This is a genomic window from Janthinobacterium kochi, assembly GCF_051380715.1.
Taxonomy (GTDB): domain Bacteria; phylum Pseudomonadota; class Gammaproteobacteria; order Burkholderiales; family Burkholderiaceae_D; genus Janthinobacterium.
This window is the reverse complement of record NZ_JBNYXO010000001.1, coordinates 508910-737908: the sequence shown is the minus strand read 5'-3', so window position 1 is coordinate 737908 and position 228999 is coordinate 508910. Positions and strand designations below refer to the sequence as shown.

The window sequence follows — 228999 nt, the reverse complement described above, 5'->3', positions numbered from 1 at the left end:
GCGGCGAGAATGAAGTCTACCGCCTGCGCGCCAGCACGTTCACACCGGCAGCAGCAGCGCGCCTGGCGGAACTGGACCGCGAAGAATCGCAGTGGCAGCAGCGCATCATTGCCTATCAAGCGCTCAAGGCGCAGCAGGCCAGCCTGCCCGGCGGCGGGCCGGATGCAGCGGCCCTGCAGCAGCTGCGCGACGCCAGTTTCACGCCGGAGGAACAGCGCCGGCTGGGCGCCTACGAATAGCCATCAGGCCAGCTGCGCCAGCAAAGCTGCTGCCGCCATCACATCCGTGGTGTCGCGCCCCTGCAGACATCCTGCATGAACAGGGGCCAGCAAGGCATGCGCGGCAACGCTGCGGCCTTGCGCATGCAGCACAGCCGCCAGGCTGGTGGCGCAGCGCAGCTCCCAGCCCGGCGCCTGCTGGCCCCTGGCCAGCTGCAGCGCCTCATTCAGCTGTACGCGAACCGCTTCCAGGCCGGCCGCATCGCCTTGCGCCAGCGCCCGCCAGCGATGATGCGCATCGCGGCGCAGCACTTCCGGCGCGCTCCACGGCGCCTGCCCCGTGCGTGCGCGCCGCAGCGCCTGCCCCGTGCGTGCGCGCCGCAGCGCCTGGCTATCGGCGGCGGCGTCGTGCAAGGTGGCCATCAAATCGATCTGTATCGGCCAGTTGCGCACCGAGGGCCAGGGAAATTGCGTCATCGCCTCGCCCGCATCGAGCAGGCGCTGGTAGGCGGCGCCCCAGGCGCTCCAGTACAGCAGGCCATAGCGGGCCGCATGCTCGCACAGCAGGCAAGTCCAGACATGCGCCAGTCCCCGCTGCCCGCACCACAGGGCGACGGGGATGGCATTGATGGCCAGCGCCACGCACAGCGTGACGCCATTGTGCTCGAAGCCCACCGTCACCGCCTCGCGCGCCAGCGCCAGGGCGTCGTCGGGCCGGCCCTGCATCCACAGGCAGCGCGCCAGCGTGCCGCGCAGGCAAACCTGGTGATCGGCCAGCAAGGCATTGTTGAAGCCAAGCTGTCCGACGCCCTCGGGGTGCGCCAGCACCATGCGCGCCAGCGCCGCCGACTGCGCGTACCGCCCGCGCAAATACTCGCCCGCCGAGCGCATGCGTGCGAGCACCAACCGCATCGTCGTGTCGTCGCGCGCTGCGCACAGAACGGCAAGCTGCGCCACGTAATTATCGGCGCCCTGGAAATCGGCCATCTTCAGGCTGCAGATCCACATGCCGCAAATCGCATCAAAGCGGCAGCTGTCATCGTCCGTGCGCATGGCCAGCGCATAGCCGCGCTGGAACGAACGCAGCATGGTACCGGTGACGCCCTGCGTATGCAGCAGCAGGTGCGCCAGCGAGGCGTGCAGCTGCATCTCGCTATCGGGGTCCTCCACCGCATGCGTGGCCATGCGCTCGAGCGCCCGCTCGACGCGCACACGGTATTCATCCATCAGCGACAGCTGATAGAACAGGGTTTGCGCGGCCAGGGTCAGGGCCACGCCCAGCGCTACGTCGCCCTCCTCGCCGAAGGCCCAGTCGATGGCGGCGCGCAGGTCATCGACATGGCGGCCGTAGCGAGCGCTCCATTGCGCCGGCGGCATGCTTTCCCGGTCGGCGGCGATGCGTCCCGCCAGACCCAGGCAATGGCGCGCATGGCGCAGCAGCACGGTGCCGGCGCCCCCGCTCGCCGACAGCAGCGCCGCGGCGTAGGCGCGCGTGGTGTCGAGCAGCCGGTAATACACGTGCTGGCAGCAAAACTCGATGCTGACCAGGGACTTGGCCGCCAGGTCGGCCACCGTATCGAACACCTCGCATCCCGCCACGGCGCTGGCCGACTCCAGACGGAAGCGGCTCTTGAACACGCTCAGCGCCTGCAGCACCTGGCGCTCTTGCGCATCGAGCAGGCCGTAGCTCCAGTCCAGGGTGGCGCGCAGGGTCTGGTGGCGCAAGGGCATGTTGCGCGCGCCGCGCGTGAGCAGGCGAAAGCGGTCATCGAGCTGGCGGCGCAATTCGTGCAAGCCAAAATGGCCAATGCGCCCGGCCGCCAGCTCCAGCGCCAGCGGGATGCCATCGAGACGCCGGCAGATGTCCACCACCACCGGCACATCGGCGTCGGCCAGCACGAAAGCATCGTCCACGGCCGCGCAGCGTTCGCAAAACAGCTGCACCGCGGCGAAATGCCGGGCCGCCGCCGCATCGGACACGGCATCGGCCGGCGGCAATTCCAGCGCGGGCAGGCGCAGCAACTGTTCGCTGGTGATGCGCAACGGCTCACGGCTGGTGGCCAGCACATGCAGCAGCGGCGCGCCCTTGAGCAAGGCATCGGCCAGCGCGGCGGCCGCACCGATCACGTGCTCGCAGTTATCGAGCACGATCAGCATGTGGCGCGGGCGCAGGTAGGCCAGCAGGACCGGCATGGCCTCGCCGGCCGGTACCGCCACCCCCAACGCCGTGGCAAGCGCCAGCGGCACCAGGCGCCCCTCGTCCAGCGGCGACAGGTCGACGAAACACACGCCGTCGGCATAGCGGCGCAGCACGCGCGTCGATAGAACGACGGCCAGCGTGGTCTTGCCGATGCCGCCCGGACCGGTAACGCACAGCAGACGCAATTGCAGCAGCTGGTTAGCCATCGTTTGCAACACCTCGGCGCGGCCCAGCATGCGCGTCAGCATGACGGGCAGGTTATGCCGCGGCTCCACGCCAGCAGTACCGGGCGCCGGCCGGCCGGTGTGCGCCAGCGGCGCCAGGAAGCCGTAGCCGCGCCCGGGGATGGTGGTGATGTAGCGCTGGCCATCACGGCCATCGCCGAGCGCCTTGCGTAGCGCCGCCAGGTGCACCCGCAAGGTCGCGTCGTCCACCACGGCATGGGGCCAGACGATGGTCACCAGTTCATGCTTGTCGACGATGTCGCCAGCGCGCTCCAGCAGGGCCAGCAGCAAGTCCATGGCCCTGCTGCCCAGGCGCAGCGCGCGGTCGCCCTCGAACAACATGCGTTCTAGCGGCAATAGGCGAAACGGGCCAAAGACATAGGCCGGGACAGGACTGTTTATCATTCTTGCGTGGGGGAGTAGGTGTTAAAGCACGCGGCTTGCAGTGGCCATATTCTACTGAGCATCCACGCCAGGCCGCATGGCGCCGTATTTCGGCACTGTTACAAGGCCAGCGAACAGCAGCGCGCCCACCTCGGCAGCAGGCGCTGGCCGGTGCAGGTAAAAGCCCTGGACCTGCGGGCAACCCAGCCGCCGCAGCTGCGCCAGTTGTTCGCCGTTTTCCACACCCTCGGCCAGCATCTGCAAGCCCAGGCCGCGCGCCAGCGCAATGGTCGAGGCGACGATGACGGCGTCGCTGTCGCAGCTATCGACGTCACGGATGAAAGAGCGGTCGATCTTGATGGTGTGAATCGGCAGCATCTTGACATGGCTCAAGCCTGAATGGCCGGTGCCGTAATCGTCGAGCGAAATGGCCAGGCCCAGCGCGCGCAGCCGGCGTAATCCCTGCATCGCCTGCGCCATGTCGTCGATGCAGCAGCTTTCCGTCACTTCCAGCTCCAGCAGGCCGGGAGGAATCGCATGGCGCTGCAGGCAACCCAGCACGAAGTCGGGCAAGTGCGGCTGGCACAGCTGGCGCGCCGAGACATTCACCGCGACCGGCACCAAAGGCAGGCCCGCCGCGCGCCACTGCGCCAGCTGGCGGCAGGCCGCATCGATGCCCCAGTTGCCCAGCGCGACGATGGCGTCAGTCTGCTCGGCCAGGCCGATGAAGGCGTTCGGGTAGATCAAGCCGTGGTGCGGATGCTGCCAGCGCAGCAGCGCTTCCAGGCCAACCAGGCGCAGTTGCGCCGTATCGAACTTGCCCTGGTAGTGAAAGCGGAATTCGCCGTTGACGATGGCGCTGTCCAGGCGCGCCTGCAGCTCGCGGCTGCGCGCCGATGCCATGGGTTTGCCGCCCTGCCCCTCGCGCGCCTGGCGCCGCGCCCGCCACAGCGCGACGCAGCCGAGCCAGAACCTTGCCAGGCGCGCCACTAGGCCAGCAGGCGCGGCACGGCCGGCGCGCTGCGGCGTGGCATGGTGTGCGCCGGCCCCTGCTGCAGGCGAAATACGCTGACCACCTGCAGCAGGTTCGCCGCCTCGCCTTCCAGCGATTGCGATGCGGCCGCCGCTTCTTCCACCAGGGCGGCGTTCTGCTGCGTCACTTCGTCCATCTGCACCACCGCCTGGCTGACCTGGCCAATGCCCGTGCTTTGCTCGGCGCTGGCGGCCGTGATGTCGGCCACCATCTGGCTGACCCGACCCACGGCCGCCACCACTTCCTGCATGGTGGCGCCGGCCTGCGCCACCAGGGCCGCGCCCGCATCCACCTGCTGGGTAGAATGGGCGATCAGGGCGCGGATATCGCGCGCCGCCGCCGCGCTGCGCTGCGCCAGGTTGCGCACTTCCGTCGCCACGACGGCAAAGCCGCGCCCCTGCTCTCCCGCGCGCGCCGCTTCCACTGCCGCGTTCAGGGCCAGGATGTTCGTCTGGAAGGCCAGCATGTCGATCACGCCGATGATGTCGGCAATCTGCGCCGACGACGCGCTGATGGCGTCCATCGTATGGATCACCTGTCCTACGGCCTGTCCGCCTGCGCCGGCGATGTTCGCCGCCTCGATGGCCAGCACGCTGGCATGGCGCGCATTGTCCGCATTCTGCTGCACGGTGGAGCTGAGTTCTTCCATCGACGACGCGGTCTGTTCGAGCGCGCTGGCCTGCTCCTCGGTGCGCGAGGACAGGTCGATATTGCCGGCCGCGATCTGCGACGAAGCCGTGGCGATGGTGTCGGTGCCGCTGCGTACCTGCTGCACGATGTCGAGCAGGTTGCCATTCATGATGCACAGCGCGTCGAGCAGCTTGCCCGTTTCATCGCCGCCGTGGCGGCCGAAGGTCGATGTCAGGTCGCCGGCGGCCACGGTCTGCGCCACGCTCAACGCGTAGTGCAGCGGATTGACGATACTGCGCGTGACCAGCCAGGCAGTGACGAGCGAAAAGAGCACGGCCAGCGCGCTCAGTGCCAGCATCATGTTGCGCGCCGTGGTGTATTCGTGGCGCACCTGGGCGCCCGCCTCCTCCATCAAGTCATGCTGGTGCGAGATGAGGCTTTCCAGCGCCGCCATGTAGTGCAGCTGGTCGCCGCGCACGGTACCGAGCAGCAAACTGGTCGCCTCGTCGCGCGCCCCCTCTTGCAGCAGGGCCAGTACCTTGTCGCGCCCGCCATTGAAAGCGGCGCGCGCCTGCGTCACGGCCGCCATCAGCTGGCGGCCCTGCGGCGACAGCACCACCTTTTCCAGCTGCGCCAATCCCTTTTCCGTTTCGCCGCCCGCCCTGGCGATGGTGGCGCGTTCCTGCGCCAGTTGCTGCGGCTCACTCATCAGCAGCAAGTTGCGCGATGAGCGCGCGATGATGTTGACATTCTTGATGATGTCATTGGCCAGCACGGTTTTCGGATATTTGTCATCGATCACGTCGCGCATCCGCAGTTCCAGGCTGGACAGGCGCAACATGCCCAGCACGGCAGTCGCCAGCAGCAGCAAGGTCAATAACGCAAAGGAGCAGCGCAGGCGCGTGCCGATTTTCATATTTGCCATCTATTCGCATCCTTCAGTGTGGTGCATCGGTCATTGCGCCGGACTCGCATGCAAGGCTGACGGCAATGGCTGCCGCCTGCCACGAATGACTGGACGCAACAGGCGAAGGGGTCAGCCGGGATGTGGCCGAGGCGGGAACAAGGGTGGTACGGCAGGCAGTGTGAGTTATCTCACAAGCAATGTCGCGTTAAGTTTTGAAAAGATTTGCTTAGATGGCAAAACAGCCATTTGCATAACGCTATATTTTTGGCAAGTAGTGGCTGCCGCGCGAGCCTGGGGCGCATGCAGAAACGGCCGCGCAAGGCGGCCGTCCGGAAGCGCATGCTGGCGCCGTCAATCCGTCAGAACACTTCCCACTCATCATCGCGCGGCGCGCTCTGGCACTGGGACGGCACGGCGCGCAAGGCAGGGCGGCCTGCCGTGGGACGCGGTGCCGGACGCTTCGGCGCCGCGCTGGCCACCACGGCGCGCCGCGCGGCCGCTTTGGCATGCACGGCCGGTGCCAGTGCGCCATCGAGTTTGAAGACGCTGACGACGTCGGCCAGCTGGCCCGATTGCTCCTGCAGCGATTCGGCTGTGGCGGCAGCCTCTTCCACCAGGGCCGCGTTTTGCTGCGTCACCTGGTCCATCTGGCCGATGGCCTGGTTGATCTGGTCGATGCCCGAACTTTGCTCCTGCGTCGCCAGGCTGATTTCCGCCATGATGTCCGTCACGCGCTGTACGCTGGAGACGATTTCAGCCATCGTGTTGCCCGCCTCGGCCACCAGCTTGCTGCCCGCCTCGACCGCCACCACGGAGTCGCCGATGAGGGTCTTGATTTCTTTCGCTGCGCCAGCGGATCTTTGGGCCAGATTACGCACTTCCGTCGCCACCACGGCGAAGCCACGCCCCTGCTCGCCCGCGCGCGCCGCTTCCACGGCGGCATTCAAGGCCAGGATATTCGTCTGGAAGGCGATGCCGTCGATGACGGAAATGATGTCGACGATCTTGCGCGACGAGTCGTTGATGGCGTCCATGGTCTCGACCACCTTGCCCACCACGGCGCCGCCCTTCACCGCCACGCCCGAAGCGCTCAGCGCCAGCTGGTTGGCCTGCTGGGCATTGTCGGCGTTCTGCCGCACGGTCGATGTCAGCTCTTCCATCGACGATGCCGTTTCTTCCAGCGAACTGGCTTGCTCTTCCGTGCGCGAGGAGAGGTCCAGGTTGCCGCTGGCAATTTCCGACGAGGCCGTGGCGATGGTCTCCGTGCCGCTGCGCACCTGGCCGACGACGTTGACCAGGCTGGAATTCATGTCTTTCAGCGCCTGCAGCAGTTGCCCCGTTTCTTCCGTCGTGTGCACCTCGATGTGGCTCGTCAGGTCGCCCGAGGCCACCGTCTGCGCCACTTTCACGGCCAAATTGATCGGCTGCGTGATGGCGCGCGTGATGTAGGCGGCGCAGCCGATGCCCAGCGCGCAGGCCAGCAAGCCGAGGGTGACCATCAGGCTTTCCGCGCGGATCACGGCCGCGCTGCCATCCTTGACGCTGGTATCGGCCACGCCGTTGTTGAGCTTGATGATCTCGTTGAGCGTGCCTTCGGCCTTGCCGAACAGGCTGCGTGTATCCTGGTACTGCTGGTAAAAAGTCACGAACAGCTCTTTCTGCCGCGGCTCGTCGCGGTTGTCGGCCAGCTGGCGCAAGATGGCGCGCACCTTGTCATCATCCGCCTTCCAGGCCGTCCACTCGCCCTGGAAGCGCTGCCACAGCACGGCTTCCTCGGGGGTTTGCGGCAGCGGCTCGTACAGCTTGCGGCCCGCCTCGATATTGCTCCAGGCCTTGGTGCGCAGCTGCAGCGCTTCCGCGAACTTGTCTTGTGCCTGGTAATTGTTTTCATAGATGGCGGCCGTCAGGGTGGCGGCGGCGACGGCCGTCTGGCCCTCGCTCATCATCATCAGTCCCTGTATCGACGGCAGGCGCACCACGCCGACCTCATTGACGGCGCGGCCCACGGTAGCGATACCCGTGTAACCGCTGATGCCCACCACCAGCAAGGCCAGCATCATCACGGCAACGAGCGTCGCCAACTTCCATTTGATCAGCAAATTCTTAAACATGGCTAGGTCCTTTATAAAGTCACGAAGGCTGCTGGCGAAGTCGGGGCTGGCATGATCGAGTAATTCAGCTGACGCTTGTATAAAGGCGGCGGGGATGAGGCGTACGCTTCGTTACAATTGGGGAGAATTCATAAATGGAAGCATAGTGGAAAAATGCCGCGCTGGCTGATATATACTTAATGCAAAACAATATTTATTTCTTTACTGTGGCGCGTATTGCACAGCGGTCAGAAAAAATGGCCTGGCGCGCCGCTTTGGTGCAATAACTCGCCGTGCGCCACTACTGGCTGCGTAGTTAATAGTCGTATAAGATGCTCAACACGCACACCACAGGAACAGCATGGCTTATCCTATCGAACACAAACTGGTGATCGGGGTCGCTTCCAGCGCCCTGTTCGACCTGGCCGAATCGCACCAGGTCTACCTCGACAACGGCCCCGAGGAATACCGCAAGTACCAGGAAACGCATATCGACACGGTCTTGCCGCGCGGCGTGGCCTTTCCCTTCATCCGCCGCTTCCTGAACATCAACAAACACTATCCGCGCCAGTCGCCTGTGGAAGTGGTGCTGTTTTCGCGCAATTCGCCGGAAACGGGCTTGCGCGTGATGCACTCGATCGCCCACTACGGCCTGGATATTTCGCGCGCCGCCTTCATGACGGGCAAGTCGCCCTACCCCTACCTGCCGGCCTTCAACGCCTCGCTCTTCCTCAGCGCCAATGAACACGACGTGCGCAGCGCGCTGGCCTGCAACTATCCGGCCGGCCTGGTGCTGCCGTCGCGCACGGAAGACGACGAGAACGACGAAGAACTGCGCGTGGCCTTCGATTTCGACGGCGTGATCGCCGACGATGAAGCGGAAACCGTGTTCAAGCGCAACAATGACGTCGATGAATTCCACGCCCATGAAACCCTGAACGTGGGCACGCCGCACCGCCCCGGCCCGCTGGCCGACCTGTTCCAGAAGCTGGCCACCATGCAGCGCCTGGAAGAAAAGGCGCAGCGGCGCGACCCCGGCTACAGGAAGATCCTGCGCATCGCCATCATCACGGCGCGCAACGCACCCTCGCACGAACGGGTCGTGACGACCCTGAAAAGCTGGGGCGTGGCGGCTGACGAGACGTTTTTCCTGGGCGGCATGGACAAATCGCGCGTGCTGGCCGTGTTCAAGCCGCATATCTTCTTCGACGACCAGCTGAGCCACCTCAAATCGGCAGGTGGAACGATACCGATGGTGCACGTTCCCTTCGGCATTGCGAATATCCGTGCGGGCGATGGTCTATAATCTCGCCTGTCAGCGCCGTCACTGGCGGCGCGGCGCGCACCACAGCTGTTCCACTCAACTGCCTCTGCCACTAGTGTCATCGCCTGCATGTCCTTAGACTTAAAAAAAGCCCTCCCCAAGCCCGGCAACCGCTATGCGCTGCCCGCCCTGTATGGTTCATCCGACGCCTATGCCCTGGCGCTGGCCGCTTTGGCCTTGAAAGCGCGGGGCCAGATGCTGGCCGTGGTGGTGGCGCAGGCCAGCGACGGCCAGCGCCTGCTCGATGAAATTCCGTGGTTTGGCGGCAAGGAACTGCGCTGCCATCTGCTGCCGGACTGGGAAACCCTGCCCTATGATGCGTTTTCGCCGCACCAGGACCTGGTCTCCGAGCGCCTGGCCACCCTGCACGAAATCCAGACGCGCCAATGCGACGTGCTGATCGTGCCGGCCACCACGGCGCTGGTGCGCCTGGCGCCGCCGTCCTTCCTGGCCGCCTACACCTTCTTCTTCAAGAAGGGCGAAAAGCTCGACGAAGCGCGTTTGAAGTCGCAGCTGACCCTGGCCGGCTACAGCCATGTATCGCAAGTGATGTCGCCCGGCGAATACTCGGTGCGCGGCGGCTTGCTCGACCTGTTCCCCATGGGGTCAAGCCTGCCCTACCGCCTGGACCTGTTCGGCGACACCATCGAGACCATCCGCACGTTCGACGCCGATACCCAGCGCTCGCTGTACCCCGTGCACGAAGTGCGCTTGCTGCCGGGGCGCGAATTCCCCATGGACGAAGCGGCGCGCACCACCTTCCGCAACCGCTGGCGCGAACAGTTCGAGGGCGACCCATCGCGCTCGGTCGTCTACAAGGACATCAGCAGCGGCATCGCCTCGGCCGGCATCGAATACTATCTGCCCCTGTTCTTCGAGCAGACGGCCACCCTATTCGACTACCTGCCGCCGGACGCTTCGCTGGCCCTGGTGGGCGACATCGATTCTGCCATCGGGCGCTTCTGGACAGATACCCAGTCGCGCTACCGCTTTTTAAAAGCGGACCGCGAGCGGCCGATCCTGCCGCCCGAATCGCTGTTCCTGTCCGACGAGCAGTTCTTCGGCCTGGCCAAGCCGTATCCGCGCCTGGCGATTGCGAAATCGAACGATGCGCTGGCCTCGGAACTGTCGGCGCCCGTGCCGAACATCGCCGTCAACCGCCGCGCCGACGACCCACTGGCCAACCTGCGCAGCTATCTGCTGCAAGCGGGCCGCCGCGTGATGATCTGCGCCGAATCGAATGGCCGCCGCGAAACCTTGCAGCAGTACTTTACCGAATACGATCTGCACCTGACGCCGGTGGAAGGCAGCGACGGCTTTTTGCAATCAAGCGCCAAGCTGATGCTGGGCGTGGCGCCGCTGCACGCGGGTTTCGAGCTGTTTACGCCAGAAGGCAACCTGGCGTTCATTACCGAGACGGAGCTGTATGCCGGTTCCGGCCGCCGCGTCGGAACAAAAAAACAGGAAGGCGTGACGCAGGTCGAATCGATGGTGCGCGACCTGTCGGAGCTCAAAATCGGCGACCCCGTGGTGCACATCAACCACGGCATCGGGCGCTACATGGGCCTGACCAGCATGGACCTGGGCGAAGGCGAGACGGAGTTCCTGCATCTGGAATACGCCAAGGACACCAAGCTGTACGTGCCCGTGTCGCAGCTGCACGTCATTTCCCGCTATTCGGGCGCTTCGCCGGAAGACGCGCCGCTGCACTCGCTCGGTTCGGGCCAGTGGGAAAAGGCGAAAAAACGCGCGGCAGAACAGGTGCGCGATACGGCCGCCGAACTGCTCAACCTGTACGCCCGCCGCGCGCTGCGCCAGGGCCACTCGTTCGAATTCTCCGCGCACGACTACCAGCGCTTCGCCGACAGCTTCGGCTTCGACGAGACGCCGGACCAGGCCGAGGCCATCCGCAACGTCATCAAGGACATGACCTCGGGCAAACCGATGGACCGCCTGGTATGCGGCGACGTCGGCTTCGGCAAGACGGAAGTGGCGCTGCGCGCCGCCTTCATCGCCGTCATGGGCGGCAAGCAGGTAGCCATCCTGGCGCCCACCACCCTGCTGGCCGAGCAGCATGCGCAAACCTTCGCCGACCGCTTCGCCGACTGGCCCGTGCGCATCGCCGAATTGTCGCGTTTCCGCACTGGCAAGGAAATCACGCAGGCGTTCAAGGGCATGGCCGACGGTACCATCGACATCGTCATCGGCACGCACAAGCTGCTGTCCGATGACGTCAAGTTTACCCGTTTGGGCCTGGTCATCATCGACGAGGAACACAGGTTCGGCGTGCGCCAGAAGGAAGCCTTGAAAGCCTTGCGCGCGGAAGTGGATGTGCTGACGCTGACGGCCACGCCGATCCCGCGCACCCTGGGCATGGCGCTGGAAGGCTTGCGCGACTTTTCCATCATCGCCACGGCGCCGCAAAAGCGCCTGGCCATCAAGACGTTCGTGCGCAGCGAGGGCGAAGCCATCATCCGCGAAGCATGTTTGCGCGAACTCAAACGCGGCGGCCAGATCTACTTCCTGCACAATGAGGTGGAAACCATCCAGAACCGCCTGGCCATGCTGACGGAACTGCTGCCCGAGGCGCGCATCGCCGTGGCGCACGGCCAGATGCACGAGCGCGACCTGGAAAAGGTCATGCGCGACTTCGTCGCCCAGCGTTTCAACATTTTGCTGTGCACGACGATCATTGAAACGGGCATCGACGTGCCGACGGCGAACACCATCATAATGCACCGCGCCGACAAGTTTGGCCTGGCCCAGCTGCACCAGTTGCGCGGCCGCGTGGGACGCTCGCACCACCAGGCTTACGCCTACCTGCTGGTGCACGACGTGCAAGGTCTTACCAAGCTGGCGCAGCGCCGCCTGGACGCCATCCAGCAGATGGAAGAACTGGGCAGCGGCTTTTACCTGGCCATGCACGACCTGGAAATCCGCGGCGCCGGCGAGGTGCTGGGCGAAAGCCAATCGGGCGAGATGACGGAAATCGGCTTCCAGCTGTATTCGGACATGCTCAACGAAGCCGTGCGCTCGCTGAAGGCCGGCAAGGAGCCGGACCTGGCCGCGCCGCTGGCCTCGACGACGGAAATCAACCTGCACGTGCCGGCCCTGCTGCCGGCCGACTTCTGCGGCGACGTGCACGAGCGCCTGTCGATCTACAAGCGCCTGGCCAACTGCGCCACGCAAGAGAAAATCGACGATATCCAGGAAGAGCTGATCGACCGTTTCGGCAAGCTGCCTGATCCCGTGAAAGCGCTGATCGAGACGCATCGCCTGCGCATCGCGGCGAAAACCGTGGGCATCGTCAAGATCGACGTGCATGGCGAGGCGGCCACCCTGCAATTCATGGCCAAGCCGCCCATCGACCCGATGCGCATCATCGAGCTGATTCAGAAAAGCCGCCATATCAAGCTGCATGGCCAGGACAAGCTGAAAATCACGGCCTCCATGCCGGACCTGGCTGCGCGCGTGACGCAGATCAAGACCACCATCAAGCAATTGACGGTGTAGACAATTTCGATAATCTATGCAGGACTGCCCCATGACCACCACCACTTCCATCACCATGAATCTGATCCTGCAGGGTCTCGACGGCGACATGGCCAGGCTCGAGCGCATTGCCGCCCTGGCCGCGCCGACATCCATCACGCGCCTGGGCCCGAACGCAGTGCGCTGCGAAAAGATCGCCTACTCGCCCGCGCTGCGCCCCACCATCGAAGTGGCGGCCCAGGCGGCGCAGCTGGACGCCACCTACATGATGGGCCAGCGCGAACTGAGTGAATTCAAGCTCGTCGCGATGGACATGGATTCGACCCTGATCACCATCGAGTGCATCGATGAAATCGCCGACATGCAGGGTTTGAAACCGCAAGTGGCGGCCATCACGGAAGCGGCCATGCGCGGCGAACTCGATTTTGCCGCGAGCCTGAAGCAGCGCGTGGCCCTGCTCGAAGGCCTCGATGCGTCGGCCCTGCAGCGCGTCTACGACGAGCGCCTGAAACTGTCGCCGGGCGCGGAAACCATGCTGGCGGCCGTGCAAAAGGCCGGTCTGAAAACCCTGCTGGTGTCGGGCGGCTTTACCTTCTTCACGGCACGCCTGAAAGAACGCCTGGGCCTCGACTACACGCACGCCAACGAACTGGAAATCGTCGACGGCAAGCTGACGGGCAAGGTCATTGGCGGCATCGTCGACGCCGAGGAAAAGCAGCGCACGGTGGAACGCGTGTGCGCGGAGCTGGGCATTACGCCAGCGCAAGCCATCGTCATGGGCGACGGCGCCAACGACTTGAAAATGATGGGCATCGCAGGCCTGTCGGTGGCCTTCCGCGCCAAGCCCGTGGTGCGTTCGCAGGCGGATGTGGCGCTGAACTTTGTGGGACTCGATGGCTTGCTGAACGTATTGACCTGACTTGGCGCCTGGCGGTGCGCGCACGATGGCATATTTTTGCTATATTGCAAACTTGTGAATACCAAGCTTGCCCATCGTGAAAGAACACCGCATGCCGCCATCGCTGCCAGAAGAGATACAACGCCACCTGGATGTGTTTGTCGCCGCCGCGCAAAGGGCCTTCGGGGATGACCTTGCTGCCGCCGTGCTGTTTGGCTCGGCCGCCGATGGCCAGTTGCGCGCCACCTCAGACGTCAACCTGCTGTTGCTGCTCAAGCGCTTTACGCCGCAGGCGGCCGATGCGCTGCGCGGGCCATTGCGCATGGCGCACGCCGCCATCGATTTGCAGGTGATGTTCTTGCTCGACAGCGAATTGACGCAGGCCGCCGACGCCTTCGCCGTCAAGTTCGCCGACATCATTGCGCGCCATCGAGTGCTGCTGGGCAATGATCCTTTCGCCAGCCTGCATACCAGCCGCGACGCCGTGCTGCGCCGGCTGCGGCAAGTGCTGCTGAACCAGCAGGTGCGCATGCGCGAACGGTATCTGCTATTGAGCCTGCATGAAGAACAGCTGGCTGGCGCCATCGCCGACGCAGCCGGTCCGCTGCGTGCGGCGGCGGCCTCGCTGGCGCAGCTGGAGGGCAAGTCTGCGCTGTCCGGCAAGCAGGCGCTCGAAGCGTTTGTCGACCAGCTGGGCGACCCGGCCCTGCACGCTGCCTTGCAAGCCATGTCAAAGGCGCGCGAAACGGCGCGCCTGGCGCCGGGGCAGGCCCTGCCCGCGTTCACGGACTTGATGGCCATTACCGAACGCTTGCGCGAACACGCGGAGCACATGCAGTGAACGGCGCAAATCCGTTCGACTGGAGCGGGCCATGGTTCCTGCTGGCCTACCTGATCTTCGGCGTGCTCGTGTACTACCTCGCGCGCGAGCTGCTGATCCGCCAGGAGCTGCGCAATCCGCATGCCCAGCTGTCACTGGCAGATGATCCCTACCGCATCGCCTTCTTGCGCGGCGGCGCCCTCGAAGCCGTGAAAATTGCCGCCTTCGTGCTGGTCGACCGTGGCTTGCTGCGCGCCGATGGCCCGTTGCTGGAAACGGCCAGCGCCGACAGCCTGCGCTTTGCCACTCATGACATCGAACGCGACGTGCTGCGGCTGTACCTGGGCCGCCAGGGCCATAGCAAGGAACTCGCCGTGCAGGCAGAGATGTTGCCAGCGTGCCGCGCCTACCGGGACACCTTGACGCAGCTGGAATTGCTGGTCGGCCCGCCGCTGTTGCGGCGGCGCGAACGCATCACCTGGGTGGCGCACTACCTGCTGCTGACGGTGGCCGCCGTCAAGGCCATCATCGCCATCAGCCGCCAGCACTACAACCTGCTGTTCCTGGCGCTGCTGCTGGCGGTATTTCTGCTCATGCTGCGCGGCTTGCGCACCCAGGCGACCAGCTGGAGCGCGCAGCGGCTGCTGTCCGATCTGCGCATGCTGTTTAGCCGCCTGAACCTGCGCGCATCGCGCCTGGAGGCGGGCAGCAGCAGCGCCGACATGGCACTGCTGGCGGCCATCTTCGGCATCGGCGCCCTGCCGCCATCGGTGTACGCGTATGTCGCCGAGCTGTACCCGGTACCCCGGCAAAACACGGGCGGCGACTCGTCGTCCAGCGGCACGGGCGACTCGGGCGGCTCCTCCTCGGGCGGCGACGGCGGCTCATCAAGCGGCTGTGGCGGTTGCGGTGGCGGCTGTGGCAGTTAGCCAGGGGGCCACACGCGACCGCGTCGGCCTGGGCTGGCGCGGCGAACTGGCCGCCGGCATCCTGTCCAACCTGGCGCAGATCGACGTGCTGGAAGTGATCGCCGACGATTATTACCGCGCCTCGCGCGCCGGCATCGCGGCCTTGAGCAGCCTGGCGCGCCAGGTGCCCGTCAGCCTGCACGGCGTGGGCATGGGGCTGGCATCAAGCATTCCCGCCGACCCGCGCCGCCTGCACGCGATGGCGCGCCTGATGAAAGAGGTGCAAGCGGAGTCGTGGTCCGAGCACCTGAGTTTCGTGCGCGCCGGCGGCGTGGAAATCGGCCACCTGGCGGCGCCGCCGCGCACGCCGCTCAGCGCCGCCGGCGCGATCGCCAATATCGCGCTGGCCGCGCGCATCGTCGGCAGCGCGCCGCTGATGGAAAACATCGCCACCCTGGTCGACCCGCCGGCCAGCACCCTGGACGAAGCCGAATGGCTGACGCGTATCCTCGACGGCGCGCAAGTGCCGCTGCTGCTGGACTTGCACAATCTGTATGCGAATGCCGTCAATTTTGGCGAAGAGCCGGAGCAACTGCTGCTGCGCCTGCCCCTGTCCAGGGTCGGCGCCGTGCACCTGAGCGGAGGCCACTGGATCGCTGCGCCTGGCGGCGGCCAGCGCTTGCTCGACGACCATCTGCACGACGTGCCGCCCGCCGTCTTCGCTTTATTGACCTTGCTGGCGCGCCATGCGCCCCAGCCCCTGACGGTGATCGTCGAACGCGACGGCAATTACCCGTCGTTCGAGCAGGTGCTGGGCCAGCTGGAGCTGGCGCGCGCGGCCTTGCGCGCGGGGCGCAGCGCATGAGCTCCGCAGCACTGGAAACCTATTTGGCAAGGCTGTACACGGACGACGCCCTGCTTGCTGCCTTCCTGCTGCAACCCCGTGCGCAAGCCCTGCTGCATGGCTTGTCGCCGCAGGAAGCCGGCGCGATGGCGGCGATGGACCATATCGGCCTGCAGATGGCAGCGGCCAGCTATCACGCCAAGCGCGCCGCGCACGCCAGCCAGCCCAGGCCGGCGCAGCGCTGGTGGCGCCGGTTGCTGCAAGTGTGGCGCTGAGCGCCCGCTACAGCCGCTACAGTTGCCACAGGCGCAACGGCAGCAGCCCCCACCAGGCCAGCACCAGCAGCAGTTGCAGCGCCGCCAGCAAGGCGATCCAGTCCCATTTCGCCCACGAGCCGGCCTCGGCAGCCGTGCCACGGCTGCGCCAGCAGCGCGCCAGGCCAAATGCCACAGCCACCGGCAGCGCGCCCGTGACCAGCGCCAGCAGCACGCTGGCTACGGTGATATCGCCCAGGCTTAGGTAAGACTGGAAGTAAAAGAACGGCGCGGGCAAGAGCAGCGCCAGCAGCGACAACAGGGGTCCGAACAGATGGTCGCCCCGCTCCAGGCTGCGCAGCGCGGCGCGCCAGACACCCACCAGCAGCACATACAGCAAGCCGGCCACACCCAGCGCCAGGCTGCCCCACAACACCAGCATACGCAGCATCGACACCCGCTCATAGCTACGCAAGCCGTCGCTGAGGATATGCTTGCCATCTTCCTGCATCACCACGTGCGACGCGGTGCTGCGGTCGCTGGCGCGGAACAGCAAGCCACCCACCGGTTCCAGTTCCTTCGGCTCGCCCTGAAACGGGATCAGGAACAACGACTCGCCATCCCACTTCAGGCGCGTAAAGCCAAAGGCGGCATCGACCCAAGCCATGCTGGCCATGGGGCTGGGCGACGGCACATACACGCCCTGCCAGTTTTCCACCGTGGGTGCGGGCGTGCCGCGCGGGGCCGGCGCGCGCAGCGGCAGCTCCAGGTCGCGCAGCAGCAGGCGGTTGAAGCGTTCATAGTCGGCCTGCTCCGCATCCGTATTGAAGGCCACGAAGAAGGCGCTGTCCTGCTCCGGATAGAGGCACAGCATGGCGCGAAAACCCACGGCCGTGCCAGGGTGGCAGGCACCCACCACATTGTGGCGGTCACGCACGGCAAGGGCCAGGCCGTGGCCCGTTGCCAGGCCCGCCTGCGCCGCATCCGTGCCGGCCGGTTCGGACAAGGCGCCCATCAGCGTCAGGTCGATGAAGCGCTTGCCCTGCAGCTTGCCATCGCCCATCAGGAATTGCGCCAGCTTGCCCATGTCGGCCGCCGTGGTGGTAAATTGCGCGGCCGGGCGCAAGTACTGGGGCACGGCCTGCTGCGCCAAGCCATGCTCGAAGTGGCCCATGGCCAGACGCGGGTCCGCGTGCGCGCCCGTCTGCGTGACGAAAGTAAAAGTGCTGTCCGCCATGCCCAGCGGCTGCAGCAGCTGCGCATCGAGGTAGCGCTCGTACGGCTGGCCCGTCACCTTCTCGATCACCATGCCCAGCAAGCCATAGCCCATGTTCGAATACGCGTAACGGCTGCCGGGCCGGGCCCGCACGCGCAGCAGATTGCGCCCGCCGTCGAAGGCGGTCGCCAGCGGCGTATCCGGCGCCGGGTTCAGGCTGAACGCCTGCCAGAAGCGCACATTGTCGAGGCCGGACGTGTGCGCCAGCAGGTGGCGGATGCGCACGGGATCACTGGTCTGCCACGGGTTTTTCAGCGCCAGTTCCGGCAGCACCTGCTGCAAGGGCGTGTCGAGCGTGAGCAGGTCTTCGCTGATCAGGCGCAAGACGCCCAGCGCCAGCGCCACCTTGCCCACGGAACCCACCTGCACGCGCGTATCCGCCTGCATGGGCATGTGCCTGGCGGCATCGCGCTGGCCGGATGCGCCGACTTTGACTGTGCCATCTGGCAAGACTTCACTCCAGACGGCGCCCGCCAGGCCCTCTTCCTGCAAACCGGCGGCAAACTCCGCCTCCAGGGTGGCGCCGGCGGCATGGGCCACGCTGGTACAGCATAGCAACAAGGCCGGCAAGGCGCGCTGCAGCCAGAATCTGGCGCGCGCGGCCAAGGTGGGATAGCGATCTCGTTTCAACAATGTATTCTGCCTTTTTCCATGGACTGCGCTCCCGCGCAAATAGCTTGTTACAATAAAAACCTGAGCAAACAATCAAGCGGGAGCCTGCATGTCACAAGATATTATTTTGGATACCCCACTCCGGCAGACCAGGAACCTGGCCTGGTGGTTGTACCTGATACATGGCGCCAGCTTTGTGTTTTCGCTGGGTGCCTTTTCCTTCATTCCGCTCATCATCAATTATGTGAAGCGGGACGAGGCGGCCGGGACCTTCGTGTACAGCCATCACAGCTGGATGATCCGTTCCTTCTGGTGGTATGTGGCCTGGATCGTCGTCGGTGCCATCCTGTGGATCACGCTGATCGGCATTCCGCTGGCACTCCTCGTGTGGGGCGTGGCCTGGCTGTGGAAAGCCTACCGCTTGCTGCGCGGCTTCCTCGACCTGAACAACAACCAGCCCGTACCCATGTAAAAGGTATTTCGCGGCAAGCCAACGGCTTGCCGCTGCCTACATCGCCGCGAACGCCCGGTCGATATCGGCGATCAAGTCTTGCGGATCTTCCAGCCCCACATTCAGGCGCACCAGTTGGCCCGGCAACTGCCAGCCCTTGCGCATGGCGGCGATGCGGTACGGCATCACCAGGCTGTTCGCGCCGCCCCAGCTATAGCCAATCTTAAACAACTGCAAGGCATCGACGAAACGGTCCGTCTGCTGCTCCGTGTAGCGGGCATCGAACAGCACGGAAAACAGGCCGCCCGCGCCCGTGAAATCGCGCTGCCAGATGGCGTGGCCCGGAGAATCGGCGAAGGCCGGATGCAGCACCGTGGCAATTTCGCCTCTAGCCTTGAGCCAGGCAGCCACCGTGCGCGCACCCGCATCGTGGGCGTCGAAGCGCAGCTTCATGGTGGGCAAGCCGCGCAGCACCAGGTAGGCGTCGTCCGCCCCCACGCCCATGCCAAGGCGCATGTGCGCCAGCGCCAGGCGCTCGTGCAGCGCCCGCTCGCGCGTAATGAGCGCGCCCATCAGCACATCCGAGCCGCCCGACTGGTATTTCGTCAGCGCCTGCATGATGATGTCCACGCCCAGGTCAAAGCCGCGCAGGGCCAGGCCGGCCGACCAGGTGTTGTCCAGAGCCACCAGCACGCCGCGCGCGTGGGCGGCCGCGCAGATGGCGGGCAAGTCCGGCACTTCCATGGTCACGGAACCCGGCGCTTCCGTCCAGATGAGTTTGGTATTTTCCTGGATCAAGGCGGCGATGCCGGCGCCGATCAGCGGGTCGTAATAGCGTGCCGTGATGCCGAAATCCTGTGCCAGCCAGCGTCCCAGTTCGCGGTTCGGGTTGTAGATGTTTTCCGGCAGCAAGACATCATCGCCCGTTTTCAGCAGGGCAAAGTCCGCCATGGCGATGGCCGCCAGGCCCGACGGCGCCAGCAGGCAGTGCTTGCCCCCTTCGATCTCGGCCAGCCGCGCTTCCAGCGTGAACGTCGTGGGCGTGCCGTGCAAGCCGTAGGTGTAGGCGTTCTTTTCTTTCCAGTCGCCCGAACGCATGGCGGCCACGTCCTTGAACAGCACGGTCGATGCATGGTGGATGGCGTTGGGAAAGGCGGCAAAGCCTTGCGGCGCCTGGTAATCGCTGTGGATCAGCGCCGTCTGGGGAGATTTGGGTGTGGTCATGGCGTCGGCATCGAATCGTAGGCAAATAAAAAGGCGGGCCAGCAATTGCTGATCCGCCTTGATTGTAAGGGCTTATGCCCTTGCCTGCCGTACGTCTGACAGAGTGTTACACCTGCGAAAAAATTTTATTCCGCAGCGCCCCACAAGTCGTGCGCATCCGCCGACGTGATGGTCACGTCGACAAACTGGCCGACGGCCAGCTTGCGGTGCGGCTCGAATGGCGGCTTCACATACACGACGCCGTCGATTTCCGGCGCGTCGGCGGACGAGCGGCCCACGCCGCCGGAGCGGGTGACTTCATCGATCAGCACGCGCACGGTCTTGCCGACCTTGGCTTGCAAGCGCTTGCGGGAAATTTCTTCCTGCAGCAGCATCACGCGGCCGCGGCGCTCTTCGCGCAGCTCTTCCGGCACGGGATTTTCGATCGCATTGGCCGTCGCGCCTTCGACAGGCGAATAGGCGAAGCAGCCCAGGCGGTCGATCTGCGCTTCCTTGAGGAAGTCCAGCAAGTACTCGAATTCCGCTTCCGTTTCGCCAGGGAAACCGGCGATGAAGGTCGAGCGGATGGTCAGATCCGGGTTGATGGCGCGCCAGGCCTGGATGCGGTCGAGGTTTTTCTCGCCGCTGGCCGGGCGCTTCATGCGCTTCAGTACATCTGGGTGCGCATGCTGCATCGGAATGTCGAGGTAAGGCAGGATGTGGCCGCCGCTCATCATCGGGATGATCTGGTCCACGTGCGGGTACGGATACACGTAGTGCAAGCGCACCCAGGCGCCGTAGGACTTGGCCAGTTCGCCCAGCGCTTCCGTCAGCTGCGTCATGTGCGTCTTGACGGGACGGCCATTCCAGAAGCCGGAACGGAATTTCACGTCCACGCCATACGCCGAGGTGTCTTGCGAAATGACCAGCAATTCCTTGACGCCGGCCTTGAACAGGTTTTCCGCTTCGATCATCAGTTCGCCGATCGGACGCGAGACCAGGTCGCCGCGCATCGATGGGATGATGCAGAAACTGCAACGGTGGTTACAGCCTTCGGAAATTTTCAGGTAGGCATAGTGCTTCGGCGTCAGCTTGATGCCTTGCGGCGGCACCAGGTCGAGGAAGGGCGCATGCGGTTTCGGCAGATGCAAATGAACGGAATCCATCACTTCGGCCAGCGCGTGCGGGCCGGTGACGGACAGCACTTTCGGGTGCACCTTCATGATGATGTCGTCGCCGGCAGCATCTTTCTTGGCGCCCAGACAACCGGTGACGATGACCTTGCCGTTTTCAGCCAGCGCTTCGCCGATGGCGTCGAGCGACTCTTGCACAGCAGCATCGATAAAACCGCAGGTATTGACGATCACCAGATCGGCGCCAGCGTAGGATTTCGCCGTTTCGTAACCTTCGGCGCGCAGTTGGGTCAGGATTTGTTCGGAGTCGACCAGCGCTTTCGGGCAGCCGAGCGAGACAAAGCCCACTTTCGGCGCCGCACCTGGCATGGCCAGCATGGCCTCGGGCTTGGCGGAAGGAACGGGAATACGGTGAATTTCAGACATAGTTGGCAGCTAGTAAAATGGTGAGGCGAATCGGCTATTGTACCCCGAGCCGCCCCTTGCTGGCAGAACTATGCTGTTTTGATGATGCCAATACCACTCACGGGCGCTGAATGGCCCGTGAGCGTCTGTTGACAGTGCTTATTTCTTGTCCGTCGGCGGAACGGGCGGAACGAAGGGGAACGTGCCGAACAGATTCTTGCTCTGGCTCTGCATCTGTTCCTGCATCTGCACGAACAGACTCTTGCTCTGGTCGATGTAGTTGTTCATCATGCCTTGCATCATCGGGCCCTGGACATTCATGAACTGCGTCCACATTTCTGGGCTGAATGGCTTGCCTTCGAAACTGCCGGCCGACGTGCCTGTGAATTTGTGCTGGATATCGGTAAACGCTTGCACGTTCTTTTCCAGGTAGGATCCCATCATGCCCTGCATGGCATGGCCATAGTAGCGGATGATCTGCGACAACACGCTGCTCGAGAACATGGGCGCGCCATTCGCTTCCTCTTCCAAAATGATTTGCAGCAAGATGCTGCGCGTCAAATCTTCATTGGATTTGGCATCGACGACCGTAAACACTTCATTGTCCAGCACCAACTGCTTGACGTCCGTCAAGGTGATATAGGAACTGGTTTGCGTGTCGTACAAACGGCGGTTGGGATATTTTTTAATCAGGCGGTCTATACTTTTTTTTGCACTACTCATCACAAGTTCCACTTATTGCGCCGCAGCGCGTACAGAGTTAATCCGAAAAAAAAGCGAACGTGGGTCCGCTTTCGCACCTGCCTACTTTTTCCATTATAGAGTGGAAAACGGCTCCATTGCATATCAGGGTAGTAGATTCCCGCATTTATTGCAACGCAACTAAAAGTAGATTCCTGACAAGACCGGAGATTACGCCGGTCTTGTCAGGCGAGAAGCTTTTGCAAACTAGTCCACCCTGACTTTAACATACCGCCCCGGTGCCGGCTCGATTGCCGCGTGCCGCTTGTTGCCCGGCTTGCCTGGCGCCTTCACCTGTGCGCCGCCGTGCTCGGTCAGGAAGGCTGCCCATTCGGGCCACCAGCTGCCCACGTGCTCGGTCGCGCCGTCCATCCATTGCTCGGCGCTCAAGGGCTTGGCTTTCGCCGTGCGTGGCTGGTCATTGCTCCAGTAACTGCGCTTTTTCTTCGAGGCCGGGTTGATCACGCCGGCGATATGGCCCGAAGCACCGAGGATAAAACGGTTGGCTTTCGGTTTTTTCGGGTTCAGCAGGGCCGTGCTGGCATAGGCCGCGCCCCAGGGCACGATATGGTCTTCGCGCGAACCGTAGATGAAAGCAGGCGCGTCGATGCTACCCAGGTCGACCTGTTCACCCGCCACCATCAGCTTGCCCGGCACTTTCAGGCTGTTTTCCAGGTAAGTGTTGCGCAGATACCAGCAGAACATGGGGCCCGGCAAGCCCGTGCCGTCGCCATTCCAGTACAGCAAGTCGAACGCGGGCGGCTCCTTGCCTTTCAGGTAATTCGCTTGCACGTAGTTCCACACCAGGTCGTTCGGCCGCAGGCTCGAGAACGTGCTGCCCAGGTCGCGCCCCGTCATCAGGCCGCCCTTGGCCAGGCTCTGCTCGCGCAACGCCACTTGCGGCTCGTCAATAAAGACGTCGAGCGCGCCCGCGTCGCAGAAATCGAGGAAAGTGGTCAAGAGGGTCAGGCTGGCGGCCGGATTCTCGCCCCGCGCCTTGAGCACGGCCAGCGCCGTCGAGACGATGGTGCCGCCCACGCAAAAGCCAAACATATTGAGCTTGTCCTGGCCGGAAATGTCTTGCGTCACCCGGATGGCTTCGATCACGCCTTGCTCGACGTAATCGTCCCACGTCAGGTGCTGCATGCTCATGTCCGGATTGCGCCAGGACATCAGGAATACGGTATTGCCCTGCTCCACCGCATAGCGCACGAGCGAGTTTTCTGGCTGCAAGTCAAGGATATAGAATTTATTGATGCACGGCGGCACCATCAGCAGGGGCCGCTGGTGTACCGTGGCCGTCGTCGGCGTGTACTGGATCAGCTGGAACAAGGCGTTTTCAAACACCACCGTGCCCGCCGTGGTGGCCACGTTGCGGCCCACTTCGAAGGCCGATTCATCGGATTGCGAGATGCGCCCCTTTTGCATGTCGGTCAGCATATTGCTCAAGCCCTTGGCCAGGCTCTCGCCCTTGGTTTCGATCAGGGTTTGCTGGGCGTCAGGATTGGTGGCGAGAAAGTTGGCGGGCGACATGGCGTCGACGATTTGCTGCACGGCGAACGCAATCTTTTGCTTCTGGTGCGGCGTCGCTTCCACGGCATCGGCCATGGCGCTGAGAAACTCCGCGTTCAGCAGGTAGGCGGCCGCATTGAAGGCCGACAGTGGGCTGGCATGCCAGGCGGGCGCGGCAAAGCGGCGGTCTTTCAGCTCCGGCGCCTTGCCGGCCATAAAGTCAGCCCACAAGCCCGTCAGCTTGGCCACATAGGCATTTTTCAGTTGCTCGATCGCTTCCGGCTTGATGCTGGCGCCCGCATCCTGCAAAATGCCGGCAATCGGATTGCCCTGCGGCTGCGGTACCATGTTGAACCACGTCTTCCACTGCTCAGGATTGCTGATCTGCGCCATCCATTCCTTGGTCATCATTTGAGGATCGGGCATATTCATAGATGTAAAAGTCCATTAAGAAATTAAAACGTCGTCAAAAATAAATACTTCTGGATCAACTGCATGCAAACTCTTACTGACTGCCAATACCTATGATGCTCATGACCGCTGTTGCCTGGATCTATGTCGTCGGCCTCATGGCGCTGACGGAACCGTCCATCGTCGCCGGGGTGATGACCTTCGTGCTGTACTGCGTCATCCCGCTGTCCATCCTATTCTATCTGACGGGCTCGCGGCGACGCAAACGCAAGGCGGCGCGCATCGCTGAGATGAAGGCGCGCGCGCTCGCCTCAGCAGACGATAAAACAAAAACGGCAGACACATAAGTGTCTGCCGTGCAGATTATTTGCGCCAGATCAAGCTGGCCTGTCTTCCCGTGACACCATCGCGCCGGTACGAGTAAAACTGCGCCGCATCGCTGACGGTGCAATATTCCCCGCCCGCCACTTGCGCCACACCATCGCGCAGCAACATGGTGCGCGCCAGCGCATAGATATCGGCCAGGTACTTGCCCGGCTTGCCGGCGATGGCGGTGAATGCACCGCTCAGCACTTGCCGCTCGGCAGCATCGCGCGCGCCGTCGCGAAACGCTTGCAGCACGTCCTGTCCCACTTCGAATTGCTGCGGGCCTATGGCTGGCCCCAGCCAGGCGAGGATCTCCCCCGCGCCCTGCGCCCGCATGCAGTCCACCGTGCGCTGCAGGACGCCGCTGGCCAGGCCGCGCCAGCCCGCATGGGCCGCGCCGACGACCAGACCGTCTGTCGAACAGAACAATACCGGCAGGCAATCGGCCGTCATCACCACGCATACGGCACCGGCCTGCGTGGTGATGCTGGCGTCGGCGTCGGGCACGCAACCGTGCAGCTTGGCTGCATCGGCCACGGCCACGCCATGCACCTGCGACAGCCAGGCGGGCTCGGATGGCAGAACGCCCGCCAGCCGCGCGCGGTTGGCCGCCACGTGCGCAGGTTCGTCGCCCACGTGCGTGCCCAGGTTCAAGCCACCGCCGCCCTGCCCGTCACCGTATGGGCCCTGGCTGACGCCGCCCGCGCGCACGGTCGCCAGCGCGCCCACGTTCGCGGGCAGGCCGGGCCAATGGGGATTAATACAAGGCAAGGCAGCCCTCATCAGACCTGTTCCGGCTCGGGAATGCCGGCGGTGGCGATCAATTGCGCGAAATCATCGGCCAGCGGCACGATCCACTCGCACGCTTCCAGGGTGCCCGGATGCACGAGGCCCAGGCGGCGCGCCTGCAATGCCTGGCGCGAGAAGACGGACACCAGATGCTGTTTGCCGTACACGGAGTCACCGACCAGCGCAAACCCCAGGTGTTGCATGTGCACGCGAATCTGGTGCGTGCGGCCCGTTTCCAGACGGCATTGCATCAGACTCACGGGACGGCGATCGAGTTCGCCGCTGCCGATCAATTCATAGTGCGTGATGGCCGGCTTGGCCGTAAAGTTTTCCGAGACGGCCATCTTGACGCGGTCGCGCGGGTGGCGCGCGATGGATGCGTCGATGGTGCCCGCCATTTTCGGCGTGCCCCATACGAGCGCGAAATATTCGCGCTTGACGGTGCGCGCCTGCAACTGGCGCACCAGATCCGTTTGCGAAGCGAGGGTCTTGCCGACCACCATCAGGCCGCTGGTATCCTTGTCCAGGCGGTGCACGATGCCGGCGCGCGGCACTCCCGCCAGCTGCGGGCAGTGGTGCAGCAGGCCGTTGAGCAGGGTGCCCGACCAGTTGCCGGGGCCCGGATGCACGACCAGTCCGGCCGGTTTGTTGATCACGATGATATGCTCATCTTCGTGCACGATGTTCAATTGCATCGCTTCCGGCTTAAAAGCCTCGTCTTCCGGCGCGCTTTGCGGCAGAATGACGATCTTCTCGTCGCCATAGGCGGTCATGTTGCGTTTGGCAACTTTTCCATCGACGGTCACGAAACCGGCTTCCAGCCATAATTGCAGGCGGCTGCGCGAGTATTGCGGCACCAGTTGGGCGATGACTTTATCGAGGCGGTGGCCGCAGGCGTCCGGCGTCAGTTCCAATGTAATCGGGGCCATGATCTCGAAGGCGTCGTCGGCGGCAAAATCGCCGTCAAACGCATCTTCGGCGCCATGGTCAGAAAGGGAGTCAAACGCGGAGTCAGCCAAATTAGGCTTCGGAGTTAATATCACAGCATTCCCATCGGCTATAATCAGCCTATTGTAAAATCTTGGTTAAAACCTTCTTGCAAAACGTCATGCAAAAAAAATTATCGTTGGTAGTCGCTTCAGTCGTTCTGCTCGGCATGTCCGCTTGCAGCTTGTTGCCTGAAAAAGTGGATGAGACCAAAAACTGGTCTGTTACGAAATTATACTCGGAGGCGCGTGAAGAAATGGCCGGGCAGCACTATGAAGCTGCAATCGGCCTGTTCCAGAAGCTGGAGGCTAACTATCCTTTCGGCAACTATGCTCTGCAAGCGCAGATGGAGATCGCTTACGCGTATTATAAGGCGGGAGACCAGGCGCAGGCACTGGCTGCCGTCGAACGCTTCATCAAGTTGCATCCGAACCACGCCAATGTAGACTATATGTACTACTTGCGTGGTCTGATCAGCTTTAACGACCAGATCAGCTTCCTGAACTTCCTGTACGAGCAAGACCCGACCGAGCGCGACCCGAAAGCCACGCGCGAAGCGTTTGCGGCCTTCAAGCAACTGGTCGACAAGTTTCCAAATAGCAAGTACGCGCCCGATTCGCTGGCCCGCATGAACTATTTGATCGATGCCATGGCGAAATACGAAGTGCACGTGGCGCGTTATTACTACCGCCGCGGCGCCTACCTGGCCGCCGCCAACCGCGCGCAAACGACGGTCAGCGACTTTGCCGCTTCGCCAGCCATCGAAGAAGCGCTGTTCATCATGTACCGCTCGTATGACAAGCTGGGCTTGACCGACTTGCGCGACGACACCTTGCGCGTGCTGACCAAGAACTACCCGAACACGGCATTCCTCAGCCCGGAAGGGGTGAACAAGGAACGCAAGTGGTGGAAATTCTGGCAGTAAGCTGCAATAAAAAACCGGGCTAGCCCGGTTTTTTTACTTATTCAGCTACTTTGCGCCGGAACACCCAGCTCTTGTCATTCGACGCTTCCGGCACGAAGCCATAGCCATCGACGTCGAACTGCTTCAGCTGTTCCGGGTCGCGGATGGCGTTGACAGCCGCATAGCGGGCCAGCATGCCGCGCGCGCGTTTGGCATAGAACGAAATGATTTTATACTTGCCGTTCTTCCAGTCCTCGAACACGGGGGCGATGACGGGCACGTCCAGCTGGCGCGGCTTGACGGATTTAAAATATTCTTCGGAAGCAAGATTAACCAGCACTTTCGCGCCCTGCTCTTGCGCGGTACGGTTCAGGCCATTGGTGATGGTGTCGCCCCAGAAGGCATACAAATCCTTGCCACGCGCAGTCGCCAAGCGCGTGCCCATTTCCAGGCGGTGCGGGTGGATCAGGTCCAGCGGGCGCAGCAAGCCGTACAGGCCCGACAAAATGCGCACGCGCGACTGGGCATAGTCGAGCTGGGCCGGTTGCAGGCTGCGGGCCTCGAAACCAGCATACACGTCGCCATTGAAGGCCATGATGGCCTGGCGCGCTTCCGCCAATTTGGGCGTCCAGGACGCGTAGCGGGCCACGTTGAGGGCCGACAAGGCGTCGGAAATGCCCATCAGGCTGCCCACTTCGGCGGGCGAGAACTGGCGCATGCGCTCGATCAGCTGGGCGGAATGGTCGAGAAAATCGGGGGTGCTGTGCAACGTGGTTGTTGGCGGCGTCTCCAGGTCGAGACTCTTGGCGGGCGAAAGCACGATCAACATAAATTATCACTACAGAATAGAATTGCCGACATGATACCTGCTCCACAAAAACTCGTCCTCGACACCAACGTTTGCCTCGACCTGTTCGTCTTCAACGACCCGCGCTGGACACCCCTGCTGGAGGCCATGGAAAGCGGCGCCGTGCACGCCATCACGCGCGAAGATTGCCGCGCGGAATATCTGGTCGTTTTGCATTACAAACATCTGCCGCTCGATGAAGCCAGCCGCGCTGTCGCCGCCGCCCGCTTCGACGCCCACATCAGCGTGGTAGCGCCACCCGCCTCCGGCGTGCGCCTGCCCGTCTGCACGGACAAGGATGACCAGAAATTCCTCGAACTGGCGCGCGACGCCAACGCCGACATCCTCATCACCAAGGACAAGGCGCTGCTGAAACTGGCCCGCAAGACGGCCAAGGCCGGCATGTTCAAGATCATGCTGCCGGAAGGCTGGGCGTTGCCAGGCTGAGCCGCCAAAGCCCCGCACGCAACGGGGCGCGCTGCGCTAGAATGGGCAACGATTCCACTTTGCGCACCGCGACCCTACCGTTCATGAACAGCCCGTCCCTGCCCCATCTGACTCCCAGCCTGACCACCCGCCTGCCTGCTGTCGGCACCACCGTGTTTACCCGCATGTCCAGCCTGGCGGCCCGGCATGGCGCCGTCAACCTGGGCCAGGGCTTTCCCGACTTCGATTGCGCGCCTGAACTGATCGATCTCGTCAGCGACGCCATGCGCGCCGGCCACAACCAGTATCCGATGATGACGGGCGCCGCGCCTTTGCGCGAGGCCATCGCCGCCAAGATCGCCAGCCTGTACGGCCACAGTTATGATGCAGGCACGGAAATCACCGTCACGGCCGGCGCCACGCAGGCGCTCACCACGGCGATTTTGTGCTGCGTGCACCCTGGCGACGAAGTCATCGTCATCGAACCGGCCTACGACAGCTACCTGCCGGCCATCGCGCTGGCCGGCGGCGTGCCTGTGCTGGTGGCCATGCAAGTGGGAGAGTCCGGCTACAGCGTGCCGTGGGACAAGCTGGCCGCCGCCGTCAGCGGCAAGACGCGCTTGATCATCATCAATACGCCGCATAACCCGACGGGCACCATTTTGCGCCCTGCGGATATCGCCGCGCTGGCCGGCATCGTGCGCGGCACGCAAATTTTGATACTGTCCGACGAAGTCTACGAACACATGGTGTACGACGGCGTGCGCCATGAGTCGCTCGCGCGCAATGCGGAACTGGCGGCGCGCAGCTTCATCGTTTCCAGCTTCGGCAAGACGTATCACGTGACGGGCTGGAAAGTGGGCTACGTGGCGGCACCAGCGGCCCTGACGGCGGAATTTCGCAAGGTGCACCAGTACAACGTATTTACCGTCAACACGCCGATGCAGCACGGCCTGGCCGGCTACATGGCGGACCCGCAGCCCTACCTGGACTTGCCCGCGTTTTACCAGCGCAAGCGCGACCTGTTCCGCGACGGCCTGGCGGGCAGCCGCTTTACCCTGCTGCCGGCCGACGGCACGTATTTCCAGTGCATGCGCTACGATGCCATTTCACAAGAGACGGAAGCGCAGTTCGCCGAATGGCTGACGGCCGAGATCAAGGTGGCCGCCATTCCCGTCTCCGCGTTTTACGCTCAGGGCAAGGAGTCGGGCATCGTGCGCTTCTGCTTTGCCAAACAGGACGAGACCTTGCGCCTGGCGCTGGAGCGTCTGCGCAGCATTTAACCGAGCACTGAGCATGGCTTCGCCACGGCGGAGCAAAGGATGACAGCATGGTACAGCGTCGCATCGGCCCGGCCGACCTGGTTCCCGGCGAACCCCTGCCTTGGGATTTGTTTCTGGCTGACCATAGTGCCGGCCCACAACTACGCAAGGGGCAGATCATCACGGACGGCGCGCAGCTGGGCCGTTTGCTGCAGCTGGGCCTGTACGTGGGCACGCCCGAGCAGCCATCCGTGCTGCGCCTGCTGAACCAGGCGGCGCAGCGCCTGGAACGGCTGCTGCTGGACTTGCGCAGCGAAAGCAACGCCGAGCGCGACGTGCGCGACATCGCCCGCGAACTGCTGCGTGCGCTCGGGCACGATGCCGACATCGCCCTGGCCAGCATCCTGCTCAACCAGATCGCCGGCACCTACGCCGTGCGCCACTGCATCGAAACGGCGCTGCTGGCCATGCTGGTGGGGCGCAGCATGCACAAGTCCCACGATGAATTACTGTTGATCGGCGCGGCCGCGCTGACGATGAACGTGGGCATGCTGCGCCACCACGACAGCTTCCAGGACCGGCGCGGCCCCCTGAATGACGAAGAAATGCGCATCGTGCGCCAGCATCCGCAGGAAAGCACGGAACTGCTGCGCTGTGCCGGCGTCGACGACGAGGAATGGCTCAGTTGCGTGCTCTTGCACCATGAAAACGACGACGGCAGCGGCTACCCGCAGGGCCGCACCGCCGATGAAATCTTGCAAAACGCCAAGCTGATCGGCCTGGCCGACCGCTATTGCGCCCGCGTTTCCGCGCGCAACTACCGCCGCTCCATCGTGCCCGACCAGGCGCTGCAGCACATCTTCCTCGACCAGGGCGTGCCCATCGACCCGCTGCTGGGAGAACAGTTCGTCAAGCTGCTGGGCAAATATCCGCCCGGCACCCTGGTGCGCCTGCGCAGCGGCGAACTGGGGGTCGTCACGCAACGGGGCGCCGCCCACGTGCATCCGCTCAGCGACCCGCTGGGCGCGCCGCTGGCCGCAGCTCAGCTGGCGCAAATGACGCCGCGCGACACGGGCGACAGCCAGTTCGCCATCGTTTCGTCGCTGCATGAAGACGATGCGGGCGTGCATTTCAGCATGCGCAATGTGTGGGGGGATGAGGCGCGGTTGTAGGCTGCCTGGATCACGCCGGGCGCCAGACCCGGCCCCCGGAAAAGTGTCAGCTCACGGTTTCGGTGGACGGATGCCGGTGTACTGCGCGCTGACCAGCAGCCATTGCTTGTCGACAAGCCGGGCCACATACCCGGCGCGCAGGGCGAAGCTCCGGGTGGCCGCGTCCTGATTGAGACGGTAGGACAGCCGTGCCGAGATGAGCGCCGTGTCGCCAAAAAGACGCACCACCGGCTCATCGACCTGGAGTTGAGGACTCGGCCGCTTCTGCTCCGGCGCATAGAAGGAAAGCATTTTTTCACGCCCGTCCACCTCGCCGACCGGCGATATTTCCACATAATTCTCGGCCGTGGTGGCTTTCAAGGCAACTTGATCAAAGTTATTCTGCGCCTGCGCATGGCGCTGCACCAAAGCTAGCAGTTCGGCATCGCCGGGAGCCGCGTGCACGCTGCCGATCACGCCGACAGCGCCTAGCAGGCAGGTGGAAAGAACATGTGGAAGCGTCAATTTCATGCGTATCATCCTGGTCGAGGTCATGGAGAAGCATTCGTTGATGACTGCGGCAGCGCCAGTATCGAACACTCGCTTGCGGCCAACTCATCATGAGGAAGCCCACTGTATGCTATCCGATTGCCATGTTCTGACACTAGCCATTGCGACAAACTGCTGAATTGGGGGAATGAAACGCCATTTCGCCGGCTCGACTGCGCGCTCGCCATTGCCGCATCGGGATGCCCATTGCGACGCTTTCAAATACGCCCGCAAGCCATGCCTCAGCTCGCACTAACAGGTGCATCCAGCAACTTCTGTTTCAGATCAAGGTTGAGCGCCCACTGCTCTTCCACCGGAATGGCGCGCCGCGAACTGGTCTTGAGGGAACCCTCTTGCGTCCACAGAAATGGATAAAAATTCAGGCATAGCTCGCCGGACAAGGGCAATTCGTCAAAGCCATCCGCATCGCCAGGCTGCCGGCCGTAAAACTGCCGCAACTGGCTGGTAAAAGCCCATTCGACAAACGTCGTGAAGCCGATCTCCAGCGCTTCCCACTCCAGCGTCTCGGGGGCCAGGTAATACATATTGCCCTGATCGGGCCCGAGCGCGCCGCCATTGATGGCGAAAAAGCCGCCGAGCACGTCATCGGCCACCAGCAGAAAACCCTCGGCCTTTCCTTCATTCCACATAGCAATGTTTCGGCCCAGCTTGCCATGGCCAGACCCCAGTATGCGTAACCAGCCATCGTCCACCAGGATGCCCCCGGTTTCATAGGCAATCGCGCCGAGGGGAGAACGCGTGGTGACCTGCAGGCTCAGCAGCACGTCCTCCCTGCCGGCCGAGGGAGGCAGCAATTCCACCGGCAAGTCCGCCTCGCTGGCCCATTGCCTGATCAGCGGAAACGCCGGGTCTTCACTATCCAATAATTCATTCAATGTACGCATTGCACCGGCCCTTATCGATGACCGCTTGCGGCGGTCGGAGAATACATGACGAAGCTGGCACTGTCTGGCGCTCACCGCCAGGCATTCCTGCCGCTCGCCCCTGGCGCGATCCAGTATCGATGACGACATCTGAATGCTCCGCAGATTTTACCCATGCCCTGCCCTGCACGGCTGCACGGCTGCCGCCGGCCCCGGAAAGCCGGCTCGGTGGCGCCGTCCGACATCCCGCGCATTCCCCTGAATCGACCGTTCATCCTGCGTCTGGCGCTATTCGTCGGCCCGCGCTCGCCCATCCGGGCGGGCGCACATACCATGCCGATATGACCACTCCACTCCAGTTCAAGTCCGGCCAATTCTATGGCGATGTGCATCACGGCGCACGCGGCAGCATCTTCGATATCCGCCGCCTGAAGGCCACGCGTGGCGAGGACGAAGTCGAAACGCACCGGCATGACGATGCCCACTTCGTCTTCGTCCTGTCCGGCACGTATATTTCCAGCGCCCTCCACGCCCCGGCGCGCGCGCCGTCACCCACCCTCGTCTTCAATCCTGCCGGCACGACGCACCGCGACCGCTTCGTCGATGGCAAAGGCAGTTTCATGACGGTATCGCTCGACCCTGCCCAGCTGTCGGGCGCCGAAGAATTGCATGCGGCCCAGGAATGCGCCACCGTGTTGCGCGATACCGCCAGCGCGGCTGCCGCCTTCCGGCTGGCGCGCGAAATCGGTCGCGGCGGCGATGCCGCGCTGCTGGAAGCGGGCGCGTGGGAGATGCTGGCAAGCCTGCACAAGACGCCCCAGAAGGCGCGCCCATCGCTGCCAGCCTGGGCCCACCAAGCCTATGAAGCGGTGATGGACCTGGCCAACGACACGCATCTGCGGATCGCCGACGTGGCCGCTGCCCTGGGCGTGCATCCCGTGCACCTGGCCCGCGTCTTCCGCCAGGCCTGGGGCTGTTCGCCGGGCGACCTGCTGCGCTGGCGCCGCGTCGATCAAGCCTGCGGCCTGCTGCGCCGTCCGGAACTGAGCATGGCCGACGTGGCGCTGAGCGTGGGCTTCGCCGACCAGAGTCACATGAGCCGCGCCTTCCAGGCCCGCTACGGCATGACACCCAGCAACTATCGCCGCCAAATGTTTCAAACGTCCAAGACAATGCTTGGTTTGCAAGACTAGACTGGCCTTTTCCAACTCAGGAGTACACCATGTTGCGATACCTCCCCCTTCTTCTGGCCTGCGGCAGCAACGTCCACGCGGGCGAACTGGACGGCGTTACCACCGCCATCGACGCGGGCGACTTCAAGCAGGTCACCAGCGTCGTCGTGGCACAGCATGGCAAACTGCTTTACGAACACTACTTCGACAAGGATGGCGCCGACAGCCTGCGCAACACGCGTTCGGTTGGCAAGACGGTAGCGGGCATGCTGGTCGGCCTGGCCATCGAGCGCAAGCTGTTGCGCGCCGACACTCCCGTGCTGCCACACTTTCCGGAACTGCGGCCGCTGGCCCATGCCGACCCGCGCAAGGACAAGATCACGGTCGAGGACTTATTGACCATGAGCTCGCTGCTCGAATGCGACGACGACAACCAGCATTCGCGCGGCAACGAAGAGCGCATGTATCTGGTGGAAGACTGGAGCCGTTTCGTGGCCGACCTGCCGATCCGCGGCTTTCCCGAATGGCAGCCCCGCCCCGAGCAATCGCCGCATGGCCGCGCCTGGAGCTACTGCACGGCAGGCGTAACCCTGCTGGGACCGCTGCTTGAAAAAGTGAGCAGCCAGAGCGTGCCGGACTTCGCTGCCGCCAACCTGTTCAAGCCGCTGGGCATCGACAAGGTGAAATGGCAACTCCAGCCCAAGGGCAGCGCCATGACGGGCGGCGGACTGCAACTGCGCAGCGTGGACCTGATGAAGCTTGGCCAGCTCTACCTCGACGGCGGGCGCTGGAATGGCAAGCAGGTGATACCGGCCGAATGGGTCAAGCGCTCGATCGCGCCCCATGCCAACGCGCGTGAAGGCATGGACTACGGTTATCTGTGGTGGTTGCAACCGTTCACGGCCAATGGCCGCACGGTGCAAAGCTATGGGATGGCAGGTTCTGGCGGCAATAAAGTGCTCGTCTTGCCGGAACTCGATGCGGTGGTCGTCATCACCACGACCAACTTCCAGGTACGCGACGCCCACGCGCTCAGCGAAAAATTGCTGACCAAGCTGATCATGCCGGCATTGATGCGCCCCTGAGCGCCTTTCATTTTGCGGACGTCAAATACGCCCGCAATCCATGCGTCAGTACAAAAGGAAACACGCTCGCGTGATCTTCATCCTTGAAGACGCGCAAGCGCGTCTTCAAGCCGGGGTACTTGTGCGATTTCAACTTCCCGTCGAACTCGCGCACGTCCGCCAGCATGTCGGCCTCTTCTTCCGAACGCGAACGCTTCTTGCCCGCCGCCAGCTTTTCCAGGCCGCCGATGCCGAAGAACACGGACGCAGGCAAGTCCTTGTGGCTGGCGGCATATGCCTGCTCGCGGTCGAACATGACGCCAGCGTCGTACCACAGCGACGGACTTCCGAGGATGTAATGCTCGAAAGTGCGCGGTTCCGTCAGCAAAAATTGCAGGCCCAGCAGGCTGCCGTAGGAATGGCCAATAAAAACCTTGCGCTGCATGTTCACGCGGTAATGCTGCGCGATGAAGGGAAACACCTCGCCCGAGACGAACTGGCCATACGCCTTCGCTTCGCCGAACGCCGGTTGCCGCCCCGGCATGTCCGAACGGTAATCATGCTTGCGCGGCGTGGTGGGCGTGTAGTCGCGGCGGCGGCTGTATACCCCGCCATCGCCGTTGGCGTACGACAGGCCCACCACCACCACTTCCTCCATCCCAGCATGCTTGTTCAGGCGCTGCGCGATATTGCGCACGATGGCGAACGAATAATTGGCATCGACGACAAACAGCACCGGATAGCGCTTGCTGCCCTGCCGATAGGAATCGGGCAAGGCGACATACAGCTGGTAATCGCGTTCCAAGGCTTGCGCGCGGATGTCGCGCACTTCCGTATTCTCAAGAACGTAGCTGGCAGGGGCGCTGGCGGGCGCCGCACGTGCGCTGTTGGCAAGACAGCAAAGGACGATGAGCAGATGGAGCGGCTTCAAGCTGGTTTCTTTCATTGAGGTGAGCACTACTTCGCCGTCGCCGCAGTCAGCTGCACCAGCTTGCGCTCGACAAACGCCTGCAGCTGGGGCGACAGGGTTTGCAAGCCCTTGGCCCGCTCGAATGCCTGGCGCGCCTGGGCCGGATGGTTGTCGGCTTGCAAGGCAATGCCGAGGCCCATCCACCAGACGCTGTTGTCGGGTGCCGTCTGCAGGGCCTGCTGGTAGTGCTCGGACGCTTCGCGGTAGCGCTGCTCGCGCTGCAGCACGCCGGCCAGGAAGGCGTGGTACTCGCCGCTGTCGCTGGCGTACGGCAGGCTGCGCATGAGGGTATCGAGGGCGGCCGTGCCGCCGTTGGGCTTATCCAGCTGCAAACGGGCCAGCATCATCGCTTGCGCCGGCTGTTTCGGGTCCAGCGCCAGGCTCAGCTGCAGTTGGCGCGCTGCCTCGTCGGGGCGCTGCGCTTCGAGCAGCAGGCGCACCAGGGTTTCGCGCGCACCCTGGTGGCGCGGGTCCAGCTGCAAAGTTTGCTGCAAGGCCAGCATGGCGTCGGAGACGCGGCCATCCTGCAACTGGGTCAGCGCGCGCCGGTATGCATTCTCCACGCGCTGCTGCGCAGTGACTTGCTTGCCATCAATGATGCGCTCGCTGGCGGCCGTTGCCGGCGTCTTCACCACGACCACAGGGGCAGGCTTGACGGCTTGTCCCGTAATGCGGCGCATTTCGGCGGGCCGCGCCCGGGCTGATGCCGGGGTGGCTTCCTCGGCCTGGAACACGGGCTCGGGTTCCACCGCCACGACGGGCGCGGGCGCGGGGGCAACGGCGGCAGGCGCCGGGGCTGGGGCCGGGGCCGATACAGGAGCCAAAACAGGCGTACTGGCCACGCTGACCAGCACGGGCGGCACGGGCGGGCGCTTCCAGTACACCCAGCCCAGGGCGATGGCCGCCGCCGTCAGGCCGGCCGCGCCCCCGAAGACCAGCGCGCGCGAGACGCCCCGCTCGCGTTCGGGCACGGAGCGGATGCCGGCCGCGTCGCCGCGTCCATCGGGGGTGCCGCGCGCATCGAGGTCTTGCAACATCTTGTTAATCAGGCTCATCTACAGGCTCATCTTCGTCATCGGTTCAATAAAGTCCAGCTCACGGTGCAGGCGGCGGCCAGCACGCCGGCGCCGGCCAGCCACGGCCATGGCCGCTGCCAACAGCGGCGCGGCTTGCCGGCCAGGGTATCGCTGGCGGCCAGCGCCACGTGGCGCCCGCTGACCTGCTGGCGGCCTTCGCCATACGCCACCATCAGCGCCTTGTGCGCCATAATGTTGATCAGGCGGGGAATGCCGCCGGAAGCCTTGTACAGCTTGCTCACGCCGCCACGGCTGAACAGGCGCGCGCCATCGAAACCGGCCACGCGCAGGCGGTGCGCCACATAAAAATCCACGTCGTCGCGCGACAACGGTCCCAGGTGGTAGTGAAAGGTAATGCGCTGCGCCAGCTGGCGGATTTCCGGCAGGGCCAGCTTGACGTCCAGCTCGGGCTGGCCGAACAGCACGATTTGCAGCAGCTTGCGCTTTTCCGTTTCCAAGTTCGTCAGCAGGCGCAGCGCTTCCAGGCTGTCGACGGGAATCGCCTGCGCTTCATCCAGGCACAGCAGCACGCGCTTGCCTTGCGCCGCCAGGTTGAGCAAACGCAAGTTGAGGGACTTGAGCAGCTGATGCTGGTCAGCATCTTTCTCCAGCAACACATCGAGGTCATCGGCCAGGGCCAGGATCAGCGAACGGGGCGGCAAGTTCGGATTCGGGATGTAGGCCGTGACGAAGTCCGGCCCCAGCGACTGCATGAACTTGCGGCAAAGAAAAGTCTTGCCGGTGCCCACTTCGCCAGTGATCTTGATGAAGCCCTCGCCATTGCGCGCCGCCACCAGCAAGGTGTTGAGCGCCTTTTGCGATTGCGGGCCGTTGAAGAAGAAACTGGTATCGGGCGTGAGGCCGAACGGCGCCTCGCGCAAGCCGAAATGGGCCTGGTACATTTAGCGCCGCTCCGACGGACGGCGCGGGTCGAGCGCCTCGATGCGCTTGCCCGAATCGAGCAAGTCCTCGTTCCAGCTATTGGCGCCATCGACGATGGTGGGCTTGATCAGCACCACCAGCTCGCGCTTCTGGATCACCTGCCCCGTATTGCGGAACAGCGCGCCCAGCACGGGAATGTCGCCCGCGCCCGGCACTTGCGAGCGGTCCGCCGTGGTGGCCTGGCGCATCAGGCCGCCGATGGCGACGATGCGGCCATCCTGGCTGCGCACCATGCTGTCCATCTCGGAGGTGCTGGACGCGGCCAGCGGCAATTTCAGCGAACCGGCGCTGCCCAGGTCGATTTCCTTGCTAATGGTCGACACCTGGCTAACGGATGGGTGCACGTGCAGGATGATGTTGCCATCGGCATCGATCTGCGGCGTGACGTCCAGCACCACGCCGGAAAAGAACGGTTGCAAGGTCACGTTGGGGCTGGTCGTCGCGCCGCTGGCCGTCGTATTCGTGGTGGTCGATACGCCCGTCACGTAAAACTCGTCCGTGCCGATCTTCAGCACGGCCTTCTGGTTATTCATGGTGGCGATGCGCGGGCTCGACAGCACGTGCACGGAGCCCTGCGATTCCAGGAAGGAAATCATGGCGGCAAAATTGGCCGTCTGGAAAGCCAGGCCAAACATGGAACCGGCCGAGGTCGCCGCCGAACTGAGGCCAAAGCCGCTGCTGGCCGTCAAGCCGCTGCCATTCGTCATGTTGGGCGGCTGGCCGCCATTGAACGGCAGTGGCGCCAGGCTGCCGCCTGGCTGGATGAAGCCGGTCGAGATGCGGTTTGTGTGGCCGCTCTTGATCGAGGCGAACGAGGCCCAGTTGATGCCCGTCTGCGTATTGTCGTTGAGCTCGACTTCGAGGATTTTCGCTTCCAGGATCACCTGGCGGTCGACGGACAGCTGCGTGGCCTTCAAATACATGTCGACATTGCGCAACTCTTCCGGCATGGCGCGGATGACGATCACGCCCGACTGCGGGCTGAGCACCACTTGCCGGCCACCTTCGCTGCTGCCGACGATGGCTTCCAGCGCCGCCCTCAATTCCGGCCAGAAATCTGCCGTGGACGAGGTGGTCAGGTTGCTGCTGTCCAGGGTGCGGCCGCCCTGGCCGCCATTGGTTTGCTGGTTCTGCTCGTTATTGTTGCCCTGATTGTTATTTCCGCTATTGCCCGAGCCGCCCGAACTGGTCGAGCCCACCGAGCCCACCGAGGTGGACGAGACGCGCAGGTTGGAACTGCCCCTGCGCGCGCCGGTCAGGTAATTGACATGGAACAAGCGCGTCTGCATGGTCAGGGGCTTGATATAGATCTGCGTGCCCTCGACCTTGTAATCGTAGCCATACAGTTCGCGCACGGCATCGAGCGCCTGGAACAGGGTCACATCCTTCAGATTGGCGGAAATCGTGCCGCCGATGTCGGGGTGGACCAGCATGTTGTAGCGCGTGCCGACCACGATGGAGGTGAAAAACTGGCGCGCCGGCACATTATTGAAGGCCACGTTGAAGCGCTCGTCGAGCGCGGCGCGGGCCTTCGGCAATTGCTGGGCCAGGGTCGCCACGGGCGGCAGCAGCGCCGCTTCCACGGCGTCCGGCTGGGCCGCTGGCGCCGTAGTGGCCGCCGCGCCCTTGACGGCATCGGTGATCGCATTGTAGGTGTCGCGCTTGACGGGCGCGACATTGCAGCCGCCCAGGCCCAGGCTGACGCTGATGACAGCCGCCATCGTACTGATCTTGAACATGCTCGCCTTGTATTGATTGAGTTGCTTGGCCACTTCTTCTACTCCTGCTTGCGATCGGTCATGCGATCGGCCTTGTTGTCAGACTTATTGTCGGTCTTGCTGCTCGGGTACAGCTTGAAGGTTTCCAGTGATTTGCCACGCCGCAACAGCACTGCCGTGTCGTGGATCTCCGTCACCACGGCATCTCCCACCTTGCTGCCGACTCTCACCACCTGGCCATCGATGACGGCCAGGCGGCGTCCGCCCGGCTGAGTGGAAATGAGCACCGATTGCAGCTGCGGCCGGGCCGCAACGACGGGGGCAGCGCTGGCAGGCGCCCACAGTGCAGCAGGCGGGCGCGTCGGATCATCGAGCGCCTGCGCCTGCGCGCCCGGCCATGCCAGGCCCAGCATCAGGAAAGGCGCCAACAGCGCGCCCCAGGCGGTCAGAGTGCGATCCATGTGTCGTCCATGCTGAGGGTATGTAAGGTCAGGGTCAACGTGGCGCCCGGATAGCTGGCGGCGTCGAGGTGGGCGCCGCCCCAGAAGACGCGGGTCGGCATCGCTTGCAGCGCCTGCATGTATTGCACCATGTCGGCATAACTGCCTTGCAGCACCACTTCCACGCCATGCTGGTGCAGCAAGGGTGCCGGGACGGTCGCCTTGGCAACGTCGGCCTTGGCCGCCGCATCGCTGTTCGCGGCCTCCGCCTGGCGTGCGCCCACGGCGCTGGCGGGCAAGGTTTTCAGCGAGACCACGCGCAGTCCCGCGTGCCGGCGCAGCAGGTGATCGAGCAAGGTGACCATGCGTTCGGGCGCCACCAGGCCGTGCTGCTTCTCGCGCAGCGCCCGTGCCAGGGCAGCCGTATCCGCCTGCAAGGCCAGCAGGCGCCTGCGCGCTTCCTGGTCAGGATCGGCGGCATGGGCAAGCATGGTCAGCTCGATTTCCTTGTTCGTGGCAGTCAACAGGCTTTGCTTCTGCGCAATGCTCGCCTCCAGCGTAGCGCGTTTCGCCAACAGGGGACTAAAGCTCATGAAATAAAACACGAACACGATGGCGGCGGCACCGGCGCCAAACACCATCAGCCGCTCGCGCAGGCTGAGGGCGTCGAAGGCGGTGGCCCATTTTTTCAGCAAGGGCAGCATCAGCGTGTTCCTCCCGCAACAGGTTTAGGCGGCGTGACGGCGCGGTCGGCAGACTGCAGGCTGAACGCGATATACGGCAGGCCAGGCGCCTTGCCCTCGGCCGCGGCCGGCTGCTCGGGCTGGACGATGTCGAGGCTGGCGAATGTCTTGCCTTTGAGTACCTCTTGCTGACCCAGGCGCGTGATGTACGCGGGCAGCAGCGACGCGTGCAAGGCGCGGCCCTGCAAGCCGAAGTCATTGCCGGCACCGGCGATGTCCACGCCCGTCAGCCATACGCCCTCGACCCTGGCCTGTGCCAGTGCGCGGAAATAGCCGGCGTAGCCGAGTGTATTGCCCAGCTTGCCGCTGGCCAGCACGTTTGACGCATCCTGCAGCAATTGGCGCTGCGCCTCGACGGCCGCCAGTTCCTGTGCCAGCGCCGGATCTTTCTTGCGTGGAGGAAATTCGCGCAAGGTCTGGTCGCGCTTCGCCTCGCCTTGCGCCAGCGCCGCCTTGACGCCCGCTTCACGCTGTTCCAGGCCGGCCATTGCCTGATGGGCCAGCATGCCCAGGGCCAGCAAGAGCAGCGCCAGGCCGCCCAGGGCCAGGCTGGCCGTGCGCGCCGACATATGGTGTTTTTTCAGTTCAAACTGGGGATTGAACAGATTGATCTGCTGGCTCATGCGCCCTTCCCTTCGTGCTTGCCCGTGTGCAGGCCAACCTCGCGCAAGGCGGCGCCGATGGCCAGGAAGTAGCGCGCCTGCATGGCGGGATCACGCAGTTCGGCGGCCTGCGACAAGTCCAGCACCGTGGCCAGGTCCAGCTGCTCGACCGGCATGTACAGGTTGTCGGCCAGGTAGCCGTGCAAGCCATCGGCCGCGCCCGTCATCAGCATCAAGCGGGCCAGCGAAATGAAATGGAACTGGCGGTCGAAGTGATCGAACGAGCGCTGCAGTTCCAGGGTGACGCGGTCGTAGTACTGGCTGGCGTCGGGCGACTGCAATTGCGTCAGGGTCACGTCGATGCGCCGCGCCTGATACAGTTCGCCATTGAAACTCATGGTCAGCAAGCCGCCGTCGCCATCGAAAAACAGCACGGCGATGCCGCGTCCCGGCGTTTCCAGCAAGGTGGCGATATTGCGCTGCGCCATTTCAGGGATATCGATCACGGACAGGCCGATCTTGCATTCGGCGTACTGCGCCTGGCGGCGCGACACGGCGCTGTTGCGCGCGGCGACGGCAAACACGCTGCTGCCCCGCTGGGTGCCGTTCGGGTCGCCGGGAATATCGAACACGTCGATGGTGGCCTCGGCCAGGGGGAAGTCCAGCATGTCCTTCAAACGCCAGCCCACGGCCGTCTTGAGTTCCTCGCGCGGCACGGCTGGCGCTTCCAGCGACAGCAGCTGGTATTCGCCGCCGGCCAGCACGGTGGTGCAGTGGCGTGCTGCCGCTTGCAACTCCTTGCCCAATTTTTCCAGCACCTCGGCCGGTGCCGGCCGCGCTGCCGCCTGGTAGCTGGCGCCCAGCACGCGCGGCATGCCGTCGGCGGGACGTTCGACAACGACAGCGCTGACGCCTTCGCGGCCAAACGCCGTGGCCAGCCAGCCATCGTACTTCTTTGCTCTTGCGAATAAACCCATGCGAACTATCCAGTGTAAGTGCCTGCCCGATCAAGTCGCGCAGTGTATGCATCCTGCCAATTTTAATTCATGAAGCCAACTTTATTGTGTAAAAACAATAAATTAGCGATCTTTTTTGCACGCAGTTGACCTTACTGCGACAGCACGGCTTGCAGGCGGCGCTGGACATAGTCGGGGTTGTTCCCCGGGTTCGGACAGAGCGGTTCGGCCGCGGCCGGCTGGTTGCAAGCCGTGGCCGTGATGGTCTGGCTGGTCAGTGTGCCTGGTCCCGTGGTCGTGCTGCACTGCACGCTGACGGAAAAAGCAGACAGCGATGTGCCGGCCGGCAAGGCAAACGAGGTGGAGGGATCGCACTGTCCACCGATCAACTGACGGTACACGCCCCACTCGATACCGGCGCGCGCCGCTTGCTCGGCGCGCACGCCTTGCACGTCGAGTGCAGACTCAACCTGCTGCAGGGTAAACACATTCACCATCGCGGCGCCCAGCCCCGCCAGCACCACCAGCAGGAAAATCGCCGTGACCAGGCTGAAGCCGCGCATGTGGCGCGAGGGGAATATTCTGATGGCGCTCATGGTGTGTTAGTGACCTGTACCTGCTGCACCAGGCGCAGCGCTCCCGTATTGCTGTTTTCCGCGCCGAGGCTCAGCACGATGCTGAGCAAGCCGCGCGGCACGTTTTTCAGCACCTCATAAGTAAAGCAGCCTTCGGGCGGAGCTGCTTCCGCAGCTGGAACGCCAGACCTGCCGAGCGTGTTCTTCAGGATTTTTTGCGCCAGCAAGGCCTGCACGGGAGCAGTCGACAATGGCGCCGCCTCCGCATTGAGCGGCTGCGCCGCCTGGATGGCATAGCCGGAATAACGCGTCAGGGTACCGCTCTTCGGGTCGCAAACATAGCTGACAGGCGTCGTCACGACCTGGAAACGGTGCGATGGAGAAGGAAATTTTTGCGGCGACTGCGCGAGGAAGGGATTGCTCTTCAGGGTCACCACGACGCCACTGACAGCGGCGACCTGCGCCAGATTGCAGACGCCGGCGTTGACGGCACAGCCGTAGGCATCCGGCAAGTTATCGCCCATATTGTAGACGGCGATAAAGTCGCCGGGTACGATCGCTGGCGCGTTCCCCACGACGGTGAATTGGTTTGCATCGGCACCAGGAGCAACGGGATTGAAAGCCAGCACGGGTCCCAGACCTGGTGCGTCGTCCTCGGACAGGTAGCGGCCGCCGGATTTCGTCAGCAGCAGTTCCAGGTATTTCCCATCCGTGCTGACGCGCACGCTATTCGGCAAGGCAAGGCGCACATCGCGCGCGATGCGCCGCACGGCCGTATCGGCCAGGTCGGCCAGGTCGGCGCGCGCATTCGCATCGACATAACCTTGCACGGGCAGGCGGATGAACATGGCCACCATGCCGCCGATGATGCCGGTGATGACGATCACGATGATCATCTCCACCAGGGTAAAGCCGCGCGCGCGGCGCCGGGAAAAGGAAGTCTTCATGGGATGCTGTTCGGCGCGTAGCGCGTGCGGTAGCCGTCGAGCACGACCTGCTGCTTGTCGCCATACGCGACGCTGACCCGGATATGCAGCACATTGGGCGCCGTGATGCCGTTCAGCGCGACGGCATTCATGCTTACTGTCGCCGCATATTGGTTGGCAAGCGATGAAAACGGATTGCCGGCCACATCCGTGGTGTACGTGATGGCGCTACCGTCCGTTCCCACATAATCATTGACGTTATCGTAAGGCCGCTGCGTGGCGCCCCCCTGTATGCCAAACGCTTCCTTGGTGGCGCAAGCGGCCTCGCCAGTCGCCGTCTCGGCCGCCGGGTCATTCACTGTGCAAAAAGTGAAGCGCGCGCCCTCGATCTCGTCGAGCATGCCTTCGGCAATGGCCAGCGCCTGCTTGCGCAGCTGTGGATCGACGCTGTTGCGCGTCGTCAAGCTCATCACGCCAAGGATGCCCACCACCGCCACGCCCACGATGACGATGAAGAGCACCAGCTCGATCAGGGTCACGCCGGCCTGGGCGCGCGCGGAGGCAAGGCGCCTAGCGGTACACATAGCCGGTCTCCGGTGATACATTGATCGGGTATTGCTGCCCGCCACCCGCCACGGCCAGGGTCAGCACCTTGGAAAAATCGCCAGACACCGCGTAATACGGACGCCCCAGCGGGTCAAAGTAAAAACCGCTGGCGCCGCCCGGCAGTGTGACGGACGACGGCCATCCTTCGCACAGCCAGTTGCCCCATCCGCCACAGGCGGCCAGGGTGTCCTTGCTGCCGCTGTTGCTGCCGGCAGGCGGCACGGTGCGGCTGGCAGGGCTGTCGCAGGCAGGGGTGAAACACAGGGCCACGCTGTTGGTAGCGATGCGCACATACACGGGACGGTTTTGCGCCACCGCCAGCTTTTGTCCATAGCGCACGATACTCGCCACCTGATCGCTGGCACTGCGCGCATCAAAAGTGTCGCGCTGGAAAAATCGGTTGACGGCAAAGGTCGCCAGCAGGCCCGCGATCACCAGCATCGCCACCAGCTCGATCAAGGTGAAGCCGCGCGCAGCCGTACGCCGCAGGCAGCGTGGCGGCCCTGCGTGGTGATGCGGAAAGTCTGTCGGTGGCTGCTGCAATGGATGGCCCGTAAAAAAGCCCAACGGGCAAAGCCTGGGGTTGGGCTGGTGGTGCGCAAGGAAGGTCGGACGTGGCCGGGCTTTCCTTGCAGAGTGCTCAGATATTAATTGCAGGTCGTGGTGCTTGCTTCGACCGTAATCTTCGGAGCCTCACCTGCAGCAGCAGGAGCGACATAGGTGACGGTGCACTTCGTACGCGTTGCATCGGGCGTTACTATACCACCTGCAAACTTGTAATCAGGATCAGTCAAACCAGCCGCCACAATGATGGTATCGGTAGTCGGATAGCCATAAATACCTGCGACCTCTTTGCCTTCCATCTTCGCGGTAGTAACACCTTTATCATCGGCAACCGCGCCGCCGACCAGCCACTGCGCATGGTACAGCGCCGCACCCGCCTTGATGGCGCCAGCGGCCGCATTCATCTTGGCCACGCGCGCATCGGTCGACATGTCGATGAATTTAGGAATCGCCGTCGCGGCCAGGATACCCAGGATTACGATGACAACGATCAGTTCGATCAGGGTAAAACCTGCCTGGGCGCCGCTTTTCATACTACGTAAAGACTTGTTCATTCTTGCTTTCTCCAAAATCAAATAAAAAACTTCAAAACCAACACCATGAAACTGTCGCTGCACCGGACCAGGAAGCGCGTCACTTTGCTGCCGAGTCCGGCGATTTCCACACCACGATATCGGGTTCCTGGGCGAGCTTGTCAATATCGGCATCCGCACCTGGTAAGGTTACCTTAAATTTCACTGCATCAACCCCTGCACTGGGAAAAATATTGCCATTACTAAACAAATAGATAATTTTTTGTTCTTTTTTGTCGTACAACCAATTCCCCGTTGGTAATTTCGCAAGATCCGGCTGCGCAAACTCGCCCAGGTAGTTGGCCGGCTTGTCCTCCAGCCAGTCGAACGGGTTTTGCCCTGCCAGCGCCGGCAACTTGTCGCGCCGGTCGGCCAGGTACAAGTGCAGCACCTGCACGCGCAAACTGGTGCGCAAGACGCCGAGCATCTGCGCCACGGCCACCTGCTGCGCCTGCAGCTGGTAATCCCTGACGCGGTTCAGGAATACCGCCATCACGATGGCAAACACGCTCGCCACCACCGCCAGCTCGAACAGGGTGAAACCGTGCTGGCGAAACGGCTTTGCCATCAATGCAGGGCCGCCCGGCCCAGGTCCCAGATCGGCAGGAAGATGCCCAGCGCCAGCACCAGCACCATGGCGCCGAGGAAGACGATCAAAATCGGCTCGATCTGCGCCGACAGGGTCTTCAGTTCATAATCGACTTCGCGCTCGTACATGTCGGCGATCTCGTCCATCAGGTCGTCGAGCGAACCGGATTCCTCGCCCACGGCGATCATCTGCAGCACCACGGGCGTGAATACGCCGGCCGCGACCGACGTGCGCAAAATGCTCTCGCCCCGCTCGACGCCGTCGCGCATCTGCTCCACGCGCGCGCTCAGGTAAGTGTTATCGACCGTTTGCGACACCACCGTCAGCGCCTGCACGATGGGCACGCCGCTGGTGCTCGACAGGGCAAAACTGCGCGCGAAGCGGGCCATCGTGCCCTTCAGGATGATCTTGCCGGCAATCGGCAGGCGCAGCTTGGCCCGGTCCCACTTGTATAGTCCCTCTTTCGTGCGCAGCCAGGCGCGCCAGCCGAAAAAGCCACCCGCGCCCAGCAGCAGCAAAATAGGCCAGTAAGCGACCGTAAAACGCGAAGTGCCGATCAGGATGCGCGTCATCAGGGGCAGCTCTGCATGGAAACTGGCGAACACTTTCTCGAACTGGGGAATGACGAAGATATTCACCACCACCATGGCGGCCAGCATGGCAAAAACAACAAAAGTCGGGTAGCGCGTCGCCGTCTTCACGCGCGCGCGCATGTCGCGGTCGAATTCCAGGTGGTTGAACAGGCGCAAAAACACTTCATCGAGGCGCCCCGTCATTTCCCCCACGCGCACCATCGACAAATAAAACGGCGTGAAGATGGTGGGGTGGCGCGCCATGGCGGCCGACAGTTCGCGGCCCGCATCGAGCGACTCGCGCACATCCTTGATGATGCGCCCGAACGCGGGGCTGATGGCGGACTCCTGCAAGCCGGCCAGGCCGCGCATGATGGGCACGCCCGCTTTGAGCAGGGTGTACAGTTGGCGGCTGAACAGCTGCACATCCATGGGCGTGACTTTTTTCTCGGTCAGCTTGTCCCACCAGCTCAACTTGCTGGCGCCGGCCTTCGTCACCGTCTGCCTGGTGGCGCTGATATCGACGGGCGTATTGCCGCCCGCCATCAATTGATCGGCCACGGCGCCGCTGTCGGCGCCTTCCATCACGCCGGTCAGCAGTTCGCCACTGGCGCTGCGCGCCTTGTAAGAGAAAAACGGCACCTCAATCCTCGCTCTGGTTGCTGATGCGCATCGCTTCCATCACGGTCGTGCGGCCCTGTACCACCAACTGCACGGCGTGGCGGCGCAGGGTCTCACCCGCCATCTGCGCTATCGCCACCTTCATGAAGTGGGAAGGATCGGCATGGTTGGCGGCATCGGCCACGGCGTGCGTAATTTCCAGCAATTCGTACACGCCCGTGCGGCCCCGGTAACCCATGCCGTTGCAATGCGAGCAGCCCTTGCCATGGAAATACTGGTTGCGCTCGACCAGCTCGCCCAATTCCAGGCGCAGCCATTCGTATTCGTTGGGTGTGGGCACGTAGGGCGTGCTGCAGCTTTCGCAAATCACGCGCACCAGGCGTTGCGCCAGCACGGCTTGCAGCGAGCTGCCCACCATATAGCGGGGCACGCCCATGTCCATCAGGCGCAGCGGCGTGCTGATGGCGTCGTTCGTGTGCAGGGTCGACAGCACCAAGTGACCCGTCATGGCGGCGCGCAAGCCGATTTGCGCCGTTTCCTGGTCGCGCATCTCGCCGACGAGCACGATATCGGGATCTTGCCGCAGGGCCGAGCGCAGCACGCGGGCAAAATTCAGCTCGATCTTGTCGTTCACTTGCACCTGGTTAATACCAGGCAAGCGGTATTCGACCGGATCTTCCACCGTGATGAGCTTTTTTTCCACGGAATTGAGTTCGGACAAGGCGCAATACAGGGTCGTCGTCTTGCCGCTGCCGGTCGGCCCCGTCACCAGCACCAGGCCGTTCGGGCGGTTGACGATGGCGCGGAAGCGTTCCACCAGCTTGGGCGGCATGCCGATGGCGTCCAGGCGCAAGGTCGTGCCACCCTGGTTCAAGAGCCGCATCACCACCGATTCACCGTACTGCGTCGGCATGGTGGAGATACGCACGTCGATGCGCTGGTTTTTCACGCGGATGGCGAAGCGGCCATCCTGCGGCAAGCGCTTCTCGGAAATATCCAGGTCCGACATCAGTTTCAGGCGCAGCGCCAGCGAACTGGCGATCTTGCTGTCCGCTTCCGTCTGCAGGTGCAGCACGCCGTCGATGCGGAAACGGATCTGCAGCCGGCCTTCCTGCGGCTCGATGTGGATATCCGAGGCGCGCACCTGCGTGGCATCCTCGAACACCGATTGCAGCAACTTGACGATGGGCGCCTCTTCCAGGCCCGGATTGGCGGCCAGTGCGCCAAAGTCGACGGACACGTCGCCCAGGTCCTGCTCCAGCTCGCGCGTCAGGGTGGAGATATCTTCCGTGCGGCGGTAAATGCGGTCGATGGCGGCCAGCACTTCCGTTTCATTGACCACGGCCAGCTCGATCTGGCGCTTGACCAGGCGCGCGATTTCATCGTACGCGAACAGGTCGGTGGGGTCGGACATGCCGACCAGCAAGCCCTCGCGGCGGTCTTCCAGCACCAGCGCGCGGAAGCGCCGCGCCTGGGTTTCCGGCAGCAGCCGCACCAGTTCGGGATTGATGTTGAAAAACTTCAGATTGATGTAGGGAATGTCGAGCTGGCGCGCCAGCGCGCCCGAAATCTGCTCTTCCGTGACAAAGCCGTGCTCGACAAAAACGCGGCCCAGCTTGCGCCCCGAGCGCTTCTGTTCCGTCAAGGCCTGACCCAACTGTTCTTCCGTCAGCAATTTCTGCTGCACCAAAATTTCACCGAGCCGGACTTTCTCTGGCCTTGCCATGCTTGCTCCTCGACAAATTCTTCAAACGCTGCACGCCAGCGGCGCGCGCAGGTATTTTATTCCAGAACCTGTTGTTTCTTAAAGAAAATATATTCCCTGACTTGATTTTTGCGCATTTCAACACTCTGCAAGGAAACACTTGCCGCCCACCTGCGCCCGTGGCAATAATGGCGGTCGTAGGCCTTCTTGCCTGCCGACCATTGCCCCTATGAACGCTTACGCCATCGAGTTCCACAACGTGCATCTGCAGCTGGCGGACAGCGCCGTGCTGCGCGGCGTCGACCTGCAGGTACGCGCGGGGGAACTGTTCGGCTTGGTCGGCGTGAATGGCGCGGGCAAGACTTCCCTGCTGAAATGCCTGCTCGACTTTTGCACGCCCGAGCAGGGCGAGATCGCCATTTTCGGCCAGCCGCACCGGCACGGCGCGGCGCGCCAGCCCTTGTCCTTTCTGCCGGAACGTTTCCAGGCGCCCTACTACCTGACTGGCGACGACTTCCTGCGCTATCTGTCGCGTCTGCACAATGTGCGTCCCGATGCGCAAGCACTGCGGCAAGCCCTGGGCGCGCTGGACTTGGCGCCGGAGGCCTTGCTGCGCCCCGCGCGCGACTATTCGAAAGGCATGATGCAGAAACTGGGGCTGGCCGCCTGCTTGCTGTCGGGCAAGCAGCAACTGCTGCTGGACGAGCCGATGAGCGGACTCGACCCGAAGGCGCGCGCGCAGTTCAAGCAAGTGCTGCGGCAGGCGCGCGCGCAGGGCCGCGGCGCCCTGTTCACCTCACATGTGCTGGCCGACGTGGAAGAATTGTGCGACCGCATGGCCATCCTGCATGGGGGCCGCATCGTATTTACGGGCACGCCCGCCGAATGCCGCGCGCGCCATGGCGGTGTGGCGGGCGCCAGCCTGGAACAGGCTTTCCTCAATTGCATCGCGGCATGAACGCCGACACGCACACCACGCTCCAGGCGCCGTCAGAGCGGCCTTACGCACCGTCCCCGCACGGCATGTATCTGCGCCATTTCGGCTTGCGCACGGCGCCCTTCGGCATTACGCCGGACCCGGTGTTCTTTTACCCTGGCAATACGCGCGGTGAACTGCTCGCCGCACTGCTGTATGCCGTCACGCAAGGCGAAGGCATCATCAAGCTGACGGGCGAAGTGGGCAGCGGCAAGACCATGCTGTGCCGCATGCTGGCCGAATGCCTGCCGCCCCACGTCGACGTAGTGTACCTGCTCAATCCCCGCCTGGAGCCGGACGATGTCTTGCACGCCATCGCCGCCGAACTGGGCCTGGAACTGGACGGTTGCCGCGCCGATGCCGTGCTGCGCGCCCTACACGGCGAGCTGATCGCCCGGCATGCGGCCGGGCGCCAGGTGGTGCTGCTGGCCGAAGAAGCGCAAGCCATGCCGGGTGCCACCCTGGAAGCACTGCGCCTGCTGACGAATTTGGAAACGGCCAGCCACAAGCTGCTGCAAATCGTGCTGTTTGGCCAGCCGGAATTGCAGCATACCCTGGACTTGCCCCAGTTCCGCCAGTTAAAGGAGCGCATCACCCACAGTTTCACCGTGCCGTGCCTGCCGCAGGCATTGCTGAACGACTATCTGACGTGCCGCCTGGTGGCCGCCGGGCGCACGGCGCCGCTCGTTTTCACGCCGGCCGCACTGCACCAGCTGGCGCGCTCCGCGCAGGGCATCGTGCGCAGGGTCAATATCCTGGCCGACAAAGCCTTGCTGGCCGCGTATGCGGACGATGCGCAGCAAGTAAGCGCGCGCCATGTGCGCCTGGCCATTACCGACAGCCCCTTTTTCCGCGCGCCATGGCACGCAGGCAAGCTGCTGGCGGGCGCCTTGAGCGCGCTGATGCTGGTACTGGCCGCTGCGCTGCTGTGGCAATGGCTGGCAAGCAGCCAGGGCCGGACAGCGGCGAGGATGGCGCCGCCGTCCAGCCACCCGTCCAGCACTATCGCGCACGCCAATGCCCGTGCGGCAGCACCATCAACGCTGCTCAACAGCAAGCTGGCCGAATCGCGCGGCTGGCTGGCACAGCAAGGGCCGCAGCAACTGGTACTGCAGATTGCCAGCCTGCCTGCCAGCGAGACGGCCGCAGCAGAAACCTTTTTGCAGCAGGCGCAGCAAGCCATCGGCCTGCACGACGTCCACGTCTTTCGCCTGCCTGGCACAGCCCCCGCAAGCAGGCCAGCAGCTGCGTCGCCACCGCAGGCGCCCGCCGGCGCTGCCGCGCGCCTGGCCATCGTCTACGGCAGCTTTGCCGACCGGGCCAGCGCCGAAGCCGTTTGGGCCAGGATGGCCCCCGCATCGCCACAGAAAATATTGCTTAGCAGCATAGGCAGTATCCGCACGGAAATGAAAGCGGCGATCCCGGCACAACCGGTGCGTGGCGCACCCTAACTTTATTTCTACATATTGCGTCACGAGCCTGCACAGCCGATTGCTTTTAGGCGATCATGCTGGTTAAAATTACAAAAGCACAACACGACTCAAAGGGCGAACTTTTCATGAATCAACACCCTATTCCTGTGCTGGCCTCTTGGGTCGCCCTCGCCTGCAGCACCATGCTGGCCGGCTGCGCCACGCATCAAACGCCGCTGTCGCCTGCCCACCTCAATGCCGCGCCCCTGCCCGCCGGCGTCATTCCCGAACCGGTGCAGCAAAGCAGCGCGCTGGCCGCGCCCCTGCCCGCACCCAAAGTGGAAACCTACAGCGTCACCGTGCACAAGGTGCCCGTGCAATCGCTGCTGTTTGCGCTGGCGCGCGACGCCGGCATGAATATCGACATCCACCCGCAGATCGAGGGCAGCGTCACCCTGAATGCGTTGAACCAGACCCTGCCGCAGTTGCTGGCGCGTATCGGCAAGCAAGTCGACATGCGCTACGAAATCGACGGCAAGAACCTGACTGTGCTGCCCGACGCGCCCGTCTGGCGCAATTACAAGGTCGATTACGTCAACATGGCGCGCAGCACCAACAGCAGCGTGAATATCGCCACGCAAATCTCCACGGCGGGCGGCGGCTCGAACAACGCCAGCAATCCGGTCGGCAGTACGCAAGGCAGCAATGGCAACAACAATTCGACCACCCTGGTGGTGAATCGTTCGGAAAATAATTTCTGGTACAGCCTGGAAAAGAATATCCGCGACCTGCTGCGCGAGACCACGCTCAACGATGTGCAGGTGGACCCGCTGGCGCAGCTGAACCAGCAATTGACGAACGTGCCCGGTCAGCAGGGACAGCAGGGACAGCAGCAGAACCAGCCCGGCAATGTTCCCGCGACGGGTGCGGCGGGCCAGTTCGGCGCCCAGCCGCCGATGCAAAATGGCGGACAGAATAGCGGCCAGTATGCGCCGGGCCAGCAGGTGGCCGGCCAGAACGCGAACCCTGGCCAGCCCCTGGACGCGAACGGCATGCCGCTGTTAAAACTGGCCAACAAGGGCAGCCCGTCGTCCGTGGTCGTCAACGTGGAGGGTGGCCTGATCGCCGTGCGGGCCACGGGACGCCAGCACGAAAAGATCGCCGAATTCCTCGATGCGGTAGTGCACAGCGCCAAGCGGCAAGTGCTGATCGAGGCGACCATCATCGAAGTGCGCCTGAGCAATGAATACCAGCAAGGCATCAACTGGTCGCGCCTGACGGGCAGCCTGCAGCTGCGGCAGGGCCAAGTGGGCACGACGGTCCTGTCCAGCGGCGTCACGCCCAATATCACGCCGGGCATCTTCCTGCTCAATTATGCGAAAGACAGTTTTGCCACCACCATCCAGCTGCTCGAATCGTTCGGCAAGGTGAAAGTACTGTCCAGCCCGAAGATCAGCGTGCTCAACAATCAGACGGCCATGCTGAAGGTGGTGGACAACAATGTCTTCTTTACCATCAAGGTGACACCCGCCGTGATCAGCTCGACGGGCACCATCACCACGCCGGCCACGTATGAATCGAAACTGGAAACGGTGCCCGTGGGCTTCGTCATGAGCGTCACGCCGCAGATTTCCGACAGCGATGAAGTGACCTTGAACGTGCGCCCCACCATCACGCGCATCGTTGGCTACGTGCAAGACCCGAATCCGGCCCTGGCCACGGCGAATGTGCAAAGCCGCGTACCCGTGATCCAGGCGCGCGAGCTGGAATCGATCATGAAAGTGAGCAATGGCCAGATCGCCGTGATGGGCGGCCTGATGCAAGATTCCATCGACAATGCCAAGGATGGCGTGCCGGGCCTGTCCAGCCTGCCATTGGTGGGCAATTTGTTTACCTATCGAAATGAAGCGAGCAGCAAGACGGAGCTGGTGATCTTCATGCGCCCCGTGGTAGTCAAGGATGCCAGCGTCGATGGCGATTACCGCGATTACCGCTATCTGCTGCCCGGCCAGTCGCCGCTCAACACCCAGCCGTACACGGATGGCCCGTCGGCGACCGCCGTCCAGCCGCAGGCACGCCTGCAGGGAGACTTCCCATGAGCTTGCTGATGCAGGCGCTCAAGAAGGCCGAGCGCGCCAAACAGAACAGCCTTTCCGACGAGGAGCTGGAAAAGCCGTCGGAAGCCTACGACCAGGTACTGGAACTGGCACCGGCCGACGCCCTGCCGCCCCGTCCCGTGCCTGTCACGCCGGCTGCAGCGCCGCCCGTGCAGCCGGCCAGCACCTTGAGCCTGGAACCGCTGCCGGATACACCGGCGCCGCAGCCGGCGCCCACTGGCGCCCAGCCGGATTCACAGCCAGGTCTGCAGTCAGACCCGCAGCCAGGCCCGCCTCCCGAGCCGCCGCGCGCGCGCCCGGAACCGCCACCTGCCCGGCCACGCGCCAGCCGCAGCAATACGCCGCCAAAAGGCCCCAGGGGGCCCATCAGCGTCGACCCGACCACCGTGCGACTGGCCATCCTGCTGGCGATCCTGCTGCTTGTGGCCGGCTCCATGGGGTATTGGTACTGGCGCGCCAGCACCAGCCCCGGCGCGAGCGCCAACCTGCCCGGCGTGCCCATGCCGCTGACGGACGCCCCGGGCACGGTCGGTGGCGCCGGTCCCGTCGTGGTGGTGCCGGCAACGGGCACGGCGCAGCCAGACGCCCCGCCGTCCCCCGCGACGCCGCCGCCGGACATCGAGCGCGACGCGCGCCAGCAAGCGGGTGCGGCAGACCAGCAGGCGATGATACAAGCGGCGGCCCAGGCCGCTGTCGCGGCGCAACTGGCGCACATGGCGCCGCCCGCCCCGCCCAGCCTGCCGCCCGTGGCCGCGCCCGACAATAGCCAGATCCAGGTGCAGCGCAGCGTTGCCGCGCCGCAAATCAATCCCGGCGTGCAACAAGCCTACCAGGCCTTCAACGGGGGCCAGCTGGGACTTGCTCGTCAGCAATATGAAACGGTGCTGCGGCAAGATGCCAACAACCGCGACGCGCTGCTGGGCCTGGCAGCCGTGGCCCTGCGCGAACACCAGGGTGCGCAAGCGGCAGCGCTGTACATACGTTTGCTGGAAATCAACCCCGACGATGGCGAGGCGCTGGCCGGCCTGATCGGCCTGCGCCAGGGCGACGTGGCGCTGAGCGAGGCAAAGCTGAAAGCCATCCTGGCGCGTACCCCCGACAGCGCCCCCGTGTTGTTTGCGCTGGGCAATGTGTACGCCAAGCAGCGCCGCTGGAACGAAGCGCAGCAGCAATTTTTCCGCGCCTACGGCGCCGCGCCCGGCAATCCCGACTATGCCTTCAACCTGGCCGTGGGCCTGGACCGGCTGAACCAGCCCAGGCTGGCCGCCACGTATTACCAGCGCGCATTGACCCTGGCGCAAGCCACGCCCGCCGCCTTCGACCAGGCCGTGGTACAAACGCGCTTGCGCGAACTGACCGACCCGGCCACTCCTCCCTCCCGTCAGGAATAAGCACTACATGGCAGAACAGGCAAAACTTCCGCTGGGCAAATTGCTGATCCAGAAAGGCGTGATCAGCGAAGACCAGTTGCGCATCGCCCTGATCGAGCAGCGGCGCAGCAGCGAACCGCTGGGCAAGCTGCTCATCACCTTGGGCTTCGTCACGGAAGCCACCGTGCGCGAGGCGCTCAGCGAAAACCTGAAACAGGTCAGCGCAGACCTGGCGAGCCTGGTGGTCGACGCCATCGCCTTGAAACTGATCCCGAAGGATGTGGCCAAGCGCTACCGCGTCTTCCCCATCGTCTACGAGCGGCAGGCGGACAATCTGATACTGGCCATGGCCGACACCAGCAACATCGTCGCGCTCGACCAGATCAGCGCCATGCTGGTCAAGGGCATCACGATTTCCACCGTGCTGGTCAACGAATCGGACATTTCGCGCGCCATCGACCAGTACTATGGCTTTGAACTGTCGATCGACGGCATCCTGCACGAAATCGAAACGGGCGAAGTCAGCTACCAGAGCATGGCTTCGCCGTCGGACGAATACAGCCAGCCCATGGTGCGCCTGATCGATGCGCTGCTGGCCGATGCCGTGCAGAACGGCGCCTCGGACATCCATTTCGAGCCGGAACAGTCGTTCCTGCGCATCCGCTACCGCATCGACGGCATCCTGCGGCAAATCCGCAGCCTGCACAAATCGTACTGGCCGGCCATGGCGGTGCGCCTGAAGGTGATGTCGAACATGAATATCGCCGAGGCGCGCGCGCCGCAGGATGGGCGCATCAGCATCAAGTTTTCCGGGCGGCAAATTGACTTCCGCGCCTCAGCCCAGCCCACCACGCATGGCGAAAACGTCGTGCTGCGCGTGCTGGACCGGCAAAAAGGCATCGTGCCGCTGGACGCCCTGGGCCTGGCCGAGGCGGAATTGAACTTGCTCAAATTGATGATCGCGCGCCCCGACGGCGTGATCCTCGTGACGGGCCCGACGGGCAGCGGCAAGACCACCACCCTGTATTCGATACTCAACCATATCAATACGGAAAGCGTCAACATCATGACCCTGGAGGACCCGGTCGAGTATCCGATGAACATGATACGCCAGACTTCCGTCAACGAATCGGTCAAGCTGGGCTTTGCCGACGGCATCCGCTCGATGATGCGGCAAGACCCGGACATCATCCTGGTGGGCGAGATCCGCGACCGCGAAACGGCGGAAATGGCCTTTGCCGCCGCCATGACGGGCCACCAGGTGTATTCCACCCTGCATACGAGCTCGGCCATCGGTTCCGTCGCGCGCCTGCTCGACATCGGCATCCTGCCCGACATCATGGCCGGCAATATCATCGGCATCGTGGCGCAGCGCCTGGTGCGCCGTTTGTGCCCGCATTGCAAGGAAACCGTGATCGCCGACGACGTCGAGCGCCGCCTGCTGGGACTGGCGCCGGACGATACGCCCGTGTCCATCTGCCGCGCCGTCGGTTGCGAGCGCTGCGCGCACCAGGGCTACAAGGGCCGCCTGGCCATCATGGAAATCCTCAAGATGACGGCCGAACTCGATGAATTGACGGCGCGCCGCGCCAGTAGCCGCGAATTGAAGAACGCGGCGCGCGCGGCCGGCTTCAAGGGCATCGTCGACGATGGCATGCGCCGCGTGATGGAAGGCGTGACCACGCTGGAAGAAGTGGGCCGCGTGGTCGACCTGACGGAAAGGCTGGCCTGATGGCGCAATATGTCTACCGTGCCATGGATGCCGCCGGCGCCCTGATTCCCGGCAGCATGGAGGCGGCCAACGTGCCGGACCTGGAAGCGCGCCTGCACCGCATGCAGCTCGACTTGATCGACTGCAAGATCACGGGCCAGTATCTGGTGCTGCTGGGCAAGCGCATCATCCACCGCCGCGACCTCATCAATTTCTGCTTCCACATGGAACAATTGACGGGTGCAGGCGTGCCCATCCTGGAAGGCTTGAACGACTTGCGCGAAAGCACGGACCACCCGCGCCTGCGCGAAGTCGTCACCGATCTCATTGAAAGCATCGAGGGCGGCCTGCCCCTGTCCGGTGCGCTGGCCCAGCATGGCGACATCTTCGACGCCACGTTTACCAGCTTGATCCTGGCAGGGGAACAAAGCGGCAGGATCGCCGACGTGTTCAAGAACCTGTCAGAAAGCCTGAAATGGCAGGACGAGCTCGCCTCGCAGACGCGCAAGATCATCATGTACCCCGTCATCGTGGCCGTGGTGGTGGCCGCCGTGACGTTTTTCCTGATGATTTACCTCGTGCCCCAACTGACGGCCTTCATCCGCAACATGGGCGGCGAGCTGCCGCTGCATACGCGCGTGCTCATAGCCGTCTCGAATGTCTTCATCGCTTACTGGTATCTGCTGCTGGCCATGCCCGTGCTGCTGTTCTTCGGCCTGCGCGCCCTCATCCGCCGCAACGAGGCGGCCCGTTATGCGTGGGATGGCTTGAAACTGCGGCTATGGCTGGTCGGTCCCGTGCTGCACAAGATCATCCTGGCCCGCTTTGCCACGTTTTTTGCCCTGATGTATGCCTCCGGCATCACGATACTCGACTGCATCCGCCTGTCCGAAGGCATTGCCGGCAACCAGGTGGTGGCGGCCGGCCTGCGCCGCGCCGCCCAGCTGATCAGCGAGGGTTACGGCGTCACCGCCGCCTTCCAGCACACGGGTATCTTCCCGCCGCTGGTGATCCGCATGCTGAAGGTGGGCGAGGCAACGGGTTCGCTGGACACGGCCTTGCGCAATGTCAGTTACTTTTACAACCGCGAAGTGAAGGAATTGATCGAAAAAGTGCAGGCCATGATCGAGCCAACCATGACGGTCATCCTGGGCCTGCTGCTGGGCTGGATCATGCTGTCGGTGCTGGGACCGATTTACGACACCATCAGCACCATCAAGACCTGAGGCCGCCGTGTTCCGCAAACAATTACTCTACATTACCAGCGACGCCCTGTGCGCCTACGACTGGGACCACGGCGTGCTTGGCCAGGGCCACACCTTCCCCGCCAGCGCGGCCGGGCTGGATGGCTTCGCCGCCTGGCTGGAAGACCCGCAGGAGCAGCGGTCAGGCGTGCCCGCCTACCTGCTGACGGACCTGATCGAGGAAGATTTCCAGCGCCAGCTGCTGCCCCATGTGCGCGGCAAGGCAGGCCGCGCCTTGCTCGAGCGGCGCAAGCAGCAATTGCACCGCGACACGCCCTACCGGGGCAGCACCCTGCTGGGCCGCGAAAGCACAGGCCGCCACGATGACCAGGTGCTGTTTTTCGCGCTGACCAACCCGTCCTTGCTGCAGCCGTGGACGGAGGCGCTCGAGCACTTGCGCGTGCCCGTGGCCGGCATTTATTCGACCAGCCTGCTGAGTATTGCCCTGGTGAAAAAGCTGGCGATCGCGCACGAACACCTGCTATTGGTGACGCAGCAATCAGGCGGCTTGCGGCAAAGCTATTATGAAAAGGGCCAGCTGCGCTTTTCGCGCCAGACAGCCACCATCGCGCTCGACGGCGTGGCCGTGAATATCGCGCTGGAAACTGAAAAGACGCGACAATTTCTCACCAGCACGCGCATGCTGGCGCGCGGCGACGTATTAAATACCGTCATCCTGGCGCCGGCCGCGCAGATCGCCAAGCTCGAATTGTTGTGCGACAACGGCGTGGAAGTGGCTTACCACTTCATCAACCTGCAGCTGGCAGGCGAACGGGTAGGTTTGCGCCGGATGCCCGCACTGGCCGACGAATTGCTGCTGACCTTGCTGGGCAAGCATCCGCCACCCAGCCACTATCCGCCCGGTGCGCTGGCCCGCTATTACCACTTCCAGCGCGCGCGCAACACGCTGTACGGCACCAGCGCGCTGATCGGTGGGTCGGCCGCGCTGTGGTGCGCGATTAACTTGCTCGGCGGCATTGCTGACGGTGCCAGCACGCAGCGTCTGGCGCAGGAAACGGCGTCTTACCAGGAACGTTACCGCATCGTCATGTCGGCGCAGGCGCCGGCGCCAGCCAAGACGCAGAACATGAAAGTGGCCGTAACCCTGGGTCAGATGATCGCCAGCCAGGCGCCGGAGCCGGGCCGGCTGCTGGGCATGCTGAGCGCCGCGCTGGACCAGGCGCCGCAAGTTGCGCTCAGCCAGCTGCATTGGCATGCGGGACAGGCGCCCGCGCGCGCGGCCGGTGGCCAGCCAGCGCAGCGGCAGCAGCAAAATCCGGGCGCCCCGACCGGCAGCGCCCTGGCCGGCATCCCTGTCGCGCCGCCGCAGGCGCTGCGCCTGGAAGCGGACGTGGCCATGCCGAACAATGACTACCGCGCCGCCCTGGCCGCCATCACGGCCTTCGCGCAAACCCTGGCGCGCCAGCCGGGCATGCAAGTAACGATCGAGGAAACGCCGCTGGATTTACGCCCCAACGTGTCCCTGTCCGGCAAGAGCGCCGCGCCGGCGCCGGACAGCCAGGCCCGCTTTACCCTCTTGCTCGCGTGGCAGCCATGAGCGGCCCCGTCAAGCAGCCGCCATTGCCCGGCATGCAGCGGGCAAGCGCGCCCACGCGCACCCTTCCCGTCTGGCTGGGCGAACTGCACCTGGTGCGCGGCGCCCTGCTGTGCTTTGCGCTGACCCTGCTGGCCAGCGTGTTGCTGCTCAGCCTGAGCGCCGCCTATCGCATGCGCGAAGCGCAGCAGCTGGACATGGCGCGCCGCACGCGCTCGGCGGCCACCACCCTGTTCAACCACGCGGAAGCGGAAAAGCAGGAAATCCGCGCCTACGAACCGCAATTCCTGGTCCTGCGCCAGCGCGGCCTGATCGGCGAGGAAAACCGCCTGGGCTGGATCGACGCCATCCGCCGCAGCCAGGAACAGCGCAAATTATTGCCGATCAGCTATGACATCAGCCCGCAGCAAGGGCTGCAAGTGCCGTTGCCCATGGTGATGGGGCAATATCATCTGCGCGGCAGCCGCATGCGCTTGCAGATGGATTTGCTGCACGAGATGGATTTGCTGAACCTGTTGGACGATTTGCGCCAGGCCGGCTATTTCGCCGTGCAGGATTGCACGCTCAAGCGCCAGGCAGCGGCCGGGGGCGGCAGTGAGGCGCCGCCCACCCTGGGCGCCGAATGCGAACTGCTGTGGCTGACCCTGGGCAGCATGGCCGTGCCCGAACTGGAGCGGCCATGAAGTGCGCCCTCGTCCTGCGCGCCCTCGTCCTGGGCGCACTGCTGGCCGGCAGCGCGCTCACGGCCCGCGCACAGCCCCCACAGCTGGGGCGATTGTTCCTGTCGCCCGAACAGCGTGCCCAGATCGATGCGCAGCGCTACGGGCCGCCGCCGGCCGATCCCGCCCTGGCGCCGCCACCGCCACCGCCGCCACCCGCCCCGCCCGTGGAATTGAATGGCGTGGTGCTGCGCAGCAGCGGCCGCTCCACCGTCTGGCTGAACCAGGAAGTGCAGAACGAGCCGCACAACCGTCTTGCCCGTGGCATGCCCGGCACGCTGACCCTTCGCCTGTCGAACGGCCAGGTGGTGCTGCTGAAACCTGGCCAGCGCTATGACCCGGCCAGCGGCACGGTCACCGAGGCACAGGAGGCGCAGCCATGATGCCAAAGCAAGCGCATCGCCAGCGCGGCGCCGCCCTGTTGCTGCTGGTGGCCGTGCTGGGGCTGGGGGCTGCCAGCCTCCTGATCGGCGCCTTCGGCCGCAAGTCGGGCGAGGCCGAACGCCAGCAGCGCACCCTGGCCACCCTGGCGCAGGCGCGCGAAGCCTTGCTGGGCTTTGCCGCCACGCAAGGCCGCCTGCCCCGTCCGGCCGCGTCCGCCCTCGACGGGCGCGAGCGGGCCGCCGACTGTGCCGACGACGCCGGGTGCAGCGGCTTCCTGCCGTGGGTGGCGCTGGGCGTGGCGGGCGTTGATGCCTGGGGCAAGCTGCTGCGCTACAGCGTCACGCCGGAAATGGCGCGCGCGCCCATTGTCTCGTCTGCCGCCATCGCCAACCGCGTCGTCCTCACGCGCGACGGCCGCGGCGACTTCGTCTACGTGGGGGGACAGGAACAATGCGACGTCAGCGCCCAATGCCTGCCTGTCGTGCTGTTCTCGCAAGGCAAAGATCATCATGGCACGGCCGCCAGCGGCGTGGCGCAGACCAATACGGCGCGCGGCAATCTCGACGAAGCGGCCAACGACAGCGCCAGCCGCAGTTTCATTGCCCGCCCCGCCACCGAGAATGCGGCGCTGCCCGGTGGCGCCTTTGACGACATGCTGACCTGGATTACCTTGCCGACCCTGTACCAACGCATGCGCGCCGCGCGCAACCTGCCATGAGCGCCCTCCATCCGCGCCGCCGAGGCGGCTTTTCCCTGATCGAGATCGCCATCGTGCTCGTCATCGTTGGCCTGATGATAGGCGGCCTGGTCACGCCATTGACGGTGCAGCTGGAGCAGCGCAAGGTGGCCGAAACGCAACAGGCACTGAATGAAGCGAAGGAAGCGCTGACAGGCTACGCGCTGCGCTACGGCTACCTGCCGTGTCCCGCCATCTCCGCCGTGAGTGGCCTGGAAGACCGGCGCGGCACGCGCTGCAATGGTGAAAAGCGCGCCGGTTTCCTGCCGTGGGCCACGCTGGGGCTGCGCCAGGGCGACAGCTGGAACAATCTGTTCCGCTACAGCGTGACGCCGGCCTTCAGCGACAGCGGCCAGCAGTTCAGCCTGGGCACGCCGCGCGACATCAGCATCGTCACGCGCAATGGCGGCGCGTTGTTGCAGGCGACGGCGCTGAAAGACATCCCCGCCATGATCATGTCGCACGGCAAGAACGGCTTTGGCGCCACGAGCGTGCAGGGCCAACGCCAGGCTGTGCCTTTCGGCAACAATGTCGACGAGCGCAACAATGCATCAAACGCCATCACCTTCATCAGCCGCGCCGCCAGCGGCCCCCAGCAGCCCGGCGGCGAGTTCGACGACCTCGTCGTCTGGCTGTCGCCGAATATCCTGTTCAACCGCATGGTGGCGGCACAAAGGCTGCCCCGCTGATGCCGATGCCCATGTCTACGCTCCGGCCCGCCTTCACCATTGCCCGCTACACGCTGCTCGAAGCGCTGCGCAGCCGCCTGCTGTGGCTATTCGTGCTGGCCGCCTGCGCCGCCGCCGCCCTGGCCGGCTTCCTGCAGCAACTGGCGCTGACGGAGAGCGGCGCCGTGCAGGCGGCGCTGCTGGCGGCCACCTTGCGTCTGGCCAGCGTCTTCCTGCTGGCCACGTTCATCATCACCAGCATGGCGCGCGAAGCGGCCGACCGGGGCCTCGAATTGCTGCTGGCACTGCCCATGCCGCGCGCGGCCTACCTGCTGGGAAAACTGCTGGGCTACGCAGCGCTGGCGGCCGTGCCCGCCTTGCTGTTCGGCCTGTTGATGGCGCTGTTTGCCGCGCCCGCGCACAGCGCGCTGTGGGCACTGTCGCTGCTGGGTGAATTGTGGATCGTCGCCGCCTTCAGCCTGCTGTGCACAGCCAGCCTGCAACAAGCCCTGCCGGCACTGGCCGCCACCGGCGGCTTCTATGTGCTGGCGCGCATGCTGGGCAGCCTGCAACTGCTGGCGCACGGCCCCCAGGCGGGCGATTCCTGGCAGCAACAGGCCATGGCCGGCGCCATCGACGTGCTGGCCCTGCTCTTACCCCGCCTCGACGCCTTTACGCGCACGGACTGGCTGCTGTACGCGACCGGCGACTGGCAAGCCCTGGGCCGCGTGGCGGCGCAGACAGCCATCTATGTCGGCTTGCTGGCCAGTTGCGCGCTGTGCGACTTTTACCGCCGCAACATCTGATGGCCAGTTCCCAGCGCCCCTGGTCGAGCGTGCCGCGCCCCCTGTGCTGGCTGCTGGCCGCATGCCTGCTACTGCAGCTGGGCTGGCGCCTGGCGCAGCAGCACGCTCCCGCCCGGGCGCAGCCCCTGCCTGCGCCGCCGCCGGCGGCCGTGGCCCGCCTGGCCAGCCTGGGCGAGCCGCTGGCCATGTCGAAGGCCATGCTGCTGTACCTGCAAGCGTTCGAAGACCAGCCCGGCGTCAGCCTGCCCTGGCGTCAGCTCGACTATGACCGCCTGGCCGGCTGGCTGGACACGGCGCAAACACTCGATCCGCGCAGCCAGTATGCGCTGGTGGCCGCCAGCGAGGTCTACGCGGGCGTGACCGATCCGCAGCGCGCACGGCGCATGCTGGCCTTTGTCGCCGCCAGCTTTGCCGCCGACCCGAACCGTCGCTGGCCCGCCATGGCGCAGGCGGCGCTGGTGGCAAAACATCAGCTGCACGATCTGCCGCTGGCCCTGTCGTACGCGCGCGAGTTGCGCCAGCTGGCGACAGGGCCGCAGGTGCCACCGTGGGTGCGCGAGATGGAAGCGTTCATCCTGGAAGACATGGACCAGCTCGACAGCGCCCGCCTGGTGATCGGCGGCCTGATCGCCAGCGGCCAGATCACCGACCCGCACGAGCTGGCTTTCCTCGCGCGCCGGCTCGACGAACTTGCCGAAAAGAAAGCAAAGGCGGCGCCATGACCCGCCGCCCGAAATGCCACGCGCCGACAACATTTGCAGTAAACTGCCATACCAAGCCCCAGCACTTTTTTTCAAGGAAATCCCCATGCCCCCACGTCGCCAGCACGGCTTTACGCTCGTAGAAATCGCCATCGTCCTGGTCATCATCGGCTTGCTGCTCGGTGGCGTGCTCAAGGGGCAAGGCTTGATCGACAGCGCCAAGGTGAAAAACATCATCCAGCAGTCGAATTCGCTGACGGCCGCCGTCAACGCCTACCAGGACAAGTTCCGTGCCCTGCCCGGCGACGATATCCAGGGCACCACCCACGTGCCCAACTCGGCCGGCAACGGTAATGGCGATGGCCAGATCGGCGACGGCCAGCCGCGTGAATTCACCTTGGCGCCGCAGCACCTGGCGCTGGGCGGCTTCATTACCGGCTCCTACAACGGCACCTCGCAATTCATGACCAGTGCCCAGGGCGGCGCCGTCTACCTGTACAACGATGAAGTGGGCGGCCGCGCCGGCAATGGCATCCGTTTCGACAACTTGCCCGAGAGCTACGCCGAGCAAATCGACAGCAAGCTCGACGATGGTGTGGCCAGCACAGGCAGCGTGCGGGCGAACGCGCCGTATGGTAATACCGGTGCTATCATTCCCCGCACCGCCGTGTTTTTCTGACAAGGCAGTCACTATCAAAGGAGTACCATGTCATTGCACCGTAAACTGATCGTCTCCCTGGCTGCCGCCAGCGCCTTGCTGGCCGGCAGCGCGCAAGCCCAATACGTGGGGCCGACGGCCGGCCCGACCGCGCCCGGCAGCGTGGCTGCCATCCTGAAAAATCCCGTCGACGACCAGGCCGTCGTGCTGCGCGGCCACCTGCTGCGCAAAGTGGGCAAGGAGAAATACACTTTCTCCGACGGCACGGCGGAAATCCGCGTGGACATTGATGACAAGGTCTTCATGAACCGCAAGATCGACGCCAGGACCCAGGTGGAAATCCGTGGCGAAGTGGAAAAAGACTTCATGGAAAGCCCGGAAATCGATGTCGATGTGCTGACCGTCGTCCCGTAAGTTTCCTTGCCATCCCGCCGCCACGGCGGGACGCGCACCTCGCCAGCCTGCCATCCGCGCAGCGCGGCGCTATATTTGCATGCCTTGCACAAGCTTTTTTTCCACTCCAGAAACTAGACTTGTCAGAGCAATCAATTTCGTCTAGCATCTTTTCATTCAAGGTCAGCCAGCGCCAGCGTGAGCCTGCCTGTCGACTCATCCATTCTGGGAGCTTTCCGGGTGCAAGATTTGCCTTCGATACGCTCACGAATTTCATGGCTGGTGCTCGCCTGGGTCATTCCGACGGCGCTGGTGTTTCTCCTGCTCGTGGCGCAAAGCTACACACGCGAACGCAACCATGTCGTCGGCGAAACAGCGCAAGCGGCACGCGCAGTCGCTGCCACCGTCGAACGCGACCTGAGCGGCGCCCAGATGGCCGCGCGCATCCTCGCCGCCTCGCCAGCCCTGCAAGCGGACGACATCGGTGCCCTGCGCATCCTGGCCGACAGCCTGTTGCAGCCGGGCCTGGCCGTCAGTGCCTTCATCGTCTCCGATACCAAGGGACGCCAGTTGATCAATACGGCCCTGCCAGCCAACCTGGTGCCGCCGCCCTTGCCGCAAAAATGGGCCGCCAGCATGGAGCGCACGCGCGAGTACGGCAAGCCGCGGCTGACCAGCTTGCTCATGGCGCCGGACGAGGTGCCGCGGCTGGCGCTGAACCTGCCTTTGCCGCGCGCCCAAGGGGCTGCTCATGTGCTGACGGCGCTGTACCCGCCCGACTACCTGCCCGTGCTGCTGCGCGAGCTGCACCTGCCGGCCTACCTGGGGGCGGCCATCATCAATGCCGACGGCATCAACGTGGCGCGCACTCTGGCGCCGCAGCGCTACGTGGGCCAGCGCAGCGCGGCGCCCCTGCTGGAACAGATAGGCCAGGCGCGCGAAGGCGTGCTGCGCCATGCCACTCTGGAAGGTCTGGATGTGTATACGGGCTTTCGCCGCGCCCCAGACGACAGCTGGACAGTGGCCATCACCATGCGCACCAGCACGGTGGCCGAAGCGCTGCTGGGCTCGGTAGTCACGGGTTCCGTCATCCTGGCCCTGCTGCTGGGTGCCGGCTTTGCCCTGGCCTGGCGCGTGGGCGGCCGCCTGGCCCGCACCTTGCAGGAACTGACCTTGCAGATCCACGCGCTGGCGCAGGGCAAACCATTGCTCTCGAACAAGCACACGGACCGCGAGTCGGACGACATGGCCAGCGCCCTGGGGGCGCTGGAACGCGACCTGCGGCGCCACCGCACGCAGCTTGAAAGCCTGGTAGCCGAACGCACGCTGGCCCTGGAAAAGTCCACGCGCCTGCTGGAAACCGTGTACGCGACGGCACCCATCGGCATGCTGTTCGTGGGCCTGGACTTGCGCATCGTCATGATCAACCAGTACCTGGCCGCCATCAACGGGACTAGCGTAACGCAGCATCTTGGCCGTCCCGTGGGCGCCATGCTGTTCGACGACGCCGTGCGCGCGGACGTGGAGCGCTGCGTGCGTCAGGTGATCGAGACGGGCATGCCCATCGTCGATATCGAATTGAAAGGCCACAGCGGCCAGCAGCGCGAACAGCTGAGCCACTGGATCGTCTCGTATCACCCGATTTTCGGCCCGGAACAGCAGTTGCTGGGCGTATCGGGCCTGTGGCTGGACGTCAGCGAGCGCAAGCGCAGCGAAGCGGAATTTCGCCGCTCGAAACATCTGTTCGGCACCATCATCGAAAACATCCCGGCCATGGTCTTCGTCAAGCGCGCCGACAAGCTGAGCTTTGAAATGGTCAACCGCCACCTGGAACTGACCCTGGGACGCTCGCGCGAGCAATTGCTGGGCAAGACCGACCACGACTTCTTCCCGCCGCAGCAGGCGTCCGCCTTCGTCAGCGCCGACCGCAAGCTGCTGGCCACGGGGCAGATGGTGGAAATCGAACAGGAAGCGATCAACACGGCCGACGGCACCACGCGCCACTTCACCACGCGCAAGGTGGTCTTGCGCGACGATGCGGGGCGCGCCAGCCACGTGCTGGGGATCTCGATCGATATCACGGATCGCAAGCGCGCCACCGAGGTGCTGCACGCCACCACCTTGCGCCTGGAACAGAGCGAGCGCTTCATCCGCACCGTCACCGACAACCTGCCCGGCATGGTGTCGTACTGGGGCGCCGACTTGCGTTGCCGCTTTGCCAATAATTTCTATAATGAGTGGTTTGGTCGCAGCAGCGCCGAGCTGGCCGGCATCCACATGCGCGAATTGCTGGGGCAGGAACTGTTCGATGTGTCCGCGCCCCATGTCGAGGGCGTTCTGGCGGGCCGGCCGCAAAGCTTCGAGCGCGACCTGCTCGATCCGGCCGGCCAGGTGTGCCATACGTGGACCAACTACATCCCCGATGTCGACGACAGCGGCGGCGTGCGCGGCTTCTTCGTGCTGGCCTCGGACGTGTCTGAACTCAAGGGCACGCAATTGCGCCTGCATGAACTCAACGAGCAAATGGTGCGCGCACGCGACAAGGCCGAGGCGGCCAGCACCGCGAAGAGCGAATTCGTCGCCAACATGAGCCATGAAATCCGCACGCCGATGAACGCCATCATCGGCCTGGCGCGCCTGTTGGAAGAGTCGCCGCTGGAACGGCGCGAACGCAGCTATGTCGGCAAGATCCAGATGGCCACGCAGTCGCTGCTCAATATCGTCAATGACGTGCTCGATTTCTCCAAGATCGAGGCGGGACAGATGGTGCTGGAACAGCGCCGCTTCCAGCTCGAACGCATGCTGGACAGCGTCGGCCTGCTGCTGGCCAGCAGCGCCTGGGCGCACGGCGTTGAGCCCGTATTCGTGCTCGACCCCGGCGTGCCGGACGAACTGATCGGCGATGCCCTGCGCGTGGAACAGATCCTGATCAACCTGGTGGGCAACGCCGTCAAGTTCACCGCGCATGGCGAAGTGGTGCTAGCCATCGCCAAGGTGGCCGAGGATGCGGCCAGCGCAACGCTCGAGTTTTCCGTGCGCGACACGGGCATCGGCATCGGCGCGGCCGAGCAGGAACGCATCTTCGACGCATTTGCCCAGGGCGACAGCGGCACCAGCCGCAAATACGGCGGCACGGGACTGGGGCTGGCCATCTGCCGGCGCATGGTGGAATTGATGGGGGGCAAACTCAGCGTGACAAGCGCGCTGGGCAAAGGCTCCGACTTCCGCTTCAGCTGCCGCTTCGACAAGGTGGCGCCGCCGCCCGAGCCGAGCGGCAAAAGTGCGCCCAAGGCCCTGTCGCTGCTGATCATCGACGACAATGCCAGCGTGCGCGCCATGCTGGAAGACTGGTGCGCAGCGCAGGGCTGGCACAGCCGTAGCGCCGACAGCGGCGCGGCCGGCCTGGCGCTGCTGCGCCGCCACGCCAACGGCCTCGACGGTTTGCCGCCGGCCAATCTTGTGCTGCTCGACGCGGCGATGCCCGGCATGGATGGCATTTCCATGCTCACCGAGGCACGCGCCGATGAATCCCTGGCGCTGCCGCCCGTGATCATGCTGGTGGCCGACCAGGACAGCGAAAACCTCGAACGCCTGGCCGACAGCCTGATGCTGGCCGGCATCGTTTCAAAACCGGCCACGCCAGCGCGCCTGCTGGCGGCCGTGACGGCCGTATGCGAGGGCCGCAGCCCCCCTTCGGCGCTGCCCGTTTCCACGCCCCTGTCGGGCTTACTGGAAGGCATGCGCGTGCTGCTGGTGGAAGACAATGAAATCAACCAGGAAGTGGCACAATACATTTTGCTGCACTCGGGCGCGCGCGTGGCCGTGGCCGCCAACGGCCGGCTGGCCGTCGACTTGCTCACCGGCACGCCGGAGGCCTGGGACGTGGTGCTGATGGATTTGCAGATGCCCGTCATGAATGGCTATGACGCCACCCTGGCCATCCGCGCGCTGGGCTTGCCGGACCTGCCCATCATCGCCATGACGGCCAATGCCATGCACGAGGACCGCCTGCGCGCCATCGCCAGCGGCATGAATGCGCACGTGGCCAAGCCTATCGATGTCGACGAGATGATCCAGACCCTGACCCGGCTGGTGCCGGCGCCTTTGGGCGGCAGCGGCAGCGGCGGCGCCAGCGCCGTCCCGGCCGGCCATGCCGTCGCGCCCATGCAGGGGGTACCGGCCGCAGTGCCCGGCATCGACCTGGCTGCGGCGCTGCAGCGCTTCGACGGCGATTACGGCGCCTTCCTGGCCCTGCTCAAGCGCTTTGAAAATTCGCAAGGCGACGCCGTCGAGGAAACCCGGCGCCTGCTGGCCGCTGGCCAGACGCGGCAGGCGGCGCAACTGCTGCACCGCGTGTGCGGCGTGGCGGCCAACCTGGGCGCCGCGCATGTCGCCAGCCTGGCCGGCGAAGCGGAAAAGGCGCTGAAAACGGGGCAATCGCACGCCACGGCCGCCTTGCTGGCACAGCTGGAACTGGCGATGGCCGAAGTCATCAAAGCGACGCGTGCCCTGCCCTCGCCCTTGCGGCGCGGACAGCCGGCGCAGGCCGCGCGCGGCAGCGCACCGCTCGACCTGCGCGCCGGCCTGGCCGAGCTGCTCGTCTTGATCCGCAACAATAACCTGAAGGCGCTGGCGCAATTCCACACCCTGCACCCCGCCCTGCAACAGTCAGACCGGGAAACGGCCCTGGTGATGGCAAACGCGATCGAGACATTGAATTTTTCCGAGGCGGAAGAACTCGTGCTCGATCAGCTGAAACGAGAGGAAAACAAGTGAGCTGGACCAACCTTGCCATGAACGGGCGCATCCTCATCGTCGATGACGCCATGGAAAACATCCAGATCCTGCACCAGCTGCTGCGCGAGGAACACGAGGTGCTGTTCGCCTTGAGCGGCGAGAAAGCGCTGGAAATTGCACATAATCAACTGCCGGACCTGATCCTGCTCGACGCCGTCATGCCCGGCATGGATGGCTATGCCGTGTGCAATGCGCTGCGCGAAGCGGCCATCCTCAGTGCCATTCCCGTCATCTTCGTCACGGCCCTGAACCAGCCCGAAGACGAGACGCGGGCGCTGGAAGCGGGCGCCGTCGATTTCATCACGAAGCCGTTCAACGCGGCCGTCGTGCGGGCCCGCGTGCGCAGCCAGCTGACCATCAAGCGGCAGGCCGACGCCATGCGCGAACTGTCGCTGACGGACTCGCTGACGGGCGTGGCCAACCGGCGCAGCTTCAACGACACCATGGACAGCGAATGGCGGCGCTGCGCGCGCGACGACGTGCCGATGTCCCTCATCATGGCCGACATCGACCACTTCAAGGATTACAACGATACGTATGGCCACCAGGCCGGCGACCTGTGCCTGCAGCAGGTGAGTGCCGCCCTGCGCCGCTGCGCCGTGCGACCGCCCGACCTGCTGGCGCGCTATGGCGGCGAGGAATTCATCATCTTGCTACCGCAGGAAACGCGCGACGGCGCCGAAGTGGTGGCCCAGCGCATGCTCGAGGAAGTACGCGCCCTGCACATCGCGCACGCCAAGTCCAGCGTCGGCCCGCACGTCACCGTCAGCCTGGGCATCGCCAGCGTCATGCCCACCGAAGGCATGGACCCCAGCGCCCTGATCCGCGCCGCCGACGCCCTGCTGTACCGCGCCAAGCACACGGGGCGTGACAGGTATTGCGCGTCGGAGGGGCCGTGAGATTGATTATTTAAGGATAGCAGCGCATCAAAAACTCCGCCACACACACGGGTTTCGTGTCGCCCTCGCGCTCCATGGTCACGGCCCAGTTCACTTGCGCCCCTTCCGGCAAGTCATCGACGGAGAGGATGTCGAGCCGCGCGCGCAATCGGCTGCCGACGGGAACGGGCGCGGGAAAGCGCACCTTGTTCAAGCCATAGTTGATGGCCATGCGGATGCCGGCCATGTGCAGCGCACCCTGCAGCATGGCCGGCAACAGCGACAAGGTGAGGAAACCGTGCGCCACGGTGCAGCCGTACGGCGACTCGCGCGCGCAACGCTCGGCGTCCACATGAATCCACTGATGGTCGTCCGTGGCATCGGCAAAGGTGTCGATGCGCTGCTGGGTGATGCTCAGCCAGTCGGAAACGGCCACGTGCTGCCCCGACAAGGCCTGGAAACCGGCGATGCCAGCGATATCACGCATGGGACTGCTCCGCTGGCGCCACGGGGCGGCGGCCGAACATGCCCATGCCTTCGACGGTGGTCACCACTTCGCCGTGCTGGTTGCGCACGCTCCACACGGAAATGACGATGCCGCGGTCCGGCTTCGACGTGGATGGACGCACTTCCTTGACCTGGTAGGTCAGCTGCAAGGTGTCGCCCGCGCGCACGGGTTTGAGCCAGCGGATGCTGTCCAGGCCGGGCGAGCCCATGCTGGACGAATGCTTGAGCAGGTTGTCCACCACCAGGCGCATCATCATGCCGCAGGTGTGCCAGCCGCTGGCGATGACGCCCTTGAAGATGGTTTTTTCTGCGGCCGCATGGTCGACGTGAAATGGTTGCGGGTCGAAATCCGTGGCGAACGCGATGATTTCCTTTTCCGTCACGTGGCGCTGGCCCAGGTCGATTTCCAGGCCTTGCGTAAAGTCTTCGAAATACCAGTGCTTGGGTTTGATTTCCGTCAATGCGGTCATGCGGTCTCCGTCGGCAAAAAGCCCGGTTGGGCGATAAAGCGCTCGATATGATGCTCCACGTCGCCCAGGGTCAGGGCGATCATGGAGAGGCGCTTGAAATGGTGGGCGGCGGGCAATTCGTCCGTCACGCCCATGCCACCATGCAATTGCACGGCTTGCTGGCCAACAAAGGTGGCGGCCAGCCCGACTCTCGCCTTGGCGGCGGACACCGTGCGGCGGCGCTCAATGGCATCTTCGCTGTCGACCTTGGCGGCGGCCAGCATGGCCATCGAACGCGCCTGCTCCAGGTGGATGAACATGTCGGCCATGCGGTGCTGCAAGGCCTGGAACTTGCCGATGGGCGCGCCGAACTGCTGGCGCGTCTTCAGGTACTCCAGGGTGGCGGCGAAGATGGCATCCATGGCGCCCACGGCTTCCGCGCACAGCAAGGCGGCGCCATAGTCGAGCGCGGCATCGAGCACGGACCAGCCCTGCCCCTTTTGTCCGATCAGGGCGTCCTGCCCCAGCACCACTTGCACCAGGGTCACGGTGGCGGCGCGCTGGCCGTCGATGGTGCGGTAGTCGCGCACGGAAACACCGGGCGCGTTAACGGGCACGAGGAAGAGTGAAATGCCATCCGTGTCAGCCTGGCCGCCGCCGCTGCGCGCCGAGACGACGAGCGCACCCGCCTGCGCGCCATGGATGACGACGGTTTTCTCGCCATCGAGCACGAAACCGTCGCCGCTGGCGATGGCCGTGGTGGCGATATCGTGCATGTCGTGGCGCGACTGGCGCTCGCCGAGCGCGCAAGCCAGCTTCAGGCTGCCGCTGGCCACCTGCTCCAGCACGGCGTCGTGACCGCCCGCCAACGTGAGGAAACGCGCGCCCAGCACTGTGGCAAAATACGGTTCGACCACCAGGCCGCGGCCCAGTTCCTGCATCACCAGCAGCATGTCGACGGCCGTGCCGTCGAAGCCGCCCGCGCCGGCCGGCAGCGGCAAGGCAGTCATGCCCAGCTCGGCCAGGGTGGCCCAGGCCGCGCTTGACACGCCCGTGGCCGAATGGACGATCTGCTTGCGCGTTTCAAATGGGTAATCCTTGTCGACCCAGCGCCTGAGCGCGTCGGCAAATTGCTGCTGTTCCTGATTAAAATGGAAGTCCATGTCGTCTCCTTCTGGCTTACAGGCCCAGGATCATCTGTGTGATGATGTTTTTCTGGATTTCATTCGAGCCGCCATAGATCGATGTCTTGCGGTAATTGAAGTAATACGCGGCCAGCGGCGCGGCCAGGTCGTCGCCGCCACCGCTGTGCGGCGCGCTGCCGTCGAGAAATGCCGGGTCGAAGGGCAAGGCTTGCGGGCCGATGGCTTCCACCATCAGTTCCGTCAGCTGCTGCTGCAGCTCCGAGCCGCGCACCTTCAGCATCGAGGCCTGCGGTCCCGGTCCCTTGCCTTCGTCGCTGATGACGCGCAAGACGGTCATTTCCAGCGCCATCAATTCGATTTCCAGGGTGGCGACCTTGGCGGCGAACGCGGGATCGTGCAGCAGCGGCGCGCCGCGCTTGGCTTGCTGCATGGCCAGCTGCTTGAGGAAAGTCAGCTCGCGCTTGGAGCGTCCCACGGCGGCAATGCCCGTGCGCTCGTGGCCCAGCAAATATTTGGCATAGGTCCAGCCCTTGTTTTCCTGGCCAACCAGGTTGCTGACGGGCACGCGCACATTGTCGAAGAAGACTTCATTCACTTCATGTTCTTCATCGAGCATGATGATGGGGCGCACGGTGATGCCCGGCGTTTTCATGTCGATCAGCAAGAAACTGATGCCTTCCTGCTTGCGCACCGTGCTATCCGTGCGCACCAGGCAAAAGATCATGTCCGCGTGCTGGCCCAGGGTGGTCCAGGTTTTCTGGCCATTCACGATGTAATGGTCGCCGTCGCGCTCGGCCGTGGTTTTCAGGGAAGCGAGGTCGGACCCGGCGCCCGGCTCCGAATAGCCCTGGCACCACCAGTCGTCGCAGTTCAAGATGCGCGGCAAATAGTATGCTTTTTGTTCGGCGTTGGCGAAAGCCATGATGACGGGCGCCACCATGTTGATGCCGAACGGCAAAATCGGCGGCGTGGCGGCGCGCGCGCACTCGTCTTCCCAGATATGGCGCTGCACGGACGTCCAGCCCGCGCCGCCATGTTCGACGGGCCAGGCCGGCGCGGCCCAACCTTGCTGCGCGACAATCTTGTGCCAGCGCACATAATCATCACGCTTCAGGCGCAGATGCTGGCGCACCTTGCGCTGCAAGTCCGCCGGCAAATGGGTGTCGAGGAAGGCGCGCACCGTGTCGCGGAACGCCGTCTCCTCGGCCGTGTAATGCAGGTCCATGTCTGTCTCCTTGTTCTTATCGGTTGCCGTGATGACTGCACGCAAGGAAGCTCAGCGCACAAAAAAGCACGACCGTTCTCAAGGATTGTACAACAGAATGGGAGACGCGCCAGGCCTTTTACACAGGCTGGCGCTCAGGAGCGGAACACCTGGCAGGCGCGTCTGCTGACAAGGACAGGTGCCCTAGCCTTGGCTGCTTGCCGCGCCGATCATCATCAAACGCTCGCAGCGCGTCCGAGATCCGCGCCGAGCTTGTCCACAAAGCGTTCCATGGTTTCCTCGCCTAGATCGACCGCCTTGGCCCCGCCACCGGCAACGAAGGTCACGTCGCTGATACCGATCACGCCAAGCACCAAACGCAGATATTGGGTGGCGATGTCGCGATGCTCGATGGGCGATCCCTCGGTATACACGCCACCCGATGCGATCAATACGCTTGCCTTCTTGCCAGTCACCAGGCCGCGTCCATCAAAGCCCAGCGTCAATCCCTTGCGCACGACATGGTCGATCCATGCCTTGAGCACGGCCGGAACATTGTAGTTATAGACGGGCGTTGCAATGACAAGGTGATCGGCGGCGAGCAATTCCGCAACGAGTTCGTCAGAGAGCCGTAACTCGTCCGCCATCGCGGGAGTATGCTGTTCCGCCGGGGTGAAGTAGGCTTGCAGCCAGGCAGCGTTGACAAACTGAAGTCCGGCATCCATGAGGTCGCGTTCGATCACTTCGCCATCCGGGTGCGCGGCACGCCATTCCTGCACGAAACGACGCGTCATGTTGCGCGACACGGAGTGTTTGCCACGCGGGCTGGTCTCGATTACCAATAGCTTAGTCATACCATCATCCTTAAAAATTGCATTGCGGGAAAACGCCTGAAGCAAGCTTGTCGATCAGGCTGCTTATGTGCCGCCACTATATCGCCGCGAATATATTTCTAATAGAGATTAAAATGTGATGATATCCATCGACAATTGTGATGGAGTTCACCATGGAGTAGCTATTGTGATTGGAAGTCTGACGCTGGATCAGTTGCGGGTGCTGGTGACGATCGCCGATACGGGCAGCTTTTCTGCCGCCGGTCGACAACTCGGCCGCGTGCAATCGGCCATCAGCCAGGCCATCGCGACGCTGGAGGATGTGCAAGGCGTACTGCTGTTTGACCGCAGTGGCCATCGCCCGAGCCTGACCGAGACTGGCAGGGTACTCGTTGAGCAGGCGCGCTTGGTCTTGGCAAGCGCTGCCCGCTTCGAGGGCGTGGCAATGGGGACGCGCGCAGGCCTGGAACCCGAACTCGTCATTGCAATCGATCCTCTGGTGCCGACGGCACCCTTGATCGACAGCCTGTCCGCACTGAGCCGGACGTTTCCCAGTCTGCCCGTCAGCTTTTCAACAGAAGGCCTGGGCGGTTCGCTGCGGCGCCTGAGAAATGACCGGGCCGCCATCGGGATTTGCTTGCTGCTGCCTTCCATTCCAGACGACATTGCCGCCTATCCGCTGCTGCGCGTCGGCATGCAGGCCGTGGTGGCGCCAGGGCATCCACTTGCTGCGTTAGGACGTCCGGCGACGCAGACCGATCTGGAGCCGCATGTCCAGCTGGTGCTGTCAGACCCCGTCAATCCCGGTAGTGAAAACTTCGGGCTTGCAAGTGGAAAACTTTGGCGCTTCGTCGATCTCGGCCGGCGCCTGGACTTCCTGCTCGGCGGTTTCGGCTGGTGCCGAATGCCCGACCATCTCGTGTTGCCCTTCATTGCCGCCGGGAGCCTGGTTACGCTGCAAATCGAGCACGATCCGACGCCCCGCGAGGGACTGACCATTTATGCGGCGCATCAGCGTGGCCGCACGCTCGGGCCTGCCGGGCGATGGTTGCTGGACGACCTCACCCGGCGCCTGTCTTGAACCTATCCTGACCACAATCAGCCATACAAATGCAGCAGCACCTGCACGGCGACGATCTTGACGATGGTCATGCTGGGGAAAATCATGGCGTAGCCGAGGTTCGGGCGGTCCGACTTGGCCAGGCGGTTGGCGAATACCAGCACGGCCGGGTTGCCCGTGGCGCCGGCCGCGATGCCAAGCAACTCGGGAAATGGCAGGCGCAGGAAGATCTTGCCCAAAATCACCACCAATGCCACCACCACCAGCACCGTCACGGCGCCCAGCGCCAGCATGGGCAAGCCATCGGCGCCCACCTGTTGCACGAAGGGCAAGCCGGACGCCATGCCGACGGAAGCGAGGAAAATCGTCAAGCCATAGTTGCGCATGACCAGGTTAGCCGACAGGGGCAAGCGCCAGCTGATCTTGCCGACACGGCCCAGGCGGCCCAAAATCAGCGCCATCACCAGTGGACCGCCCGCCAAACCTAGGCTGAACGAGCCTATCCATGGCAACGGTATCGGCACCAGTCCCAGTAGCACGCCCAGCACCATGCCCATGCCCAGCGAGACATAGCTGAACTCGGCCGTGGCCGTGATGGAATTGCCGAACAGCTTGCGCACGTCGACCGCATGTTTCGCCGGTGCAATGGCCATCACGCGGTCGCCAAATTCCAGGGTCAGGAATGGATGGGGCAAAATCATGGCGTCGCCACGACGTATGAACGCAATTTGCAGGGGGAAGTCTTTCGCCAGGTTCAGCTCACCCAGGGGCACGCCGACGATTTCCGCGTCCGACACGAACACTTCCGTGCCGTCGAACGCACTGCGATCCTTCATCAAGCGGCCCGGATCCAGGTGACCCAGCGCCGTGCGCGCCGCTTCCACGCCTGCCACCGTGCCCGACACCATCAAGGCGTCGCCCACGCCGAGCACGAGGCCCGGATCGGGCAAGCGGTTCTGGTGCCCCTGGCGCACGCCGATCACCTGCACGCCCGCCAGCGGGCCATCGGCCAGTTCGGACAGGGCCGCACCCGCCAATTTCGCTTCATCGATGGTAATTTCCGACACGACGATGGGCGCCGGCGGCGGCGTCAGCACGGGTTTTAATATGCGCCCGGCCAGGTACAGGCCCAGCATGGGGCCGACCACGCCGAACGGATACGCGACGGCATAGCCGACGGCCGCGTCGCCATTGCCGTGCGACGCTTCCAGCGCCGCCTGCAGGGCCGCCGTGCTGGTCATGGCGCCGGCAAACACGCCGCTGGCCATGCGCAGCGAGATATCGATCCACTGCCCGCCCCAGACGGAAACGGCCAGGCCGCCCATGACGGCGGCAAAGGCGATCAGGTTGTGCTTCTGTCCCGCGCCGCACAAGCCGGCGAAAAATTGCACGCCATACTGCACGCCTATGCCATATAGAAACAGCAGCAAGCCGATGGAGCCGACCATCGGCGGCGGCACGGCTCCGGGGGCGAATGCGCCCAGCGCCAGCCCCGCGAACAGCACGCCGCCCACGCCCAGCGAAAAGCCGAACACGCTGATGCGCCCCAGCGCATAACCGGCGCCGATGACGAGAAACAGGGCGAGGATCGGCGTGGACTCCAGCGTGTGGCGAAATAATTGAAGCATCAAACAACCTTGATCTGGAGAAAGCCCAGTTTAGCATGCACAAAAGCAACACCATGCCTGGATGACAAGCTAGCGTGTGCGGCAACATGCACGGTAAAAAGGGCAAAAAAAAGCCCGCTGCGGGAGCGGGCTGAATCTAATTCCTGTGAGGAAGTAGAGGAGACAGGTGCAATGATGCCGCGTTGCAGCATAACAATCCAATTGCATGTTGTGATGATAGAAATACGTTTTATCAATATCTCACGCCCGTTGCCGCGATGCTTCCCTGTGTATGGCCTCGCGCACGGCCGGTCTGGCGCCTATGCTTGCCAGCAACGCCCTCACCTGCGGGAAGGCTTCCAGGTCGACTCTGGCAACATCCGACCAACTGAGGATGGTGTACAGATAGGCATCGGCCACGGTAAAGGTGTCGCCCAGCAGGTATGGCCCGCCGCTGGCCAAGTGCCGTTCGACGTGGTCGAGCCGGGCGGCGATGCGCGAGCGGGCCACGTCCTGCGCCTGCGTGCCGTATTCCGGGTGGAACAGCCAGGGACTGAAGGCCTTGTGCAGCTCGGTGGCGATAAACCCCAGCCACGACTGCAGCCGCACGCGCGCCAGGGAACCCGGCGGCGGCGCCAGCCCGCTGTCCGGCGCCAGGTCGGCCAGGTATTGCACGATGGCGGTGCCTTCCAGCAAGACGGTGCCATCGTCCAGCGCCAGCGCGGGCACATACAAGTTCGGATTCACCTGCGCGTAATCGGCGCCCGTTTCCGTGACGCGAGGAATCGTGCGAATGTCGACCCTTTCCAGTTCCAGGGCGATGCCAGCCTCGCCGGCCACGATGTGCGGCGACAGGGAACATGTTCCCGTTGCGTAATACAGTTTCATGCTGCGCTCCTCAAAAAAGTTAGACGGATGCGGGATCGATTTTTTCCACGTCGATGCCGTACCTGGCGATGGCATCGCCAATCTTGCTGCGCGACAGTTGCCCCGCGTCGGCCAGCGCCGTCAGGGCCGCCAGCACGATGAAATGGCGGTCCACCTCGAAGAAGGTGCGCAGGGATTCGCGCGTGTCGGAACGGCCGAAGCCATCAGTACCCAGGGCAACAAAGCGCCGGTCCGTCACGAAAGGGCGCACCTGGTCAGCCACGATCTTCATGTAGTCGGTGGCGATCACTACGGGGCCTTGCCGGCCAGCCAGGCATTGCTCGATATATGGCACGCGCGCTTCGCTGCCAGGGTGCAGCATGTTCCAGCGCTCCACGGCCAGGCCGTCGCGGCGCACTTGCGTCAGGCTGGTGGCGCTCCACACGTCGGCGGCCACGCCGAAATCCTGCTGCAGCAGCGCGCTGGCAGCCTGCACTTCGCGCAGGATGGAGCCGCTGCCCATCAGCTGCACGCGCGGTGCCGGGGCCGCTGCCGGGCTTTCCTGCAGCAGATACAAGCCCTGCAAGATGCCCGCCTCGGCCCCTGCCGGCATGGCCGGGTGCGGATAGTTTTCGTTGAGCAAGGTGATGTAATAGAAAATATCCTCTTGCTCGGCAAACATGCGGCGCATGCCATCCTGGATGATCACCGCCAGCTCGTAGGCATAGGTGGGATCATAGGAAATGCAGTTGGGAATCACCGACGACAGCACGTGGCTGTGACCATCGTCGTGCTGGAGGCCTTCGCCCATCAGCGTCGTGCGTCCCGAGGTGGCGCCCAGCAGGAAGCCGCGCGTGCGGGCATCGGCCGCCGCCCAGGCCAGGTCGCCCACGCGCTGCAAGCCGAACATCGAATAGAAGATGTAGAACGGAATGGTCGCCAGGCCATGGTTGCTGTAGGACGTGCCGGCGGCGATCCACGAGGAAATCGCGCCCGATTCGTTGATGCCCTCCTGCAATATCTGCCCATCCTTGGCTTCCTTGTAATAGCTGAGCTGGCCCGCATCCTGCGGCGTGTACAACTGGCCCAGGTAGGAATGGATGCCGATCTGGCGGAACAGGCCCTCCATGCCGAAGGTGCGCGATTCATCGGGCACGATGGGCACGATGATCTTGCCCAAGGCGGGGTCTTTCAGCAGGGTGCCCAGGATGCGCACGAAGGCCATGGTGGTGGACGCGCCCCGCTCGCCACTATCCTTGAGCTGGGTGGCGAAGGCGGACAGTGGCGGTATGGACAGCGGCGCCACCTTGCTGATGCGGGCCGGAATGTAGCCGCCCAGCTGTGCCCGGCGCGCGGCGAAGTAGCGCGCTTCCTCGCTGTCCGGCGCAGGTTTCAGATACGGCATGTCTTCCAGCTGCGCATCGCTGACCGGCAGCGCGAAGCGGTCGCGGAAGGCGCGCACGGCGTCGGCGCTCATTTTCTTCAACTGATGGTTGATGTTCTGCCCTTCGCCCGCCTCGCCCATGCCGAAGCCCTTGACAGTCTTGGCCAGGATCACGGTGGGCCGTCCCGGCGTGCGCATGGCTTCCGCGTAGGCCGCGTGGACTTTTTCGGGATCGTGACCGCCGCGCGTCAGTTGCCAGATGTCGTCATCCGTCATGTGCGCCACCAGCGCCAGCAGTTCCGGATACTTGCCAAAGAAATGCTCGCGCACATACGCGCCATTCTGCGATTTGAAGGTCTGGTAATCGCCGTCCACGCATTCCATCATGCGCTGGCGCAACAAGCCGCTCGTGTCGCGCGCCAACAAGTCATCCCAACCGCTGCCCCAGATAACCTTGATGACATGCCAGCCCGCCGCGCGGAAGGTGCCTTCCAGTTCCTGGATGACCTTGCTGTTGCCGCGCACGGGACCGTCGAGGCGTTGCAAGTTGCAGTTGACGACAAAGATCAGGTTATCGAGGCGCTCGCGGCCGCCCAGGGAAATGGCGGCCAGCGATTCCGGCTGATCCATCTCGCCGTCGCCGAGGAAAGCCCACACCTTGCGCCCCTGGTGCTCCTTCAAGCCGCGGTACTCGAGGTACCGCATGAAACGGGCCTGGTAGGCGGCCGTCAGCGGCCCCAAGCCCATCGATACCGTCGGGAATTGCCAGAAATCAGGCATCAAACGGGGATGCGGATACGATGACAGGCCCTCGCGGCCCGCTTCGCGGCGGTAATTGTCCAGCTGCGCTTGCGTGATGCGGCCTTCCAAGTAGGCGCGGCCATAGATGCCGGGCGCGGAATGGCCCTGGATGTAGACCAGGTCACCGGCAAACTGGTCCGTGTGGCCACGGAAGAAATGGTTGAAGCCCACGTCGTACAGCACGGCCGCCGACTGGTAGGTGGCGATGTGGCCGCCCACGTTCGAATGCCTGGCCGCGCGCAACACCATCACCATGGCGTTCCAGCGGATGTAGGCATTCAGACGGCGCTCGATGGCCAGGTCGCCAGGGTATGCGGGCTGGCGCGCCGTGGCGATGCTGTTGGTGTAGGCGGTGGTGACGCGGCCGTGCATGCCGCCGTGCTGCGCGCTATCCAGATCGACGAGCTGGTCGAGCAGGTAGTGGGCGCGCGGGCGCCCTTCTACGGCGACGACGGCCTGCATCGCCTCCAGCCATTCTTTGGTTTCCTGCGGATCGATATCGGGTACGGCGAGGGATGAGGTCATGGCAGTCTCCTTGGGGTGGGCATTCATCGTCATTCTCGATTGCCATTGCAATCATTGCATTTGCAATCGTTATGCTGGCCATTCTATAGCGCTATAATTGCATTTGCAACTGTGATCGATTTGGAGGAATACCGATGTCTGAAACTGCGCCCGAAATTGGATCGGCACCTGCGCCCGACCTGTGGTTTTCGTTCGTGCGCACGCACCGCTTGATGATCCGCGAGATCGAACGTCGGCTGGCGGCGGCAAACCTGCCCGTATATGCGTGGTATGACGTGCTGTGGGGACTCGAAAGCGGCACGGACGGTTCGCGCCGCATGCACGAACTGGCCGACGCGCTGGCCATCGAACGCTATAACCTGACGCGCCTGGTGGACAAGTTGGAAACGGACCGGCTGGTGACGCGCACGCGTTCGATGGAAGACGGGCGCGCCGCCTTTGTTTCCATCACGGAAGACGGGAAAATTCTGCGCAAGCAAATGTGGGCCGTCTACCAGGCCACGGTAGCCGACCTGTTCCTGGCACAATTTGACAGCGGCGAGCAGCAGGACTTCAGCGCCGCCCTGGCCCGCGCCGCCGAGGCGGCACGCGGCGCCGCTCAGAGCAAGGCATAGCGCCGCAGCGCGTCATCGACGAACTGCAGGGGCAGCGCGCCATCGTCGGCCAAGGCTTTCAACGCAGTGACGGCCAGCCATGGCGCACTCGTTTCCATCCGGGTATCGGCGCCGACGGCGATGAAACGCCCGCGCACGCAGCCGCCGATCTGGCCCGCGATGTGCTGCCCATAGCCGGTGACGGCGATGACGGGTGCGGCACTGTCATCGAGGCAGCGCCGCACATGCGCCAGTCTCGGCATGGCACGCGGGTGACGCAGGTTCCACTGCTCCGCCACCTGCGCATCGCGCGCCAGGCGCGTGTAGCTGGGGCAACTCCACACTTGCGTGGCGATATCCCAGTCTTCCTTCAGCAAGCGGGCGGCATCGGCTACGACGGCCAGCATCTTTCCTGCCCCGCACAGGCGCACCCGGCATGCTGCCGAGTCCGACAACGGCAAGCGGTACATGCCCAGACTGGCCGCCGCCGCATCGGCAGCCGACAAGGGTGCCGCCACCGCATCCTCGTCCGCATCTTCATCCGCACCTTCGTCATGTATGGCCAGATAGTAATAGCCTGACTGCTGTTCCACGTACAGCGTTTCCAGTGCCGAGCGCAGGATGGCGCGCACTTCCTCGCCCGTCGCCGGGTCGAACGGCGTGCAATTGTGCTGTGCGGCCAGCCAAGCGGGCAGCTCGGGGGGCACGCCTTTCGGCCAGCGCGAGGCGTGCGTTTCCGCATCGTTGCAGACGATGCCGCGCTCGCCCGACTCGACCAGCAACCCGCGCAATGCCCGCAGCGAGGCGGGGCTGCACAGGTAAAGCAGCGGCTTTTCCGCCTGCGTCGCACCATGGCGATAGCGCACAGCCCAGGCGCCCGCAGACGCCCCCACGTCCCAGGAGTCGCCTTCCGGGCATGGCGGTGCCTGCGTGCCCACGCTGCGCACCCGCGCCACCATGGCACCGCCCTGCTTCAGGCTGCCCGCCATGGCGCCCAGCGCGCGGCGCGGCGAAGCAGGTGGCAGCAGCAGACCTGACGCTGGCGCCAGCGCGGCCAGGCAGGCTTGAAAGGCGTGGCCCGTCTCGCCGCCTGGCAGTGGCGGCTGGGGAAATGAAGTGGGAAAATGCATGGCGGCTCCTGTCTCGGTATCGCTTGCGCACGGCAGATATTGCCTATACGATTGCAAATGCAATGATTGTAGTTGCAATCCTTTGTGCGAGCAAGGGACACACGAGCCAACCGAAATTCCTGCCTTCAAGGTGAAAAAATGACGCTGAACAATCCTGAAACCGTGCGCATGGCCTATGCCGTGAAACTGACGAATGCGCAAGTCGAGGCGGCCAAGCGCCTGTATGCCGCGCATTTCGGCACCACGGACAACCCTCAGGCGCTGGCCGCCATCATCGCGACGCTGGCGCGCAACTACAGCTCCGCCGTAGCGGCAAATGTGTTGTAACCGATGAGACAGGCAAAAAAAAGCCCGCTGCGGGAGCGGGCTGAATCTAATTCCTGTGAGGAAGTAGAGGAGACAGGTGCAATGATGCCGCGTTGCAGCATAACAATCCAATTGCATGTTGTGATGATAGAAATAGCTATTCCCTATATCTGCCCTCTTCCCCCGCCTGCCTCATGCGACGTTATCGCCGCGCAAAGTTTTTGCCGCCGCCACCATGTTCGCCAGCGCAGGAATGACTTCTTTCCAGCCGCGCGTCTTCAAGCCGCAATCGGGGTTGACCCACAGGCGCTGCGCGGGAATGCGCTCGGCCGCCTTGCGCATCAGTTTCACCATCTGTTCCTGGCTTGGAATGTTGGGCGAGTGGATGTCATAGACGCCAGGGCCGATTTCGTTCGGATAGTTGAAGTCATCGAAGGCGTCCAGCAATTCCATGTCGGAACGCGAGGTTTCGATCGTGATGACGTCCGCGTCCATGTCGGCGATTTGCGCGATGATGTCGTTGAATTCCGAATAGCACATGTGCGTGTGGATTTGCGTTTCGTCGGCCACGCCATTGGCCGTGATGCGGAACGATTCGACGGCCCAGCGCAGGTATTCGGCCCATTGCGACTTGCGTAGTGGCAAGCCTTCGCGCAGCGCCGCCTCGTCGATCTGGATCACGCGGATGCCGGCCTGTTCCAGGTCCTGCACTTCGGCGCGGATGGCCAGCGCCAGTTGGTAGCACGACACGGAGCGGGGCTGGTCGTCGCGCACGAAGGACCAGTTCAGGATGGTGACGGGACCCGTCAGCATGCCTTTCATCGGCTTGTCCGTCAGCGACTGGGCGTAGGTGCTCCACTCGACCGTCATGGCACGGGGGCGGCTGATGTCGCCGAACAGGATCGGTGGTTTCACGCAACGCGAACCGTACGATTGCACCCAGCCGAACTGGCTGAAAGTGTAGCCATCTAGCTGTTCGCCAAAGTATTCCACCATGTCATTGCGTTCCGCTTCGCCGTGCACGAACACGTCCAGGCCCAGGGTTTCCTGTTCCTTGACGCAATGGGCGATTTCCGCCTGCATCAGCTTTTTGTAGCTGGCTTCGTCCAGCTGGCCGCTGCGGAACTGGCTGCGCGCCTGGCGGATTTCCGCCGTCTGCGGGAAGGAGCCGATGGTTGTCGTCGGATACAGTGGCAGTTGCAGCAGTGCAGCTTGCTTGGCGGCACGCACGGCATAGCCGCTGGCGCGCTGGCCCAGACTGGCATCGATGCGCGCCACGGCTGCTTTCACTTGCGGATTGTGCACGCGCGGCGACTGGCGGCGCGCTTGCACGGCGGCGAGATTGGCGTCCAGCGCCGCCTGCACGGAGGCGCGGCCCTGGTTCAGGGCGCCAGCGATGGCGTGCACTTCATCGAGTTTTTGACGGGCAAAGGCCAGCCAGGACTGGATATCGGCGTCCAGCTTTTGCTCATTGTTCAGGTCGACGGGTACGTGCAGCAGCGAGCACGACGGGGCGATCCACAGGCGCGCCTGCAGGCTGCGGTGCACGGGTTCCAGCCATGCCAGCACTTCGTTCAAGTCCGTCTTCCAGATATTGCGGCCGTTCACCACGCCCAGGGACAGCACGCTGGTGGCGGGTAATTGGGCGATCACTTGCCCTACTTCATCGCGGGCGTTGATGGCGTCCAGATGCAAGCCTTGCACCGGCAATTTGCACGCCAGCGCCAGGTTATCTTGCAGCTTGCCGAAATACGTGGCCAGCAGCAATTTGACGCTATTGACCTTGCTCAAGGCATCGTAAGCCGTGACCAGCGCCTGCTGCCAGGCGCTGTCGAGCTCCGTGACGAGGATCGGCTCATCGATCTGCACCCATTCCACGCCTTGCGCGGCCAGTTCCTGCAGCAATTGCACGTAGACGGGCAGCAAGCCTTGCAGCAGCGCCAGCTTGTCGGAATCATCCTTGGTCTTGCCCAGCCACAAATAGGTGACGGGGCCGATCAGTACCGGCTTGGCTTTCACACCGAGCTGGCGCGCTTGCGCCAGCTGCTGTAACAGGCGGATGCTGTCGAGCTTGAATTGCGTGTCGGCGGCGAATTCCGGCACGATGTAGTGGTAATTGGTGTCGAACCATTTCGTCATTTCACCGGCGTGGACGCAGCTGCAATCGCTGTCGCTGGCCGAGCGGCCACGCGCCACACGAAAATAGTTGTCGAGCGCCGCGCCGCTGAGGCCACGCACGCGCTGTGGCAGGTTGCCAAGCATAAAGCTCAGGTCCAGCACCTGGTCATAAAAAGAAAAGTCGCCGACGGGCACCAGGTCCAGCGCGTTCTGGTCTTGCCAGTGGCGTTGGCGCAATTCGGCACCTTGGCCTTCCAGCGCGTCCAGACTGCTTTGGCCCTTCCAGTAATCTTCCAGGGCGAATTTCAGTTCGCGTTTGGCGCCGATGCGCGGGTAACCCAGATTGTGTGTCGTGACGGTCATGACGGTGCTCCTTATGAAGTATGCACACATCATAGAAGGTTCCATCCATTAAAAATAATGATAATATTTTATATATCAATGAATAATACTCATGTGAAATCATGCTCAAACGCATCTGGCCGTCTTGCGCGGGTCACGCCCGCCCCGCTGAAACGGACGACGGCATCGCCTACCTGCACGGTGTGATGGCGACGGGCAAAAAAAAGCCCGCTACGGGAGCGGGCTGAATCTATTTCCTTGGAGGAGATAGAGGAGACAGCTGAATCATGCCGCGTTGCAGCATATAAAACCACTTTATATTCGTGATGTCAGAAATACGCGGCAGTGATATTAGGGGCAACAGATCATTCCATGCGGCAACTTTTACGCTGCTGCCTCCGCTTTCCCGTCGCCAGAACGCAACATATTCTTGATACCCCGCAAGGCCTGCCGCACCCTCGCCTCGTTTTCGATCAGGGCGAAGCGCACGTATTCATCGCCGTATTCGCCGAAACCGATGCCGGGCGAGACGCTCACCTTGGCTTTTTGCAGCAGCAGCTTGGCAAACTCCAGCGAACCCAGGTGGCGATACGCTTCCGGGATATGCGCCCAGATGTACATCGAGGCCTTCGGTTTCTCCACCATCCAGCCCGCTTCATGCAAGCCTTTGACCAGCACGTCACGGCGCCGCTGGTACTGGGCGCAGATTTCCGTCACGCAGCTTTGGTCGCCTTCCAGCGCCGCAATGGCAGCCACTTGCACGGGCGTAAAACTGCCATAGTCGTGGTAACTCTTAATGCGCGCCAGGGCCGACACCAGTTCCGCATTGCCCACCATGAAACCGATGCGCCAGCCAGCCATGTTGTAGCTTTTCGACATGGTGAAAAACTCGACGGCCACATCGCGCGCACCGGGCACCTGCATGATGGACGGCGCCTTCCAGCCGTCGAAGGTGATATCGGCATACGCCAGGTCATGCACTACCAAAATATTGTGCTGCTTTGCCAGCGCCACGACACGCTCGAAAAACTCCAGTTCCACGCATTGCGCCGTGGGGTTGGACGGAAAGCCCAGCACCATCATCTTCGGTTTCGGGTAGCTTTCGCGGATGGCCCGTTCCAATTCGGCAAAGAAATCCACGCCCGGCCCCATGCGCACGGAACGGATGTCGGCGCCGGCGATCACGGCTCCCCAGATATGGATCGGGTAGCTGGGGTTGGGCACCAGCACCGTGTCGCCACGGTCGAGTGTCGCCAGCATCAAGTGGGCCAGGCCCTCTTTCGAGCCGATGGTGACGATGGCTTCGCTGTCCGGGTCGATGTCGACCTCGTAGCGCTTCTTGTACCAGTGCGCAATCGCGCGGCGCAGCCGCGGAATACCTTTTGACGCGGAATAACCGTGCGTATCGGGGCGTTTCACCGTTTCGATCAGCTTGTCCACGATGTGGGCCGGCGTGGCGCCATCGGGATTGCCCATCGACATGTCGATGATGTCCTCGCCACGGCGGCGCGCGGCCATCTTGAGCTCGGCGGTGATATTGAAAACGTAGGGGGGAAGGCGATTGATGCGCGAAAAGCTGCGCGGAGCTTGGCTATCGGTCATGGTTATCTCTGTACGTAAGCGCCCGGATCCGTCCGAGCGACGTTGGCGCAATGAGTGCGCCTGCAACGATACTAACCCGGTTTATCCAGCACTGGCAAGGGTGTAGTAGAGCCGTTACAATGCAGGCTGATCGAAAATGAGCGCACCGGTGGGTAACCCGGTAAGTGCCTGGCACCGTCCAGCATGCTCCCGCCCACGCGGACCCACGGCGCTGACCTTTGGCTGTTACACCGGCCGGGGAGGTGTTCTGGTTCGTGCATCTTTCCGCCGCGCCATCCCTCCCCTGCTTTTTTACTTTAGGAATGAGACGGATGGCAACACACGACACCGCCGTAACCGGCATGACCCTCGACCGCGCCGGCATCGAGCAGCAGCTGGCCCTGCCAGTGCACCACTTCATCGATTGCGCCTTCGACGGCGAAGACTTGTCGCGCCTCGATTTACAAGCTTGCACCTTCGAGCGCTGCACCTTTGCCGAAACCAGCTTGTTCGCCAGCAAGCTGGCGCGCAGCACCTGGCGCCGCTGCCGGGCCGGCAGCGCCGATTTCGAATCCGTCGACGCCGTCGACGCCACGTTTGAAGGCTGCGACCTGAACAACACGAAATGGCGGCGCGCCAAGCTGGCCTCGGTCAACTACCGCGGCTGCAAGCTGACGGGAGCCTCGTTCGAGGAAGCGGCCCACCTGGGCCTCACCTTCGAGGACACGCTGCTGGTGGGCGCCGATTTGCGCGGTTTCTCGTTCCGCAAGGCAATCTTGAAACAGCTCGATTTTTCCGATGCCTATCTGGCCGGCTGCGACTTCCGCGACGCCGTCTTCGAAGGGGGCAGCTTGCGCAATGCCACGATCAAGCTGGCGAAGTTCCAGGGTGCCGACTTGCGCGGCGCCGATATCGACGGTTTTAAATTGAGCGAAGCGGCCTTGCTGAAAGGCGCCGTCATCACGCACGCGCAAGCGGCCAACTTCATGCGCGCGCTCGATCTGCTGGTGATTTAATTTCAACAGGCAAAAAAAAGCCCGCTGCGGGAGCGGGCTGAATCTATTTCCTTGGAGGAGATAGAGGAGACAAGTGCATCTTGCGGCATCGCGGCATATCACGCCACTTTATATTCATGATGATAGAAATTCCTGTCAGTGATAATGAGCGGGCATCAGGGTTTCAAGCCGGGCGGCGCATGGCCAGCGGCAAGAATTCTGCCAACCACACCAGCAGGGCCAGGCCCGGAAACGCCATGCCGGTCAGCAAAGTTGCCTGCCAGCCGTAGCTGGCATACACCCAGGCGCCGATGGCCGAACCGGCCGCGCCGCCGGCAAAGAACAGCGCGAAATACAGGCCGTTCAGACGGCCCCGCACTTCCGCGCCCAGGCTGAAGATGGCGCGCTGGCCCAGCACGAGATTCGCCGCCACGCCCATGTCAAGCACAATGGAAGCGACCACCAGCAAACCCAGCGCCAGGTGCTTCGATGTTGGTGCGAACATGGGCAAGGCAAAGGCGACGATACCCAGCGCCAGCGCGGCAGCCGTGGCCGGCGAGGTGTGGCCCGCATCGGCCAGGCGGCCGGCGATGGGAGAGGCGACGGCGCCTGCCATGCCCACCAGGGCAAAGACGGCGATGCCCGTTTGCGACAGGCCGAACGCGGAACTGGCCAGCACCAGCGGCGTGACGGTCCAGAACAGGCTGAAGGCGCCAAACAGACCCGCATGGTAGGCGGCGCGGCGGCGCAGCACGGGCGTGCCCAGCAGCAAGTGCCACAGCGAAGCCATCAGGACCGGATATTTCATGTTCGAGACAGGCTGGCGCACGGGCAAGGCGCGGCGCAACACCAGCGCCAGCAGCAGCATCAGCACGGCGGCGCCGCCAAACACCACGTGCCAGCTGGCGTGGGCCGCCACCAGCGAGGCGACGGGACGGGCCAGCATGATGCCCAGCAACAAGCCACTGACCACCTTGCCCACCGTCTGGCCCCGCGTCGCTTCCTGCGACAGGTGGGCGGCAAACGGCACGATCACTTGCGCCGCCACGGAGCCGAGGCCGATGGCCAGCGCGGCGGCCAGGAACACCACGGCGCCCGTGGAGAGGGCCGCCGCCACCAGGGCGGTGGCCGTCACCAGCAGGGCCGTGATGATCAGGCGGCGGTTTTCCAGCAAATCACCGAGGGGCACGACAAACAGCAGGCCCAGGGTGTAGCCCACTTGCGTCAGCGTGACGATCAGCCCGGCGGCCTTGGCCGACAAACCCGTCGAGGCGCTGATGGGCCCGACCAGGGTTTGCGCGTAGTACAGATTGGCCACGATCAGGCCGGAAGCGACGGCCAGCAGCAGCACCATGGCGGGTGAAATATCGTGGGCAGCAGAAGATGAGGCCTTGTTCATGTTGTTTCCTCGGTTCGATAGGGATGTTGCCATTCTAGGCAAACCTGAGCCAAAGATAATTAGGGCATAATCCACTTACACTTTTCACATAAGATGAACAATTAAAACGGAAACCATCCCATGGACAAGATCAAGGCCATGCAGACCTTCGTGCGCATCGTTGAAGCCAACAGCTTTTCCAAGGCGGCCGAGACCTTGAATTTGCCGCGCGCCGCGCTGACGGCCACCCTGCAAAAGCTGGAAGCCTACCTGGGCACGCAATTGCTGCAGCGAACCACGCGCCGTTTGTCCCTGACGCCGGAAGGGGCCGAGTACTTTCGCCACTGCATCGACATCCTGAAGGCCGTCGACACGGCGGAACTGGCGTTCCGTGGCCCCGACGCGACAAAGCCGCGCGGCTTGCTGCGCATCAACCTGCCCAATACGGTGGGCCGGCGCCTGATCATCCCCCATATCGCACAATTCCATGCCGCTTATCCGGACGTGCAATTGCAGCTGAGCCTGACGGACCGCCTGGTCGACCTGACGCAGGAAGGCATCGACTGCGCCTTGCGCGTGGGCACCTTGCAAGATTCCGCCTTCATCGGCAAGCAGGTCGGCCTGATGCGCTTTGTCACATGCGCCACGCCCGCCTATCTGGCGCGGCACGGCACGCCGCACACCCTGGCGGACCTGGCCACGCACAGCGGCGTCATGCATTACTCGGGCCGCACGGGACGCGCCTTCGACTGGGATTTTCAACAAGGCAAGGAGGTCGTGCGCGTGCAGATGGCCGGCCCCATCGCCGTCAACGATGCCGACGCCAGCGTCGATTGCGCGCTGCAAGGGCTGGGACTGGCGCAATCGGCCTTGTATCAGGTGCGCGAGCACCTCGACAGCGGCGCCCTGATGGCCGTGCTGACCGATCACCCGCCGACGCCGATGCCCATGTCGCTGTTGACGCCGCAAGGGCGGCTGGCCACGCCCAAGCTGCAGGCGTTTGCCAGCTGGATCACGGCCTTGCTGGGTGCCCAGCCCGACGTACAACTGCCCACGCACAAAATCTGAGGTAAAAAAAAGCCCGCTACGAGAGCGGGCTGAATCTATTTTCTTGGAGGAGAATAGAGGAGACAAGTGCATTATGCTGCATCGCGGCATATCAATCCAATTGATTGTTGGAATGATAGAAATACGTCAAACAGATAACTGATCGGGACGAAAAAAAACCGGCTCCGCAAGGAGCCGGTTCTTCACGCCACAACAAGCCTTACTTCGCTGCTGTCACCGGCGTTGCCTTGGTGTCCGCGCCATATGGCAAGACCTTCGATGCCATGCGAGTATCGGCCTTGATCAGCGCCACTTCGTCGGCCAGGATGCGCGCCGCCTCATTGAGCAGCACGTCCTTGGCGCTCTTGGCGGCCGTTTCGGCGTCCAGTTCGGCACTCAGCGCGCGCTCGTCACCCTGCAAGCCGTCGTCGGTGCGCAAGGCGCCCTTCACGGCGGCGATCTGCCTGGCCGTCTTGCTGGCCGCTTTCGCACCCTTCAGCACGTCTTTCGGATCAGGAATCACCACCAAGTCCTCGGCAGGATTCGAAATCTGCGCGATCAGGCGTTTTTCACGCGCCTTGGCGCGCGCTTCCTGGGCATCGCGCTCCTTGCGGCGCACGGTTTCATTGAGCGAAATCTGGTTTTCCTTGCGCTGCTTGACGACCAGGGCGATGTCATCGAGCAAATACTGGAAATCCTTGTCCTTGGCCACGCGCGCATCATGTTTCTTGTCCAGCAGCGGCACGATATCCTTCAGGTCGCCCGTCGGCATGTATTGCGCCGGCTTGATGGCCACCCATGGCAGGGCATTGTCATAGCTCGATTCGCCGAAGTTTTCCGCGTCCGACATGGCCGGCAGCTTAATGTCGGGGGTCACGCCGCGCAACTGCGTGGTGCCGCCATTGATGCGGAAGAATTGCGCGATGGTCATTTTCAGCTCGCCGAAACGGGCTTTCTCGCTGCCGCCGAAGCGGTCGAGGTTGAACAGGGTCTGCACCGTGCCCTTGCCGAAGCTGCCTTCGCCGATGATGACGCCACGGCCATAGTCTTGCACGGCGGCGGCGAAAATTTCGGAGGCCGAGGCGGAGCCACGATTGATCAGCACGCCCATCGGGCCATCCCAGGCCAGGCCGGCACTGGTATCGCTTTCCACCTCGACTTTGCCTTCGGCATTGCGCTGCATCACGACAGGTCCCTTGTCGATGAACAGGCCCGTCAGTTCGACGGCTTCGTTCAACGAACCGCCGCCGTTGTTACGCAAGTCGATCAGCACGTTGTCGACCTTATCCTTCTTCAACTCGCCCAGCAAGCGGGTGACATCGCGCGTGGCGCTTTTAAAGTCTTTGTCGCCACGGCGCCGCGCTTCGAAGTCCTGGTAGAACGTCGGCAAGGCAATCACGCCGATGCGACGCTTGACGCCATTGTCGCGCACCTCGATGATCGATTTCTTCGCCGCCTGCTCTTCCATGCTGATTTTCTTGCGCACCAGCGGCAAGACCACGTGCTTGGCATCCGGGCCGGCGTCGGCCGGCAAGATGTCGAGGCGCACCACGGAATCCTTGGCGCCGCGAATCAGCTGCACCACGTCGTCGATGCGCATGCCCAGCACCTCGGTGATGGGGCCGCTTTCGCCCTGCCCCACGCCGACGATGCGGTCACCTACTTTCAGCTTGCCCGACAAGCCTGCCGGGCTGCCCGGCACGACTTCGCGCACCACCGTGTATTCATCGCGCGTCTGCAGCACGGCACCGATGCCTTCGAGCGACAAACGCATGGCGATGTCGAAGTTATCCGAGGCACGCGGGCCCAGGTAATTGGTGTGCGGTTCGATCGACATGGCGTAAGCGTTCATGAAGATCTGGAACACGTCTTCGCTGTTGAGCTTACGCGAACGGGTCGTGTAGCTTTCATAGCGCTTGTCCAGCGTCTCGCGAATGGCCTTGTCTTCCTTGCCTGCCAGTTTAAGACGCAGCCAGTCATTCTTGACGCGCTTGCGCCACAGGTCGCGTACTTCCTCGTCGTTCTTCGGCCAGGCAGCCTTTTCGCGGTCGAGCTGATAGCTCTCGTCGGCGGCAAAGTCGAACTTCGTTTTCAGCAATTCACGCGCATACGCCATGCGCTCGTCGAAACGCTGCTGATACAGGTTGTAGATGGCGAACGGCGCCGTCAGGTCTTCATTGATGATGGCGTCATCGAGCCTGGTGCGCAGCGGCGCGAAACGGTCGACGTCGGCCTGCACGAAAAACAGTTTTTCCGCGTCCAGGGACTTGAAGTAACGGTCGAAGATTTTCTCCGACATGGCGTCGTCGAGCGGCGTGGCCTTGTAATGGACGCGCGTCAATACGCGCGATGCCCACAAGGCGGCCTGCGTTTGCTGGGCCAGCGGCTTCATGGGTAGCGGAGGAGCGGCGCTCTTGTCCGTCTGGGCTGCGCCAGCGTGGGCTGACAGGGCGAGCACCAGGGTGACCAGCATCATTTGCTTCTTCATCGGCTTCTCCGAAAATTAGTTGAATCAATTCCAGGCGGCGCAGATAAACATGCGCCAGCCAGCAAGACAGTAAGGGGAATACACGACTGGTCTGCATATTATTCTACAGGATACGGCCTGGCAGGCTCCCATGGAATATCAGTTTCTTCCTGGAAGCTTAAACGCGAATTAAAGGCGCCGTCTCATTCATTACAAAGTGAAACATTCGTGAGAAATCGCATCGCCCGTCAGCGATGAATATCAAGCTCCGCCATTAAAATTTAAAAAGTCAATGGGACGTTGCGGCAATCCTTGATGCAGATGATGTTTTTATGCGAAAGATATGATTCCTGCGGGAAACACTTAGTAATGAAACGCAATCTACATGTTATCATCGCGCCCTGAAATTTTGCTTGCCTGTGCGCGGCTCCCGAGCCGGCACGCCCCCGTTTCAAGCGCATTCCCCACCAGATCCCCTCCCCGCGTGTCATGTCATGACCAGGAATGGCCGAGCTGATTACCCTTTGCCAGACTCACACTATGCCTACAATTTCGTTCTCCCCCCGCCATTGGAGTGTCGGCGGCAAGATTACCGTCTTCACGTTTGCGCTCGTCAGCCTGATCCTCGCCAGCCTGACGACCTTGATCAGTATCCGCACCTCGTCTACCCTGGAACAGCGCGCCGAAGCGGCCGTCACCAGCGAACTCAATAGCGTCATGACGACCACGGAAGTGTTTCATACCGCCATGGTCAACGAGGCGGCCAGCTTCGCCCGCCTGTTCGCGGCTGAATTTCCCGGCCCGTTCACGGTCGACACGGGCGCCATGGTGGCCGTGGCCGGCAAGGCCACGCCTGCCCTGGCCAATGGCGGCAAGGTGCTCAACCTCGACACGGCGCTGGTCGACCGCTACACGGCGCAAACGGGCGTGATCGCCACCATCTTTGCCGCCAACGGCGATGAATTCGTGCGCATCAGCACCTCGCTGAAAAAGCAGGATGGCGAACGGGCCATCGGCACCCTGCTCGACCACAACCACCCCAGCTATGCACCGCTGCGCGCGGGCCAACGCTTCATTGGCATGGCAACCTTGTTTGGAAAGCAATACATCACCCAGTATGATCCCGTGCGCGATGCGGGCGGCAAGGTGGTGGGCGTGCTGTTCATCGGCCTCGATATCAGCAAGAATCTGGCTATGCTGAAAGAGAAGATTCGCCAGGTCAAGATCGGCCAGACGGGCTACATCTATATCGTCGACACGGCCCCCGGCGCCAATTACGGCCACCTGGTGCTGCATCCGAACAGCGAAGGCAAGAGCGCGCTCGAGTTCAAGGCCAGCGATGGCCGCCTGTTCATCCAGGAAATGCTGGCGCAGAAAAACGGCGCCATGCGCTATACGTGGACGGCGCCCGGTGAAACGGCTGCCGGCGCGCGCGAAAAGCAGCTGTATTACCGTCAATTCAAGGATTGGCACTGGATCATCGCGGGCGGCACGTTCACGGACGAGATCACCTTGGAAGCGCGCCAGATGCGCAACCAGCTGGCCATTTCCGGCTTCATCGCCCTGCTCGTCTTTGCCCTGCTGCTGTACTGGCTGGTGCGCACCCTCGTGTCGCGCCCGCTGGCCGCCGCCGAAACGGCCGCCGCGCAAATCGCCGCCGGCGACCTGACGGTGCACCTAGACACCAGCAGCCATGATGAAATCGGCCGCCTGCTGCGCGCCATGAACCGCATCAGCGACAACCTGTCGCAAGTGGTCAGCAATGTGCGCGGCAGCGCCGCGCAGATCGCCACGGCGTCCGGTGAAATCGCCAACGGCAACCTGGATCTGTCGAGCCGCACGGAACAGCAAGCCAGCTCGCTGGAAGAAACGGCCGCCTCGATGGAAGAACTGAGCTCGACCGTACGGCAGAACGTTGATCACGCGCAACAGGCAAGCAAGCTGGCGCGCGATTCGTCGACCCTGGCGGCCGAAGGCGGTGCGGCCGTGGCGCAGGTGGCCAGCACCATGGACGCCATCCGCAGCTCGTCGGGCAAGATCGCCGACATCATCGGCGTCATCGACGGCATCGCCTTCCAGACGAATATCCTGGCCTTGAACGCGGCCGTGGAAGCGGCGCGGGCCGGCGAGCAGGGACGCGGCTTTGCCGTCGTCGCCACCGAGGTGCGCACCCTGGCGCAGCGCTCGACGGCCGCAGCGAAAGACATCAAGGATTTGATCCAGGTATCCGCCAGCACGGTGGACCTGGGCCACGCGCAAGTGAGCCAGGCCAGCGCCACCATGGATACCGTGGTGTCCAGCGTGCAGCAAGTGAGCACCATTATGGCCGAGATCGCGCAGGCGAGCGACGAGCAGCGCAGCGGCATCGAGCAAGTCAACCAGGCCATCGCCCAGATGGACCAGGTGACCCAGCAGAATGCGGCCCTGGTGGAAGAAGCGGCCGCGGCCGCCGACGCCTTGCAGGAGCAGGCGCAGGAGCTGAACCAAGTGGTGGGCGTGTTCAAGCTGTAAGTGCAATCCGGGTGCTAAGATGGGGACGAATCCACCTTGCCAGGAGGCACCATGCACGACGACTACGTTTTAATTGCCCGGCTGATGATCCCCACGGATGCGCACGTCATCCGCGGGTGCCTCGCAGCGGCCGGCATCGACGTGCTGCTGACGGACGACCAGCACATGCAGGCCGACATGCTGCTGGCAGCCGCCATTGGCGGCGCCCGCGTCATGGTGCGTGAACACGATGTGGCGCGCGCCAATGAGATTCTCGCCGCCTTCGAGCGGGGCGACCTGGCCTTGGCGGACGATGCCGACGTGGGCGCGCCCGTCGCTGAATAAGCCTACGAGTAGAAACAGCGCCCGCACGCCTGGCGGTAACTTTCGTTGCCGCCAATACTGATCTGCTCGCCTTCCTTGATGCGGCGGCCCTGCTCATCCACGCGGATGTTCATCGTGGCCTTCTTGCCGCAAGTACAAATATTCTTCAATTCCTCGATATCGTCGGCCAGCGCCAGCAGATAGGCCGAGCCGGGGAACGGCTCGCCCTTGAAATCCGTGCGCAAGCCGTAGCAGATGACGGGCACGCCCTTCACTTGCGCCAACTGGTGCAGTTGCTGCACCTGGGCCGTGCTGAGAAATTGCGCCTCATCCACCAGCAAACAGGCGACCTGGGGAATATCGTCGAGGAAGTTCGTGTCGGCATGGAAGATATCGACCTGGCGCTGCGGACCAAGGCGCGAGGTGACTCTGCCCACACCGTAGCGGCTGTCGATGGCGGCCGTGTACAGGCGCACCTGCTGGCCCTGCTCTTCATAGTTGTGCGCGACTTGCAACAAGGCCGTCGACTTGCCCGCGTTCATCGCGGAATACCGGAAATATAGTTTTGCCACTGCCGCCTGCCCTGTTTATCTGGTTTTCAGGATACTGTTTAGTCCCTTTTCGAGGCGTGATTATAAATCGCAATGGAGGACTTGCGGCACCTTAATAGTCCTGCCTTTGGCGCGGCAAGCGGACAAAAAACGGCGCATACTCGCATCGCGCACCTTGCCGCCGATATGCGCAGGGCGCATATGCAAGCATATAAACATTCGTTCGCCGCACTCGTCCACCCGCCTACACTGCGCGGCACGGAAGGCTGCTCGGGACACAATCCGGAGCGGCTGTTTCTCTGACAGGAGCCACCATGAATGATCGAATGCCATCCCCATCCCAGCCGCCAGCGCTATACACGCTGATCGGCAATACCCCGCTGGTCGAAGTGACCAGGCTAGCCACGGGACCGTGCCATCTGTTCCTGAAACTGGAATCGCAAAATCCCGGCGGTTCCATCAAGGACCGCATCGGCCTGTCCATCATCGAAGCGGCCGAAGCGAACGGCCGCTTGCAGCCGGGCGGCACCATCGTCGAGGCCACCGCCGGCAACACGGGCATCGGCCTGGCCCTGGTGGGCCGCATCAAGGGCTACCGCGTGATTCTCGTCGTGCCCGACAAGATGTCGACAGAAAAAGTGCTGCACCTGAAAGCCCTGGGCGCGGAAGTGCACACCACGCGCTCGGACGTGGGCAAGGGCCATCCAGAGTACTACCAGGATTACGCGGCGCGCCTGGCGCGCGAACTGCCGGGCGCCTTCTTTGCCGACCAGTTCAACAATCCCGCCAATCCGCTGGCCCACGAAACGACGACGGCGCCCGAAATCTGGGAGCAAACTGGCCATGACGTTGACGCCATCGTCGTCGGCGTCGGTTCGTCCGGCACCCTGACGGGCCTGACGCGCTACTTCCGCAAGGTGCAGCCGAAACTGGAATTCGTGCTGGCCGACCCGCAAGGCTCCATCCTCACGGAATACATCGACACGGGCAAGGTGTCGGACACGAGCGGCTCGTGGGCCGTCGAAGGCATCGGCGAAGATTTCATTCCCTCGATCGCCGACATGGACAGCGTACGAAAGGCGTACACCATCACGGACCAGGAAAGTTTTGATTCCGCGCGCGCCCTCTTGCGCGCCGAAGGCATTTTAGGCGGTTCGTCCACCGGCACGCTGCTGGCCGCCGCCCTCAAATACTGCCGCGAACAGACGACGCCGAAGCGCGTCGTCACCTTTGTCTGCGACACGGGAACGCGCTATCTATCCAAAGTCTATAACGACGGCTGGATGCGCGACCAGGGCCTGTTGCAGCGGGCCGTGTCGGGCGACTTGCGCGACCTGATCGGGCGCCGCTACGACGAGGGCGACGTCGTCAGCGTGGCGCCAGGCGACACCCTGCTCACGGCCTTCAACCGCATGCGCTCGGGCGACCTGGCGCAGTTGCCCGTCATCGACGGCGGCCAATTGGTCGGCATCCTCGACGAATCGGACTTGCTGCTGCACGTATCGAGCGACGACGCCCATTTCGCGTCGCTGGTGGGCGCCACGATGACGACGCAAATTGAAACGCTGGCGCCCTCTGCGGGATTACCTGCCCTGCGCGCCACGCTGGACCGGGGCTTGACGGCCGTCGTCGCCGACGATACTGCCTTCTATGGCCTGATCACCCGCTTCGACCTTCTCAACCACTTACGCAGGACACTATCTTGAGCCAGCAAATTCCCCGCAAAAGCCATCTCGCCACCCGCGTCATCCACGCCGGCCAGTCGCCCGACCCGTCGACGGGCGCCATCATGCCGCCCATTTACGCCACCTCCACCTTCGTGCAGGACAGCCCCGGCGTGCACAAGGGACTCGATTACGGCCGCTCGCACAACCCCACGCGCTGGGCGCTGGAACGCTGCGTGGCCGACCTGGAAGGCGGCAGCGCGGCCTTCGCGTTTGCCTCGGGCCTGGCCGCCATTTCGTCCGTGCTAGAATTGCTCGATGCGGGCAGCCATATCGTCGCCGGCGACGATATGTACGGCGGCACCTACCGGCTGTTCGAGCGCGTGCGCCGCCGCTCGGCCGGCCACGAATTTACCTATGTCGACCTGACGAAGCCGGAAAACCTGCTGGCCGCGCTGCGCCCGGAAACGAAGATGGTGTGGGTGGAAACGCCCACCAACCCCATGCTCAAACTGGCGGATTTGCGCGCGATTGCCGACATCTGCCGCGCACGGGGCATCATCGCCGTGGCCGATAACACCTTCGCCAGCCCGCTGGTGCAGCGCCCTTTGGAACATGGCTTCGACATCGTCGTGCATTCGACCACCAAGTACTTGAACGGCCACTCGGACATCATCGGCGGCATCGCCATCGTCGGCGCGGAAGCGCGCCAGGCCGAATGGCGCGAGCAGCTGGGCTTTTTGCAAAACTCGGTGGGGGCGATTGCCGGGCCGTTCGACAGCTTCCTCGCCTTGCGCGGCGTGAAAACGCTGGCCATCCGCATGCAGCGCCATTGCGAAAGCGCCCTGGCGCTGGCGCAGTGGCTGGAGCAGCAAAAGGAAGTGAAAACCGTGTTTTATCCGGGTCTGGCCTCGCATCCGCAGCACGCGCTGGCGCAGCGCCAGATGGATGGTTTTGGCGGCATCATCTCGATCAACCTCGATACGGATTTGGCAGGCGCACGCCGCTTCCTCGAGCGCTGCGAAGTGTTCGCCCTGGCTGAAAGCCTGGGCGGCGTGGAAAGCCTGATTGAGCACCCTGCCCTGATGACGCACGCCAGCATTCCCGCCGAGCAGCGGGCCAGACTGGGCATCGGCGATGGCTTGATCCGCCTGTCGGTAGGCATCGAGGACATCGAAGACCTGCGCCATGACTTGCGCACGGCGCTGGACGCGATTTGATCGGCCCAGCCGCTATTTTCCACGGTGGTAGCGGCGCTCCAGGCGTAGCTCCACCTGCTCCGGGATAAAACAGCACGTCCTTGACTTCGCCGCGCGCATACATGGCCGCCTGGTCCCGGAAGTGGGGCGAGCGCGAATCGCCGCTCTGGCCATAAGCGGCCAGCGCACCCCAGTTGCCCGACGCGTAAGGCGCGGCGAGCCAGCATTAACTACTCAAGTAATCAGGATGCGTCGATCAGCGTCGCGATGCGTTGGTTGAGTTCCACATTTTCCGCCTGCAACTGCGCCACCCGCTGTTTCAGGCTGGCGATCTCGCCGCGCAAGCGCTCCGCTTCGGACGGCGCACTGGCCGCGTTCTCGGCCCACGGCTCATTGCCCGTCTCCGGCGTATCCTGCGATACATGCACCTTCGGCTCGCGCGGCGTACGCGTGGCGGCGCGCTGTTCGCGGATTTCCTTGGCCGCCTGGCGCAGCAGTTTTTTACCGCCGGCGACGGCCGCCACCTGCTCTTCCGGCGGCAGGGACGCCACGGTGGCCGCCGCGTTGATCGATATCGTGCCCGAACGGACCGCTTCCACCAGTTCCGGCGCAGCCGCTTTCTGGATCTTCTCGATCTGGCTGATCTGGTTGCTGCTCAAGCGCGCCGCCTTGGCCACCTCTTCGCGCGTGCTCATGGCAGGTTTTGGCGCGTTTTCGCCGTCCGGCGCATCCTGGGCACTGACCGGGGCCGGGCTGCGCGCGGCGACGATTTCCTTCTTGCGCAGGGCCAGCACGCCGCGCTGGAAGTCCGACACGCTGCGGCGCGCCAGGTGATTGTCGATCATCCACAGCATGACGTCGTCGAGCGACGTAAAACTGGTGTTCTGGATGGTCTTGAATTCGATGCCGTGCTGGCGGCAGATGGCGTAGCGGTTATGCCCGTCGATCAGCACGTCGTTCCACAGCACCAGCGCGTCGCGGCAGCCTTCGGCCAGCAGGCTGCGCTCGAGCGCCGCGTATTCGCTGGCGGTGAGCGGGTCGATATACGACTGCAGCACCTGATTGATAGTGATATTCATGGTTGTCCTCAATATTGCGGCGCGATGGTCCGCGCCGGCACGAATGCTACACCATCCACCGCCCCTGGCCGGGTAAAATCACGGCGGCACAGCTCATACAAAAACACGGACCATGAAAAGAAAGTACGCCACCGCGATCATTTTTAGCGTTGCCGCCATCGGCTTCACCTGGGTCAGCCCCTACATCGCCATGTACCGCATCAGCATCGCGGCGAAATCCGTGCGCCTGGAAAACCTGGCGCAGCAGGCCGACCTGCCCGCCGTGCGCGCCAGCGTGGCGCACCAGTTGCGGGCGGCCGGCGAAACGGCCAATGAAGAGGACTTCAAGGAAATGCTCGACACCATCGTCTCGCCGCCCGGCATTACGCTGTTGATCCTGCACGGCAAGCAAGGGGCCGATGGCAAGCGCCACGACTTCGGCATGGCGTACCGCTCGTGGAACGAAGTGGTGCTGCGGCGCAGCGGCGCCGGCCCCGCCGCCAGCCAGTTTTTGCTGCGCCGGCATGGCATCTGGGATTGGAAACTGACAGACATTACCTTGCCGCCAGAATTACTCTGACGAAACTTGATCTAAAACAACACTTACCTTAACCATCATATTGATTTTGAGAAATATTATGTAGAATGCTAACACTTCAGGCGCACCGGGTCGCCAGGCATCCGAGAGATTGCACGATGAAAAGAATGTTGCTTCTCGCTCTAGTGGCACTGGTCGCGCTGGCCGGCGCCTTCTATGGCAGCCCATATTTCACCATGAACAAGATTCGCGCGGCAACCATGGATGAGGATACCCAGGCCCTGGCTGCGCAAATCGACCTGGCGCAGCTGCGCGGCAACCTGGGGCAGCAACTGCATGCCCTGTTCTCGGCACCGGAAGTAGCCGACGACATCAGCCCTGACGTCATCGCCCCCTTGCTCGATACCATGCTGATGCCTGAAGGCATCGTCGCCCTGATGAAGCTCAATGACCGCTATGAAAAACCGATCGCCAAGGTCAGCGACATCAGCGGTCGCAAGCGCAATGCCAAACCCGACTACAAGCTGCGCTACACTTCCTGGGACAGCGTCGTCGTACAGCGCGCCCACAGCAAGAGCCACATTGGCGAGCTGACCCTGACGCGCGACGGCCTGTGGCGCTGGAAACTGGTGTCGGTCGCCCTGCCGAAGAACTTGCTGGCCGACGCGTAAAGCGCCCGCCCTTGGTGTCGTCAATCCAGCGGCTATCCGACACCTTGCACTGCTATCATCGGGTTTTGACTTCCAATGGAGGCAATATGTCAGACCTGGTACAACACGCACTGGCCCACGCGGGCAAACCGGCCACCACGCCCTGGGTGGTAACCTTGATCAGCGGTGAAAAACTCACCGGCCCCATTTCCCCGCTCAGCGACGGCTGCTACGCCATCGGCCTGGGGCAAATCAAGTACTTTTCCAGCGACAAGGTCGCCTGCCTGAATGTCTCGGGCGCGGGCGCGTTTCCCATCTGAAGACCTTGGCAACGAACCTTACTCAGGCCCGCTAGCTGGCCGATGCGCTTGCCTTGCTTGCCTGCCGCCCGCAGCGGCAGCGGCAGCGGCAGCTTTCGCAGTTTGCTGTGGAAGTAGCGCGTTGCACGCTGGCACATGGTTTTTCACCAGGGCACGCCCAATCCGCCTGATCCTCCTCCCCCAGATGCTTTCCCGTGCCCGCTCCGGCGGCGCCGGAACAAGCCTTGCGTGTCACAAAGTTGTTTTTTGGCACGAAAGAATCATTGCTTTACTGAAACTTATATGTAAAAATGAATTTATTAAATAAACCAAATTATTTATCAAAATCAGTTTTTTAAGTAAGCCGATCCTCACACCACGAATCCGTGTTCTGGATAGAGAAGCACTGCGCAAAGCGCGGCTCATTGCGCGGCAATATATGGCTGCCGGCACCACGCGAGCGCCCTTTCTAATTTCACAACGTATTCTGGGAGCGGCATCATGGATAACTTAACTGTTCGCAAGCAACTGACCCTGGCATTCGGCCTGCTGGTCTTTTTCCTCATCGGCATCTCGGTCCTGTCGGTGCGGAGTTTTTCCACTTTCAACGCCGGCTTTGAGCAGTATGTCAACGGCATCACGGCCCGCGCCAATACGGCGCACCGCGTGCGTGACGCGATCGACATGCGTGCCGTCGCGGCCCGGAACCTGGTGCTGCTCACCAAGCCGGAAGAGCTGGAAATCGAACGCAAACACATCTTGCAGGCGCACGCCAATGTCGCCAAGAACATGCAGCAGTTGCTGCAACTGGCACAGCAGCCGGAGGTATCGGACAAGGAGCGCAGCAGCATCAACAAGATCGACAGCATCGAAAAACGCTACGCCCCAGTGGCGTTGGCCATCGTGGACCTGGCGCTGCAAAAGAAAACCGAATTAGCCATCGTCAAGATGAACGAGGAATGCCGTCCGCTGCTGGCCGCTCTCGTCACCGCCAGCGATGAATATTTCGCCCTGACGGAACAGCGCTCCGCCCTCATCCTGCAGGAAGACGACGCGCAGTACATTCTCAACCGGAACATCCTCATCGGCACCAGCGTGCTGTCCATCGTGCTGGCGGCCCTGGCTGGCTGGCTCATCACGCGCCACTTGCTCAAGGCACTTGGTGCCGAACCTCGCCAGCTGTGCGACGCCGTCAGCCTGCTTGCCAGCGGCGACCTGACCGGAAAACTCAACGTTGCAGTGCACGATAGCGTCAGCGTGCTGTCGGCGCTGCAACGCATGCAGGTGTCGCTGACCTCGGTAGTCTCATCCGTGCGCCAGGATTCCGACACGGTGTCCGTGGCCGCCGAGGAGATTTCCACCGGCAACAACGATCTGTCGCAGCGCACGGAACAGCAAGCCAGTTCACTGGAAGAAACGGCTTCCTCGATGGAAGAACTCACCAGCACCGTGCGCAAGAATGCGGAAAATGCCCGCGAAGCCAATGTGCTGGCGACAACCGCATCGGACGTCGCCAGCAAGGGCGGCGCCGTGGTGGGCCAAGTGATGGGCACCATGGACCTGATCAGCGAATCGTCGCGCAAGATTGTCGACATCATCAGCGTCATTGACGGCATCGCCTTCCAGACCAATATCCTGGCCCTGAATGCCGCCGTGGAAGCGGCGCGTGCCGGCGAACAGGGCCGCGGCTTCGCCGTCGTCGCCACCGAGGTGCGCGGCCTGGCCCAGCGCAGCGCCAGCGCGGCCAAGGAAATCAAGACGCTGATCGACGATTCCGTCAGCCGCGTCGATGCCGGCGCCAGGCTGGCGGCGCAAGCGGGAACGACGATGTCCGAGGTGGTCGCCAGCGTCGCCCGCGTCAGCAACATCATCGCCGAAATCACGATGGCCAGCCAGGAGCAGTCCGCCGGCATCGAGCAGATCAATCAGGCCGTGGCCCAGATGGATAGCGTCACGCAACAAAACGCGGCACTGGTGGAAGAAGCGGCGGCAGCCGCGGAATCCCTGCGCGACCAGGCCAGCAACCTGGTGCAAACTGTGAGCATCTTCAAGATACACGACGGCCATGCGGCAGCCCCTGCGGCCGCACCAGCGCCAGCGCGCGTCAGCCACAAGCCGCTGCGCCTGGCACCGGCCAGCGGCACCGTCAAGCGCCAGGCCGCGCCGGCAAAGCACCGCGCGGTGCAAGCAGAAGCGGTGACGGCTGGCGATTGGGAAGAGTTTTAAGCAGGTACGGGCATGCGTCCACGCATGCCCCGCGTCACACGCACAGGGGAAAGCCGCAAACGGCGCTTTCCCTGTCGCGTTGCAACAACAATCCCCTCACGAAAAAAATCCACGGTAACTGTTGTATTTCCTGCGCCCTGATCCCGGCACTACGACAAAATGCACCCGCTTTTTTTACGCTACCGCAGGAAACGCCATCGCCATGCCCGGCCTCTCTGCGTTCGCGCAGGCCTGCCGGCACCCCACTATGCACCCGCCCGATATTGACGACAAATACGATTTTATTCGCGTATTCAGTCGAAACGGATATGAATAGTTCTCGCTGGAAAATGGCAGGAATACCAAAACTTTCCGTGCTAGCATGATTTTTCGTTCAGCTGGCCAGCGCCAGCTTGCATGCCCCAATAACCTAGACCGACAGGAGCCGTTACATGATGACACCGCATGCCAGCACAATACGCCACACCCTGATTGCCCTGGCAATCGCTGCCGCCTTTCCCCTGCAAGCGATGGCGCAGGCGCAGGACAGCATCCCGGCGCCAGCCGCTCCGGCAGCACAGGCCGGCCCTGGCCAACTGGAAACGGTGATCGTGACGGCGCAGCGGCGCGCGGAAAACATCAAGGACGTGCCCATGTCCATCGCCACCCTGAAAGGCGACAAGCTCGACACTCTGACGGCCGGCGGCGCCGATATCCGCTTTCTCAACAGCCGCTCGCCCAGCGTCTCGGTCGAGTCGGATTACGGCCGCACCTTTCCCCGCTTCTACATTCGCGGCCTGGGCAACACCGACTTCGACCTGAATGCCTCGCAGCCCGTGGGCCTGGTGATGGATGACGTGGTGCAGGAAAACGCCATGCTCAAGGGCTTTCCCGTGTTTGACGTGGACCAGGTCGAGGTGCTGCGCGGCCCGCAAGGCACGCTGTTCGGGCGCAACTCGCCGGCCGGCGTGATCAAGTTCGATTCCGCCAAGCCCGTCTTCAAGACGGAAGGCTACCTGAGCGGCGGCTTCGGCAAGGATGGCATGAAGAACCTGGAAGGCGCCTTCAACGTACCCGTCAGCGACACCGTGGCCCTGCGCTTTTCCGGCCAGACGCAGCGCCGCGACGACCGCGTGCACAACCCGCGCCCCACCGGCACGCGCGACTTCGAAGGCTATGAAGACAGCGCCGCCCGCCTGCAAGTGCTGGTCAAGCCCACGCGCGACTTCACCGCCCTGTTCAATGTGCATGCGCGCAACCTCGATGGCACGGCGACGCTGTTCCGCGCCAACATCCTGAAACAGGGCACGAATGACCTGGTCGACAATTTCGATTATGGCTCCTACCCTACCGATGGCATCAACCGCCAGCACCTGAAAACCAAGGGCGGCAGCATGCGCCTGAAATGGGACTTGCCTGGCGTCACCCTGCATTCCATCACCGGCTACGAAAAGCTCGATTTCTTCAGCCGCGCCGACGTCGACGGCGGCTATGGCGCCGTGTACGCGCCGCCGATGGGACCCGGCTTCATCCCCTTCGTCGTGGAAACGGCCGACGTGATCCCCAAGCACAAGCAGATTTCGCAGGAATTTCGCGCCGAATCGTCTGCCCGCGGCCCGCTGCAATGGATAGGCGGCCTGTTTTACTTCAAGGAAGATATCCAGATCGACAGCATCAGCTTTGACAGCCTGGCGCCCGGCAATCCACAGAACAGCGCCTACGCCACGCAAAACCAGAGCTCGAAGTCATATGCGGCCTTCGGCTCGCTCAACTACACGGTCTCGGACGCGCTGAAACTGCGCGCCGGCCTGCGCTACACGAGCGACAAGAAGGATTTCTCGGCCAAGCGCGTGGAAGCGACCACGGCCGGCCCGTTCAACCTGCACGACACCTCGCACAACGTCAGCTGGGACCTGAGCGGCACCTATGTGCTGACGCCGGCAACCAATGCCTACGCGCGCATCGCCACCGGCTACCGCGCGCCGTCGATGCAGGGACGCCTGAACGGCCTGGCCGACCGCCCCTCGTTTGCGGGCGCCGAGAAAGCGCTGTCCGTCGAGGCGGGCATCAAACAAGACCTGTTCGACAAGCGCGCACGCCTCAGCCTGGCCGTGTTCCAGTACCGTGTCAAAGACAAGCAACTGACGGCCGGCAGCGGTGCCGTCAACATGAATCAGCTGATCAACGCCGACAAGGCCACGGGCCGTGGCGTGGAACTCGACTTCCAGGCTAACCTCAGCGATTCGCTCAGCATGACCCTCGGTGGCAGCTACAACCATACGGAGATCCAGGACAAGAAACTGTTCGTGCAAAGCTGCGGCAACGCGCAAAACAACCCGGCCAGCGGCTGCACCGTCACCGACCCGCTGGGCCCATTCAAGGGCACGGCCTACATCGACGGCAACCCTCTGCCGCGCGCGCCGGAATGGCAAACCAACTTCACCCTGAAATACAGCATTCCCGTCGCCAATGGCGAGTTCTACGCCTACACGGACTGGGCCTATCGCACCAGCTACAACTTCTTCCTGTATGAAGCAAAGGAATACAAGGCCAAGGAACTGCTCGAAGGCGGCTTGCGCGTCGGCTACAAATGGGACAAATACGAACTCTCCGCGTATGGCCGCAACATCACCAACCAGATCCAGTCACTGGGCGCCATCGACTTCGACAACCTGACGGGCATCATCAACGAACCGCGCACGTATGGGGTGCAGTTCAAGGCGACGTTTTGATGGCGGATAGATAAAATCAGGCTGTCCGGTGCAAACCGGACAGCATTTTTCTCCCGCCACGGCGGATACCTGGCGCTGCATGCGAGACCATCGCTCAGGCACAAGATGGCATGACGGGCATCACCTGTGCTAGAATCTCGCCGCGCTGCCCGGATGGTGAAACTGGTAGACACTGGAGACTTAAAATCTCCCGCCTGTAAGGGCGTGCCGGTTCGATTCCGGCTCCGGGCACCAGCGCACAGAATTCAGAAGCATCGAAAAAGCCACTAAATCCAATAAAATCAACGGGTTAGTGGCTTTTTTTACGTGCCAGCATTTCCCTTAATCCAGATTAAACCCGACAAAAACCAGTAGCGATTACGCCAGATTTACGCCATGATTACGCCTCAAGGAGATAATATATGGCAACGCGGTGCTCCTGACCGCTGGGCTCAAAGTCCACCAGTTCGGCTGGACCGAAAGCCAGGGTCAGAAAGCCGGGGGCACAGAAAGCCGAGGTCTGACATTTGGACACGACCTCAGTTTTTATAGGAATGGTGTCATGAAATTCACCCTACTTTGAAGCACGAACGGTTAAGCTTTTGTCCGATTGTCGGACCGGACCTGACCCTCGCTCGCATGACCCTCGCTCGCACGCATACCGGATTTAGAAATCAATGGTAACTGACGGCGCGCTGCGCTTTGCTACGCCTTGGTACACGGCCTCAATATTGTTCCCATCGGGGTCGAGTACGAAGGCAGCGTAATATCCTGGATGGTAGGCCCGCACGCCGGGTGCGCCATTGTCGTGCCCTCCGTGCGCCAACGCAGCGTTGTAAAAGGCATCAACTGTCGCGCGATCTTTCGCTTGAAAAGCTAGATGATGCCTCCCAGTCAACTTGCCCAAAGCTGTCTCACTATTTGAGGAGGATACGACAAGCTCATCGGCCACGAAGTACTCATTTCCGGTGCTGAGAACCGGTATATCCAACACGGACATGACCGCCTTGTAAAAGTTTTCGCTTGCCTTAAGATCGCGTACCACAAGCTGTATGTGGTCAATCAGGCGGCCGCGATGAAGTCGATTAGTTTCCATGATTGCTGCTCCTTTGACAACATTACTGTCGGTACTTCGCACAATTCTGAATAAACGGCAAACGTCGTTTGCTAGTATTCCAATAAAATTATACTTCCCATTTTCCAGATTTACGTGTCGGTACTATGTCCGCCGTGGGCCGGGGTCAGGTCTGACATTTGGACACGGCCTCAGCTTTTATAGAACTGGCGTCGTAAGATTTACCCGGATTTCAAGCCCAAAGCTGCTAAAGCACGCCGCCACCGCGTGCGTCCGCACGCGCATTTGGGCATCATGCATTGCATGAACGCCGACCTGTCCGGCCAAGCCATCACCCTGGCCGTGCCCGTAAAACATGCAAGCGTCGCACGCGCCCCCATCGACTCGGCCAGTTGCCGGCACCCTGCATGGTGGAAGTGCCGGACGTCGAAAACATCGCCGCAGCACGCAAGGAACATCTAATCAGCCTGCTGCGTGAAGCCCGGCACGCGGCCGTCACAGCCCTGCCAGCTTTTATACAACACCGTCCATCGCACCACGTGCCCCGCGCTCACTCCACGGCCGCCTACTGATACAATACTAACAATCAAGTAATACTCCGAGATGTGCGCCTCAAGGCTCCCGCAACCGTCTGTGTACCGCCAAGCCCAGCCCATGCGCTCCCTTTTCGACCACGAGATCATCCAACAGCTGCACAGCGGTGCCCGTTCCCGGGTGTACCGCGCCCGGGCCGCCGATGGCACGGCGCTGGTCGTCAAGATGCCGAATCAGCAGTTCCCCTCTTTTCAGCAACTGGCGCAATTCAAGCGCGAATATGCGATCACGCGCCGCTGCCGCCATCCTGGCGTGGCGCATCCGCTGGCACTGCAGCTGCACGGCGGGCACTGGACGATGCTTCAGGAAGATACCGGCGGCCTGGCGCTCGACCAGGTATTGCGCGCGCAGGTGGCGGCGCGCAGGACGCCGTCGCAGCCCGCCTTGGCGCTGGACGACTTTTTCGACATCGCGCTGCAACTGTGCGCGGCGCTGGAGGAAGTCCATCGCCAGGGTGTGATCCACAAGGACATCAATCCCTCCAACCTGGTGTGGAATGACGAGCGGCGCCTGCTGCAGCTGATCGATTTCGGCATCGCCTGTGAACTGCCCTACGAAAGCCATGGCATCGCCAATCTCCAGTCACTGGAAGGTACGCTGCGCTACATGGCGCCGGAACAGACCGGGCGCATGAACCGGCGGGTCGATTGGCGCGCCGATTTCTATGCGCTCGGCGCCACCTTGTACGAATTGCTGGCCGGCCAGGCGCCATTTGAGGCGGGCGACGAAATGGAACTCGTGCATTGCCACATTGCCCGCAGTCCGGACTGGTCGCACCCGGCGTTCGCAAACTTACCTGGCCAGCTGCTACCGATCATCCAGCGGCTGCTGGAAAAAAATGCCGATCAGCGCTACCAGAGCCTGCAAGGCTTGCGCAGCGACCTCGAAGCATGCCGCGCGAAAAAGCCGGCGCAATCGCTCAAGCTGTCCGACCACAACGCCCGCTTCCTGGTGCCACAGACGTTGCACGGGCGCGAGGATGCCATTGCCGTGCTGCTGGCGGCCTTTGAACGCAGTGCCGCGGGCACCTGCGAGATGCTGCTGGTGGCGGGCCATTCAGGCATCGGCAAGTCGGCGGTCGTCAACGAAGTGCAAAAGCCCATCATCGCCCGGCGCGGCTGCTTCCTGTCCGGGAAATTTGACCAGCTCCAGCGCGACGTGCCGTATGCCTCGCTGATCCAGGCCTTCCAGGGGCTGGTGCACCAGCTGCTTGGCCAGCCCGAAGAATCGCTGCGGCAATGGTCAGAAAAACTGCACGACGCCCTGGGCAGCGGCATCGGCGTGCTGGTCGAACTGATTCCCCAACTGGCGTTGATCGTCGGCCCCACCGAGGCGATGCCCGCGTCGGCGCCGGCACAGGCCCAGCTCCGCCTGGACCGGCTTTTCCCCCGCTTCGTCGAAGTCTTCGCCTGCGCCGGGCATCCGCTGGTGCTGTTCCTGGACGATCTGCAATGGGCCGATGCGGCCACGCTGCGGATGATCGAACTGCTGATGCTCTCCTGCGACAAGTGCTGCCTGCTGGTCATCGGCGCGTACCGCGACAACGAAGTGGGCGCCACGCATCCACTCATCGCGCTGCGCGACAAGCTGCGCGCGCGCGAGGTGCGCCTGTCCACGCTGTTGCTGAGCCCTCTGAGCGAGCCGCAGCTTGCGCAAATGGTCTCGGCCACCGTGCGCGTGGCGGCACCTGACTGCGCACCCCTGACCCGCATTTGCTACCGCAAGACGGCCGGCAATCCCTTTTTCCTCAACCAGTTCCTCGCTGCGCTCAATGAGGCGGGCCATCTGCGCTACCGGCCCGCCGACGATTGCTGGGACTGGGACCTGCCCGCGATACAACAGGCCAGGTACACGGACAACGTGGTCGAGGTGCTGCTGGAGAAAATCCGCCGCCTGCCCACGGCAACGCAGCACCTGCTGCAACTGGCCGCCTCCAGCGGTAACCGCTTCACGCTCGACACGCTTGCGCTGGCAGTGGACCGCGCGCCCCGGCACACGCAGCAAGCCTTGTGGCCGGCGCTCCATGCAGGATTGATCCAGCCGCTCGACGAACGCTACAAATACGTCAACGGCGACACCGATGCGGGCAACAGCGGCGTCAGTTACCGCTTCCTGCACGACCGCGTGCAGCAGGCAGCCTACCTGGTCGCCGATGCCGCTACCCGCGCGGCCAACCATCTTCACATCGGCCGCCTGCTGCTGCGGCATACGCCGCCGGGGCAGCAGGACGAGACACTGTTCGAGATCGTCGAACAGCTCAACGCCGGCCGTGCGCTGCTCGACGATGCGAACGAGCGCGTGCAGTTGGCGACGCTCAATCTGCAGGCCGGCGTCAAGGCACGACGCTCGGCCGCGTTCCAGGCCACGCTGGAACACATGCGAATTGGTCTCGGCCTGCTGCCGGCAGAGGCGTGGAGCGTCCACGCCGACCTCTGGCTCGACCTGCAGCTGGGCGCGGCCGAAGCGGCTTACCTGTGCGGGCAGTTCGATGCCGCCGAGGCGATCTATCCGCTGGTGCGCGCCCACACCTTGCGCCCGCTGCTGCAAGTACGCTGCATTGCCATCCAGGCGCACCAGTATCAATTGCAGGGCCGCCTGCTTGATGCCATCGCCGTGCAGCGCGAAGGCCTGGCGCTGCTGCACATCGACATTGCGCACGATGTGGCGCAGATGAAGGCGCACTTCGCCGACATTCTCGCCGACACCGGGAGGCAGCCTGGCGCGCAGGCGCCCGACACCTTGCTGGCGGCCAGCGACATGTGCGAGCCGGACGCGGTGGCCGCGATGCAGATGATGCAGGGCCTGTGGATGGCCAGTTATTACGCCGGCCAGCAAGATCTCAGCGCGCTGATGGTGGTATCGATGACGCGGCTGTCCATGCAACGGGGGAACAGCGATTTCAGCGCCGTCGCCTATGTCGGCTACGCGATGATGCTGGCGCTGTACGGTGGCGACGTGGCGCGCGGCTACGACTTCGGCGCGATGGCGATGGGGCTGGCAAGGCGGCGTGCCAATCTGCAGACGCGCACACTCACGGGCCTGATGTTCGGTGCGCTCATCAGCCACTGGACGCAGCCGCTGCGCAGCTCCGATGCCCTGTACGAAGAAGCCTTTGGCTGGGCACTGGAAATCGCCGATTTCGTGCACGTCGGCGTGGTGGCAGCCGTGCGCGCCACCGACCGGATCATCCTCGGCGACTACCTGCCGCACCTGATGCACGACATCGAGCACGACCTGGCGCTGATGCGCGCCAACGGCCAGCAGGCGATGGCCGATTGCTGCGTCGCCGCCGCAGTCCAGCCGATCAAGTGCCTGATGGGCCTTCTGCCCCGTCATGACAGCTACGACGATGCCGCCTTCGGCGAGGCGCGCTTCCTCGATCAATATGGCGATTCGCAGCTGTACCGCGCCTACTATTTGCAAGGGAAGATACGCAACGCCTACCTGTTCGACAGCACCGACGCCGAGCTGCTGGCAGGCCAGCTCGGCATCGTCAGCCAGATCATGCGCGGCCAGGCCAAGGTTGCCGAGTCGAGCTTCTACGCCGCGCTGATATGGATCCGCGCCTTGCGGCGCGACCCGGCGCGACCCGATACAGGCGTTGTGCTGACCATGATCGGCACGCTGCAGGCGAATCTCACCGAGTGGGCCAGGCAAGGCTCGGACAATAGCGCCGCCAAACATCTGCTGGTGATGGCCGAGATGGCACGCTACCGGGACGACCTGCAGCTGGCCACGCGCCATTACCGGCAGGCGATCGACGTAGCCGGCCTGGCAGGCTACGTCAACGTGCAAGCGCTGGGCAATGAGCTGTGCGGCGAATACTGGTCCGAGCAGGGCCACGCGCGCGTGGCCGCCGTCTTCATCCAGGACGCCATCGCGCACTACGGCCAGTGGGGCGCAGAGGGCAAGGTGACGCAACTGCGGGCGCGCCACGCTGCGCTGCTGCCAAGGATGGATGGCCGCGCCACGCTCTCGCATGTAGGTCCCAGCACGCACGGCAGTTCCGCGCTCGACCTGGTGTCGCTGCTGAAAGCGGCACAAATCCTGTCGAACGAAGTCGGCTTGCGCAATGTCCTGACACGCCTCATTGGCATCGTGTGCGAGAACGCTGGCGGGCAGGTAGCGCGCCTGCTGCTGCTGTCCGAAGGCAGCTACCAGCTGGAGGCCAATCTCGATGGCGATGGCGTCAGCGTCCTGCAAGCGCGCCGGCTCGACCTGAACGCCGCCAGCGACCCGCAGTTCCCGCTGTCGCTGCTACGCTACGTCATCCGCACCGGCGCCGAGGTGATCGAAGACTGCATCACGGACGCCGCGCGCTTTGCCGCCGACCCGTACGTGCAGTTGCGGCGGCCGCGTGCCGTCATGTGCCTGCCGATCCGGCACGGCGGCCAGATCGACGGTATCCTGTACTTCGAGAACCGGCTGGCAGAAGCCTCGTTCACGCAGGAGCGCGTCGCCTTCCTGCGCATGCTCGGTGTACAGGCGATGATCTCGATCTCCAGCGCCAGACTGCATGACAGCCTGGAGCGACGCGTTGCCGAGCGCACGGAACAGCTGGAAGACGCCAACCGCAAACTGGCGACCCTGTCCATCACCGACGGTCTGACGGGCCTGTCGAACCGGCGCCATTTCGACGACGTGCTGCGCGCCGAATGTGCGCGTGCCACGCGGGTCGGCCAGCCGCTTGCCGTCGTCATGCTCGATGTCGACTACTTCAAGCTATTTAACGACCGTCACGGCCACCAGGCCGGCGACGCATGCCTGACCCGGGTCGCGCAGGCGCTAGCGGCCGGCATGCGGCGCGCAGGCGACCTGACGGCGCGCTACGGCGGCGAAGAGTTTTCGATCGTGCTGCCGAACACCGGTGCGGACGAAGCGCAGCAGATCGGCGAAGCGCTGCGGCGCGCTATCGAAGACCTGGGCATCGTCCACGCGAGCACGCAGGCGCAGCAGGTGACGATCAGCGTCGGCATCGCGGTCCAGTCGCCACCGGGCGCCGCCGATCCGGACGCCCTGCTGCGCCTGGCCGATGCCGCGCTATACCAGGCCAAGGATGGGGGGCGCAATTGCGTGGTGCTAAGGATTCTGCCGCCTGGCTGACCGGCATTCACGATGCAGGGCGACTCCTCAATCGCTGCCATGACTGTTTTCACGCGCCTGCTCCCGCGCCTTTTCCTGCGACGCCAAGCCGTTGAAGAACAGATTGAGCAGCACGGCAACGATGGCGGCCAGCAGGATGCCGCTGTGCAGCAACGGCGACAGGGCCTTGGGCATGTGCTGCGCGTACTGCTCGGCCACCAGCGGCAGCATGCCGAAGCCGATCGACAGGGCCACGATGAACAGGTTGTTGCGGTTGCTCTTGTAGTCGACGCTGGCGAGGATGCGGATGCCGGTGGCGGCCACCATGCCGAACATCACCAGCCCCGCCCCGCCCAGCACGAACGCCGGCACGGACTCGGCCGTTTGCGCGATCTTCGGAATCACGCCCATGACCAGCAGGATGATGCCGGCCGCTACGCAGACCCAGCGGCTGCGCACGCCCGTCACCCCGACCAGGCCCACGTTTTGCGAGAACGAGGTGTACGGGAAGGTATTGAAGATGCCACCGATCAGGGTGCCCAGGCCATCGACGCGCAAGCCGCGGCTGATGTCGGCCTGCGTGATGCGCTTGTCCGTCATTTCGCCCAGCGCCAGAAACATGCCCAAGGACTCAATCATGACGACGATCATCACCAGGCTCATGGTCACGATGGCAACCACGTCGAAGGTCGGCATGCCGAACTGGAACGGCGTGACGATGGCAAAGGCCTTGGCGCTGGCCACCTTGGCAAAATCGGCCTTGCCCAAGGCAAACGACAGGGCCGTGCCGGCGATGATGCCGATCAATACCGCGATATTCGACAGGAAGCCGCGGCCATACTTAGCCACCAGCAAGATGACGGCCAGCACGAAGAAGGCGATGCCCATGTTATCCAGCGCGCCGTAGCCGGGGTTGGCGATCAGCGGTACGGGGCCAAGCGGCGCAGGCAAGCCGGCCGCCGTGGCGGCAGCGGCCATCTTGAGGAAGGCGGGATCGGCAATTTGCGCCATCGCAGGCGGTCCGCCCATGGCCCAATTCACGCCCACGCGCATCAGCGACACGCCGATCACGGCGATGATGCTGCCGGTGACGACGGGAGGAAACAGGGCCAGCAGGCGGCTGATGAAGGGAGCGATCAGCATGGAGACGACGCCGGCGCCGATCACGGCGCCAAAGATGCCGGTGATGCCCAGGGCCGGGTTGTTCGCCATGGCCAGCATGGGACTGACGGCGGCAAAGGTCACGCCCATCATCACGGGCAGGCGAATGCCGAAGTACTTGCCTATCCCCAGGGACTGGATCAGGGTCACCAGGCCGCAGCAGAACAGGTCGGCACTGATCAGTGCCGCCACCTGCTCGGGCGGCAGCTTGAGGGCGCGCCCGACGATCAGCGGCACGGCGATGGCACCCGCATACATCACGAGCACATGCTGCAAGCCCAGGGTGAACAGCTTGCCGGCTGGCAGGATTTCATCGACGGGCGATGGCGCAGCAGGCGTGCTGCCCGGAGCGCTGCGGTGGATGGATTTCAAGCGGTGAGAGGCCATTTACGCTCCATTTCCTGGGTTACCGCGGCCCGGATGGGCGCAGGTGAAAGGGAAAAGCAAGAGAGAAACGGGACGACAGGAACACACTGGCGGTGGATGAGGCATGCGAAGCTCCTTGAATGGGATGACCAAGGTATGCCATGCACGCTTCGTGCCAGGTGAAATTGTATACAGTTTGTGGCGACAAACCAGCATGAGGCGCATGCTGCCCTCGCCCTTCGCACCGATTTCAGGCGCGCCGCCATGAGCATGCACTAAAAGGGGACGCCAGCGCCGTCAGCGTCGCGTCCGCACCTCCTTGACGGCAGCGGCCGCATCGGCAGCCAGTTCACCGATATCCTTGTCGCGGCGCCGGTCGAACCAGCACACGCTGGCACTCACCAGCCACCACGCCGGCAAACCGACGAGCGCCATCAGCGGTGCGGCAATGAACAGGAAGCCCGTGGCAGGATCACAGCCATACAGCGCCGCCACCGTTTGCGCGCTGTCAAACAAGCCGGGCCACCACGCCAGCACCGCCGACACCAGGACGGGACCGGCAAACGTGGCAATGATGATGCTGGAGCAAATACGGATGAGCGCCTCCTTGCAGCTGCGTGGCCACATGACCATGAAGCTGAGCAAGGTGGCAAAGAAGGCGGCCAGCAAGGGGACGCCCAGCAGCTTGATCCAGGCAGCCCCTGCAGCGGTGATATCGATATGCATGATGTACTTTCAGTTGCGGCAAAAAAGAGCTGCACTTGGCAGCTTGCTTGCTGTCATTCATTTGAGAAGGCGGCTTGCTGCCCTACCCTTGCGCTGGTCCGAACAACGCCGCCACCAGCGGATCGCGGCGCGCCGCACCGCGTGGCCAGCTGGCCGTGCGGCGCACCTGCGGCGGCAGTTCCGCCCAGCCGTCGACCTCGTCGTCCTGTTCTCCGAGCGCATACAGTGCGGGCCGCTGGCGTCCCGGCTCCGTGCAATGGCGCTGCGCCAGGTGGATCTGTCCCATGCCGCACATGTGGCGCAAATAGCGGCTCATGGTGCCCGCATCGAGTCCCAGCAAGGCGGACAATTGCGCCGCGCTGGCCTGGCCCTGCTCGCGTATGTACTGCGCGATGCGGGCGAAATGCAGCTGCGACTTCTTGCTGCGTCCCTGTAACTGGCGCCCCTGCCGTGGCACCGCCCTGCTTTCCACCAACTGACTGCTGTTCAACATCTGCCTGATCTCCCATGGTGCTGCCCGCCGGCAAACGCTGTAGTGCGTTTGCCACAGGCAACGAGTGGACTTTATCAATCGCTAATGTTAAAGTCAAGCATTTGGTAATTTATCAAACGGTAAATTTCAGGTTTAATGTGGAGATGAATATGTACCAATACAGACGCGACCGCCTGCTGGCCCTGATCCGCGAGCATTACGACAACACGCGCAAGAAAATTTCCGACGTCAGCGGCTGGAGCGAGGCGCGCATCTCGCAAATCCTCTCGCCCACCTACCGCGAGGGACGCGCCTTCAGCGAAAAGATCGCGCGCAAGCTGGAAGCGGACCTGCAACTGGACAGCATGTACTTCGACCAGGGTGCGGCGCCCGACCAGGCGGCGCTGGTGGCACGTGCGCTGGGTCACGTGCGGCCGGTGGTGGTGGTCGATGGCGAAGATGCGCGCTTCTACCCGATCCGCAAGGTGAAACTGCGCCTGTCGGCAGGCATCACGGGCTTTGCGATCGAACCGGAAACGCACGACGGCAGCACCATCAGCGTGCCGCGCAGCTGGGTCGAGCGCCATGGCTACCACCCTGAAAAACTGGTGGGTATCAAGGTCAAGGGCGAGAGCATGGAGCCGGCCCTGTACGAGGACGACGTGGTGATCATCAATACGGCCGACAACCGGCCGGCCGACGGCATCGTGTTTGCCATCAATTACGAAGGCGAGCCGGTGGTCAAGCGCATGGCGCGCGACATCGGAGAATGGTGGCTGACCTCGGACAACCCGGACCAGCGCAAATACCACCGTAAACTCTGCCGAGGCAACGAATGTCTGATCGTGGGCAGGGTCGTGCGCAAGGAAAGCGACCGCATTTGAGAACGAAATTTATCGATTGATAAACTTCGTTCCCATCCTGGCGCTTACGCCAATGCTGCCTGGATCTGCTGCAGCGATGCCGGATCGTCCATCGACGTCAGGTCGCCCGGGCTGCGGCCTTCGCAGATAGCCTGGATCGAACGGCGCAGCAACTTGCCCGAACGCGTCTTCGGCAGCTGTGGCACGAACAGCACGCGCGCGGGCCGCGCCACGGCGCCCAGCTGGCGGTCAACCACGGCCATCACTTCGCGTTCCAGGACAGCTTTCGCTTCGACACTGTCGAAGCCCTGCGGGTTTTTCAGGATCACGAAGGCCATCGCCACCTGGCCTTTGAGCTTGTCTTCCACGCCCACCACGGCCACTTCCGACACGTTCGGATGGCTGGTGATACTTTCCTCGATTTCGCGCGTGCCCAGGCGGTGGCCGGCCACATTGATCACGTCATCGGTACGGCCCAGGATGAAGTAATAGCCGTCCGCGTCGCACATGCCCCAGTCGAAGGTGGAATACACTTGCCGGCCGCTGAAGGTGGACCAGTAGGTGTCGACGAAACGCGCGTCGTCGCCGTACACCGTCTGCATGCAGCCCGGCGGCAGCGGGCCTTCCAGCACCAGCACGCCCTTCTCATTCGCGCCGCACTCTTCGCCCGTCGCTTCGTTGAGCAGCTTGACCTGGTAGCCGTACATGGCCATGCCCGGGCTGCCCAGGCGCGTCGGCGTGTCGGCCACGCCCTTGGCCACCGAGAGGATCGGCCAGCCCGTCTCCGTCTGCCAGTAGTTGTCGATGATGTCCACTTTGAGTTCATCGGCGATCCACTGCGAGGTGGTTTCGTCGAGCGGCTCGCCCGCCAGGTACAGCGCCTTCAGCGAGGACAGGTCGTATTTGCGCATCAGTTCCACCGGGTGCTTGCGCAGCACGCGGATCGCCGTCGGCGCTGAAAACATGCGCGTGACCTTGTATTTTTCGACGATGCTCCACCAGATGCCCGCATCGGGACAGATTGGCAAACCCTCGTACAGAATGGTGGCCATGCCGGCAATCAGTGGGCCATACACGATGTAGGAATGACCCACCACCCAGCCGATATCCGAGGTGGCAAAGAAGGTTTCACCGGCCTTGCCACAGAAGTTGTATTGCATCGACGACGCCAGCGCCACCGCATAGCCGCCCACGTCGCGCTGCACGCCCTTCGGTTTACCCGTCGTGCCCGAGGTGTAGAGCACATACGACGGCTCGTTCGATTCGAGCCAGGTGACGGGCACCTGCGCGTCCAGGTGCTGCTCACGCAGTGTCGCGTAGTCAACGTCGCGGCCCGCCGTCAGTTCCATCGGCACGAGATGGCGGTCGACCAGCAGCACCTGCTGCGGCTTGTGCGCGGCGATGCGGATGGCTTCGTCGAGCAGCGGCTTGTAGGCGATCGCCTTGCCATTGCGCGAACCGGCATCGGCGGAGAACACCAGTTTGGGCCGCGCATCGTCGATGCGGCTGGCCAGGCTGTTGGCGGCAAAACCGCCGAACACCACGGAATGCACGGCGCCGATGCGGGCGCACGCGAGCATGGCGAAGGCCGCCTCTGCAATCATCGGCATGTAGATCAGGACGCGGTCGCCCTTGACCACGCCCAGCGACTGCAAAATGGCGGCGCAGCGCTCCACTTCGCGCTGCAGCTCGCGAAAACTGTAGGTGCGCTCGGTATTGGTTTCGGTGGAAATGGCGATCAGCGCGGCCGCATCGCCCTGGCTGTCCACCCAACGGTCAACGGCGTTGTGGCACAAATTGGTGGTGCCGCCGACGAACCATTTGGCGAACGGCGGGCGGGAATAATCAAGCACTTGCGAAAATGGGGTATGCCAATCGATCTTTTCCGCTTCCTCGCGCCAAAAAGCGTCAGGCGTGTCGATCGAGCGTTGATAAAATGCTGCGAAATTCATGTCTCCTCCGGTATGCGTGCAATCTGTATCGGGCCTGGGCCAACTGGCCTGGGCGCCGCATTATGTGTGCCATCTGTGTACCATCTGCCTGCGACTTTCTTCCTTTATCTGCGTATTGGTGCATCCTCCAATGATTTTTCAAACAGTTTTTTCGAGAACTCGAACATCTCCGGCTGCGCCCCCATGCAGGCACTGCGCTCGGCGGCAATCCTGTCGCGATTCGCGGTCAGCGTGGCGCTGGTCAGCGGCATGCCGAACTGGCCGTCATCCGGCGCGCTGTCCTTTTGCGTCATCACCCGCTGCATCACAATGTCGCCCAGGGCCTTCTTGAAGTGCCCTGCTTCCCAGTACCAGCGCGTGCTGGCGTGGCGCTGTTGTTGCGTGGGAATCGGCTCGCAGTTGTAAGGGCCGAAGCCACTGAAATCGGTCACGCTGATGCTGGCCGAAGGATTTTGTTTTTTGACGGCGTCGACTTCCAGCACGACTTGATGTTTCCACGCCTCGAACAGGGGCCACAGGCCAGCCGATTCAAACATGGCCAGAATCTGCGCGTGATAGGGATAGATGACCAGCTTGATATCGGCCTGCGTGGCCGCCATCGCCAGCAGGAAGGTACGCAAGGCTAGCAAGTCTTCTGTGGCGAGACCACTCTTCGATTTCCTCTTGAAACTGACAGCATTTTCCTGCGCCCGCTGGCGAAACAGCTTGTGGTAGCCATCGTGGCGCACATACGCGCCATACTCCAGCAAGGGATTGAAACCATCGGACGACAGCGTCGCCGCCTCGCCGTCGTGCTGAATGCGCAGGGTATGCGCAGCATCGCGGATGGACGCCAGCGAAAAAAGCGTATCGAAGCGCCAGAATGCGCGCCCTCGCGCAGGCGCAGGCGCCGCCGCAGTCGCCGCACGTGCAGGTAATGCCGCTACCGGATTGAGAAAATCGATGAACTCCATACCCACGATGACGGTGCGCGGCTTGACGCCAGCCTGCAGCAATTGCGCGAACTGGCTGGCGGACGTGGCCAGGCCCGTGCCGGGAATCGCCAGGTTGTAGCCGGCGCCGCCCAGCGGGGCAAAAGCGCTGGCGCGCGGATCGAAGCCGATCTCGGCGCGGGAGTTCCCCAGGATGATGAATTGCGGCCGCAGGCGCAGCGCAAGTTCCTGCTTGATCTGGCTTTGATAGCGGGTCAGTCCAGGCTTGACGGCATTGAAATGGTCGCGGCGCACGATCCCATACACACCATAAGGATCGACGATGAGCACAAAGACGCAGACGATGATGGCGCCCGACACCAGCAAGAGCAGCAGCGTAAGCAGATAAAACCTGAACGGGGAACGTGTCATGCTTGTCCCCTAAAACTGAAAGTACAGGAATTCGGCGGGCCGGTTCAAGGCCAGCATGCTCGCCAGCGCCAGCGCGGCAACGGCAGCCGCCCACGCGGGCGACGCACGCCAGGTCAGCCGGCGAAAGACGCCCAACCCGCCCTGTCCTGCCGCGGCCTGGCTTTCCTGGAAATCCAGCGCCGGCCCGAAGCGCCGCATGATTTGCTGCGTATTGGGCATGGCGAAAACCAGCACGGCCGCCAGCGCGATCCACGTCCAGCCTTCCATGAAGGCCGTGCCGCCTCCCAGATAAAAGGATACGCCCATCGAAGCCAGCATGGGCTGCACTGGCAGCAGATAGGGAATCAGTGCATCGGGCAAGGCCATGCCGAAGCCGCCGGCCATGCCTTTCAATATCGTCAGGGCGCTGGCCACATCGGGCGCGCGGAAGAAAACCCAGGCAATGCAAACGGCTGTAAAAGTGAGGAAAGTCGCCACGACATTCCCGGCGCGCGTATCGGACGGCAGGCGAAGCTTGCGCGCCACCGCGTTCCAGCCCTTATGGACGCCCAGGTAAGCGCCGTGCAGTGCCCCCCAGACGAGAAAATTCCACCCGGCGCCATGCCACAAGCCGCCCAGCACCATGGTGATCATCAGGTTCAGGTAGCGCCGCATGGGGCCACAGCGGTTGCCGCCCAGCGGGATATACAGGTAGTCGCGCAGGAAGCGCGACAGGGTCATGTGCCAGCGGCGCCAGAACTGCGCGATATTGCGAGATTTATACGGCGAATCGAAGTTCAAAGGCAGGCGTACACCGAACAGGCGCGACAAGCCGATGGCCATGTCGGAATAACCGGAGAAATCGAAATACAGCTGGAAGGTATACGCCAAAACCCCGCCCCAGGCGACCAGCAGCGAGGGTGTGGCAGGGTCGTTGAACAGCGGCGCCGCATACGGGCCGATATTGTCGGCAATCAACACTTTTTTTGCCAGGCCGATGAAAAAGATGGTGCTGCCGATGGCGACATTCCTGGCCGACAGGCGAAAGATGCGCCGGTCCGCGAACTGCGGCATCATTTCCTTGTGGTGCAGTACGGGGCCGGCAATCAAATGGGGGAAGTACGTGACAAACAGCAGATAGTGGACAAAACGGCTTTCCTGCGCCTTGCCCTGGTAGGTATCGACCAGAAAAGCGATCTGGGTGAACGTAAAAAACGAGATCCCGATGGGCAGCACCACGTGCAGGACGGGCAGTGGCTGCGCCAGCAGCTCCGCCAGGCTGGCCACAAAGAACCCCGCATATTTGTAATAGGCGAGCAGTCCCAGATTGGCGGTAATCGCCGCCATCAACAGGCCCTTGCGATGGATGCTGCGTCCTGGCCCAAGCAGGGCTGCGCAGCCGTAATTGAAGATGACGGAGCCTAGCAGCAGCGGCAGGTAGCGATAATCCCACCAGCCATAGAAAAAAAGCGATGCCACCGCCAGCCAGGCGGCCGCTCCTGACTGGCTACGCCGTCCCAGGATGAAAAATCCGGCCACCGTGATGGGCAAATAGGCAAACAGGAAGACGTAGGAGTTGAATAGCATCAGTTCACCAGTCAGAAGGATGGCAGGCCGCCAACGCACGCTGCAAGCTGGCGCGCATCGCGGCTGGCGCCCCGCCATTTTCCTTGTCGCTCAATTTCATCGCTAGCAGAAATATCAACTTATCTGCAATGCATCTGCCCATTTGGCCCGACAGCGTCGTGTTCAGGCTAAAACGCGTCGCCGGGAACGCGTACCGACCCTTCCATCAGTACGCGCGCGCTGCGGCTCATGATGGCCTTGGTGACGCTCCATTGGCCATCGAGCAGCGCCGCTTCCGCGCCCACCATCAGGGTGCCGGACGGGTGGCCGAAGCGCACGCTATGGCGTGGCCCGCCGCCCGCCGCTAGATTCACCAGGGTGCCGGGGATCGCTGCCGCCGTGCCGATGGCGACAGCCGCCGTGCCCATCATGGCGTGGTGCAGCTTGCCCATGGACATGGCGCGCACCAGCAGGTCGATCTCGCCCGCTTCCACCTGTTTTCCGCTGGAGGAGACATAGCTGGCCGGCTTGGCGACAAAAGCCACTTTCGGCGTGTGCTGGCGCTTCGCCGCTTCGTCCAGGTGGGCGATGAGGCCCATGCGCAGGGCGCCGTGCGCGCGGATGGTTTCGAAGCGGGCCAGCGCGGCCGGGTCGCCATTGATGGCGTCCTGCAGTTCCGTGCCCGTGTAGCCGATGGCATGCGCATCGACAAAAATCGTCGGGATGCCGGCGTTGATCATCGTGACTTTCAACATACCGATGCCGGGCACGTCGATGTCATCGACCAGGTTCCCAGTAGGGAACATGGCACCTCCGCCCCCCTCTTCCTCCGCCGCCGGATCGAGGAATTCCAACTTTACTTCGGCGGCCGGGAAAGTCACGCCATCGAGTTCGAAGTCGCCCGTTTCCTGCACTTCGCCATGCGTCACGGGGACGTGGGCGATGATGGTCTTGCCGATATTGGCTTGCCAGATGCGCACCGTGGCCACGCCCTCGCGCGGCACGCGTGCAGCGTCCACCAGGCCACTGGCAATGGCGAACGAGCCGACGGCGGCCGACAGGTTGCCGCAATTGCCGCTCCAGTCGACAAACGGCTTGTCGATGGAAACCTGGCCGAACAGGTAGTCGACGTCATGCTCCGGCTTGGCGCTTTTTGCCAGGATCACCGTCTTGCTGGTGCTGGACGTGGCGCCGCCCATGCCGTCGATCTGCTTGCCGTACGGGTCGGGACTGCCGATCACGCGCAGCAACAAGGCATCGCGCGCCGCGCCCGGCACTTGCGCGCTGGCGGGCAAGTCCTGCAGGCGGAAGAACACACCCTTGCTGGTGCCGCCACGCATATAGGTGGCGGGGATTTTGATTTGGGGTTGATGGGTCATTGTATATTTCCGCAGAAGTTCTTTGCCCGCGCTGCGAGGACGACAGCCTCCCCGCAGCACAAAGCTGGGGTCAGACCCGGCGGGTCTGACCCCTGGTTTACGCTGCCTTCGACGACTCGAGGAAATCCTGCGCGAAGCGTTGAAGAACGCCGCCCGCCTCGTAGATCGACACCTCTTCCGCCGTATCGAGGCGGCAGGTGACGGGCACTTCGAGCGTTTCGCCGTTCTTGCGATGGATCAACAAGGTCAAAGTGGAGCGCGGCGTGCGCTCGCCCACGACGTCGTAGGTTTCGCTGCCACCGAGACCCAGGGTCTTGCGGTTCACGCCTGGCAAAAATTCCAGCGGCAGCACGCCCATGCCCACCAGGTTGGTGCGGTGGATGCGCTCGAAGCCTTCGGCCACGATGGCTTCCACGCCGGCCAGGCGCACGCCCTTGGCAGCCCAGTCGCGCGAAGAACCCTGGCCATAGTCGGCGCCGGCGATGATGATCAAGGGCTGCTTGCGCTCCATGTACACCTCGATGGCTTCCCACATGCGCGAAATCGTGCCTTCCGGCTCGATGCGCGTGAGCGAACCGGCCTTCACCTTGCCGTCCTCGATGACCATCTCGTTCTTCAGGGTCGGATTGGCAAACGTGGCGCGCTGCGCCGTCAAATGGTCGCCCCGGTGCGTGGCGTAGGAATTGAAGTCTTCCTCGGGTAAACCCATCTTCGCCAGGTATTCGCCAGCCGCGCTATCGAGCATGATGGCGTTCGATGGCGACAAATGGTCAGTCGTGATGTTGTCGCCCAGGACGGCCAGCGGACGCATGCCCTTCAACGGGCGAGCGCCAGCCAGCGCGCCTTCCCAGTACGGCGGACGGCGGATGTAGGTGGTATTCGGACGCCACTCATACAGCGGGCTGACCTTGATGCCGTCGTCCGCCTGCTTGGCGAACATGGGGATATACACCTTGCGGAACTGCTCCGGCTTGACGCTGGAAGCGACGATGGCGTCGATTTCCTCGTCCGATGGCCAGATATCCTTCAGCAGGACAGGCTTGCCATCCGGGGCGATGCCCAGCACGTCCTTTTCGATGTCGAAGCGGATGGTGCCGGCAATCGCGTAGGCCACCACCAGCGGCGGCGAAGCGAGGAAAGCCTGTTTCGCGTACGGGTGGATGCGGCCGTCGAAGTTGCGGTTGCCCGACAAAACGGCCGTGGCGTACAGGTCGCGCGACACCACTTCTTCCTGGATGACAGGATCGAGCGCGCCCGACATGCCGTTGCAAGAAGTACAAGCAAATGCCACCACGCCGAAGCCCAATGTTTCGAGCTCCGGCAGCAAGCCCGCTTCCTGCAGATACAGTTCCACGGTTTTCGAGCCGGGTGCCAGCGAGGATTTCACCCACGGCTTGCGCGTCAGGCCCAGGCGGTTCGCATTGCGCGCGATCAGGCCGGCGGCGATCATGTTGCGCGGGTTGTTCGTATTCGTGCAGCTGGTAATGGCGGCGATGATGACGGCCCCGTCCGGCATCTTGCCCGGCTCGTTTTCCACCACGCCGGAAATCCCCCGCGCGGCCAGTTCCGACGTCGGCACGCGGTTGTGCGGATTCGATGGCCCGGCGATATTGCGCACGACGGACGACAGGTCGAAGCTCAAGACGCGCTCGTACTGCGCGTCGACCAGGCTGTCGGCCCACAGGCCCGTTTCCTTCGCATACAGCTCCACCAGCTTCACCAGTTCGTCGTCGCGGCCCGTCAGTTTCAGATACTTGATGGTTTGCGCGTCGATGTAGAACATGGCGGCCGTGGCGCCGAATTCCGGCGCCATGTTGGAAATCGTGGCGCGGTCGCCCAGGGTCAGGTGCGATGCACCTTCGCCAAAGAATTCCAGGTAGGACGAGACGACCTTCTGCTTGCGCAAAAATTCCGTCAGCGCCAGCACGGTATCGGTGGCCGTGATGCCCGGCTGTGGTTTGCCCGTCAGCTTGACGCCGATGATGTCGGGCAGGCGCATCCACGAAGCGCGGCCCAGCATCACGCTTTCCGCTTCCAGGCCGCCCACGCCGATGGCGATCACGCCGAGCGCATCGACCATCGGCGTGTGCGAATCCGTGCCCACCAGGGTATCGGGATAGGCTACGCCATTTTGCACCTGGATCACGGGCGACATGCGCTCCAGATTGATCTGGTGCAGGATGCCGTTGCCTGGCGGAATCACGTCGACGTTCTTGAACGCCTTTTTCGTCCAGTCGATGAAGTCGAAACGGTCTTCGTTACGGCGGTCTTCGATGGCGCGGTTCTTGGCGAAGGCATCGGGGTCGAAGCCGCCGCATTCGACGGCCAGCGAATGGTCGACCACCAGCTGCGTCGGCACGACAGGGTTGACCAGGGCCGGGTCGCCGCCCTGGGCCGCGATGGCGTCACGCAAGCCTGCCAGGTCGACCAGGGCCGTCTGGCCCAGGATGTCATGGCAGACGACGCGGGCCGGGAACCATGGGAAATCGAGGTCACGGCGGCGTTCGATGAACTGGCTCAGCGACGCGTTCAAGGTGGCCGGGTCGCAGCGGCGCACGAGGTTTTCGGCCAGCACGCGCGAGGTGTAGGGCAAGGTGGCGTAGGCGCCTGGGGCGATCGCATCGACGGCGGCGCGCGTGTCGAAGTAGTCTAGCTGGGTGCCCGGCAAGGGCTTGCGGTGCAAGGTGTTCATGTTGGTGCTCATTATTTGCGGTCCTTGATCGGCACAAATTCCAGGTCTTCCGGGCCGACGTAGTTGGCGCTCGGACGGATGATCTTGTTGTCGATGCGCTGCTCGATAATGTGGGCGGCCCAGCCCGAGGTGCGCGAAATGACGAACAGCGGCGTAAACATCGCCGTCGGCACGCCCATCATGTGGTACGACACGGCCGAGAACCAGTCCAGGTTCGGGAACATGTTCTTGATTTCCCACATGACCGATTCCAGGCGCTCGGCGATGTCGAACATCTTGGTGGAACCGGCTTCCTGCGACAGCGAACGGGCCACTTCCTTGATGACTTTATTGCGCGGGTCGGAAATCGTGTAGACAGGGTGGCCGAAGCCGATCACCACTTCCTTGTTGGCGACGCGCTCGCGGATATCGGCTTCCGCTTCGTCGGCATTGTCGTAGCGCTTCTGGATGTCCAGCGCCACTTCGTTCGCGCCGCCGTGTTTCGGACCGCGCAGCGCGCCGATGGCGCCCGTGATGGCCGAATGAATGTCCGAACCCGTGCCGGCGATGACGCGGCTGGTAAAGGTGGAGGCGTTGAATTCGTGTTCCGCGTACAGGATCAGCGAGGTGTGCATGGCTTTTTCCCACGATGCCGACGGCTTTTCGCCGTGCAGCAGGTGCAGGAAGTGGCCGCCGATCGAATCGTCGTCCGTTTCCACTTCGATGCGCTTGCCGTTATGGCTGTAGTGGTACCAGTACAGCAGCATGGAGCCGAACGACGCCATCAGGCGGTCGGCGATGTCGCGCGCGCCAGGTGCGTTATGGTCGTCTTTTTCAGGCAGGGTGCAGCCCAGCACGGACACGCCCGTGCGCATCACGTCCATCGGGTGGGCGGCGGCCGGCAGCGCTTCCAGGGCCGACTTGACAGCCGACGGCAAGCCGCGCAGGGATTTCAGCTTGGCCTTGTAGCCTCTCAGTTCCGCGCTGGTCGGCAGCTTGCCGTGCACCAGCAGGTAGGCGATTTCCTCGAATTCGCAGCTGTCGGCCACGTCCAGGATGTCATAGCCGCGGTAGTGCAAATCGTTGCCGGTCTTGCCGACAGAGCACAGCGCCGTGTTGCCGGCGGTGACGCCGGACAGGGCGACGGATTTTTTAGGCTTGAAAGTAGCGACTTGCGGTGCGGTCATTGTGTTCTCCAGAAGATGATTGTCAGTCCAGTGCGGCGGGCTTGGGCCTCCCAAGGCCCGCTCTTGTATAGGTGCTTACTTCTTTTGCGCGGCGAACAGCGCGTCCAGTTTTTGTTCAAAATCATGATAGTTGATCGATTCATACAGTTCCATGCGCGTCTGCATGGTGTCGACGACATTCTTTTGCGTGCCATCGCGGCGCAAGGCGCGGTAGACGTTGTCGGCCGCCTTGTTCATGGCACGGAAGGCCGACAGCGGATACAGGGCCAGGCCCACGTGGGCGCTGCGCAATTCGTCCAGCGTGAACAGCGGCGTGGAACCGAATTCCGTGATGTTGGCCAGGATAGGCACGTTGACGGCCTTGGCGAACGTGGCGTACATCTCCAGGTCCGTGATGGCTTCAGGGAAGATCATGTCGGCGCCCGCCTCGACGCAGGCGACGGCGCGTTCCAGTGCTGCTTCCAGGCCATCGACGGCCAGCGCATCGGTGCGCGCCATGATGACGAAGTTCGGGTCCGTGCGCGCATCGACGGCCGCCTTGATGCGGTCGACCATTTCTTCCTTGCTGACGATTTCCTTGCCCGGACGGTGGCCGCAGCGCTTGGCGCCCACCTGGTCTTCAATGTGCAGGCCGGCAGCGCCGAACTTGATCATCGATTTCACCGTGCGCGCCACGTTGAAGGCGGACGAACCGAAGCCCGTGTCGGCATCGACCAGCAGCGGCAAGTCGCACACGTCGGTGATGCGGCGGATATCGGTCAGCACGTCGTCCAGGCTGGAAATACCCAAGTCGGGCAAGCCCAGCGAGCCGGCCGCGACACCGCCGCCGGACAAATAAATGGCTTTATAGCCGGCGCGCTTGGCCAGCAAGGCGTGGTTGGCGTTGATGGCGCCGACGACTTGCAACGGGGATTCTTCCTGGACGGCCTTGCGGAATGCGGCACCTGCGGAGTATTGAGTCATGTGTTCACCTTATGGGATTCGGGTCGTCCCGAATGTTTCATGGACTTGCTATGAGGATCAGTATTGCAAATGCCGTGCCAGGGCCGCGCGGCTACCCGGAGAGTACGCCCATGCACAGTGAAATAAGGGGGAAACGGCCAGGTAACGGCGTGGCGCGCACTGTCACGCAAGGGAACAGCGATGTCACGATTAAGGTCAGCGATGTTTCAATTATGTTTCAAACATTTCACATGAAACATTGAAACATGCAACAGGCCGTGGATTTAGCTCGCTGGGCGCAGACATTCCGGCACGCCAAATGCAAAACAGCCGGCGGGCGCCGGCTGCAGGAACACAATGAGACTCAAAAACAAAAAACTAGGCCAGGCGCACCAGCGGGTTGGCGATGATGTTGTCGATCTGGCGCACCGCTTCTTCGCAGGCGGCGGCAATCGCGCCATCCTCGTCGTCGCGCACGAACTGCATGGTCGAGCCTTCGAACACTTCCAGGCCTTCCACGGTGGCGCGTTCGATGTCGCAACTGGCCGACCATTTGCCATCGGTGGTGGGCACGGCCAGAGGAACGATTTCCCAACCTTTATAGTGAATTTTAGAACTGCTTTCCATGGGGTGCCTCCTTGTGACTGACTCAATAGTGGAAATCGTAGCATGAAGCGCGGCCGCTAGCGACGTGTTTCACGCGCCAGCGCACGGTCAGGCTGACTTTCGGGCTAAACGATTTACGCTGACTCAAGGACGCAACAGATTATCCACTTCCGTCCTGGCCACTTCCAGGCCAGCCGTGCAAGCCGTCTCGGGCGCCGCATAGCCGCCCAGGGTGCGGCTGCGCGTGATCGCTTGCGCCGCACTCTCGCCCTCGCGCTGCAGGCGGTAGGTAAAATCCCATAAATCGTCGTTATCTTTTTGCGGGGTCACGGAAATGGTAAAACCGCGGTATTGTTCGCTGCGTGCAGTGATATCGTTCATGAATTCCTCCTTGTCTGGATGAGGTTACCACGCAGCAAGCGTCAGGGTGCGCACGACTGCAACACGCGCATGCATGCCCGCTTATCTGTTTTTCGCATGTTCAATGTCAATTCCCAACATTTTTTTAGCGTACTCTGGCGATATAATGCCCTTCCCTGTCCGTACTTTGCCGCCGCGATGACCCCACAAATCCAAGCTTTCTTCGACCCCGCCACCGCCACCGTCACCTATGTCGTGTACGAGGCCGATGGCCAGGACTGCGCCATCATCGATTCCGTGCTCGACTACGATCCGAAGGCGGGCCGCACCTCGACCATGTCGGCCGACAAGGTGATCGCCTTCGTGCGCGAACATGGCTTGCAATGCCGCTGGCTGCTGGAAACCCATGCGCATGCCGACCACCTGTCCGCCGCGCCCTACCTGCAGCAGCAGCTGGGCGGCGACGTGGCCATCGGCGCCGCCATCCAGACGGTGCAGCAAGCCTTCGCCGCCGTCTACCACCAGGATGACGCCAAGGCAGACGGCTCGCAGTTCGACCAGCTGTTCGCGCCCGACCAGGTGTTTCATATCGGTAAATTGGAAGTGCGCGCCCTGCACGTGCCCGGCCACACGCCGGCCGACCTGGCTTACCAGATCGGCGATGCCGTCTTCGTGGGCGACACCCTGTTCATGCCGGACGTGGGTTCTGCCCGCTGCGACTTTCCAGGCGGTTCCGCGTCCCTGCTGTACCGCTCCGTGCAGCGCCTGCTGTCGCTGCCGCCGCAAACCCGGCTATTCATGTGCCACGACTACCCGCCCAACGGCCGCGCGCCGCGCTGGGAAGTGACGGTGGCCGAACAGCGCGCCAGCAACATCCACTTGCGCGACGGCATTACGGAAGAACAATTCGTGGCCATGCGCACGGGCCGCGACGCCACGCTGGACATGCCGACCTTGATCCTGCCCGCCATCCAGGTCAACATCAACGCGGGCAAGCTGCCCGAGCCGGAAGACAACGGCGTGCGCTATCTCAAAATACCGCTGAACGCGATTTGATTTCTGCGGGCACTGCCAGCCCGCCGCTCCTCCTTTCTTGACACCACGCAAGTTCCACCTCAGGCAATCCGCATACAGTGCAGATTGCCTGGGCTTGCTTGGGCGCAGCCGTTTCTGCTTTCCCATCCTGGATGGAGCGCCCGCATGTCGCCCGACCCTACGCTCGACACCAATTGCATCCTGCTCGCCGAAGCCGAAGGCACGACCTTGTTCAGCCATGCGCTTCTGAAAGCGGTGACGCGCCTGCCGCGTCCCGGCATCATCATCTTTGTGCACGGCGTCAATTCCGACGGTGAATGGTATGAGCAGGCGGAACAAGGCCTGTGCGAAGGCCTGAATGCCCGTCTGAAGCGCCGCGATGATGACCTGGTAATCCCCGGCCCGGCCGCCGGGCAGATGCGGGCTGCCACATACACGCGCGAATTGACGGATGACGGTTTCCTCAATCCCAAGCGCAATGCCACCACCTTCCTGCAGGCGGACGACGCCAATTCGCCCGTGATCCGCTTCCGCTGGGGCTACAAGGCCAACGGCGAGGAATTGCAGGCATTTGGCGACGGCATCTATCTCAACGAAAAGAATTACTGGGGCGGCGGACCGTTCGCCAACGGCTGCAGCGCCCTGCCCGATCTGTGGGCCAGGGCTTGTCGGAGGAACTGTTCCTGTGGATGCATATCCAGCACATGAACCCGACGAATGACCGGCAAGTGTATGCCTGTCCGCCGCGCCCGTATTTCGTGTTCGCCGCGTGGCGCCTGGCGCGTCTCGTGCAATCGATCAGGGAGTGCCAGCACGACGCGCCCGTCACCATCGTCTGCCATAGCCAGGGCAATATGGTGGCCATGGCGGCCGCCTTTCTCGGTGAAACGCTGGGCGCTTCCGCCGTGGCCGACTGTTATGTGCTGTGCAATCCACCCTACAGCCTGCTTGACAGCAATTTCACGGAAAACTGGGTCAGCGGCCACTTGAAGGATGAGCATGGCAATACGGGCCGGCAAAAGTACGAAGCCCGCACGCAAACCTTGAAAGCGTTTTTCAACATCCTGCGCACACGCTCGGCCATGCAGCAGGATGCCGCCTTTGTCGACGAGTGCAGCGCCAATCGCAAGCCTGAACGCAAGGACAGCTACACGGCCGCGTTCGACCGCGCAGACTACGGCTTGCATGGCTCCACCTATGGCAGGGTCACCCTGTATTTCAATCCGCACGACCAGGTGATTTCGGCCACCCCCGTGCAGGGCATAGGCTGGCGCGGCATGTCGGCGCAGGAAATTGCCGATACGGGTGGCGAAGGCGTCTTCACGCAGCGCGTGTTTGCGCAAAACCACCTTGTCGGCCAGGAAAATGAAAAGGACTACGATATCTGGCAGCGCAATGGCCAGCCCTTGACGCCGGACAGCCTTGATTTCTGGCACCCGCATTCGCTGGTCGCCGAGTACTCGATCGAAAAGGGCATGCGGGCCAGCAAAGGCATCGGGCGCAAGATACTGACCTTTTTGTTCGCGCCCATCGTCATCATTCTCGCCAAGACTGCCGGCACGCGCATCAACGCCCTGCCACCCAAGCCCTGGCGGCTGCCGATGAAGGCGCCCAAGCTGCACGAGGCATTCCTGCCGCACTCCAAGCGCTTCGCCGACATCAGCGAACAATTTGACGAAGGCTGCGATGCCCCGCCCGACTCCCTGTACAAGGACCGCGCCGCCGAAACCGATGGCGCGTATGCGCCCTACCGTTCCCAGGGCAAGGGCGATGCGCAAACCGAGGCGGCGCTGCGCTATGAACAGGACGCCATGCTGCGCATGCAGGCCAGGCGCGACGGCTGGGTCGAAAAAGGCAAGCCTGTGACGGCGGTGGACAAGCCGGAGGAGGCTAGCAAGGAATTCAATGCCTGGCGCAAGAACGAAATTCAGAACTACCTGGCCGCCAACATCGACACCCACGCCACCGATCACTCGACCATCATGACCAATCCCGAGCATGCGCAGAAGGCGTTGGCGTATGACGTGGCGGTGGGCGTGTGCACGATCAGGCAGGAGGCGTTGCGCAAGTTACGGGTTGCGGCGGATTGGAGGTTATTGAAAGGCGCAGCTTTCGAGTGTGGAGAGTTTTTTGAGTACTACGACAATGGCACATTTAAAAATGTCCCTTTATTTACGTGGGCAAATGACAAAGACAGCCCTGCCAGAAAACCAAAAAGCATCGTTGACGAGCGCCAGAATGCCAGGCTTGCTGACATTTCCACCAACTTTGCGCTGAGGACTGACGGTGCGTAAATTCATTGCCACGCCGCGCCAGCGATTGGCCTGGGCGCTCGCCGCATCTTTCATAGTCATTTGCCTTGCGCTCTGGCTCAACTGGCCAAGCTATGCTGGTCACCAGACTATCCATTCACCTGGAGAACTCATGAAACAGTTCCTTGCGCTACCCATGCTCGCCGCTTTCTCCCTATTTGCGCTATTGACGGCCTGCGCCGTGCAACCTGCGCAGAAAGAAGACGATCTCCCAACACTCACGGCCCACGTTCCCTTCCGGGCACAAGTGGTGGGCCTGCAGTGGCTCAATCCGCTGCAACGGCTCGACTATCCGACCGAGTGGCAACTGCTATGGACGTTGGGATTGGCCAAGCCCAACGAAAATGACGATATGGTCAGGACGGATCCCAGGGGCTTCAGCACCCTGCAGGCCGTCGCCCCCATTGCCCACGATCTCGATGGCACGGAAACGTTCAAGGGCTATCACCATAAATATCTGCGCGAACTGATGACCAATTTCCATGATATTTATTATTCCAGCCCTACCTACGTCTACCACGTCTACCCCAAGGATAAAAAACAGAACTGGCGCGAACTGGCGGGCATACGCGTTGAATATGCCCTGTCTGAAGGAAAATTTGATCTGGCAGAAGTACACCAATTCACGCAGCAAACCATCACCGACACCTTCAGCATCGGCAACCCCCACTTCCCCACCCTATGGACCCGCGCCACACCACCCGACGTGCGCATCACCATGGGTGGCAACAATGCGGGCTTCGCTTCCCTGCAAGCCGCGCTGGCCTACCTGGAAGCGCATCCACAGCAAACCGTATGGGTCATGAACTGGGATGCGCCGAGCCGGCCGAAAACCATGCAGATCAATGAAAACCTCGTGCTGCTTGTGCTGGCCGGCCCCGATTACAAGACGGAGCGGGCGGCGCTGGCGTGGATAGGCTATCCGGCCACGAAAAGCGTGGCCGATTTTGAACTTAGCAAGGACAAGCCGCCACGCGCCGTGCAGGCGTGGCAGGCCGCGTTCGCCGAGGCGGCGCGCCAGGGCGGCAAGACGGAAACCGATATTGGCTATGTCATCCACGACGCCAGCAAGACCCTGCCCTCGTCATCCGACCGGTTTGGCCAGCTGGCGCAGGCGCTGACCCTGGAAGTGCCGGAATTCGACTTTCTGCCGCAGACCTTTAATACGCCGGCCCTGCTGGGCGAAATGGGTGCCGGCACGGCGCTGACCAATGTGGCCCTGGGTATCGCCCATGCGAACCACGTCGGCAAGAGCGTGCTGGTGGCCGGCACCAGCGATACTGACAGCGTCACGGGCGTGCTGGTCGCGCCGCCGGACAAAGTGCGGCCCATAGCCCACGACAAGCCATGGTTCCGCGCGCGCGGCGAAAACCATGCGTATCTGCCGTGGTGGGGCATCCGCCACGACGCGGCGGATGACATGCAGGGTTATTCGCAGTAAAGCGCCTTCAGCCCTCTTGCTCCGGCGCGCGTCCGATCTCGCCGTCGATATTGGCCAGGAACCAGGCCAGCGACGACATCAGCGCCACGTTGCGTTTCAGGTTATCCGGGTCGACCTTGTCCAGCGTGTCGGCCGGCGTGTGGTGGTAGTGGAAGTAGCTGTGGCTGTCGACCAGCGGCTCGAAGCTGGGCACGCCACCCGTTTCCAGGCGGTGCAAGTCACCCGTGCCCAGCGCGTCGCGGCGCGTGAACGCGTGCGCGCCCATCGGTTGCAGGGCTGCGCGCAGCGGGGCGAAGAGTTTTTCCGACTTCGGCCCCACGCTGGCCAGGATGCCGAACGGGCGCCCGGCGCCGCTGTCCATCTCGATGGCCGCATATTGCTTGCCCAGCGCCTGCTTATGGGCGTCGAAATACGCCTGGCCGCCGCGCCCGCCGTTTTCCTCGTTCATCCAGGCGATCACGCGGATGGTGCGGCGCGGGCGGTAGTCGAGCTTTTTCAGGGTTTCCAGCACGCCCATGGCCGCCACCACGCCGGCGCCGTCATCGTGCGCGCCGGTGGCCAGGTCCCAGGAGTCGAGGTGGCCCGAGACCACCACCACTTCATCAGCCTTGTCCGTGCCCGGCCAGTCGGCGATCACGTTGTAGCTGTCCGCTTCCGGCAGGTTTTGCGGCGTCAACGTCAGGTGCATTTTCACCGGACCGCGCGCGGCCAGGCGGCCGATCAGCAAGGCGTCTTCCACCGTGACGGCGGCGGCGGGAATGCGCTTGTTGTCATCGAGTCCCGTGGCGCCCGCGTGCGGGATGCGAAAGTTCGCACCGCCGATCGAGCGCACCAGCGCGGCGGCCGCGCCCAGGTCGGCCGCCGCCTTGGGGCCGAGGAAACGCGAGCGCGAACCCTGGCCATAGGTGACGCCGGCCAGGCCCCGCTCGGCCATCTCCTGGTCGAACGGCGTGTCGATCAGCACGATGGCACCCTTCACTTCCGACGCGCGCGCCTTGAGTTCTTCCATGCTCCTGACGATGATGAGGGGCGCCGTCAGGCCCGCGGCCGGCGTGGCGCCGGAGCCGCCCAGGGCGGTGAGCACCACGCGCTGCGACACGCCCTGCGGACGGCCGGCGTAATCGACGATTTCCGCCGTTTCCACGCCGCGCACCCAGTGCGGCACTTTCACGGGCTGCAAGGTGACCTTGGCGCCCAGCTGGCGCATGGTCTCGGCCACCTGCTGTACGGCCGCCGCGGCGCCAGCGGAACCGGACAGGCGCGGGCCGATCAAATCCGTCATGTCGGCCAGGCGCGCATACGCCCAATCGCTTTGCAGCGCCGTGTCGCGCACCTGCGCCAGCGCCTGCGGCGCATTGCCTGGCGCGGCGGCAAAGGAGCCAGAGCTGGCGGCGCAGCCGAGGGCGATGGCAATGGCGATGGGCAAAGAAGAACGGCGCAGTGGCGCGCCAGTCAGGATGATATGCATGTGATTCCAGTTCCAGTCAACAAGGTCGAAGCGGGTACGCCGTGGCCATGGGCAAGGCGCGACTTTTTCTACGATAGCGTATTTATTCTGTCATTGCAGCAACTTTTACGGGATCGATTGCGTCTTTCTCCCATAGTCGATTACCATCAAGATCGTGATCGCTACCGGAAACCGCCATGCTCAAGGGAACACTCTGTACCGTCCGGCATTTGACCGCCGCCGACCTCAATACCTATATCGCGTTGATCAATGATCTGCCCGCACGCAGTGAGTTCTTTTCCATGCAATTCAAATCGCCCGAAGCGATTCGGCGCGAATTCATGCAGACGGGCCTGGTCACGGAGGATAGTGAACTGTTCCTGATTGAAGACCATCACCAGCACCTCATCGGGTCGATCACGCACTTCAAGAGCCGCACCCCGGCTTGCCGTGAAATCGGCTACCGCCTGTTCGACCCCAAGTGGGGCGGGCGCGGCTACGGTGGCGAGGCGACGCGCCTGGTGGTCGACTACCTGTTCAATGCCTATCCCTACCACCGCCTGGAATTGCTGATGGACCCGCAAAATACGGCTTCCGAGCGCATCGCGCAAAGGTGCGGCTTTACAGAGGAAGGCGTGAAGCGCCAGGCCTTTTTCATCAATGGCGTCATGCGCGACGTCAAAATGTATAGCCTGCTGCGTCCGGAATGGCAAGCGCATGCGCCTATCATGTTCGGCTGAAACTGTTACCACGCCGCCCTGATTGTAATAAGTTGTATTAGACGTGGAGCAAGCGGGGAGCAGCAGATATAGTCCACTTCATGCAGATCATCGTGATCTCGCCGGAATGGAAGGAAATGCCATGTTGAACAAGAAACTCCTGGGTGCGGTAATGGTAGCGGCAGTGGCTGTGTCTTCGGCCGCAGTTGCCGGTGACCGCGACTTCAATACCGTTGCAGGCGCCGTCGTCGGAGCGGCCATTGGCAACAGCACCGGCGGCCGTAACGGCGCGATCGTCGGTGGCGTGCTTGGCGCCGCCGTTGGTAACAGTATCAGCACGAATGACCGCTATTACGACCGTGGCGGCTATCGCGGCGGCTACCGTGAAACGTATTACCAGCCCGCACCACAGCCCGTCTACTACCAGCCTGCGCCGCAGCCCGTGTATTACGCGCCACCACCGCGCTACTACGGCCCGCCGGCTGTCGTCTACGTGCAACCGGGCCGCGGCTACTACCGCGACCATGGCCGCCGTGACTACTATGACCGCGGCCGCGGCCACGGTCATGGCTGGGGCCATCGCCGTTAAGCACCGCAGTGCGCCATGAAAAACCTGCGCCAGCCTGCTGCCGCAGGTTTTTTTGCGCGACAAGCAAGGTATCAACGACGCACGATTTCGGCTAAGCTAAGTCCTATGATCAACATTGCTGGCCGCCTGGACCTCTCCAACCGATGCATTTAATCAAAGACGCGCTAGACTTCGGCCCCTGGCTCGATGCCGCCGCCCGCAGCAGCGTCGGCGCAGGCCCCGTGCCGCGGCGCGAAAACCAGGATAACTTCCTGCTGATCGATGCCAGCGGCCACGCCGTCTGCCTGTCGCGGCAGGCGCCGTTCCACTGCCAGGTACCGGGCTGGCCGCCTGGCCATGTGCGCGCCGCCGTACTCGACGGCATGGGCGGCCATGGCCAAGGTCGCGAGGCGGCGGAGGCGGCCGTGCAAGGCTTGCTGGCCATGCCCGCCTGCCTCGACACGGCCAGCCTGGCAGCCCGGCTCGACGCCTTGCACACGCGCTTGCAGGACGGTTTCGCCAGGGACGCGCCAGCCCAGGCGCGTCCGCCCGGCACCACCCTGACCCTGCTGGAAGTGCCCCCCGGCGAAGCGCCGCTGCTGTATCACGTGGGCGATTCGCGCCTGTATGAACTGGTCGACGGCGCGGCCAGCATCCTGACCGTCGACCACGTGCCGGCCACCGTGTACGCCATGCGCGGCGCGCTCGACGAGACGCGCTGGCGCGCCGCCGTGCATGGCGAGCACCATCCGCAAATCTCGCAGGCATTCATTTTAGGCAACGCCATCAGCGACAGCTTGCAACTCGACAAACCCCTGCGCGGCCTCGATGCATCCACCTTGCCGCCTTTCCTGGCGCACCTGGGAGACCGCCGCGTGCTGCGCGTGCGGCCCGGCGCCCATTATTTGCTGGCCAGCGACGGCTTCTGGGCCTGCGAGGATCCGCTGGCCCTCACGGGCCGCTGGCCCGCCTTGTGTGCCGGCAAGACTGCGGCACAGGCTGTCAGCGCCCTGTTCGACGACTTCCTCTCTCACCCGCCAAAGGGCTTGCACAGCGACAACATTACCTTGCTGGCGCTACGCTTCGATGCGGCGTTCAGCGCCCCAGGCGACTAGCCGCCAGATAGCCGGCCGTTGCCGACACGGCCGACAGCACGCTGCCCCAGGCCATGTCGATGGCCGTCAGGGCCTGCGGCCAGTCACGCAAGGTCGCATAGTTACTCAAATCATAGGTGCCATAGGCAATCAGCCCCAGCAGCGCGCCCAGTGCTGCCGCCGTGCGACCGCGGCGCACGCGCAGTCCGGGCAGGATGGCAAAGACCAGCAGCCCTGCCACGTACAGCAGATAAAACAGCGTAGCCGGCACCCAGCGGGGCGACTCCGCCAGCAACGGCCCCAGCGCCGCGGCGTAGACGGGCTTCATCAGCACCGCCAGCCACAGGGCATCGATGGCCAGAAATACACACAGGGTGGCGCCATAGGCAATGACCAGCTGGAGCGGGCGTTGGACAGGCATAATCGTCTCTCGATTCAAGCGTGGGGGGAACGGCCAGCATAATGCAAAACGCCCCAGGCCCGCATCGCGGGCGCAAAAATGTCCGGCCGGCGCGCGCGCATTGACGGGAAGCGACGCCATACCATATCAAAATAACATATCCAGAAAGATATAAAATGTGTTTTTGAGCAATAGTTTCCATGGCATGTATGATCAGGTGTGACCAGGGACATTAATTTGCGCAAAAAGTGCGCATTCCGGGGCCGCGAAAGTTGCCAAGCAGGCGCAAAAGCGCGTAAGCTCTCATGTAGACCAGAGGGCAGAATGTCCCCGCTCGATTCGAGTCAGAATGTCATGAAAAAATGCAGCAACCCGGAGCACCCGCACTGTACGTTCTGGGTCTTGCCTGGGGATACAGTCTGTGCGGGCAACCACCCGCAAGCGACGACTGCTCCCAGCAGCTACGACCTGTTGACCGCACTGCGCAGCGCCCGTTCCGAGCCATCGGCAACGGCGCTTCCGCACGCCCCTGCGCATGATTCTGATATTCGCGATGCTGTGATTCGCGATGCGGCCATTCAAACGGTAAGCCGCTCCTCACCGGCCGCCGCAGCCCCGGCATTCACGCCAGCGCCCGTTGCGCCGGCAACGGTGCCGCCCGTCTACCAGCCGGTGCAAGCCCATCTGCACATCAGCGGCTTCGATCCCCGTGCGGCAGGCGGGCGCCAGACATTGAAAATGGAATTGCGCGGCATGAGCGCCGCCTGCGCGCCGCAGCTGACCTTGCGCCTGCGCTCGGACCTGATACCGCGCGGCGCCGTCCAGCATGATTTCGTGCGCACCACGCGCGGCGACTGGCGGCCCGTGTTTGTCGAGTTCTCCTCGCGCAACAAGGAACACGGGCAATACCAGATCGACGTCGAAGTCCACAGCCACCTCGATGGTGCCGTGGCGCAGAAATGGGTGTGCACCTTCGTCATCCTGGTGCCGCGCCGCGACGCTACCCTGACGGAAATCCACCAGATCTTCCTCAGCACGCACAAGAACGTGCGCGTGATGGCCGACGACGCCTCGATCGCCCGCGTCACGGGGGGTGACGGCTGCAACCTCGACGTGACGGCGCGCAATGCCGGCATTGCCCACGTGGATTTATCTGCGCCGCAAGGCAAGATCGACATGGGTTTCACCACCATCGCCTGGGACGAGGAATTGATCGAAGTCGACCTGCCCGCCGCCAGCCACTGCCATCCGCACCCGAGCCAGGCTGCCTGTCTCGTCAATGCGGCGCCGGAAGCGGGCGAGCAACGCCAGATCCGCCTGTTCGCGCTGGAAGAATGCATGCTGGGCCGCTTCGAACTGGTGGACCCGGAAGCCGATGTGCTGCTCAGCCATTTCAGTCCCGATGGCCAGGACAACAATGGCTTGACGCGCCGCCTGTCGGGCCGCCATGCCATCATCCGGCGCAGCCAGCAAGGCCTTGAAATCGAGGATGTGTCGCGCTATGGCGTGCTGCTCGACGGCGTCTGGCCCGGCAAGCACAAGCCCGTCGCCCTGCGCCTGGGCATGCGCATCGAATTGTCTGCCAGCATCAAGGGCATCGTCGTGCTCAGCGTCACGGCCCTGCTCGCGCACGGCGTGATCCTGCATCGCATCGACCACGGCGCCCGTGCCGAATGCTTTTACCTGCTGCTGCCCGAGACCCAGCCCACGCCGGCAAGCCACCTTGTCACGCCGCAGGCCAGCTGCCTGCCCGTACTTTTCCACCGCAATGGCGGCTTCTGGCACCTGGACACCGCCAGTGGCAAGGAGACGCCGCTGGCGCCCGCCACGTCCCTCGACAAGCTCAGCGGATTCGCGCGGCACAATCGCTTCGCCAGCGAAGCGTATCCGGAATGCTGGATCATCCGCACCGAAGGCGCGGCGCTGTGCGATAACGCCCTAACCGCCTGACAACACCTCCTGCCACCTGACCGCTAGCGTGGCACCAGTACGAGAAAAATCATCGACAGGCCCAGAATAAACACCGCTTCCAGCGTAAACACGATGGCGGGAATCTGCAATTCGCGCGGGATTTTCATGGCAATACCTCCTCAAATCATGCGACTGCTTTCAGCATAGCGCCCCCTGCGCCAATTACATTACCATTCACACAACACACTTGACCAGCCAGCATGACATGCCGAGTTCGCTGGCAAGGCTATCGCGACACATAATTTAACAAATTATCGCCAGATATTCTGCAAATAGCCCCCCTCCACGCCCCTGGATACTGTATATTCATCCAGTTAATATCCCTTGCATTTCACAAAGCGCCCGCATGGCGTTTTACATTTTCTATGGCTTCCAACAAAGCGCATCATGCGACCGGTTGGGCTGCCGGCGTGATCGCCGCAGCGCTGGTCGCACACGCTGGCGCCGGTGGCCCCTATCAAGTGCTGAGCATGCTCGCCTTTGTCATGGGGGCGCTGGGCGGCACGGCGCCGGACTGGCTGGAAGTGGCCTGGTGGGCGCGCACGCACCGGCTGTGGATCACGCACCGCACGTGGACCCACTGGGGCCTGGCCTGGATCGCCCTGCTCGTCTACACGTATCTGCAATTGCCGCACCACCTGTGGGCGCCGCCCCTGTTCGGCTTTGCGGCGGGCGGCATCATGCATTTGCTGGCCGACTGGCCCAATCCGCTGGGCGTGCCGTGGATTTTCCGCCGCCACTCGCTGCGCTGGTGGAAAAGCGGCCGCCACGACATCATCGTCATCCTCGCCGCCTGGCTGGCCGCCACCGTCGTGGCCGACCACGTGTTTTTCGATGGCATCCACCTGCGCCGCACCGTGCTGGCGTTTGAGGGCCTGCTGCACTGGTCCACCGGCGCACTCCAGACGGCCTGGGCGGATCTGCAACAGTGGCAGGAGCGCTGGCGCCTTGGCGGCTGACGCCGCCTGCACCATGGCGAAATCATGATCACGAGGGCGCCCGATCCGCGCCCCTTCCTGGTCGACACGCCGCACGGCGTGATCCGCGCGCTGGGCACACGCTCCGACATACGCTGCGACGGCCATGGCAGCACCGTCAGCGTCGTCACGCGCCAGAAAATGGACGGCCAGAACCTCAACACCATCGACGCCGTGCTGGCCAATACCACCGGCATCATCATGTACGACAGCCCCATGGGCGGGCGCTATGTGTATTCGCGCGGCTTCATGGTCGAAACGTACCAGTTCGATGGCGTCACCGCGCCAGGTACTACCCGCAGGCGAACAGCGTTACCAGCAATACGGCCCATGCTGGATCACGTGGAAATCGTGCCAGCCTGGCCCTGCTGCAGCAAGCGAACAAGCCGCTGCAGCCCAATCACGGGGTGGCCGAACCGAGCGACGCCTGGTTCCGCGAACACAGCTACCGGCGCCCTGCAGAAGTGGAGCGTGGGCGGCGGCGTGAACTTCCAGACGGAGAACTCGCGCGTCACGCAGAACATCACCGTGACGCAAGGCGCGTAGGCACTGTGGAGCGCGCGCACCGCTTACCAGATCGACCGCAACTGGACGGCGGCGCTGTCCGTGACGCACTTGCTCGACAAGCGCTACTACCAGACGGGAGGTGCGCCGGCGTGGGGCAATTTCTATGGCGAGCCGCGCAAGGTGCAACTGACCTTGCGCGCGCGTTTCTAAACGCTGTCAGGTCGCCGGGCGCAGGGGCGCCTTCGGCAACGGGATGAATTCCGTCTCACCCGGCACTTGCCCCATGCGCTGGGCGCTCCAGTCGTCGGCCGCCTGCGACAAGCGCTCCTTGCTCGACGAGATGAAATTCCAGAACAGGAAGCGGTGGCCGTCCAGCGGCTCGCCGCCGATGACGACGAATTGCGCGGGACCGCTGCCTGCGGTGACGACAGGTACAGCGCCCGCTGGCACGGCGCCCGCATCGAGCAAGGCCATGGTATGCGGCGCCAGCGCCACGCCATCGAGCAGCACTTCGCCGCTGATCGGGTAGATCGCCGCTTCCGCCGGCAAGCCTTCCAGGCGCAGCGCGCATCCCGCCTGCAGCGCCACGTCCAGGTACACGGTTTGCATGTAGGTGCGCACGGGTGAGGTCTGCCCAAAGGCCGTGCCGATCAACACTTTCACCACGGCGCCATCGAGCGCCACCACGGGAATGTCGGCCTGCGGCGTATGCGTAAAACTCGGCTCGTCTTCTTCATGCGCCTTCGGCAGTGCGGCCCACAGCTGCAAGCCGTGCGTGCGGTGCGGCTGGCCGGCCAGGTCGTGTGGCGTACGTTCCGAATGCACGATGCCGCGCCCGGCCGTCATCCAGTTGATGGCCCCCGGTTCGATGCGCTGGTACGAGCCGATGCTGTCGCGGTGGTCGATGGCGCCCTCGAACAGATAGGTGACAGTGGCCAGGCCGATATGCGGATGGGGGCGCACGTCGTGGTTGGCGTCGGGCGCCACGTCGATGGGGCCGAAATGGTCAAAGAAAATGAAGGGACCGACGGCCTGCTTAACGGCGGATGGCAGCAAACGCCGCACGACGAAGCCGCCTCCAAGGTCCTTTTCATGGCTTTTCAGGATGGCCGCGCTCATGCCAGCACCGTCGTCACTTCGGTGGTCACCGCCGTCATCAATTTATGCAGCGGGCATTTGCCGGCCGCGGCCAGCAATTCCTGGCGCTGCGCGTCGCTCAAGTCACCGGTCAGGTGCAGGGTGGTGGCCAGGCGGTACACGCCCTTGCGCTCTTCGCTGGCATCGCGCTCGGTCGACACTTCCACATGTTCCAGGGGGATGCCCTTGTGTTTGGCGTACCAGACCACCGTGAGCGCCTTGCAGGCCGACAGGGCCGCGTCATACAGGTCGTGCGGCGAGGGGCCGGCGTCGCCGCCGCCCTCCTCCACCGAGGCGTCGGCGGAAATGATGTGATCGCGCACGTGCACGATGTGACGCATGGGTTGCGACTGGTCGCGGATGGCTTTGATGGTCATGGCGTTCCTTGCTGCGTTTGGAAAGCCACAATTTACACCGTTTGCCCGCTTTGCGCAGCCCGCTCCCCGGGCGCCAGACTATTTGATACGGAACACGGCGTCCACCGTCTGCGCCATCTTCAGGCTGGTGACCATCAGCATGTCGTCGGGATTCTGGCGTTGGCGGCTATTCGCGCGCTGGTAACGGTCGGACGGCACCAGGCCCACCGCATTGCCCAGGTTTTTCAGCTGGTCCGAGGAGATACCGGCCACGGCGCCCGCGCGCTTGCCGAAGCCGCGCGCCATGGAATCGGCCTTGCGCTGCGCATCCTTGACGGCTTCGCCCATCAGTTCTTCTTCCAGGCGGATACGCTCGGTGGCGCCGAAGGTGACGGCAAACGCGTCGAGGTTGGGCATGGCCAGCAGCGGACGCATGACGGCGGGCCATTTCGACAGGTCCGTCACATTGATATGCACGCTCGCCTTGATCAGGTACTGCGGATTGGCCGGGTCTTGCTCGGCGCCCTTGCGGATTTCCTTGCGCACGTCGCGCACCTCGATGCCGTCCGCCGCCTCGGGCAAGCCCTGCTCTACCAGCAGCGCCTTGATTTCCGTGATGCGCGTCTGGACTTGCGCGGTGGCCACGTCCGGCGAGGGATCGAAGACGCTGACGTCGAAATCGATCTCGCCGAGGTCCGGCGTGACAAAACTGTACGCTGTCCCCGTCGCATGGATGAAGGGGTAAGAAGGCAAATCACCGGCCACGGCGGCGATGGGCAGGCAGGCGAACACGATGGACAGCAGGCGGCGTTTGAACACGAATACTCCAGCATGGTGAAGGTGCATGAAGTATCCGTCAATATGACCGATATAACAATGAATTAATCGAGCGTGCGCGCCACCCTGAAACCGACGATATCGTTCGACAGCACGGTGGAAAAACCGTTGCGCAGGGCCGAGCGCAGGTAGCGCGGGTGGTACAGCCAGGAGCCGCCGCGCAGGATGCGCCGGCTGCTGTCGCTGCCCTCTTCCCATGCGCTGCCATCGACGGGTGCGCCTTCGTAATTGTCGTGCACCACGTCCTGCACCCATTCCCACACATTGCCATGCATGTCGAACAGGCCCCAGGGATTCGGTGCGAAGCTGCCCAGCGGACTGGTGCCGCCCCGGTACACACCCCGCGGGCCGCCGTTGTAGACATACAGGCCGTCGTAGTTGGCTTGCTCGGTGCTGATCGTGTCGCCCACGTTGAAGGCCGTGCGCGTACCGGCGCGGCAAGCGTATTCCCACTCGGCTTCGCTGGGCAGGCGGTACTGCCGTCCGGTGCGTTCGCTCAGCCACGCCAGGTACAGCTGCGCGTCATTCCAGCTCACGCCGACCACCGGGTGCTGGTCGTTCTGCACGAAACCGGGATTGTCCCAGTCCGTTTCGGAACCACCCGCCCACTGCGTCGCGTTCACGAAAGCGCGCCAGTCACCCACGCTGACGGGATGGCGCGCCAGCGCGAACGGGCGCGAGATGCCGACCCAGTGCTGCGGCGTCTCGCGCTCCAGCCAGGCCTGTTGCGAGCCGGCCTGGATGGCGGCCTTGTGTTCCGTTTCGTGCGCACCCATCTGGAAGCGGCCACTGGGAATGAGCACCAGTTCCGGCCCCTGCCCCGAGCCATCGAGAAAATCATCGCGCAAGATGCCTTCGGCATTGGCCACCGGTTGCACATGTTCGGGTTGCGATTCCGGTTCTGGCGCCGGCGCGGATGCCGGCGCAGGAACCGACGCGGCGGCGCGGCTGGCCTCTGCGCGACGCGCGCGTTCCTGCTCGGCGCGGTAGGCCGCCTCCGCCTTGGCGACGATGGCCTTGCGCTGCAATTCCTGATGCTCCTGCAAGGCGGTGGCGGCATCGGCTTCGCGGCGCGCGCGCAACTGGCCGCGCAGCGCTTCCTTGCGCAGCTTGCGCGCCTCTTCCGCTTCGAAATGGCGCTGCGCCTCCTGCTCCCGGCGCAGTTTGTCCTGCCGCTGCTTTTCCAGCGCAGCCGCCTGGATTTCCGCCTTGCGCCGCTGGTCCAGTTCTTCCTGGCGTATCCGGGCCCGCTTGATCTCTTCCTCGCGGGCCTGTTCGGCGGCCAGCGCCGCCTGCCGTTGTTGCTGCGCCTGCTGCGCCGCGCGTGCCTGCTGCTGGCGCGCCTGTTCCGCCAATTCTTCGGGCGACGGCCCGGCAGCGCGCTCCAGCCCTTCCAGCAAGGCTTGCACCGATTGCGGGCGCAGTTCCGCCGTCAGCGAAAAGCCGTTCTGCAACACCTGCCACTGCGCTGCATTGAGCGCCTGCGGTGGCGAAGGCAGATGACTGGCGCTGCGCGCATCGTCGAAGGGCATGCGCCCTTCGAGCATCTGGTAAATCATCACCGCCACCGCATACACGTCCAGGCGAGGGCTGGGCTGGCGCTGGTTGGCGCCTGCCTCGGGCGCCCGATAACCGTGGGTGCCGGCGTTCGGCATGTCCAGCGCCAGGCTGCTGTCCGCATTGCGCACGCGTGTAGCAATGCCGTAGTCGAGCAATTTGACGTCGCCTTTCGCCGTCAGGAAGACATTGCCCGGCTTGATATCGCGGTGCACCAGCTTGTGCTTTTCCCACGCATACGACAGGGCGTCGGCCACCGGCTGCAGCAATTGCTGCACCCTGGAGAGCGGCAGCGCGCCCTCGCGCGCCAGATAGTGCTCGAGGTCTTCGCCATCGAGGCATTCCATGATGATGAAATAGCTGGCAGTGGCAGGATCCTGCGCCCATTCGTAGACGCGCACGATGTTTTCATGCGCGAGTTTGCGCGCCTGGGTGGCTTCCTCGATCAGCAGCTTGGCATGCGTGGCGCTCTGCGTCAGCTGCGGCGGCAAAATCTTCAGCGCCACCATTTCGCTGCTGCCCAGCTCCGCATGCGTGGCCAGGTCCGTCGCTTGCCACACCTGCCCCATGCCGCCCGTGCCGATCAGCCGTTCGAGCCGGTAACGGCGGTTTTGCGGGCCGATTTCCTGACCTGTCATGAAACCCAGTTCCGTGCCCTGGCGTACGGGCAGCGGCGCGGCCACAGGGGCGACGCCCGGCGGCGCGTATTCGGCGTCGAGGATGGCGTTCTTGCGGCGTTCAAAGTCCTGCTCGCTGAGCAGCCCGTCGTCGTGCAGGGCGCGCAGTTCTCGCAGTTTGTCTCGTGCTTTTTGCATCATCTGGGGTGAAACGCTTCCATCAAGGCTGCAGGGCGACGCCACAGGCGGCGCAGAATTTATCTTCCGGATGGCCTGCGCGCTGCGCATGGCCGTTCTTGCAGCGGGCCGGCGCTGCAGCGGCAGAAGCCGCGCCAGGGTGCAGCGCCTGCGCCACGGCTACGCCCAGCTGCGCCTGCGCCGACAGGCCATGGCTGTGCGCCGCATTCTGCAGGTTGATCAGGTCCAGCTGCTGGCGCCGTTCGCGCTCCGCCTGGCCTTCCAGGTAGCTGCGCTCCTGGGCCACGCTGTCCTGCGCCATGCGCAGCGCATCGGCGGGGGAAACACTGTTCTCGGCGGCAGCCAGCGCCGCCAGCGCGTGGATCTGTTCGGCGCTCATGCCCGCCTGTAGCTGCACTTTCAGCACTTGCGCCAGCGCGGCCGCGTTCTGCCCGGCCGCCATGGCCACCTTGCCCGTGTCGCTCAGGGAGCCGATTTTCTCGATGCGGTCGATGTCGATGCGCGCCAGTTCGGCCGCATGCGCCTGCTGCGCCAGCAGGGCTTCGTATTCGCCCTTCCAGCGCGCGTAATCGCTTTCGCGCTGCTGCGCCATGGCCAGCAAGTCGCGCTGCCATTGCGCTTCCTGTTCCAGCTGGCGCAGTTGCTGGCGCTGTTCCTCGATGGCCAGCGCGTCGAGCTGCGCCAGTTGCGTTTGCTGCTGCAGCTGGCGCGCGTGCACGCCATCGGCCTCGATGGTGCGCAGCAGCTTTTCCTGCTGCGCGATGGCGTCCTCGCGCGCGCCGCCGCGTCGCAGCGCCGCCACTTTTTCCGCGGTCTCCGCCGCCTGCACCTGGGCCGCTTCATCCTTGTGCGCCTCGGCGCGCAGCAGTTCGCGCTGGCGCGCCAGCTGCATCTGGTCTTCCCACTCCTGCACCCGCTCCGCTTCGCGCTTGCGCGCCGCATTCGCCAGCATCAGGCCCTGCCAGGCCGCCTGGTGCTGCTCCGCCTCCAGCTGCGCCTCGCGCTGGGCCGCATCCGCTTCCGCCTGGCGCAGGCGCGCCAGCTGGGTGCGGCGCCCGGTCTCGTCATCGATCAGCAGCGCGCTTTCAATCTGCTGCGCGATGGACTGCAAATGGACTTGATGGGTAAAGCGCTGCTGCGCCAGCTGGATCTGTTCGCGCCCATGCAGCTGCGACAGTTCCAGCTCGCTGCGCATCTTGATGGCGGCCAGCGCCCGCACGTGTTCCCAGTTGGCCGATTCATCGGCGCGCTGCACGCCCTTTTGCGCCAGTTCCTGTTCCAGCTCGCCCAGCGCCAGCGCGGCGCCATGGTCGAGCGCCTGGCGCCGCGATTTGGCTTCCAGGATGCGCCCATACAGGTCGATCTGGCGCCCGCGCAGCGCTTGCAGGCGCTCCGCTTCCTGGTGGCCCAGCTCCGCTTTTTCCACCGTCGCATCCTGCTGCAGCTCGGCGCGCCGGTGCGCATGGCGCGCCGCCAGTTCTTCGCGGCGGATGCGCTGCCACTCTTCCTCGTCATACAGCTGGTCGAGCTGCTTCATGCGTTCCAGGCTGTGCTGTTCCAATTCCTGCGCCGGCAAGCCGCCCAGCCACAGCGTGCCGATGGCTGCGTCGCCGCTGCCATCGCGCTTGTCGTGCCGCAGGCTGAGGGTTTCCACGCGCGCCACGGCCAGGCCGCTGGGCGCCAGACGCTGCGTCAAGGACGATTGCAGGCGTTCGTTCAATTCGGGCCGCAAGTCGGCATTCGCGTCCATCTCGCGCAGCGCGCGGCTGCCGATGAATTCCAGCGCAATCTGGCGCACGGACGGCAGCAGCAAGGCGTGCAGGTGGGCGCGCGTGACGGCGCCCGGCGCGCGCATGAACTGGCGCGCAAATGCATCGGGCTGGCCCAGCGCGATATCCACGCGCAGGGATGCGGCAATGCCCAGCAGCTCGGTGCTGGCCAGGCCGGGCAAGTCGAATTCCAGGCTGACGGCATCGGCGCGCGCGATCAGCACTTCGGCCGGGCGCGCCGGCAACAGGGCCGGCAGGCGCGCAAAGAAGGCGGCGCTGTCGTAGTCGCCGGCCGGTATCAGGGTGAAAGCGTCCGATTGCACGATCCAGGCGCGCGACTCGGCGGGCACCTGCAGGCGGCGCGCCGCGCTGCCGAACAGCGAAGACAGTTCGCGCACGCCGAAGAACAGGGCTAGTTGCCCGTCAGCAAGATGCCATTGATTGGCATGCAGCACCGCGTCGCTGTCGGGGGCGCCCAGCGACAAGCCGCATTGCGCGCAATAACCGGCGGCCGCGCCGTTCTTGTGCTCGCAGCGCGGGCAGCGGGCGCCGCCAAAACCAAACAATTGGAACATGTGTGACTCCTGATGAGAATAATTGTGTGCGCAAGTGTGCGAAACACGGCTGCCATGCCGATTCTAGCAGGACAGTTGGCGCAGCACCTGCCGCGCGCCACGCGTGCACGACACGGCTCACAACAGGCGCACAACACTGTGCAGTGTCAAATAATGCCATAGAGCAATTGCATTCATATGCAGGGATACAGGGCGAATTAGGCCTCAATTCAAGCGGTCGCCCGCCAGCTCCGTGCGCAGGCATTTCAGCGCCGTTTTTTTGCAGGCCATCCCGCCAAAACCACGGCTGGTCGCATCTGCATGGCGCAACAGCGTGCGCCTGGCTACAGTGCATGCATACCCACCCGCCCCCCAGAAAGGAACCATCATGAAAACCTTAAAAAACATGGAAGCCATCTTCACCGTCGCCGTCGCCATCGCCTGCGGCGCCAGCTATGTCAGCTTCATGCAGCCATCGGCCGCCAGGACCGCCGATGTGGCGCAGGCGAGCGCCATCCCCGTCGTGGTGGTCAGCGCCAAGCGCATGACGGAACAGGAAAAGAAAATCTCGCTGATGGAGGAGCGGCAAGCCTTGCTGGGCAATGCCACCGCCAGCACCTTGTGAGCCCCCCATGCTGATGCCACGCCGCCTGGCGCCCCACGGCTAGCTGCCGCGCCAGGCCGCCATTTGTATCCGCCACGGATACACGGACACACAGCATTGTGTCAATTGTAATAAGTTGAATCAAAGGCGAAAAACCGCCAGCAAGCGCCTATAGTCCATTTCACGCAATCACCGAAATGGAGCACACCATGAAACCCATCACACTCTACGCAGCAGCCATGCTGGCCATCAGCACCGCGGCCTTCCTGCCTGTGCAGGCCATGGCACAGAATCAGCTCGGCGTGAGCATTGTCGTCGGCAACGCCCCGCCTCCGCCACGCTTTGAAAGCGCGCCCGCGCCGCGCGCCGGCTATGTCTGGGCACCCGGCTACTGGAACTGGGATGGCCAGCGCCATGTCTGGACCAGCGGCGAATGGCTGCGCGAACGCGGTGGCAACCAGTACCGCCGCGCCGCCTGGATACAAGAGAACAAGCGCTGGCGCCTGGACCGTGGCGGCTGGGTCGCCGCGCAAGTGCAGCCCGTGCGCTATGACGACATCCGCATCGCCCCGCCACCGCCACGCCGCGAAGCCATCCCGCGCGCGCGCCATGGCTACACTTGGGCGCCCGGCCACTGGGAATGGCGCAGCCAGCGCTACGCCTGGACCCCCGGCGTGTGGATCGCCGAACGCCCCGGCTATGTGTATGCGCCGCCCGCCTGGAACCAGCGCGATGGCCGCTGGCAGATGGAGCAAGGCCGCTGGTCGCCGCGTGGCCCGAACGGCGACCGCGACCGCGACGGCATCCCCAACCGCTATGACCGCGACAATGGCAACCGCCACGACCGCGACGGCGATGGCATACCGAACCGCGACGATCACCGTCCAGACAACCCCCGTCGCAGCTAACACGCGGCTGTAGTCCCCACCAAGGCCACCCATCGCGGTGGCCTTGTCATTTTCCGGACATATCTGTGTATTAAAATCGCGCGACGATCAATCATACTGCGCGAGAAAGATTCACGATGGCGATGGAAACTGCCGGTTTCACCTACGGCTCGGATACCTCAGGCCTGGTCTGGGGCTTCCTGTTTGGCCGCGCGGCGCAGCCGCTGGCGCTCGATTCGATGGCGGCCCTGGCCTGGCTGGCCGATGGCGCAGCCCGTCCGGCGCAAGAATTCGTCTGGCTGCATTTCAATTTGTCGCATGCGGCCAGCGAAAAATGGCTGATGACGCATACGCAGCTGGCCGATGAATTCTATGAAACCCTGCACCAGGGTTCCCGTTCCACGCGCATCGAACAGGCGGAAAACACCCTGATCGCCGTGGTCAACGATGTGGTGCACAATTTCTCGTTCGAGGCGTCCGACATTTCCACCATGTGGGCCAGCGTGGCGCAAAACCTCGTCATCACGGCGCGCCGCGCGCCGCTGCAGTCGATCGAGCGCTTGCGCCAGGCCGTCATCAAGAACCACGAGCCGATCCGCTCGTCGGTGGAGCTGCTGATCCATCTGCTGCGCGACCAGGCCGACGTGCTGGTCAACATCGTGCGCGATGCCGTGGCGCGGGTCGACGATATCGAAGACCACTTGCTGGCCGGGCGCCTGGTGCCGAAACGCGAAGACCTGGGCGCCATGCGGCGCGTGCTGGTGCGGCTGCAGCGCCTGCTGGCACCGGAACCTGCCGCCCTGTTCCGCCTGCTGCAACGCCCGCCTGCGTGGGTGTCGGAACTGGACAGCCTGGAATTGCGTCAATCGACGGAGGAATTTTCGGTGGTGCTCAGCGATATGTCGTCTTTGCAGGAACGCATCAAGCTGCTGCAAGAAGAGATTGCCGCCCGCGTCAACGAAGAAAACAGCCGCAGCCTGTTCGTGCTGACCATCGTCACCGTGCTGGCCTTGCCGATCAATATCATCGCCGGCATGCTGGGCATGAATGTGGGGGGAATTCCGCTAGCCCAGCACCCGCAGGGCTTCTGGATCATCGTTGCCATCATCGTCACGTTTACCGTCGTGGCGGGATGGCTGGTGGTCCGCGTGCAACGCAATAGTTGATTACTGGACACACGGTCTGGCAGGCGAACGGCAGGCGCCGTCCGCCATCACTGCTTGCCGCGCTTAGCGGTGGTATTCGCCAGCCCGTTCAGGCTGATAAACGATTTCCTCGATCTTCACCTTCACCACGCCGCCCGGCATGGGCCAGGCGATGCTGTCGCCCACGGACAGGCCCAGCAGCGCGCTGCCGACGGGCGCCAGCACGGATATGCGGTCACTCTGGCCCTCCACATCCTTCGGATACACGAGCGTCAGGCAGAATTCCTCCTTGCTTTCCACCGTGAAGCGCACGGTGGAATTCATCGTCACGACGGTGGGCGGTATTTCTTGCGGCTCGAGCACTTCGGCACGGCCCAGCTCATCGAGCAAGGCGGCCTTGTCCGGCGACAAGTTATTTCCCAAGGCATACAACAACGCTTCCAGTCGTTCCAGGTCTTGTGACGACAAAATAATTTTTGGTTTTTTTTCCAAGATATCCTCACTATTGATCATTAGGGCGACGTCCGGTTTTGCTGGCGGCAGTTTACTTGGCCGCGGCAGACAAAACAAACAGCATCAGAACGTCCATCATCTGCGGATTATGGACGAACTCGCGGAGCAAGGCCATAGCGTTCTCGCATTCTTCATTAAAATTTATTAAAATCAATGACTTGCAATGGCACATACAGACAAAAAGTTATTTCGTACCGGGACGGCTGGAGGCAATCAAGTTATTCCTGATAGCATTTTGTTTACCGGCGGCATGTTTTTAGGGGAAAAACCCGCCGACAAAAAAAGGATTAAAATTCAGATTGCATTATTATTAGAAAAACACGCACCGCCTTTTCCGCCTAACTTGTCGCCTTGCATGCGGCCATCGGCCTGCGGCATGGCCACTAAATTGCCGCGCGCCCTGTACTTTCACGCCGCAAAATGACAATATGTCGGCCTTAACAACACGTTGAGAGTTCCGGCTCACTTCGGTTTTCATCAGACTGGAACGACAAGTATGGCAGGGCGAGGCGGGATCACACGGGGCGGCGGCAAACGGGGCCGGCAGGAGCAGGCGTCATGATGGTGCCATTGATGCTGCCCTCGGTGCAGTTGCGCGGTGACCGTATAGCCAGGCTGAACCTGCTGGCCGCAGCGGCCATGCTGGCCACGGCCAGCCTGCTGCTGATCCTCTTCCAGTTGTTTTCCCTCCAGGCATCTTTCCAGCGCAACCTGCACATCCAGGCCGACATGCTCGCGCCTGCCGCCGCCCAGGCCATGCGCCAGGACGATCGCCTGGCGGCGCAACAGGTTCTCGCTCCGCTCGCCGCCGCGCCACATATCCGCCAAGCGCTGCTCTACAGTCCGTATGGCACGCCATTCGCCCGCTACGCGCGCAGCGGCAGCGATGCCGCGCCCACGACGCCGCGCAACGGTCAGCAAATCGATTACCTGGACGGCAGCGCCGCCATCCTCCAGACCTTGCCCGGCGGCGGCGCACTGTATCTGCGTGCCAGCCTGGCGCCGCTGTTGGGCAGCCTGGCGCAATTTTCCACCTTCACCCTGCTGGTCTGCCTGTGTGCATTCGGCCTGACATTTCTGATGGTGCGCCGCACGCGCGCGGCCGCCCAGCATGCGGAAAGCCATTTGCACTACCTGGCCCACGTCGACCCTGTCACGCAACTGCCGAACCGCCATGAATTCAACGGTGCCCTGGCCTACGCGCTGGCGCGCGCCGACCGCCAGGACAGCAGCGTGGGACTGCTGCTGCTGGACCTGGACAACTTCAAGGTGGTCAACGATACGCTGGGCCACCACTGCGGCGACCAGTTGCTGAAACTTGTTGCCGAGCGCCTGGTGGCGATCCTGCGCGGCACCGACATCATCTGCCGCATCGGCGGCGACGAATTCGTCGTCATCGTCGAACCGGCCGACGACGCCTCGGAAATGGCCAGCGTGGCGCGCAAGATCCTTGCCGTGCTGGCCGCGCCGTTCGCGCTGGAAGGCCACCAGTTGTATGTCAGCGCCAGCATCGGGGTGAGCCTGTATCCGTTCGATGCGCAGGACGTGGCCACCCTGACGCGCAATGCCGATACGGCCATGTACCACGCCAAGCACCAGGGCAAGAACCGCTACGCCGTGTTCAAGGCCGAAATGGAATTGCGCGCCCAGCGCCGCCTGCGCATGGAAGCGAACCTGCGCCGCGCCCTGCAAAACGAGGAACTGTATCTGCACTACCAGCCGCAAATCGACTTGCGCAGCGGGCGTATCGTCGGCGTGGAAGCGCTGATACGCTGGCATTGCCGCGAGATGGGGCAGCTCAGCCCCAGCGAATTCATTCCCGTGGCCGAGGAAAGCGGCATCATCGTCGACCTGGGACGCTGGGTGCTGCAAAGCGCCTGCCGCCAGGCGGCTACCTGGTGCAAGGCCGGCCTGCTCGATTCGCTCGAACATGTGGCCGTCAACCTGTCGGCCTGCCAGGCACGCGATCCGGGATTGATGGACGATATCCGCGCCATCCTGCACGAAACGCAACTGCCGCATGGCTTGCTGGAGCTGGAAATCACGGAAGGGGTATTGATGGACAATGTCCACGCCAACGTCGAATTGATGCGGCGCCTGCAGGAAACGGGCATCCACCTGTCGATCGACGATTTCGGCACTGGCTATTCCTCGATGTCCTACCTGAAGCGCCTGCCCATCGACCAACTGAAGATCGACCGCAGCTTCGTGCACGACCTGCCCGGAGAAGGCGAAGCCATCGTCACAGCCATCATCGCCATGGCGCACAGCCTGCATCTGAAAGTGGTGGCCGAAGGCGTGGAAACGCTGCAACAGGTGGAGTTTTTAAGAAAGGCCGGCTGCGACAACGTGCAGGGCTTTTTCTTCGCGCGCCCGATGACGGCGGCGCAGCTGACGGCATTGCTGCTGGAGCGGCGCGACTGGAGTACGCGCACCGTCATGCCAGCTTGAATTGCGCCAACGATGGTGTCGGATTAGCGCGCAGCGCGTAACCCGACACCACTCACATCAAGCCAGCTTGGCCGAGTGTTCGCGCGTCGCATGGAACGTCAGCTTCGGCCAGCGCTCTTCGGTCAAACGCAGGTTCACGCCCGACGTGGCCAGGTAAGCCATGTTGCCGGCCGCATCGTAGGCCACGTTGTGACCCAGCGCGTTTTCGAAATCCTGCAGCACGCGCTTGTCGTCGCAGCTGACCCAGCGCGCGCTGCTGATGCTGGTGCCCTCGAACACGGCGTCCACGCCATACTCGTTGAGCAAACGGCTGGCCACCACTTCAAACTGCAGCACGCCGACGGCGCCCAGTACCAGTTCGCCGCCCTGCACCGGCTTGAAGACCTGTACCGCGCCCTCTTCGCCCAGCTGTTGCAGGCCCTTGTGCAACTGCTTGATTTTCAAGGGATTACGGATGCGCACGGAGCGGAAGAAGTCTGGCGCAAAGTACGGAATACCCGTAAAGGTCAGCATCTCGCCTTCGGAAAAACTGTCGCCGATCTGCATGTTGCCGTGGTTCGGCAAGCCGATGATGTCGCCCGCGTACGCCTCTTCCACCTGTTCGCGCGACGATGCCATGAAGGTCACCACGTTCGACACCTTGATCTCGCGCCCCAGGCGCAAGTGCTTGACCTTCATGCCGCGCTCGAAACGTCCCGAGCACACGCGCAAGAAGGCGATGCGGTCGCGGTGGGCCGGGTCCATATTCGCCTGGATCTTGAAGACGAAGCCCGTAAACGGCTGCTCGGACGGCGCCACCGACCGCACGGTGGCGTCGCGCTCGCGCGGCGCCGGCGCCCAGTCGACCAGCGCAGAGAGAATCTCGCGCACGCCGAAGTTGTTGATGGCCGAACCGAAGAACACGGGCGTCTGCACGCCGGAGAGGAATTCATCCAGGTTGAACGGGTTCGATGCGCCATGCACCAGTTCCACTTCCATGCGCAGCTGATCCATCTCCAGCGGGAACATCTCTTGCAGGCGCGGGTTGTCGATGCCCTTGATGATTTCGAAGGCGCCGTCGGCCTTCTCTTCACCGGCCTTGAACAGCATGATCTCGTCGTTCAGCAGGTGGTACACGCCGCGGAAGTTCTTGCCCATGCCGATAGGCCAGGTGACGGGCGCGCACTGGATCTTCAGCACCGATTCGAGTTCGTCGAGCAGGTCCAGCGGATCGCGCGTCTCGCGGTCCATCTTGTTCATGAAGGTGACGATGGGCGTATTGCGCATGCGGCAGACAGCCAGCAGCTTGATCGTCTGCGCTTCCACGCCCTTGGCCGCATCGATCACCATCAGCGCCGAGTCGACTGCCGTCAGCACACGGTAGGTATCTTCCGAGAAGTCCTGGTGGCCCGGGGTGTCGAGCAGGTTGACGACGTGGCCGCGAAATTCGAACTGCATCACCGAGGAGGCGACGGAAATGCCGCGCTGCTTCTCGATCTCCATCCAGTCCGACGTCGCATGGCGGCCCGATTTACGCGCCTTGACGGTACCGGCCATCTGGATCGCGCCCGAGAACAGCAGCAGTTTTTCCGTCAGGGTGGTCTTACCCGCATCCGGGTGGGAAATGATGCCGAAGGTGCGGCGGCGCTGCACTTCGCGCGCGATCACGGCAGGCGCCTTGCTGCTGGCTGACGCCGCGGCGTTGTCCGCATTGTCGCTGGAATCGGGGGTAGTGATGTCGTTCTCGTTGGCCATATTGGTGACCATAATATGGCCCTCGCAAAAAACCCTCGATTTTACAGAAGGATCGCACTTCCGTGTGAACTGCTTCACTCTGGCGGAAAGCCAAATCGCCCACTTCATCAAGGGGTCACAATCCGCAGGCAACATTGCACTGCAGAAATGTTGTCACCCTACCCTGGAAACCCGATGAAAATGCTCCTCACCCCTGCCATACGACTCATGCAGCGCTTGCGCCTGCTGCCCAAATTCATGCTTGTCTGCCTGGTCTTCTTGCTGCCGCTGGCGCTGGCGACGACCCTGCTGATCTCGGAGCTGGGCAAGTCGCTGGCCCAGGCGCAGGATGCGCAGCGGGGCGTGGCGTATGTGCGCCAGTTGCAGGAAGGCACGCGGCTGCTGCAGCAGCGGCGCGGCCTCGAGCACTTGCGCCTGAGCGGCAAGGCGGGCATGGACAACACCGCCCTGAATGCGCGCATCACGGCCACGCTGGCGGCCCTGGCGCGCTTGCCGGCAGGCGCCGGCCTGCCCCAGGCGGCCGAGCTGACGAAGCAGTGGCAAACTCTGCTGGGCCGCCAGGCGGGCCTCGCTGCGCGCGACAGCTACGCGGCGCACACGGCGCTGCTGCGTCAGGCGGCCAAACTGGGCCAACTGGTGGCCGACCGTTCGCACCTGAGCCTGGACCCGGACGCGGGCGCCAACCACCTGAGCGCCGTCTTCACGGCCACCCTGCCCGACCTGGCCGAGAGCCTGTCGGACATCGCCGGGCGCGGCGCCGCCTACATCGACACGGGCCTGTTCGAAGCAAATGAAGATCAGCTCGTCAACGCCAACGCCCTGATCGCGCGCCACGAACTGGAACGCCTGCCGGCCCGCTTCGACGAAATCATCGCCGCCAAGCCGGAACTGCGCGCCAGCCTGCAGCCGGCCCTGAAAGCCGTGCCAACCGCGCTGGCCTTCCTCGAACGCACGAAAAATGAAGTGACAAATTCCTACGACCAGACCTCGGGCGCGCAATTCCACGCAGCCGGCATGCAAGCCATCGACGCACTGCACGCGCTCTCCGGCACCGCGGCCACCGCCCTGGACAGCCTGTTGGCGCAGCGCATCGCCCGCGACGAGGCGCGCCGTGGCCTGATCCTGGCGGCCATGTTGCTGGTGCTGCTGGCCGCCGCCTACCTATGCGCGGGCTTCTATGCCGCCTTCGCGCGCGACGTGACGCAATTGCGCGTGGCCGTCGGCGCGGCGGCGGCGGGCGACCTGTCGCAACGCATCACCTCGCAGGCGCACGACGAAATCGGCGACCTGGTACGCGACTTCGGCGCCATGACACATGGCCTGGCCACCCTGGTGCAGGAAATCCGCGGCGGCGCGGCCGTCATCGCGGCGGCTGGCGCCGATATCGCGCAGGGCAACGCCGCCCTGTCCGGCCACACGGCCACGCAAGCGGACGCGCTGGGTGCCACCGTGGACTCGATGCGCGAGCTGACGGCCACCGTGGGCCGCAATGAAGCCCATGTAGGACAGGGGCGCACTCTGGTGGCGACGGCGGCCGACGTGGCCCTGCGCGGCGGCCAGACGGTGGGCGCCGTGGTCGAGACCATGGCCTCGATCAAGGCCAGCTCGCACAAGATCGTCGACATCATCGGCGTCATCAACGGCATCGCCTTCCAGACGAATATCCTGGCCTTGAACGCGGCCGTGGAAGCGGCCCGTGCGGGCGAGCAGGGGCGCGGCTTTGCCGTCGTCGCGTCCGAGGTGCGCAGCCTGGCGCAGCGCTCGAACGAGGCGGCGCTGGAAATCAAGCGGCTGATCGGCGATTCCGTGGCCACCGTGGATGCCGGTGGCGACCTCGTCAATGCCGCCGGCAACACCATGCGGCAAGTCGTCGATGCGGTACAGCAAGTGGCCGTGGTGATCGGGCGCATCAGCAGCGCCGGCGCCGAGCAGAATGGCGAGATCGCCCGCATCAACCAGGCGCTGGCGCAAATCGACGACATGACGCGCCAGAATGCGGGCCTGGTCGATGAGGCGCGCGCCGGTTCCCAGCGCCTGCACCAGGAAGGCGAGGCGCTGACGCAGGCCGTCAGCCGCTTCCGCCTGGGCGAACACGAACTGCCTGGCGCGCGCCAGGCGAGCGCTGCGAGCGTGCGCGATGGCTTGCCCAGCGTGCGTCCGGCCGGCCTGTGGAGCGCCAATAAACCGCGCGTCATATCACAAAATCGCGCAGAACGGCGCAAGGCTAGCTAGGCTAAAGTGTGCACGTAGGACAAGGACTACAATTCCGCCTCAAAAGAGACTACAAAGTGGCGACTGCTAATCTTATGTTCGCCACTTACATAAGCTTTTAAAGTAGCTACATCGCGATCTGCACCGCGCGGTCGACAAAAATGCTGTTACCACTTGGCTACGGCAACTTTTTTGACCAGCAACGCGGCAGTCGCACTCCGATGTAAAAAGCCTGTGAGGAATACTATGAACCATACTCAACTTATCACCCCGGTCCAGAAGAACCAGTTGCTGCCGCGCGCCATGCCGGCGGTCGGACGGGAAATCAAGCTTGCGTCGCGGGTTAGCCTCAGCAGTGCCCAACAGAATGAATTGCTGGCCGCCCTGCCGCGCGCCGCACTCGAATCGCTGTTCGAAGACCTGGAACTGGTGGAACTGCCTTTCGGCAAGGAATTGTACGCCTACGGTAACAGCCTGGAATACAGCTACTTCCCCACCACCGCCATCATTTCGCTGCTGTATGTGATGGAAGATGGCGCCACCACGGAAATCGCCGTCGTCGGCCATGAAGGCGTGGCCGGCGCCTCGCTGCTGGCGGGCGAACGCGCCATGTGCACGGCCGTCGTGCAAAGCGCTGGCTACGGCTACCGCCTGAAAACGCAAAGCCTGCGCGATGCCTTCAATCAAGGCGGCGCCCTGCCCCAGCTGCTGATGCGCTACACCAACGCCCTGTTTGCGCAAATGGCGCAGAACGCCGTGGGTGGCCGCCATAGCTCGATCGAGCAAAAGCTGTGCCGCTGGCTGCTGGACCGCCTGGACCGTTCGCCATCGAACGAATTGAAAGTGACGCAAGAGCTCATTTCCATCATGCTGGGCGTGCGCCGCGAAAGCATCACGGCCGCCGCCGGCAAGCTGCAGGATGAAGGCTTGATCCACTATCGCCGCGGCAATATCACGGTGCTGGACCGCGCCGGCCTGGAATGCTATGCGGGCGAGTGCTACAAGGTGGCGAAGACGGAATACGACCGTTTGCTGCGCGACGTATCGCGCTGCTGATCGACGGTGCAGCATGATCAAGAAAATGGCCGGGCTGCATGCCCGGCCATTTTTTCATCCCTGCACAGTCAAGCGCTGGCGTCTTCGTCGATCTCTTCCGGCTCCGGCGCCAGCGGCAACGGAATCACGGCTTCCACGCATGTGCCCTTGCCTTCCGGGCCCTGGCGCACGGTCAGGGTGCCGCCCAGCAGCAAGGCGCGCTCGCGCATACCCAGCAAACCGTGTGACATGGGTTTTTGCAGCGCATCTTCGGTAATGCCGATGCCGTCATCGATCACACGCAGCACCAGGCCGTGTTCATTGCGTTTCAACGTCACGCTGACCATGCCCGCGCGCGCATATTTGAGGATATTCGTGAGCGATTCCTGCACGATGCGGAACAGGGCGATCGTCAGGGTGGCTTCGCGGTTGTCGATATTGATGGCCACGTCCGTTTCGCAGCGAACCGAGCTCATGCGAGCAAAATCTTCGCAATAGCTTTCGATGGCGGCGCACAGGCCCAGGTTGTCCAGCAGGCTGGGGCGTAAATCCTCGACGATGCGCCGCTTCAGTTCCACCGTTTCCAGCAGGGTGGCCTTGGCACGGCGCAATTGTGCCGCAAGTTCAGGCTGCGTGTGCGCCAGTTGCTGCGTGACGGCGCCCAGGTCCATGCTGATCGACGTCAAATTGGCGCCCAGCTCATCGTGCAGCTCACGCGCCAGGCGCGCCTTCTCCACTTCATTGACGCTGATCAAATGGCGCGACAGCACGGATAACTGCTCGGTTCGCTTGCTGACAGTCGATTCCAGAGTGTCGTTGGCATTTTGCAATGCATACTCGACGGCCGCGCGGTTCTGGAAACTGCGCCGCACCAGTTGGTAGAACATGATCAGAACGAGGATGGCCAGGGCATTGATGCCAATGCCGAGCAGCACGGCTTTCTGGTACTCATGATAAAAGGCTGCGCTGCCGGACGACAGCGCTTCATTCTGCTCGCGCGTCATGATCACCACCTGCAGGCGGATCTCGTCCATGGTGGCGCGGTCATCGGTCACGCGCGAGATATTGACGATCTCGGCCAGCCCGCCCTGCTTGTAGACCTCGATCGACTCTTGCAACATCGACATCTTGCGACGAATCAAGCTTTTCAGCTGGGCCAGATTTTTCAGCTGGGTGGGACTGCCCGCAAGCAAGGTTTGCAGCTCGTTGAATTCGTTGTCGATTTCGGTGGAAGCGGTCTTCGACGGCCCCAGATAGGTTTCCGAGCCGGAAATGAAATAGCCGCGCAAGCTGCTTTCCGCGTCCAGCACGAGCACGTTCAAATATTGCAGACGGTCCGCTACGCGGGCGCTCTGGCTGAGCAAGGCGTTCGTGCCCTTCAGCGATTGCAGATTATGAAAGAGACTGAAACCATTAAGTACAAGCAACAATGCGCAAGTCACGCAAAGGATCGTCTTGTAGAAGGGCAGGCGGTGATTCGGAGCCGGTTCAACGGTGAAATACATCCTGATGTGCATCCTTAGCAAGGTTCGGCGCGGGAGAAAGCGCCGGCGCCGGCCAATTATAGTCCTCGCTACAGACTGCTGCACTGCACAAATCGTGCTGGTTAGCTGGCTGAGCGATCATGTTTCCATGATCGCACCGCAGCGCTAGTCAAGCAAATTGTTTTTCATTGCGTAATAGGTCAAGTCGCTGTTCGATTGCAAGCCCATTTTTTCCATGATGCGCGTACGGTAAGTACTCACCGTCTTGATGCTCAGCGATAAGGCCACGCCGATATCGGACACCGTGGCGCCGCGCGCCAGGCGCAGGAAGACCTGGAACTCTCGGTCCGACAATTCCGTATGCAGGGCAGCATTCGTATCGCGATCGAACGACTGCGCCAGCAATTCGCCGACGGTGGAACTGACGTAGCGGCGCCCCTGGAACACGGTGCGCACGGCCGTCATCAGCTCATCGGCTTCGCATTCCTTGTTCAGATAGCCATTCGCGCCCATCTTGAACAGGTTCAATGCGTATTGCTGCGCGGGATAGCCGCTGAGGATCAGCACGGGCAATTCCGGCTGTCCCTGGCGGATCGTGCGCAAGGTATCGATGCCGCTCTGATCGGGCATGGCGATATCGAGCAACAGCACATCGCAAATTTCGCGGCGGGCGATATCGAGCGCTTCACGCCCGGTACCGGCTTCCGCCACCACACTGAAATCGCTTGACGACGAAAAAATCTGTTTGAATCCAGCTCGTACTATTTGGTGATCATCACAAATGGCAACGCGTATCATTGTTTCCCCTTAAATTTTCCTGGCCTGGGAAAGACTACCGGAACCTGAACGCTGCTCCGGCTTAGCGTCACTAACAAAAACGCAACATTAACATTATATTCAAAATATGGCGTGTCGTACGATACCGGCAGCGCCAAGGCTTGTGCCATGCAGTATAGTCAAGCGGTATCGGACAACCCCACCTATATTGGTACAAATCTTATTTTAGCAAGTTCAAAATCGCAATTAATTCATTGCGTATCCACACGCGGTCCAGCGGTGCTTCCTGCGGCACGACAGGCACGGCCGGCAGCTCAGGCAGCTCATCGAGGATGGCATGCGATGCGCCACGGCTATCGAGCTTGTTGCGCGCGCCACTGATCGTGAAGCCTTGCTCATACAGCAATTCGCGGATGCGGCGTATCAACAGCACCTCATGGTGCTGATAATAACGGCGGTTGCCACGTCGTTTGACCGGCTTGAGCTGGGAAAACTCCTGCTCCCAGTAGCGCAGTACGTGCGGTTTGACGCCGCACAATTCGCTCACCTCGCCGATCGTGAAATAGCGTTTGGCCGGAATGGGCGGCAAGGCGATCAACTCGGTTTTACTGATGCGCTCGTTCATCGCCACTCACTCAGGCAGCACGTGCCAGCGGACTGGTCTCTTCGACCATGCTTTTCAGCTTCTGGCTCGCATGAAAGGTCACGACACGCCGCGCCGTGATGGGGATCTCTTCGCCCGTCTTCGGATTGCGGCCCGGCCGTTGCGGCTTGTCGCGCAACTGGAAATTGCCGAAACCGGACAACTTGACGGCCTCGCCCCGCTCGAGCGCATTGCGGATCTCGTCGAAAAAGGTCTCGACCATATCCTTCGCTTCACGCTTGTTCAGGCCCACTTGCTCGAACAACAGTTCAGCCAGCTCAGCCTTGGTCAAGGTAGGTAAATCTTTTTCCGCTTCCTGGCGCACTTTGGCAACCAGCATGGCCCGATGCAGATCGGCGGCCAGTGCGGATTGCAGTACGGCGGAATCAACGTCGCTGTTATTAATTTTCCTGCCCTGCCTTTTCTGTGCGCCCGAGCCTGCCACATGGCAAGCTCGTCTACGGTTGACGACGGAAAGGCCGTCACGCAAGGCGACGGCCAGTCCGGTAATTACGAACGCAGTTTCGCGTCGTGGCCCTGCTTGGCCGCATCGATCAAGACAGCCATCAGGCCATCGACGACATCGTCTTGCAGAGTGTTTTGAGTATCTTGCAAGCTAATCCGGAAAGCAAGGCTTTTTTCATCCATTTCCAGCCCTTTTCCACGATATTCATCAAATAAAACAATGGCTTGCACGACACGCGCTGCAGCGCTTGCCTCGGCAGCAGCATGGAAACTGTCGAGCAGATCCTGCACCGCCACCGATTGCTTGACGACCACGGCCAGATCGCGGCTGGCGCCAGGGAATTTCGAAATTTCCTGGTACACGGGCACGACTCTTTGCGTCAGGGCAGCAGCATCGACTTCGAACAGCACGGGCGCCAGCGGCAAGTCATACTTTTGCATCCAGCGCGGGTGCAATTCACCGATGAAACCGATGACCTTGCCGTCGAGTTCCACGTTCGCCGAGCGGCCCGGATGCAGGGCCGGGTGCTCCGCCTTGCTGAAACGCAAGACCAACGGCGCGAACAGCGCTTCCAGGTCCGCCTTCACGTCGAAAAAGTCGACCGTGCGTGTAGCCTGGCCCCACTGCTCGTCGGCCACCGCGCCGTAAGCCATCGCCGCCACACGCTTTGGCTGGGCGTAGCCAGCCACCGACAAGGGGCCGTTTTCCACGCTGTCGTCGCGCTGGTAAATGGCGCCCACTTCGAAGATGCGCACGCGGTTCGTCTTGCGGTTCAAGTTGTAGCGCACATTGGCGATCAGGCTGCCGATCAGCGAGGAGCGCATCACGCTCATCTGGCTGGCGATCGGGTTCTGCAATTTGATCGGATTGGTGTTGCCCGAGAAATCGCGCTCCCATGCCGCATCGACAAAGCTCATGTTAACCACTTCCTGGAAGCCCAGGTCAGCCAGCTCATGACGTACCGCAAACAGGGAGCGGGTATTTTCTGGTGCAATCTGCATCACGTTCGCGGCCACGGGCGGCAAGGTCGGGATGTTTTCAAAGCCGTACACGCGCGCCACTTCCTCGATCAAGTCTTCCTCGATCTCGATGTCGAAACGGTAGCTGGGCGAGGTCACGGAAAACACGCCGTCCGCCAGGGTGAATGGCAGGGCCAGACGCGTGAAGATATCGGCAATCAGCTCATCGTTGAGCGGTACGCCGATGACTTTTTGCGCGCGCGCCGTGCGCATCGATACAGGCTGGCGTTGCGGCAAGTTCACCACGTGGTCGTCGACGGGGCCGACGGTCGTCGCTGGCGTGCCGCAAATTTCCACGATCAGGGCCGTAATGCGCTCGATGTGCTCGACATTGGTGGCAAAATCGACGCCGCGCTCGAAGCGGTGCGCCGCATCGGTGGAGAAATTCAAGCGGCGCGCACGACCTTGAATGGCGTTCGGCCACCAGAATGCCGCTTCCAGGTAGATGCTGTCCGTATAGTCCGAGACAGAGCTGGCGTCGCCGCCCATGATGCCGGCCAAGGATTCAATTTCTTGCTCATCGGCAATGACGCCGATCCACTCGTCGATGGCAACGGTGTTGCCGTTCAACAGTTTGACGGATTCGCCCGCCTTGCCCCAACGCACGTCGAGGCTGCCGTGGATCTTCGCCAGGTCAAACACGTGGCTAGGACGGCCCAGCTCCAGCATGACATAGTTGGAAATGTCGACCAGGGCCGACAGCGGACGCTGGCCGCTGCGCTCGAGGCGCTGCTTCATCCAGTCCGGCGTGGCGGCACGGGCGTTCAAGCCGCGGATGACGCGGCCCGTGAAACGGCCGCACAGGTCCGGCGCGCTGACTTTCACCGGCAGGATTTCGTCGCTGGACACCGGCACGGTGCGGAACTGCGGCACATTCAGGGTCACACCCGTGAGCGCCGACACTTCGCGCGCCACGCCCAGCACGGACAGGCAGTCCGCCTTGTTCGGCGTCAACTTGATGGTGAATTTCAAGTCGTTCAAAGCAAAGTAATCGCGGAAATTCTGGCCGATCGGTGCGTCGTCCGGCAATTCCATCAAGCCGGCGTTTTCTTCCGACAATTTCAATTCGCGCGCGGAGCACAGCATGCCTTGCGACTCGACGCCGCGCAGCTGGCCCACCTTGATTTCAAACGGCTTGCCATCGGCGCCGGGAGGCAGCACGGCGCCCGCCATCGCGCAGACAACTTTCAAGCCCGGGCGCACGTTGGGTGCGCCGCAGACGATGTTGAGCATGGTGCCCGTGCCGACGTCGACCTGGCACACATTCAGGCGGTCCGCATTCGGATGTTTTTCCATCTCCAGAACCAGGCCGACCACCACGTTCGAGAACGGAGGGGCGACAGGATCGACGTCCTCGACTTCGAGACCGGACATGGTCAGCAGATGGGCCAGTTCGTCCGAAGTCATCTTCGGATCGACCATGGTACGGAGCCAGTTTTCGGAAAATTGCATAATCAAGCCTTCAAATGTTCAATGCGCGAGCATGCAAGGGCACGCTCCAGCGCATCGAGTGACATGGAATAATGAAACGCCTTAGTTAAACTGCTTGAGGAAGCGCAAATCTCCCTCATAGAACAGACGCAGGTCGTTGATGCCATAGCGCAGCATCGTCAAGCGTTCCAGGCCGGAGCCGAAAGCAAAACCGATGAATTTCTCGGGATCGAGGCCGAAGTTCTTCACCACGGTCGGATGCACCTGGCCCGCGCCCGACACTTCCAGCCAGCGGCCTTTCAACGGGCCCGAGCCAAAGGCGATGTCGATCTCGGCCGACGGTTCCGTGAACGGGAAGTACGACGGGCGGAAGCGCACTTGCAAGTCGTCCGTTTCGAAGAATGCCTTGACGAAATTCAGGTACACGCCCTTCAGGTCGGCGAAGCTGATGTCTTCGGCGATCCACAGGCCTTCGACCTGGTGGAACATGGGCGAATGGGTGGCGTCACTGTCGACGCGGTAGGTGCGGCCCGGCGCGATGACCTTGATCGGCGGCGTATGCGTGCGCGCATAGCGCACCTGCATGGGGCTCGTATGCGTGCGCAGCAGCAAGGGCTTGCCATCGGTATCGTTGCCATCGATGTAGAAGGTGTCTTGCATGGAACGGGCTGGATGGTTTTCCGGGCTGTTGAGCGCCGTGAAGTTGGTCCAGTCATTCTCGATTTCGGGGCCGTCGGCCACGTCGAAGCCGATCGAGCGGAAGATCTCCTCGACCCGCTCCCACGTGCGCATCACGGGATGGATGCCGCCGGGCATGCGGCCACGGCCTGGCAGGGTCACGTCGATCGCTTCGGCGTTCAGACGACCTTGCATCTGGGCATCGGCCAGCGCATCACGGCGCGCCGTCAGCGCGTCTTCGATCTGCACTTTGACGGCATTGATCAGGGCGCCTTGCGCCTTGCGCGCGTCCGGGTCCAGCTTGCCCAGGCCCTTCATCATTTCGGTAATCTGGCCAGTCTTGCCCAGGTAGCGGGCTTTGGCGTTTTCAAGTGCGGCAGCGTCTGCGGCGGCGATAAAGTCAGCCTGGGCCGAGACGACGAGTTCTTCTAGGGAGTTCATGCGGCTTTTCCTGTTTTGGAAATCAATCCTGGATTTAGTAATCTAGAACCCAACAATCAAAAACGGAAACGGGGCACAAGGTGGTTGTACACCCCTGCCCCGCTCTTTATAACGTCACCCTGGGGATGACGTTGTGCAATCACCGATGCTTACGCAGCGATTTTTGCTTTAACTGCGTTGACAATCGCAGCGAATGCTGGCTTGTCCATCACAGCCATATCGGCCAGGACTTTACGGTCCAGTTCGATATTTGCTTTTTTCAAGCCGTTCATGAACACGCTGTACGTTACGCCATGCTCACGGGAAGCGGCGTTGATACGGGCGATCCACAGGCGGCGGAAAACGCGTTTCTTGTTGCGGCGATCGCGGTAAGCGTATTGGCCAGCGCGCATAACTGCTTGCTTGGCAACACGGTATACACGGCTGCGGCGACCACGGTAGCCTTTAGCTTGAACAAGAATCTTTTTATGACGGGCACGAGCTGTAACCCCACGTTTTACTCTAGGCATAGTAACTCCTTATATTGAGTGTGAGATTAAGCAGTCGGCATCATGCGGTAGACGGATTTCACGTCAGACGCAGCGACATTGGTGGTACCGCGCAGAGCGCGTTTCAGCTTGGTGGTTTTCTTGGTCAAGATGTGGCGTTTGAACGCATGACCACATTTAACAGTACCACCCGGACGCACGCGAAAACGTTTTTTCGCAGAGCTTTTGGTCTTCATTTTAGGCATAGCAATCTGTCCTCTTACGGACAGCTCCATTTATAACAGGATTGCAGGTGGCAACACGACGCTGCGCTTAGATGCCTGCTTTCACATGCTGTGCAGCGGATGCGAGTCCGCTACAGTTCGCGCGGCCCGGACATTGCTGTCAGGGCCGCGCAAATTCTGCCTGGAATCTGGTGCCGCACCAAGACTGGCGCAAATCACGTCGATCCACAGTAAAACGCTATTGTAGCTTACTTCTTCTTCTTAGGCGAAAGAACCATGATCATTTGGCGGCCTTCCATCTTCGGGAACTGCTCGACCTGGCCGTACGGCTCCAGATCGGCCTTCAGACGTTCCAGCATACGGAAGCCAATATCCTGATGCGCCATCTCACGACCGCGGAAACGCAGCGTGATTTTGGTTTTATCACCTTCATCGAGGAACTTGATGAGGTTACGCAACTTGATATTGTAGTCACCATCATCAGTCCCCGGACGGAATTTGACTTCCTTCACGAGGATGATCTTTTGCTTCAATTTGGCTTCGTGAGCTTTCTTTTGCTCCGAATACTTAAATTTGCCGTAGTCCATCAAACGGCACACCGGTGGCTGCGCGGTAGGCGCAATTTCCACCAGGTCGACGTTTGCCTCTTCCGCCAGGCGGAAGGCTTCAGCCAAACTTACGATACCGAGTGGCTCGTTATCGACCCCGCTTAAACGCATTTCAGGGGCAGTGATTTCGCCATTGATGCGATGTGACTTGTCAGTAGCTATTGTAATTTCCTTTAAAAATCTTGTAAGACGGTCGTGCAGCGAGTTTCCTCGTCAGGCCTTGGTGTCGACTTCATGTTTGAGTCGCTCAATCAGGGCATCGACGGACATGACGCCCAGATCGACATTGCCCCGCGCCCGCACGGCCACTGTATTCGCATCCCGCTCTTTGTCGCCAATTACTAAGATGTAAGGCAATTTTTGTACGGAATGTTCACGTATTTTATAGGTAATCTTCTCGTTACGCAAATCAGCCTGTACGCGCAGCCCCGCTTTGCGCAGTTTTGTTGTAACTTCCTGTACATAGTCGGCTTGAGCGTCGGAAATATTCAACACCGACACTTGCACTGGCGCCAACCACAACGGCATGGCGCCCGCATAGTGTTCGATCAGGATGCCAATGAAACGTTCCAGCGAACCCACGATCGCGCGGTGCAGCATGATCGGCACCTGGCGCGTATTGTCTACTGCCACGTATTCGGCGCCCAGGCGACCCGGCATCGACGGATCGATTTGCACGGTGCCCACTTGCCATGCGCGGCCCAGGCTGTCTTTCAGGTGATATTCGATCTTCGGACCGTAGAACGCACCCTCGCCCGGCAATTCTGTCCATTCCACGCCACAGGCGCGCAGGGCCGAACGCAACGATTCCTCGGCGAAATCCCACGACTCTTCCGTGCCGATGCGGTTATCGGGGCGCAAAGCCAGTTTCACATCGATATTCGTAAAACCGAAAGCCGTGTACACATCCATGGCCTGCTGGTGGAAAGCCGTCACTTCGCCGGCGATCTGTTCTTCCAGGCAGAAAATGTGACCATCATCCTGCGTAAAGCCGCGCACGCGCATCATGCCGTGCAAGGCGCCCGATGGCTCGTTGCGGTGGCATTGGCCGAATTCGCCGTAGCGTAAAGGCAAGTCGCGGTAGCTGCGCATGCCGTTGTTGAAAATCTGGATATGACCAGGACAATTCATCGGTTTCAGCGCATAGGCGCGGTTTTCTGATTCCGTGATGAACATATTTTCACGGTAATTGTCCCAGTGACCGGTTTTTTCCCACAGGCCACGGTCGAGAATTTGCGGCGCCTTGACTTCCTGGTAGCCATTGACTTGGTACACATTGCGCATGTATTGCTCGACTTGCTGCCAGATCGACCAGCCTTTCGGGTGCCAGAAGATCAGGCCCGGCGCTTCTTCCTGGAAATGGAAGAAGTCGAGCTGCTTGCCCAGCTTGCGGTGATCGCGCTTTTCTGCCTCTTCCAGGTTGTGCAGGTACAGTTCCTGATCTTCCTTCTTGGCCCAGGCCGTGCCATAGATACGCTGCAGCATTTCGTTTTTTGAGTCGCCGCGCCAGTAGGCACCAGCCAGCTTCATCAGCTTGAACACTTTCAGCTTGCCCGTCGATGGCACGTGGGGGCCGCGGCACAAGTCCGTGAACTTGCCTTCGGAATACAGCGACACTTCCTGGTCGGCCGGAATCGAACCGATCAGCTCTGCCTTGTAGGCTTCGCCGATACCCTTGAAGTACTCGATGGCTTCGTCGCGCGCAACCACTTTGCGCGTGACTGGCTCATCCTTCTTGGCCAGTTCCGCCATTTTCTTTTCGATCGCCGTCAAATCTTCCGGCGTGAACGGGCGCTTGTAGGCGAAGTCATAGTAAAAGCCGTTGTCGATCACGGGACCGATGGTCACCTGTGCGTCCGGGAACAGTTCCTTGACGGCATGCGCCAGCAAGTGGGCCGTCGAGTGGCGGATCACTTCCAGGCCATCGGCATCCTTGTCCGTGACAATCGCCAGTTCCGCGTCTTGCTCGATCAGATAGGAGGTGTCGACCAGCTTGCCATCGACCTTGCCGGCCAGGGCAGCCTTGGCCAGGCCGGTACCAATATTGGCCGCAACCTGGGCCACGGTGACCGGGCCGTCAAATTGACGGGCGGAACCATCGGGAAGTCGGATTGTAAGCATATTGATCTCCATATCGGCGCTGGCGCCAGGTAAAACTGCAATGTGTGATGTGTAAAATAACCGAAAGGAAAATGCAGACGCAAAAAAACGCGGACTAGCCGCGTTTTTCACTTTCTTGAGACAAAGGAAACCCGTTCGACTAGCGTCACTCCCAAAGCCTGGTAGTAGTTCGCGGTGTCATAACCGGGTTTACCTTTCTCTCTAACTGCATTCTGGTGGGCGGTGAGGAATTCGAATCCCCGACCCCTTGGATGTCGACCAAGTATTCTAACCAGCTGAACTAACCGCCCGTAAAACTTTTGTTGATCATTGTATTTCAAATGACCGCTTGCGGCTTGCGCCAGCTTAAAAACCATCTACTGCAAATTCTGGTGGGCGGTGAGGAATTCGAATCCCCGACCCCTTGGATGTCGACCAAGTATTCTAACCAGCTGAACTAACCGCCCCGAAGACCAGCATTATAGAGAGGCTTTCCCAGAATGACAAGGGCTGTTTTACAGGAAACTTTAATCTGTTTTTCATCCGATTCCCGGGCGTCAGCCCTCTTTATACAGAGTCGGCCCGGCGCGCGCGGAATGCCGCTAGAATCGCGGCATGAACTCCACCATATTAGCCTGGCTGAAAACCCTGAGCCGCATCTGCGGTTTTGAAACGGCCGACTCCTTCCCGCCCGGCCACCCGTATGCGCGCACGCGCTGGGACGCCGCGTACTTCGATATCGCCTCCGACGTGAAGCCCGACGAGATCGAGCGGCGCATCTGCGCGGCCATCGCCAACACGCCGAGCGTCTTCGCCTATATCACCAATCCTACGCCGCGCATGCAGCGCGCGCTGCTGAATGTGATCCACGACCGGCTGCGGCGCCAGCCCGGCGCGGGCGCCACGGACCTGGTCTTGTTGTTGATCAATGCCTACGCCAGCGACCACATCACGGAAGCCGTGCCCGGCCTGCGCACCCTGATCTTCAACACGGAACATGATGACACGAATCTGCGCGTGCATGCCATCCTGGAATTGCTGGTGGGCACGCCACGGGGGCTCGATGTAATCGATATGCAATGAGCGATATGTAGCCGTCACGCATGATTGGCGGGAACATAGCGCGCCCGCAAGCGCATGAACGGCGTTTCCACCAATCTATACAAGAGCCAGCCCGCGACGATGCTGAGCAGTATCATCACCAGCATGGCCGGCAGGCTGTCCGGCCCGTAACCCCTATACTGCAAGATCGGGCGCAGCAGGATGCACAGCTGCTTGTGCAGCAGATAAATCGCATACGACCACAAGGCCAGGCTGGCCGCGCCTGGCACGCGCACCTTGTACAGGATGCTGGCGGGACTCAGCGCGGCCATCAGCAGCAGGGTAAAACTGGCGGCCAGCGCTGGATAGCCAAACACCGTCACCCAATAGCCATAGTGATCGGTGAAAAACACATACAACATCAGCGCCGTGCCAGCGATTCCTGCCAGCAAGGTACGGTTGCCGTACGAGGTCAGGCGCGTCCAGGCGACGGGATGGTAATTCTTCAGCAGCGCCAGCGCCACGCCCGCCACCAACTCGTCGAAGCGGCACCAGGAAGCATAGTAAATGTACTTGTAATAGCCGAGGCCGCCGCGCGGCACGTGCACATATTCATCCCACAGAGTCGCGCGCAACAGCATGCCCACGATAAAGCTGGCGGCCACGGCCACCCACGCCCACAGCAGCGACTTGCGGCACGCCGCGATAGCCAAGGCCACGGCCGGCAGCAGCACGTAGAACTGCTCTTCCACACATAGCGACCACGCATGCGAAAACGCCGTGCCCGGTGTCAAATTGATGTTCTGCGTAAAGGTCAGGAATTTCCACAGGGGCAGCAACGCGCTATCGCCACGAAACGTGGGCCACAAATAATACAGGGCCAGCACGGCATAGAAACTGGGCAAGGTGCGCAGGAAGCGCCGCGCATAAAAGCGCGGCAAGGAAAACCCGTGTTCGCTGCGCAAGGCCGCAAAGATCTGGTTGCCGATCAGATAGCCACTGAGGGCAAAGAACAGGTCCACGCCGACCCAGCCGATTTCTCCCCAGAAACCAAACGCCCCGCCCTCGCTGACGAACAGCAAATAATGGTTCATGAAGACGAGCACGATGGCCAGCGCACGCAAGGTATCGAGGCCATACAGGCGGGAAGAATGGGAAGTGCTGGACATGAAATCGGCAAGAGAAAACAACGGTGGCGCCGATCATGCCATGCCGCACACTGCCATGGCCAACTTTTTACAGGCGTCCAAGGCGAATCCCGCTAAAATATGCCGACCCCGCTTTCCCTTCCCGCAACAGCATAGGATATGTCCAGCATGAGCAGCGCACTCCACTTCAAGTCCATCAACTACACGGGCCAGGGCAGCGGCCCGCGCCTGATCGTCACGGGCGCCGTGCACGGCAATGAAACCTGCGGCACCAAGGGCATCGGCCGCGTGATGGCTGAACTCGACAGCGGCGCCCTCTCCATCGTGGCCGGCAGCGTCACTTTCGTACCCGTCACCAATCCCCTGGCCTACGCCAAGGGCGTGCGCAGCGGCGACCGCAACCTGAACCGTAATCTGTTCCCGAACGACAATCCACAGGATTTCGAAGACCGCATCGCCAACTGGCTGTGCCCGCTGCTGGGCCAGCACGACGTGCTGCTGGACTTGCATTCGTTCAATGCCGACAGCCAGCCTTTCGTCATGGTGGGACCGCGCAACAACGATGGCCCGCTGCAACCGTTTCAACATGAAGACAAGGAACGCGCGCTGGCGCGCCGCCTGGGCGTGCGCCGCTTCGTCGACGGCTGGCTGCATGCCTATGGCCAGGGCGTGCAGCGCCGTCTGGGCAATAGCGACCAGGTGGGCCTGGTCTTGCGCTACGGCGTGGGCACCACCGAATACATGCGCTCGACGGGCGGCTACGCCTTGACCCTGGAATGCGGCCAGCATGCGGACCCGGCCGCGCCGGATGTCGCCTACCGCGCCATCATGAACACGCTGGCCTTCCTTGGTTTCATCGACGCGCAGCAGCCGGAGCCGATCGCGGATACCGACATGGAAGCGCTGAACATGGTCGTCGTGCACGACAAGCTGCACGCGGACGACCGCTTCATCAAGACCTGGTCCAGCTTTGACAAGGTCAAACAGGGTGATCAAATTGGCGTGCGCGCGGACGGCACACCCGTGACGGCCGAATTCGACGCCTACATCCTCTTCCCGGACGTCAATGCGGCTGCGAATGCCGAGTGGTATTACCTGGCGCGGGTGGCCAGCAGTTTTTGATTAGAGCCTATTCCAGTAGGGAGCGTCATCTGCTGGTAGTTCATCAGGAGCGCGGACAAGGCGTGAGAAGGACGCGTGGCGAGCCACGCGACGACGATCAACGCAGTCCCCGCTTCTGATGGGCGCCAGCAGGGGATGTATTCATCTACTGGGATAGGCTCTTAGTGTCCGACGGACTTCGAAAACAAATTGATCACTAACACGCCGGCAATGATCAGCCCCAGGCCGATCAAGGCCGGCGTATCCAGGCTCTGCTTGAACCAGAACCAGCCCACGGCGGAAATGAGCACGATGCCCACGCCCGACCAGATCGCGTAGACGATGCCGGTAGGAATAACCTTCAAGGTCAGCGACAAGCACCAGAAGGCGATGCTGTAGCCGACCACGGTGATGACACTGGGCCACAAGCGACTGAAACCGTCGGACGCCTTCAAGGCGCTGGTCGCGATGACTTCGGCGATGATGGCGATGGCCAGGTAGAAATACGTCATGGCGAGGCTCATGCTGGCATCCTTTATTGTGGGCTGAGCAGTTTCAAGCCCAGGATACCGGACACGATCAAGGCGATGCAGGCGATGCGCGCGGCGCTGGCCGGTTCACCCAGCACCATGATGCCGAAGATGGCCGTACCGACGGTGCCGATGCCCGTCCAGATCGCATACGCCGTGCCCAACGGCAAGGTGCGTAGCGCCAGGCCCAGCATCACCACGCTGCCCAGCATGGAAACAGCCGTCAGTACGGATGGCAGCAGGCGGGTAAAGCCGGCGCTATACTTGAGGCCGATGGCCCAGCCGATTTCCAGCAAACCGGCCAGTACCAAGATGATCCACGCCATACACACTCTCCTGAGGCGGCAGGGTCGTCCCCGCCATACAGCCCCCACATCGAGCGGGGTCGTCCCCACAGGAGCAAAAGGAAAAGTATACCATCGGGTGCAAGCTCTTGCCACCAGCACATTTTTTCCAGTGCTGCTGCCAAAAAAGATGCTGATGGCAGCATAATTGCTGCATCCACTCACTCTCGGGAATCATGATGCTGCTTCTGGCCCAAATCCTTACCACCCTCATCCTGCTACTGCACGTCTACATCGTGCTGCTGGAAACCGTGCTGTTCGATACGCGCGGACGCAAGGTGTTTGGCCTGTCCAGGGAAAAAGCGGAGATCGTGCGTCCCGCCATGTCGAACCAGGGTTGCTATAACGGTTTTCTCGTCGCCGCGCTGGCGCTGGGCTTTTTTCACCCGGACGCGGCCATCGCCCATGCATTCACCGTCTTCGGCCTGGCGTGCATCGCCGTGGCCGGCGTGTGGGGCGCGGTGACCGTCATGACGCGCATCCTCTATCTGCAAACCGTGCCCGCCGTCATCGCCCTGCTGCTGTTCCACTTCGCCTGATTCCTGCAGGGCGGCCATACGGCCGCCGCAACGCCCGCCTTCCCTGAAAATCCACGCCGGCAGCACATTGTTTACTTATATCGTAATATGCCGATATTGAAATTCACAAAAGACGAACCATATATCGTCCACAGACGAACATCGACCAGGAGAAACACCATGGACATCGACGCCATCCACAAGGCGCTGGCCAACCCCGTGCGGCGACAGATCCTGCAATGGCTGAAGGAGCCGGAGCAGCATTTCGCCCAACAAGAGCATCCACTCGAATTCGGCGTCTGTGCCGGGCTGATCGACCGCAGCCTGGGCCTGTCGCAATCGACGGTCTCGGCGCACCTGGCCACCTTGCAAAAGGCCGGCCTGATTTCCGCCAGAAAAGTCGGGCAGTGGAGTTTCTTCAAGCGCAATGAAGTCACCATCCAGGCTTTTCTGGAACACATGCAGCAAGGTTTGTAACCGTAGTCCCATCCATATCGCCGTCCGCGGCACTCTCGACAGGAAAGATAGCAATCATGGCAACCTTATTCGACCCCATCACCATTGGCAGTCTGCAACTGAAAAACCGCATCATCATGGCGCCGCTGACGCGTTCGCGCGCCGGCAATCCGGGCCGCGTGCCCAACGCCCTGATGGCCGAGTACTACACGCAGCGCGCTTCGGCCGGCATGATCATCTCGGAAGCGACGGCCGTCACGCCGCAGGGCGTGGGCTATGCCGACACGCCGGGCATCTGGTCCGAAGAGCAAGTGGAAGGCTGGAAACACATCACCAAGGCCGTGCATGACGCAGGCGGCCTGATCGTGCTGCAACTGTGGCATGTGGGCCGCATTTCCGCGCCCGTCTTCCTCGATGGCGACCTGCCCGTGGCGCCCAGCGCCGTCAAGCCGGCCGGCCATGTCAGCCTGCTGCGCCCGAAACAGGAATTCGTCACGCCGCGCGCGCTCGATACGGAAGAGATTCCCGGCATCGTGGCGGCCTACCGCCTGGGCGCAGAGAATGCGAAAAAAGCCGGTTTCGACGGCGTGGAAATCCACGGCGCGAATGGTTACTTGCTCGACCAGTTCCTGCAAGACAGCACCAACTTGCGCACCGACAACTACGGCGGCTCGATTGAAAACCGCGCCCGCCTGATGCTGGAAGTGACGGATGCGTGCATCGAGGTATGGGGCGCCGACAAGGTGGGCATGCATTTGGCACCGCGCCGCGACGCGCACGACATGGGCGATTCCGACCCGCGCGCCACCTTCGGCTACGTGGCACGCGAGCTGGGCAAGCGCGGCATCGCCTTCATCTGCGCGCGCGAAGCGCTCGGTGAAGACCGCCTGGGCCCGTACCTGAAACAGGAATTTGGCGGCGTGTACATTGCCAACGAGAAAATGGACAAGGCGGCGGCCGAAGCCTTGCTGGCCAAGGGCGAAGCCGATGCCGTGGCCTTTGGCCTGTGGTTCATCGCCAATCCCGATCTGCCTATCCGCCTGCACAGCGACGCGCCATTGAATCCCCTGAACCCGGATACGCTGTACGCACCGGACGCTGCCGGCTACACGGACTACCCGGCACTGGCGGCACTGGCTTAAACAGCGCTCCGGGCGACAGCAGCGGCACTCGTCGCTGTTGCCTGCCCTTCAGCGCCATCGGCGCCGTGCCAGCCGGGCCGGGCGGCGCGCCTGCACGCTGCTGAACACACGGCGTATCACCTCGGCCGGCACCGCGTGCTCACGCAAGTAGGCTGTCGCCACCGTCCGGCCCAAGGTGTGATGAAACGCCACGCCACGCTCGACGAGCTCGGCCATTACTTTGTCCGTCCGGTCATGCTCCCCAGGTACATCATCGATACTGTTTTTCATGCCATGGCTCCCTGTCGGGTGGATCAACGCTGCATCAAGTTTTGACCAGATTGTGCGTATTTAGTGCCCGCCACCGTGGCAAAGCATCGTTGAAATAACAGCAACAACGGCCCCTGTGCCGCATGAATAGCAGCCTCGGCTGCTTGTCGCCACCGCCAGCCCCGTATAGAATGCGTGCGCAGAATTTTTGCTTCAAGGAAAATGGCCACCAGCGCCATCCCATCAAGAATAGTGTCACTGAAGGGTATCAATGGACGATTTATTTGTACAAGCGGGCGAGTTGCCGACCTGGCACCAGCGCTGCGCGTTGCGCGTGCTGCAGCTGTTTGGCTGGCGCATGCGCTTCCGTCCCCTGCCGGGGCCGCGCGGCATCGTCGTCGTCTACCCGCACACGTCGAACTGGGATTTCATGGTGGGCCTGTTCGGCAAATGGGCGCTGTCGCTGCCGTTCCGCTGGCTGGCCAAGGATTCCTTGTTCCGCGGCCCGATGGGCAAGGTGCTGCGCTATCTGGGCGGCGAACCCGTCGACCGCAGCACCACCAGCGGCACGATTCAACGTCAGGCCGAGCGCATGCTGGCCGCCGACTGGTACTGGCTGGCCATCACGCCGGAAGCGACGCGCAGCTACCGTCCGAACTGGAAGAGCGGCTTTTACCATCTGGCCCTGGCCGCCAAGGTGCCGCTGTTGCTGGTGTATATCGACTACCCGAACAAGGTGCTGGGCGTCGTCGACCATATCTACTTGACGGGCGACAAGGAAGCCGACATGGCCGCCATCGCCGCCGTGTATGCGGGCCACCAGGGCTTGCACCCGGAAAAGGCGGCGCCCATCGTGCTGTCCGACAAGCGCCCCGGCGCTTAGGCAACCCCCATCAACACCACGCCGGCAGCCGTCAAGGCCAGGCCGGCCACGCGCAGCACGCGCTCGGCCATCACCTGGCCGGCGAAACGTCCCGCACACAGCAGCATGGCCGAAGCCAGCATGAAGCCCCACGCGGCCGAGGCCGCCGGCAATTCCTGTCCATGCGCATTGCCATGCGCCAGCGCAAACATGCCCACGAGCCCCATGCCGAGCCAGTTCGGCAGAGCCAGCGCCAGCGCGATGGCCAGCCCCACCAGGGCCACCGTGGCGGCGATGCCCGTTTCCAGGCCGGGCACCGTCAAGCCAGCCATGCCGGCCAGCGCACCGAGCAGCATCATGCCCAGGAAAGTGGCGGGCTGGGCCAGGCCGCGGCGCTGCTGGCCGCCCCAGATGCCCACGCCCAGCATGGCCAGCAAATGGTCGATGCCCGTGAACGGATGGGCGAAACCGGCCAGGAAACCGGCGCTCTCGCCATGGCCGGGGTGGGCCATCGCTGGCAAGGCCAGCAGGCACAGCGCCGCCACGGCGGCCGTTTTTGTCATCAGTCTTGCGCTCATTGCAGCTCCTTGCCTGGTTGATCGAGCAAACCTTGCTCGCGGATAAAATCGATGACGACCTGCACGCCGTCGCCGCTGCGCAGGTTGGTCAACACGAAGGGGCGCTCGCCGCGCATGCGCTTGGCATCCTGCGCCATCACGTCGAGGTTGGCGCCCACGTACGGCGCCAGGTCTGTCTTATTGATAATGAGCAAATCGGAGCGCGTGATGCCGGGCCCGCCCTTGCGCGGGATTTTTTCGCCGCCGGCCACGTCGATCACGTAAATGGTCAGATCCGACAGTTCCGGACTGAAGGTGGCAGCCAGGTTATCGCCGCCCGATTCGACCAGGATCAAATCGAGATTCGGAAAATCTGCCTGCATGCGCGCGATGGCTTCCAGGTTGATGGACGCGTCTTCGCGAATCGCCGTATGCGGGCAGCCGCCCGTCTCCACGCCCATCAAACGCTCGGCCGGCAAGGCATCGGCGCGCAGCAGGATTTCCATGTCTTCCTTGGTATAGATGTCATTCGTGATGACGGCCATGTCGTAGCGCTCGCGCATGCCCTTGCACAGCATTTCGCACAAGGCCGTCTTGCCCGAGCCGACTGGCCCGCCGATGCCTACGCGCAGGGGATTGGAGGTAATCGATGTCATGTTGTAGTCTCTCGTTGTAGTGTTCAGGATCGGTACAGGCGGCTGTACTGCACTTCGTGTCGCATCGACAGCAGCGACAGGCCGGGTGCCCAGTTGCCCATCTCGTCGTCTTGCAAGGTTTGCGCCGTCAGCGCCGCCGCTTCCAATTCCGGGCGCAGCGACAGCAGCAAACGCTGGCCCGCCACCTGCCCCAGCGGCACGGATTTCACGCAGACGAGCACCTGGTTTTCCGCCCACGCAAACAGCATGGCCAGCAGCGCCTCTTCACGCGGAATCGCCAGCGCCGCCACGGCGCAGGCATAGGCCGTGGGCAGTGCCACTTCCGGCTGGCCCTGCAGCATGTCGATCAGCACGCCGTCAGCCACGCCCAGCTCGGCCAGCAGCTTGGTCAATGAATAGCCCATCTGGATGGTCTCGGCGCGAAACTCCGCCGTGTCGCGCGAAGCGATGAAACGCTCGCTCCAGCGCTGCACGGCGCACAAATCCTGCGTTTCGAACGCCTGTATCAAGCGCCAGCACAAAGGCGCTTCCCAGCGCGCTACCACCAGCGTCAGATGCTGCGCGATCCAGTCGCGCGCCGTGGCCGCGTCGTGCACCAGACCGCATTCGAGCGCCGCTTCCAGCCCCTGCGAATAGCTGTAGGCGCCAATCGGCAAGGCCGGGCTGGCGAACTGCAGCAAATGCAGCAGGGCCGACGCCTGCATCACGCAGTGTCGCCGGGACGGTGGATTTTCTGCCGCAGCGGCACGGGCGCCAGCAAGTGCTGGCCGTTGCCGTCGTGGTGGCCATGGCCGCCGCCGTACGCGCCCGCCTCCGGCTCGAACGGCGCGCTTTCCTCCGTCACCCATGCCTGCAAGCCTTCCAGCATCTCCTTGAGCACCACGTCCTTGCGGATGCGCAAAAAGCCGTCGCCCACCTGCGCCTGCGTGTGGCGATTCCCCAAATGAAAAGCGCAGCGCAGCAGGGTGTGGGCGTCAAGGCAGCGCACCAGGTAAGTCGGTTCGCGCGCGGCGACGATCTGCACCACCTGGCCATCCGGCCCCGTCATGCGCTCGCCGTCGCGCAGCACCGTGCCGCGCACGGTGAACACGGCCACCTCGTCGCCATTCGACAGCACAGCGCGCAGCCGGCATTTTTCGCGCTGGTCGTAGGGCAGCACAAGTTGGGCAACGGTGGCGCGATTGTCGTCAGCCGCCAGTTTGGTATGCAAAGTGAGCATGATATCTCCTGCCTAGAATAGAAAATAGCGCTGCGCCATCGGCAGCACGGCGGCCGCCTCGCACACGAGAAGCTGGCCGTCGGCGCGCACGGCGTAGGTTTCCGGGTCCACTTCCATGTGCGGCGTGGCGCTGTTATGGATCATGTCGTGCTTGCGCAAGCCGCGCATGTTTTTCACGGCGATGACGGATTTGTTCAGTTTCAGTTGGTGGCCGATATCGAGGTCGTAGGCAGCCTGCGAGACAAAGGTGAACGACTTTTTCAGGCCGCCGCCGAAGGCGCCGAACATCATGCGGTAGTGCACGGGCTGCGGCGTGGGAATCGATGCGTTCGGGTCGCCCATCTGCGCGGCGGCGATCATGCCGCCCTTTAAAATCATCGACGGCTTGACGCCGAAGAAGGCCGGCTTCCACAGCACGATGTCGGCGATCTTGCCCGCCTCGATGGAACCGACCACGTGCGATATCCCATGCGTGATGGCCGGGTTGATCGTGTACTTGGCGATGTAGCGCTTGGCGCGGAAGTTGTCGCTGCGCGCCGTGTCGGGCGCCAGCGGCCCCCGCTGCACCTTCATCTTGTGCGCCGTCTGCCAGGTGCGCATGATCACTTCGCCCACGCGGCCCATGGCTTGCGAATCGGACGACATCATCGAGATGGCGCCGATATCATGCAAAATATCCTCGGCGGCGATGGTTTCGCGGCGAATGCGCGACTCGGCAAACGCCACGTCTTCGGCAATGGCCGGGTCCAGGTGGTGGCACACCATCAGCATGTCCAGGTGCTCGTCAAGCGTGTTGACCGTAAACGGGCGCGTCGGATTGGTCGACGACGGCAGCACGTTGGCTTGTCCTACGGCGGCGATGATGTCGGGCGCATGGCCGCCGCCCGCCCCTTCCGTGTGAAACGTGTGGATGGTGCGGTCCTTGAAGGCGGCCAGGGTGTGCTCCAGAAAGCCGCCCTCATTCAGGGTATCGCTGTGCAGCGCCACCTGCACGTCCATGCGGTCGGCCACCGACAGACAATTGTCGATGGCGGCCGGGGTGCTGCCCCAGTCTTCATGCAGTTTCAGACCGATGGCGCCCGCGCGCACCTGCTCTTCCAGCGGCAGCGGCAAACTCACATTGCCCTTGCCCATGAAGCCCAGGTTCATGGGAAAGGCGTCGGCCGCCGCCAGCATGGCGTGCAAGTGCCACGGTCCCGGTGTGCAAGTGGTGGCGGCCGTGCCCACGGCCGGTCCCGTGCCCCCGCCCAGCATGGTGGTCACGCCGCTCATCAGCGCTTCCTCGATCTGCTGCGGGCAGATGAAGTGGATGTGCGTGTCGACGCCACCGGCCGTGACGATCAAGCCTTCGCCGGCGATGATTTCCGTCGCGCCACCGATGGGGAGCGTCACGCCAGGCTGGATGTCCGGGTTGCCCGCCTTGCCGATACCGAAGATCAGGCCATTTTTCAGGCCGATATCGGCTTTCACGATGCCCCAGTGGTCGAGGATGACGGCATTCGTGATGACGGTATCCATCACCTCGGCCGCGCAGCGCTGCGACTGGCCCATGCCGTCGCGGATCACCTTGCCGCCGCCGAATTTCACTTCTTCGCCGTAGATCGCATAGTCATGCTCGATCTCGATGAACAGTTCCGTGTCGGCCAGGCGGATGCGGTCGCCCTTGGTGGGGCCGAACATCTCGGCGTACGCGCTGCGGGGAATGCTGGCCATCTCAATCCTTTCCCGGTGGAGTGTCTTGCAGTGCGCCCATCACTTCGCCATTAAAGCCGTAAACCTTGCGTTCGCCCGCCAGCGCCACCAGTTCCACCGTACGCTGCTGGCCCGGCTCGAAGCGCACGGCGGTGCCGGCCGTGATATTGAGGCGCATGCCGTAGGCGCGCCAGCGCTCGAAGGCCAGCGCCGGGTTGACTTCAAAAAAGTGAAAATGCGAGCCGACCTGGATCGGCCGGTCGCCCCGGTTGGCCACCACCACGGTGGCCGTGGCGCGGCCCGCATTCAGGCTGATTTCGCCTTCTTCCAGTTTGTATTCGCCTGGGGTCATGAGGGGCTCCTTCAAAGATCGCGTTACGCTTGCCGGCGGGTCGCCGGCGCGAAAACAGCCATGGCGCGGGTGGCGCCCTGGCCGGTCGAAAAACTACGGTATCGGGTGATGCACGGTCACCAGCTTGCTGCCATCGGGGAAGGTCGCTTCCACCTGGATATCGGGGATCATCTCGGCGATGCCATCCATCACGTCAGCGCGCGAGAGTATTTTGGTACCGTCCGACATCAGCTGCGCCACCGACTTGCCATCGCGTGCGCCTTCCATGATGGCGGCGCTGATCAGGGCCACCGCTTCCGGATAATTCAATTTCAAGCCGCGCGCCAGGCGCCGTTCGGCCAGCAGTGCGGCCGTAAAAATGAGCAGCTTGTCTTTTTCGCGGGGAGTCAGGTCCATGGTTTTCCTTGCGCTTCTTTCCTGTTCAAGTGTTCCAGATGCGGGGCACGACGGCGTCGCGCCCCAGCATGGCGGGGCGCAGCAGCTGCCAGGCGGCCAGCATGATGCGGCGCGCCGCCTCGCTGTCGCCGCACAGCAGGCGCACCACCACCAGCGATTTCATGTGCGTGGCACCGAATGCGGCACCGGCCGGCACGGTGATCTCGCGCACGGCCGCCAGCACGGCGGAGGAAACGGGTGTGCCGACGGCGATCAGGGTGGCGCATACCGTGTGGCCCCCCAATCCCAGTGGACTGGCCATCAGCGCGCCGCCGGCGGCCAGCACGCCCTGTTCCCACCACAGCAGCTTGCCGCTGCGGCGGATCTGCACTTGCTGATCGATGCTGCCCGTGTTAAAAATTTCACCCGAGGCGCTGCGGCCCAGGCAGACGATGTCGCAACCGATGTAGCTGGCGTCCGCCGCCAATTCCACCTCGTGGCGCAGGCGCACGCAAGCCTGGTCGAAGAAAATGCTTTCCTGCGGCAGCCACTCGATAGCGGCGCCGCTGCCGGCGCGCAGCACGATGTGCTGGCCCGAGACATGGCCGTTGGCGCGGTACCACTTGGCCGCGCCCGGCGACGTGAGAAACGCGTGCGCACCCTCGCCCACCGTGGCGTCGACGGCCAGCTGGTCGCCGCCCACTACACCGCCGGGCGGATGGATGATGATGGCGTGGCAGACGGCATCGCCTTCCGGATACAGGGACTTTTGCACGCGCAAGGGGCCGCTGTGCGTGCGCTCGACCAGGCGGCTGACACCATCGTGCAGCGCAAAGCCCAGGCGCAGGTGCGCCTGCCAGGCGCCGTGTGCGCTGGCCTCGGCCTGATTCGGCATGGCTGGATGGGTACTGTCTGGCATGCGGGGCAATCGCGTAAATAAGCGATTACCTAAGCAGGATATGTGCCAGCGTCAGGGAAAGGAAAAGTGAGAATCGTGCACCACGCTGCAGCGAATGCACCGGCATGGTGCGTCGGCCGCACCGCAGCGCTTACACCACGGCCAGGGTGCGTCGTTCGCGCAGCAAGGCCGTGAATGGCTCGGCGGCCAGGGGCCGGCTGAAATAATAGCCCTGCATTTCGTCGCAGCCGTGTTCCGTCAGGAAGGCCACCTGCTCGCGCGTTTCCACACCTTCGGCGATGACGCGCATGTCCAGGTTGTGCGCCAGCGAGATGACGGAACGGGCGATGGCCGCATCGCTGCTACTGGTGGTGACGTCGTCGACAAAGGATTTGTCGATCTTCAGCACGTCGATGGGAAAGCGCTTCAGGTAGCCCAGGCTGGAATAGCCGGTGCCGAAGTCGTCGAGGGAAATGCCCACGCCGATATCCTTCAGGCGCGTGAGCGCCGCCACCGCCTTGTCCGGGTCGCCCATCACCGTGCTTTCCGTGATCTCGATACCCAGGCAGGCGGGCGCGATGCCGTATTTGCGCAAGGTCGCCTCGACGAAAGGCACCGTGCGGTCCTGCGCGAACTGTTTACCCGACAGGTTGACGGCCACCTTGATGCTGCCCAGGCCCGCGTCGTGCCAGGCGCGGATTTGCGCACACACGCTTTCGAGCACCCATTCGCCGATGGCCGTGATCGAGCCGTATTCCTCGGCCAGGGCGATGAACAGTCCGGGCGGCACCTTGCCCAGCACCGGGTTATCCCAGCGCAGCAGGGCTTCCGCACCCAGCAAGGCGCCCGTGCGCAAACACATTTGCGGCTGGTAATGCACTGCGAATTCATCGCGGCAGATGGCGCCGCGCAGCTGCTGCTGCATGGCCAGGCGGGCGCGAATATCGCTGCCCATGCGCTCCGTGAAGAAGGCGTAATGGTCGCGCCCCATTTCCTTGGCGCGCACCAGGGCCGTGTCGGCGTGGCGCAGCACGTCGTCGAGGCTATCACCGTCGGCCGGGCACATGGCGATGCCGATGCTGGTGGTCAGCGCCAGGCGCTCGCCATCGACGCTGAGCTCTTCGCGCAAGCCGGCCAGGATGGTTTGTGCCAGCGCCAGCGTGCGCCCCAGCAGGGCATCGTCCTGCAGCAGGATCTGGAATTCGTCGCCGCCCTGGCGCACCACCGTGTCGCCCTCGCGCACGCAGCCGGAGAGGAAACGCGCCACCACTTGCAGCGCCTTGTCGCCCACGGCCTGGCCGTGCGAATCGTTGATGTTTTTGAAGCGGTCCAGGTCCAGGCACATCAGCACCACTTGCTGGCTGTCGCGCAGGGCATTCGCGCGCGCCTGTTCGAAGCGCTCGCGCAGCAGTACGCGGTTCGGCAAACCGGTCAGCGCGTCGTGGTAGGAGAGGAAGTCGATCAGATGCTGCTCGGCCTTGCGCTCGCTGATATCGAGGAAGACGCCCACGTAGTTGACGACGCCGCCGTCCGGGCCATGCACGGTGGACACGCTGAGCAAACAGGGATAGGTGTCGCCGCTCTTGCGCCGCGTCTGCACCTCGCCTGACCAGCAGCCGCTGCTGCGCAAGCCCTGGCGCATGGCCAGCAGCACCGCTTCGCCCGTGTGCTCGGCGTGCAGGCGCATGATGTCCGTGCCCACCACTTCCTGCGCCGCGTAGCCGGTGATGCGTGTAAAAGCTGGATTGGCCGTGACGATGATGCCGGTCGGATCGGTGATCAAAATGGCGTCCTGGGTCGCTTCGAAGACCTGGCCCGACAGGCGCAGCAATTCTTCGTTGGCGCGGCGGATCTGCACTTCGCGCGCCAGGGTGCTGGCCACCTGTTCCAGTTCGGCCGTGCGTTCGGCCACGCGCCGCTCCAGGTTGGCGCGCTCCTGCGCCAGCTGCAGCTGCGCCCGCGCCAGGCGCACATGCGCATCGGTGCGGGCCAGGATTTCCTCGGCCTGGAAGGGCTTGGCGATGAAATCGACGGCGCCCAGCGCAAAGCCGCGCACCTTGTCGTCCGTATCGTACTGGGCCGACAGGAAGATCACCGGCACCTGGCGCAAGGACGGTATCTCCTTCAGGCGGCGGCAGACTTCAAAGCCATCGAGGCCCGGCATGCGCACGTCGAGCAGGATCAGCTCCGGCGGGCGCGCCTGGGCCGTCCACAGGGCCAGTTCACCGTTCGGCGCCTGACGCACCGCATAGCCGGCGCCACCGAGCAAATCGCTCAACAACTTCAGCGAAGCCGGCGTATCTTCAACGATCAGTACTTCGCCCTTCGAATTCACTTCCGAAAAATCGCGGTGCATGTAGCAGTTCTCTCAGCTTTGGATGAGGCGCGGCGCTCGATTGCCACGCTGGACAAGACGTTTCTTTGCGATGAACTACGTACTATCATCATAATCTTTATTGCAATTTGGCACCATCCATGCGCGGCACTTAGTTCTCTTTTCATCGAATTCGATGTTGTCAGCCCACACTTTCAGGTATGCGCCAGCGCGCCCTCGCTCTCCAGCAAGGCGCACAGCTGACGGTACTGGTGCTGGTCGAGCATGGCCTGCAGCGGCGCCAGCAACGGTGCCGCCGCCGCCGGCAGGGTTGCCAGCTGCTGTGCCACCCTGGCCAGGTTCAATTCGCGCAGCGCCGCCAGCAAGGCAGCGCGCTCCTCCCCGGCCAGCGGCAGCAAATCTTGCGCCTGCAGTGCCGGCAGCACTGCCGCCTGCGTCGGCATGGCCGGCGGCGCGGGAGCCTGCACTGGCGCCTGCGCCACCTGCGCAGGTATGCTGAAACGGAAGGTGGCGCCCTGCCCTGGCACCGATGTCAGCGTCAGTTCGCCTTTCATCAACTGCACGAATTCGCGCGAGATGGCCAGCCCCAGGCCCGTGCCATCCTTCGGTCCCGCGCTGTCGGCCTGCACAAAGGGTTCGAAGATGCGCTGCTGATCCTCCGGGGCGATGCCGATGCCCGTGTCGCTGACGGCGAACGACAGCATCCATTGCTCGCCATCGCGCCGTTCGCCGCGCACGCGCAAGGTAACTTCGCCGCCGCCGGCAAACTTGACGGCGTTCGACATCAGGTTCAACAGCACCTGGCGCAGGCGCGTCGCGTCGAGCAGCACGGCCGCCGGCACGTCAGCACAATCGAGGCGCAGGGCCAGCCCCTGCTGCTCGGCGCGCATGCCCAGCATGTCCATCACTTCCTGCAGCAGGGGCGCCAGCGCCACCACGCCCGCCTGCGCGTGCAGGCGCCCCGCCTCGCCCTTCGATAGTTCGAGGATTTCATTGATCAGGGTGAGCAAATGGTTGCCGGAGCGGTGGATGATGGCCAGGTTGCGCTTTTCATCGTCCTGCATGTTGGGCGAGGCGGCCATCAGGCGCGAAAAACCGATCACGGAATTCAAGGGCGTGCGCAGTTCATGGCTCATGTTCGCCAGGAAGGTGCTCTTGGCGCGGTTCGCCGCCTGCGCCTGGCTGACGGCCACCGACAAGGCGCTCGTGCGCTCGGCCACCAGCTCTTCCAGGTGATGGCGGTGGCGCAGCAGTTCCAGTTCGGCCTCGCGGTGCGCCGTGATGTCGTAGTTGGAGCCCACCAGGCGCATGGGCTGGCCCCGTCCGTCGCGGAAGATCACGGCATCGGCCTTGATGTAGCGGATGGTGCCATCGGGCCACAGGATGCGGTATTCGTGCGTGAACGCCTGGCCGGCGCCCAGCGCGGCGCGCAGTGCCGCCTTGGCGGCCGGCACGTCGTCCGGCACCAGTGCCGCGCGCCAGATCGCCGCCGGCGCCATGCAGCTGGCCGCATCGACCTTGAACTGCGCATACATCTGCTCATCCCACTGCAATGCATCGCCGCTGACGTTCCAGTCCCAGATGCCGATGCTGGCCGCGCCAGTCGCCATCTGCACACGCTCCTCGCTGCGTTGCAGCGCGCGGTAGCGGCTGTCGAGCAGCGCCACCATGTCGCGGATGGAACGGTACAGGGTGCGCAGCTCGCCCAGGAACCACGCTTTCGGCGGCGCGCCGAACGCTTCGCCCTGCCCCGCCTTGACGCCCGCAGCGTACTGGCCGATCACCTTCAGGGGCTTGAGCATCAGACACCACATGAGCAGCCAGATGCTGGCCACCAGGATAACGTCGAGCGCCACGATCATGGCGCCGATGCCCAGCGCGCGCTGCCGCAGCTGCGCGTGCAGCAGGGCCGGCGTGGCATATACGGCAACGCTGCCGATGACTTGTCCACCCATCTTCACGGGGCGCCGCTGCACCAGCCAGCCCGGTTCGGCGGACAGCGCGGAGAGGCTGTCGATGGCGCCGTCCGCATTGCGGCGCAGGACCAGCGCCTCCTTACCGATGCCCGGCGTGAGGGAACTGGCCACCAGCTCGCGCTTGCCCAGCATGCTGCGCATGATGGCCTGCATCTGCTTTTCATCCAGATTCCACAATGGCAGTTCGATGGCCACGGCCAGCTGGTCCGCGCTGACGGCCAGGCTGCCGTGCAACTGCTGCCAGCGCTGCTCGCGTTCGGACTGGTAAAACAGCACGGCAAACACCAGCAGCAGCGCAGTGACGACACAGGTCAGCGCCACGCTGACGGCCAGCACAATGGATACGCTGCCCATACGGGTCCCTTTGGGCGCGTGAAAAGTCATGCGTCTTCGCCCTGCGGTTCGCTGACCAGCTGCGCCAGCAAGGCGCACAGCGGCTGGTATTGGTGCTGTTCCAGCATGGCGGCAATGTGCGCGGACAGCTGCGGCAGGCTGGTGGAGACCCCAGCCAGCACGATGGCGCTGCGCCGCAAATCGAGGGCTTGCACGGATTCGAGCAGCGCCTGCCGTTCGGCTGCGCCCAGCTGGCCCAGCGCCTGCTGCAAGTCAAAGGCCGCCGCCGGCACGCGCGGCGGCGCGGCGGCGGCGCGCTGGAAGCGCACGCCCAGTTGCTGCTCCAGCATGGCGAACAGGTGTTCCTGCTCGATCGGTTTGCGCAGGAAGCCGTCGGCGCCGGCCGCCAGCGCCTCCTGCTTTTCTTCCTCGAAGGCGGAGGCGGTCATGATCACCAGTCGCGGCTGCACCAGCGCCGTTTGCGCGCGCAGCCAGCGCGTCAGCGCCAGGCCATCCATGTCCGGCATGCGCCAGTCGCTCAGCACCATGTCATAGCGCTGTACCGCCAGCATAGCTTGCGCCTGCGTGCCGCCCGCCGCTTCCTGCAGCTGGAAACCCAGCGGCGCCAGCAAGCCGGCCAGCAGCTTGCGGCAGTTGTCGTCATCATCGACCAGCAGCACCATACGCCCGCGCTGGCCCGGCGGCAGGCGCGCCACGCGGCCCGGCGCCAGCGCCGCGATGGCCGGACGCTGCAGCACGGGCGCGCGCAGGTCGAAACGAAACACGGAGCCGGCTCCCAGCGTGGAATCGACGCGCAGCTCGCCGCCCATCAGGCGCACGAATTCGCGCGAAATGGTCAGCCCCAGTCCCGTGCCGGCCTGCGCCACCGCGCTGTCGGCCTGCACGAACGGTTCAAAGATGCGTTCCAGGTCCGCTTGCGCGATGCCGCTGCCCGTATCGCGCACGGCAAACGCCAGCGCCATTTGCCCATCTTCGTCCGCCTGGCACGCCAGCGACAAGGTCACGCTGCCCTGCTCGATGAACTTAAGCGCGTTCGACAGCAGATTCAGGAGCACCTGGCGCAGCTTGGCGCCATCGAGGCGCACCAGCGGCGGCACGCCGGAACGTTCGAGCTGCAGCGCGATGCCCTGGTCGCTCGAACGCATGCGCACCATCTCGAGCACCTCGTCGAGCAAGCCATTCAGGTCGACGGGTGCCGTTTGCAACTGCATGCGGCCCGCCTCGATTTTTGACAATTCGAGGATGTCGTTGATCAAGGTCAGCAAATGATGGCCAGCGCGGTTGATGATGGCCAGGTTATGCTTTTCTTCCTCGAACATGCTGCTCGAATCGGCCATCATCTGCGAAAAACCGATCACGGAATTGAGCGGCGTGCGCAATTCGTGGCTCATGTTGGCCAGGAAGACGCTTTTCGCACGATTCGCCGATTCGGCCTCGGTGACGGCCACCGACAGGGCGGCCGTGCGCTGCTGCACCAGTTCTTCCAGATGGTCGCGGTAGCCGAGCAATTCCTGCTCGCTGTGCTTGCGCTCGGAAATGTCGACGATGCCGCTACGCACAAGGCGCCGCCCTTCCATGGGCAATTTGACCAGCCGCACTTCGCAGGGAAAGATGCTGCCGTCGGCGCGCCGCACATTGCGTTCAACCAGGATGGGTTCACCCAGCATGGCGCGGCGCAGATGCTCTTCCATCATCAGTCCCAGCGGCAGGCCATCGGGCTGCTCGCCCGTGTACAGGTCGAACGGCCCACGCGCCAGCAGCGCTTCGCGCGACAGGCCCAGCATACGCTGCGCGCTGCTGTTGGCGTCGATGAAGCGGTCCAGGTCCAGGTCATACACGACGATGGCTTCGGGCGCATGCTCGACCAGGATGCGGAAGCGCTGCTCGCTTTCGCGCGCATCGCTCTCGGCACGGCGCAGGCGCCGCCGCTGCAGCAGCAAGGCGCTCAGCATGCACGCCATGGCGAGAAACACGGCGCCAACCGACAGCACGGCGACGCGGTGTTCATGCCACAATTGCGGCGGCCGGTTGAAGAACAGGGTGTGCGGCGGCAGTTGGCTGAAATCCGCATCCCAGCGCTGCAGCTGTTCCCAGTCATACATGGGCACCGGGCGGACCGCCGGCAGCAAGGCGCCCGGCGCGCCAGGCGCCTTGCCCGCCAGCACGGCCAGCGACATCTGCGCCACCTGCTGCGCGGCCTGTTCGATGTGCAGGATGGAGCCGCCCAGGATGCCCTTGCCCACCGTCGCGTTGTACATGCCAAAGGTGGGCACATTGGCCAGTCGCGCCAGTTGCACGGAAAACGGCACGGGCGTGGCGATGATGCCGGCCACGTCGCGGTTGACAGTGCCCACCACCAGCACGGCATCGGCGGGCAGGCGCGCCACCGCCGCGCGCATCTGCTCCAGAGTCAGGTCATCAAGGTAGCGCATGGCCACCTTGCCCTGCCACGCCAGCGCCGCCTGCTGCATGCTGCGCTTCAATGCCTGGTCGGCCTCGCTGGTGCCGACGGCCATGGCGATGATTTTGGTCTCCGGGAACAGCGCCATGGCTTGCGCCAGGGTGCCGGGAAAATCGACATTCGCCTTTTGCTGCCAGATGGCAGCCGGGCTGCCGGCCGGCAAGGCCTTGCCCGAGGTGTTAATCGCCAGCACGGGCACGCCGCGCGCCAGCGGCGCCAGGTCCGACAGCAAAAAATCGAGCGCCGGCTGCTGCATGGCGATGATCAGGTCGGCCTTGCGCCCCATCATCTGAGTGTATCTTAAAAGCAACAAATCACGCATCTCGTTGCGCAGCGCCGGGTCGCCCTGGGTATTCAGGTTGAGGTGCTCGACCATGATGTCTTCGCTGGCCAGGCCCGCGGCGGCCATGGCGGCCACATAGGTGCGCGTGTACGATTCCACGCCGGCGCGGCCATAATCGTAGGCGTTGAGGAACAGCACGCGCTGGCCCTGGTGCCGCGGCGCAGCGGCGGGCGCCGCTGCCGGCACGGCGGCCGGGGCTGCGGTGATACAGAGCGCCAGCAGCAATGCGCGGCCACAACGGCGCACCGCTACCCTGCCCATCCCGCCGCCAGGCCGCAAGCCGCCCGGCACATCACGCATCATTCGCCATGCCCATGCTCACTCCCGCCTGTCACCATGTTTCACCATTGCGCTGGCTACCCAGCCACCGACACTTACAAAAACATGATAACGTCAACTGCAGGGGCAAGTCCATTCCCCAGGGCAATCTTTTCACAATACGTCCGCTCGCAACGCCAACCATCGCTACGCGGCGGTGCCGCTGATGCCAAACAATTCCAACTTCAGCCCTTGTATGCCAGACGGCACATAAATCGCAATCGCCTGGGCCTTGATCATGCTGTCATAAATACTGCCCTTGCCAGTGATCGAAAAATAGTACGTATTGGGCCGCACCGGCACTTCAGCAGGAACCTGGGCCATATGGCGTAACTCGGCACCTGGAAGTGCCCGGCTCAGTAATAGTTCGATATTGTCCGGAGACGAAATTTTGAATTGCAACGGCACCGTGGCGACCAGTTCCAGCGCCGGCATATCGGCGTTTACCGCAAGACAGAGTTCGGTCTGACGGTCAATCCGCGTGGCATCGAGCACACCGTGATAGTGGGTGTTTTGTTGCGCGTCGTTGGACAGCGCAATCGGGAAGTAACGCGACAACAGCACCGTATCGATCAGGTCGCGGATGATGGCATCGAGCTTGCCGAAACCGGGAGCCGCATCATCGTGAGAATAAGCCGGCAAGTCGCTCAGTGTGTATTTTTTAGAGAACGTCATCAAGCCACCAGCCAATGTCATCAATTTTTCAAACAAATACACGGGATGGTGGCGCCGGTAACTGGCGCAATGACTGAGCGTGGCGCTGGCCGTGCTCAATGTATTGAGCATCCAGAACGAGGAAACATCGCCGCCATGAAATTCTACCGTGTAATTACCGGGCTGACGGTGGCGGCTGTACAGCGCCTCAATTTTCGCGCCCATGCGGTCGATCAGCGAATCGAGCATTTTCTGCAGCGAGGACTCGGCACTGATGGTCAGGCCAGGCGGAATGAAGGAGGCATCGATTTCAAAGCTGCCATTGCCAGCCCGGTACAAACGAATCACCGGGATGGCAAGGTAATCATTCAGGGGGTCCAGTTGCGACAGCAGATACACGCGTTTTTTCAGGTAAGCCACCTCGATGCTGACTGCCTCGCTGTACAGATCCGGGGTTTCGATATCCGCCTGGACATAGCGCGCGCCTGCAGAACTCACATTGCCGCCATGTGCCTGCAGCGCGGGTAGCGCGGCATAAAAAGTAAAACTATGTTCGCTGGAAGGCAGCTTGGACAGGTCAACCGCACTGGGCAACACATCGCCAAGCGGAGCTTCAAACAGTTCACCATCCTGAAAGACGAGCGACATGCTGTCCGCCCGCAAGCTATTGTTGGCCAGTGCATCCGCATTCCAGCTAACGCCATGCACACCCCATAAATGGGGATTAATCAACGAGGCCAGACGCTGCAAACGCGCTTCATGGTAGCGGTCCAGCTGCTGGAATTGCTGAGGACCGATGGCCAGGCCCTCGGACCACAGTAATTTGGATGGCAATGTCATTGCGTTCTCCATGTTGACCGTTGGAATCATGCTGCCTTGTCAGTCTGATGTTGCCAGCTTGGAAGTCTTTGATGTTGCGCAGCAACCCTGTTCAATTATTTGCGCAAACGCAATTTACCTCTGAGCAAACGCTCGGATACTGGCCATTCCGCAGCAAAGAAACCAGGGAGAGAAAATAGAGATGGAGCACTTGCTGCCGTATTTCGAACGCGAATTGGTGATGCTGCGGAGGCATTGCCGTGAGTTTGCCGAGCGCTATCCGAGAGTCGCCGGAAAACTCCACATGTCCGGCGAAGCTTGCGAAGATCCGCACGTCGAACACCTGATCGAATCGGTGGCCATGCTGGCGGCACGCATCTCGAAACGTCTCGATGACGACTATCCGCAATTTACCGAAGCCTTGTTCGAAGCCCTGTTCCCCCATTATCTGCGGCCCTTTCCATCGTGCAGCATCGTGCACCAGCCCGCCCCGGCGGCTGGAGCGGGCGTATTGCACCTGCCGCCCGGCAGCGAAATGGATGCAACGCCTGTGCGCGGCGTGCGCTGCCGTTTCAAGACGGTCTACAACCTGACGACAGGAACAACGGTGCTGGAAAGTGCGGTCTTCGATGCCATGATCAAGGCGCCGCCAGGCGTGCGCCTGCCTGCACCAGCGACTTCCTCGCTGAACATCGGCATCCGGCATCTCGACGTAGAGCCCGCATCGCTGCGCGTTTTCATCGATGGCGAAGCTTCGTTTTCCGCCGCATTGCGCGATGCCTTGTTCATGCATGCAGTCTGCGCTTTCGTGTCAATCGACGCGCTGCAATGGATGGCCTTGCCCGCCGTGCCTGTGACGCCCGTCGGCTTCGCCGACACGGATGCCTTGCTACCTTTCGGTGCGCGTTCGCAGCCGGCCTACCGCATCCTGAGCGAGTATTTTGCGTATCCGGAAAAATTCAATTTCTTTGACCTCGATATCGCTGCGCTGAGTGCTGCCCTGCCGCCCGAGTGCCAGCGCTTTACCCTGCATCTGTGCATGGCCGGTTTGCGACCCGATTGCGCTACGGCGCGCATGTTGTCCAGCATTTCCAGCGAAAACTTGAGACTGGGCTGCAGTCCGGCGGTCAATCTCTTCCGCCAGGAAGGCGTGCCGATCGCCGTCACCCGGCAGAAAACCGACTACTCCGTGCTGGCCCATGCTACCCATGCGCATGGCTATGAAGTCGTCTCCGTCGATGCGGTGCGTTTGTTGCGCCAACGGGGAGGCGAAAGCACACTGACCGAATTTCGCCCCCTGTACAGCCTGCGCCATGGCGAAGGCACGGCGCAACAAGGCCATTACTGGGTCATGCGCCACGATACGGCTTTGGCCATCAAAAGTCCTGGTCACGAAAAGAAAATCACGCTGGTCGATGGCGACTTCCATCCTTTGATCCATGAAAAGGCCAGCTTGTCGCTGTCGCTGACGTGCAGCAACCGCGACCTCCCGCTGTCGCTCAAATACGGCCAGCCGCAAGGAGACTTGCAACCGTGCGGCGGCGGCCCCACGCTGCACATGCTGCGACGCCCCAGCCAGCCGCGCCGCTTTTCGCCTGGCGCGGGCCTGCACTGGCGCCTGATTTCGCACCTGGCGCTAAATCATCACGCGCTGGTCCAGGAGGGCCTGCCGGCGCTGCGTGAAATGCTGACGCTCTACGACTTGTCCCAATCGGCCACCTCGCAACGCCAGATCGGCGGCATCGCCGCGCTGACGCACTCGCCGACCACGACATGGTTGCGACACAAGCGCGGCACCTCGCTGGCGCATGGTGTGGAGGTGCGTATCACGCTTGACGAGGAAGCGTTCGTCGGCAGCGGCATGCACTTGTTTGTGCAGGTGATCGATCACTTCCTTGGACTGTATGTGCAAATCAACAGTTTCATCGAACTGGTGGTGCTGTCACTGCAAAGCGGAGAGGAGCTGATCCGATGCAAACCAAGAAGCGGACTGCAGAATCTGGTGTGATGCACCACTTGCTGGCCGAGCCATACCGCTACCAGTTCATCCAGGCGGTGCGTATTCTGCTGTGCTGGCTACGCAGCCAGAACGTATCCCATGTGCAAGCCTTCAGCCAGGTATTGCGCTTCAAGAATAGCCTGTCGTTGAGTTTCCCCGCCAGTGAAATCGAGCAGCTCTCGCTCGAGGAGAATGAACAACTGACCCTGATACCGACGTTCATGCGTTTTCTGGGCGTCGGCGGCACCCTGCCCTTGCACCACTCGGAACGCATTGCCGCCTACCGTTTGTCGAACAAAGACGCTGGCGTCTCGGCCTTCCTCGATATCTTTTCACACCGCATGGTCGTGCTGTATTACCAGGCGTGGGAAAAGTATCGCCTGGAATCGCCGCTCCAGACCCAGGCAACAGATGCACAATTGCCTTTGCTGCTGGCACTGGCCGGCGTGCGGCGCACTGCGCTGCCGTCGAGCGCCGAACCCGACGCCGTGACGCAGGACGTCGCGGCCTGGTATGCGGGTCAGCTGCGCTGCCGACCCGTCTCCGCGCAAGCGATTGGCCCCGTGCTGGCCGAGTACTGCGGCGTCCCCGTCACCTTGCAACAATTTGTCGGTGGCTGGGACTATCTGGAAAAAAATCGGCGCAGCCTGCTAGGCAGTGTCAACTTTACCCTGGCACGCGGCGCAACGCTTGGCCTGCGGCTTTGGCGCCAGGACATGCGCGTCTGCCTGCATATCGGGCCGCTGGCCCCCGCCGGCCTGCAACGTTTCCTGCCGCGCAGCGCAGGTGCGGCAGCACTGGCAAAGATGCTGGCGCTGTTTGGCGTGCCGGACTTGCAATATGAAGTGCGGCTGATATTGAGTCCACCATGCATTACCCCCCTGCTCCTGAGCGCCAATCCGTCAGAAAGACGGCGCCTTGGCTGGACGACGTTCTTGCAAACCGCACAAGGCAAGGCAGGCGGCGCCGAAGTACGTTATCTGCTGCAGCTGGCTTGAGCAGTCATCCCTGGAAAGCGAGGCAAGCATGAAACATGCGGGACGCGGCGTCATCCGGCTCGGAGACGCAACCGATCACGGCGGCAAGGTCACCAGCGCATCATCCGGCAGCACCGTGATGGGAAAGACGGCGGCGCTGGCCGATGACACCACCTTCTGCCCCAAGTGCAAGGGCAGCTTTCCGATCACGCCGGATGGCGCCGGCGCAAAACACATGGGCAAGCCGTACGCCTATGACGGCGATGCCACCGCCTGTGGCGCCCACCTGATCACATCCCTATAACGGAGGCAGGCCATGCATGCAAGCATCCAGGCGGCACTATCGGCCTTCGACCTCGCCGCGCAAGAGCGGCGCCTGCTGAAGATCGAGTTCCCCCATGCAGATGGACCGGCCGGCGCCATCCTGCTGGTCAATTCGCTGACTGCCAGGGAAGAAGTATCGCGCGACTTCCGTTTCGAGGCCGAATTGCTGTCCGATGACGCGCACATTGCGCTCAAGGCCATGCTGGGTCGCATGGTGACCATTTCGATGGTGCGCGACGATGGCACGCTGCGCCACTTTAACGGCTATGTGGGCGAGTTTTGCCTGCTGCGCGCCGATGGCGGCTTTGCCTGGTACCGCATGGGGCTGCAACCATGGCTGGCATTTGCCCGACTGCGCCAGGACAACGTCTCCTTTCATGGCCAGAGCGTGATGCAGCTGACCGAGACGACCTTTGCGCACTACGGGCAGCGCGACTGGAAAACCAGCATCCATGGCGACGATCCACAGCTCACCTGCGCCAATCAGCACAATGAAACCGACTACAACCACCTGCACCGGCGCTGGGAAGCGCTGGGCTGGCATTACTGGTACGAGCACCGCGCCGATGGCCATACGCTGTGGCTCGCGGACAACAGCACCCTGGCGGACATGATCGCCACGGTATCGGGCGACGGCGCCATGCGTTTCCACTCCGAGTCGGGTTCCATGGAAGACGATGGCCTGCAGCAATGGCAAGCCGTGCGCCGGATCGGCTCCGGACAGCTGACCTTGGCCAGCTTCGACTATAAGAATCCGCAGCCACGCCTTGCCAGCGGCTACTCCCTGAATCGCCAGGGTGATGTATTTGCCCACGAACTGTACGAAAACACGGGCGCCTATGGCTACAAGAATGTCGATGAGGGGGAATCGCTGGCACAACGCCGCATGGAAGAAAGCGACCATCTGCGCCAGTATTTCGAGGCGGCCGGCAATCACCGTGGCGCACAGCCCGGCCTTTGTTTCCGGCTCGATGGCCATTTCAGCGCCGAGGAAAAACGCTACCAGCCTGGCCAGGAGCGCCCTGACAGTATTGCCGAACGCGACTACCTGATCCTGTCAGTCGAGCATACCGCCAGCAACAATTATCAAGCGGGTTCCAGCGCCCCCTCGCACTATGCCAACAATATGGTATGCGTGCGCCGGGACATCCGCTGGCGGCCTGGCCGTGGCTACAACAGCACGCCATGCATCGTTGCCGGCGTGCAGACGGCGCTGGTGGTCGGGCCGGCCGGGGAGGAAATCCATACCGATGCACTGGGACGCATCCGCCTGCAATTTCACTGGGACCGCCTGGGTACATTCGATGAACGCAGCTCGCCATGGATAAGAGTCATGATGCCGATGGCGGGGCCGCAAATGGGGCACATCGCATTGCCCCGTGTGGGCCAGGAAGTCGTCGTGCAATTCCAGGATGGCAATATCGACCACCCCATCGTCATCGGCGTGGTCTACAACAGCGCCAATCCGCCGCCATGGCAATTGCCGCAGCAGCGTGCCCTGTCCGGCTTGCGCAGCCGCGAACTGGGCGCCCGCAGCGCCAACCATCTCGTGCTCGACGACACCAAGGGCGCGATCCAGGCACAGCTGCGCAGCGAGCACCAGGATAGCCGGCTTTCGTTGGGCAACATCACCCGCATCGACGACAACGCCGGACGCAAGGAAGCGCGCGGCGTGGGCTTTGAATTGGCCAGCAACGCCTGGGGCGCCCTGCGCGCAGCCAAAGGCATGCTGATCACCACAGAAACATCAACGGGAACGGCATCAGTCAAGCAACTCGACGAAACACAGGCCCGCCTGGCGCAGGCACGCCAACTGCAGCAAGGCTTGGCCGGCATGGCCGTCGACGCGGGTGCGCAAGACAGCGCCGCACAACAGGGCGCCGTGGCCGAGTCCATCCAGCGGCAAAACGCCGCCATCAAGGGGAGCGCTGGCGATTTCCCGGAGCTGTCCGAAGCGCATCTGCTGCTGGCCAGCCCGGCCGGCATCGAGCTGAGCACGGCCCAATCCATCCACCTGGCCGCCAGCGAGCACGTGGCGCTCAGCAGCAGCAAGCATATTTCACTCGCCAGCGGCGACAGCATGTTTGCCAGCATCGCCAAATCCTTCAGCCTGTTCGTGCACAAGGCCGGCATGAAACTGATCGCCGCCAGCGGCAAGGTGTCCATCGAAGCGCACAGCGACGAGGTGGAAATCCTCGCCCAAAAAGTGCTGTCGCTGATCAGCGAAGCGGACTGGGTCAACATCAAGGGCAAGAAAGGCATCCGCCTGCACGGCGCCAACCACATGCTGGAAATCAGCGACAAGGTGCAGTTCTTCACCTCATCCCCCGTACTCTTCAACGGCAACCTGGAAACCCTGGCGCCGAAGAGCGTGTCGCAGGAATTTAATGAACGGCCAGTAGCGCGTTTTGATCAGGCCGTCCGCTTGCTGGAAGTGGACGGAAAACCTGCACCCGATATCGCCTTTGAACTCATACGTGACGACGGCAACATTATTAGCGAAAAAAGCGGCGCTGACGGACTGACGCCACTACAAAAAGGAGATGGCATGGACAGCTATACGATACGTTACAAGGGAGAACTGCCATGAGTGATGATAACGACTTGAATGAACACGGCAATCACCAAGGTGATTTTCGGCAGACTGTCGGTGGGTGGGCTGAATACACCGTTCATATGACGGAAATAGAAGATACGATTCGTCATGACGTCACGATTCCACCCAGAAAAATCATACCGATTATATTTTTACCCGGCGTTATGGGTAGCAATTTAAGAATGACAAAACAACGTCAAGACGATCTGAAGCGACCGGATAACAGATCATGGAGACCAGATGACATGGTCGACAAATCTGGTAATTTGGCGGTTGCAACCGGTAGTGGTTTAGGTGGTTGGTTTAGGGGAGCATCCCCCAGAGATCGACAATTGGTCTTTGATCCAAATGAAACTGAAGTTGAGTACTATCAATATTCTATCGAAAATGAGCGCTTCTTCCCTGGTGGAGACGTAACCAAAGGATCTGACGCCCGTCATAGCAACGTCCCTGACGATTTTCTTGGTGTTCCTCCATTGATTTCTGTTAGTCCTAAAAAAAATTCTCAGGTAGATGCAATTCAGAAACTTGGTGTAGCGGGAAAATTCATTCCCCGTGAAATACGTGAAACGCCAGCACATATTGCACGGTGGCGTGGATGGAGTGAAGTTCTTTTCGCCGGCGCGTATGGAGAAATGCTTCAAAAAACAGAATTTTTCATGAACAATATAACAAAAAAAGGGCAAGTTTTACCTCACTGGAAAATTGACCCGTCCGATCAATCCACTGGCAGATATTCATATGGCCAACAAGCCTATCCGTCTGTGGCCAAGCTTCTTATAAAAGATCCAAAAGAATTTGGTGGCTCCTCCGGAATACCAATTAACAATTCTGACATGGTCAAGATTTCCCCATGCTGGTATCCGGTCCATGCATTGGGATACAACTTTTTACAGAGCAATGCCATTACCGCTATTATTATAGCCAAACGCATACGCGGCATAGTAATAGGCTATCAGAAATGCGGCTTCAAATGCAGTGAGGTCATTCTCGTCACACATAGCATGGGAGGTCTGCTCGCCCGAGCCTTAATGCATCCTAGATATGGAAATATGCTTAATGATAAAAGTGTAAAAATACTTGGAATATATCATAATGTGATGCCTACCTTAGGGGCTGCCAGTGCATACAAACGCATGCGTTTCGGCTTTAAGGAAAAGAGTGGCCCAATTAATACTCTCGAAGCCAAAATTTTTGGCATTGATGGTCAACACGCCACCGCAATTCTCGCAAATGCACCTGCACCATTAGAAATGTTGCCAAGCATGGCATATGGTCAAGAATGGATCAAGGTTGTTGATGCAACAGATAAATTACTTTGGAGCTGGCCACGAGGTAAGGATAGTGCGCTAGAAAGTATCTACTTACAACCTGCGAATGCTTGGTGGAGGATGATAAATCCTTCCTGGGTGAACCCTGCAAATATTCCGCCAAAAAAAGGGGGCGGCATCAACAATGTCATGCGACGATTGAAAGATGCATCAGAATTATTAAAAGAAATAGAACAAATATTTCATCCAAATACATATGCAAGCTATTGTGCCTCAAAAGAATTCTTAAGCTATGGAGAAATCACTTTCAAAGTTACCGAGGGTTTGGAAATTAAAAATTCATCCGACTCGGAAAAAATTATACCATCACCAAATAAGTGGCAGCTATTGACTGACGATGCAAAAGGCAACCTTACTGTACAAGCAGGAACACGTGTTTTGAAACTAAAATTACAATCACCAAATTCTACTGGCGATGAAACTGTCCCATCGGATCGCTCAGCAAAACACATACCTGGGGAAAAATTTTCCCATGGCGCCAAATCTGAAAATGGATATGAACATCAAAATAGCTACTCTCATCCACATGTCCTGGCATCTATGCTCTATTCAATTGTGCAAATTGCCAAAAAAGCAGAATGGGAATGAACATGTTAAATTATAAAAAAATTCTCATTATTGCGATAATTGCACTACCTTCAAGGACAATGGCAAATGAAACAATTCCAAGTAAGAAACATGAGGAAAATAAAATGCATACAAACACAATACCAATAAAAAAAATAGAAAATTTATTTCAAAAAACAAAAAAACTTTGCTTTGGAAGATATTTATTAAATCTACCAAACGAGGCAGAGTTAATAATCGGAAATTCTGAAGTTGAACTATTTAAAGGAGGACCTGAATCTTTAAAACATCAAGCAGAAGTTGACTTAAAAAAAATACGATCTTTAAATATTTCCCCTGAAATTATTTATAATGGAAATGGACCAATAGAAAACAGTTGGCAACTTCGATATTACAATAGCAAATCAGCCAAAGAAGACAATTTCATAATTTATCGAACCTTAATCAACAAAGGGAATTTCATATTTGCCATAGGCGACGCAGTAGATAATGGTGACACCGAAAGAGCAACAGCGGAAAGACAATTCCTTCAAGCAAAAAGTCTGCGTTTGCGTGCTACTGAAGAAATTCCGGTCACGCCTGGCCTTTGCGTAGAGCATGGATTCATAAGTGAAAATCAGTATAAATATCAAGAAATAGACGACGTAGGTATTTTTTTACCCAGCTTGCCAGATGTTACTTTCTCCATCAGTTCAAATAAGGATGCATACGGTGACTACCCGCCGACAGAGTTTGAATCAAGGTTGCGTGGAGAACTATCACTACTCAGTCGCATACAAGACGCAAAAAAAATGCAAGGCAATCACTATCCCAAGCGCACCTTGCTGCGCGAGGGCAAACGCAACGTCCAGCACTGGAAAGGCGAAGAATCGCTGATACGTCGTACCGATGGCGTCCATGATTTTGAATGGGCATTTGTAGGCAAACCGAAAGACATCGCAAATCCATCTGTGCTGGAAGTCAAGATGTACACCAAAGTCGCCCACAACATGGTCGGCGCCGCCGAAGCCGCGTCGCTGACGGACGAAGAGGCCATCGCCTTGTGGGACAAGCTGCTGTCGGGCTTGAAGTTCCGGGTGAAAGTGCCGGGTGCGCCGCCGGGCTCGTACTACATCGATCCGGACAAGCCGGCGCAGTGATGGCTGGATAAGCTCATGCTGGCGCCATGCCAGCCATTGCGCTAGCATGCTCCTTTTGCCTGGAAGCGTCCATGCCCATCACCCTGCGCCCCGCCCTGCCCCTCGATATCGACGCCCTGTGGGCCCTGCGCACGGTGGCCGTGCGCGTCAGTTGCGCCTCGCACTATGCACCGGAGAAAATTACTGTCTGGACGGCCTCGCCCGTGCCGCCTGCATATGCCGCCATGCTGGCCGCAGGTGGCGGCATCGTGGCGATGCAGGGCGAGGTCATTGCCGGCTACGCCATGCTGAACGTCGACAAACACGAAGTCGATGCCGTGTTTGTCGATCCGGCGCGCGCGGGGCTGGGGATCGGCAAGCGCCTGCTGGCGGCGCTGGAGCAACTGGCGCGCGGCTGCGGTATTGCGCGCCTGCATCTGTCCGCGTCGCTCAACGCCGTGCCGTTTTACCGGGCCGCAGGGTTTATCTCCTTGCGCGAAGAAGCGTATGCGCACCCCAGCGGCATCAGCCTGGCCAGCGTGGCGATGGAAAAGGCGCTGGCCCCCGCCTGAGCCGTCAATCTTCCGTGGCAGCAGTTTCGGATTCGGCCAGACATTGCTGCAGCTTCGCGATCAGCGCGCGCACTTCGTCGTTCCCCAGGTCCAGCGGGTCGCCCTGCGCACCCACGGCGATCAGGCAGATGGCCGAGCCGTCGTACCAGGCGTCCAGGCGTTCTTCCTGATTATTCATATTGTCTGGCGTCCTCTCGCAGGTCGGCAAGCAGATCGACAGGCGCCGCGATACTGGCGCTGCCTTGCGGCACGGGGAACACGGAAGCCGGCTGGCCATTGCTCGCCATGCCGGGCAGCCATTTGTTCAGAAAATCGCCGAGCGCGATGGCGTGCGGCTGGAAATCCGCCCAGTCGCCGCTGGCACACGCTTGCGCGAATGCGGCTTCCGGCCAGAACGGGATGGCGACCTTGCCGTCGACTTGCGCCGTGGCCCAGCCATCGCGGTGCAAGCCCCACACTTCTTGCGTATCAGCCACCTTGCGCACAAAGTAGGCATGGCGTTCGACGGACGACAGCCCCGCCACCTGCTTGAATTTTTCAGGATGCATAGTTTTCTCCTACCCCGTCAAACCTGCCCTGGCGTCCAGCGCGGCCAGCAAATCCTTGTCCATCTCGGCAACGATGGTTTGCGGCATCAATCCGCCTCCCACGCGATGCTCGCCGGCCGGGCGCCGCCTGTCCTGAAAAACGCGATGCAAGCCCGCTGGCATTGTTCCACCTCCACGCACCATGCCTCGGGATACTCATCCACCTGGCCATTCGACAGCAGATAGCTGCAGGTACCCTCTGCCTCCTCGTCGCCCAGCGAGTGAAAACTCAGGTCATCCTGCCCCGACAGATACATCAGCCAGGCGTCGCCGCCATTGCGCAGCATGCACAGGGCAGGCCCCTGCTCCGCCTCCGTCGCCCTGGTCAGCCACAATTCGCATTGCGCCAGCGCACGCGCTTCCTGCAGCGCCTGTTGCAGCGCAAGGAGGCTATCAATCTCACGCGGCTCACCGTGCAGATTCAGTTCCATCATCCTGTTTTGCTCCCGCTCAAATCATTCATCGCCAGCGCCGTGCTCAGGTACAGCTTGCCGCTCAGGTCTTGCAGCAGGCTGCTCTGGCGCAGGCGGTCCATCACGGGTCCCTTCACTTCGGCCAGGTTCAGGCTGATGCCGCGCTTGCTCAGTGCGCTATTGAGTTCGATCAAGCCCAGCAAGGCCGTGCTGTCGATCTGGTTGACGGCCGACAACACCAGCACCAGGTGGCGCGCCGTCGGATGGCCGCGCAATTCGTCTTCCACGCGCTCCGTGACGGCCTCGACGTTGCCGAAGAACAGGCCCGCGTCGATGCGCAGCAGCAAGACGTCGGGCAGCGTTTGCGCCTCGTAGCGCTCCACGTTGCGGAAGTGCTCACTGTTCGGGATGCGCCCCAGCACGGCGATGTGCGGACGGCTGGCGCGCCAGATCAGGGTGCCCATCGACAGCAGCACGCCGATCACCACGCCCGCTTCCACGCCCAGCACCAGCACGCCGGCCGTGGTCGCCAGCAGGGCCAGCGCATCGCTGCGATCGTAGCGCCACGACAGTTTCAAGGTGTCCCAGTCCAGCAGGCTGCTCACGGCAAAGATGATGGTGGCCGCCAGCACGGGCAGCGGCAGCAGCGCCAGCCAGCCCGTGGGCGCCACCAGCGTCAGCGCCAGCAAGCCCGCCGTGATGATGCTGGCCAGCGGCGTGTTGGCGCCCGCCTGGAAATTGACGGCCGAGCGCGAGATGGAACCGGTGACGGGAAAGCCGCCCGACAGCGCACTGGCCACGTTGGCCGCGCCCAGGCCCAGCAGTTCGCGGTTCGTATGCAGCTTTTCACCGCGTTTTTGCGCCAGGGTCTGGGCGGCGGACATGCTCATCAAAAAGATGATGAAGGCGATCAGCAGCGCCGGCGACAGCAAGGTGCGCCAATGGGCGCTTGAGGTGGCCAGGTTCAGGCCCGGCAAGCCGCTGGGCACGTGGCCCGTCGTCTGCACGCCCATCGTTTCCAGGCCGCCATAGGCGACAAGCGCGATGCCGGCCAGCACCAGCGCCATCGGCGCCAGGCGCGCGCCCACGTCGGCCGCCACCTTGCTCAGGCCGCAACGCTGCAGCAGGCGCGACGCGTAGCGCTTGGCCAGCCACAGAAACAGCAGGCCGGACAGGCCGAGGAGCAGGCTCGGCGTGTGCCAATGGGGCCAGGTGGCGCCCAGCAAGGGCGTGATCTGGCCCCAGATGATCAGGATTGCTGCGCCATTGCTGAAGCCGCTAATCACGGGGCGCGACAGGAAACTGGCCATGAAGCCCAGGCGCAGCACGCCGCACAGCAGCAGGACCAGGCCGCTGATGAAGGCCAGCTGGGCGGCCAGGACGATATACAGGGAAGAGCCGGGGTCGGCCAGCGGCGCCAGGGCGGCCGCCGTCATCAGCGAGACGATGGCCATGGGCCCCACCGATTGCGTCATGCTGCTGCCGAACAAGGCGTACAGCACGGGCGGCAAGATGCTGGCGTAGATGCCCACCACGGGCGGCAAGCCGGCCACCAGCGCGTAGGCCATGCCTTGCGGCACCATCATCATGGCGACGACGATACCGGCAGTGATGTCCCCGGCCAACAGAGGACGCCGGTATTGCCTGAGCCAAAGCAGCATGATGAAATCCCAAAAATCTGAAAACCGAAGCCTATCATGCGACGAGGCCGGCTGACAGGGGGGATGTGATCACTCTTGCAGCAATTGCGCCTTCACGGCATCGAGGATTTCCGCCGACAGCGCTTCGTCATCGACGGAACGGGCCAGCACCATGGCACCCACCATGGCGGCAAACGTGGTGATCGCCTGCTGGCGTCGTTGCTCCGGCGTGCAATCCGGTGCGCCCTCGGGCAGCAAGCCCTGCAGCAAGGCGAACTGCTGCTGCGTCGCCTTGGTAAAGGCGGGACGCGCGCCGGGCGACATGCGCGCCGCATCGACGCCCATGGCCGCCGCCGGGCAGCCGCCGCCCGGCTGGTCGCGGTGCCGGGTGGTCAGATAGTTCTCGATAATGGCCGGCAACGCATGCTGCGGGTCGCTGGCGACCTTCGCCCGCCAGCCTTCCAGCGATTTTTCCAGGGCATGCTGGCACGCCTCGATCATCAAGTCTTCCTTGGACGCGAAGTGACCATAGAAGCCGCCATGCGTGAGACCTGCGCTCTTCATCAGGTCGGCCACGCCGATGCCGTCATAGCCTTTTTCGCGGAACAATCTGGCCGCCACGTCGACGATGCGTTCGCGGTTCAGCGCCGCCTGTTCCCTGCTCACTTTCATGCTGCTCTCCCGTAATTATGTCAATCATCATATAACTTTGTGCCTGTTTTCGCCACTCTGTTAGCAAGCGCACCGTTCGATGCTGGTGCCGCGCCGATACTGGATCTTCGTTTCCACGGAGGCCAGCATGAACGAGAACAAGGACCAGTCCGCCGGTAACTTGCAGCGCAGCATCCAGCAAGAGCAGGATAGCCGCGATGCCGCCAAAACAAGTAAACAAGACAGCAAGTCCCCCGTGCAGACGGGCAGCCGCAGCCAGCCTGCCCCGCCCCTGCCCGCCCAGCGCCTGGACAAGCCGGGCATCGAAGGGGAGATGCAGTTGAAACCCCGCTTCCTGGCGCCCGACTACTGCGGCAGCGGCAAGCTGGCCGGCATGGTCGCCATCATCACAGGCGGCGATTCGGGCATCGGCCGCGCCGTGGCCGTGCTGTACGCGCGCGAAGGGGCCGATGTCGTCATCATTTACCTGAACGAACATGCAGACGCCAATGAAACGAAGCGCTATGTGGAAGCGGAAGGCCAGAGCTGCCTTTTGATTGCCGGCGACGTGCGCGAGCAGGGCTTTTGCCAGCAAGCCGTCAGCCAGGTGCTAGAACGGTTCACGCATATCGACATACTGGTAAATAATGCCGCCTTCCAGGAGCACGCGGAGTCCTTGCTGGACCTGAGCGAGGAGCGCTTCGACCTCACCATGAAAACCAATGTCTACGGTTACTTTCACATGGCCAAGGCCGTGCTGCCCCATTTGCAGCGCGGTGCCTCCATCATCAACACGGGCTCCGTGACGGGCTTGCAAGGGTCCAAGCACTTGCTCGACTATTCCACCACCAAGGGCGCCATCCATGCCTTCACCATGGCGCTGGCCGGCAACCTGCTCGACAAGGGCATCCGCGTCAACGCCATCGCGCCAGGTCCCGTCTGGACGCCCCTCAACCCGGCCGACAAGACGCCCGAGGAAATCGCGAAATTTGGCGCCGACACGGACATGCGCCGCCCGGCCCAGCCCGAGGAATTGTCGCCGGCCTACGTCTTTTTGGCCTCGCCCGCCTGTTCCAGCTACATCACAGGCATCATCCTGCCCGTCACCGGCAGCGTGGGGAACTAGGCCATGGCGCGTGCATTGTGGAAAGGCGCCATCAGCTTCGGCCTCGTGCATATCCCCGTCGAGCTGATTTCAGCCAGTCTCGACCATGAACTGGATTTATCCATGCTGGACCGGCGCGACTTCGCGCCCATCGGCTACAAGCGCTACAACAAGAAGACGGGCAAGGAAGTCGGGTGGGAGGACATCATCAAGGGCTATGAATACAAAACGGATGAGTACGTGGTGCTGTCCGAAGAAGACTTGAAACAGGCGAATGTGAGGGCCACACAAACCATCGATATCCTCACCTTTGTCGATGCGGTCGAGGTGCCACTGACCTTTTTCGAGCATCCGTATTATTTGCTGCCCGCCAAGGGCGGCGAGAAAGCCTATGCCCTGCTGCGCGAGACCTTGCGCAAGGCGAATAAGGTGGGTATCGCCAGTGTCGTCATGCGCACCAAGCAGCATTTGTGCGCGCTCGTCTGCGTCGGCGACGCCATCGTGCTCAACACCCTGCGCTACGCTGATGAACTGCGCCCTACGGATGAGCTGGACTTGCCTGGCAGCACCCTGAAGGCGGCGGGCATTACCGACAAGGAACTCAAGATGGCCCTGTCGCTGGTGGACGGCATGAGCGAAACGTGGCAACCCGGGCAATACCACGACAGCTATCGCGAAGACGTGCTGGCGCTGGTCAAGAAAAAAATCAAGGCCAGGCAGACCAAGACCATTACGCCGCCCGCTCCCGAGGCACAAGAAGAGCACGGCAGCAATGTGATCGACCTGGTCGCCCTGCTGCAGCAAAGCCTGGGCAAGAAAATGCCCGCCGCGCCGGCCCGCAAGCGCGCGGCCTCGTCCGCCTCCCGCAAGCCGCCGCCAGCCAAGCGCAAGGCGGCCTGAACCAAGCCTGCCAGTCGGGGAGAATTTTTCATGATATAAAGGCATTGACTTTGATCAAGCTTTTCACTAGCTTATACACACAGCTTGCCGCCCGGCAAGCCCTGTCATGCGTGCGGGAAACCAATGGATGCCGAGTTAGATCAGCTTATCCTCAGCGGCGCCCCTGGTGGCGTCGTCATCACCAACGAAGACCATGCCGTCGTGCGCTGGACGGCCGGGGCGCAGCGCATTTTCGGCTATGCCAGCGACGAAGCGCTGGGCCGCATGCTGTGGGAACTGATCTCGCTGCCGGGACAAGCCGAGGTGGCCCCGCACATCGACGAACAGCTGGCACTGCATGGCAGCTATGACCGCGAATCGCTGCGGCAGCGCAAGGATGGCGAACTCATCTACGTTGACGTGGCGTGCCAGACCGCACACGCCACGCCGGACGGCCCCCGCTACCTGATTTCCACCATGAAGGACAGCACCTTGCTGAAGGCGGCACGCGACGCCCAGTTTGTCGACGTGCGCTACCGGGTGCTGTTCGAATCGACGCCGGACAGCGTCATCATGGTCAACGCCACGGGCGCCATCGTGCTGGCCAACCAGCAGGCGCAGCGCCTGTTCGGCTATGCGGAAGGCGAATTGAGTGGCAGGCAAATCGATACCCTGCTGCCGCAACGCCTGCGCCACGCGCACGTGGGACACCGCGCGCGCTATTTCGACCAGCCCCGTACGCGCACCATGGGCGCCGACCTGGAATTGCTGGGTTTACGCAAGGACAACGTCGAGTTCCCCGTCGAAATCAGCCTCTCGCCGATCCAGACGGAGATCGGCACCTTCGTCATCAGCGCCATTCGCGACGTCAGCGACCGCCGCCGGGCCGAGCAAAAGTTCCGCGGCTTGCTCGAATCGGCGCCGGACGCCATCGTCATCGTCAACGGCGATGGTGAGATCGTGCTCGTCAATTCGCAAACGGAACGCCTGTTCGGTTATTCCCGCGCTGAGTTGCTTGGGCATAATGTGGAAGTGCTGATCCCGGCCCGCTACGCCGCCGAGCATCCGCATCACCGGCAAGCCTTTTCCTCGGCGCCGCGCGCCCGCTCCATGGGCGCGGGCCTGGAACTGTACGGCTTGCGCCGCGATGGCACCGAATTTCCCGTCGAAATCAGCCTGTCGCCGCTGGAAACGGAAGAAGGCGTGCTGATCTCGTCGGCCATCCGCGACATCACCGAGCGCAAGCGCATCGAACGCACGCTCAACGAACAGAAAATCGAACTTGAGCGGGCCAGCCAGGCGAAGGACCGCTTTCTCACCAGCATGTCGCACGAGCTGCGCACGCCGCTCAATGCCATCCTCGGCTTTGCCCAGCTGCTGGCCAACGAATCGCTGCCCGCGACCGCGCTGCAAAAACGCACCTTCGTACAAAACATTGTCACCTCGGGCCGCCATCTGCTCACCCTGATCAATGAAATCCTCGACCTGGCGAAGATCGAATCAGGCAGCCTGAGCCTGTCGATCGAGCCGGTGGCGCTGCCCGCACTGCTCGAGGAAGTGCGCGTGATGGTGGAAGAACAGGCGCAGCAGCGCCAGCTCGAGATGGTCTTTTCGGACTGCGCGCAGCTGACAGTCAGGGCCGACCATACGCGCCTCAAGCAGGTGCTGCTGAACCTGCTGTCGAACGCCATCAAGTACAATCGCCAGGCCGGCACGGTGGTGCTGGAACTATCGCAGCCCGCTGCGCAGCGCGTGCGCATCGCCATCCGCGACACGGGCAAGGGCCTGGACGACGCGCAGATGGCGGAACTGTTCCAGCCATTTAACCGCCTGGGACAGGAGGCCGGCAGCGAGGAAGGCACGGGCATCGGCCTGGTCGTCACCAAGCGCCTGGTCGAGCTGATGGGCGGCGCCATGGGCGTGCACAGCTGCGTCGGCGTGGGCAGCGTATTCTGGATCGAACTCGACACCATGGCTGCACTGCCCGCCAGCCTGCCGCAGGCAACGCAAGGCCAGCAAGGGCCCGCTGGCGAAGCGGGCGACGATGCCGGCGGCCAGGCGCTGCTGCTGTACGTGGAGGATAATCCGGCCAGCCTGCGGCTGGTGCAAGACATCGTCAGCTTCCTGCCCCATCTGCGCATGATCTCGGCTACCGACGCCCGCCAGGGCATCGCGCTGGCGCTGGAACGCCGTCCCGATGTCATCTTGATGGATATCAACCTGCCCGGCATGAATGGCAACCAGGCACAGCGCATCCTGCGCAACGATCCCCGCACGGCGCACATCCCCGTCATCGCCCTGACGGCCAACGCCATGAAGGGCGACATCCGGCATGGCCTGGCCTCGGGGTTTTTCCACTACCTGACCAAACCCGTCGAGATTCCCCAACTCAACGCTGCCATCGACGAAGCACTGCAACTGTCGCGCGCCAGCCTGCCGTTCAAGCCGGCGCAGTGAATCCCAGTTTCTGCATGGCCCCATCGATGCCCCTGGCGCTACGCGCATAGCCCGCCCAGGCGGCATTGCCCACGTCGAGGCGGCTGTGGACGTTGCACACGGTCCATTGATCGCCCGCCGTCAGCTTGTCGAGCTCATTCCAGGCCAGCGGCACGGAAATGCCCAGCCCCGAGCGCGTGCGCGCCGACCACGCGCACACGGTGGTGGCGCCGCGTCCGTTGCGCAAATAATCGATGAAGATCTTGCCGACGCGGTTGGCAGGACCGCTCTTGACGACAAAGCGCGCCGGTATGTGCTGCGCCATGTGCGCCACGATGGCTTGCGAAAACGCCTTTACCGTATCCCAGTCGTATTTCGGGCGGATCGGCACGACCACGTGCAAGCCCTTGCCACCGCTGGTTTTCAGCCAGGCGGGCAGCCCCAGCTCCGTCAGGAAGGCGCGCAGCAGCACGGCCGCTTCGCGGATCGCGGCCCAGGCCACGCCCTTGCCCGGGTCCAGGTCAAACACCATGCGGTTCGGCGTGTCGTAGGCGCTGGCCAGCGCGTTTTGCGTGTGGAATTCCACCACATTCCACTGCGCCGCAGACAACAAGCCCTGTACGCTGGCCACTTCCAGCATGGCGGCATGCTCGGGATCGAGACCGGGATCGAGCTGTTTGACACCGGGCATGGTCGAGGTATCGGCATGTTTCTGGAAAAACAGCTCGCCGCCCACGCCGGCCGGCGCGCGCACCAGCGACACGGGCCGGCCCCGCAGATGCACAAGCATCAGATTGCCCACCAGCGCGTAATAGCGCACCAGATCGATCTTGCGCGCACCGCTGTCCCTGTCGATCACCCGGTCCGCATGGCTGACCTTGAAACTGGCCGGCAAGACGCTGTCCGGCGTGGCTTGGTTCTGCATCGTCGTCTCCCTGTCGATCCGCTGTGCCCGCTCGCGCACGATGGCGGCCGGCTTTTTATCCTCACGCAAGCCGTGAAACACGGCATGGCGCACGGCGCCGCCACGGGTCCATTGCGCAAAACTCACTTCGGCCACCAGTTGCGGCTTGACCCAGATGGGCTGGCGCACGCCACCCGCCCTGCCCGCGAACGGACTGGCCTCGGCGGCCAGAGAATCGAGCCGGCGCCGCAAGTCGCGCAAGGCCGCATCGTCAAAGCCGCTGCCCACATTGCCAGCATAGCGAAGTTTGCCCTCGTCGTCATGCACGCCCAGCAGCAGCGAACCGATGCCTTCGCGCGCGCCCTGCGGCGCCGTGTAGCCGCCGATGACGAATTCCTGGCGCAGCCCGCATTTGAGCTTGATCCAGTCGCCCGAGCGGCGGGTGACGTAGGGTGAGCCGCGCCGCTTGCCGATCACCCCTTCCAGCCCCAGCCGGCAGGCGTGGGCCAGAATCTGCTGCGGCTTCGCATCGAGCGCGGCGCTGAAGCGCACCAGGGGCGAGGCGGGCAATTGTTCCAGCAGCCCCTGCAGCAGTGCCCTGCGCGCCTCGACCGGCTGGCCTCGTACATCGTGGCCATCGAAATACGCCACGTCGAACAGGTAATACACGATCTCGCTGGTGTTTTCCGCGTCGAACGCGCGCTGCAAGGCGCCGAAATCGGGATGGCCGCTGGCGTCCATGACGACGATTTCGCCGTCATACCAGCCTGATGGCAAGCCCAGCTTTTCCAGCGCCTGGCGCAACTTCGGCAGTTTCGCCGTCCAGTCATTGCCATTGCGCGTGATCAACTTGACCCGTTCCCCATCGCAACGCGCGAGGATGCGGTAACCGTCGAATTTCATCTCGAAAATCCAGTCGTGCGCATCTGGCGGCGGCGCATCGACCAGGGTGGCCAGCTGGGGCGACACGGTGGCGGGCAAATCGCCATCCGGCGCTGCGGCAGCCACTTTGCGCTTGGGCATGGCCTTGTTCCTGACGCTGTCGGGGAACTCGTCCACGACAGAAAATTCCAGTGCCGGCCGGGCAAATGCGTCTTTTTCCTTGATCAGCAGCCAGGCTGGCTGCTTTTCGCTGCGCTTGTCTCCCTTGCCTTTCATGCGTACCAGCACCCAGTTGCCATGCATCTTGTGGCCATGCAGGGTGAATTTCAGCTCGCCAGCAGCCAGCGCCTTGCGCGCATCGGGCGTGGACGGCTGGGGCTGCCAAGTCCCCTGATCCCAGATGATGACCTTGCCCGCACCATACTGTTTTTCGGGGATCGTGCCTTCAAAACTGGCATAGGCCAGGGGATGGTCTTCCACCTGCACGGCCATGCGCTTGTCGCGCGTATCGTAGCTGGGCCCTTTCGGCACGGCCCAGCTTTTCAGCGTACCATCCAGTTCCAGGCGGAAGTCATAATGCAAACGGCTGGCCCAGTGCTTCTGGATGACGAAGGTGAGCGCCTCGCCCGCCTCCTCGCCGCCATCCGCAGGCTCGGGCGTGACAGCGAAATTGCGCTTGGCTTGATAGGTTTTCAAGGCGGTTTTCATGACGAACCCATGCGGTGACGATGGCATCGAGTCTGGGCTGCTACAGGCCGTGGCGCGGTACGCCAGCTAACAGAGTGCGTCGACGCGTGCAGGCCATGCGGCAAGGCAGTCACACGGCAAGTGTAAGCATTTGTAATGGCGTGTCAACGCTATTGCCGCACGGCGCGTTTTTGCCTCAGTGACAGGGGAAATGCATCTCCTGAACTACAACCCACTTCTCGAGGAACTGCACCATGAAAAAAGTAATTGCTACTCTGATCGCCGGCTTGTTCGCTACCGCAGCCTTTGCTCAAACGCCAGCCGCGCCTGCCAAGGCCGAAACCAAGCACACCAAGGAAGTGGTAAAAGCAGAAGCGAAAGAAACCAAGGCCGTCGTGAAAGCCGATGCGAAAGAGGCGGTCGTCGCCGCCGATGCGAAAGCCGATGTTGCCAGCGCCAAGGCCGACGCCAAAGCCACCAAGGCCAAAGCCCATCAAAAAGCCAATAAAGCCAAAGCAAAAGCCGCCGAAGACAAGGCTGAAGCGACCGCAGCAGCAGCCAAATAATCAGTTTCGCGCGTTTTTTTGCGCCACACGAAAAGACAGCTTCGGCTGTCTTTTTTCATTTTTAATACCACATCATGCAGCAACGTCGCCTAAAACACCTGATTGTAAGAAAGTGTAAACAAGGTCAACGGCAACCTTGCGGGGCGCGTTTTATGCTCAGTGACAGGGGAATCATCCCGACACCAACAGACATACCAGACAAACCACCACTGAGGACTGCACCATGAAAAAACGCATTTTCAACCTGAGCGCTACCCTGATCGCCGGCCTGTTCGCTACCGCTGCCTTTGCCCAAACGCCTGCAGCTCCTGCCACCCCGGCAGCGCCCGCCAAAGTGGAAGCGGCCCATACCAAGGCTGCCGTGAAAGCCGACGCCAAGGAAGCGCAAGCCGTCGTGAAAGCCGATGCCAAAGAAGCGAAAGCCGTCGTCGCCGCCAAGACTGAAGTGGCCAGCGCCAAAACGGAAGCAACGGCCACCAAAGCCAAGGCGCATCACAAAGCCAAGCACACCAAGGCCAAGGCCGATGCAAAACTGGCTTCGGCCACCGCTGAAGCCGCGCCAGCAGCAGCCAAGTAATCATCGACACCCCATCGCTCCCCACTCGCCAGGAACATAAAATGAAAAAAGCTATCGCCACCCTCGTCGCCAGCCTGTTCGCTACCGCAGCCTTCGCCCAAACCCCTGCCGCCCCAGCAGCCTCGGCTCCCGCCAAGGCGGAAGCGGCCCACACGAAAGCCGTGGCAAAGGCAGAAGCCAAGGAAACCAAGGCTGTCGTGAAAGCCGATGCCAAGGAAGCGGTCGTCGCCGCCGATGCGAAAGCCGATGTCGCCAGCGCCAAGGCCGATACCAAAGCCACCAAGGCCAAGGCCCATCACAAGGCCAGCAAAGCCAAAGTGAAAGCGGACGCCGTCAAAGCAGACGCAGCAGTTGCTGCCACACCGGCCAAGTAAGCACGAACATCGTCACGGGAGCGCGTCCGCCGGGTCTGCGCTTGCGTGACCACTTCGCCTGCACTACCAGGGACAGCTTCGGCTGTCCTTTTTGCATGGCGCTCCTTCATGCAAACTTCATCGAACAGGCCAGCTTGCGCGCGACAAAGCGACGCACATGAGGGACACTGGCACTCCGACTATTGCCTCGAAGCCCAGCCCATGCGCCACCTGCCCTTGCTCCTGATTGCCGCCCTGTGCCTGTCTTGCGCTGCCCGCGCGCAAGACACCCCCGCCACCCTGGAGCAAGCCTTGCAAGCCCAGGACGGCGACAGCCATGGCGACTTGCGCGCCGTCGTCGTGCTGCGCGATGGCGCCATCGTCGCCGAACGCTATTACAACGGCGAGACGGCCGACACCCTGCACGACATCCGTTCGGCCGGCAAGAGCATCACCGCGCTGCTGTTGGGCGCGGCCGTGGCGCGGGGCCAGCTGGCGACAACAAAAACGGTGGGCGAGTACTGGCACGAAGTGGCTGGCAGCCCTGCGGGCAAGGTCGCCCTCGACGACTTGCTGACCATGCGTTCGGGCCTGGCCGCCTTTGATGAAGACGAACAGTCGCCGGGCAATGAAGACAAGCTCGATGAGGCGCCCGATCCCGCCGCCTTCGTGCGCGGCGTGCCGGCCGCAACAAAGCCGGGCAGCACCTATCGCTACAACTCGCTGGGTTCCTACATCGCAGGCAGAGTGGTGGAAAACGCCAGCGGCGCCGACCTGGAAGACTACGCCGCCAAGGTGCTGTTCGCACCGCTGGGCATCACGCGCTGGAGCTGGGGCCGCGACGTGGCCAAGCACCCGAAAGGCCAGGGCAATCTGTCGCTGCGCGCGCGCGACACGGCGAAAATTGGCCAGATGGTGCTCGACGACGGCACGCTCGATGGCCGGCGCGTGATCGACGCGGCATGGATCAATGCCATGCTGGCGCCGCGCGTGGCCATCGGCGCCGTGGACCGCTACGCCGACAGCTATGGCTATTTCTGGTACGCGAAGACGCAGGACATCGGCGGAAGGAAGATCGCCGTGTATTTCGCCTCGGGCAATGGCGGCAACAAGATCTATGTGATGCCGGCGCGCCGCATGGTGGTCAGCATCGCATCGAGCGCGTATGGCAAGGGTTATGGGCAGCGCCGTTCGGAAGACATCCTCAAAGCCATCCTGAAGGCGGATGCAACGCAGATGTAAGCGTTTGTAATGACCGTCAACGCAAGCGTCCGGGGGCGCGTTTTATGCTCAGTGACACGGGAATCATCCCGCCACCAACAGACATACCAGACAAACCACCACTGAGGACTGCACCATGAAAAAAGTTATCGCTACCCTGATCGCCGGCCTGTTCGCTACCGCTGCCTTTGCTCAAACGCCAGCAGCTCCTGCCACCCCGGCAGCAGCCTCGGTTCCCGCCAAAGTGGAAGCGGCCCACACCAAGGCTGTCGTGAAAGCCGATGCCAAGGAAGCGCAAGCCGTCGTTAAAGCCGATGCGAAAGAAGCGAAAGCCGTCGTCGCCGCCAAAACGGACGTGGCCAGCGCCAAAGCGGAAGCGGCCACAACGAAAGCCAAGGCACACCACAAGGCCAAGAAAACCAAGGCCAAGGCTGACGAAAAACTGGCATCGGCGACCGCCGAAGCGGCTCCAGCCAAGTAATTCCGACACACTTACTGACCACACACACCAAGGATAATAAAATGAAAAAAGTCATCGCCACCCTGATCGCCAGCCTGTTCGCCACCGCCGCTTTCGCCCAGACGCCAGCCGTCGCGCCAGTCGCGCCAGTGGCACCGATTCCTGTCGTCGCCCCTGTCGCCAAGGCTGAAGCACCGGCAGCAGCCGTCAAGCCAGCGGCGCACAAGAAAGCCAAGCATCACAAGGCGAAGAAAGCAGCACCGGCGACGCCAGCAGCTCCAGCCGCAGCGGCAGCCTCCGCACCGGCAGCAGCGCCAGCCAAGTAATCAGCACCGCAGCAACTGAAAAGACAGGGTTTTCCCTGTCTTTTTTTTCGTCCGCTTTTTCGTGTATTTATTTCGGCATCAGTACCGTGTGACAATAAAAAAACGGCGCCGTGTTGTGCACGACGCCGCTTTCACGATGCTTTCCTTGCCGCGGGCCGGGAATGCCAGCCCGCGGTGCCGGGAAACTAGTTGGCCGCCACCTGCGGCTCGACATCTCCCCAGCCGCCGCCCAGGGCGCGGATCAGCGCCACCGTGGTGACGGCGCGGTTGCCGCGCAGCTGCACGGCGTTGCGCTCGATGGCCGCTAGGTTGCGCTGCGCGTCGAGCAGATCGAGGTAGCTCGAACGGCCCGCGTCGTACAGCTTTTGCGCCAGGTCGGCCGAGCGGCGCGCCGAAACGACGGCTGCGTCGATCTGCTGCGTCTGGCCCGACAGGATGCGCAGGCCGGCAAGGTTGTCTTCCACCTCGGCGAAAGCGACCAGCACGCTCTGGCGATACGTCGCCACCGACTCTTCCAGCTGCGCTTCGCTGCGGCTCACGGCAGCTTTATTGCGGCCACCGTCGATGATGGGCATCGACATCAGGGCGCCCAGCAGCCAGGAGCGGCTGCTCCATTTGAAGATGTCCGAGAAGGTATCGGACGCGCCGCCGCCGGAAGCATTCAGGGTCAGGGCCGGGAACATGGCCGATTTCGCCACGCCGATGCGCGCATTCGACGCTTCCATGGTGCGCTGTGCCGACGCGATGTCGGGACGGCGTTCCAGCAAGGAGGACGGCATGCCGGCCGGGATCACGGGCAGGAAGCCGCTATCCTGCAGCGGGTTGACGCTCGCCGTGAAACTGGCGGCAGGTTTACCCAGCAGGACAGCCAGCGCATGCTCGCCGGTGGCGCGCTGGCGCTGCAGGCCGATGGCCTCGGCGCGCACGGTCGACAGCTCCGTGCGGGCACGCGACAGGTCAAATTCGCCGATGTCGCCCAGGTCATAGCGGCGCTGGTTCACATGCACGCTTTCCTCGCGCAGGCGCACCGTCTGCTCCAGGGTCGCCAGTTCGGCGTCCGTGGCGCGCAGCTGGAAGTAGGTCTGCGCCACGTCGGCCTGCAAGGACAGGAGCACCGAGCGATACGTCGCCTCCACGGCCAGCGCATCGCTGCGCGAGGCGCTGACATTAGCGGCCACTCTGCCGAACAGATCGACTTCGTAGCTGGCCGTCAGGCTGGCCTGGTAGACATTGGTCGCCGCCACCGGCGCGCCATTCGGCAAGCCGAGCGACACGGCGGAAGCGCGGTTGCGCTGGCCGCCCACGTTCACACCGACTTGCGGGATGCGGTCCGCTTCGGCGATGCCGGCAATCGCCCTCGCCTGCTTGACGCGGGCGGCGGCGACGGCCAGGTTGGCGTTCGCCTGCGTGGCTTCGTTGATCAAGCCGGTCAAAGCCGGATCATTGAACGCCAGCCACCATTCGCCGCGCGCCTGGCGCTCGGCTGGCACGCCCTGCTTCCAGCGCGTGCCGTCGGCCGCCGTCTGCACGGCCGGCAAGCTTTGCGCTTCCTTGAACGCCGTCGGCGTCTCGATCTGCGGCTGCTTGAACTCGGGCGCCGCGCAGGCCGCCAGCAGCACGGCCGCGGCCATGGCGGTCAGCACAGGCTTGACGCGCCAGATGATTTCCTTGGTTTTCAATATATATCTCCTTCCAGGTCCAGCGCTGGCGCGGCGACAGGCTTGGCGGCAGCGGCGGCTGGTTTTTTCTCAAAACGCTGCGCCAGGGTGCGCAGCAGTACATAGAACACGGGCGTCAGGAACAGGCCGAAGAAAGTCACGCCCAGCATGCCGGCGAAGACTGCCACACCCATGGCATGGCGCATTTCCGAACCTGCGCCGTGCGAGAACACGAGGGGCACCACGCCCATGATGAAGGCGATCGACGTCATCAGAATCGGACGCAGACGCAGGCGGCACGCTTCCAGCGCCGCTTGCACGACGCTGCGGCCATGCTCTTCCAGTTCGCGGGCAAATTCCACGATCAGGATCGCATTCTTCGACGCCAGCCCCACCAGCACGAACAGCGCGATCTGGGTAAACACATTGTTGTCGCCGCCGGTCAGTTTGACGCCCAACAGCGCGCAGAGGATCGACATCGGCACGATCAGGATCACGGCCAGCGGAAGGGTCCAGCTTTCGTACTGGGCGGCCAGCACCAGGAACACCAGCAGCACGCACAGCGGGAAGACATAGATCATCGTATTGCCGGACAAGATGTCCTGGTAGGTCAGCTCCGTCCACTCGTACGAAATCCCCTGCGGCAGCACTTCCTTGGCGATGCGTTCCAGCGCCGCTTGCGCCTGGCCGCTCGATACGCCAGGGGCGGCGCCGCCGTTGAAATCGGCTGCGGCATAGGCGTTGTAGCGCTGCACGCGGTCAGGACCATAGCTGTCCTTGACGCGCATCAGCGACGACAGCGGGATCATTTCGCCTTTGTTACTACGCACCTTCAGCTGCGCGATATCCTGCGCATGTGAACGGAACGCGGCATCGGCCTGCACGCGCACCTGGTAGGTACGGCCAAACTGGTTGAAGTCATTCACGTACAGCGAACCGAGGTTGATCTGCAAGGTCTGGTAAATGGTCGCCAGCGGCACGCCCATCTGCTTGGCTTTCACGCGGTCGACATCGGCAAACAGCTGCGGCACGTTGATCTGGTAGCCCGAGAACACGCCCGCCAGTTCCGGTGTCTGGTACGCTTTCGCGGCCAGTGCCTGGGTGGCGTTATACAGCGCGTCGTAACCGAGGTTGCCACGGTCTTCGATCATCATCTTGAAGCCGCCGATGGTGCCCAGGCCGTTGACCGGTGGTGGCGGGAAGACCATGATGAAGGCATCCTGGATACCGCCCAGGCGCTTGTTGATCTCGGCCGCGATGGCGCCGCCCGACAATTCCTTGGTGGTGCGCTCATCGAACGGCTTCAGCGTGGCGAAGACGATGCCGGCGTTCGGCGCATTGGTAAAGTCGTTGATCGACAGGCCGGGGAAGGCGATGGTCGATTCGACGCCAGGCACCGACTTGATGACGTCGGACATGCGGCGCACGACATCTTCCGTGCGGTCCAGCGAAGCGGCGTCTGGCAATTGCGCAAAGCCCACCAGGTATTGCTTGTCCTGCGCTGGCACGAAGCCGGCCGGCACGGACTTGAAGGTAAAGATGGCGGCAACGACCAGCAGCGCATACACGCCCAGCGAGGCGCTCTTGCGGCCCAACACACCTTTTACACCCGCTTCATAGCGGTGCGAAGCGCGGCCGAAGAAGCGGTTGAACCAGGCGAAGAAGCGGCCGAAGACCATGTCCATGCCGCGCGTCAGCGCGTCTTTCGGCGCATCGTGCGGTTTCAACAGCGCAGCCGACAGGGCCGGCGCCAGGGTCAGCGAGCTGAATGCGGAGATCACGGTCGAAATGGCAATCGTCAGCGCGAACTGGCGGTAGAACTCGCCCGACAGGCCAGGCACGAAGGCGATCGGCACGAACACGGCGCACAGCACCAGGGCGATGGCGACGATAGGACCGCTCACCTCTTTCATGGCCTGGATGGTGGCGTCGCGCGGCGACAAGCCTTCCTCGATGTTGCGCTCGACGTTTTCCACCACCACGATGGCGTCATCGACGACGATACCGATGGCCAGCACGAGGCCGAACAGCGACAGGGTGTTGATCGAAAAGCCAAAGCCCAGCATCACGGCAAAGGTGCCGACAATCGAGACGGGGACGGCCAGCAGCGGAATGATCGAGGCGCGCCAGGTTTGCAGGAAGATGATCACCACCAGCACCACCAGGGCGATCGCTTCGAGCAGGGTATGGATCACCGCTTCGATGGACGAGCGCACGAACTGCGTGGGGTCGTACTCGATGCGGTATTCCACGCCTTGCGGGAAGTCTTTTTTCAGTTCGTCCATCTTGGCGCGCACGTCGGACGACAATTGCAGCGCGTTGGCATTCGGCGCTTCGAAAATACCCATGCCGACGGCAGGATTATTGTTCAGCAGCGAACGCAGCGAGTAGCTGTTGGCGCCCATTTCCACGCGCGCCACGTCTTTCAGGTGCGTGATGGCGCCGTCGGCATTCGTGCGCACGATGATGGCGCCAAATTCCTCGGGCGTCTGCAGACGACCCTGGGTGTTGACGGTCAGCTGGAAGTCCGAGTTCTTCGCTGGCGAGGCGCCGATTACGCCGGCGGCCACCTGCACGTTCTGCTCGCGGATGGCGTCGACGACGTCATTGGCCGTCATGCCGCGCGCCGCCACCTTTTGCGGATCGAGCCAGATGCGCATGGCGTAGTCGCCCGCGCCGAAGATCTGGATGTCGCCCATGCCGGGCAGACGGGCCAGTTGATCCTTGACGTTCAGCACCGCGTAGTTACGCAAGTACATGTCGTCATAGCGCTTGTTCGGCGAGACCAGATGCACCACCATGGTCAGATTCGGCGACGATTTCACCGTCGTCACGCCGATCTGGCGCACTTCCTCGGGCAGGCGCGGCAAGGCGCGCTGCACGCGGTTCTGCACCTGCGTCTCGGCCTGCTCGACGTTGGTGCCGATCTTGAAGGTCACGGTCAGCATCATCGCGCCATCGGACGTGTTTTGCGAGGACATGTAGAGCATGTTCTCGACGCCGTTGATCTGCTCTTCGAGCGGCGCGGCGACGGTTTCAGCGATCACTTTCGGGTTGGCGCCCGGGTATTGCGCGCGCACCACCACGGATGGCGGCACGACGTCGGGATATTCGGAGATGGGCAGGCCGAATATCGACAGCAGCCCGGCCACGAATATGACGATCGACAGCACCGCCGCGAAAATCGGCTTGTCGATGAAAAAGCGGGAAAAATTCATGTTTATTCCTTGGAAGTCGATGCTGCTTTCGCGGCGATCTTGGCGTCTTTTACTTCAGGTTTTGCGGGGGCGACTGGCGCGGTCGGGTCAAAATCCATGGCCACCATCTGCGGCGTCACGGGCGCGCCGGGGCGCACGCGCTGCAAGCCGTTGACGACGATTTTCTCGCCCGCTTTCAAGCCTTCGCGCACCACGCGCAAGCCGTCCGAGTTCGGGCCCAGCTTGACGGCACGGTATTCAGCCTTGTTATCAAGCCCCACCACGTAGACGTATTTGCGGCTCTGGTCCGTGCCGACGGCGCGGTCGGAGATCAAGAGCGCCGTGCTTTGCGCCTGCGGACCGTTGCCACCGTCGAGCAAGATGCGCGCGAACAAGCCTGGCACCAGCTGGCGCTCGGCGTTGGCGAAGGTGGCGCGCATGCGCACGCTGCCCGTGGCCGGGTCGAGCTGGTTGTCGACGAATTCCAGCTTGCCTTCGTGCGGGAAGCCCGTTTCGTTGGCCAGGCCCACCTTGACGGTGACGGGCGTGCCCTTTTGCGCCGTACCGGCCACACGCAGATACGTATCTTCATCGCCGTCGAAGCTGGCGTAGATGCGGTCCGTCGACACCACCGAAGTGAGGATGGCGGAAGCGTCGATCAGGTTGCCGACAGTGATTTCGGCCTTGCTGACACGGCCGCTGATCGGCGCCTGCACCTGCGTGTACGACAGGTTCAGCTTGGCCGCTTCATACGCGGCTTGCGCCGAGCGGGCGTTCGCGTCCAGCTCTTTCAAGCCCGAGGCTTTTTCATCGAATTCACGCTGGGCGATGGCTTTTTCGGCCAGCAGTTTTTCTGCGCGCGACAGTTCCAGCTTGGCCAGTTCGGCCTTGGCGCGGGCGGAAGCTGCCGTGCCTTCGGCGCGCGACACTTCAGCCTGGAACGGGCGCGGATCGATGACGAACAGCACCTCGCCCTTTTTCACTTCGCTGCCCGGCTTGAAGTTGACGGCGGTAATGAAGCCGCCGACGCGCGAGCGGATTTCCACGCGCTCGATCGCTTCCAGGCGGCCCGAGAATTCCTGCGTTTCCGTGATCTGTTTTTCAACGACGGCAGCGGCCGAGACGGGCGGGCCGCCGGCCGCTGGCGCGTCGGGCACCTTGCTGTTGGCCGAATCGCAGCCGGCCAGGCTCACGGCCACCAGGCCTGCCAGCGCGAGCGAGGCAGCCAGGGGCTTCAGCAGAGTGGAAAATTGTTGAACGTTTTTCATTTTATTTCCCTGTTTTATGAAAATTTTTAATGGTATGGGCGGCAGGAAGCAACCCAGCTAAAAGTGGAAACTGCAGCGTATGGTGGTGCCATGGCGCCCGACGGCGCTCGATCAAAGGTAAACAGGCCGCCAACTGCGTAAAAGCGGACGGGGACGACGAAGCTGGCTGTGCGAGCGCACAACGCAGACAAGATGGGAACTACACTGCGTAGTGTAGCAACCGGAACTCAAAAAGTAAACTAGTTAGTGTAAGTTTTTTTGCGGTACCGCCGATGGCGGCTTTAAGACTCGGGCTCCTGCCCCAGTCCAGCGACAAAGCTGGCGATTTCACTCAATACCTGCACCTTGCAGGCGCACTCATTGCGTGCGCCTGCATCCTGCAGCGGCGCGGCGGCCATGCGCCGCACGGTGGTCTTGATGCCGCAGGCGATCAGTTTGCTGCCGTATTGTTCAGCTTCGTCGCGTAATGGATCATCTTCGCTGGACAATATCAAGGCTGGCGGCAGGTTCTTCAGGCGGCTCGACTGCAATGGCGACGCGTACGGATGGGTACGGTCAGCGGCATTCGGCAGGTAGCCACGGTAGGCGGCGGCGCATTGATCGGCCACTTCCGCCAGGTCAGGACAACTGGGCAAACTGCGCATCGAGCAAGTCGACAGGCCGGGGTCGAGCATGGGCATGATCAGCACCTGGCCCGCGAGGGGCGGTCCGCCCCGGTCGCGCGACATCATGGCGCATACGGCGGCCAGGTTGGCGCCCGCTTCGATGCCCGACACCACCATCTGCTTGCCCGTCCAGCCCAGCTTGGACTTGTTCTTTTTCGCCCACAGCAGCACGGCATGCGCGTCTTCCACGGCGGCGGGGAATGGCCGCACCTTCGCCAGCGTGTAGTTCGCGGCCAGCACCACATGGTCGGGGTTGCTCAGCACGAGGCAGCGCAGGAAGTCATCCGCATCGTCCAGGTCGCCGGCGACAAAGCCGCCGCCATGGAAGAAGACGATCAGGCTGGACTGCCTGGCGCCCGGCACGCCGGCCGTGTAGACGCGCGCGGCGAGCGCATCCTGCGCGCCCTGCACCTCGATGTCGCGTATCTTCAGCGCCTGGCCAGATGCCAGTTCGGCCGCGGTGTCGGCAACGCTCATTGCGCCACCACCGGCTGCACCGCAACATCGAGCACCGTGTCGTTCAGGCACAACAGGGCGACGCCGCCCACTTCATGGGTCAGGGCGCTATAAGCACTGGCTTCGCTTTGCGCCGCCAACGAGTAGGCATCCGTCGATACCATCGCGGCCAGAGCGAGCGAGCTCATAGCGAGAGCAAGCACTGCAAAGATTCCATTCCGATGACCCATGATTTTTCTCCTGTTGTACTTCCTGCGGCATCACATTTATGCTGCAGTACAACAACTATAGACTTGATCTACAATCTGATAAAGAGTGCAATGACGAATTGATTGTTCAGGATTCTGAATAATCGCGCATAAAGTGATAGGAAATCAAGTGAACAAGCTGCAAGCCATGGAAGTTTTCATCCAAGTCGTCGATGCGGGCGGCTTTACGCGCGCGGCGGAAAACATGCAGCTGCCGAAAGCCACCGTGTCGACCCTGATCCAGTCGCTGGAAGCGAGCCTGTCGGTCAAGTTGCTCAACCGCACCACGCGCCATGTCAGCATCACCTCCGACGGCGCCGCGTATTACGAACGCTGCGTGCGCATCCTGTCGGACGTGCGCGAAGCCGAGGAATCGCTGTCGCGCACGCGCTTGAGCCCCAGCGGGCGGCTGCGCGTGGATGCGCCCACGGCCCTGGCCAGCGAACTGATCATCCCCGCCCTGCCCGACTTTTTTGCCCGCTACCCGGACATCTCGCTGGAACTCGGTTGCAGCGACCGGCCCGTCGACCTGATCGAGGAAGGAGTCGACTGCGCCGTGCGCGGCGGAGAATTGGGCGATTTGAACCTGATCGCGCGCCGCGTCGGCGTATTGCATTTCATCACCTGCGCCGCGCCCGGCTATCTGGCGCGCTATGGCACGCCGCAGCACCCGAACGACCTGGCGCAGCACCGGGGCGTGAATTTTTTCTCCGCCAAGACGGGTAAAACGTTTGACTGGGATTTCACGCGCGCGGGCGAACGCATCCAGATGTCCATGCCCAGCCATATCGCCCTGAACGACTCGAACGCCTACGCGGCGGCCGGCCTGGCGGGCCTGGGCATCGTGCAAATGACGCATTTCATGCTTGCGCCGCTGATAGAACAGGGCAAAATGGTGGAATTGCTCGATGAATGGGAATCCGACCCGCTGCCCATCCACGTGATCTATCCACCCAACCGCCATCTGTCCGCCAAGGTGCGCGTGTTTGTCGAATGGGTCGCCGACATGTTTACCAACCACCCGGCCACGCAGCTCAAGGGCAAGAGCAACCTTCCCAGCGCGCGCGCCACCCAGACCGAGGCCCAGCCATGACTGCAGCAAGCACATCGTCCCACCGCATCGTCTTTCTCGACCGCGACAGCCTGATCGCCAGCGTGCGTCCGCCCGCCTTCGCGCACAGCTGGGAAGAGTATCCGCACACCAGGGGCAGCGAACAGACGGTGTCCCGCCTGCAAGGCGCCAGCATCGCCATCACGAATAAAGTCCCGCTGCGCGCGGCCGAGCTGGCCCAGCTGCCGGACTTGAAAATGATCGCCGTGGCCGCCACCGGCACGGATATCCTCGACCTGGCCGCCTGCCGCGAACGGGGCATCGTGGTGGCAAATATCCGCGACTATGCGCGCGCTACCGTGCCCGAGCATACGCTAGCGCTGATGCTGGCCCTGCGCCGCCAGTTGGTCGCCTACCGGGCGGACGTGGAAGCAGGTCTGTGGCAGGCATCGGACCGCTTCTGCCTGTTAGGCCACCCGATCCGCGACCTAGCCGGCAGCCGTCTGGGCTTGCTCGGTTACGGTGCGCTGGGCAAGTCCGTGGCGCAGCTGGGGCGCGCCTTCGGCATGCACGTCATCGTGCACAACCGTTCGCCCATCGATGAAGATGGCGTGACGCAGGTGAGCTTCGACGAATTGCTGGCCACTTCCGACGTGCTCAGCCTGCACCTGCCGCTGACGGACAAGACGCGCAATATCCTTGGCGCCAAGGAACTGACGCGCATGCAGCCGACAGCCCTTCTGATCAACACGGCGCGGGGTGGCTTGGTCGATGAAGCGGCGCTGGCCCAGGCCTTGAAAAACGGCGTGATCGCCGGCGCCGGTTTCGACGTGCTCTCCAAGGAGCCGCCGCTGCCCGACAACCCGCTGCTCAATTTGCGCCTGCCCAACTTCATCCTCACGCCGCATACGGCCTGGGCCAGTGGGGAAGCCATGCAGAAGCTGGCCGACATCCTGATCGGCAACGTGGAAGCATTTGAACGCGGGGCGCCCGTGAACGTGGTGGCATGAGCCTGTTAACCGAACTGGATGAACTGCTGTGCGGGGACGACGAGGAATACGAGCGCCTCGACTTGTTCCTCGAGGCGGACGAGCTGATCGGGCAACTACAGTCCGCCGACGTGCCCGCCCTGCTGGCCTTGTGGCCGCAGCGCAGCCTGTGCTGGCAACAGCGCTTTACGCAAGCAAGCAGCAACATCGACGGCGCCGTGCTGCGCGCCCTGCTGGCGGGTTTGCTGCAGATCAAGGAGACGACGCACGGCGTGTTTGAACTGATGAGCCGGCTGCCACCCGTGGCCGACACCTCCCCGCTCAGCGAGGCCCTGCTCGACTACGCCGAGCAAGCCTGGCAGGCGAACCAAGGGCGGCAGCGGAAAATCCAGATCAGTTGCTGGAGTTGCGGGCTGTCGGGCCGGCTGTTGAAGCGGCTGGGGTTCGTTGCCTGGAAGGATGCGGGACTGTAAGAACTACGGCGCGGCAGGCCGCTCGAATGAAAACCCCGGCGCATACGCGTGATAACCGTCGAAATCACCCTTGCCAATGGCCGCGCCTGCACTGCGCGCAATCGCATACGCCATGCTGAAGTGAAAGTAGAAATTCGGCACAATGTACAAATTCAAATATGCATCGGCTGGCAGCGCGATATCGGCAAAGCCGGCACGGTCGCGGCAGATGCGCCCGGGCGGCCCGTCAAAACGCTCCACTGGAATGTCCTTGAGGTAGCGCATGGTTTGCGCGATCTGTTCCTGCAGGCTGGCGGCAGCGCTGAAATCGGCCACGTCCAGCCCCGCCAGCGGGCAGCAGCCGCGCAGGGAAAAGCTCACGGCCGCGCGCACTTGCTGGGCGAATGGCAGCATGTCCGGGTGCAGCCGCGCCGCCAGCATCGGCGGCGCCGTGCCGGTCTTGTCGAGCATGGCGGAAAGCTGCGCCAGCGAGCGGCAAAAGATGGCGACGGGATGGCTGTTCATCATTTCCTTGTGCAAGATTCAATCTGACAAGAGTGTGCCACAAGCATCCGCCCCCCCCATAGCGTTAATGCCGGTGCTTGCTGAAAAACTCCCAGATGACCTCATTCGCATCGATGGCGCGCGTGGTCTTGCCGATGGGCAGGCCGACATTGAAGGCATCGGCGCCCGGCCACGTGTGGCCGCCCTCCTTGACCGTGAGCAAGGCCACGCTGGCGCCGCCAGCGCCGCCATCCTGGCCCAGCCAGGTCACTTGCGTGGCGTCGCCAGCGGGGCCAGGGAGCAGGCGCGACTGCGGCGCGGAGCCTTCGATGCCGTTGTGCCGGCGCCAGTAATCGAACGTGCCTTCTGCCGACAGGTAGCTGGCGGCCTTGCCTTCATGCAGCACGACCTTGTCGGCCGTGCCCTGTATCAACAGCATGCCGACCTTGTCCGTCTTTTTATGATGCTGCCGCACCGGTTCCGGCATGGGCGCGCCCACCGAGGCGACAGCGGCGAACTGCTGTGGCAGCTCGGCCGCCAGGCGCAAGGCAAAGAAGCCGCCGCGCGACAAGCCCGTGGCATACACGCGCTTGTCGTCGATGCGGTAATCCTGCCTGAGTTTACTTAACATGGCTTGCGTAAAGCCGATATCGTCCGTGCCTGTCAGGTAATCCATCCCAAAGCCCACGTTCCAGTCTTGCTTGATACCTTGCGGATACACAACGATGAACTGGTGCCGCTCGGCCGTCCTGTTCATCTGCGTGTATAGCATTTGTTCCGCCATGCTCATGCCGCCGCCATGGAAATTGAAGACGACGGGAAAGATTTTCTGCGGTGCGCTGTCGTAGGCGGCGGGCGTGTAGACGATGTAGCGGCGCTTGTCTTGCTTGTGCTGCAACGATTGCACCTGGGCCAGCGCTGGCGTGGACAGGCTGCACAGGATCAACAGACTGATGGCGATTTTCATGGGCTTCCCTTCAAGTAAAAGAGTAGCCAGCATAAACAGGGGCAGGTGAAATCGCGGTGAAATCAGGCCCCTTTATTGCGTCTTGGCCGGAAGGATCGCGACACGGTACTGCGTCGCGCCGGGGCGGAAAACAATCTGCCAGTGCATGGCTTGTGCCAGGCGCAGCAGCAGGTTCTGGCCATGCGCGAAACCGTGGATGCGCCGTGGCTGTCCTGCCTGCACGGTATTGACGATGTTCAGGCGGCCTTGCGCAAACACAATGCTGATGCGGCAATCGGGACCGCCATGGAACAGGGCATTCGCCAGGCAATTATTGATGAGCAACATGACCAACTGCCCGTTGCCAATCACCTCCAGCCGCTCGGGCAAGTCCAGGGTTAGCAGGCTGGCATCCCAGCGATGTTCGTCGAGCAGGCGCAGCAGGCATTGCTCGATGCAGCCGCGCAATTCCAGCATTTCGCCCGGCAGTTGCTCAGCCCGTGCCAGCGCGAACAGCGCGTCGATGGTGGCGCGCATCTCGTCCGTGGATTGCCGCAGCTGCGCCTGCGCCTGCCCGCCCAGGGGCTGTGCATTCGCCAGCGCAAGAGTGTTGTGCATCAAGGTCAGCGGCGTGCGCAATTCATGGCTGACGTCGCGGGTAAATGCCTGTTCGCGCTGCAAGACCGCCTGCAGTTCGGCAAAGGTGGTTTCCAGGCGGCGCGCCAGGAAACCGATCTCGTCGGGGCGGTCGCGCTCGCTGAAATGGACAGTGCTGCCGGGCGCCAGCTGGCGCGCTTCCTGGGCCAGGCGCTGCAAGGGCAGCACGAGGCGCCGCGCCAGCCAGTACGCCAGCAGCAAGGCCAGGGCGATCAGCGCCAGCGCCACGCCTGCCACAACACTGCCCACTTCCCGCGCCAGGCGCGACACCACCAGCACGGGCGCCACGTCGGCCAGCAGATAGCTGCGCTGCGCCTTGTCGCCGGCAACGACATCGAGCGCCAGCACGTGATAGTGCTGGCCCGTCGTGGTAAACACTTCCCCGCGCGGCGCAGACGGCGGCACTTGCGCACGCACCGCTTGAGGCAAGTCAAGGTAACTGCCATAAACCGTGATGAGGTCGCTGCCAGAGGGCGTAAGCTTGCCGTGCTGCTGCCAGCGCAGGCTGACGGCCGCCGCTTCGCGCTCGAGCAGGCGCTGCACCAGCATGTCTTCCGTCACGTAGGCGATCACCAGCGCCAGACCCGTGTAGCACAGGCACAGCAATACGGTGAAGCCGGCCAGGGCGGCGAACAGACGCTGCCGGATCGACTTGCTCATGCAGACGCCGCAGAGTCGAAGACAAGGCGGTAGCCCAGCTGCGGTATGGTCACCAGCGCGCCCGCCGCGCCGACCGACTCCAGCTGCTTGCGCAGCGCGTAGATGTGTGATTTGAGGGCGTCGCTGTCGGGCGGCCGGCTACCCCATAGCTGTTGCAGCAAGGCCGAGCGCGACACGGCGTGCGGATGTTCGCGGCACAGCAGCAGCAGGATTTTAAAACCCGTCTGCGTCAGCGGCAGGGGTAGATCGCCGATCAGGGCGCGTCCTGCGCGCGTCTGCAAGGTGAATGGCCCCACGCGCATTTCCTGGTGCAAGTGCAGCTGATGCCGGCGTGCCAGCGCTTCGCAGCGCAAGGCCACTTCGCGCAGGTCGAACGGCTTGGTCAAATAATCGTCAGCGCCGTCGCGAAAACCGCGTGCCTTGTCTTCATACGCATCGCGCGCCGTCAGCATCAGAATCGGCACATTGCTGGGCGCCCCCGCCTTGATGGCGCGGCACACGTGCAAGCCATCCATGTCGGGCAAGTTCAGGTCCAGCAGCACCACGTCATAGCTGTTGCGCGTGGCCAATTGCACGGCCAGCGCGCCCGTGCCCGCATGGTCCGTCTGCCAGCCCAAGCCGTCGAGGAAGTCGAGCACCTGGCGCGCAATGGCCAGGTGGTCTTCCACCAGCAGGATGCTCAAGGGAAGCTTGCTCATGGAACGCCGGCAATGCGCGCATACAGCCAGAAGTTACCGGATTTTCCACGGATCTGCCGGTAGCAGCGCAAATAGCCTTCCCGTTCAAAATCGCAGCGCTCGAGCACGCGGATCGAACGGCTATTGCTCTCCAGCACAGTCGCCTGGATGCGCAGGAGGCCCAGGTACTGGAAGCCCCAGTCCACGACAGCGTTCACGATGGATGTCGCCACGCCCCGGCCCCATACAGCTGGGGCCAGGTCGTAGGCGATTTCAGCCGTTCGGTGTGGCGCGGAAATGGTATTCAAGCCGATCGTACCCACCAGTTGGCCACCGTCGCGCAGCACCACAGCCAGCCGTATCGGCGAAGACGGCTCTGCCGATGCGTAGTCATCGACATTGGCCTGCAGATCGTCGACGCAACGCAAGTCCCAGCTCGTGTGCTCCACGACAACAGGGTTGGCCAGATACGCGTACCAGGCGCGCGCATCGTCGCGCACGAGGTCGCGCAACGTTACCAGTGGATGATCGCAACTTGGCAAGTCTTCTGGCTTCATCGCTATACACCCTCCTCAGTCAACGGGGCAATCGCCGGCCAGCCAGGTTTGGAAATCCTCGGCGACCAGTTCGAAATCGTCGCGCTGCATCGAGCCATGCCCCACCAGATACACAGCCGTTGAGGCGCCATCGAGCGCCAGCATGACGGCGCGCCCACCGCTGTCGTCGCCGATGGTGACGAAGCCGGGGCAAAATTGCTGCGTCTCATACGTTTCGTTGCGTTCCCGCAAGCTGTCCAGGCCGTACAACATTACCTGTTCGCCGCGCATGCCCTCTTGCCAGTCCGCGAGAAAACGCAGGTAGTGCGCCGGCAACGTGTGGCCCAGCCAGCGCTGGACGGCGTCGATGTCTTGCCCGCTCACGCTGCGCCCTTGCGCCGCGCTTCCCACGTGCGCCGCAGCAAACCGTACAGGGCCGAATCGCTGACTTGCCCGCCCACGATCCAGCGTTCGGGCAGGAAGCCTTCCTTGTTGAAACCCTGGCGCTCGAGGGCGCTGGCCGAACCAGCGTTGTGCGGGTCGATGTCGGCTTCCAGGCGGTTCAGGTCGCGCTCGACGAAAGCGAATTCAAGCAGCGCCGACAAGGCTTCGTGCATATAGCCACGGCCCCAGTACGGACGGCCCAGCGCGTAGCCGATTTCGGCGCGGCGGTTCTGGCGGTGCTCGGAAAACAGGCTGCAGCTGCCCAGGTATTGGCCCGTCGCCTTCAGCTCGACGGCGAAACGGAAGAATTCCTCTTTCTCGAAAGCGGCAATGTCCTCGGCAATCTGGCGCGCGGCGCGGCCGGCATCGGTCCACGGCGGTTCGCTGAAATAGCGCATCACTTCGGGGTCCGCATGCATGGCGAATTGCGCCGCCTCATCCGATGGCTGCGGCTTGCGCAGAATCAATCGTTCAGTGGTGATGGTCTTGCTGTAGGTCATGGCGCTCCTGTCTGGCGGCAAACGGACGAATGCTTATTATTTCATGCAACTATAACGATG

The 228999-nt window shown here is 62.8% G+C and carries 202 protein-coding genes, 3 tRNA genes and 2 pseudogenes (1 of these 207 running past the window's edge); 93 read left to right on the top strand and 114 right to left on the bottom strand.

Translation table 11 applies throughout. The features are described from left to right. Window positions 1-239, top strand: the final stretch of a protein-coding gene (locus ACQ4WL_RS03460) for a lipase secretion chaperone (RefSeq protein WP_436508093.1). It extends 688 nt beyond the left edge of the window; only the last 239 of its 927 coding nucleotides appear in the window; its start codon lies off the left edge, out of view; it ends in the stop codon at window positions 237-239. A gap of 3 nt (window positions 240-242) precedes the next feature. Here ACQ4WL_RS03460 and ACQ4WL_RS03455 read toward each other — a convergent pair whose 3' ends face one another. From ACQ4WL_RS03455 to ACQ4WL_RS03440, 4 genes are all read right to left on the bottom strand, one after another. Then, the gene (locus tag ACQ4WL_RS03455; protein WP_436508091.1) at window positions 243-2984 is read right to left on the bottom strand and encodes an ATP-binding protein; all 2742 of its coding nucleotides are present in this window, start codon (window positions 2982-2984) and stop codon (window positions 243-245) included. 114 nt (window positions 2985-3098) lie between these two features. Then, window positions 3099-3929 carry a putative bifunctional diguanylate cyclase/phosphodiesterase gene (locus tag ACQ4WL_RS03450; RefSeq protein WP_436508090.1) on the bottom strand — a complete coding sequence of 277 codons (831 nt, stop codon included), beginning with the start codon at window positions 3927-3929 and terminating at the stop codon, window positions 3099-3101. 86 nt (window positions 3930-4015) lie between these two features. Continuing rightward, window positions 4016-5614, bottom strand: a complete 1599-nt coding sequence (locus tag ACQ4WL_RS03445) for a methyl-accepting chemotaxis protein (RefSeq protein ID WP_436508088.1) — start codon at window positions 5612-5614, stop codon at window positions 4016-4018. Window positions 5615-5955: 341 nt separating this feature from the next. Beyond that, complete coding sequence (locus ACQ4WL_RS03440; protein ID WP_436508087.1) at window positions 5956-7707, bottom strand: methyl-accepting chemotaxis protein; 1752 nt, start codon at window positions 7705-7707, stop codon at window positions 5956-5958. A gap of 340 nt (window positions 7708-8047) precedes the next feature. Here ACQ4WL_RS03440 and ACQ4WL_RS03435 point away from each other — a divergent pair, with 340 nt between their 5' ends. From ACQ4WL_RS03435 to ACQ4WL_RS03405, 7 genes are all read left to right on the top strand, one after another. Beyond that, a complete protein-coding gene (locus ACQ4WL_RS03435) occupies window positions 8048-8992 on the top strand; it encodes a 5'-nucleotidase (RefSeq protein ID WP_436508086.1) in 945 nt (314 codons plus the stop codon). Window positions 8993-9079: 87 nt separating this feature from the next. After that, on the top strand, window positions 9080-12523 hold the full coding sequence (gene mfd, locus ACQ4WL_RS03430; protein ID WP_436508085.1) for a transcription-repair coupling factor: 3444 nt from the start codon (window positions 9080-9082) through the stop codon (window positions 12521-12523). A 55-nt stretch (window positions 12524-12578) separates the two neighbouring features. Then, window positions 12579-13421, top strand: coding sequence for a phosphoserine phosphatase SerB (serB, locus tag ACQ4WL_RS03425; RefSeq protein ID WP_436508351.1), 843 nt, complete (start codon window positions 12579-12581; stop codon window positions 13419-13421). A gap of 67 nt (window positions 13422-13488) precedes the next feature. Continuing rightward, window positions 13489-14241: a hypothetical protein gene (locus tag ACQ4WL_RS03420; RefSeq protein ID WP_436508083.1), complete on the top strand. Its 753-nt coding sequence runs from the start codon at window positions 13489-13491 to the stop codon at window positions 14239-14241. Continuing rightward, on the top strand, window positions 14238-15149 hold the full coding sequence (locus ACQ4WL_RS03415) for a TIGR04222 domain-containing membrane protein (RefSeq protein WP_436508081.1): 912 nt from the start codon (window positions 14238-14240) through the stop codon (window positions 15147-15149). Before ACQ4WL_RS03420 ends, ACQ4WL_RS03415 begins: the two co-directional genes overlap by 4 nt. Beyond that, window positions 15139-15993 carry an MbnB/TglH/ChrH family RiPP precursor modification enzyme gene (locus ACQ4WL_RS03410; protein ID WP_436508080.1) on the top strand — a complete coding sequence of 285 codons (855 nt, stop codon included), beginning with the start codon at window positions 15139-15141 and terminating at the stop codon, window positions 15991-15993. The genes ACQ4WL_RS03415 and ACQ4WL_RS03410 overlap by 11 nt, the downstream gene beginning before the upstream one ends. Continuing rightward, the gene (locus tag ACQ4WL_RS03405; protein WP_436508079.1) at window positions 15990-16247 is read left to right on the top strand and encodes a hypothetical protein; all 258 of its coding nucleotides are present in this window, start codon (window positions 15990-15992) and stop codon (window positions 16245-16247) included. Before ACQ4WL_RS03410 ends, ACQ4WL_RS03405 begins: the two co-directional genes overlap by 4 nt. A 16-nt stretch (window positions 16248-16263) precedes the next feature. Here ACQ4WL_RS03405 and ACQ4WL_RS03400 read toward each other — a convergent pair whose 3' ends face one another. Next, window positions 16264-18132 carry a serine hydrolase domain-containing protein gene (locus ACQ4WL_RS03400; protein WP_436508077.1) on the bottom strand — a complete coding sequence of 623 codons (1869 nt, stop codon included), beginning with the start codon at window positions 18130-18132 and terminating at the stop codon, window positions 16264-16266. Window positions 18133-18223: 91 nt separating this feature from the next. Here ACQ4WL_RS03400 and ACQ4WL_RS03395 point away from each other — a divergent pair, with 91 nt between their 5' ends. Continuing rightward, a complete protein-coding gene (locus tag ACQ4WL_RS03395) occupies window positions 18224-18586 on the top strand; it encodes a DUF4870 family protein (protein ID WP_436508076.1) in 363 nt (120 codons plus the stop codon). Between the two features lie 36 nt (window positions 18587-18622). On the opposite strand, the gene ACQ4WL_RS03390 is transcribed toward ACQ4WL_RS03395, so the two are convergent. The 4 genes from ACQ4WL_RS03390 to phaC all read right to left on the bottom strand — a co-directional run bounded on the left by ACQ4WL_RS03390 (window position 18623) and on the right by phaC (window position 23970). Further along, window positions 18623-19789: a cystathionine beta-lyase gene (locus ACQ4WL_RS03390; RefSeq protein ID WP_436508075.1), complete on the bottom strand. Its 1167-nt coding sequence runs from the start codon at window positions 19787-19789 to the stop codon at window positions 18623-18625. A 125-nt stretch (window positions 19790-19914) separates the two neighbouring features. Further along, window positions 19915-21270 (bottom strand): 30S ribosomal protein S12 methylthiotransferase RimO, encoded by a 1356-nt coding sequence (rimO, locus tag ACQ4WL_RS03385; RefSeq protein ID WP_436508350.1) that lies wholly within the window; start codon window positions 21268-21270, stop codon window positions 19915-19917. A 195-nt stretch (window positions 21271-21465) separates the two neighbouring features. After that, window positions 21466-22029, bottom strand: coding sequence for a polyhydroxyalkanoate synthesis repressor PhaR (gene phaR, locus ACQ4WL_RS03380; protein WP_010399000.1), 564 nt, complete (start codon window positions 22027-22029; stop codon window positions 21466-21468). A 225-nt stretch (window positions 22030-22254) separates the two neighbouring features. Beyond that, complete coding sequence (gene phaC, locus ACQ4WL_RS03375; protein ID WP_436508074.1) at window positions 22255-23970, bottom strand: class I poly(R)-hydroxyalkanoic acid synthase; 1716 nt, start codon at window positions 23968-23970, stop codon at window positions 22255-22257. 113 nt (window positions 23971-24083) lie between these two features. Here phaC and ACQ4WL_RS03370 point away from each other — a divergent pair, with 113 nt between their 5' ends. Continuing rightward, the gene (locus tag ACQ4WL_RS03370) at window positions 24084-24317 is read left to right on the top strand and encodes a hypothetical protein (RefSeq protein ID WP_436508073.1); all 234 of its coding nucleotides are present in this window, start codon (window positions 24084-24086) and stop codon (window positions 24315-24317) included. 16 nt (window positions 24318-24333) lie between these two features. Here the strand turns inward: ACQ4WL_RS03370 and pgeF are convergent, their stop codons facing one another. Both pgeF and ACQ4WL_RS03360 read right to left on the bottom strand, forming a co-directional pair. Continuing rightward, the gene (pgeF, locus tag ACQ4WL_RS03365) at window positions 24334-25119 is read right to left on the bottom strand and encodes a peptidoglycan editing factor PgeF (RefSeq protein WP_436508072.1); all 786 of its coding nucleotides are present in this window, start codon (window positions 25117-25119) and stop codon (window positions 24334-24336) included. Continuing rightward, window positions 25119-26144 (bottom strand): RluA family pseudouridine synthase, encoded by a 1026-nt coding sequence (locus ACQ4WL_RS03360; protein ID WP_436508070.1) that lies wholly within the window; start codon window positions 26142-26144, stop codon window positions 25119-25121. Before ACQ4WL_RS03360 ends, pgeF begins: the two co-directional genes overlap by 1 nt. Window positions 26145-26233: 89 nt before the next feature. On the opposite strand from ACQ4WL_RS03360, the gene ACQ4WL_RS03355 reads away from it, so the two are divergent. Further along, window positions 26234-27037, top strand: a complete 804-nt coding sequence (locus ACQ4WL_RS03355) for an outer membrane protein assembly factor BamD (RefSeq protein WP_071076763.1) — start codon at window positions 26234-26236, stop codon at window positions 27035-27037. 37 nt (window positions 27038-27074) lie between these two features. Here ACQ4WL_RS03355 and yaaA read toward each other — a convergent pair whose 3' ends face one another. Beyond that, a complete protein-coding gene (gene yaaA, locus ACQ4WL_RS03350) occupies window positions 27075-27845 on the bottom strand; it encodes a peroxide stress protein YaaA (protein WP_436508068.1) in 771 nt (256 codons plus the stop codon). A gap of 30 nt (window positions 27846-27875) precedes the next feature. Here yaaA and ACQ4WL_RS03345 point away from each other — a divergent pair, with 30 nt between their 5' ends. From ACQ4WL_RS03345 to ACQ4WL_RS03335, 3 genes are all read left to right on the top strand, one after another. Next, window positions 27876-28310, top strand: a complete 435-nt coding sequence (locus tag ACQ4WL_RS03345; RefSeq protein WP_436508067.1) for a putative toxin-antitoxin system toxin component, PIN family — start codon at window positions 27876-27878, stop codon at window positions 28308-28310. An 83-nt stretch (window positions 28311-28393) separates the two neighbouring features. After that, window positions 28394-29572: a pyridoxal phosphate-dependent aminotransferase gene (locus tag ACQ4WL_RS03340; protein WP_436508066.1), complete on the top strand. Its 1179-nt coding sequence runs from the start codon at window positions 28394-28396 to the stop codon at window positions 29570-29572. A gap of 47 nt (window positions 29573-29619) precedes the next feature. Continuing rightward, window positions 29620-30723, top strand: a complete 1104-nt coding sequence (locus tag ACQ4WL_RS03335) for an HD-GYP domain-containing protein (protein ID WP_436508065.1) — start codon at window positions 29620-29622, stop codon at window positions 30721-30723. Between the two features lie 51 nt (window positions 30724-30774). Here ACQ4WL_RS03335 and ACQ4WL_RS03330 read toward each other — a convergent pair whose 3' ends face one another. Continuing rightward, window positions 30775-31233, bottom strand: coding sequence for a nuclear transport factor 2 family protein (locus ACQ4WL_RS03330; protein ID WP_436508064.1), 459 nt, complete (start codon window positions 31231-31233; stop codon window positions 30775-30777). 260 nt (window positions 31234-31493) lie between these two features. Beyond that, a complete protein-coding gene (locus ACQ4WL_RS03325; protein WP_436508062.1) occupies window positions 31494-32285 on the bottom strand; it encodes a DUF2625 family protein in 792 nt (263 codons plus the stop codon). Window positions 32286-32476: 191 nt separating this feature from the next. Here ACQ4WL_RS03325 and ACQ4WL_RS03320 point away from each other — a divergent pair, with 191 nt between their 5' ends. Together ACQ4WL_RS03320 and ACQ4WL_RS03315 are read left to right on the top strand one after the other, a co-directional pair. Next, the gene (locus ACQ4WL_RS03320; RefSeq protein WP_436508061.1) at window positions 32477-33328 is read left to right on the top strand and encodes a helix-turn-helix transcriptional regulator; all 852 of its coding nucleotides are present in this window, start codon (window positions 32477-32479) and stop codon (window positions 33326-33328) included. Window positions 33329-33357: 29 nt separating this feature from the next. Then, window positions 33358-34392, top strand: coding sequence for a serine hydrolase domain-containing protein (locus ACQ4WL_RS03315; protein WP_096235860.1), 1035 nt, complete (start codon window positions 33358-33360; stop codon window positions 34390-34392). Window positions 34393-34399: 7 nt separating this feature from the next. On the opposite strand, the gene ACQ4WL_RS03310 is transcribed toward ACQ4WL_RS03315, so the two are convergent. The 16 genes from ACQ4WL_RS03310 to ACQ4WL_RS03235 all read right to left on the bottom strand — a co-directional run bounded on the left by ACQ4WL_RS03310 (window position 34400) and on the right by ACQ4WL_RS03235 (window position 48569). After that, entirely contained in the window at window positions 34400-35302 is a 903-nt protein-coding gene (locus ACQ4WL_RS03310) for an alpha/beta hydrolase (protein WP_436508060.1), read from the bottom strand. Between the two features lie 26 nt (window positions 35303-35328). Further along, entirely contained in the window at window positions 35329-36396 is a 1068-nt protein-coding gene (locus ACQ4WL_RS03305) for a tetratricopeptide repeat protein (RefSeq protein ID WP_436508059.1), read from the bottom strand. A gap of 17 nt (window positions 36397-36413) precedes the next feature. Next, window positions 36414-37319, bottom strand: coding sequence for an ExeA family protein (locus tag ACQ4WL_RS03300; RefSeq protein ID WP_436508058.1), 906 nt, complete (start codon window positions 37317-37319; stop codon window positions 36414-36416). Beyond that, window positions 37320-39098, bottom strand: a complete 1779-nt coding sequence (gene mshL / locus ACQ4WL_RS03295; protein ID WP_436508349.1) for a pilus (MSHA type) biogenesis protein MshL — start codon at window positions 39096-39098, stop codon at window positions 37320-37322. 38 nt (window positions 39099-39136) lie between these two features. Then, on the bottom strand, window positions 39137-39538 hold the full coding sequence (locus ACQ4WL_RS03290; RefSeq protein WP_436508057.1) for an MSHA biogenesis protein MshK: 402 nt from the start codon (window positions 39536-39538) through the stop codon (window positions 39137-39139). Beyond that, window positions 39523-40221, bottom strand: a complete 699-nt coding sequence (locus tag ACQ4WL_RS03285; RefSeq protein ID WP_436508056.1) for a type II secretion system protein M — start codon at window positions 40219-40221, stop codon at window positions 39523-39525. Before ACQ4WL_RS03285 ends, ACQ4WL_RS03290 begins: the two co-directional genes overlap by 16 nt. Beyond that, the gene (locus tag ACQ4WL_RS03280) at window positions 40221-40883 is read right to left on the bottom strand and encodes an MSHA biogenesis protein MshA (RefSeq protein WP_436508055.1); all 663 of its coding nucleotides are present in this window, start codon (window positions 40881-40883) and stop codon (window positions 40221-40223) included. The genes ACQ4WL_RS03285 and ACQ4WL_RS03280 overlap by 1 nt, the downstream gene beginning before the upstream one ends. After that, window positions 40880-41839 carry an agglutinin biogenesis protein MshI gene (locus ACQ4WL_RS03275; protein WP_436508054.1) on the bottom strand — a complete coding sequence of 320 codons (960 nt, stop codon included), beginning with the start codon at window positions 41837-41839 and terminating at the stop codon, window positions 40880-40882. The genes ACQ4WL_RS03280 and ACQ4WL_RS03275 overlap by 4 nt, the downstream gene beginning before the upstream one ends. Window positions 41840-41970: 131 nt before the next feature. Further along, window positions 41971-42414, bottom strand: a complete 444-nt coding sequence (locus tag ACQ4WL_RS03270) for an agglutinin biogenesis protein MshP (protein WP_436508053.1) — start codon at window positions 42412-42414, stop codon at window positions 41971-41973. Beyond that, complete coding sequence (locus ACQ4WL_RS03265; protein ID WP_436508052.1) at window positions 42411-43340, bottom strand: PulJ/GspJ family protein; 930 nt, start codon at window positions 43338-43340, stop codon at window positions 42411-42413. The genes ACQ4WL_RS03270 and ACQ4WL_RS03265 overlap by 4 nt, the downstream gene beginning before the upstream one ends. Next, window positions 43337-43903, bottom strand: coding sequence for a type IV pilus modification PilV family protein (locus tag ACQ4WL_RS03260; protein ID WP_436508051.1), 567 nt, complete (start codon window positions 43901-43903; stop codon window positions 43337-43339). The genes ACQ4WL_RS03265 and ACQ4WL_RS03260 overlap by 4 nt, the downstream gene beginning before the upstream one ends. Beyond that, window positions 43890-44492, bottom strand: a complete 603-nt coding sequence (locus tag ACQ4WL_RS03255) for a pilus assembly FimT family protein (protein ID WP_436508050.1) — start codon at window positions 44490-44492, stop codon at window positions 43890-43892. The genes ACQ4WL_RS03260 and ACQ4WL_RS03255 overlap by 14 nt, the downstream gene beginning before the upstream one ends. An 80-nt stretch (window positions 44493-44572) precedes the next feature. After that, complete coding sequence (locus tag ACQ4WL_RS03250) at window positions 44573-45043, bottom strand: type II secretion system protein (protein WP_436508049.1); 471 nt, start codon at window positions 45041-45043, stop codon at window positions 44573-44575. Between the two features lie 79 nt (window positions 45044-45122). Continuing rightward, on the bottom strand, window positions 45123-45629 hold the full coding sequence (locus ACQ4WL_RS03245; RefSeq protein WP_436508048.1) for a pilus assembly FimT family protein: 507 nt from the start codon (window positions 45627-45629) through the stop codon (window positions 45123-45125). Beyond that, the gene (locus ACQ4WL_RS03240) at window positions 45629-46864 is read right to left on the bottom strand and encodes a type II secretion system F family protein (protein WP_436508047.1); all 1236 of its coding nucleotides are present in this window, start codon (window positions 46862-46864) and stop codon (window positions 45629-45631) included. Before ACQ4WL_RS03240 ends, ACQ4WL_RS03245 begins: the two co-directional genes overlap by 1 nt. 1 nt (window position 46865) lies before the next feature. Then, window positions 46866-48569, bottom strand: coding sequence for a GspE/PulE family protein (locus tag ACQ4WL_RS03235; RefSeq protein ID WP_436508046.1), 1704 nt, complete (start codon window positions 48567-48569; stop codon window positions 46866-46868). A gap of 208 nt (window positions 48570-48777) precedes the next feature. On the opposite strand from ACQ4WL_RS03235, the gene ACQ4WL_RS03230 reads away from it, so the two are divergent. The 17 genes from ACQ4WL_RS03230 to ACQ4WL_RS03150 all read left to right on the top strand — a co-directional run bounded on the left by ACQ4WL_RS03230 (window position 48778) and on the right by ACQ4WL_RS03150 (window position 69694). After that, a complete protein-coding gene (locus ACQ4WL_RS03230) occupies window positions 48778-49506 on the top strand; it encodes an ABC transporter ATP-binding protein (RefSeq protein ID WP_436508045.1) in 729 nt (242 codons plus the stop codon). After that, window positions 49503-50975, top strand: coding sequence for an ExeA family protein (locus ACQ4WL_RS03225; protein WP_436508043.1), 1473 nt, complete (start codon window positions 49503-49505; stop codon window positions 50973-50975). The genes ACQ4WL_RS03230 and ACQ4WL_RS03225 overlap by 4 nt, the downstream gene beginning before the upstream one ends. Before the next feature lie 107 nt (window positions 50976-51082). Continuing rightward, window positions 51083-53035: a secretin GspD/PilQ domain-containing protein gene (locus ACQ4WL_RS03220; RefSeq protein WP_436508041.1), complete on the top strand. Its 1953-nt coding sequence runs from the start codon at window positions 51083-51085 to the stop codon at window positions 53033-53035. Continuing rightward, window positions 53032-54444, top strand: coding sequence for a tetratricopeptide repeat protein (locus tag ACQ4WL_RS03215; protein ID WP_436508039.1), 1413 nt, complete (start codon window positions 53032-53034; stop codon window positions 54442-54444). The genes ACQ4WL_RS03220 and ACQ4WL_RS03215 overlap by 4 nt, the downstream gene beginning before the upstream one ends. A gap of 7 nt (window positions 54445-54451) precedes the next feature. Next, the gene (locus ACQ4WL_RS03210; protein ID WP_436508038.1) at window positions 54452-56155 is read left to right on the top strand and encodes a GspE/PulE family protein; all 1704 of its coding nucleotides are present in this window, start codon (window positions 54452-54454) and stop codon (window positions 56153-56155) included. Next, window positions 56155-57360, top strand: a complete 1206-nt coding sequence (locus ACQ4WL_RS03205) for a type II secretion system F family protein (RefSeq protein ID WP_436508037.1) — start codon at window positions 56155-56157, stop codon at window positions 57358-57360. The genes ACQ4WL_RS03210 and ACQ4WL_RS03205 overlap by 1 nt, the downstream gene beginning before the upstream one ends. Window positions 57361-57367: 7 nt before the next feature. Further along, the gene (locus ACQ4WL_RS03200; RefSeq protein ID WP_436508036.1) at window positions 57368-58936 is read left to right on the top strand and encodes a hypothetical protein; all 1569 of its coding nucleotides are present in this window, start codon (window positions 57368-57370) and stop codon (window positions 58934-58936) included. Further along, complete coding sequence (locus ACQ4WL_RS03195) at window positions 58933-59616, top strand: hypothetical protein (RefSeq protein WP_436508034.1); 684 nt, start codon at window positions 58933-58935, stop codon at window positions 59614-59616. Before ACQ4WL_RS03200 ends, ACQ4WL_RS03195 begins: the two co-directional genes overlap by 4 nt. Further along, complete coding sequence (locus ACQ4WL_RS03190; protein WP_436508033.1) at window positions 59613-60035, top strand: hypothetical protein; 423 nt, start codon at window positions 59613-59615, stop codon at window positions 60033-60035. The genes ACQ4WL_RS03195 and ACQ4WL_RS03190 overlap by 4 nt, the downstream gene beginning before the upstream one ends. Next, the gene (locus tag ACQ4WL_RS03185; RefSeq protein ID WP_436508032.1) at window positions 60032-60754 is read left to right on the top strand and encodes a hypothetical protein; all 723 of its coding nucleotides are present in this window, start codon (window positions 60032-60034) and stop codon (window positions 60752-60754) included. Before ACQ4WL_RS03190 ends, ACQ4WL_RS03185 begins: the two co-directional genes overlap by 4 nt. Next, window positions 60751-61461: a type II secretion system protein gene (locus tag ACQ4WL_RS03180; RefSeq protein ID WP_436508031.1), complete on the top strand. Its 711-nt coding sequence runs from the start codon at window positions 60751-60753 to the stop codon at window positions 61459-61461. Before ACQ4WL_RS03185 ends, ACQ4WL_RS03180 begins: the two co-directional genes overlap by 4 nt. 11 nt (window positions 61462-61472) lie before the next feature. Next, the gene (locus ACQ4WL_RS03175; protein ID WP_436508030.1) at window positions 61473-62246 is read left to right on the top strand and encodes an ABC transporter permease subunit; all 774 of its coding nucleotides are present in this window, start codon (window positions 61473-61475) and stop codon (window positions 62244-62246) included. Next, window positions 62246-62968 carry a hypothetical protein gene (locus ACQ4WL_RS03170; protein WP_436508028.1) on the top strand — a complete coding sequence of 241 codons (723 nt, stop codon included), beginning with the start codon at window positions 62246-62248 and terminating at the stop codon, window positions 62966-62968. Before ACQ4WL_RS03175 ends, ACQ4WL_RS03170 begins: the two co-directional genes overlap by 1 nt. Before the next feature lie 85 nt (window positions 62969-63053). After that, entirely contained in the window at window positions 63054-63626 is a 573-nt protein-coding gene (locus ACQ4WL_RS03165; RefSeq protein ID WP_436508027.1) for a prepilin-type N-terminal cleavage/methylation domain-containing protein, read from the top strand. Between the two features lie 27 nt (window positions 63627-63653). Continuing rightward, window positions 63654-64019 carry a YgiW/YdeI family stress tolerance OB fold protein gene (locus ACQ4WL_RS03160; RefSeq protein ID WP_436508025.1) on the top strand — a complete coding sequence of 122 codons (366 nt, stop codon included), beginning with the start codon at window positions 63654-63656 and terminating at the stop codon, window positions 64017-64019. A 261-nt stretch (window positions 64020-64280) separates the two neighbouring features. Beyond that, window positions 64281-68774, top strand: coding sequence for a PAS domain-containing protein (locus tag ACQ4WL_RS03155; protein ID WP_436508024.1), 4494 nt, complete (start codon window positions 64281-64283; stop codon window positions 68772-68774). Continuing rightward, window positions 68771-69694: a diguanylate cyclase domain-containing protein gene (locus ACQ4WL_RS03150; RefSeq protein ID WP_436508022.1), complete on the top strand. Its 924-nt coding sequence runs from the start codon at window positions 68771-68773 to the stop codon at window positions 69692-69694. Before ACQ4WL_RS03155 ends, ACQ4WL_RS03150 begins: the two co-directional genes overlap by 4 nt. 10 nt (window positions 69695-69704) lie before the next feature. Here the strand turns inward: ACQ4WL_RS03150 and ACQ4WL_RS03145 are convergent, their stop codons facing one another. The 5 genes from ACQ4WL_RS03145 to ACQ4WL_RS03125 all read right to left on the bottom strand — a co-directional run bounded on the left by ACQ4WL_RS03145 (window position 69705) and on the right by ACQ4WL_RS03125 (window position 73832). Beyond that, on the bottom strand, window positions 69705-70160 hold the full coding sequence (locus tag ACQ4WL_RS03145; RefSeq protein WP_436508020.1) for a MaoC family dehydratase: 456 nt from the start codon (window positions 70158-70160) through the stop codon (window positions 69705-69707). Then, window positions 70153-70650 carry a MaoC family dehydratase gene (locus ACQ4WL_RS03140; RefSeq protein ID WP_436508018.1) on the bottom strand — a complete coding sequence of 166 codons (498 nt, stop codon included), beginning with the start codon at window positions 70648-70650 and terminating at the stop codon, window positions 70153-70155. The genes ACQ4WL_RS03145 and ACQ4WL_RS03140 overlap by 8 nt, the downstream gene beginning before the upstream one ends. Further along, window positions 70647-71792 (bottom strand): acyl-CoA dehydrogenase family protein, encoded by a 1146-nt coding sequence (locus ACQ4WL_RS03135; protein WP_436508016.1) that lies wholly within the window; start codon window positions 71790-71792, stop codon window positions 70647-70649. Before ACQ4WL_RS03135 ends, ACQ4WL_RS03140 begins: the two co-directional genes overlap by 4 nt. A 16-nt stretch (window positions 71793-71808) precedes the next feature. After that, on the bottom strand, window positions 71809-72999 hold the full coding sequence (locus ACQ4WL_RS03130; protein ID WP_436508015.1) for an acyl-CoA dehydrogenase family protein: 1191 nt from the start codon (window positions 72997-72999) through the stop codon (window positions 71809-71811). A gap of 215 nt (window positions 73000-73214) precedes the next feature. Then, window positions 73215-73832 (bottom strand): FMN-dependent NADH-azoreductase, encoded by a 618-nt coding sequence (locus ACQ4WL_RS03125; protein ID WP_436508013.1) that lies wholly within the window; start codon window positions 73830-73832, stop codon window positions 73215-73217. Between the two features lie 118 nt (window positions 73833-73950). Between ACQ4WL_RS03125 and ACQ4WL_RS03120 the strand changes: the two genes are divergently transcribed. Then, window positions 73951-74892, top strand: a complete 942-nt coding sequence (locus tag ACQ4WL_RS03120) for a LysR family transcriptional regulator (RefSeq protein WP_436508012.1) — start codon at window positions 73951-73953, stop codon at window positions 74890-74892. 17 nt (window positions 74893-74909) lie between these two features. Here the strand turns inward: ACQ4WL_RS03120 and ACQ4WL_RS03115 are convergent, their stop codons facing one another. The 3 genes from ACQ4WL_RS03115 to aceE all read right to left on the bottom strand — a co-directional run bounded on the left by ACQ4WL_RS03115 (window position 74910) and on the right by aceE (window position 80055). Beyond that, the gene (locus ACQ4WL_RS03115; RefSeq protein ID WP_436508011.1) at window positions 74910-76499 is read right to left on the bottom strand and encodes an aspartate:alanine exchanger family transporter; all 1590 of its coding nucleotides are present in this window, start codon (window positions 76497-76499) and stop codon (window positions 74910-74912) included. 240 nt (window positions 76500-76739) lie between these two features. After that, the gene (gene gstA, locus ACQ4WL_RS03110) at window positions 76740-77366 is read right to left on the bottom strand and encodes a glutathione transferase GstA (RefSeq protein ID WP_436508010.1); all 627 of its coding nucleotides are present in this window, start codon (window positions 77364-77366) and stop codon (window positions 76740-76742) included. Between the two features lie 19 nt (window positions 77367-77385). Continuing rightward, window positions 77386-80055 (bottom strand): pyruvate dehydrogenase (acetyl-transferring), homodimeric type, encoded by a 2670-nt coding sequence (gene aceE, locus ACQ4WL_RS03105; protein ID WP_436508009.1) that lies wholly within the window; start codon window positions 80053-80055, stop codon window positions 77386-77388. A gap of 134 nt (window positions 80056-80189) precedes the next feature. On the opposite strand from aceE, the gene ACQ4WL_RS03100 reads away from it, so the two are divergent. After that, window positions 80190-80669 carry a MarR family winged helix-turn-helix transcriptional regulator gene (locus tag ACQ4WL_RS03100; protein ID WP_436508008.1) on the top strand — a complete coding sequence of 160 codons (480 nt, stop codon included), beginning with the start codon at window positions 80190-80192 and terminating at the stop codon, window positions 80667-80669. Here the strand turns inward: ACQ4WL_RS03100 and ACQ4WL_RS03095 are convergent. After that, entirely contained in the window at window positions 80654-81778 is a 1125-nt protein-coding gene (locus tag ACQ4WL_RS03095) for a transketolase-like TK C-terminal-containing protein (protein ID WP_436508007.1), read from the bottom strand. The genes ACQ4WL_RS03100 and ACQ4WL_RS03095 overlap by 16 nt on opposite strands. A 138-nt stretch (window positions 81779-81916) precedes the next feature. Between ACQ4WL_RS03095 and ACQ4WL_RS03090 the strand changes: the two genes are divergently transcribed. Then, window positions 81917-82105: a hypothetical protein gene (locus ACQ4WL_RS03090; protein ID WP_436508005.1), complete on the top strand. Its 189-nt coding sequence runs from the start codon at window positions 81917-81919 to the stop codon at window positions 82103-82105. 171 nt (window positions 82106-82276) lie between these two features. On the opposite strand, the gene metE is transcribed toward ACQ4WL_RS03090, so the two are convergent. Next, complete coding sequence (metE, locus tag ACQ4WL_RS03085; RefSeq protein ID WP_436508004.1) at window positions 82277-84565, bottom strand: 5-methyltetrahydropteroyltriglutamate--homocysteine S-methyltransferase; 2289 nt, start codon at window positions 84563-84565, stop codon at window positions 82277-82279. Between the two features lie 101 nt (window positions 84566-84666). Between metE and ACQ4WL_RS03080 the strand changes: the two genes are divergently transcribed. Continuing rightward, window positions 84667-84792 (top strand): hypothetical protein, encoded by a 126-nt coding sequence (locus tag ACQ4WL_RS03080; RefSeq protein ID WP_436508002.1) that lies wholly within the window; start codon window positions 84667-84669, stop codon window positions 84790-84792. A 136-nt stretch (window positions 84793-84928) separates the two neighbouring features. Here ACQ4WL_RS03080 and alaC read toward each other — a convergent pair whose 3' ends face one another. Continuing rightward, complete coding sequence (gene alaC, locus ACQ4WL_RS03075) at window positions 84929-86146, bottom strand: alanine transaminase (protein ID WP_436508000.1); 1218 nt, start codon at window positions 86144-86146, stop codon at window positions 84929-84931. A gap of 311 nt (window positions 86147-86457) precedes the next feature. Here alaC and ACQ4WL_RS03070 point away from each other — a divergent pair, with 311 nt between their 5' ends. After that, a complete protein-coding gene (locus ACQ4WL_RS03070; protein WP_436507999.1) occupies window positions 86458-87141 on the top strand; it encodes a pentapeptide repeat-containing protein in 684 nt (227 codons plus the stop codon). 163 nt (window positions 87142-87304) lie between these two features. Here ACQ4WL_RS03070 and ACQ4WL_RS03065 read toward each other — a convergent pair whose 3' ends face one another. Continuing rightward, on the bottom strand, window positions 87305-88519 hold the full coding sequence (locus ACQ4WL_RS03065; RefSeq protein WP_436507997.1) for an MFS transporter: 1215 nt from the start codon (window positions 88517-88519) through the stop codon (window positions 87305-87307). A gap of 120 nt (window positions 88520-88639) precedes the next feature. Between ACQ4WL_RS03065 and ACQ4WL_RS03060 the strand changes: the two genes are divergently transcribed. Then, entirely contained in the window at window positions 88640-89566 is a 927-nt protein-coding gene (locus ACQ4WL_RS03060) for a LysR family transcriptional regulator (RefSeq protein ID WP_436507996.1), read from the top strand. A 199-nt stretch (window positions 89567-89765) separates the two neighbouring features. On the opposite strand, the gene ACQ4WL_RS03055 is transcribed toward ACQ4WL_RS03060, so the two are convergent. Next, on the bottom strand, window positions 89766-92033 hold the full coding sequence (locus tag ACQ4WL_RS03055; protein ID WP_436507994.1) for a carboxy terminal-processing peptidase: 2268 nt from the start codon (window positions 92031-92033) through the stop codon (window positions 89766-89768). Between the two features lie 519 nt (window positions 92034-92552). Here ACQ4WL_RS03055 and ACQ4WL_RS03050 point away from each other — a divergent pair. Then, on the top strand, window positions 92553-94523 hold the full coding sequence (locus ACQ4WL_RS03050; RefSeq protein WP_436507991.1) for a methyl-accepting chemotaxis protein: 1971 nt from the start codon (window positions 92553-92555) through the stop codon (window positions 94521-94523). Between the two features lie 51 nt (window positions 94524-94574). Beyond that, a complete protein-coding gene (locus ACQ4WL_RS03045) occupies window positions 94575-94847 on the top strand; it encodes a putative signal transducing protein (RefSeq protein WP_436507989.1) in 273 nt (90 codons plus the stop codon). A 2-nt stretch (window positions 94848-94849) separates the two neighbouring features. On the opposite strand, the gene ACQ4WL_RS03040 is transcribed toward ACQ4WL_RS03045, so the two are convergent. Next, a complete protein-coding gene (locus ACQ4WL_RS03040) occupies window positions 94850-95398 on the bottom strand; it encodes a thymidine kinase (protein ID WP_034755172.1) in 549 nt (182 codons plus the stop codon). Window positions 95399-95691: 293 nt separating this feature from the next. On the opposite strand from ACQ4WL_RS03040, the gene ACQ4WL_RS03035 reads away from it, so the two are divergent. Together ACQ4WL_RS03035 and ACQ4WL_RS03030 are read left to right on the top strand one after the other, a co-directional pair. Beyond that, a complete protein-coding gene (locus ACQ4WL_RS03035; protein WP_436507987.1) occupies window positions 95692-97083 on the top strand; it encodes a pyridoxal-phosphate dependent enzyme in 1392 nt (463 codons plus the stop codon). After that, window positions 97080-98261: a trans-sulfuration enzyme family protein gene (locus ACQ4WL_RS03030; RefSeq protein ID WP_436507985.1), complete on the top strand. Its 1182-nt coding sequence runs from the start codon at window positions 97080-97082 to the stop codon at window positions 98259-98261. The genes ACQ4WL_RS03035 and ACQ4WL_RS03030 overlap by 4 nt, the downstream gene beginning before the upstream one ends. A gap of 109 nt (window positions 98262-98370) precedes the next feature. Here the strand turns inward: ACQ4WL_RS03030 and ACQ4WL_RS03025 are convergent. Both ACQ4WL_RS03025 and ACQ4WL_RS03020 read right to left on the bottom strand, forming a co-directional pair. After that, window positions 98371-98424: pseudogene (locus ACQ4WL_RS03025) on the bottom strand (hypothetical protein); the annotation flags it as partial. A gap of 58 nt (window positions 98425-98482) precedes the next feature. Next, window positions 98483-99319 (bottom strand): hypothetical protein, encoded by an 837-nt coding sequence (locus tag ACQ4WL_RS03020; RefSeq protein WP_436507983.1) that lies wholly within the window; start codon window positions 99317-99319, stop codon window positions 98483-98485. A 112-nt stretch (window positions 99320-99431) separates the two neighbouring features. Here ACQ4WL_RS03020 and ACQ4WL_RS03015 point away from each other — a divergent pair, with 112 nt between their 5' ends. The 6 genes from ACQ4WL_RS03015 to ACQ4WL_RS02990 all read left to right on the top strand — a co-directional run bounded on the left by ACQ4WL_RS03015 (window position 99432) and on the right by ACQ4WL_RS02990 (window position 105956). After that, complete coding sequence (locus tag ACQ4WL_RS03015; protein ID WP_436507981.1) at window positions 99432-99878, top strand: DUF2939 domain-containing protein; 447 nt, start codon at window positions 99432-99434, stop codon at window positions 99876-99878. Window positions 99879-100003: 125 nt separating this feature from the next. After that, window positions 100004-100507, top strand: a complete 504-nt coding sequence (locus tag ACQ4WL_RS03010) for a DUF2939 domain-containing protein (protein ID WP_436507979.1) — start codon at window positions 100004-100006, stop codon at window positions 100505-100507. Window positions 100508-100593: 86 nt separating this feature from the next. Then, the gene (locus ACQ4WL_RS03005) at window positions 100594-100806 is read left to right on the top strand and encodes a hypothetical protein (RefSeq protein ID WP_010399127.1); all 213 of its coding nucleotides are present in this window, start codon (window positions 100594-100596) and stop codon (window positions 100804-100806) included. Window positions 100807-101286: 480 nt separating this feature from the next. Beyond that, entirely contained in the window at window positions 101287-103011 is a 1725-nt protein-coding gene (locus ACQ4WL_RS03000) for a methyl-accepting chemotaxis protein (RefSeq protein WP_436507976.1), read from the top strand. Between the two features lie 431 nt (window positions 103012-103442). Continuing rightward, window positions 103443-105722, top strand: coding sequence for a TonB-dependent receptor (locus ACQ4WL_RS02995; protein WP_436507974.1), 2280 nt, complete (start codon window positions 103443-103445; stop codon window positions 105720-105722). A 147-nt stretch (window positions 105723-105869) separates the two neighbouring features. After that, a tRNA-Leu gene (locus tag ACQ4WL_RS02990) sits at window positions 105870-105956 on the top strand. A gap of 412 nt (window positions 105957-106368) precedes the next feature. Here ACQ4WL_RS02990 and ACQ4WL_RS02985 read toward each other — a convergent pair. Further along, window positions 106369-106797: a VOC family protein gene (locus ACQ4WL_RS02985; RefSeq protein ID WP_436507972.1), complete on the bottom strand. Its 429-nt coding sequence runs from the start codon at window positions 106795-106797 to the stop codon at window positions 106369-106371. Between the two features lie 633 nt (window positions 106798-107430). On the opposite strand from ACQ4WL_RS02985, the gene ACQ4WL_RS02980 reads away from it, so the two are divergent. After that, window positions 107431-112473 (top strand): diguanylate cyclase domain-containing protein, encoded by a 5043-nt coding sequence (locus ACQ4WL_RS02980; protein ID WP_436507970.1) that lies wholly within the window; start codon window positions 107431-107433, stop codon window positions 112471-112473. Window positions 112474-112500: 27 nt separating this feature from the next. Here the strand turns inward: ACQ4WL_RS02980 and ACQ4WL_RS02975 are convergent, their stop codons facing one another. From ACQ4WL_RS02975 to ACQ4WL_RS02965, 3 genes are all read right to left on the bottom strand, one after another. Continuing rightward, window positions 112501-114000, bottom strand: a complete 1500-nt coding sequence (locus ACQ4WL_RS02975; RefSeq protein ID WP_436507968.1) for a nucleobase:cation symporter-2 family protein — start codon at window positions 113998-114000, stop codon at window positions 112501-112503. A 276-nt stretch (window positions 114001-114276) separates the two neighbouring features. Next, entirely contained in the window at window positions 114277-114705 is a 429-nt protein-coding gene (locus ACQ4WL_RS02970) for a hypothetical protein (protein WP_436507966.1), read from the bottom strand. Between the two features lie 82 nt (window positions 114706-114787). After that, a complete protein-coding gene (locus tag ACQ4WL_RS02965) occupies window positions 114788-115198 on the bottom strand; it encodes a FeoC-like transcriptional regulator (RefSeq protein WP_436507964.1) in 411 nt (136 codons plus the stop codon). A gap of 149 nt (window positions 115199-115347) precedes the next feature. Here ACQ4WL_RS02965 and ACQ4WL_RS02960 point away from each other — a divergent pair, with 149 nt between their 5' ends. Then, entirely contained in the window at window positions 115348-116061 is a 714-nt protein-coding gene (locus ACQ4WL_RS02960) for a S24 family peptidase (RefSeq protein ID WP_436507962.1), read from the top strand. A 44-nt stretch (window positions 116062-116105) separates the two neighbouring features. On the opposite strand, the gene ACQ4WL_RS02955 is transcribed toward ACQ4WL_RS02960, so the two are convergent. The 9 genes from ACQ4WL_RS02955 to ACQ4WL_RS02915 form a co-directional block, all read right to left on the bottom strand. Then, complete coding sequence (locus ACQ4WL_RS02955; RefSeq protein WP_436507961.1) at window positions 116106-117992, bottom strand: propionate--CoA ligase; 1887 nt, start codon at window positions 117990-117992, stop codon at window positions 116106-116108. A gap of 104 nt (window positions 117993-118096) precedes the next feature. Continuing rightward, window positions 118097-119335, bottom strand: a complete 1239-nt coding sequence (locus ACQ4WL_RS02950; protein WP_436507959.1) for a hypothetical protein — start codon at window positions 119333-119335, stop codon at window positions 118097-118099. Window positions 119336-119344: 9 nt separating this feature from the next. Beyond that, window positions 119345-120901: an MBOAT family O-acyltransferase gene (locus ACQ4WL_RS02945; protein WP_436507957.1), complete on the bottom strand. Its 1557-nt coding sequence runs from the start codon at window positions 120899-120901 to the stop codon at window positions 119345-119347. Between the two features lie 167 nt (window positions 120902-121068). Continuing rightward, window positions 121069-122259, bottom strand: a complete 1191-nt coding sequence (gene prpF, locus ACQ4WL_RS02940; protein WP_436507955.1) for a 2-methylaconitate cis-trans isomerase PrpF — start codon at window positions 122257-122259, stop codon at window positions 121069-121071. Window positions 122260-122356: 97 nt separating this feature from the next. Further along, a complete protein-coding gene (gene acnD / locus ACQ4WL_RS02935; protein WP_436508348.1) occupies window positions 122357-124951 on the bottom strand; it encodes a Fe/S-dependent 2-methylisocitrate dehydratase AcnD in 2595 nt (864 codons plus the stop codon). Window positions 124952-124962: 11 nt separating this feature from the next. Next, entirely contained in the window at window positions 124963-126117 is a 1155-nt protein-coding gene (gene prpC, locus ACQ4WL_RS02930) for a bifunctional 2-methylcitrate synthase/citrate synthase (protein ID WP_436507953.1), read from the bottom strand. A gap of 75 nt (window positions 126118-126192) precedes the next feature. Then, window positions 126193-127080 (bottom strand): methylisocitrate lyase, encoded by an 888-nt coding sequence (gene prpB / locus ACQ4WL_RS02925; protein ID WP_071076691.1) that lies wholly within the window; start codon window positions 127078-127080, stop codon window positions 126193-126195. A 357-nt stretch (window positions 127081-127437) separates the two neighbouring features. Next, window positions 127438-127686: a hypothetical protein gene (locus ACQ4WL_RS02920; protein WP_436507951.1), complete on the bottom strand. Its 249-nt coding sequence runs from the start codon at window positions 127684-127686 to the stop codon at window positions 127438-127440. Window positions 127687-127809: 123 nt separating this feature from the next. Beyond that, on the bottom strand, window positions 127810-128046 hold the full coding sequence (locus ACQ4WL_RS02915; protein WP_426070260.1) for a hypothetical protein: 237 nt from the start codon (window positions 128044-128046) through the stop codon (window positions 127810-127812). Window positions 128047-128223: 177 nt separating this feature from the next. Between ACQ4WL_RS02915 and ACQ4WL_RS02910 the strand changes: the two genes are divergently transcribed. The 4 genes and pseudogenes from ACQ4WL_RS02910 (at window position 128224) to ACQ4WL_RS02895 (ending at window position 132813) form a co-directional block, all read left to right on the top strand. Beyond that, on the top strand, window positions 128224-129081 hold the full coding sequence (locus ACQ4WL_RS02910) for an MBL fold metallo-hydrolase (protein WP_436507949.1): 858 nt from the start codon (window positions 128224-128226) through the stop codon (window positions 129079-129081). A 144-nt stretch (window positions 129082-129225) separates the two neighbouring features. Further along, window positions 129226-130283 (top strand): annotated as a pseudogene (locus tag ACQ4WL_RS02905) (T6SS effector phospholipase Tle3 domain-containing protein); the annotation flags it as partial. Between the two features lie 54 nt (window positions 130284-130337). Then, the gene (locus ACQ4WL_RS02900) at window positions 130338-131354 is read left to right on the top strand and encodes an effector protein Tle3 domain-containing protein (RefSeq protein WP_436508347.1); all 1017 of its coding nucleotides are present in this window, start codon (window positions 130338-130340) and stop codon (window positions 131352-131354) included. A gap of 130 nt (window positions 131355-131484) precedes the next feature. Continuing rightward, window positions 131485-132813 carry a hypothetical protein gene (locus ACQ4WL_RS02895; RefSeq protein ID WP_436507948.1) on the top strand — a complete coding sequence of 443 codons (1329 nt, stop codon included), beginning with the start codon at window positions 131485-131487 and terminating at the stop codon, window positions 132811-132813. Between the two features lie 7 nt (window positions 132814-132820). Here ACQ4WL_RS02895 and ACQ4WL_RS02890 read toward each other — a convergent pair whose 3' ends face one another. Beyond that, window positions 132821-134281: a M20/M25/M40 family metallo-hydrolase gene (locus ACQ4WL_RS02890; protein ID WP_436507947.1), complete on the bottom strand. Its 1461-nt coding sequence runs from the start codon at window positions 134279-134281 to the stop codon at window positions 132821-132823. A gap of 176 nt (window positions 134282-134457) precedes the next feature. Here ACQ4WL_RS02890 and ACQ4WL_RS02885 point away from each other — a divergent pair, with 176 nt between their 5' ends. The 3 genes from ACQ4WL_RS02885 to ACQ4WL_RS02875 all read left to right on the top strand — a co-directional run bounded on the left by ACQ4WL_RS02885 (window position 134458) and on the right by ACQ4WL_RS02875 (window position 136662). Continuing rightward, entirely contained in the window at window positions 134458-135000 is a 543-nt protein-coding gene (locus ACQ4WL_RS02885) for a GNAT family N-acetyltransferase (RefSeq protein ID WP_436507946.1), read from the top strand. A gap of 121 nt (window positions 135001-135121) precedes the next feature. Further along, on the top strand, window positions 135122-135568 hold the full coding sequence (locus tag ACQ4WL_RS02880; RefSeq protein WP_436507945.1) for a glycine zipper 2TM domain-containing protein: 447 nt from the start codon (window positions 135122-135124) through the stop codon (window positions 135566-135568). A 143-nt stretch (window positions 135569-135711) separates the two neighbouring features. Next, on the top strand, window positions 135712-136662 hold the full coding sequence (locus tag ACQ4WL_RS02875) for a PP2C family protein-serine/threonine phosphatase (RefSeq protein ID WP_436507944.1): 951 nt from the start codon (window positions 135712-135714) through the stop codon (window positions 136660-136662). Here ACQ4WL_RS02875 and ACQ4WL_RS02870 read toward each other — a convergent pair. After that, the gene (locus ACQ4WL_RS02870; protein WP_436507943.1) at window positions 136643-137062 is read right to left on the bottom strand and encodes a DUF2177 family protein; all 420 of its coding nucleotides are present in this window, start codon (window positions 137060-137062) and stop codon (window positions 136643-136645) included. The genes ACQ4WL_RS02875 and ACQ4WL_RS02870 overlap by 20 nt on opposite strands. A 333-nt stretch (window positions 137063-137395) precedes the next feature. Here ACQ4WL_RS02870 and ACQ4WL_RS02865 point away from each other — a divergent pair, with 333 nt between their 5' ends. From ACQ4WL_RS02865 to ACQ4WL_RS02855, 3 genes are all read left to right on the top strand, one after another. Beyond that, window positions 137396-138991, top strand: coding sequence for an FHA domain-containing protein (locus ACQ4WL_RS02865; RefSeq protein WP_436507941.1), 1596 nt, complete (start codon window positions 137396-137398; stop codon window positions 138989-138991). 386 nt (window positions 138992-139377) lie between these two features. Further along, window positions 139378-139971 carry a metal-dependent hydrolase gene (locus ACQ4WL_RS02860; protein ID WP_436507939.1) on the top strand — a complete coding sequence of 198 codons (594 nt, stop codon included), beginning with the start codon at window positions 139378-139380 and terminating at the stop codon, window positions 139969-139971. Between the two features lie 24 nt (window positions 139972-139995). Beyond that, window positions 139996-140535, top strand: a complete 540-nt coding sequence (locus tag ACQ4WL_RS02855) for a TonB-dependent receptor plug domain-containing protein (RefSeq protein ID WP_436507937.1) — start codon at window positions 139996-139998, stop codon at window positions 140533-140535. Between the two features lie 177 nt (window positions 140536-140712). Here the strand turns inward: ACQ4WL_RS02855 and ACQ4WL_RS02850 are convergent, their stop codons facing one another. The 5 genes from ACQ4WL_RS02850 to ACQ4WL_RS02830 all read right to left on the bottom strand — a co-directional run bounded on the left by ACQ4WL_RS02850 (window position 140713) and on the right by ACQ4WL_RS02830 (window position 147542). Beyond that, window positions 140713-141615, bottom strand: coding sequence for a pirin family protein (locus ACQ4WL_RS02850; RefSeq protein WP_436507935.1), 903 nt, complete (start codon window positions 141613-141615; stop codon window positions 140713-140715). Further along, window positions 141612-142010: an OsmC family protein gene (locus ACQ4WL_RS02845; protein WP_436507934.1), complete on the bottom strand. Its 399-nt coding sequence runs from the start codon at window positions 142008-142010 to the stop codon at window positions 141612-141614. The genes ACQ4WL_RS02850 and ACQ4WL_RS02845 overlap by 4 nt, the downstream gene beginning before the upstream one ends. A gap of 78 nt (window positions 142011-142088) precedes the next feature. Next, complete coding sequence (locus tag ACQ4WL_RS02840) at window positions 142089-142808, bottom strand: SIMPL domain-containing protein (RefSeq protein WP_436507932.1); 720 nt, start codon at window positions 142806-142808, stop codon at window positions 142089-142091. Window positions 142809-142870: 62 nt separating this feature from the next. Next, entirely contained in the window at window positions 142871-145201 is a 2331-nt protein-coding gene (locus ACQ4WL_RS02835; protein WP_436507931.1) for an SUMF1/EgtB/PvdO family nonheme iron enzyme, read from the bottom strand. A gap of 19 nt (window positions 145202-145220) precedes the next feature. Then, window positions 145221-147542: a coiled-coil domain-containing protein gene (locus tag ACQ4WL_RS02830; protein ID WP_436507930.1), complete on the bottom strand. Its 2322-nt coding sequence runs from the start codon at window positions 147540-147542 to the stop codon at window positions 145221-145223. 367 nt (window positions 147543-147909) lie between these two features. Here ACQ4WL_RS02830 and ACQ4WL_RS02825 point away from each other — a divergent pair, with 367 nt between their 5' ends. The 3 genes from ACQ4WL_RS02825 to ACQ4WL_RS02815 all read left to right on the top strand — a co-directional run bounded on the left by ACQ4WL_RS02825 (window position 147910) and on the right by ACQ4WL_RS02815 (window position 150178). Next, window positions 147910-148146 (top strand): hypothetical protein, encoded by a 237-nt coding sequence (locus tag ACQ4WL_RS02825; protein ID WP_436507928.1) that lies wholly within the window; start codon window positions 147910-147912, stop codon window positions 148144-148146. Between the two features lie 188 nt (window positions 148147-148334). Next, window positions 148335-149033: a YXWGXW repeat-containing protein gene (locus tag ACQ4WL_RS02820; protein ID WP_436507927.1), complete on the top strand. Its 699-nt coding sequence runs from the start codon at window positions 148335-148337 to the stop codon at window positions 149031-149033. A 116-nt stretch (window positions 149034-149149) separates the two neighbouring features. After that, the gene (locus ACQ4WL_RS02815; RefSeq protein ID WP_436507925.1) at window positions 149150-150178 is read left to right on the top strand and encodes a transporter; all 1029 of its coding nucleotides are present in this window, start codon (window positions 149150-149152) and stop codon (window positions 150176-150178) included. A 63-nt stretch (window positions 150179-150241) separates the two neighbouring features. Here the strand turns inward: ACQ4WL_RS02815 and rnk are convergent, their stop codons facing one another. Next, window positions 150242-150649, bottom strand: a complete 408-nt coding sequence (gene rnk / locus ACQ4WL_RS02810; RefSeq protein WP_436507924.1) for a nucleoside diphosphate kinase regulator — start codon at window positions 150647-150649, stop codon at window positions 150242-150244. A 184-nt stretch (window positions 150650-150833) separates the two neighbouring features. Here rnk and ACQ4WL_RS02805 point away from each other — a divergent pair, with 184 nt between their 5' ends. Next, a complete protein-coding gene (locus ACQ4WL_RS02805; RefSeq protein ID WP_436507923.1) occupies window positions 150834-151094 on the top strand; it encodes a hypothetical protein in 261 nt (86 codons plus the stop codon). A gap of 134 nt (window positions 151095-151228) precedes the next feature. After that, window positions 151229-153121, top strand: coding sequence for a putative bifunctional diguanylate cyclase/phosphodiesterase (locus ACQ4WL_RS02800; RefSeq protein WP_436507922.1), 1893 nt, complete (start codon window positions 151229-151231; stop codon window positions 153119-153121). 57 nt (window positions 153122-153178) lie between these two features. Here ACQ4WL_RS02800 and ACQ4WL_RS02795 read toward each other — a convergent pair whose 3' ends face one another. Then, a complete protein-coding gene (locus tag ACQ4WL_RS02795) occupies window positions 153179-154867 on the bottom strand; it encodes a peptide chain release factor 3 (RefSeq protein ID WP_436507921.1) in 1689 nt (562 codons plus the stop codon). Between the two features lie 162 nt (window positions 154868-155029). On the opposite strand from ACQ4WL_RS02795, the gene ACQ4WL_RS02790 reads away from it, so the two are divergent. Together ACQ4WL_RS02790 and ACQ4WL_RS02785 are read left to right on the top strand one after the other, a co-directional pair. Continuing rightward, on the top strand, window positions 155030-157087 hold the full coding sequence (locus tag ACQ4WL_RS02790; protein ID WP_436507919.1) for a methyl-accepting chemotaxis protein: 2058 nt from the start codon (window positions 155030-155032) through the stop codon (window positions 157085-157087). Between the two features lie 225 nt (window positions 157088-157312). After that, entirely contained in the window at window positions 157313-158122 is an 810-nt protein-coding gene (locus tag ACQ4WL_RS02785) for a Crp/Fnr family transcriptional regulator (RefSeq protein ID WP_436507918.1), read from the top strand. 68 nt (window positions 158123-158190) lie between these two features. Here ACQ4WL_RS02785 and ACQ4WL_RS02780 read toward each other — a convergent pair whose 3' ends face one another. From ACQ4WL_RS02780 to ACQ4WL_RS02725, 12 genes are all read right to left on the bottom strand, one after another. Beyond that, window positions 158191-159528 carry a sensor histidine kinase gene (locus tag ACQ4WL_RS02780; RefSeq protein ID WP_436507917.1) on the bottom strand — a complete coding sequence of 446 codons (1338 nt, stop codon included), beginning with the start codon at window positions 159526-159528 and terminating at the stop codon, window positions 158191-158193. A 222-nt stretch (window positions 159529-159750) separates the two neighbouring features. Further along, window positions 159751-160383: a response regulator gene (locus tag ACQ4WL_RS02775; protein WP_034783185.1), complete on the bottom strand. Its 633-nt coding sequence runs from the start codon at window positions 160381-160383 to the stop codon at window positions 159751-159753. Window positions 160384-160582: 199 nt separating this feature from the next. Further along, window positions 160583-160987, bottom strand: a complete 405-nt coding sequence (locus ACQ4WL_RS02770; RefSeq protein WP_436507916.1) for a MerR family transcriptional regulator — start codon at window positions 160985-160987, stop codon at window positions 160583-160585. A gap of 10 nt (window positions 160988-160997) precedes the next feature. Then, window positions 160998-161345: an integration host factor subunit alpha gene (locus ACQ4WL_RS02765; protein WP_010399205.1), complete on the bottom strand. Its 348-nt coding sequence runs from the start codon at window positions 161343-161345 to the stop codon at window positions 160998-161000. Window positions 161346-161515: 170 nt separating this feature from the next. Then, entirely contained in the window at window positions 161516-163942 is a 2427-nt protein-coding gene (pheT, locus tag ACQ4WL_RS02760) for a phenylalanine--tRNA ligase subunit beta (protein ID WP_436507915.1), read from the bottom strand. A gap of 81 nt (window positions 163943-164023) precedes the next feature. Beyond that, window positions 164024-165040, bottom strand: a complete 1017-nt coding sequence (pheS, locus tag ACQ4WL_RS02755; RefSeq protein WP_034751917.1) for a phenylalanine--tRNA ligase subunit alpha — start codon at window positions 165038-165040, stop codon at window positions 164024-164026. A 149-nt stretch (window positions 165041-165189) separates the two neighbouring features. Then, entirely contained in the window at window positions 165190-165549 is a 360-nt protein-coding gene (rplT, locus tag ACQ4WL_RS02750) for a 50S ribosomal protein L20 (protein WP_010399214.1), read from the bottom strand. A gap of 26 nt (window positions 165550-165575) precedes the next feature. Continuing rightward, window positions 165576-165773, bottom strand: a complete 198-nt coding sequence (gene rpmI, locus ACQ4WL_RS02745) for a 50S ribosomal protein L35 (protein WP_010399216.1) — start codon at window positions 165771-165773, stop codon at window positions 165576-165578. A 227-nt stretch (window positions 165774-166000) separates the two neighbouring features. After that, window positions 166001-166561, bottom strand: coding sequence for a translation initiation factor IF-3 (gene infC / locus ACQ4WL_RS02740; RefSeq protein WP_373629882.1), 561 nt, complete (start codon window positions 166559-166561; stop codon window positions 166001-166003). Window positions 166562-166573: 12 nt separating this feature from the next. Further along, window positions 166574-168481: a threonine--tRNA ligase gene (gene thrS / locus ACQ4WL_RS02735; protein WP_436507914.1), complete on the bottom strand. Its 1908-nt coding sequence runs from the start codon at window positions 168479-168481 to the stop codon at window positions 166574-166576. A gap of 213 nt (window positions 168482-168694) precedes the next feature. Continuing rightward, window positions 168695-168771: transfer RNA gene (locus tag ACQ4WL_RS02730), tRNA-Val, on the bottom strand. A gap of 79 nt (window positions 168772-168850) precedes the next feature. After that, window positions 168851-168927, bottom strand: a tRNA-Val gene (locus tag ACQ4WL_RS02725). A 148-nt stretch (window positions 168928-169075) separates the two neighbouring features. Here ACQ4WL_RS02725 and ACQ4WL_RS02720 point away from each other — a divergent pair. Beyond that, the gene (locus ACQ4WL_RS02720) at window positions 169076-169543 is read left to right on the top strand and encodes a hypothetical protein (protein WP_436507912.1); all 468 of its coding nucleotides are present in this window, start codon (window positions 169076-169078) and stop codon (window positions 169541-169543) included. 14 nt (window positions 169544-169557) lie between these two features. On the opposite strand, the gene ACQ4WL_RS02715 is transcribed toward ACQ4WL_RS02720, so the two are convergent. After that, window positions 169558-170670 carry an acyltransferase family protein gene (locus ACQ4WL_RS02715; RefSeq protein WP_436507911.1) on the bottom strand — a complete coding sequence of 371 codons (1113 nt, stop codon included), beginning with the start codon at window positions 170668-170670 and terminating at the stop codon, window positions 169558-169560. A gap of 138 nt (window positions 170671-170808) precedes the next feature. Here ACQ4WL_RS02715 and ACQ4WL_RS02710 point away from each other — a divergent pair, with 138 nt between their 5' ends. Continuing rightward, window positions 170809-171771, top strand: a complete 963-nt coding sequence (locus ACQ4WL_RS02710) for a M14 family metallopeptidase (protein ID WP_436507909.1) — start codon at window positions 170809-170811, stop codon at window positions 171769-171771. A 161-nt stretch (window positions 171772-171932) separates the two neighbouring features. Here ACQ4WL_RS02710 and ACQ4WL_RS02705 read toward each other — a convergent pair whose 3' ends face one another. Together ACQ4WL_RS02705 and sugE are read right to left on the bottom strand one after the other, a co-directional pair. Beyond that, a complete protein-coding gene (locus ACQ4WL_RS02705; protein WP_150131135.1) occupies window positions 171933-172262 on the bottom strand; it encodes an SMR family transporter in 330 nt (109 codons plus the stop codon). A 23-nt stretch (window positions 172263-172285) separates the two neighbouring features. Further along, window positions 172286-172606: a quaternary ammonium compound efflux SMR transporter SugE gene (gene sugE / locus ACQ4WL_RS02700; protein ID WP_289949514.1), complete on the bottom strand. Its 321-nt coding sequence runs from the start codon at window positions 172604-172606 to the stop codon at window positions 172286-172288. Between the two features lie 194 nt (window positions 172607-172800). Here sugE and ACQ4WL_RS02695 point away from each other — a divergent pair, with 194 nt between their 5' ends. The 3 genes from ACQ4WL_RS02695 (at window position 172801) to ACQ4WL_RS02685 (ending at window position 174740) form a co-directional block, all read left to right on the top strand. Continuing rightward, on the top strand, window positions 172801-173163 hold the full coding sequence (locus ACQ4WL_RS02695; protein ID WP_436507908.1) for a DUF1304 domain-containing protein: 363 nt from the start codon (window positions 172801-172803) through the stop codon (window positions 173161-173163). 159 nt (window positions 173164-173322) lie between these two features. Beyond that, complete coding sequence (locus ACQ4WL_RS02690; protein WP_436507906.1) at window positions 173323-173619, top strand: ArsR/SmtB family transcription factor; 297 nt, start codon at window positions 173323-173325, stop codon at window positions 173617-173619. A 56-nt stretch (window positions 173620-173675) separates the two neighbouring features. Next, window positions 173676-174740, top strand: a complete 1065-nt coding sequence (locus ACQ4WL_RS02685; protein WP_426055241.1) for an alkene reductase — start codon at window positions 173676-173678, stop codon at window positions 174738-174740. A 48-nt stretch (window positions 174741-174788) separates the two neighbouring features. Here the strand turns inward: ACQ4WL_RS02685 and ACQ4WL_RS02680 are convergent, their stop codons facing one another. Then, window positions 174789-175010, bottom strand: a complete 222-nt coding sequence (locus ACQ4WL_RS02680; protein ID WP_436507905.1) for a hypothetical protein — start codon at window positions 175008-175010, stop codon at window positions 174789-174791. 250 nt (window positions 175011-175260) lie between these two features. Between ACQ4WL_RS02680 and ACQ4WL_RS02675 the strand changes: the two genes are divergently transcribed. Continuing rightward, entirely contained in the window at window positions 175261-175872 is a 612-nt protein-coding gene (locus ACQ4WL_RS02675) for a 1-acyl-sn-glycerol-3-phosphate acyltransferase (RefSeq protein WP_436507903.1), read from the top strand. Here the strand turns inward: ACQ4WL_RS02675 and ACQ4WL_RS02670 are convergent. The 12 genes from ACQ4WL_RS02670 to tssK all read right to left on the bottom strand — a co-directional run bounded on the left by ACQ4WL_RS02670 (window position 175869) and on the right by tssK (window position 190881). Beyond that, window positions 175869-176429 (bottom strand): HupE/UreJ family protein, encoded by a 561-nt coding sequence (locus ACQ4WL_RS02670; RefSeq protein ID WP_436507902.1) that lies wholly within the window; start codon window positions 176427-176429, stop codon window positions 175869-175871. The genes ACQ4WL_RS02675 and ACQ4WL_RS02670 overlap by 4 nt on opposite strands. Beyond that, a complete protein-coding gene (ureG, locus tag ACQ4WL_RS02665) occupies window positions 176426-177064 on the bottom strand; it encodes an urease accessory protein UreG (RefSeq protein WP_436507901.1) in 639 nt (212 codons plus the stop codon). Before ureG ends, ACQ4WL_RS02670 begins: the two co-directional genes overlap by 4 nt. 23 nt (window positions 177065-177087) lie before the next feature. Beyond that, window positions 177088-177768 (bottom strand): urease accessory protein UreF, encoded by a 681-nt coding sequence (locus ACQ4WL_RS02660; protein WP_436508346.1) that lies wholly within the window; start codon window positions 177766-177768, stop codon window positions 177088-177090. Continuing rightward, window positions 177768-178283: an urease accessory protein UreE gene (ureE, locus tag ACQ4WL_RS02655; RefSeq protein ID WP_436507900.1), complete on the bottom strand. Its 516-nt coding sequence runs from the start codon at window positions 178281-178283 to the stop codon at window positions 177768-177770. Before ureE ends, ACQ4WL_RS02660 begins: the two co-directional genes overlap by 1 nt. A 12-nt stretch (window positions 178284-178295) precedes the next feature. Next, window positions 178296-179996 (bottom strand): urease subunit alpha, encoded by a 1701-nt coding sequence (gene ureC, locus ACQ4WL_RS02650; RefSeq protein WP_436507899.1) that lies wholly within the window; start codon window positions 179994-179996, stop codon window positions 178296-178298. Window position 179997: 1 nt separating this feature from the next. Further along, the gene (locus ACQ4WL_RS02645; protein ID WP_436507898.1) at window positions 179998-180327 is read right to left on the bottom strand and encodes an urease subunit beta; all 330 of its coding nucleotides are present in this window, start codon (window positions 180325-180327) and stop codon (window positions 179998-180000) included. Window positions 180328-180420: 93 nt separating this feature from the next. Continuing rightward, a complete protein-coding gene (locus ACQ4WL_RS02640) occupies window positions 180421-180723 on the bottom strand; it encodes an urease subunit gamma (RefSeq protein WP_034751936.1) in 303 nt (100 codons plus the stop codon). A gap of 25 nt (window positions 180724-180748) precedes the next feature. After that, complete coding sequence (locus tag ACQ4WL_RS02635) at window positions 180749-181621, bottom strand: urease accessory protein UreD (protein ID WP_436507896.1); 873 nt, start codon at window positions 181619-181621, stop codon at window positions 180749-180751. A 130-nt stretch (window positions 181622-181751) separates the two neighbouring features. Then, complete coding sequence (locus ACQ4WL_RS02630) at window positions 181752-183956, bottom strand: EAL domain-containing response regulator (protein ID WP_436507895.1); 2205 nt, start codon at window positions 183954-183956, stop codon at window positions 181752-181754. Between the two features lie 173 nt (window positions 183957-184129). After that, window positions 184130-186265 carry a sensor histidine kinase gene (locus tag ACQ4WL_RS02625; protein WP_436507894.1) on the bottom strand — a complete coding sequence of 712 codons (2136 nt, stop codon included), beginning with the start codon at window positions 186263-186265 and terminating at the stop codon, window positions 184130-184132. Window positions 186266-186291: 26 nt separating this feature from the next. After that, entirely contained in the window at window positions 186292-189372 is a 3081-nt protein-coding gene (locus ACQ4WL_RS02620; RefSeq protein ID WP_436507892.1) for a sensor histidine kinase, read from the bottom strand. A gap of 162 nt (window positions 189373-189534) precedes the next feature. Next, complete coding sequence (gene tssK, locus ACQ4WL_RS02615) at window positions 189535-190881, bottom strand: type VI secretion system baseplate subunit TssK (protein ID WP_436507891.1); 1347 nt, start codon at window positions 190879-190881, stop codon at window positions 189535-189537. A 181-nt stretch (window positions 190882-191062) separates the two neighbouring features. Here tssK and tssF point away from each other — a divergent pair, with 181 nt between their 5' ends. The 7 genes from tssF to ACQ4WL_RS02580 all read left to right on the top strand — a co-directional run bounded on the left by tssF (window position 191063) and on the right by ACQ4WL_RS02580 (window position 200344). Beyond that, window positions 191063-192868: a type VI secretion system baseplate subunit TssF gene (gene tssF / locus ACQ4WL_RS02610; protein WP_436507889.1), complete on the top strand. Its 1806-nt coding sequence runs from the start codon at window positions 191063-191065 to the stop codon at window positions 192866-192868. After that, on the top strand, window positions 192868-193857 hold the full coding sequence (gene tssG / locus ACQ4WL_RS02605; RefSeq protein WP_436508345.1) for a type VI secretion system baseplate subunit TssG: 990 nt from the start codon (window positions 192868-192870) through the stop codon (window positions 193855-193857). Before tssF ends, tssG begins: the two co-directional genes overlap by 1 nt. 28 nt (window positions 193858-193885) lie before the next feature. Further along, on the top strand, window positions 193886-194140 hold the full coding sequence (locus tag ACQ4WL_RS02600) for a PAAR domain-containing protein (RefSeq protein WP_092605755.1): 255 nt from the start codon (window positions 193886-193888) through the stop codon (window positions 194138-194140). A gap of 12 nt (window positions 194141-194152) precedes the next feature. Beyond that, a complete protein-coding gene (locus ACQ4WL_RS02595) occupies window positions 194153-196750 on the top strand; it encodes a type VI secretion system Vgr family protein (protein ID WP_436507887.1) in 2598 nt (865 codons plus the stop codon). Continuing rightward, window positions 196747-198675 carry an esterase/lipase family protein gene (locus ACQ4WL_RS02590; RefSeq protein WP_436507885.1) on the top strand — a complete coding sequence of 643 codons (1929 nt, stop codon included), beginning with the start codon at window positions 196747-196749 and terminating at the stop codon, window positions 198673-198675. The genes ACQ4WL_RS02595 and ACQ4WL_RS02590 overlap by 4 nt, the downstream gene beginning before the upstream one ends. A gap of 2 nt (window positions 198676-198677) precedes the next feature. Further along, window positions 198678-199793, top strand: a complete 1116-nt coding sequence (locus ACQ4WL_RS02585) for a T6SS immunity protein Tli4 family protein (RefSeq protein ID WP_436507883.1) — start codon at window positions 198678-198680, stop codon at window positions 199791-199793. 71 nt (window positions 199794-199864) lie between these two features. Further along, a complete protein-coding gene (locus ACQ4WL_RS02580) occupies window positions 199865-200344 on the top strand; it encodes a GNAT family N-acetyltransferase (RefSeq protein WP_436507881.1) in 480 nt (159 codons plus the stop codon). 4 nt (window positions 200345-200348) lie between these two features. Here the strand turns inward: ACQ4WL_RS02580 and ACQ4WL_RS02575 are convergent, their stop codons facing one another. The 5 genes from ACQ4WL_RS02575 to ACQ4WL_RS02555 all read right to left on the bottom strand — a co-directional run bounded on the left by ACQ4WL_RS02575 (window position 200349) and on the right by ACQ4WL_RS02555 (window position 203656). Then, complete coding sequence (locus ACQ4WL_RS02575; protein WP_436507879.1) at window positions 200349-200522, bottom strand: hypothetical protein; 174 nt, start codon at window positions 200520-200522, stop codon at window positions 200349-200351. Continuing rightward, window positions 200515-200892 (bottom strand): DUF2750 domain-containing protein, encoded by a 378-nt coding sequence (locus tag ACQ4WL_RS02570; RefSeq protein WP_436507877.1) that lies wholly within the window; start codon window positions 200890-200892, stop codon window positions 200515-200517. Before ACQ4WL_RS02570 ends, ACQ4WL_RS02575 begins: the two co-directional genes overlap by 8 nt. A gap of 86 nt (window positions 200893-200978) precedes the next feature. After that, on the bottom strand, window positions 200979-201365 hold the full coding sequence (locus ACQ4WL_RS02565; protein ID WP_436507875.1) for an Imm1 family immunity protein: 387 nt from the start codon (window positions 201363-201365) through the stop codon (window positions 200979-200981). Next, on the bottom strand, window positions 201362-203005 hold the full coding sequence (locus tag ACQ4WL_RS02560) for a SulP family inorganic anion transporter (RefSeq protein WP_436507873.1): 1644 nt from the start codon (window positions 203003-203005) through the stop codon (window positions 201362-201364). The genes ACQ4WL_RS02565 and ACQ4WL_RS02560 overlap by 4 nt, the downstream gene beginning before the upstream one ends. 69 nt (window positions 203006-203074) lie before the next feature. Beyond that, complete coding sequence (locus ACQ4WL_RS02555; RefSeq protein ID WP_436507871.1) at window positions 203075-203656, bottom strand: TetR/AcrR family transcriptional regulator; 582 nt, start codon at window positions 203654-203656, stop codon at window positions 203075-203077. A 127-nt stretch (window positions 203657-203783) separates the two neighbouring features. On the opposite strand from ACQ4WL_RS02555, the gene ACQ4WL_RS02550 reads away from it, so the two are divergent. The 3 genes from ACQ4WL_RS02550 to ACQ4WL_RS02540 all read left to right on the top strand — a co-directional run bounded on the left by ACQ4WL_RS02550 (window position 203784) and on the right by ACQ4WL_RS02540 (window position 208076). After that, complete coding sequence (locus ACQ4WL_RS02550; RefSeq protein WP_436507869.1) at window positions 203784-204761, top strand: SDR family oxidoreductase; 978 nt, start codon at window positions 203784-203786, stop codon at window positions 204759-204761. A gap of 3 nt (window positions 204762-204764) precedes the next feature. Then, window positions 204765-205640: a non-homologous end joining protein Ku gene (gene ku, locus ACQ4WL_RS02545; protein ID WP_436507867.1), complete on the top strand. Its 876-nt coding sequence runs from the start codon at window positions 204765-204767 to the stop codon at window positions 205638-205640. A gap of 123 nt (window positions 205641-205763) precedes the next feature. Further along, window positions 205764-208076 (top strand): PAS domain S-box protein, encoded by a 2313-nt coding sequence (locus ACQ4WL_RS02540; protein WP_436507866.1) that lies wholly within the window; start codon window positions 205764-205766, stop codon window positions 208074-208076. Here the strand turns inward: ACQ4WL_RS02540 and ligD are convergent. Further along, window positions 208060-210549: a DNA ligase D gene (ligD, locus tag ACQ4WL_RS02535; RefSeq protein WP_436507864.1), complete on the bottom strand. Its 2490-nt coding sequence runs from the start codon at window positions 210547-210549 to the stop codon at window positions 208060-208062. The two genes, ACQ4WL_RS02540 and ligD, sit on opposite strands and share 17 nt — an antisense overlap. Window positions 210550-210782: 233 nt before the next feature. On the opposite strand from ligD, the gene ACQ4WL_RS02530 reads away from it, so the two are divergent. From ACQ4WL_RS02530 to ACQ4WL_RS02505, 6 genes are all read left to right on the top strand, one after another. Further along, window positions 210783-211094 carry a hypothetical protein gene (locus tag ACQ4WL_RS02530; RefSeq protein WP_436507862.1) on the top strand — a complete coding sequence of 104 codons (312 nt, stop codon included), beginning with the start codon at window positions 210783-210785 and terminating at the stop codon, window positions 211092-211094. A gap of 223 nt (window positions 211095-211317) precedes the next feature. Beyond that, complete coding sequence (locus tag ACQ4WL_RS02525) at window positions 211318-211671, top strand: hypothetical protein (RefSeq protein WP_436507860.1); 354 nt, start codon at window positions 211318-211320, stop codon at window positions 211669-211671. 41 nt (window positions 211672-211712) lie between these two features. Further along, window positions 211713-212045: a hypothetical protein gene (locus tag ACQ4WL_RS02520; protein ID WP_436507859.1), complete on the top strand. Its 333-nt coding sequence runs from the start codon at window positions 211713-211715 to the stop codon at window positions 212043-212045. 201 nt (window positions 212046-212246) lie between these two features. Then, entirely contained in the window at window positions 212247-213266 is a 1020-nt protein-coding gene (locus ACQ4WL_RS02515; RefSeq protein ID WP_436507858.1) for a serine hydrolase domain-containing protein, read from the top strand. 115 nt (window positions 213267-213381) lie between these two features. Then, window positions 213382-213726 carry a hypothetical protein gene (locus ACQ4WL_RS02510; RefSeq protein WP_436507856.1) on the top strand — a complete coding sequence of 115 codons (345 nt, stop codon included), beginning with the start codon at window positions 213382-213384 and terminating at the stop codon, window positions 213724-213726. A gap of 41 nt (window positions 213727-213767) precedes the next feature. Continuing rightward, window positions 213768-214031: a hypothetical protein gene (locus tag ACQ4WL_RS02505; protein ID WP_436502982.1), complete on the top strand. Its 264-nt coding sequence runs from the start codon at window positions 213768-213770 to the stop codon at window positions 214029-214031. Between the two features lie 185 nt (window positions 214032-214216). On the opposite strand, the gene ACQ4WL_RS02500 is transcribed toward ACQ4WL_RS02505, so the two are convergent. The 5 genes from ACQ4WL_RS02500 to ACQ4WL_RS02480 form a co-directional block, all read right to left on the bottom strand. Then, on the bottom strand, window positions 214217-215662 hold the full coding sequence (locus tag ACQ4WL_RS02500; protein ID WP_436508343.1) for an efflux transporter outer membrane subunit: 1446 nt from the start codon (window positions 215660-215662) through the stop codon (window positions 214217-214219). Window positions 215663-215706: 44 nt separating this feature from the next. Then, a complete protein-coding gene (locus tag ACQ4WL_RS02495) occupies window positions 215707-218907 on the bottom strand; it encodes an efflux RND transporter permease subunit (RefSeq protein WP_436507854.1) in 3201 nt (1066 codons plus the stop codon). A 2-nt stretch (window positions 218908-218909) separates the two neighbouring features. Continuing rightward, entirely contained in the window at window positions 218910-220154 is a 1245-nt protein-coding gene (locus ACQ4WL_RS02490; RefSeq protein WP_436507853.1) for an efflux RND transporter periplasmic adaptor subunit, read from the bottom strand. 281 nt (window positions 220155-220435) lie between these two features. Then, a complete protein-coding gene (locus tag ACQ4WL_RS02485) occupies window positions 220436-221296 on the bottom strand; it encodes an alpha/beta hydrolase (RefSeq protein WP_436507851.1) in 861 nt (286 codons plus the stop codon). Next, a complete protein-coding gene (locus tag ACQ4WL_RS02480) occupies window positions 221293-221463 on the bottom strand; it encodes a hypothetical protein (protein WP_353656495.1) in 171 nt (56 codons plus the stop codon). The genes ACQ4WL_RS02485 and ACQ4WL_RS02480 overlap by 4 nt, the downstream gene beginning before the upstream one ends. A 190-nt stretch (window positions 221464-221653) precedes the next feature. On the opposite strand from ACQ4WL_RS02480, the gene ACQ4WL_RS02475 reads away from it, so the two are divergent. Genes ACQ4WL_RS02475 through ACQ4WL_RS02465 form a run of 3 tightly spaced genes read left to right on the top strand, consistent with a single transcriptional unit; the run spans window position 221654 to window position 224036 of the window. Then, window positions 221654-222616 (top strand): LysR family transcriptional regulator, encoded by a 963-nt coding sequence (locus tag ACQ4WL_RS02475; protein WP_436507849.1) that lies wholly within the window; start codon window positions 221654-221656, stop codon window positions 222614-222616. Then, window positions 222613-223584 (top strand): D-2-hydroxyacid dehydrogenase, encoded by a 972-nt coding sequence (locus tag ACQ4WL_RS02470; protein WP_436507847.1) that lies wholly within the window; start codon window positions 222613-222615, stop codon window positions 223582-223584. The genes ACQ4WL_RS02475 and ACQ4WL_RS02470 overlap by 4 nt, the downstream gene beginning before the upstream one ends. Continuing rightward, window positions 223581-224036, top strand: coding sequence for a hypothetical protein (locus ACQ4WL_RS02465; protein ID WP_436507845.1), 456 nt, complete (start codon window positions 223581-223583; stop codon window positions 224034-224036). The genes ACQ4WL_RS02470 and ACQ4WL_RS02465 overlap by 4 nt, the downstream gene beginning before the upstream one ends. A gap of 3 nt (window positions 224037-224039) precedes the next feature. Here ACQ4WL_RS02465 and ACQ4WL_RS02460 read toward each other — a convergent pair whose 3' ends face one another. The 7 genes from ACQ4WL_RS02460 to ACQ4WL_RS02430 form a co-directional block, all read right to left on the bottom strand. Further along, a complete protein-coding gene (locus ACQ4WL_RS02460; protein WP_436507843.1) occupies window positions 224040-224543 on the bottom strand; it encodes a DUF1993 family protein in 504 nt (167 codons plus the stop codon). A 61-nt stretch (window positions 224544-224604) separates the two neighbouring features. After that, window positions 224605-225486: a CE1 family esterase gene (locus ACQ4WL_RS02455; RefSeq protein ID WP_436507841.1), complete on the bottom strand. Its 882-nt coding sequence runs from the start codon at window positions 225484-225486 to the stop codon at window positions 224605-224607. Window positions 225487-225558: 72 nt separating this feature from the next. Further along, a complete protein-coding gene (locus ACQ4WL_RS02450) occupies window positions 225559-226782 on the bottom strand; it encodes a sensor histidine kinase (protein ID WP_436507839.1) in 1224 nt (407 codons plus the stop codon). Continuing rightward, complete coding sequence (locus tag ACQ4WL_RS02445) at window positions 226779-227480, bottom strand: response regulator transcription factor (protein WP_436507838.1); 702 nt, start codon at window positions 227478-227480, stop codon at window positions 226779-226781. Before ACQ4WL_RS02445 ends, ACQ4WL_RS02450 begins: the two co-directional genes overlap by 4 nt. Then, window positions 227477-228016, bottom strand: a complete 540-nt coding sequence (locus tag ACQ4WL_RS02440) for a GNAT family N-acetyltransferase (RefSeq protein ID WP_436507836.1) — start codon at window positions 228014-228016, stop codon at window positions 227477-227479. Before ACQ4WL_RS02440 ends, ACQ4WL_RS02445 begins: the two co-directional genes overlap by 4 nt. A 15-nt stretch (window positions 228017-228031) precedes the next feature. Then, window positions 228032-228379 (bottom strand): SMI1/KNR4 family protein, encoded by a 348-nt coding sequence (locus ACQ4WL_RS02435; protein WP_436507834.1) that lies wholly within the window; start codon window positions 228377-228379, stop codon window positions 228032-228034. Next, complete coding sequence (locus tag ACQ4WL_RS02430; RefSeq protein WP_436507832.1) at window positions 228376-228939, bottom strand: GNAT family N-acetyltransferase; 564 nt, start codon at window positions 228937-228939, stop codon at window positions 228376-228378. Before ACQ4WL_RS02430 ends, ACQ4WL_RS02435 begins: the two co-directional genes overlap by 4 nt. Window positions 228940-228999 lie beyond the last annotated feature (60 nt).

Excerpts from the sequence above, each read along its gene's own strand:
- ACQ4WL_RS03225 (WP_436508043.1), top strand. The coding sequence starts at position 49,503 with ATGAACGCCGACACGCACACCACGCTCCAGGCGCCGTCAGAGCGGCCT.
- ACQ4WL_RS02765 (WP_010399205.1), bottom strand. The coding sequence starts at position 161,345 with ATGCTGGTTGCCAAAGTGCGCCAGGAAGCGGAAAAAGATTTACCTACC.
- ACQ4WL_RS02660 (WP_436508346.1), bottom strand. The coding sequence starts at position 177,768 with ATGCAGGCGTCGGCCCTGCTGCATTTGCTGCAGTTCGCCAGCCCGGCC.
- ACQ4WL_RS02560 (WP_436507873.1), bottom strand. The coding sequence starts at position 203,005 with ATGCTGCTTTGGCTCAGGCAATACCGGCGTCCTCTGTTGGCCGGGGAC.
- ACQ4WL_RS03055 (WP_436507994.1), bottom strand. The coding sequence starts at position 92,033 with ATGAAGAAGCAAATGATGCTGGTCACCCTGGTGCTCGCCCTGTCAGCC.
- ACQ4WL_RS03005 (WP_010399127.1), top strand. The coding sequence starts at position 100,594 with ATGTCAGACCTGGTACAACACGCACTGGCCCACGCGGGCAAACCGGCC.
- ACQ4WL_RS03290 (WP_436508057.1), bottom strand. The coding sequence starts at position 39,538 with ATGGATCGCACTCTGACCGCCTGGGGCGCGCTGTTGGCGCCTTTCCTG.
- ACQ4WL_RS02625 (WP_436507894.1), bottom strand. The coding sequence starts at position 186,265 with ATGGGCAGCGTATCCATTGTGCTGGCCGTCAGCGTGGCGCTGACCTGT.
- ACQ4WL_RS02880 (WP_436507945.1), top strand. The coding sequence starts at position 135,122 with ATGTTGAACAAGAAACTCCTGGGTGCGGTAATGGTAGCGGCAGTGGCT.
- ACQ4WL_RS03235 (WP_436508046.1), bottom strand. The coding sequence starts at position 48,569 with ATGGCAAGGCCAGAGAAAGTCCGGCTCGGTGAAATTTTGGTGCAGCAG.
- ACQ4WL_RS02440 (WP_436507836.1), bottom strand. The coding sequence starts at position 228,016 with ATGAAGCCAGAAGACTTGCCAAGTTGCGATCATCCACTGGTAACGTTG.
- sugE (WP_289949514.1), bottom strand. The coding sequence starts at position 172,606 with ATGGCGTGGATCATCTTGGTACTGGCCGGTTTGCTGGAAATCGGCTGG.
- prpB (WP_071076691.1), bottom strand. The coding sequence starts at position 127,080 with ATGACTCAATACTCCGCAGGTGCCGCATTCCGCAAGGCCGTCCAGGAA.
- ACQ4WL_RS03215 (WP_436508039.1), top strand. The coding sequence starts at position 53,032 with ATGAGCTTGCTGATGCAGGCGCTCAAGAAGGCCGAGCGCGCCAAACAG.
- ACQ4WL_RS03160 (WP_436508025.1), top strand. The coding sequence starts at position 63,654 with ATGTCATTGCACCGTAAACTGATCGTCTCCCTGGCTGCCGCCAGCGCC.
- ACQ4WL_RS03135 (WP_436508016.1), bottom strand. The coding sequence starts at position 71,792 with ATGGACTTCCATTTTAATCAGGAACAGCAGCAATTTGCCGACGCGCTC.
- ACQ4WL_RS03115 (WP_436508011.1), bottom strand. The coding sequence starts at position 76,499 with ATGCTTCAATTATTTCGCCACACGCTGGAGTCCACGCCGATCCTCGCC.
- ACQ4WL_RS02895 (WP_436507948.1), top strand. The coding sequence starts at position 131,485 with ATGAAACAGTTCCTTGCGCTACCCATGCTCGCCGCTTTCTCCCTATTT.
- ACQ4WL_RS03230 (WP_436508045.1), top strand. The coding sequence starts at position 48,778 with ATGAACGCTTACGCCATCGAGTTCCACAACGTGCATCTGCAGCTGGCG.
- ACQ4WL_RS02470 (WP_436507847.1), top strand. The coding sequence starts at position 222,613 with ATGACTGCAGCAAGCACATCGTCCCACCGCATCGTCTTTCTCGACCGC.
- alaC (WP_436508000.1), bottom strand. The coding sequence starts at position 86,146 with ATGACCGATAGCCAAGCTCCGCGCAGCTTTTCGCGCATCAATCGCCTT.
- ACQ4WL_RS03265 (WP_436508052.1), bottom strand. The coding sequence starts at position 43,340 with ATGAAGACTTCCTTTTCCCGGCGCCGCGCGCGCGGCTTTACCCTGGTG.
- ACQ4WL_RS02570 (WP_436507877.1), bottom strand. The coding sequence starts at position 200,892 with ATGCATCCTGAAAAATTCAAGCAGGTGGCGGGGCTGTCGTCCGTCGAA.
- ACQ4WL_RS02775 (WP_034783185.1), bottom strand. The coding sequence starts at position 160,383 with ATGATACGCGTTGCCATTTGTGATGATCACCAAATAGTACGAGCTGGA.
- ACQ4WL_RS03180 (WP_436508031.1), top strand. The coding sequence starts at position 60,751 with ATGAGCGCCCTCCATCCGCGCCGCCGAGGCGGCTTTTCCCTGATCGAG.
- ACQ4WL_RS02790 (WP_436507919.1), top strand. The coding sequence starts at position 155,030 with ATGAAAATGCTCCTCACCCCTGCCATACGACTCATGCAGCGCTTGCGC.
- rpmI (WP_010399216.1), bottom strand. The coding sequence starts at position 165,773 with ATGCCTAAAATGAAGACCAAAAGCTCTGCGAAAAAACGTTTTCGCGTG.
- ACQ4WL_RS03335 (WP_436508065.1), top strand. The coding sequence starts at position 29,620 with ATGGTACAGCGTCGCATCGGCCCGGCCGACCTGGTTCCCGGCGAACCC.
- ACQ4WL_RS02910 (WP_436507949.1), top strand. The coding sequence starts at position 128,224 with ATGACCCCACAAATCCAAGCTTTCTTCGACCCCGCCACCGCCACCGTC.
- ACQ4WL_RS02455 (WP_436507841.1), bottom strand. The coding sequence starts at position 225,486 with ATGAAAATCGCCATCAGTCTGTTGATCCTGTGCAGCCTGTCCACGCCA.
- ACQ4WL_RS02875 (WP_436507944.1), top strand. The coding sequence starts at position 135,712 with ATGCATTTAATCAAAGACGCGCTAGACTTCGGCCCCTGGCTCGATGCC.
- ACQ4WL_RS02640 (WP_034751936.1), bottom strand. The coding sequence starts at position 180,723 with ATGGACCTGACTCCCCGCGAAAAAGACAAGCTGCTCATTTTTACGGCC.
- ACQ4WL_RS03060 (WP_436507996.1), top strand. The coding sequence starts at position 88,640 with ATGGACAAGATCAAGGCCATGCAGACCTTCGTGCGCATCGTTGAAGCC.
- ACQ4WL_RS02520 (WP_436507859.1), top strand. The coding sequence starts at position 211,713 with ATGAAAAAAGCTATCGCCACCCTCGTCGCCAGCCTGTTCGCTACCGCA.
- ACQ4WL_RS02920 (WP_436507951.1), bottom strand. The coding sequence starts at position 127,686 with ATGGAAAGCAGTTCTAAAATTCACTATAAAGGTTGGGAAATCGTTCCT.
- ACQ4WL_RS02635 (WP_436507896.1), bottom strand. The coding sequence starts at position 181,621 with ATGCCAGACAGTACCCATCCAGCCATGCCGAATCAGGCCGAGGCCAGC.
- ACQ4WL_RS02915 (WP_426070260.1), bottom strand. The coding sequence starts at position 128,046 with ATGAACGATATCACTGCACGCAGCGAACAATACCGCGGTTTTACCATT.
- ACQ4WL_RS02945 (WP_436507957.1), bottom strand. The coding sequence starts at position 120,901 with ATGCTATTCAACTCCTACGTCTTCCTGTTTGCCTATTTGCCCATCACG.
- ACQ4WL_RS03320 (WP_436508061.1), top strand. The coding sequence starts at position 32,477 with ATGACCACTCCACTCCAGTTCAAGTCCGGCCAATTCTATGGCGATGTG.
- ureE (WP_436507900.1), bottom strand. The coding sequence starts at position 178,283 with ATGCTCACTTTGCATACCAAACTGGCGGCTGACGACAATCGCGCCACC.
- ACQ4WL_RS03125 (WP_436508013.1), bottom strand. The coding sequence starts at position 73,832 with ATGACTAAGCTATTGGTAATCGAGACCAGCCCGCGTGGCAAACACTCC.
- ACQ4WL_RS02600 (WP_092605755.1), top strand. The coding sequence starts at position 193,886 with ATGAAACATGCGGGACGCGGCGTCATCCGGCTCGGAGACGCAACCGAT.
- ACQ4WL_RS02695 (WP_436507908.1), top strand. The coding sequence starts at position 172,801 with ATGATGCTGCTTCTGGCCCAAATCCTTACCACCCTCATCCTGCTACTG.
- ACQ4WL_RS03285 (WP_436508056.1), bottom strand. The coding sequence starts at position 40,221 with ATGCTGCCCTTGCTGAAAAAATGGGCCACCGCCTTCGACGCCCTCAGC.
- ACQ4WL_RS02865 (WP_436507941.1), top strand. The coding sequence starts at position 137,396 with ATGAAAAAATGCAGCAACCCGGAGCACCCGCACTGTACGTTCTGGGTC.
- ACQ4WL_RS02835 (WP_436507931.1), bottom strand. The coding sequence starts at position 145,201 with ATGATGCAAAAAGCACGAGACAAACTGCGAGAACTGCGCGCCCTGCAC.
- ACQ4WL_RS02890 (WP_436507947.1), bottom strand. The coding sequence starts at position 134,281 with ATGCATATCATCCTGACTGGCGCGCCACTGCGCCGTTCTTCTTTGCCC.
- ACQ4WL_RS03245 (WP_436508048.1), bottom strand. The coding sequence starts at position 45,629 with ATGGCAAAGCCGTTTCGCCAGCACGGTTTCACCCTGTTCGAGCTGGCG.
- ACQ4WL_RS02690 (WP_436507906.1), top strand. The coding sequence starts at position 173,323 with ATGGACATCGACGCCATCCACAAGGCGCTGGCCAACCCCGTGCGGCGA.
- ACQ4WL_RS02845 (WP_436507934.1), bottom strand. The coding sequence starts at position 142,010 with ATGACCATCAAAGCCATCCGCGACCAGTCGCAACCCATGCGTCACATC.
- ACQ4WL_RS02970 (WP_436507966.1), bottom strand. The coding sequence starts at position 114,705 with ATGCATATCGATATCACCGCTGCAGGGGCTGCCTGGATCAAGCTGCTG.
- rplT (WP_010399214.1), bottom strand. The coding sequence starts at position 165,549 with ATGCCTAGAGTAAAACGTGGGGTTACAGCTCGTGCCCGTCATAAAAAG.
- ACQ4WL_RS02965 (WP_436507964.1), bottom strand. The coding sequence starts at position 115,198 with ATGTTGAACAGCAGTCAGTTGGTGGAAAGCAGGGCGGTGCCACGGCAG.
- ACQ4WL_RS03340 (WP_436508066.1), top strand. The coding sequence starts at position 28,394 with ATGAACAGCCCGTCCCTGCCCCATCTGACTCCCAGCCTGACCACCCGC.
- ACQ4WL_RS03095 (WP_436508007.1), bottom strand. The coding sequence starts at position 81,778 with ATGCATTTTCCCACTTCATTTCCCCAGCCGCCACTGCCAGGCGGCGAG.
- ACQ4WL_RS03130 (WP_436508015.1), bottom strand. The coding sequence starts at position 72,999 with ATGGACCTGCATTACACGGCCGAGGAGACGGCGTTCCGCGACACGGTG.
- ACQ4WL_RS03270 (WP_436508053.1), bottom strand. The coding sequence starts at position 42,414 with ATGAGCGCCATCAGAATATTCCCCTCGCGCCACATGCGCGGCTTCAGC.
- ACQ4WL_RS03140 (WP_436508018.1), bottom strand. The coding sequence starts at position 70,650 with ATGACCGCATTGACGGAAATCAAACCCAAGCACTGGTATTTCGAAGAC.
- ACQ4WL_RS02670 (WP_436507902.1), bottom strand. The coding sequence starts at position 176,429 with ATGAGCGCAAGACTGATGACAAAAACGGCCGCCGTGGCGGCGCTGTGC.
- ACQ4WL_RS02960 (WP_436507962.1), top strand. The coding sequence starts at position 115,348 with ATGTACCAATACAGACGCGACCGCCTGCTGGCCCTGATCCGCGAGCAT.
- mfd (WP_436508085.1), top strand. The coding sequence starts at position 9,080 with ATGTCCTTAGACTTAAAAAAAGCCCTCCCCAAGCCCGGCAACCGCTAT.
- ACQ4WL_RS03450 (WP_436508090.1), bottom strand. The coding sequence starts at position 3,929 with ATGGCATCGGCGCGCAGCCGCGAGCTGCAGGCGCGCCTGGACAGCGCC.
- ACQ4WL_RS02500 (WP_436508343.1), bottom strand. The coding sequence starts at position 215,662 with ATGGCCGCGGCCGTGCTGCTGGCGGCCTGCGCGGCGCCCGAGTTCAAG.
- ACQ4WL_RS02645 (WP_436507898.1), bottom strand. The coding sequence starts at position 180,327 with ATGACCCCAGGCGAATACAAACTGGAAGAAGGCGAAATCAGCCTGAAT.
- ACQ4WL_RS03300 (WP_436508058.1), bottom strand. The coding sequence starts at position 37,319 with ATGTACCAGGCCCATTTCGGCTTGCGCGAGGCGCCGTTCGGCCTCACG.
- ACQ4WL_RS03035 (WP_436507987.1), top strand. The coding sequence starts at position 95,692 with ATGAATGATCGAATGCCATCCCCATCCCAGCCGCCAGCGCTATACACG.
- ACQ4WL_RS02770 (WP_436507916.1), bottom strand. The coding sequence starts at position 160,987 with ATGAACGAGCGCATCAGTAAAACCGAGTTGATCGCCTTGCCGCCCATT.
- ACQ4WL_RS02590 (WP_436507885.1), top strand. The coding sequence starts at position 196,747 with ATGAGTGATGATAACGACTTGAATGAACACGGCAATCACCAAGGTGAT.
- ACQ4WL_RS02685 (WP_426055241.1), top strand. The coding sequence starts at position 173,676 with ATGGCAACCTTATTCGACCCCATCACCATTGGCAGTCTGCAACTGAAA.
- ACQ4WL_RS02565 (WP_436507875.1), bottom strand. The coding sequence starts at position 201,365 with ATGATGGAACTGAATCTGCACGGTGAGCCGCGTGAGATTGATAGCCTC.
- tssF (WP_436507889.1), top strand. The coding sequence starts at position 191,063 with ATGGAGCACTTGCTGCCGTATTTCGAACGCGAATTGGTGATGCTGCGG.
- ACQ4WL_RS02620 (WP_436507892.1), bottom strand. The coding sequence starts at position 189,372 with ATGATGCGTGATGTGCCGGGCGGCTTGCGGCCTGGCGGCGGGATGGGC.
- serB (WP_436508351.1), top strand. The coding sequence starts at position 12,579 with ATGAATCTGATCCTGCAGGGTCTCGACGGCGACATGGCCAGGCTCGAG.
- ACQ4WL_RS02430 (WP_436507832.1), bottom strand. The coding sequence starts at position 228,939 with ATGACCTACAGCAAGACCATCACCACTGAACGATTGATTCTGCGCAAG.
- ACQ4WL_RS02445 (WP_436507838.1), bottom strand. The coding sequence starts at position 227,480 with ATGAGCAAGCTTCCCTTGAGCATCCTGCTGGTGGAAGACCACCTGGCC.
- gstA (WP_436508010.1), bottom strand. The coding sequence starts at position 77,366 with ATGAAACTGTATTACGCAACGGGAACATGTTCCCTGTCGCCGCACATC.
- phaR (WP_010399000.1), bottom strand. The coding sequence starts at position 22,029 with ATGAGTAGTGCAAAAAAAAGTATAGACCGCCTGATTAAAAAATATCCC.
- ACQ4WL_RS02850 (WP_436507935.1), bottom strand. The coding sequence starts at position 141,615 with ATGAGCGCGGCCATCCTGAAAAGCCATGAAAAGGACCTTGGAGGCGGC.
- pheS (WP_034751917.1), bottom strand. The coding sequence starts at position 165,040 with ATGAACTCCCTAGAAGAACTCGTCGTCTCGGCCCAGGCTGACTTTATC.
- ACQ4WL_RS03355 (WP_071076763.1), top strand. The coding sequence starts at position 26,234 with ATGCAAAAAAAATTATCGTTGGTAGTCGCTTCAGTCGTTCTGCTCGGC.
- ACQ4WL_RS03440 (WP_436508087.1), bottom strand. The coding sequence starts at position 7,707 with ATGTTTAAGAATTTGCTGATCAAATGGAAGTTGGCGACGCTCGTTGCC.
- ACQ4WL_RS03165 (WP_436508027.1), top strand. The coding sequence starts at position 63,054 with ATGCCCCCACGTCGCCAGCACGGCTTTACGCTCGTAGAAATCGCCATC.
- ACQ4WL_RS03065 (WP_436507997.1), bottom strand. The coding sequence starts at position 88,519 with ATGAACAAGGCCTCATCTTCTGCTGCCCACGATATTTCACCCGCCATG.
- ACQ4WL_RS02515 (WP_436507858.1), top strand. The coding sequence starts at position 212,247 with ATGCGCCACCTGCCCTTGCTCCTGATTGCCGCCCTGTGCCTGTCTTGC.
- ACQ4WL_RS03020 (WP_436507983.1), bottom strand. The coding sequence starts at position 99,319 with ATGAATATCACTATCAATCAGGTGCTGCAGTCGTATATCGACCCGCTC.
- ACQ4WL_RS03045 (WP_436507989.1), top strand. The coding sequence starts at position 94,575 with ATGCACGACGACTACGTTTTAATTGCCCGGCTGATGATCCCCACGGAT.
- ACQ4WL_RS02495 (WP_436507854.1), bottom strand. The coding sequence starts at position 218,907 with ATGAATTTTTCCCGCTTTTTCATCGACAAGCCGATTTTCGCGGCGGTG.
- ACQ4WL_RS02595 (WP_436507887.1), top strand. The coding sequence starts at position 194,153 with ATGCATGCAAGCATCCAGGCGGCACTATCGGCCTTCGACCTCGCCGCG.
- ACQ4WL_RS03345 (WP_436508067.1), top strand. The coding sequence starts at position 27,876 with ATGATACCTGCTCCACAAAAACTCGTCCTCGACACCAACGTTTGCCTC.
- ACQ4WL_RS02950 (WP_436507959.1), bottom strand. The coding sequence starts at position 119,335 with ATGACACGTTCCCCGTTCAGGTTTTATCTGCTTACGCTGCTGCTCTTG.
- yaaA (WP_436508068.1), bottom strand. The coding sequence starts at position 27,845 with ATGTTGATCGTGCTTTCGCCCGCCAAGAGTCTCGACCTGGAGACGCCG.
- ACQ4WL_RS03220 (WP_436508041.1), top strand. The coding sequence starts at position 51,083 with ATGAATCAACACCCTATTCCTGTGCTGGCCTCTTGGGTCGCCCTCGCC.
- prpC (WP_436507953.1), bottom strand. The coding sequence starts at position 126,117 with ATGACCGCACCGCAAGTCGCTACTTTCAAGCCTAAAAAATCCGTCGCC.
- ACQ4WL_RS03280 (WP_436508055.1), bottom strand. The coding sequence starts at position 40,883 with ATGAGCCAGCAGATCAATCTGTTCAATCCCCAGTTTGAACTGAAAAAA.
- ACQ4WL_RS02530 (WP_436507862.1), top strand. The coding sequence starts at position 210,783 with ATGAAAAAAGTAATTGCTACTCTGATCGCCGGCTTGTTCGCTACCGCA.
- prpF (WP_436507955.1), bottom strand. The coding sequence starts at position 122,259 with ATGACCCATCAACCCCAAATCAAAATCCCCGCCACCTATATGCGTGGC.
- ACQ4WL_RS02630 (WP_436507895.1), bottom strand. The coding sequence starts at position 183,956 with ATGCACCGCGATTTTTCGGAAGTGAATTCGAAGGGCGAAGTACTGATC.
- ACQ4WL_RS02980 (WP_436507970.1), top strand. The coding sequence starts at position 107,431 with ATGCGCTCCCTTTTCGACCACGAGATCATCCAACAGCTGCACAGCGGT.
- ACQ4WL_RS02805 (WP_436507923.1), top strand. The coding sequence starts at position 150,834 with ATGGCACATACAGACAAAAAGTTATTTCGTACCGGGACGGCTGGAGGC.
- ACQ4WL_RS03260 (WP_436508051.1), bottom strand. The coding sequence starts at position 43,903 with ATGTGTACCGCTAGGCGCCTTGCCTCCGCGCGCGCCCAGGCCGGCGTG.
- ACQ4WL_RS02710 (WP_436507909.1), top strand. The coding sequence starts at position 170,809 with ATGTCCAGCATGAGCAGCGCACTCCACTTCAAGTCCATCAACTACACG.
- ACQ4WL_RS02830 (WP_436507930.1), bottom strand. The coding sequence starts at position 147,542 with ATGTTCCAATTGTTTGGTTTTGGCGGCGCCCGCTGCCCGCGCTGCGAG.
- ACQ4WL_RS03435 (WP_436508086.1), top strand. The coding sequence starts at position 8,048 with ATGGCTTATCCTATCGAACACAAACTGGTGATCGGGGTCGCTTCCAGC.
- mshL (WP_436508349.1), bottom strand. The coding sequence starts at position 39,098 with ATGTTCAAGATCAGTACGATGGCGGCTGTCATCAGCGTCAGCCTGGGC.
- ACQ4WL_RS02885 (WP_436507946.1), top strand. The coding sequence starts at position 134,458 with ATGCTCAAGGGAACACTCTGTACCGTCCGGCATTTGACCGCCGCCGAC.
- ACQ4WL_RS02675 (WP_436507903.1), top strand. The coding sequence starts at position 175,261 with ATGGACGATTTATTTGTACAAGCGGGCGAGTTGCCGACCTGGCACCAG.
- ACQ4WL_RS03205 (WP_436508037.1), top strand. The coding sequence starts at position 56,155 with ATGGCGCAATATGTCTACCGTGCCATGGATGCCGCCGGCGCCCTGATT.
- ACQ4WL_RS03445 (WP_436508088.1), bottom strand. The coding sequence starts at position 5,614 with ATGGCAAATATGAAAATCGGCACGCGCCTGCGCTGCTCCTTTGCGTTA.
- ACQ4WL_RS03405 (WP_436508079.1), top strand. The coding sequence starts at position 15,990 with ATGAGCTCCGCAGCACTGGAAACCTATTTGGCAAGGCTGTACACGGAC.
- ACQ4WL_RS03050 (WP_436507991.1), top strand. The coding sequence starts at position 92,553 with ATGCCTACAATTTCGTTCTCCCCCCGCCATTGGAGTGTCGGCGGCAAG.
- ACQ4WL_RS03145 (WP_436508020.1), bottom strand. The coding sequence starts at position 70,160 with ATGCGTGATATCGCTGGCATCGCCGGTTTCCAGGCCTTGTCGGGGCAG.
- ACQ4WL_RS02490 (WP_436507853.1), bottom strand. The coding sequence starts at position 220,154 with ATGAAAAACGTTCAACAATTTTCCACTCTGCTGAAGCCCCTGGCTGCC.
- ACQ4WL_RS02585 (WP_436507883.1), top strand. The coding sequence starts at position 198,678 with ATGTTAAATTATAAAAAAATTCTCATTATTGCGATAATTGCACTACCT.
- ACQ4WL_RS03305 (WP_436508059.1), bottom strand. The coding sequence starts at position 36,396 with ATGAGCCTGATTAACAAGATGTTGCAAGACCTCGATGCGCGCGGCACC.
- ACQ4WL_RS02705 (WP_150131135.1), bottom strand. The coding sequence starts at position 172,262 with ATGACGTATTTCTACCTGGCCATCGCCATCATCGCCGAAGTCATCGCG.
- ACQ4WL_RS02860 (WP_436507939.1), top strand. The coding sequence starts at position 139,378 with ATGGCTTCCAACAAAGCGCATCATGCGACCGGTTGGGCTGCCGGCGTG.
- ACQ4WL_RS03090 (WP_436508005.1), top strand. The coding sequence starts at position 81,917 with ATGACGCTGAACAATCCTGAAACCGTGCGCATGGCCTATGCCGTGAAA.
- ACQ4WL_RS03175 (WP_436508030.1), top strand. The coding sequence starts at position 61,473 with ATGTCTACGCTCCGGCCCGCCTTCACCATTGCCCGCTACACGCTGCTC.
- ACQ4WL_RS02985 (WP_436507972.1), bottom strand. The coding sequence starts at position 106,797 with ATGGAAACTAATCGACTTCATCGCGGCCGCCTGATTGACCACATACAG.
- ACQ4WL_RS02525 (WP_436507860.1), top strand. The coding sequence starts at position 211,318 with ATGAAAAAACGCATTTTCAACCTGAGCGCTACCCTGATCGCCGGCCTG.
- pheT (WP_436507915.1), bottom strand. The coding sequence starts at position 163,942 with ATGCAATTTTCCGAAAACTGGCTCCGTACCATGGTCGATCCGAAGATG.
- ACQ4WL_RS03455 (WP_436508091.1), bottom strand. The coding sequence starts at position 2,984 with ATGTTGTTCGAGGGCGACCGCGCGCTGCGCCTGGGCAGCAGGGCCATG.
- ACQ4WL_RS02465 (WP_436507845.1), top strand. The coding sequence starts at position 223,581 with ATGAGCCTGTTAACCGAACTGGATGAACTGCTGTGCGGGGACGACGAG.
- ACQ4WL_RS03015 (WP_436507981.1), top strand. The coding sequence starts at position 99,432 with ATGAAAAGAAAGTACGCCACCGCGATCATTTTTAGCGTTGCCGCCATC.
- ACQ4WL_RS02815 (WP_436507925.1), top strand. The coding sequence starts at position 149,150 with ATGGCGATGGAAACTGCCGGTTTCACCTACGGCTCGGATACCTCAGGC.
- ku (WP_436507867.1), top strand. The coding sequence starts at position 204,765 with ATGGCGCGTGCATTGTGGAAAGGCGCCATCAGCTTCGGCCTCGTGCAT.
- ACQ4WL_RS02480 (WP_353656495.1), bottom strand. The coding sequence starts at position 221,463 with ATGAGCTCGCTCGCTCTGGCCGCGATGGTATCGACGGATGCCTACTCG.
- ACQ4WL_RS02450 (WP_436507839.1), bottom strand. The coding sequence starts at position 226,782 with ATGAGCAAGTCGATCCGGCAGCGTCTGTTCGCCGCCCTGGCCGGCTTC.
- ACQ4WL_RS02995 (WP_436507974.1), top strand. The coding sequence starts at position 103,443 with ATGATGACACCGCATGCCAGCACAATACGCCACACCCTGATTGCCCTG.
- ACQ4WL_RS02505 (WP_436502982.1), top strand. The coding sequence starts at position 213,768 with ATGAAAAAAGTCATCGCCACCCTGATCGCCAGCCTGTTCGCCACCGCC.
- ACQ4WL_RS02955 (WP_436507961.1), bottom strand. The coding sequence starts at position 117,992 with ATGAATTTCGCAGCATTTTATCAACGCTCGATCGACACGCCTGACGCT.
- pgeF (WP_436508072.1), bottom strand. The coding sequence starts at position 25,119 with ATGAGGGCTGCCTTGCCTTGTATTAATCCCCATTGGCCCGGCCTGCCC.
- ACQ4WL_RS02800 (WP_436507922.1), top strand. The coding sequence starts at position 151,229 with ATGATGGTGCCATTGATGCTGCCCTCGGTGCAGTTGCGCGGTGACCGT.
- ACQ4WL_RS02550 (WP_436507869.1), top strand. The coding sequence starts at position 203,784 with ATGAACGAGAACAAGGACCAGTCCGCCGGTAACTTGCAGCGCAGCATC.
- ureC (WP_436507899.1), bottom strand. The coding sequence starts at position 179,996 with ATGGCCAGCATTCCCCGCAGCGCGTACGCCGAGATGTTCGGCCCCACC.
- ACQ4WL_RS02825 (WP_436507928.1), top strand. The coding sequence starts at position 147,910 with ATGAAAACCTTAAAAAACATGGAAGCCATCTTCACCGTCGCCGTCGCC.
- ACQ4WL_RS03390 (WP_436508075.1), bottom strand. The coding sequence starts at position 19,789 with ATGACCACACCCAAATCTCCCCAGACGGCGCTGATCCACAGCGATTAC.
- ACQ4WL_RS03315 (WP_096235860.1), top strand. The coding sequence starts at position 33,358 with ATGTTGCGATACCTCCCCCTTCTTCTGGCCTGCGGCAGCAACGTCCAC.
- ACQ4WL_RS02510 (WP_436507856.1), top strand. The coding sequence starts at position 213,382 with ATGAAAAAAGTTATCGCTACCCTGATCGCCGGCCTGTTCGCTACCGCT.
- tssG (WP_436508345.1), top strand. The coding sequence starts at position 192,868 with ATGCACCACTTGCTGGCCGAGCCATACCGCTACCAGTTCATCCAGGCG.
- ACQ4WL_RS02855 (WP_436507937.1), top strand. The coding sequence starts at position 139,996 with ATGATCACGAGGGCGCCCGATCCGCGCCCCTTCCTGGTCGACACGCCG.
- ACQ4WL_RS03370 (WP_436508073.1), top strand. The coding sequence starts at position 24,084 with ATGATGCTCATGACCGCTGTTGCCTGGATCTATGTCGTCGGCCTCATG.
- ACQ4WL_RS02975 (WP_436507968.1), bottom strand. The coding sequence starts at position 114,000 with ATGGCCTCTCACCGCTTGAAATCCATCCACCGCAGCGCTCCGGGCAGC.
- ACQ4WL_RS03100 (WP_436508008.1), top strand. The coding sequence starts at position 80,190 with ATGTCTGAAACTGCGCCCGAAATTGGATCGGCACCTGCGCCCGACCTG.
- ACQ4WL_RS02785 (WP_436507918.1), top strand. The coding sequence starts at position 157,313 with ATGAACCATACTCAACTTATCACCCCGGTCCAGAAGAACCAGTTGCTG.
- ACQ4WL_RS03395 (WP_436508076.1), top strand. The coding sequence starts at position 18,224 with ATGTCACAAGATATTATTTTGGATACCCCACTCCGGCAGACCAGGAAC.
- acnD (WP_436508348.1), bottom strand. The coding sequence starts at position 124,951 with ATGAACACCTTGCACCGCAAGCCCTTGCCGGGCACCCAGCTAGACTAC.
- ACQ4WL_RS02680 (WP_436507905.1), bottom strand. The coding sequence starts at position 175,010 with ATGAAAAACAGTATCGATGATGTACCTGGGGAGCATGACCGGACGGAC.
- ACQ4WL_RS03070 (WP_436507999.1), top strand. The coding sequence starts at position 86,458 with ATGGCAACACACGACACCGCCGTAACCGGCATGACCCTCGACCGCGCC.
- ACQ4WL_RS03170 (WP_436508028.1), top strand. The coding sequence starts at position 62,246 with ATGGCCAGTTCCCAGCGCCCCTGGTCGAGCGTGCCGCGCCCCCTGTGC.
- tssK (WP_436507891.1), bottom strand. The coding sequence starts at position 190,881 with ATGACATTGCCATCCAAATTACTGTGGTCCGAGGGCCTGGCCATCGGT.
- ACQ4WL_RS03250 (WP_436508049.1), bottom strand. The coding sequence starts at position 45,043 with ATGAACAAGTCTTTACGTAGTATGAAAAGCGGCGCCCAGGCAGGTTTT.
- ACQ4WL_RS03325 (WP_436508062.1), bottom strand. The coding sequence starts at position 32,285 with ATGTCGTCATCGATACTGGATCGCGCCAGGGGCGAGCGGCAGGAATGC.
- aceE (WP_436508009.1), bottom strand. The coding sequence starts at position 80,055 with ATGACCTCATCCCTCGCCGTACCCGATATCGATCCGCAGGAAACCAAA.
- ACQ4WL_RS03330 (WP_436508064.1), bottom strand. The coding sequence starts at position 31,233 with ATGAAATTGACGCTTCCACATGTTCTTTCCACCTGCCTGCTAGGCGCT.
- ACQ4WL_RS03190 (WP_436508033.1), top strand. The coding sequence starts at position 59,613 with ATGAAGTGCGCCCTCGTCCTGCGCGCCCTCGTCCTGGGCGCACTGCTG.
- thrS (WP_436507914.1), bottom strand. The coding sequence starts at position 168,481 with ATGCTTACAATCCGACTTCCCGATGGTTCCGCCCGTCAATTTGACGGC.
- ACQ4WL_RS02900 (WP_436508347.1), top strand. The coding sequence starts at position 130,338 with ATGTCGGCGCAGGAAATTGCCGATACGGGTGGCGAAGGCGTCTTCACG.
- ACQ4WL_RS03010 (WP_436507979.1), top strand. The coding sequence starts at position 100,004 with ATGTTGCTTCTCGCTCTAGTGGCACTGGTCGCGCTGGCCGGCGCCTTC.
- ACQ4WL_RS02555 (WP_436507871.1), bottom strand. The coding sequence starts at position 203,656 with ATGAAAGTGAGCAGGGAACAGGCGGCGCTGAACCGCGAACGCATCGTC.
- rimO (WP_436508350.1), bottom strand. The coding sequence starts at position 21,270 with ATGCCAGGTGCGGCGCCGAAAGTGGGCTTTGTCTCGCTCGGCTGCCCG.
- ACQ4WL_RS02795 (WP_436507921.1), bottom strand. The coding sequence starts at position 154,867 with ATGGTCACCAATATGGCCAACGAGAACGACATCACTACCCCCGATTCC.
- ACQ4WL_RS02580 (WP_436507881.1), top strand. The coding sequence starts at position 199,865 with ATGCCCATCACCCTGCGCCCCGCCCTGCCCCTCGATATCGACGCCCTG.
- metE (WP_436508004.1), bottom strand. The coding sequence starts at position 84,565 with ATGACCGTCACGACACACAATCTGGGTTACCCGCGCATCGGCGCCAAA.
- ACQ4WL_RS03120 (WP_436508012.1), top strand. The coding sequence starts at position 73,951 with ATGATATCCATCGACAATTGTGATGGAGTTCACCATGGAGTAGCTATT.
- ACQ4WL_RS03000 (WP_436507976.1), top strand. The coding sequence starts at position 101,287 with ATGGATAACTTAACTGTTCGCAAGCAACTGACCCTGGCATTCGGCCTG.
- ACQ4WL_RS02540 (WP_436507866.1), top strand. The coding sequence starts at position 205,764 with ATGGATGCCGAGTTAGATCAGCTTATCCTCAGCGGCGCCCCTGGTGGC.
- ACQ4WL_RS02715 (WP_436507911.1), bottom strand. The coding sequence starts at position 170,670 with ATGTCCAGCACTTCCCATTCTTCCCGCCTGTATGGCCTCGATACCTTG.
- ACQ4WL_RS03080 (WP_436508002.1), top strand. The coding sequence starts at position 84,667 with ATGCTCAAACGCATCTGGCCGTCTTGCGCGGGTCACGCCCGCCCCGCT.
- ACQ4WL_RS03185 (WP_436508032.1), top strand. The coding sequence starts at position 60,032 with ATGATGCCAAAGCAAGCGCATCGCCAGCGCGGCGCCGCCCTGTTGCTG.
- ACQ4WL_RS02820 (WP_436507927.1), top strand. The coding sequence starts at position 148,335 with ATGAAACCCATCACACTCTACGCAGCAGCCATGCTGGCCATCAGCACC.
- ACQ4WL_RS02720 (WP_436507912.1), top strand. The coding sequence starts at position 169,076 with ATGAACTCCACCATATTAGCCTGGCTGAAAACCCTGAGCCGCATCTGC.
- ureG (WP_436507901.1), bottom strand. The coding sequence starts at position 177,064 with ATGACATCGATTACCTCCAATCCCCTGCGCGTAGGCATCGGCGGGCCA.
- ACQ4WL_RS02485 (WP_436507851.1), bottom strand. The coding sequence starts at position 221,296 with ATGAGCGTTGCCGACACCGCGGCCGAACTGGCATCTGGCCAGGCGCTG.
- ACQ4WL_RS03275 (WP_436508054.1), bottom strand. The coding sequence starts at position 41,839 with ATGGGTTTATTCGCAAGAGCAAAGAAGTACGATGGCTGGCTGGCCACG.
- ACQ4WL_RS02870 (WP_436507943.1), bottom strand. The coding sequence starts at position 137,062 with ATGCCTGTCCAACGCCCGCTCCAGCTGGTCATTGCCTATGGCGCCACC.
- ACQ4WL_RS03195 (WP_436508034.1), top strand. The coding sequence starts at position 58,933 with ATGAGCGGCCCCGTCAAGCAGCCGCCATTGCCCGGCATGCAGCGGGCA.
- ligD (WP_436507864.1), bottom strand. The coding sequence starts at position 210,549 with ATGAAAACCGCCTTGAAAACCTATCAAGCCAAGCGCAATTTCGCTGTC.
- ACQ4WL_RS02460 (WP_436507843.1), bottom strand. The coding sequence starts at position 224,543 with ATGATGAACAGCCATCCCGTCGCCATCTTTTGCCGCTCGCTGGCGCAG.
- phaC (WP_436508074.1), bottom strand. The coding sequence starts at position 23,970 with ATGATGACCAAGGAATGGATGGCGCAGATCAGCAATCCTGAGCAGTGG.
- ACQ4WL_RS02575 (WP_436507879.1), bottom strand. The coding sequence starts at position 200,522 with ATGAATAATCAGGAAGAACGCCTGGACGCCTGGTACGACGGCTCGGCC.
- ACQ4WL_RS03210 (WP_436508038.1), top strand. The coding sequence starts at position 54,452 with ATGGCAGAACAGGCAAAACTTCCGCTGGGCAAATTGCTGATCCAGAAA.